The sequence below is a fragment of the Blastococcus sp. OS1-29 genome, from assembly GCF_057628075.1.
In genome coordinates, this window is the sequence record NZ_JBXXJK010000005.1 from 111558 (window position 1) to 339228 (window position 227671).

General features: G+C 72.8%; 219 protein-coding genes, 3 tRNA genes and 1 pseudogene (2 of these 223 only partly in view). 87 read left to right on the forward strand and 136 right to left on the reverse strand.

Annotated elements, in window-relative coordinates:
* On the reverse strand, window positions 1-494 hold the 5' portion of the coding sequence (locus tag AC2H4J_RS14145) for a fumarylacetoacetate hydrolase family protein (protein ID WP_487465506.1). The gene continues 325 nt to the left of window position 1, outside the view; 494 of the gene's 819 nt are visible here — the first part of the coding sequence; it begins with the start codon at window positions 492-494; the stop codon falls past the left edge of the window.
* Window positions 495-536: 42 nt separating this feature from the next.
* Here AC2H4J_RS14145 and AC2H4J_RS14150 point away from each other — a divergent pair, with 42 nt between their 5' ends.
* Window positions 537-953: a VOC family protein gene (locus tag AC2H4J_RS14150; RefSeq protein ID WP_487465507.1), complete on the forward strand. Its 417-nt coding sequence runs from the start codon at window positions 537-539 to the stop codon at window positions 951-953.
* Between the two features lie 82 nt (window positions 954-1035).
* On the forward strand, window positions 1036-1347 hold the full coding sequence (locus tag AC2H4J_RS14155) for a putative quinol monooxygenase (protein ID WP_487465508.1): 312 nt from the start codon (window positions 1036-1038) through the stop codon (window positions 1345-1347).
* 7 nt (window positions 1348-1354) lie between these two features.
* Here the strand turns inward: AC2H4J_RS14155 and cimA are convergent, their stop codons facing one another.
* The 3 genes from cimA to serA form a co-directional block, all read right to left on the reverse strand.
* Window positions 1355-2956, reverse strand: coding sequence for a citramalate synthase (gene cimA, locus AC2H4J_RS14160; RefSeq protein ID WP_487465509.1), 1602 nt, complete (start codon window positions 2954-2956; stop codon window positions 1355-1357).
* Between the two features lie 265 nt (window positions 2957-3221).
* Window positions 3222-4244, reverse strand: a complete 1023-nt coding sequence (locus tag AC2H4J_RS14165; RefSeq protein ID WP_487465510.1) for a 3-isopropylmalate dehydrogenase — start codon at window positions 4242-4244, stop codon at window positions 3222-3224.
* A 16-nt stretch (window positions 4245-4260) separates the two neighbouring features.
* Window positions 4261-5862 carry a phosphoglycerate dehydrogenase gene (serA, locus tag AC2H4J_RS14170; RefSeq protein ID WP_487465511.1) on the reverse strand — a complete coding sequence of 534 codons (1602 nt, stop codon included), beginning with the start codon at window positions 5860-5862 and terminating at the stop codon, window positions 4261-4263.
* 131 nt (window positions 5863-5993) lie between these two features.
* Here serA and AC2H4J_RS14175 point away from each other — a divergent pair, with 131 nt between their 5' ends.
* Window positions 5994-6782, forward strand: coding sequence for a hypothetical protein (locus AC2H4J_RS14175; RefSeq protein WP_487465512.1), 789 nt, complete (start codon window positions 5994-5996; stop codon window positions 6780-6782).
* Between the two features lie 113 nt (window positions 6783-6895).
* Window positions 6896-7423, forward strand: coding sequence for a hypothetical protein (locus AC2H4J_RS14180; protein WP_487465513.1), 528 nt, complete (start codon window positions 6896-6898; stop codon window positions 7421-7423).
* A gap of 69 nt (window positions 7424-7492) precedes the next feature.
* On the opposite strand, the gene ilvC is transcribed toward AC2H4J_RS14180, so the two are convergent.
* From ilvC to ilvD, 6 genes are all read right to left on the reverse strand, one after another.
* Window positions 7493-8521: a ketol-acid reductoisomerase gene (gene ilvC, locus AC2H4J_RS14185; RefSeq protein WP_487465514.1), complete on the reverse strand. Its 1029-nt coding sequence runs from the start codon at window positions 8519-8521 to the stop codon at window positions 7493-7495.
* Window positions 8522-8614: 93 nt separating this feature from the next.
* Window positions 8615-9142 (reverse strand): acetolactate synthase small subunit, encoded by a 528-nt coding sequence (gene ilvN / locus AC2H4J_RS14190; RefSeq protein ID WP_487465515.1) that lies wholly within the window; start codon window positions 9140-9142, stop codon window positions 8615-8617.
* Window positions 9142-11025 (reverse strand): acetolactate synthase large subunit, encoded by a 1884-nt coding sequence (locus AC2H4J_RS14195; protein WP_487465516.1) that lies wholly within the window; start codon window positions 11023-11025, stop codon window positions 9142-9144. The genes ilvN and AC2H4J_RS14195 overlap by 1 nt, the downstream gene beginning before the upstream one ends.
* Before the next feature lie 198 nt (window positions 11026-11223).
* On the reverse strand, window positions 11224-13962 hold the full coding sequence (locus AC2H4J_RS14200; protein WP_487465517.1) for a putative bifunctional diguanylate cyclase/phosphodiesterase: 2739 nt from the start codon (window positions 13960-13962) through the stop codon (window positions 11224-11226).
* Window positions 13959-16601: a putative bifunctional diguanylate cyclase/phosphodiesterase gene (locus tag AC2H4J_RS14205; RefSeq protein WP_487465518.1), complete on the reverse strand. Its 2643-nt coding sequence runs from the start codon at window positions 16599-16601 to the stop codon at window positions 13959-13961. The genes AC2H4J_RS14200 and AC2H4J_RS14205 overlap by 4 nt, the downstream gene beginning before the upstream one ends.
* Before the next feature lie 88 nt (window positions 16602-16689).
* Entirely contained in the window at window positions 16690-18414 is a 1725-nt protein-coding gene (gene ilvD, locus AC2H4J_RS14210; protein ID WP_487465519.1) for a dihydroxy-acid dehydratase, read from the reverse strand.
* A gap of 63 nt (window positions 18415-18477) precedes the next feature.
* On the opposite strand from ilvD, the gene AC2H4J_RS14215 reads away from it, so the two are divergent.
* Window positions 18478-18855 (forward strand): PH domain-containing protein, encoded by a 378-nt coding sequence (locus tag AC2H4J_RS14215; RefSeq protein ID WP_487465520.1) that lies wholly within the window; start codon window positions 18478-18480, stop codon window positions 18853-18855.
* A 4-nt stretch (window positions 18856-18859) separates the two neighbouring features.
* Here AC2H4J_RS14215 and AC2H4J_RS14220 read toward each other — a convergent pair whose 3' ends face one another.
* Entirely contained in the window at window positions 18860-19804 is a 945-nt protein-coding gene (locus AC2H4J_RS14220) for a 2-hydroxyacid dehydrogenase (protein ID WP_487465521.1), read from the reverse strand.
* Window positions 19805-19854: 50 nt separating this feature from the next.
* Between AC2H4J_RS14220 and AC2H4J_RS14225 the strand changes: the two genes are divergently transcribed.
* Window positions 19855-21012, forward strand: a complete 1158-nt coding sequence (locus AC2H4J_RS14225; protein WP_487465522.1) for a PQQ-dependent sugar dehydrogenase — start codon at window positions 19855-19857, stop codon at window positions 21010-21012.
* A 123-nt stretch (window positions 21013-21135) separates the two neighbouring features.
* On the opposite strand, the gene gatB is transcribed toward AC2H4J_RS14225, so the two are convergent.
* The 4 genes from gatB to gatC are packed head-to-tail and all read right to left on the reverse strand — an operon-like array spanning window position 21136 to window position 24639.
* The gene (gene gatB, locus AC2H4J_RS14230) at window positions 21136-22638 is read right to left on the reverse strand and encodes an Asp-tRNA(Asn)/Glu-tRNA(Gln) amidotransferase subunit GatB (protein WP_487465523.1); all 1503 of its coding nucleotides are present in this window, start codon (window positions 22636-22638) and stop codon (window positions 21136-21138) included.
* Window positions 22635-22814 carry a hypothetical protein gene (locus tag AC2H4J_RS14235; protein WP_487465524.1) on the reverse strand — a complete coding sequence of 60 codons (180 nt, stop codon included), beginning with the start codon at window positions 22812-22814 and terminating at the stop codon, window positions 22635-22637. The genes gatB and AC2H4J_RS14235 overlap by 4 nt, the downstream gene beginning before the upstream one ends.
* A complete protein-coding gene (gatA, locus tag AC2H4J_RS14240; RefSeq protein ID WP_487465525.1) occupies window positions 22811-24343 on the reverse strand; it encodes an Asp-tRNA(Asn)/Glu-tRNA(Gln) amidotransferase subunit GatA in 1533 nt (510 codons plus the stop codon). Before gatA ends, AC2H4J_RS14235 begins: the two co-directional genes overlap by 4 nt.
* Complete coding sequence (gene gatC, locus AC2H4J_RS14245) at window positions 24340-24639, reverse strand: Asp-tRNA(Asn)/Glu-tRNA(Gln) amidotransferase subunit GatC (protein ID WP_487465526.1); 300 nt, start codon at window positions 24637-24639, stop codon at window positions 24340-24342. The genes gatA and gatC overlap by 4 nt, the downstream gene beginning before the upstream one ends.
* A gap of 178 nt (window positions 24640-24817) precedes the next feature.
* Here gatC and AC2H4J_RS14250 point away from each other — a divergent pair, with 178 nt between their 5' ends.
* Entirely contained in the window at window positions 24818-25480 is a 663-nt protein-coding gene (locus tag AC2H4J_RS14250; RefSeq protein ID WP_487465527.1) for an ACT domain-containing protein, read from the forward strand.
* A 6-nt stretch (window positions 25481-25486) separates the two neighbouring features.
* Here AC2H4J_RS14250 and ligA read toward each other — a convergent pair whose 3' ends face one another.
* The 15 genes from ligA to AC2H4J_RS14325 form a co-directional block, all read right to left on the reverse strand.
* Window positions 25487-27625: an NAD-dependent DNA ligase LigA gene (ligA, locus tag AC2H4J_RS14255; RefSeq protein ID WP_487465528.1), complete on the reverse strand. Its 2139-nt coding sequence runs from the start codon at window positions 27623-27625 to the stop codon at window positions 25487-25489.
* A 55-nt stretch (window positions 27626-27680) separates the two neighbouring features.
* Entirely contained in the window at window positions 27681-28697 is a 1017-nt protein-coding gene (locus AC2H4J_RS14260; RefSeq protein ID WP_487465529.1) for a methionine synthase, read from the reverse strand.
* A gap of 47 nt (window positions 28698-28744) precedes the next feature.
* The gene (locus tag AC2H4J_RS14265; protein ID WP_487465823.1) at window positions 28745-29428 is read right to left on the reverse strand and encodes a 5'-nucleotidase C-terminal domain-containing protein; all 684 of its coding nucleotides are present in this window, start codon (window positions 29426-29428) and stop codon (window positions 28745-28747) included.
* 129 nt (window positions 29429-29557) lie between these two features.
* A complete protein-coding gene (gene mnmA / locus AC2H4J_RS14270; RefSeq protein WP_487465530.1) occupies window positions 29558-30655 on the reverse strand; it encodes a tRNA 2-thiouridine(34) synthase MnmA in 1098 nt (365 codons plus the stop codon).
* Window positions 30652-31863 (reverse strand): cysteine desulfurase family protein, encoded by a 1212-nt coding sequence (locus tag AC2H4J_RS14275; RefSeq protein WP_487465531.1) that lies wholly within the window; start codon window positions 31861-31863, stop codon window positions 30652-30654. The genes mnmA and AC2H4J_RS14275 overlap by 4 nt, the downstream gene beginning before the upstream one ends.
* Window positions 31860-33263 carry an MFS transporter gene (locus tag AC2H4J_RS14280; protein ID WP_487465532.1) on the reverse strand — a complete coding sequence of 468 codons (1404 nt, stop codon included), beginning with the start codon at window positions 33261-33263 and terminating at the stop codon, window positions 31860-31862. Before AC2H4J_RS14280 ends, AC2H4J_RS14275 begins: the two co-directional genes overlap by 4 nt.
* Window positions 33264-33362: 99 nt before the next feature.
* Window positions 33363-34325 carry an electron transfer flavoprotein subunit alpha/FixB family protein gene (locus tag AC2H4J_RS14285; protein ID WP_487465533.1) on the reverse strand — a complete coding sequence of 321 codons (963 nt, stop codon included), beginning with the start codon at window positions 34323-34325 and terminating at the stop codon, window positions 33363-33365.
* A 29-nt stretch (window positions 34326-34354) separates the two neighbouring features.
* The gene (locus AC2H4J_RS14290) at window positions 34355-35134 is read right to left on the reverse strand and encodes an electron transfer flavoprotein subunit beta/FixA family protein (RefSeq protein WP_487465534.1); all 780 of its coding nucleotides are present in this window, start codon (window positions 35132-35134) and stop codon (window positions 34355-34357) included.
* A gap of 116 nt (window positions 35135-35250) precedes the next feature.
* Entirely contained in the window at window positions 35251-36348 is a 1098-nt protein-coding gene (cds1, locus tag AC2H4J_RS14295) for an L-cysteine desulfhydrase Cds1 (protein ID WP_487465535.1), read from the reverse strand.
* Window positions 36345-37439, reverse strand: coding sequence for an ABC transporter ATP-binding protein (locus tag AC2H4J_RS14300; protein ID WP_487465536.1), 1095 nt, complete (start codon window positions 37437-37439; stop codon window positions 36345-36347). Before AC2H4J_RS14300 ends, cds1 begins: the two co-directional genes overlap by 4 nt.
* Entirely contained in the window at window positions 37436-38320 is an 885-nt protein-coding gene (locus tag AC2H4J_RS14305; protein WP_487465537.1) for an ABC transporter permease, read from the reverse strand. The genes AC2H4J_RS14300 and AC2H4J_RS14305 overlap by 4 nt, the downstream gene beginning before the upstream one ends.
* Window positions 38317-39255 carry an ABC transporter permease gene (locus AC2H4J_RS14310; protein WP_487465538.1) on the reverse strand — a complete coding sequence of 313 codons (939 nt, stop codon included), beginning with the start codon at window positions 39253-39255 and terminating at the stop codon, window positions 38317-38319. The genes AC2H4J_RS14305 and AC2H4J_RS14310 overlap by 4 nt, the downstream gene beginning before the upstream one ends.
* Entirely contained in the window at window positions 39231-40373 is a 1143-nt protein-coding gene (locus AC2H4J_RS14315) for an ABC transporter substrate-binding protein (protein WP_487465539.1), read from the reverse strand. The genes AC2H4J_RS14310 and AC2H4J_RS14315 overlap by 25 nt, the downstream gene beginning before the upstream one ends.
* A gap of 152 nt (window positions 40374-40525) precedes the next feature.
* Window positions 40526-41311, reverse strand: a complete 786-nt coding sequence (locus AC2H4J_RS14320) for an enoyl-CoA hydratase/isomerase family protein (RefSeq protein ID WP_487465540.1) — start codon at window positions 41309-41311, stop codon at window positions 40526-40528.
* Between the two features lie 71 nt (window positions 41312-41382).
* Window positions 41383-42186 carry an ABC transporter ATP-binding protein gene (locus AC2H4J_RS14325; protein WP_487465541.1) on the reverse strand — a complete coding sequence of 268 codons (804 nt, stop codon included), beginning with the start codon at window positions 42184-42186 and terminating at the stop codon, window positions 41383-41385.
* 65 nt (window positions 42187-42251) lie between these two features.
* Between AC2H4J_RS14325 and glgX the strand changes: the two genes are divergently transcribed.
* Window positions 42252-44387 (forward strand): glycogen debranching protein GlgX, encoded by a 2136-nt coding sequence (gene glgX / locus AC2H4J_RS14330; RefSeq protein ID WP_487465542.1) that lies wholly within the window; start codon window positions 42252-42254, stop codon window positions 44385-44387.
* Between the two features lie 272 nt (window positions 44388-44659).
* Here the strand turns inward: glgX and AC2H4J_RS14335 are convergent, their stop codons facing one another.
* Together AC2H4J_RS14335 and glgP are read right to left on the reverse strand one after the other, a co-directional pair.
* Complete coding sequence (locus AC2H4J_RS14335) at window positions 44660-45622, reverse strand: FHA domain-containing protein (protein ID WP_487465543.1); 963 nt, start codon at window positions 45620-45622, stop codon at window positions 44660-44662.
* Window positions 45623-45744: 122 nt separating this feature from the next.
* Window positions 45745-48294, reverse strand: coding sequence for an alpha-glucan family phosphorylase (gene glgP, locus AC2H4J_RS14340; protein ID WP_487465544.1), 2550 nt, complete (start codon window positions 48292-48294; stop codon window positions 45745-45747).
* A gap of 136 nt (window positions 48295-48430) precedes the next feature.
* Between glgP and AC2H4J_RS14345 the strand changes: the two genes are divergently transcribed.
* From AC2H4J_RS14345 to AC2H4J_RS14365, 5 genes are all read left to right on the forward strand, one after another.
* Window positions 48431-50470: an alpha-1,4-glucan--maltose-1-phosphate maltosyltransferase gene (locus AC2H4J_RS14345; RefSeq protein ID WP_487465545.1), complete on the forward strand. Its 2040-nt coding sequence runs from the start codon at window positions 48431-48433 to the stop codon at window positions 50468-50470.
* A 53-nt stretch (window positions 50471-50523) separates the two neighbouring features.
* Window positions 50524-52356 carry a maltose alpha-D-glucosyltransferase gene (gene treS / locus AC2H4J_RS14350; RefSeq protein ID WP_487465546.1) on the forward strand — a complete coding sequence of 611 codons (1833 nt, stop codon included), beginning with the start codon at window positions 50524-50526 and terminating at the stop codon, window positions 52354-52356.
* Window positions 52353-53723 (forward strand): maltokinase N-terminal cap-like domain-containing protein, encoded by a 1371-nt coding sequence (locus tag AC2H4J_RS14355; protein ID WP_487465547.1) that lies wholly within the window; start codon window positions 52353-52355, stop codon window positions 53721-53723. The genes treS and AC2H4J_RS14355 overlap by 4 nt, the downstream gene beginning before the upstream one ends.
* Window positions 53724-53781: 58 nt before the next feature.
* A complete protein-coding gene (glgB, locus tag AC2H4J_RS14360) occupies window positions 53782-56355 on the forward strand; it encodes a 1,4-alpha-glucan branching protein GlgB (protein ID WP_487465548.1) in 2574 nt (857 codons plus the stop codon).
* Between the two features lie 102 nt (window positions 56356-56457).
* The gene (locus AC2H4J_RS14365; RefSeq protein ID WP_487465549.1) at window positions 56458-57858 is read left to right on the forward strand and encodes a neutral zinc metallopeptidase; all 1401 of its coding nucleotides are present in this window, start codon (window positions 56458-56460) and stop codon (window positions 57856-57858) included.
* Window position 57859: 1 nt separating this feature from the next.
* Here AC2H4J_RS14365 and AC2H4J_RS14370 read toward each other — a convergent pair whose 3' ends face one another.
* From AC2H4J_RS14370 to AC2H4J_RS14385, 4 genes are all read right to left on the reverse strand, one after another.
* Window positions 57860-58828 (reverse strand): tetratricopeptide repeat protein, encoded by a 969-nt coding sequence (locus AC2H4J_RS14370; RefSeq protein ID WP_487465550.1) that lies wholly within the window; start codon window positions 58826-58828, stop codon window positions 57860-57862.
* A gap of 31 nt (window positions 58829-58859) precedes the next feature.
* Complete coding sequence (locus AC2H4J_RS14375) at window positions 58860-61637, reverse strand: penicillin acylase family protein (protein WP_487465551.1); 2778 nt, start codon at window positions 61635-61637, stop codon at window positions 58860-58862.
* An 84-nt stretch (window positions 61638-61721) separates the two neighbouring features.
* Window positions 61722-63401, reverse strand: coding sequence for a coenzyme B12-dependent isobutyryl-CoA mutase large subunit (icmA, locus tag AC2H4J_RS14380; protein ID WP_487465552.1), 1680 nt, complete (start codon window positions 63399-63401; stop codon window positions 61722-61724).
* A gap of 23 nt (window positions 63402-63424) precedes the next feature.
* Window positions 63425-63949 (reverse strand): MarR family winged helix-turn-helix transcriptional regulator, encoded by a 525-nt coding sequence (locus AC2H4J_RS14385; RefSeq protein ID WP_487465553.1) that lies wholly within the window; start codon window positions 63947-63949, stop codon window positions 63425-63427.
* Window positions 63950-64074: 125 nt separating this feature from the next.
* Between AC2H4J_RS14385 and AC2H4J_RS14390 the strand changes: the two genes are divergently transcribed.
* The gene (locus tag AC2H4J_RS14390) at window positions 64075-64707 is read left to right on the forward strand and encodes a hypothetical protein (protein WP_487465554.1); all 633 of its coding nucleotides are present in this window, start codon (window positions 64075-64077) and stop codon (window positions 64705-64707) included.
* Between the two features lie 360 nt (window positions 64708-65067).
* On the forward strand, window positions 65068-65598 hold the full coding sequence (locus AC2H4J_RS14395; RefSeq protein ID WP_487465555.1) for a C40 family peptidase: 531 nt from the start codon (window positions 65068-65070) through the stop codon (window positions 65596-65598).
* Between the two features lie 33 nt (window positions 65599-65631).
* Here the strand turns inward: AC2H4J_RS14395 and AC2H4J_RS14400 are convergent, their stop codons facing one another.
* The 5 genes from AC2H4J_RS14400 to AC2H4J_RS14420 form a co-directional block, all read right to left on the reverse strand.
* On the reverse strand, window positions 65632-65940 hold the full coding sequence (locus AC2H4J_RS14400) for a protealysin inhibitor emfourin (RefSeq protein ID WP_487465556.1): 309 nt from the start codon (window positions 65938-65940) through the stop codon (window positions 65632-65634).
* A 5-nt stretch (window positions 65941-65945) separates the two neighbouring features.
* The gene (locus AC2H4J_RS14405; protein WP_487465557.1) at window positions 65946-66983 is read right to left on the reverse strand and encodes a M4 family metallopeptidase; all 1038 of its coding nucleotides are present in this window, start codon (window positions 66981-66983) and stop codon (window positions 65946-65948) included.
* Window positions 66984-67108: 125 nt separating this feature from the next.
* Complete coding sequence (locus AC2H4J_RS14410) at window positions 67109-68578, reverse strand: phytoene desaturase family protein (protein ID WP_487465558.1); 1470 nt, start codon at window positions 68576-68578, stop codon at window positions 67109-67111.
* Between the two features lie 38 nt (window positions 68579-68616).
* Complete coding sequence (gene meaB / locus AC2H4J_RS14415) at window positions 68617-69648, reverse strand: methylmalonyl Co-A mutase-associated GTPase MeaB (RefSeq protein ID WP_487465559.1); 1032 nt, start codon at window positions 69646-69648, stop codon at window positions 68617-68619.
* Window positions 69645-70835 (reverse strand): acetyl-CoA C-acetyltransferase, encoded by a 1191-nt coding sequence (locus AC2H4J_RS14420; RefSeq protein WP_487465560.1) that lies wholly within the window; start codon window positions 70833-70835, stop codon window positions 69645-69647. The genes meaB and AC2H4J_RS14420 overlap by 4 nt, the downstream gene beginning before the upstream one ends.
* 187 nt (window positions 70836-71022) lie before the next feature.
* Here AC2H4J_RS14420 and mce point away from each other — a divergent pair, with 187 nt between their 5' ends.
* The 4 genes from mce (at window position 71023) to AC2H4J_RS14440 (ending at window position 75394) form a co-directional block, all read left to right on the forward strand.
* Window positions 71023-71475 carry a methylmalonyl-CoA epimerase gene (mce, locus tag AC2H4J_RS14425; RefSeq protein WP_487465561.1) on the forward strand — a complete coding sequence of 151 codons (453 nt, stop codon included), beginning with the start codon at window positions 71023-71025 and terminating at the stop codon, window positions 71473-71475.
* 90 nt (window positions 71476-71565) lie between these two features.
* Entirely contained in the window at window positions 71566-72897 is a 1332-nt protein-coding gene (gene ccrA / locus AC2H4J_RS14430; protein WP_487465562.1) for a crotonyl-CoA carboxylase/reductase, read from the forward strand.
* An 80-nt stretch (window positions 72898-72977) separates the two neighbouring features.
* Window positions 72978-74126, forward strand: a complete 1149-nt coding sequence (locus tag AC2H4J_RS14435) for a hypothetical protein (protein ID WP_487465563.1) — start codon at window positions 72978-72980, stop codon at window positions 74124-74126.
* 65 nt (window positions 74127-74191) lie between these two features.
* Window positions 74192-75394 (forward strand): class F sortase, encoded by a 1203-nt coding sequence (locus AC2H4J_RS14440; RefSeq protein ID WP_487465564.1) that lies wholly within the window; start codon window positions 74192-74194, stop codon window positions 75392-75394.
* On the opposite strand, the gene AC2H4J_RS14445 is transcribed toward AC2H4J_RS14440, so the two are convergent.
* The 4 genes from AC2H4J_RS14445 to nucS all read right to left on the reverse strand — a co-directional run bounded on the left by AC2H4J_RS14445 (window position 75391) and on the right by nucS (window position 78898).
* Window positions 75391-75696 carry a hypothetical protein gene (locus AC2H4J_RS14445; RefSeq protein WP_487465565.1) on the reverse strand — a complete coding sequence of 102 codons (306 nt, stop codon included), beginning with the start codon at window positions 75694-75696 and terminating at the stop codon, window positions 75391-75393. The two genes, AC2H4J_RS14440 and AC2H4J_RS14445, sit on opposite strands and share 4 nt — an antisense overlap.
* A gap of 3 nt (window positions 75697-75699) precedes the next feature.
* On the reverse strand, window positions 75700-77481 hold the full coding sequence (locus tag AC2H4J_RS14450) for a 3-hydroxyacyl-CoA dehydrogenase family protein (protein ID WP_487465566.1): 1782 nt from the start codon (window positions 77479-77481) through the stop codon (window positions 75700-75702).
* A gap of 127 nt (window positions 77482-77608) precedes the next feature.
* Window positions 77609-78121 carry a DoxX family protein gene (locus AC2H4J_RS14455; protein ID WP_487465567.1) on the reverse strand — a complete coding sequence of 171 codons (513 nt, stop codon included), beginning with the start codon at window positions 78119-78121 and terminating at the stop codon, window positions 77609-77611.
* A gap of 105 nt (window positions 78122-78226) precedes the next feature.
* Window positions 78227-78898 (reverse strand): endonuclease NucS, encoded by a 672-nt coding sequence (gene nucS, locus AC2H4J_RS14460; RefSeq protein ID WP_487465568.1) that lies wholly within the window; start codon window positions 78896-78898, stop codon window positions 78227-78229.
* A 58-nt stretch (window positions 78899-78956) separates the two neighbouring features.
* Here nucS and AC2H4J_RS14465 point away from each other — a divergent pair, with 58 nt between their 5' ends.
* Complete coding sequence (locus AC2H4J_RS14465) at window positions 78957-79832, forward strand: hypothetical protein (RefSeq protein WP_487465569.1); 876 nt, start codon at window positions 78957-78959, stop codon at window positions 79830-79832.
* Between the two features lie 103 nt (window positions 79833-79935).
* Here the strand turns inward: AC2H4J_RS14465 and AC2H4J_RS14470 are convergent, their stop codons facing one another.
* The 4 genes from AC2H4J_RS14470 to AC2H4J_RS14485 all read right to left on the reverse strand — a co-directional run bounded on the left by AC2H4J_RS14470 (window position 79936) and on the right by AC2H4J_RS14485 (window position 84772).
* Window positions 79936-81294, reverse strand: a complete 1359-nt coding sequence (locus tag AC2H4J_RS14470) for a dicarboxylate/amino acid:cation symporter (RefSeq protein ID WP_487465570.1) — start codon at window positions 81292-81294, stop codon at window positions 79936-79938.
* A gap of 172 nt (window positions 81295-81466) precedes the next feature.
* Window positions 81467-81964, reverse strand: coding sequence for a pyridoxamine 5'-phosphate oxidase family protein (locus tag AC2H4J_RS14475; RefSeq protein WP_487465571.1), 498 nt, complete (start codon window positions 81962-81964; stop codon window positions 81467-81469).
* Window positions 81964-82734, reverse strand: a complete 771-nt coding sequence (locus AC2H4J_RS14480; protein ID WP_487465572.1) for an enoyl-CoA hydratase-related protein — start codon at window positions 82732-82734, stop codon at window positions 81964-81966. The genes AC2H4J_RS14475 and AC2H4J_RS14480 overlap by 1 nt, the downstream gene beginning before the upstream one ends.
* A gap of 19 nt (window positions 82735-82753) precedes the next feature.
* Window positions 82754-84772, reverse strand: coding sequence for a protein meaA (locus AC2H4J_RS14485; RefSeq protein WP_487465573.1), 2019 nt, complete (start codon window positions 84770-84772; stop codon window positions 82754-82756).
* 73 nt (window positions 84773-84845) lie between these two features.
* On the opposite strand from AC2H4J_RS14485, the gene AC2H4J_RS14490 reads away from it, so the two are divergent.
* The gene (locus tag AC2H4J_RS14490; RefSeq protein ID WP_487465574.1) at window positions 84846-85142 is read left to right on the forward strand and encodes a hypothetical protein; all 297 of its coding nucleotides are present in this window, start codon (window positions 84846-84848) and stop codon (window positions 85140-85142) included.
* A gap of 6 nt (window positions 85143-85148) precedes the next feature.
* Here AC2H4J_RS14490 and murA read toward each other — a convergent pair whose 3' ends face one another.
* A complete protein-coding gene (gene murA, locus AC2H4J_RS14495) occupies window positions 85149-86429 on the reverse strand; it encodes a UDP-N-acetylglucosamine 1-carboxyvinyltransferase (protein WP_487465575.1) in 1281 nt (426 codons plus the stop codon).
* Window positions 86430-86480: 51 nt separating this feature from the next.
* Here murA and AC2H4J_RS14500 point away from each other — a divergent pair, with 51 nt between their 5' ends.
* Window positions 86481-87065, forward strand: coding sequence for a cob(I)yrinic acid a,c-diamide adenosyltransferase (locus AC2H4J_RS14500; RefSeq protein WP_487465576.1), 585 nt, complete (start codon window positions 86481-86483; stop codon window positions 87063-87065).
* Window positions 87066-87127: 62 nt separating this feature from the next.
* On the opposite strand, the gene AC2H4J_RS14505 is transcribed toward AC2H4J_RS14500, so the two are convergent.
* The 24 genes from AC2H4J_RS14505 to argS all read right to left on the reverse strand — a co-directional run bounded on the left by AC2H4J_RS14505 (window position 87128) and on the right by argS (window position 110397).
* Window positions 87128-87526 carry a DUF2550 domain-containing protein gene (locus AC2H4J_RS14505; protein WP_487465577.1) on the reverse strand — a complete coding sequence of 133 codons (399 nt, stop codon included), beginning with the start codon at window positions 87524-87526 and terminating at the stop codon, window positions 87128-87130.
* A 47-nt stretch (window positions 87527-87573) separates the two neighbouring features.
* Window positions 87574-87960 (reverse strand): F0F1 ATP synthase subunit epsilon, encoded by a 387-nt coding sequence (locus AC2H4J_RS14510; protein ID WP_487465578.1) that lies wholly within the window; start codon window positions 87958-87960, stop codon window positions 87574-87576.
* A gap of 69 nt (window positions 87961-88029) precedes the next feature.
* Entirely contained in the window at window positions 88030-88212 is a 183-nt protein-coding gene (locus AC2H4J_RS14515) for a hypothetical protein (RefSeq protein ID WP_487465579.1), read from the reverse strand.
* A 177-nt stretch (window positions 88213-88389) separates the two neighbouring features.
* Entirely contained in the window at window positions 88390-89835 is a 1446-nt protein-coding gene (gene atpD / locus AC2H4J_RS14520) for a F0F1 ATP synthase subunit beta (RefSeq protein ID WP_487465580.1), read from the reverse strand.
* Between the two features lie 57 nt (window positions 89836-89892).
* The gene (locus tag AC2H4J_RS14525; RefSeq protein ID WP_487465581.1) at window positions 89893-90870 is read right to left on the reverse strand and encodes a F0F1 ATP synthase subunit gamma; all 978 of its coding nucleotides are present in this window, start codon (window positions 90868-90870) and stop codon (window positions 89893-89895) included.
* Between the two features lie 3 nt (window positions 90871-90873).
* A complete protein-coding gene (gene atpA / locus AC2H4J_RS14530) occupies window positions 90874-92511 on the reverse strand; it encodes a F0F1 ATP synthase subunit alpha (protein ID WP_487465582.1) in 1638 nt (545 codons plus the stop codon).
* Between the two features lie 55 nt (window positions 92512-92566).
* Window positions 92567-93385 (reverse strand): F0F1 ATP synthase subunit delta, encoded by an 819-nt coding sequence (locus AC2H4J_RS14535; RefSeq protein WP_487465583.1) that lies wholly within the window; start codon window positions 93383-93385, stop codon window positions 92567-92569.
* Entirely contained in the window at window positions 93385-93927 is a 543-nt protein-coding gene (locus tag AC2H4J_RS14540; protein ID WP_487465584.1) for a F0F1 ATP synthase subunit B, read from the reverse strand. The genes AC2H4J_RS14535 and AC2H4J_RS14540 overlap by 1 nt, the downstream gene beginning before the upstream one ends.
* 46 nt (window positions 93928-93973) lie before the next feature.
* Window positions 93974-94201, reverse strand: a complete 228-nt coding sequence (atpE, locus tag AC2H4J_RS14545; protein WP_487465585.1) for an ATP synthase F0 subunit C — start codon at window positions 94199-94201, stop codon at window positions 93974-93976.
* 81 nt (window positions 94202-94282) lie between these two features.
* Window positions 94283-95098, reverse strand: coding sequence for a F0F1 ATP synthase subunit A (atpB, locus tag AC2H4J_RS14550; protein ID WP_487465586.1), 816 nt, complete (start codon window positions 95096-95098; stop codon window positions 94283-94285).
* The gene (locus AC2H4J_RS14555; protein WP_487465587.1) at window positions 95095-95331 is read right to left on the reverse strand and encodes an AtpZ/AtpI family protein; all 237 of its coding nucleotides are present in this window, start codon (window positions 95329-95331) and stop codon (window positions 95095-95097) included. Before AC2H4J_RS14555 ends, atpB begins: the two co-directional genes overlap by 4 nt.
* Before the next feature lie 116 nt (window positions 95332-95447).
* A complete protein-coding gene (locus AC2H4J_RS14560) occupies window positions 95448-95921 on the reverse strand; it encodes a Cg1360 family ATP-synthase-associated protein (RefSeq protein WP_487465588.1) in 474 nt (157 codons plus the stop codon).
* Window positions 95918-97162 (reverse strand): glycosyltransferase family 4 protein, encoded by a 1245-nt coding sequence (locus AC2H4J_RS14565; protein WP_487465589.1) that lies wholly within the window; start codon window positions 97160-97162, stop codon window positions 95918-95920. Before AC2H4J_RS14565 ends, AC2H4J_RS14560 begins: the two co-directional genes overlap by 4 nt.
* 4 nt (window positions 97163-97166) lie before the next feature.
* Complete coding sequence (locus tag AC2H4J_RS14570) at window positions 97167-98444, reverse strand: serine hydroxymethyltransferase (protein ID WP_487465590.1); 1278 nt, start codon at window positions 98442-98444, stop codon at window positions 97167-97169.
* A gap of 84 nt (window positions 98445-98528) precedes the next feature.
* The gene (locus tag AC2H4J_RS14575; protein ID WP_487465591.1) at window positions 98529-99170 is read right to left on the reverse strand and encodes an L-threonylcarbamoyladenylate synthase; all 642 of its coding nucleotides are present in this window, start codon (window positions 99168-99170) and stop codon (window positions 98529-98531) included.
* Window positions 99171-99194: 24 nt separating this feature from the next.
* Entirely contained in the window at window positions 99195-100052 is an 858-nt protein-coding gene (gene prmC, locus AC2H4J_RS14580; protein ID WP_487465824.1) for a peptide chain release factor N(5)-glutamine methyltransferase, read from the reverse strand.
* Window positions 100049-101113 (reverse strand): peptide chain release factor 1, encoded by a 1065-nt coding sequence (gene prfA, locus AC2H4J_RS14585; RefSeq protein WP_487465592.1) that lies wholly within the window; start codon window positions 101111-101113, stop codon window positions 100049-100051. The genes prmC and prfA overlap by 4 nt, the downstream gene beginning before the upstream one ends.
* A 138-nt stretch (window positions 101114-101251) precedes the next feature.
* Window positions 101252-101497, reverse strand: a complete 246-nt coding sequence (gene rpmE, locus AC2H4J_RS14590; protein WP_487465593.1) for a 50S ribosomal protein L31 — start codon at window positions 101495-101497, stop codon at window positions 101252-101254.
* A gap of 115 nt (window positions 101498-101612) precedes the next feature.
* Window positions 101613-103718: a transcription termination factor Rho gene (rho, locus tag AC2H4J_RS14595; protein ID WP_487465594.1), complete on the reverse strand. Its 2106-nt coding sequence runs from the start codon at window positions 103716-103718 to the stop codon at window positions 101613-101615.
* Window positions 103719-103961: 243 nt separating this feature from the next.
* Entirely contained in the window at window positions 103962-104873 is a 912-nt protein-coding gene (gene thrB / locus AC2H4J_RS14600) for a homoserine kinase (RefSeq protein ID WP_487465595.1), read from the reverse strand.
* A complete protein-coding gene (gene thrC / locus AC2H4J_RS14605; protein WP_487465596.1) occupies window positions 104870-105943 on the reverse strand; it encodes a threonine synthase in 1074 nt (357 codons plus the stop codon). Before thrC ends, thrB begins: the two co-directional genes overlap by 4 nt.
* Entirely contained in the window at window positions 105940-107220 is a 1281-nt protein-coding gene (locus AC2H4J_RS14610; protein ID WP_487465597.1) for a homoserine dehydrogenase, read from the reverse strand. Before AC2H4J_RS14610 ends, thrC begins: the two co-directional genes overlap by 4 nt.
* Window positions 107217-108674 (reverse strand): diaminopimelate decarboxylase, encoded by a 1458-nt coding sequence (lysA, locus tag AC2H4J_RS14615; RefSeq protein ID WP_487465598.1) that lies wholly within the window; start codon window positions 108672-108674, stop codon window positions 107217-107219. The genes AC2H4J_RS14610 and lysA overlap by 4 nt, the downstream gene beginning before the upstream one ends.
* A 61-nt stretch (window positions 108675-108735) precedes the next feature.
* Window positions 108736-110397 (reverse strand): arginine--tRNA ligase, encoded by a 1662-nt coding sequence (gene argS, locus AC2H4J_RS14620; RefSeq protein ID WP_487465599.1) that lies wholly within the window; start codon window positions 110395-110397, stop codon window positions 108736-108738.
* A 132-nt stretch (window positions 110398-110529) separates the two neighbouring features.
* On the opposite strand from argS, the gene AC2H4J_RS14625 reads away from it, so the two are divergent.
* The 3 genes from AC2H4J_RS14625 to AC2H4J_RS14635 all read left to right on the forward strand — a co-directional run bounded on the left by AC2H4J_RS14625 (window position 110530) and on the right by AC2H4J_RS14635 (window position 112152).
* Entirely contained in the window at window positions 110530-111324 is a 795-nt protein-coding gene (locus AC2H4J_RS14625) for a thioredoxin-like domain-containing protein (RefSeq protein WP_487465600.1), read from the forward strand.
* Between the two features lie 44 nt (window positions 111325-111368).
* Window positions 111369-112022, forward strand: a complete 654-nt coding sequence (locus tag AC2H4J_RS14630; protein ID WP_487465601.1) for a DUF305 domain-containing protein — start codon at window positions 111369-111371, stop codon at window positions 112020-112022.
* A gap of 58 nt (window positions 112023-112080) precedes the next feature.
* Window positions 112081-112152 (forward strand) — tRNA-Arg (locus tag AC2H4J_RS14635).
* Between the two features lie 73 nt (window positions 112153-112225).
* Here AC2H4J_RS14635 and AC2H4J_RS14640 read toward each other — a convergent pair.
* Window positions 112226-113344, reverse strand: coding sequence for an acyltransferase family protein (locus AC2H4J_RS14640; protein ID WP_487465602.1), 1119 nt, complete (start codon window positions 113342-113344; stop codon window positions 112226-112228).
* Between the two features lie 145 nt (window positions 113345-113489).
* Entirely contained in the window at window positions 113490-114260 is a 771-nt protein-coding gene (locus AC2H4J_RS14645) for an SDR family NAD(P)-dependent oxidoreductase (RefSeq protein WP_487465603.1), read from the reverse strand.
* 122 nt (window positions 114261-114382) lie between these two features.
* Here AC2H4J_RS14645 and AC2H4J_RS14650 point away from each other — a divergent pair, with 122 nt between their 5' ends.
* From AC2H4J_RS14650 to AC2H4J_RS14665, 4 genes are read left to right on the forward strand one after another with little or no spacing between them, the layout of a single operon-like run.
* Complete coding sequence (locus tag AC2H4J_RS14650) at window positions 114383-115885, forward strand: long-chain-fatty-acid--CoA ligase (RefSeq protein WP_487465604.1); 1503 nt, start codon at window positions 114383-114385, stop codon at window positions 115883-115885.
* Complete coding sequence (locus AC2H4J_RS14655; RefSeq protein WP_487465605.1) at window positions 115882-116295, forward strand: hypothetical protein; 414 nt, start codon at window positions 115882-115884, stop codon at window positions 116293-116295. The genes AC2H4J_RS14650 and AC2H4J_RS14655 overlap by 4 nt, the downstream gene beginning before the upstream one ends.
* Window positions 116216-117337 (forward strand): alpha/beta fold hydrolase, encoded by a 1122-nt coding sequence (locus tag AC2H4J_RS14660; protein WP_487465606.1) that lies wholly within the window; start codon window positions 116216-116218, stop codon window positions 117335-117337. Before AC2H4J_RS14655 ends, AC2H4J_RS14660 begins: the two co-directional genes overlap by 80 nt.
* 2 nt (window positions 117338-117339) lie before the next feature.
* Window positions 117340-117888, forward strand: coding sequence for an N-acetyltransferase family protein (locus AC2H4J_RS14665; RefSeq protein WP_487465607.1), 549 nt, complete (start codon window positions 117340-117342; stop codon window positions 117886-117888).
* Here AC2H4J_RS14665 and AC2H4J_RS14670 read toward each other — a convergent pair.
* The 4 genes from AC2H4J_RS14670 to AC2H4J_RS14685 are packed head-to-tail and all read right to left on the reverse strand — an operon-like array spanning window position 117877 to window position 121605.
* Window positions 117877-118296 (reverse strand): nuclear transport factor 2 family protein, encoded by a 420-nt coding sequence (locus AC2H4J_RS14670; protein WP_487465608.1) that lies wholly within the window; start codon window positions 118294-118296, stop codon window positions 117877-117879. The two genes, AC2H4J_RS14665 and AC2H4J_RS14670, sit on opposite strands and share 12 nt — an antisense overlap.
* Before the next feature lie 60 nt (window positions 118297-118356).
* On the reverse strand, window positions 118357-119994 hold the full coding sequence (locus AC2H4J_RS14675; RefSeq protein ID WP_487465609.1) for an ABC-F family ATP-binding cassette domain-containing protein: 1638 nt from the start codon (window positions 119992-119994) through the stop codon (window positions 118357-118359).
* A 37-nt stretch (window positions 119995-120031) separates the two neighbouring features.
* Window positions 120032-121126: an adenylate/guanylate cyclase domain-containing protein gene (locus AC2H4J_RS14680; protein WP_487465610.1), complete on the reverse strand. Its 1095-nt coding sequence runs from the start codon at window positions 121124-121126 to the stop codon at window positions 120032-120034.
* Window positions 121127-121140: 14 nt separating this feature from the next.
* The gene (locus AC2H4J_RS14685; RefSeq protein ID WP_487465611.1) at window positions 121141-121605 is read right to left on the reverse strand and encodes a universal stress protein; all 465 of its coding nucleotides are present in this window, start codon (window positions 121603-121605) and stop codon (window positions 121141-121143) included.
* Between the two features lie 90 nt (window positions 121606-121695).
* Between AC2H4J_RS14685 and AC2H4J_RS14690 the strand changes: the two genes are divergently transcribed.
* The 9 genes from AC2H4J_RS14690 (at window position 121696) to AC2H4J_RS14730 (ending at window position 133481) form a co-directional block, all read left to right on the forward strand.
* Window positions 121696-122904 (forward strand): MFS transporter, encoded by a 1209-nt coding sequence (locus AC2H4J_RS14690; protein ID WP_487465612.1) that lies wholly within the window; start codon window positions 121696-121698, stop codon window positions 122902-122904.
* A 131-nt stretch (window positions 122905-123035) separates the two neighbouring features.
* Window positions 123036-123965 (forward strand): ABC transporter ATP-binding protein, encoded by a 930-nt coding sequence (locus AC2H4J_RS14695; RefSeq protein WP_487465613.1) that lies wholly within the window; start codon window positions 123036-123038, stop codon window positions 123963-123965.
* Complete coding sequence (locus AC2H4J_RS14700; RefSeq protein ID WP_487465614.1) at window positions 123962-124726, forward strand: ABC transporter permease; 765 nt, start codon at window positions 123962-123964, stop codon at window positions 124724-124726. Before AC2H4J_RS14695 ends, AC2H4J_RS14700 begins: the two co-directional genes overlap by 4 nt.
* A gap of 133 nt (window positions 124727-124859) precedes the next feature.
* A complete protein-coding gene (locus AC2H4J_RS14705) occupies window positions 124860-125669 on the forward strand; it encodes an ankyrin repeat domain-containing protein (RefSeq protein WP_487465615.1) in 810 nt (269 codons plus the stop codon).
* Window positions 125670-125876: 207 nt separating this feature from the next.
* Window positions 125877-129653, forward strand: coding sequence for a multifunctional oxoglutarate decarboxylase/oxoglutarate dehydrogenase thiamine pyrophosphate-binding subunit/dihydrolipoyllysine-residue succinyltransferase subunit (locus AC2H4J_RS14710; protein ID WP_487465616.1), 3777 nt, complete (start codon window positions 125877-125879; stop codon window positions 129651-129653).
* A gap of 10 nt (window positions 129654-129663) precedes the next feature.
* Window positions 129664-129855, forward strand: coding sequence for a DUF6104 family protein (locus tag AC2H4J_RS14715; RefSeq protein WP_487465617.1), 192 nt, complete (start codon window positions 129664-129666; stop codon window positions 129853-129855).
* A gap of 46 nt (window positions 129856-129901) precedes the next feature.
* The gene (locus AC2H4J_RS14720) at window positions 129902-130615 is read left to right on the forward strand and encodes a metal-dependent hydrolase (protein WP_487465618.1); all 714 of its coding nucleotides are present in this window, start codon (window positions 129902-129904) and stop codon (window positions 130613-130615) included.
* Window positions 130616-130698: 83 nt separating this feature from the next.
* Window positions 130699-132054: an MFS transporter gene (locus tag AC2H4J_RS14725; protein WP_487465619.1), complete on the forward strand. Its 1356-nt coding sequence runs from the start codon at window positions 130699-130701 to the stop codon at window positions 132052-132054.
* Window positions 132051-133481, forward strand: a complete 1431-nt coding sequence (locus tag AC2H4J_RS14730) for a pyridoxal phosphate-dependent decarboxylase family protein (RefSeq protein WP_487465620.1) — start codon at window positions 132051-132053, stop codon at window positions 133479-133481. Before AC2H4J_RS14725 ends, AC2H4J_RS14730 begins: the two co-directional genes overlap by 4 nt.
* On the opposite strand, the gene AC2H4J_RS14735 is transcribed toward AC2H4J_RS14730, so the two are convergent.
* Window positions 133471-134661 carry an NAD(P)-dependent malic enzyme gene (locus AC2H4J_RS14735; RefSeq protein WP_487465621.1) on the reverse strand — a complete coding sequence of 397 codons (1191 nt, stop codon included), beginning with the start codon at window positions 134659-134661 and terminating at the stop codon, window positions 133471-133473. The two genes, AC2H4J_RS14730 and AC2H4J_RS14735, sit on opposite strands and share 11 nt — an antisense overlap.
* Before the next feature lie 159 nt (window positions 134662-134820).
* On the opposite strand from AC2H4J_RS14735, the gene AC2H4J_RS14740 reads away from it, so the two are divergent.
* Window positions 134821-136443 (forward strand): FAD-dependent monooxygenase, encoded by a 1623-nt coding sequence (locus AC2H4J_RS14740; protein ID WP_487465622.1) that lies wholly within the window; start codon window positions 134821-134823, stop codon window positions 136441-136443.
* Here the strand turns inward: AC2H4J_RS14740 and AC2H4J_RS14745 are convergent.
* On the reverse strand, window positions 136440-136913 hold the full coding sequence (locus AC2H4J_RS14745; protein ID WP_487465623.1) for a S26 family signal peptidase: 474 nt from the start codon (window positions 136911-136913) through the stop codon (window positions 136440-136442). The genes AC2H4J_RS14740 and AC2H4J_RS14745 overlap by 4 nt on opposite strands.
* On the opposite strand from AC2H4J_RS14745, the gene sodN reads away from it, so the two are divergent.
* The 6 genes from sodN to AC2H4J_RS14775 all read left to right on the forward strand — a co-directional run bounded on the left by sodN (window position 136869) and on the right by AC2H4J_RS14775 (window position 141439).
* Window positions 136869-137273, forward strand: a complete 405-nt coding sequence (gene sodN, locus AC2H4J_RS14750) for a superoxide dismutase, Ni (protein WP_487465624.1) — start codon at window positions 136869-136871, stop codon at window positions 137271-137273. The two genes, AC2H4J_RS14745 and sodN, sit on opposite strands and share 45 nt — an antisense overlap.
* Window positions 137274-137427: 154 nt before the next feature.
* Window positions 137428-138693 carry a PP2C family protein-serine/threonine phosphatase gene (locus AC2H4J_RS14755; RefSeq protein WP_487465625.1) on the forward strand — a complete coding sequence of 422 codons (1266 nt, stop codon included), beginning with the start codon at window positions 137428-137430 and terminating at the stop codon, window positions 138691-138693.
* 13 nt (window positions 138694-138706) lie between these two features.
* The gene (locus AC2H4J_RS14760; RefSeq protein WP_487465626.1) at window positions 138707-139363 is read left to right on the forward strand and encodes a phosphatidylserine decarboxylase; all 657 of its coding nucleotides are present in this window, start codon (window positions 138707-138709) and stop codon (window positions 139361-139363) included.
* A gap of 14 nt (window positions 139364-139377) precedes the next feature.
* Window positions 139378-140178: a CDP-diacylglycerol--serine O-phosphatidyltransferase gene (gene pssA / locus AC2H4J_RS14765; protein WP_487465627.1), complete on the forward strand. Its 801-nt coding sequence runs from the start codon at window positions 139378-139380 to the stop codon at window positions 140176-140178.
* Window positions 140175-140660, forward strand: coding sequence for an N-acetyltransferase family protein (locus AC2H4J_RS14770; RefSeq protein ID WP_487465628.1), 486 nt, complete (start codon window positions 140175-140177; stop codon window positions 140658-140660). The genes pssA and AC2H4J_RS14770 overlap by 4 nt, the downstream gene beginning before the upstream one ends.
* The gene (locus AC2H4J_RS14775) at window positions 140657-141439 is read left to right on the forward strand and encodes an HAD-IIA family hydrolase (protein WP_487465629.1); all 783 of its coding nucleotides are present in this window, start codon (window positions 140657-140659) and stop codon (window positions 141437-141439) included. The genes AC2H4J_RS14770 and AC2H4J_RS14775 overlap by 4 nt, the downstream gene beginning before the upstream one ends.
* A 7-nt stretch (window positions 141440-141446) precedes the next feature.
* On the opposite strand, the gene AC2H4J_RS14780 is transcribed toward AC2H4J_RS14775, so the two are convergent.
* Window positions 141447-141929, reverse strand: coding sequence for a hypothetical protein (locus AC2H4J_RS14780; RefSeq protein ID WP_487465630.1), 483 nt, complete (start codon window positions 141927-141929; stop codon window positions 141447-141449).
* A gap of 82 nt (window positions 141930-142011) precedes the next feature.
* On the opposite strand from AC2H4J_RS14780, the gene AC2H4J_RS14785 reads away from it, so the two are divergent.
* The gene (locus AC2H4J_RS14785; RefSeq protein ID WP_487465631.1) at window positions 142012-142977 is read left to right on the forward strand and encodes a diacylglycerol/lipid kinase family protein; all 966 of its coding nucleotides are present in this window, start codon (window positions 142012-142014) and stop codon (window positions 142975-142977) included.
* 306 nt (window positions 142978-143283) lie between these two features.
* A complete protein-coding gene (locus AC2H4J_RS14790) occupies window positions 143284-143535 on the forward strand; it encodes a WhiB family transcriptional regulator (RefSeq protein ID WP_487465632.1) in 252 nt (83 codons plus the stop codon).
* A 95-nt stretch (window positions 143536-143630) separates the two neighbouring features.
* On the opposite strand, the gene AC2H4J_RS14795 is transcribed toward AC2H4J_RS14790, so the two are convergent.
* Window positions 143631-145112 carry a sensor histidine kinase gene (locus AC2H4J_RS14795; protein WP_487465633.1) on the reverse strand — a complete coding sequence of 494 codons (1482 nt, stop codon included), beginning with the start codon at window positions 145110-145112 and terminating at the stop codon, window positions 143631-143633.
* Between the two features lie 42 nt (window positions 145113-145154).
* Between AC2H4J_RS14795 and AC2H4J_RS14800 the strand changes: the two genes are divergently transcribed.
* Window positions 145155-145649 (forward strand): GNAT family N-acetyltransferase, encoded by a 495-nt coding sequence (locus AC2H4J_RS14800; RefSeq protein WP_487465634.1) that lies wholly within the window; start codon window positions 145155-145157, stop codon window positions 145647-145649.
* Window positions 145650-145710: 61 nt separating this feature from the next.
* Here the strand turns inward: AC2H4J_RS14800 and AC2H4J_RS14805 are convergent, their stop codons facing one another.
* Together AC2H4J_RS14805 and AC2H4J_RS14810 are read right to left on the reverse strand one after the other, a co-directional pair.
* Window positions 145711-145932 (reverse strand): biotin/lipoyl-binding carrier protein, encoded by a 222-nt coding sequence (locus AC2H4J_RS14805; RefSeq protein ID WP_487465635.1) that lies wholly within the window; start codon window positions 145930-145932, stop codon window positions 145711-145713.
* A gap of 53 nt (window positions 145933-145985) precedes the next feature.
* Window positions 145986-147017 (reverse strand): biotin carboxylase N-terminal domain-containing protein, encoded by a 1032-nt coding sequence (locus AC2H4J_RS14810; RefSeq protein WP_487465825.1) that lies wholly within the window; start codon window positions 147015-147017, stop codon window positions 145986-145988.
* Window positions 147018-147216: 199 nt separating this feature from the next.
* On the opposite strand from AC2H4J_RS14810, the gene AC2H4J_RS14815 reads away from it, so the two are divergent.
* The gene (locus AC2H4J_RS14815; protein WP_407643698.1) at window positions 147217-147291 is read left to right on the forward strand and encodes a 50S ribosomal protein bL37; all 75 of its coding nucleotides are present in this window, start codon (window positions 147217-147219) and stop codon (window positions 147289-147291) included.
* Between the two features lie 62 nt (window positions 147292-147353).
* Here the strand turns inward: AC2H4J_RS14815 and rsrA are convergent, their stop codons facing one another.
* Window positions 147354-147689 carry a mycothiol system anti-sigma-R factor gene (rsrA, locus tag AC2H4J_RS14820; RefSeq protein WP_487465636.1) on the reverse strand — a complete coding sequence of 112 codons (336 nt, stop codon included), beginning with the start codon at window positions 147687-147689 and terminating at the stop codon, window positions 147354-147356.
* Complete coding sequence (locus tag AC2H4J_RS14825; protein WP_487465637.1) at window positions 147686-148393, reverse strand: sigma-70 family RNA polymerase sigma factor; 708 nt, start codon at window positions 148391-148393, stop codon at window positions 147686-147688. The genes rsrA and AC2H4J_RS14825 overlap by 4 nt, the downstream gene beginning before the upstream one ends.
* A 209-nt stretch (window positions 148394-148602) precedes the next feature.
* Between AC2H4J_RS14825 and ybaK the strand changes: the two genes are divergently transcribed.
* Window positions 148603-149076: a Cys-tRNA(Pro) deacylase gene (ybaK, locus tag AC2H4J_RS14830; protein WP_487465638.1), complete on the forward strand. Its 474-nt coding sequence runs from the start codon at window positions 148603-148605 to the stop codon at window positions 149074-149076.
* 12 nt (window positions 149077-149088) lie between these two features.
* Here ybaK and AC2H4J_RS14835 read toward each other — a convergent pair whose 3' ends face one another.
* A complete protein-coding gene (locus AC2H4J_RS14835) occupies window positions 149089-150426 on the reverse strand; it encodes a hypothetical protein (RefSeq protein ID WP_487465639.1) in 1338 nt (445 codons plus the stop codon).
* Between the two features lie 125 nt (window positions 150427-150551).
* Between AC2H4J_RS14835 and AC2H4J_RS14840 the strand changes: the two genes are divergently transcribed.
* The gene (locus tag AC2H4J_RS14840) at window positions 150552-150878 is read left to right on the forward strand and encodes a hypothetical protein (RefSeq protein ID WP_487465640.1); all 327 of its coding nucleotides are present in this window, start codon (window positions 150552-150554) and stop codon (window positions 150876-150878) included.
* Between the two features lie 4 nt (window positions 150879-150882).
* Here the strand turns inward: AC2H4J_RS14840 and AC2H4J_RS14845 are convergent, their stop codons facing one another.
* Complete coding sequence (locus AC2H4J_RS14845; RefSeq protein WP_487465641.1) at window positions 150883-151629, reverse strand: SOS response-associated peptidase; 747 nt, start codon at window positions 151627-151629, stop codon at window positions 150883-150885.
* 137 nt (window positions 151630-151766) lie between these two features.
* On the opposite strand from AC2H4J_RS14845, the gene AC2H4J_RS14850 reads away from it, so the two are divergent.
* From AC2H4J_RS14850 to rsgA, 3 genes are all read left to right on the forward strand, one after another.
* Window positions 151767-153230: an NAD-dependent succinate-semialdehyde dehydrogenase gene (locus tag AC2H4J_RS14850; RefSeq protein ID WP_487465642.1), complete on the forward strand. Its 1464-nt coding sequence runs from the start codon at window positions 151767-151769 to the stop codon at window positions 153228-153230.
* A 46-nt stretch (window positions 153231-153276) separates the two neighbouring features.
* Entirely contained in the window at window positions 153277-154557 is a 1281-nt protein-coding gene (gene aroA, locus AC2H4J_RS14855) for a 3-phosphoshikimate 1-carboxyvinyltransferase (protein ID WP_487465643.1), read from the forward strand.
* 143 nt (window positions 154558-154700) lie between these two features.
* Window positions 154701-155573 carry a ribosome small subunit-dependent GTPase A gene (rsgA, locus tag AC2H4J_RS14860; RefSeq protein ID WP_487465644.1) on the forward strand — a complete coding sequence of 291 codons (873 nt, stop codon included), beginning with the start codon at window positions 154701-154703 and terminating at the stop codon, window positions 155571-155573.
* Window positions 155574-155624: 51 nt separating this feature from the next.
* On the opposite strand, the gene AC2H4J_RS14865 is transcribed toward rsgA, so the two are convergent.
* Genes AC2H4J_RS14865 through AC2H4J_RS14875 form a run of 3 tightly spaced genes read right to left on the reverse strand, consistent with a single transcriptional unit; the run spans window position 155625 to window position 156922 of the window.
* The gene (locus AC2H4J_RS14865; RefSeq protein ID WP_487465645.1) at window positions 155625-156356 is read right to left on the reverse strand and encodes a Type 1 glutamine amidotransferase-like domain-containing protein; all 732 of its coding nucleotides are present in this window, start codon (window positions 156354-156356) and stop codon (window positions 155625-155627) included.
* Between the two features lie 13 nt (window positions 156357-156369).
* Entirely contained in the window at window positions 156370-156477 is a 108-nt protein-coding gene (locus AC2H4J_RS14870; protein ID WP_487465646.1) for a DUF2087 domain-containing protein, read from the reverse strand.
* Window positions 156431-156922 (reverse strand): DUF2087 domain-containing protein, encoded by a 492-nt coding sequence (locus AC2H4J_RS14875; RefSeq protein ID WP_487465647.1) that lies wholly within the window; start codon window positions 156920-156922, stop codon window positions 156431-156433. Before AC2H4J_RS14875 ends, AC2H4J_RS14870 begins: the two co-directional genes overlap by 47 nt.
* A 52-nt stretch (window positions 156923-156974) precedes the next feature.
* On the opposite strand from AC2H4J_RS14875, the gene AC2H4J_RS14880 reads away from it, so the two are divergent.
* The 4 genes from AC2H4J_RS14880 to AC2H4J_RS14895 are packed head-to-tail and all read left to right on the forward strand — an operon-like array spanning window position 156975 to window position 158688.
* Complete coding sequence (locus tag AC2H4J_RS14880; protein ID WP_487465648.1) at window positions 156975-157157, forward strand: DUF2795 domain-containing protein; 183 nt, start codon at window positions 156975-156977, stop codon at window positions 157155-157157.
* 22 nt (window positions 157158-157179) lie between these two features.
* Window positions 157180-157992 (forward strand): histidinol-phosphatase, encoded by an 813-nt coding sequence (hisN, locus tag AC2H4J_RS14885; protein WP_487465649.1) that lies wholly within the window; start codon window positions 157180-157182, stop codon window positions 157990-157992.
* 16 nt (window positions 157993-158008) lie between these two features.
* Window positions 158009-158218, forward strand: a complete 210-nt coding sequence (locus AC2H4J_RS14890; protein ID WP_487465650.1) for a hypothetical protein — start codon at window positions 158009-158011, stop codon at window positions 158216-158218.
* The gene (locus tag AC2H4J_RS14895) at window positions 158215-158688 is read left to right on the forward strand and encodes a hypothetical protein (RefSeq protein ID WP_487465651.1); all 474 of its coding nucleotides are present in this window, start codon (window positions 158215-158217) and stop codon (window positions 158686-158688) included. The genes AC2H4J_RS14890 and AC2H4J_RS14895 overlap by 4 nt, the downstream gene beginning before the upstream one ends.
* Here the strand turns inward: AC2H4J_RS14895 and AC2H4J_RS14900 are convergent.
* Genes AC2H4J_RS14900 through AC2H4J_RS14910 form a run of 3 tightly spaced genes read right to left on the reverse strand, consistent with a single transcriptional unit; the run spans window position 158685 to window position 161349 of the window.
* Window positions 158685-160070, reverse strand: coding sequence for a xylulokinase (locus AC2H4J_RS14900; protein WP_487465652.1), 1386 nt, complete (start codon window positions 160068-160070; stop codon window positions 158685-158687). The two genes, AC2H4J_RS14895 and AC2H4J_RS14900, sit on opposite strands and share 4 nt — an antisense overlap.
* Window positions 160063-160548 (reverse strand): XdhC family protein, encoded by a 486-nt coding sequence (locus tag AC2H4J_RS14905; RefSeq protein ID WP_487465653.1) that lies wholly within the window; start codon window positions 160546-160548, stop codon window positions 160063-160065. Before AC2H4J_RS14905 ends, AC2H4J_RS14900 begins: the two co-directional genes overlap by 8 nt.
* 27 nt (window positions 160549-160575) lie before the next feature.
* Entirely contained in the window at window positions 160576-161349 is a 774-nt protein-coding gene (locus AC2H4J_RS14910; RefSeq protein WP_487465654.1) for an aldo/keto reductase, read from the reverse strand.
* A 112-nt stretch (window positions 161350-161461) separates the two neighbouring features.
* On the opposite strand from AC2H4J_RS14910, the gene AC2H4J_RS14915 reads away from it, so the two are divergent.
* Window positions 161462-162871 (forward strand): cystathionine beta-synthase, encoded by a 1410-nt coding sequence (locus tag AC2H4J_RS14915; RefSeq protein WP_487465655.1) that lies wholly within the window; start codon window positions 161462-161464, stop codon window positions 162869-162871.
* The gene (locus tag AC2H4J_RS14920) at window positions 162868-164007 is read left to right on the forward strand and encodes a cystathionine gamma-synthase (protein WP_487465656.1); all 1140 of its coding nucleotides are present in this window, start codon (window positions 162868-162870) and stop codon (window positions 164005-164007) included. The genes AC2H4J_RS14915 and AC2H4J_RS14920 overlap by 4 nt, the downstream gene beginning before the upstream one ends.
* A 74-nt stretch (window positions 164008-164081) precedes the next feature.
* Here the strand turns inward: AC2H4J_RS14920 and map are convergent, their stop codons facing one another.
* The gene (gene map, locus AC2H4J_RS14925; protein ID WP_487465657.1) at window positions 164082-164852 is read right to left on the reverse strand and encodes a type I methionyl aminopeptidase; all 771 of its coding nucleotides are present in this window, start codon (window positions 164850-164852) and stop codon (window positions 164082-164084) included.
* A complete protein-coding gene (locus AC2H4J_RS14930) occupies window positions 164849-165154 on the reverse strand; it encodes an antibiotic biosynthesis monooxygenase family protein (RefSeq protein WP_487465658.1) in 306 nt (101 codons plus the stop codon). The genes map and AC2H4J_RS14930 overlap by 4 nt, the downstream gene beginning before the upstream one ends.
* 85 nt (window positions 165155-165239) lie before the next feature.
* Between AC2H4J_RS14930 and AC2H4J_RS14935 the strand changes: the two genes are divergently transcribed.
* On the forward strand, window positions 165240-165755 hold the full coding sequence (locus AC2H4J_RS14935; RefSeq protein WP_487465659.1) for a VOC family protein: 516 nt from the start codon (window positions 165240-165242) through the stop codon (window positions 165753-165755).
* Between the two features lie 10 nt (window positions 165756-165765).
* Entirely contained in the window at window positions 165766-167154 is a 1389-nt protein-coding gene (nhaA, locus tag AC2H4J_RS14940) for a Na+/H+ antiporter NhaA (RefSeq protein ID WP_487465660.1), read from the forward strand.
* 39 nt (window positions 167155-167193) lie between these two features.
* Here nhaA and AC2H4J_RS14945 read toward each other — a convergent pair.
* The 4 genes and pseudogenes from AC2H4J_RS14945 to AC2H4J_RS14960 form a co-directional block, all read right to left on the reverse strand.
* Window positions 167194-167742 (reverse strand): annotated as a pseudogene (locus AC2H4J_RS14945) (DsbA family protein); the annotation flags it as partial.
* Window positions 167670-167960, reverse strand: a complete 291-nt coding sequence (locus AC2H4J_RS14950; RefSeq protein ID WP_487465661.1) for a GNAT family N-acetyltransferase — start codon at window positions 167958-167960, stop codon at window positions 167670-167672. The gene AC2H4J_RS14950 and the pseudogene AC2H4J_RS14945, both read right to left, overlap by 73 nt.
* A gap of 40 nt (window positions 167961-168000) precedes the next feature.
* Window positions 168001-168195 (reverse strand): ferredoxin, encoded by a 195-nt coding sequence (locus AC2H4J_RS14955; RefSeq protein ID WP_487465662.1) that lies wholly within the window; start codon window positions 168193-168195, stop codon window positions 168001-168003.
* Complete coding sequence (locus tag AC2H4J_RS14960; protein WP_487465663.1) at window positions 168192-169481, reverse strand: cytochrome P450; 1290 nt, start codon at window positions 169479-169481, stop codon at window positions 168192-168194. The genes AC2H4J_RS14955 and AC2H4J_RS14960 overlap by 4 nt, the downstream gene beginning before the upstream one ends.
* A 206-nt stretch (window positions 169482-169687) precedes the next feature.
* Between AC2H4J_RS14960 and AC2H4J_RS14965 the strand changes: the two genes are divergently transcribed.
* Genes AC2H4J_RS14965 through AC2H4J_RS14975 form a run of 3 tightly spaced genes read left to right on the forward strand, consistent with a single transcriptional unit; the run spans window position 169688 to window position 172505 of the window.
* Window positions 169688-170239 (forward strand): hypothetical protein, encoded by a 552-nt coding sequence (locus AC2H4J_RS14965; protein WP_487465664.1) that lies wholly within the window; start codon window positions 169688-169690, stop codon window positions 170237-170239.
* Complete coding sequence (locus AC2H4J_RS14970; RefSeq protein ID WP_487465665.1) at window positions 170236-170910, forward strand: DUF5987 family protein; 675 nt, start codon at window positions 170236-170238, stop codon at window positions 170908-170910. Before AC2H4J_RS14965 ends, AC2H4J_RS14970 begins: the two co-directional genes overlap by 4 nt.
* Window positions 170907-172505 carry a GMC family oxidoreductase N-terminal domain-containing protein gene (locus tag AC2H4J_RS14975; RefSeq protein ID WP_487465666.1) on the forward strand — a complete coding sequence of 533 codons (1599 nt, stop codon included), beginning with the start codon at window positions 170907-170909 and terminating at the stop codon, window positions 172503-172505. The genes AC2H4J_RS14970 and AC2H4J_RS14975 overlap by 4 nt, the downstream gene beginning before the upstream one ends.
* Before the next feature lie 54 nt (window positions 172506-172559).
* Here AC2H4J_RS14975 and AC2H4J_RS14980 read toward each other — a convergent pair.
* Window positions 172560-172633, reverse strand: a tRNA-Met gene (locus tag AC2H4J_RS14980).
* 128 nt (window positions 172634-172761) lie between these two features.
* On the opposite strand from AC2H4J_RS14980, the gene AC2H4J_RS14985 reads away from it, so the two are divergent.
* A complete protein-coding gene (locus tag AC2H4J_RS14985) occupies window positions 172762-173232 on the forward strand; it encodes a hypothetical protein (protein WP_487465667.1) in 471 nt (156 codons plus the stop codon).
* On the opposite strand, the gene AC2H4J_RS14990 is transcribed toward AC2H4J_RS14985, so the two are convergent.
* The 4 genes from AC2H4J_RS14990 to AC2H4J_RS15005 all read right to left on the reverse strand — a co-directional run bounded on the left by AC2H4J_RS14990 (window position 173214) and on the right by AC2H4J_RS15005 (window position 178085).
* On the reverse strand, window positions 173214-173537 hold the full coding sequence (locus AC2H4J_RS14990; protein WP_487465668.1) for a hypothetical protein: 324 nt from the start codon (window positions 173535-173537) through the stop codon (window positions 173214-173216). The two genes, AC2H4J_RS14985 and AC2H4J_RS14990, sit on opposite strands and share 19 nt — an antisense overlap.
* A 233-nt stretch (window positions 173538-173770) precedes the next feature.
* Window positions 173771-173844: transfer RNA gene (locus tag AC2H4J_RS14995), tRNA-Met, on the reverse strand.
* Window positions 173845-173912: 68 nt separating this feature from the next.
* Window positions 173913-176915 carry a UPF0182 family membrane protein gene (locus AC2H4J_RS15000; RefSeq protein WP_487465826.1) on the reverse strand — a complete coding sequence of 1001 codons (3003 nt, stop codon included), beginning with the start codon at window positions 176913-176915 and terminating at the stop codon, window positions 173913-173915.
* Window positions 176916-177062: 147 nt separating this feature from the next.
* Window positions 177063-178085, reverse strand: a complete 1023-nt coding sequence (locus AC2H4J_RS15005) for a YlbL family protein (protein WP_487465669.1) — start codon at window positions 178083-178085, stop codon at window positions 177063-177065.
* A gap of 95 nt (window positions 178086-178180) precedes the next feature.
* On the opposite strand from AC2H4J_RS15005, the gene AC2H4J_RS15010 reads away from it, so the two are divergent.
* Complete coding sequence (locus AC2H4J_RS15010) at window positions 178181-179485, forward strand: zinc-dependent metalloprotease (RefSeq protein ID WP_487465670.1); 1305 nt, start codon at window positions 178181-178183, stop codon at window positions 179483-179485.
* Between the two features lie 59 nt (window positions 179486-179544).
* Here AC2H4J_RS15010 and AC2H4J_RS15015 read toward each other — a convergent pair whose 3' ends face one another.
* Window positions 179545-180129 carry a M48 metallopeptidase family protein gene (locus AC2H4J_RS15015; protein ID WP_487465671.1) on the reverse strand — a complete coding sequence of 195 codons (585 nt, stop codon included), beginning with the start codon at window positions 180127-180129 and terminating at the stop codon, window positions 179545-179547.
* A 401-nt stretch (window positions 180130-180530) separates the two neighbouring features.
* Between AC2H4J_RS15015 and AC2H4J_RS15020 the strand changes: the two genes are divergently transcribed.
* The 4 genes from AC2H4J_RS15020 (at window position 180531) to AC2H4J_RS15035 (ending at window position 183614) form a co-directional block, all read left to right on the forward strand.
* On the forward strand, window positions 180531-180683 hold the full coding sequence (locus AC2H4J_RS15020) for a DUF5679 domain-containing protein (protein ID WP_170977676.1): 153 nt from the start codon (window positions 180531-180533) through the stop codon (window positions 180681-180683).
* A 111-nt stretch (window positions 180684-180794) separates the two neighbouring features.
* A complete protein-coding gene (locus AC2H4J_RS15025; protein WP_487465672.1) occupies window positions 180795-181934 on the forward strand; it encodes a ThiF family adenylyltransferase in 1140 nt (379 codons plus the stop codon).
* Between the two features lie 71 nt (window positions 181935-182005).
* A complete protein-coding gene (locus AC2H4J_RS15030; RefSeq protein ID WP_487465673.1) occupies window positions 182006-183328 on the forward strand; it encodes an ABC1 kinase family protein in 1323 nt (440 codons plus the stop codon).
* An 88-nt stretch (window positions 183329-183416) separates the two neighbouring features.
* Window positions 183417-183614, forward strand: coding sequence for a hypothetical protein (locus AC2H4J_RS15035; protein WP_487465674.1), 198 nt, complete (start codon window positions 183417-183419; stop codon window positions 183612-183614).
* A 70-nt stretch (window positions 183615-183684) separates the two neighbouring features.
* Here AC2H4J_RS15035 and AC2H4J_RS15040 read toward each other — a convergent pair whose 3' ends face one another.
* From AC2H4J_RS15040 to AC2H4J_RS15055, 4 genes are all read right to left on the reverse strand, one after another.
* On the reverse strand, window positions 183685-183852 hold the full coding sequence (locus AC2H4J_RS15040; protein ID WP_487465675.1) for a hypothetical protein: 168 nt from the start codon (window positions 183850-183852) through the stop codon (window positions 183685-183687).
* 83 nt (window positions 183853-183935) lie between these two features.
* The gene (locus AC2H4J_RS15045; protein WP_487465676.1) at window positions 183936-184280 is read right to left on the reverse strand and encodes a WhiB family transcriptional regulator; all 345 of its coding nucleotides are present in this window, start codon (window positions 184278-184280) and stop codon (window positions 183936-183938) included.
* Between the two features lie 135 nt (window positions 184281-184415).
* Window positions 184416-184643, reverse strand: a complete 228-nt coding sequence (locus AC2H4J_RS15050) for a hypothetical protein (RefSeq protein ID WP_487465677.1) — start codon at window positions 184641-184643, stop codon at window positions 184416-184418.
* Window positions 184644-184820: 177 nt separating this feature from the next.
* A complete protein-coding gene (locus AC2H4J_RS15055) occupies window positions 184821-186839 on the reverse strand; it encodes an ATP-dependent helicase (protein ID WP_487465678.1) in 2019 nt (672 codons plus the stop codon).
* 181 nt (window positions 186840-187020) lie between these two features.
* On the opposite strand from AC2H4J_RS15055, the gene AC2H4J_RS15060 reads away from it, so the two are divergent.
* The 3 genes from AC2H4J_RS15060 (at window position 187021) to AC2H4J_RS15070 (ending at window position 188598) form a co-directional block, all read left to right on the forward strand.
* Entirely contained in the window at window positions 187021-187287 is a 267-nt protein-coding gene (locus AC2H4J_RS15060) for a mycoredoxin (RefSeq protein WP_487465679.1), read from the forward strand.
* Window positions 187288-187408: 121 nt separating this feature from the next.
* A complete protein-coding gene (locus tag AC2H4J_RS15065; protein ID WP_487465680.1) occupies window positions 187409-187948 on the forward strand; it encodes an ANTAR domain-containing protein in 540 nt (179 codons plus the stop codon).
* A 134-nt stretch (window positions 187949-188082) separates the two neighbouring features.
* Window positions 188083-188598 carry a nucleoside/nucleotide kinase family protein gene (locus AC2H4J_RS15070; protein ID WP_487465681.1) on the forward strand — a complete coding sequence of 172 codons (516 nt, stop codon included), beginning with the start codon at window positions 188083-188085 and terminating at the stop codon, window positions 188596-188598.
* Here AC2H4J_RS15070 and nudC read toward each other — a convergent pair.
* From nudC to AC2H4J_RS15090, 4 genes are all read right to left on the reverse strand, one after another.
* Window positions 188595-189572, reverse strand: coding sequence for an NAD(+) diphosphatase (gene nudC / locus AC2H4J_RS15075; protein ID WP_487465682.1), 978 nt, complete (start codon window positions 189570-189572; stop codon window positions 188595-188597). The genes AC2H4J_RS15070 and nudC overlap by 4 nt on opposite strands.
* Entirely contained in the window at window positions 189569-190933 is a 1365-nt protein-coding gene (locus AC2H4J_RS15080) for a M16 family metallopeptidase (RefSeq protein ID WP_487465683.1), read from the reverse strand. Before AC2H4J_RS15080 ends, nudC begins: the two co-directional genes overlap by 4 nt.
* A 73-nt stretch (window positions 190934-191006) precedes the next feature.
* Window positions 191007-192317 (reverse strand): M16 family metallopeptidase, encoded by a 1311-nt coding sequence (locus AC2H4J_RS15085; protein WP_487465684.1) that lies wholly within the window; start codon window positions 192315-192317, stop codon window positions 191007-191009.
* Window positions 192318-192367: 50 nt separating this feature from the next.
* On the reverse strand, window positions 192368-193243 hold the full coding sequence (locus AC2H4J_RS15090; protein WP_487465685.1) for a DUF2510 domain-containing protein: 876 nt from the start codon (window positions 193241-193243) through the stop codon (window positions 192368-192370).
* A 38-nt stretch (window positions 193244-193281) separates the two neighbouring features.
* Between AC2H4J_RS15090 and AC2H4J_RS15095 the strand changes: the two genes are divergently transcribed.
* Window positions 193282-194058, forward strand: a complete 777-nt coding sequence (locus tag AC2H4J_RS15095) for a putative protein N(5)-glutamine methyltransferase (protein ID WP_487465686.1) — start codon at window positions 193282-193284, stop codon at window positions 194056-194058.
* Here the strand turns inward: AC2H4J_RS15095 and AC2H4J_RS15100 are convergent.
* On the reverse strand, window positions 194055-195476 hold the full coding sequence (locus tag AC2H4J_RS15100) for a M20/M25/M40 family metallo-hydrolase (RefSeq protein ID WP_487465687.1): 1422 nt from the start codon (window positions 195474-195476) through the stop codon (window positions 194055-194057). The genes AC2H4J_RS15095 and AC2H4J_RS15100 overlap by 4 nt on opposite strands.
* A gap of 36 nt (window positions 195477-195512) precedes the next feature.
* Between AC2H4J_RS15100 and AC2H4J_RS15105 the strand changes: the two genes are divergently transcribed.
* On the forward strand, window positions 195513-196364 hold the full coding sequence (locus AC2H4J_RS15105; RefSeq protein WP_487465688.1) for an alpha/beta fold hydrolase: 852 nt from the start codon (window positions 195513-195515) through the stop codon (window positions 196362-196364).
* Between the two features lie 2 nt (window positions 196365-196366).
* Here AC2H4J_RS15105 and AC2H4J_RS15110 read toward each other — a convergent pair whose 3' ends face one another.
* The 8 genes from AC2H4J_RS15110 to AC2H4J_RS15145 form a co-directional block, all read right to left on the reverse strand.
* The gene (locus AC2H4J_RS15110; protein WP_487465689.1) at window positions 196367-197557 is read right to left on the reverse strand and encodes an acyltransferase family protein; all 1191 of its coding nucleotides are present in this window, start codon (window positions 197555-197557) and stop codon (window positions 196367-196369) included.
* Window positions 197558-197616: 59 nt separating this feature from the next.
* Window positions 197617-200922 (reverse strand): ATP-dependent helicase, encoded by a 3306-nt coding sequence (locus tag AC2H4J_RS15115; protein WP_487465690.1) that lies wholly within the window; start codon window positions 200920-200922, stop codon window positions 197617-197619.
* Complete coding sequence (locus tag AC2H4J_RS15120; protein ID WP_487465691.1) at window positions 200919-204104, reverse strand: ATP-dependent helicase; 3186 nt, start codon at window positions 204102-204104, stop codon at window positions 200919-200921. Before AC2H4J_RS15120 ends, AC2H4J_RS15115 begins: the two co-directional genes overlap by 4 nt.
* A gap of 67 nt (window positions 204105-204171) precedes the next feature.
* On the reverse strand, window positions 204172-204459 hold the full coding sequence (locus AC2H4J_RS15125) for an MGMT family protein (protein ID WP_487465692.1): 288 nt from the start codon (window positions 204457-204459) through the stop codon (window positions 204172-204174).
* 88 nt (window positions 204460-204547) lie between these two features.
* Entirely contained in the window at window positions 204548-205126 is a 579-nt protein-coding gene (locus AC2H4J_RS15130; RefSeq protein WP_487465693.1) for a TIGR03086 family metal-binding protein, read from the reverse strand.
* Window positions 205127-205189: 63 nt separating this feature from the next.
* Window positions 205190-206350, reverse strand: coding sequence for an adenylyltransferase/sulfurtransferase MoeZ (moeZ, locus tag AC2H4J_RS15135; protein ID WP_487465694.1), 1161 nt, complete (start codon window positions 206348-206350; stop codon window positions 205190-205192).
* 101 nt (window positions 206351-206451) lie between these two features.
* The gene (locus tag AC2H4J_RS15140) at window positions 206452-207273 is read right to left on the reverse strand and encodes a DUF3152 domain-containing protein (RefSeq protein ID WP_487465695.1); all 822 of its coding nucleotides are present in this window, start codon (window positions 207271-207273) and stop codon (window positions 206452-206454) included.
* 155 nt (window positions 207274-207428) lie between these two features.
* The gene (locus tag AC2H4J_RS15145) at window positions 207429-208478 is read right to left on the reverse strand and encodes an alpha/beta fold hydrolase (RefSeq protein ID WP_487465696.1); all 1050 of its coding nucleotides are present in this window, start codon (window positions 208476-208478) and stop codon (window positions 207429-207431) included.
* 67 nt (window positions 208479-208545) lie between these two features.
* Between AC2H4J_RS15145 and AC2H4J_RS15150 the strand changes: the two genes are divergently transcribed.
* Window positions 208546-209178, forward strand: a complete 633-nt coding sequence (locus AC2H4J_RS15150; RefSeq protein WP_487465697.1) for a TetR/AcrR family transcriptional regulator — start codon at window positions 208546-208548, stop codon at window positions 209176-209178.
* A 105-nt stretch (window positions 209179-209283) separates the two neighbouring features.
* A complete protein-coding gene (locus AC2H4J_RS15155; protein WP_487465698.1) occupies window positions 209284-209526 on the forward strand; it encodes a DUF3107 domain-containing protein in 243 nt (80 codons plus the stop codon).
* A 54-nt stretch (window positions 209527-209580) separates the two neighbouring features.
* Here AC2H4J_RS15155 and AC2H4J_RS15160 read toward each other — a convergent pair whose 3' ends face one another.
* Window positions 209581-210246, reverse strand: coding sequence for an SDR family NAD(P)-dependent oxidoreductase (locus tag AC2H4J_RS15160; RefSeq protein ID WP_487465699.1), 666 nt, complete (start codon window positions 210244-210246; stop codon window positions 209581-209583).
* A complete protein-coding gene (locus AC2H4J_RS15165) occupies window positions 210243-210899 on the reverse strand; it encodes a ferritin-like fold-containing protein (RefSeq protein WP_487465700.1) in 657 nt (218 codons plus the stop codon). Before AC2H4J_RS15165 ends, AC2H4J_RS15160 begins: the two co-directional genes overlap by 4 nt.
* A gap of 313 nt (window positions 210900-211212) precedes the next feature.
* Here AC2H4J_RS15165 and AC2H4J_RS15170 point away from each other — a divergent pair, with 313 nt between their 5' ends.
* The 4 genes from AC2H4J_RS15170 (at window position 211213) to AC2H4J_RS15185 (ending at window position 215879) form a co-directional block, all read left to right on the forward strand.
* Window positions 211213-212898: a DEAD/DEAH box helicase gene (locus AC2H4J_RS15170; protein WP_487465701.1), complete on the forward strand. Its 1686-nt coding sequence runs from the start codon at window positions 211213-211215 to the stop codon at window positions 212896-212898.
* A gap of 95 nt (window positions 212899-212993) precedes the next feature.
* Window positions 212994-214094, forward strand: a complete 1101-nt coding sequence (locus AC2H4J_RS15175) for an outer membrane protein assembly factor BamB family protein (protein WP_487465702.1) — start codon at window positions 212994-212996, stop codon at window positions 214092-214094.
* 16 nt (window positions 214095-214110) lie between these two features.
* The gene (locus tag AC2H4J_RS15180) at window positions 214111-215028 is read left to right on the forward strand and encodes an alpha/beta fold hydrolase (RefSeq protein ID WP_487465703.1); all 918 of its coding nucleotides are present in this window, start codon (window positions 214111-214113) and stop codon (window positions 215026-215028) included.
* Entirely contained in the window at window positions 215025-215879 is an 855-nt protein-coding gene (locus AC2H4J_RS15185; protein WP_487465704.1) for an oxygenase MpaB family protein, read from the forward strand. The genes AC2H4J_RS15180 and AC2H4J_RS15185 overlap by 4 nt, the downstream gene beginning before the upstream one ends.
* Here AC2H4J_RS15185 and AC2H4J_RS15190 read toward each other — a convergent pair.
* On the reverse strand, window positions 215869-216762 hold the full coding sequence (locus tag AC2H4J_RS15190; RefSeq protein WP_487465705.1) for a LysR family transcriptional regulator ArgP: 894 nt from the start codon (window positions 216760-216762) through the stop codon (window positions 215869-215871). The two genes, AC2H4J_RS15185 and AC2H4J_RS15190, sit on opposite strands and share 11 nt — an antisense overlap.
* A 71-nt stretch (window positions 216763-216833) precedes the next feature.
* Here AC2H4J_RS15190 and AC2H4J_RS15195 point away from each other — a divergent pair, with 71 nt between their 5' ends.
* Window positions 216834-217466, forward strand: a complete 633-nt coding sequence (locus tag AC2H4J_RS15195; protein WP_487465706.1) for a LysE/ArgO family amino acid transporter — start codon at window positions 216834-216836, stop codon at window positions 217464-217466.
* Window positions 217467-217484: 18 nt separating this feature from the next.
* Here AC2H4J_RS15195 and AC2H4J_RS15200 read toward each other — a convergent pair whose 3' ends face one another.
* From AC2H4J_RS15200 to AC2H4J_RS15220, 5 genes are all read right to left on the reverse strand, one after another.
* Entirely contained in the window at window positions 217485-218333 is an 849-nt protein-coding gene (locus tag AC2H4J_RS15200; protein WP_487465707.1) for a RecB family exonuclease, read from the reverse strand.
* A gap of 60 nt (window positions 218334-218393) precedes the next feature.
* On the reverse strand, window positions 218394-219251 hold the full coding sequence (locus tag AC2H4J_RS15205) for a PHP domain-containing protein (protein ID WP_487465708.1): 858 nt from the start codon (window positions 219249-219251) through the stop codon (window positions 218394-218396).
* Window positions 219252-219294: 43 nt separating this feature from the next.
* Window positions 219295-219930, reverse strand: coding sequence for a PH domain-containing protein (locus AC2H4J_RS15210; RefSeq protein WP_487465709.1), 636 nt, complete (start codon window positions 219928-219930; stop codon window positions 219295-219297).
* Window positions 219931-219935: 5 nt separating this feature from the next.
* Window positions 219936-220094, reverse strand: coding sequence for a hypothetical protein (locus tag AC2H4J_RS15215; protein ID WP_487465710.1), 159 nt, complete (start codon window positions 220092-220094; stop codon window positions 219936-219938).
* Between the two features lie 162 nt (window positions 220095-220256).
* Window positions 220257-220880, reverse strand: a complete 624-nt coding sequence (locus AC2H4J_RS15220; RefSeq protein ID WP_487465711.1) for a DUF6758 family protein — start codon at window positions 220878-220880, stop codon at window positions 220257-220259.
* Window positions 220881-220949: 69 nt separating this feature from the next.
* Between AC2H4J_RS15220 and AC2H4J_RS15225 the strand changes: the two genes are divergently transcribed.
* Window positions 220950-221387 (forward strand): NUDIX hydrolase, encoded by a 438-nt coding sequence (locus AC2H4J_RS15225; RefSeq protein WP_487465712.1) that lies wholly within the window; start codon window positions 220950-220952, stop codon window positions 221385-221387.
* 25 nt (window positions 221388-221412) lie between these two features.
* Here the strand turns inward: AC2H4J_RS15225 and AC2H4J_RS15230 are convergent, their stop codons facing one another.
* Both AC2H4J_RS15230 and AC2H4J_RS15235 read right to left on the reverse strand, forming a co-directional pair.
* Window positions 221413-221919: a MaoC family dehydratase gene (locus AC2H4J_RS15230; protein ID WP_487465713.1), complete on the reverse strand. Its 507-nt coding sequence runs from the start codon at window positions 221917-221919 to the stop codon at window positions 221413-221415.
* A gap of 211 nt (window positions 221920-222130) precedes the next feature.
* Window positions 222131-222424, reverse strand: coding sequence for a WXG100 family type VII secretion target (locus tag AC2H4J_RS15235; protein WP_487465714.1), 294 nt, complete (start codon window positions 222422-222424; stop codon window positions 222131-222133).
* 540 nt (window positions 222425-222964) lie between these two features.
* Between AC2H4J_RS15235 and AC2H4J_RS15240 the strand changes: the two genes are divergently transcribed.
* A complete protein-coding gene (locus AC2H4J_RS15240; RefSeq protein ID WP_487465715.1) occupies window positions 222965-223339 on the forward strand; it encodes a hypothetical protein in 375 nt (124 codons plus the stop codon).
* A gap of 596 nt (window positions 223340-223935) precedes the next feature.
* On the forward strand, window positions 223936-224631 hold the full coding sequence (locus AC2H4J_RS15245) for a hypothetical protein (RefSeq protein WP_487465716.1): 696 nt from the start codon (window positions 223936-223938) through the stop codon (window positions 224629-224631).
* A 226-nt stretch (window positions 224632-224857) separates the two neighbouring features.
* On the opposite strand, the gene AC2H4J_RS15250 is transcribed toward AC2H4J_RS15245, so the two are convergent.
* Complete coding sequence (locus tag AC2H4J_RS15250; protein ID WP_487465717.1) at window positions 224858-225835, reverse strand: IS1595 family transposase; 978 nt, start codon at window positions 225833-225835, stop codon at window positions 224858-224860.
* Window positions 225836-225946: 111 nt separating this feature from the next.
* On the opposite strand from AC2H4J_RS15250, the gene AC2H4J_RS15255 reads away from it, so the two are divergent.
* Window positions 225947-227671 carry the beginning of a type VII secretion EssC family protein gene (locus AC2H4J_RS15255; protein WP_487465718.1) on the forward strand. Its footprint extends 2565 nt past the window's final position, so 1725 of the gene's 4290 nt are visible here — the first part of the coding sequence; the start codon lies at window positions 225947-225949; its stop codon lies off the right edge, out of view.

Consider the following 227671-nt stretch of genomic DNA (forward strand, 5'->3'; position numbering starts at 1 on the left):
GAGTCGAAGCCCTTGGCGCGTGTCCACTGCACGTCGGACTTCTGCATGTCCCGCTCGCTGATGTCGTTGCCGATCGTGTAGCCGAAGACGCTGGCCATGGCCTGCTGCTCGGTCACGTTGCGCGCTCCGCGGGCGCCGATGACCACGGCCAGCTCGACCTCGTGGTGCACGTTCGTGCTGCCCGGCGGGATGCGGATGGCGTCGCCGGGGCCGATGACCGAGGTGGACGGCTTGAGGAACATCAGCGGCGCCGTCGGGGCGTCCCCGGTGCCCATCCCCTTCATCTCCTCGATGTGCTCGGCGTAGTTCTTGCCGATCGCGACCACCTTGCTCGGCAGGATCGGCGACAGCAGCCGGACGTCGGCCTGCGCGAAGCGCGTGCCGGTGAAGGAGATCTGGCCGAACGGGTGCCCCTCGATCTGGGCCACCTGGCCGTCCCCGTCGAGAACGCCGAAGGACATGCCCTGAGGTGAAGCGAAACGGACGATGCGCACGTCCCGAGGTTAGACGGGCCGCATCCTGCCTACGGAGAGCCCATGGCCTGCCGCTTCTCCGAGCTCGTCGTCGACTCCCGGGACCCCGAGGCGCTGGCCGCGTTCTGGGCCGCCGTCCTGGACTACCGGGTGCTCGGACGGGAGGACGACGGTTCGGTCGAGATCGGGCCGGCCGAAGGCTTCGGGGGTCCGGCACCCACCCTGGTCTTCGGGCCGGTGTCCGACCCGACGCCGGGGAAGCTGCGGCTGCACATCGACGTCAACCCCACCGACCGCGACCAGGAGGCCGAACTGGAGAGGTTGCTCGCACTGGGCGCTGTGCCTGCCGACGTCGGGCAGCGGGGCGACGAGGGCTGGCACGTCCTCGCCGACCCGGAGGGCAACGAGTTCTGCCTGCTCCGTCAACGGCTGCCCTCCGGGCAGCGATCGCGGCCAGCTGCCGTCCCCCTGTCCCGATGAGCCCATCCGTCGTCACTGCGCGGACCCCTCCGGGGCCCACTCGCGACGACCTCGCCAAGGAGTCCCTTTGATCCTCATTGTCGTGAAGTTCCCCGTTCGGCCCGAGCGCTCCGAGGAGTGGTCGACGGTCGCGGCCGACTACGCCCGGGCCGTCAATGCGGAGGAGGGCAGCCTCTTCTTCGAGTGGTCCCGCAGCCTCGACGAGCCGGACACGTTCGTCTGCGTGGAGGGGTTCCGGGACGCGGATGCGGGTGCTTCCCATGTCGGCACGGACGCCTTCAAGCGCTTCGTCGACCTCGCGCCCGACCTGGTCGCGGCGCAGCCGCAGATCATCTACGTGGACGCGCCGGACGTGGCCGGCTGGGGCCCGATGGGCGAGATCTCGCCCCGCTGACCTCGGCTCAAGCCGGACGGCGGAGGACGGCGTAGGTCAGCGCGTCGACGAGCGCGTGCCACGAGGCCTCGACGATGTTGCTGTGCACGCCCACGGTGGTCCACTCCCCCACGCCGTCCGTGGTGTCGACGAGCACCCGGGTGGTGGCGCTGGTGCCGCCCTTCCAGCCCAGGATGCGGACCTTGTAGTCGGCCAGCGAGACGTCGGCCAGCTGCGGGTACTTGCCGACGAGCGCCTGGCGCAAGGCGTTGTCGAGCGCGTTGACCGGGCCGTTGCCCTCCGCCGTGCAGATCATTCGTTCGCCCTGGCCATGTTCATCCTTGATGTGCACCTTCACGGTCGCCTCGCTGACGACGACGCCGTTGCCCCAGTGCTCGACCGACGTCTTGTAGCTCTCCAGCTCGAACAGCGGCGCCGGCGCGTCCGGGAGCTGGCCGCGGAGCAGCAGCTCGAAGGAGGCGTCGGCCGCCTCGAACGACCAGCCGTCGGCCTCGAGGACCTTCACCTGGTCGACCACCCGGCCGATGGCGTCCGCCTGGCCGTCGAGGTCGACCCCGAGCTCGCGCCCCTTGAGCTCGATGGACGCCCGGCCGGCCATCTCGGTGACCAGGATGCGCATGTCGTTGCCGACGACGGCCGGGTCGAGGTGGTTGTAGAGCTCGGGGCTGACCTTGATCGCGCTGGCGTGCAGACCGGCCTTGTGCGCGAACGCCGAGGCGCCGACGAAGGGCTGGTGGTCGTCGGGCGCGATGTTGGCCAGCTCGGCGATCGCGTGGCTGACCCGCTGCAGCTCGGGCAGGCACTCGGCCGGCACGACCGGCAGGCCCATCTTGGTCACCAGATTGCCGATCAGCGCGAAGGTGTCGGCGTTGCCGGCGCGCTCTCCGTAGCCGTTCGCCGTCCCCTGCACGTGGGTGACGCCCGCCTCCACCGCCGCGAGGGAGTTGGCGACCGCGCAGCCGGTGTCGTCCTGGCAGTGGATGCCGAGCTTCCCGTCGACGCGGGACCGCACCTCGGCGACCACCCGGCCGATGCCCATCGGCAGCATGCCGCCGTTGGTGTCGCACATGACCCCGACCTCGGCGCCGGCCGCGAACGCTGTCTCCAGCACGCGGACGCCGTAGTCACGGTCGTGGGCGTAGCCGTCGAAGAAGTGCTCGCAGTCGAGGAAGACCCGCCGTCCGTGGCCGACGAAGAACGCCACGGTGTCGGCGACCATCGCGAGGTTCTCCTCCAGCGTCGTCCGCAGGGCTTCCCGGACGTGCCGGACATCGGACTTCGCCACCAGGCAGACGACCGGGGTCTCCGCGTCGAGCAGCGCGCGCACCTGCGGGTCGTCCTCGACGCGGACGCCGGCCTTGCGGGTGGACCCGAACGCCACCAGCTGGGCGTGCCGCAGCTTCAGCTCGGTGCGGGCGCGGGCGAAGAACTCCGTGTCCTTGGGGAGCGCGCCTGGCCAGCCGCCCTCGATGAACCCGACACCCACCTCGTCCATGAGCCGGGCCACGGCCAGCTTGTCGGCGACGGAGTAGCTGACGCCCTCCCGCTGGGCGCCGTCGCGCAGGGTGGTGTCGAAGACGTGGAAGTCGCTGGCGGTGAGGGTGGTCATCTGGTTCTCCGGAGCGGTGGATTCGGCCCGAACACGAAAAAGACCCCCCGGGTACGGGAGGTCTGCGCGCAGTCGGGGAGGTGACTGCGCGCTAGGTGATGATGATCGAGCCGGTGGTGTGCATCGGGACAAGTGAACCACGGCCATCCCCGGCCGCGGCACCCGCCGTGCGGTGGCCGTTCCCGAGCGATGTGCACCCAGGGCGCATTCCCGGGTTCAGGACGCGCCCCGGGTGCACATCACCGCCGGTCGAGCGGTGCTGGCCTCAGCCGCTGGCGAGGGCGGCGAGCCGGTCGCCGACGTCCGTCGTCCGGACGGGGCCCCCGGCGGGCCGGGTGGAGAGGTCGAAGGCGACCGCGGCGTTGACCTTCTTCGCCTCCTCGGCTCGGCCGAGGTGCTCCAGCAGCAGGCCGACGGAAAGCACGGTGGCGGTCGGGTCGGCGACGCCCTGGCCGGCGATGTCAGGGGCCGAGCCGTGCACCGGCTCGAACATGCTGGGGTTGGTGCCCGAGGCGTCGAGGTTGCCGCTGGCCGCCAGCCCGATGCCGCCGGTCACGGCGGCCGCGATGTCGGTGACGATGTCACCGAAGAGGTTGTCGGTGACGATGACGTCGTAGCGGCCCGGGTCGGTGATGAAGAACATCGAGGCGGCGTCGACGTGCTGGTAGGCCACGGTCACCTCGGGGAACTCGTCGGCCACCTCCTCCACGACCCGAGACCACAGACCCCCGGCGTGGGTGAGCACGTTGGTCTTGTGGATCAGCGTCAGGTGCTTGCGCGGCCGCGCCACGGCCCGCTCGAACGCGTAGCGCACCACCCGCTCGACCCCGAACGCCGTGTTCAGCGAGACCTCGGTCGCGACCTCCTGCGGGGTGTCCTTGCGCAGCACGCCGCCGTTGCCCACGTACGGGCCCTCGGTGCCCTCCCGGACGCACAGCATGTCGATGGGCCCCGGGGCCGCCAGCGGGCTCTGCACACCGTCGAAGAGCCGCGCCGGACGCAGGTTCACATGGTGGTCGAGCTCGAACCGCAGCCGGAGCAGGAGCCCGCGCTCGAGGATGCCCGGCGGCACGCTCGGGTCGCCGATCGCGCCGAGCAGGATCGCGTCGTGCTGACGCAGCTCCTCGACGACCGTGTCGGGCAGCAGCTCACCGGTGCGCTGCCAGCGCATGGCACCCAGGTCGTAGTCGGTGGTCTCCACCTCGGGAGCCACCTCCCGGAGGACCTTGAGGCCCTCGGCCACCACCTCGGGACCGATCCCGTCTCCCGCGATCACTGCCAGCCGCATGGGGAATGACCCTAGGTCAGGCGGTGTGGAGGTCAGCGGCCCGGGCCTGGTTCGCCCCGATCCGGCCGGCGATGTCGCCGAGCAGGTCGGAGGGCACCGGGCTGTCGACGACGACCGCCATGAGCGCCTGCCCACCGCGGTTGGTGCGACTGACCTGGGCGCCGGCGATGTTGATGCCCGCTTCGCCCAGCGCCGCGCCCACCGTGCCGACGACGCCCGGCCGGTCGGTGTAGACGAAGAAGAGCAGGAAGCCCGACAGGTCGAGATCCATGTCGAAGCCGAGGACCTCGACGAGCTTGGACACCTGGTTCTTGCCGAACAGCGTGCCCGAGACCGTCACCTCGGTGCCGTCGGCCATGGCGCCCCGGAGCTGGATCAGGTTGCGGTAGTCGGGGCTCTCCACGTCGCTGGTCAGCGCGACCTCGAGGCCTCGCTGCTCGGCGAACAGGGGCGCGTTGACGTAGGTGACCTGCTCCTCGACCACGTCGGAGAAGACGCCCTTGAGGACGGCGAGCTGCAGGACCGAGTCGTCGAACTCGGCCAGCTTGCCGCGCACGTCGACGGTGACCGACTGCGCGAGCCCGCCCGCCACCGCGGTGAAGACCCGGCCGAGCTTCTCGGCGAGCGGCAGTCCCGGTCGGACGTCCTCGGCCACCACGCCGCCGGCCTGCACGTTGACCGCGTCGGGCACGAACTCGCCCTGCAGTGCCAGGCGGACCGAGTGCGCGACGGCGGTGCCCGCCTTGTCCTGGGCCTCGGTGGTCGAGGCGCCGAGGTGGGGGGTGACGACCGTGTTGGGCAGTCCGAACAGCGGGCTGTCGGTGGTGGGCTCCTTGGCGTAGACGTCGATGCCCGCCGCGCCGACCTGCCCGGACGTCAGCGCGTCGGCGAGCGCGGCCTCGTCGATGAGCCCACCACGGGCGGCGTTGACGATGATCACGCCCTTCTTCGTGGTGGCGAGCTCCGCCGCACCGATGAGGCCCACGGTCTCGGGGGTCTTCGGCAGGTGGATGGTGATGAAGTCGGACTCCCGGAGGAGTTCCTCCAGCGAGACCAGCCGGACGCCCAGCTGGGCCGCGCGGCCGGGCTGGATGTAGGGGTCGTAGGCGATCAGCGTGACACCGAAGGCGGCCAGCCGCTGCGCGACCAGGACGCCGATCCGGCCGAGCCCGACCACGCCGACGGTCTTGTCGGTCACCTCGACACCCATGAACTTCGATCGCTTCCAGGCGCCTTCGCGCAGGGACGCGTCGGCGGCCGGGATCTGCCGCGCCGCGGCGAGCAGCAGGGCGACGGCGTGCTCCGCGGCGCTCGTGATGTTCGACGTCGGCGCGTTCACCACCATGACACCGCGCTCGGTCGCCGCCGACACGTCGACGTTGTCCAGGCCGATGCCGGCGCGCGCGACGACCTTCAGGTTGGGTGCCGCGGCCAGCGCCTCCGCGTCGATCCGGGTGGCGCTGCGGATCATCACCGCGGCCGCATCGGCAAGGGCCGGGAGGAGCGCGGCCCGGTCGGCGCCGTCGACGTGGCGGATCTCGACGTCGGACCCGAGGACCTCCAGGACGCTCGGGGCCAGCTCTTCGGCGATCAGGACGACGGGCGCAGACGTGGTCACAGGGCAACAGCGTAAGCAGCCCACCCTGTGGGACGACACCGCCCGGCGGGGTGCGCATCCTTGTGCCTGCCACGACGCCCCGACATCCTGACCGCAGTGACCCGCGTGCGCGGGAGCCGACGGAGGAGACGATGAGCCAGCCCACCGACCCCGGTCGACCCGACACCCCCTACGGGCAGCCTCAGGGACAGCCCGGTTACGGACAGCCGCAGTACGGCCAGCAGCCCCCGTACGGACAGCCCGAGCCGGGTCAGCAGCCGGCGTACGGCCAGCAGCCCGAATACGGGACGCAGCCCAGCTACGGCCAACCGCCCGCCTACGGACAGCAGCCCGCGTACGGGCAGCAGCCCGCCTACGGCGAGAGCCAGTACGGCCAGCAGCAGTACGGCACGCCGGCTCCCTACGGGGCGCAGTACGGGCAGCAGCCCGCCTACGGCCAGTACGGCGGGGGCGCTCCGGCACGGCCCGGGCACGTGGTCACCGCCGCGGTCCTCGGTTTCATCCTGGGCGCGTTCGGCGTCCTCGCCAGCATCGTGCTGTTCATCGGCGGCGCGTTCGTCACCGGCGGCGGCGCCGCGGGGAACGACGAGATCCCGGGGCTCGGGGCCGTGGGCGGCGCGATCGGCGGTGCACTCATCGTCATCGGTCTGCTCGCCCTCGCCTGGACGGTCGTCATCATCTGGGGCTCGGTCTGGGCGCTGTCCGGACGCAGCCGGGTGATGCTCCTGGTCGCCGGGTCGATCGCCCTGGCACTGACACTGATCGGCTTCTTCGGCAGCCTCGGCGACAGCAGCACCAACGGGGGCGGCATCTTCTTCCAGCTGATCTTCGTGGTGGCCTCTGCCGCGATCGTCGTCCTGCTGTGCCTGAGGCCGGCAGCCGATTTCTTCGCCGCCCACCGCGCCCGTCGCAGGGGCTGACGGGCGGGTCGTATCCGGATCGATATCCGGCATCTCCCCCAAGGCGATGTGATCCGCCTTACACTCCGCGACCGACCCGCCACTACGGCGGCCCCTGAGGAGGAAGCTGCCCCATGTCCAGCCCGACGCCCGGTTCCGACCCGAACTACCCGCAGGGCGCCACCCCGCCGGGCCAGCCCGGTTGGGGTGCGCCCCAGCAGCCGGCCCCCGGCTACAGCCCGGCGCCGTCCTACTCCGCAGGTCCCCCGGCGAACGCCGGCCAGCGGCCCGTGCAGGTCAGCGCCGCGGCCATCATCGGCATCGTCATCGGCGCCCTGGGCATCCTCGGCCTGTTCGCGATCGGCCTGTACTTCGCCTTCAGCGCCGTCCTCGGCCTGCTGAGCCTGCTCTCCGTGGCGGCCGCCGTGGTCACGCTGGTCGGCGGGATCCAGGCGATCCAGGGCAAGTCGCCGCGACTGCTCATGCTGGGCGCCTACGGCTCCATCGCCGTCCAGCTGCTCACGTTCCTCTGGGCCCTGATCGACGGCTACGGCTTCCTGTTCTTCGGATTCCTCGGCCTGATCCTGCCCGGCGTGATCGTGTTCCTGCTGATGCAGCCGCAGTCCAAGCAGTACTTCGCCTCGCGGGGCATCAGCTACTGAGGCTCACCCGACAGGACGGAAGAGCCCCCGCTGCCTTCGGGCAGCGGGGGCTCTTCCTCGTTCGCGGTACTAGCTGCGGGCAGCCGTGCCGGTGTAGTCGTCGGACGCCGACACCCAGCTCATGAGACCGCGCAGCTTGCGGCCGGTCTCCTCGATCGGGTGCGCCTCGGCCTCGGCCCGTCGGCGCTTGAAGTCGGGCGCGCCGGCGTCCTGGTCGGCGATGAACGCGGCCGCCCACGAACCGTCCTTGATCGCGGCCAGGACCTCCTGCATCGACTCCTTCACGTGGGCGTCGATCACCTTCGGGCCGGAGGTGTAGTCGCCGTACTCGGCGGTGTCCGACACCGACCAGCGCTGCTTGGCGATGCCGCCCTCGTACATGAGGTCGACGATCAGCTTGAGCTCGTGCAGGCACTCGAAGTAGGCGATCTCGGGCTGGTAGCCGGCCTCGGTGAGCGTCTCGAAGCCCGCGGTCACCAGCGCCGACATGCCGCCGCAGAGCACGGCCTGCTCCCCGAAGAGGTCGGTCTCGGTCTCCTCGGTGAAGGTGGTCCTGATGACGCCGGCCCGGGTGCCGCCGATGCCCTTGGCGTAGGACAGCGCCAGCTGCAGCGCCTGCCCGCTGGCGTCCTGCTCGACGGCGACGAGGCAGGGCACGCCCTTGCCGTTCTCGAACTCGCGGCGGACCAGGTGGCCCGGGCCCTTGGGCGCGACCATCGCGACGTCGACGCCGGCCGGCGGCTTGATGTAGCCGAACCGGATGTTGAAGCCGTGACCGAAGAACAGCGCGTCGCCGTCCTGCAGGTTCGGCTCGACCGACTCCGCGTACAGCGTCCGCTGCACGTGGTCGGGCGCGAGGATCATGATCAGGTCGGCCTCGGCGGCCGCCTCCGCCGGAGTGAGGACCCGCAGCCCCTCGGCCTCGGCCTTCGGCCGGCTCTTGCTGCCCTCGGGCAGACCGACCCGGACGTCGACGCCCGAGTCGCGCAGCGAGAGGGCGTGGGCGTGCCCCTGGCTGCCGTACCCGAGGACGGCGACCGTGCGCCCCTGGATGATCGAGAGGTCGGCGTCGTCGTCGTAGAAGATCTCGGCGGCCATGTGCGTGGTGTTTCCCTTCGGAGTAAGGACCCTCCTGCCCCCCACTGCTCGCACGCTCGCAGCGGGACCCTGCAGGAGGGCCATCGGTGTGTGTTACGCGGTTCGTTCGACTGGACGAAGGGTTCCGGCGCCCGACATCGAGCGCGGGCCCCGGCCCAGGGCGACGGTGCCCGACTGGGCCATCTCCTTGATCCCCAGGGGGGCGAGGACGGCGAGCAGCGCCTGGAGCTTGTCGGGCGTACCGGTGGCCTCGAGGGTCACCGTGTCGGGGTTGACGTCCACGACGCGGGCCCGGAAGAGCTCGGCGGTCTGCAGCACCTGGGTGCGCTCGGACATCGGCGCGCGGACCTTCACGAGCAACAGCTCGCGCTGCACCGCGGCCCCAGTGTCCAGCTCGACGATCTTGATGATCTCGATCAGCTTGTTCAGCTGCTTCGTGATCTGCTCGAGCGGCTGGCTCTCCACGTCGACGACGATCGTCATGCGGGACAGGTCGGGGTTCTCGGTCGGCCCGACGGCGAGGGACTCGATGTTGAACCCGCGGCGGCTGAAGAGCGCCGAGACGCGGGCCAGGACACCGGACTTGTTCTCGACCAGCACCGACAGCGTGTGACGGGTCATCAGACCTGGTCCTCTCCGAAGACGGGCCGCACGTCGCGGGCGGCCAGGATGTCGTCGTTGCTGGCGCCCGCGGCGACCATGGGCCACACCTGGGCGTCGTGGCCGACGACGAAGTCGATGACCACCGGCGCGTCGTCGATCTCCATCGCCTTCTGGATGACGGCGTCGACGTCGTCCTTGGTCTCGCAGCGCAGCCCCACGCACCCGAGCGCCTCGGCGAGGGCGACGAAGTCGGGGATGCGCACGGCCTTGCGGGTGCCGTCGGCGTTGAGGGGGTGCAGCTTGGTGTTGGAGTAGCGGCCCTCGTAGAACAGGGTCTGCCACTGCCGCACCATGCCGAGGTTGCCGTTGTTGATGACGGCGACCTTGATCGGGATGCCCTCGATGGCGCAGGTGGCGAGCTCCTGGTTGGTCATCTGGAAGCAGCCGTCGCCGTCGATCGCCCAGACGGTGGTGCCCGGGAGGCCGTACTTCGCGCCCATGGCGGCGGGCACGGCGTAGCCCATCGTGCCGAGGCCCCCGCTGTTGAGCCAGGTGCCCGGCTTCTCGTACTTCACGAACTGCGCGGCCCACATCTGGTGCTGGCCGACACCGGCGGCGTAGACCGCGTCCGGGCCGGCGATCGCACCGAGGCGCTCGATGACGTACTGCGGCGAGAGCGAGCCGTCCTCCGGCCAGTCGTAGCCGAGGGGGTAGCGCGACCGCCAGTCGTCGAGCTGGGCCCACCAGGCCGACAGGTCCGGAGTGCGCCCGGCCTCCCGATCGCTGCGCAGGGCCTCGATCAGCGCGACGATGGTCTCCTTGACGTCACCCACGATCGGCACGTCGGCCTTGCGGTTCTTGCCGATCTCGGCCGGGTCGATGTCCGCGTGCACGACGAGCGCGCCGGGCGCGAAGGTGGCCAGGTTGCCGGTCACCCGGTCGTCGAACCGGGCACCCAGTGCCACCAGGACGTCGGCCTTCTGCAGCGCGGTGACCGCGGTGACGTTGCCGTGCATGCCGGGCATGCCGAGGTTCAGGGTGTGGCTGTCGGGAAACGCGCCGCGGGCCATCAGCGTCGTCACCACCGGGGCGCCGGTGAGCTCGGCCAGCTCGGCGAGCTCGGCGCTGGCGTGTGCCTTCAGGACGCCGCCACCCACGTACAGGACCGGACGCCGCGCCCCGGAGATCAGCGCGGCCGCCTCGCGCACCTGCTTGCCGTGCGGGCGGGTGGTCGGCTTGTACCCCGGCAGGTCCAGCCGCGGCGGCCAGGCGAAGTCCGTCGTCGCCTGCAGGACGTCCTTCGGGATGTCCACCAGCACCGGCCCGGGACGACCGGTCGAGGCCAGGTGGAACGCCTCGGCGATCCGCTGCGGGATCTCGGCCGCGTCGGTGACCAGGAAGTTGTGCTTGGTCACGGGCATCGTGATGCCCCGGATGTCGGCTTCCTGGAAGGCGTCGGTGCCGATCGCGCCGCTGGGCACCTGGCCGGTGATCGCGACGATCGGCACCGAGTCCATGTGCGCGTCGGCCAGCGGGGTCACGAGGTTGGTCGCACCCGGCCCCGAAGTCGCCATGCAGACCCCGACCTTGCCGGTGGCCTGGGCGTACCCGGTCGCGGCATGCCCGGCGCCCTGCTCGTGGCGGACGAGGACGTGGCGGACCTTGGAGTCGAACAGCGGGTCGTAGGCGGGCAGGATCGCCCCGCCCGGGATGCCGAAGATCACCTCGACCCCGACGGCCTCCAGGGAGCGGACGAGGCTCTGCGCGCCGGTGATCCCGGTCGCCGGCTCCGGCGCGGCCGCGGCGACCGTGCGGGCCGCGGTCTCGACACCGGTCAGGGCGTTCGCTGCTTCCCGGGTGGGGGCCTCTCGACCTGCGGTCTCGCTCGGGGTGGTGGTCATTCGGCGTTCTCCTGGGCCTTGCGTGGCGGGCATTGCGTGGGGGAGCAAGTCTTCGGGCAACAAAAAACCCCTCGTGCCACAGGCACGGAGGGGTCAGCGCGTCGGTCGGCGGACCGGCGCGCTAGGCGATTACGAGGCTGCTGGTGGGCAGGCAGGTGCGGGGCACTTGCACACTGTGCGCCTGACCCGGCGGCGACGTCAACCAGCGCGTCCCACTGTGTGGACTGTCATGTCCATTTCCGGCACGGACGCGGCGTCGAGGGCGCTCGCGTCGAAGCCGGCCAGGACCTGCGTGAGCTCGATCACGTCGACCGGACGGCCGAAGCGCCAGCCCTGCAGGTACTCGCAGCCCATCTGCTGGAGGACCTGCATCTGACCCGCGCCCTCGACGCCCTCGGCGACGACGTCCATGCCGAGGCGGTTGCCCATGTCGATCACGCTGGAGACGATCGCCGCAGCGCGCTGGTCGCGCTCGATGTCGGCGATGAACTCGCGGTCCATCTTCAGGATGCGGACCGGGAGCCGGGCCAGGTAGGCCAGCGACGAGTAGCCGCGGCCGAAGTCGTCGACGGCCAGGACGCAGCCCATCTCGTGCAGCGTGGCGAGGTCGCTCTCCAGCCGGTCCTCGGTGTCGAGCATGACGGACTCGGTGATCTCCAGCACGAGCTTGCTCGGGGGCAGCCCGGACGCCGCCAGCGCCTTCGCGACGTCCGGGGCCAGGCAGCCGGCCTGCAGGTGCCGCACGGAGACGTTCACCGACGTCTGCACGTCCCAGCCGGCGGCCAGCAGGGCGGCGGCGTCGGAGGTTGCCCGCTGCAGCACCCAGCGCTGCAGGGTCACGATCAGCCCGTCGTCCTCGGCCAGCGAGATGAACTCGTCCGGCGGCACGGTGCCGAGGACGGGGTGGTCCCAGCGGACGAGGGCCTCCAGCCCCAGGATGCGACGCTGCGAGACCCCGACCACCGGCTGGTAGACGACGCGGAACTGCTCCTGCTCGATGGCCGCGACGAGGTCGCGGGCGAGCCGGGTGCGCCGGCCGGCCGCGCTGTCGATCGCGTGGCCCGCCGTCCGGACGCAGCTCTTGCCCGCCGCCTTCGCCGCTCGCAGGGCGACGTCGGCCTGGCGGATCGTGGTGGACACGTCATCAGCCGGGTCGAGCTCGGTGACGCCGACGCTGCCGGAGACGTCGAAGACCAGCCCGGCGGCCACGCCCCCGTCGACGGCGCCCTGCGCCGGGCGCAGGGCGCGCAGGTCCGCGACGATCCGCTCCGCGAGCGCCGTCGCCTCCTCCAACCCGTCGGTGACCAGGACGGCGAACTCGTCGCCGCCCAGCCGGCCCACCAGGTCGCCGTCGCGGACGGTGGCCCGCAGCCGGGCGGCCACCTGGACGAGGACGTGGTCGCCGGCCTCGTGGCCGGCGATGTCGTTGACCGGCTTGAAGCCGTCGAGATCCAGCAGCAGCAGGCAGGCCGGGGCGCCGCCGGACGCGACGCGGGCCCGGGCGCCGGCCAGTGCCGCCATCAGGCGGGCCCGGTTGGGCAGCCCGGTCAGGTAGTCGGTGTAGGCCAGCCGCTCGAGCTCCAGCTCGTCGCTGCGCCGGCCGGCGACGTCGCGCAGGTGCAGCACCACGCCGTCCGCGGTGTCCGATCGCCGGTTCGGGAGGACTCCGCCGGGCACGCCCGCCGTCACCGCCGTCCGCACGCTCTCGAACTGGCGCCACGACCCGTCTCGGCCGCGCAGCCGGAAGACCGGCCCGCGCCCGTCGTCGTCCGCCGCCGGGTGCAGCGCCCGGTACAACTCGTGGCGGTCGTCGGCGTGCACGAGGTCCCGCAGCTGACGGCCCTCGAGATCGCGCGGCGACCAGCCCGAGGGGGTCTGCGTCGAGGCCCAGGTCACCTGACCGCGGTCGTCGAGCACGAGGGTCACGTCCGCCGCGCGGTGCACGAGCGTCCGGAAGAAGGCCTCGGTCCGCAGGACCTGCCGGGTCAGGCGAGCGCCGTCGCGCGCCCAGACCAGGGTGCGGGCGAACGTGAGCACCATCAGGCCGCCGACGCTGACCGCCTGCAGCGGCACCAGCGGACGGCCGAACGCCAGCCCGCCGAGCAGGAGCAGCAGGACGCCGAAGCCGAGGCAGTAGCTGACGACGACGCCGGCGAGCGGCACCGGCGCCGTGGGTCGCTCGGCCCGCGCCCGGGGACCCGGGTCGACGGACAGGGCCTGGGTGCCCGAGGCGAGCATGGCGAGATAGGCCGTGCTCGCGACCACGTCGAGGACCGGCGACGGACGGCCGACGGCGAGCGCGCCGCTGACCATCGTCACCGCCAACGAGGCGAAGGTGAGCAGCAGCCAGGCGGCGGCCGCCCGCCGCGGTGCGGACACGCCGGCGAACGTCACCAGCCCGGCCGCGCACAGTAGCGCGCTGACCGCCGGGTAGCCCACGGTCAGCATCAGGGTGGCCGGACCGTGGTCGACCCCCACCGTCAGCGGGAAGAGCATCTCCAGCAGGACGCCGAGCGCGGTCAGGGCCACGGCGGCGTCCAGGACGGTCTGGACCCGGATCCGGCCGCCGGTCGAGCGCACCAGCCGGACGCAGATCAGCGCCGCGACCGGACCGGTGGCCGCCAGCGGCAGGTCGGACAGACCCGCCGCCGACGGGTTGACGCCGAGGTCGCCGAGCGCGCGCACCAGGTGGCCGAGGGCGAGCAGCCCGGCGATCGCCGCGAACCCGCGCCACGTCGCGGTCGCGACGGGATCGATCCGGCGGCTGTGCCGGAGCACGGGCACCGCGACGGCGACCGTCGCCGTGGCCAGCAGGGCCGGGCCGGTGCGGCCGTTCCACTCCGGTCGCACGAGCTGGAGCAGCCCGGCGACCAGCGCGGCGCCGGCGAGGAACGTGAGCGTGGCCGTCCGTGGCCACACCCGGTGACTGGTGATCATCGGGAGCCGACCAGCCCCGGCCAGAGCGCGCCGGCGTCGGCGGACAGCAGAGCGGCGAGCGGCACGGGACGCGAGAAGAGGAAGCCCTGGGCGAAGCCGCACCCGAATCCACAGAGCGCGGCCAGCTGCGCCGGAGTCTCCACGCCGGTGGCCACCACGTCGAGGCCCAGCGCATCGGCGATGCCGATGATCGACTCGCACAGCGCCCGGCTCTGCGGATCCCGGTCGATGCGGGTGATCAGCGCGCGGTCCAGGGTCACGATGTCGATCGGCAGGCGGGTCAGGTGGGCCAGCGCGGACGAGCCGCTGCCGAAGTCGTCGAGGGCCACGTGCACGCCGAGTAGCCGGAGGCTCGACACGTCGAGCCCGGTGCGCTCGTCGTCGGACATGACCGCAGGCGCGTTGATCTTGATCACCAGGCGACCGGGCGCCAGGCCCGACCTGCGCAGCGCCTGCTCGACGTCGGGCACCAGCGCGCCGGTCTCCAGGTAGGCGAACGGCACCTTCAGGCCGATGCGCAGCGGCTCGTCGCGCTCGGGCAGGCCTGCCGCGGCACACGTGGTCTGCTCGACCGCCCAGCGCAGCAGTTCGCCGATCAGGCCGGCGCGCTCGGCCAGCGGCAGGAACTCCGACGGCGGTATCTCCCCGAGCTCCGGGTGCCGCCAGCGCAGCTGGGCCTCCATGCCGGTCATGCGCTGGTCCCGGAGGGAGACGATGGGCTGGAAGAGCAGGAACAGCTCATCGCCCGCCCGGGCGCCCTGCAGGTCCTTCTGCAGCCGCTCGCGGCGCGCGGCCACGTCGCCGAGGGCGTCCTGGTAGCGACGCGCCGACCCCGGGCCGGCCTCGTGCGCCGCCCGGACCGCGAGGTCGGCATGGGCCAGCAGGTCCTCGATGCTCTGGCCGGCCACGATCGGGACGACGCCGACACCTGAGGTCAGCTCGATGATGCCGCCGGCGGTGACGATCGGCTGCTCCACCACCGCCAGGCAGCGGGAGGCCAACCGGTCGGCGTCGGCGTCGCTGCCCTCGGCCAGGACGGCGAACGCACCGCCACCCATCCGCGCGACGGTGTCCTCACCCCGCACGGTGGCGCGCAGCCGCCGGCCCACCTCGGCCACGGCATGGGAGACGATCTCGCGCCCCGCGCTCGCGCGGGTGGCGGCCAGGCCGTCGAGCTCGATCATCAGCAGCGTCGTCGGGCGGTCCGCGACACCGGTCGCGGCCTCGCGGACGAGCCGGAGGAAGCCCGCCCGGTTCGGCATCCCCGTCATCGGGTCGGTGTACGCGATGGCCTGCAGCGCCTGCTCACGGGCATACCGGTCGGTCATGTCGCGGCAGTGCAGGACCACGGCGCCGACGTCCGGCACGTCGCGCAGGTCGGAGATGCCGGCCTCGAGGTAGCGCCACTCCCCCGTCGCGGCGCGCAGCCGGACGGTGAGCAACCCGGTGGCCGGCTGGGTGGTCGCCGGGGCGGCGCCGGGCTGCGTGGCGGCGCCGGGCAGCGCGGCGGCCAGGGCCGCGGCGTCGTCCGGGTGCACCACCTGCAGGATCGGGCGCCCGACGAGCGTCGGGGCGTCCTCACCGAGAGCCCGACCCAGCGCCGGGGACGCCCAGCGGACGTCCAGGTCGTCGTCCAGGATCACGACGGCGTCGGCGGCGGACTGGACGACGGAGCGGAAGTAGGACTCGCTGCGGCGGAGGCGGGCGGTGAGCCGCTGTTCCTCGCGGTGGCTCAGCACACGCTGGACGACGGTGAGGACGACGCAGAGCACGATCCCGGCGACGGCGCCGGCGCTGGGGCGGGAGCCGCTGAGCGCCACGGCGCCGACGGTGACCGCGGCCGCCATCAGGGCCAGCTGGGGCAGCAGCGCGCTCACGGCGACGCCGAGTCGCGCCTGGGGCCGCTCCACGGCCGGCCGGCGGTCGAGCAGCGCCGCCTGCGCCATGAGCAGGAGACCGGCGGCCATGACGCACCGGGCGAGCCCCGCCGGCACGGGGGGCGTGCCCGCCAGCAGGGCGGAGGTGGCGAAGCCACGGCCGAGGGTGAGCAGCACGATGCCGGCCAGCAGGACCGCGGCCATGCAGCGGCGACCGGCCTCGATGACGGTCAGGAGGGTGAGCCCGGCGGCCATGACCGCCGAGGTGGCGCACACGGCCGAGCCCAGGACGACCTGTTCGAGGAGGTCGAAGGCCGCCCAGCTGCCGGCCGGGCCGACGACCAGGACCCCCACCACCACGAGGCAGGCGGCGAGGAAGAGGGCCACCTCGACCGCGATCCGGGGCCCGGCACGGAGGCGGTGCCGGTCGACCAGGGCCAGGATCGCGACGATCGAGACGACGTAACCGGGCACGGTGGGCGCCCAGCGGAGCACGGCGATCGTGGTGGGGTCGAGGTCGCCGTTGATGAGGGTGAGGACCACGCCGGACACCGGCAGCAGCGGGGCGATGGAGAGCAACCGCCAGGCGCGGCGCCGGCCACTGCGGACCCCACTGCGCCAGAGGACGACGGCGGCGAGGAGTCCGGCACCGATCACGGCGAGCTGCCCGGCGAGCGCCAGCCCGGGCCGCGCGGTCGCCAGCGCGCAGCCCAGCGCGACCGGTACCGCGGCAGCGAGCAGCCACCATCGACGGGAGTCCACACCGTTTCCTCGGCATGGTCACCGTCGGTGAGAAGCCGGGGTACTGCCCCCGTCACCCGTTCGGGGGGTGTCCCGCGACGGGGTCAGCTCACCCGCAGATGGCGCCCTGCGCCGCCGATCCGACGAGCTTGGCGTACTTGCCGAGCACCCCGGTGGTGTAGCGCGGGGGCAGCGGCTCCCAGCCGTCGCGGCGGGCGGCCAGCTCGGCCTCGTCGACGACCAGGTCGAGCGTGCGGGCGGCGAGGTCGAGCCGGATCGTGTCGCCGTCGCGCACGAACGCGATCGGGCCGCCGTCCGTCGCCTCGGGCGCGACGTGCCCGATGCACAGGCCCGTCGTCCCCCCGGAGAACCGGCCGTCGGTGAGCAGCAGGACGTCCTTGCCCAGGCCGGCGCCCTTGATGGCGCCGGTGACGGCGAGCATCTCGCGCATCCCCGGGCCGCCGCGCGGCCCCTCGTAGCGGATGACGACGACGTCGCCGGGCTTCAGGTTGCCCTCGGTGACGGCGTCCATCGCGCCCTGCTCGCCGTCGAAGACGCGCGCGGTGCCCTCGAACGTCTCGGCGTCGAAGCCGGCCGACTTCACGACCGCGCCCTCGGGCGCCAGCGAGCCGTGCAGGATCGACAGGCCGCCGGTCTTGTGGATCGGGTCGTTCATCGCGTGGATGATCGCGCCGTCGGGGTCCGGCGGGGCGATCTCGGCGAGGTTCTCGGCCATCGTCTTCCCGGTCACGGTCAGCGCGTCGCCGTGCAGCAGGCCGGCATCGAGCAGTGCGCGCATGACGACCGGGACGCCGCCGATGCGGTCGATGTCGGTCATGACGAACCGGCCGAACGGCTTCACGTCGGCCAGGTGCGGCGTGCGGTCGCCGATGCGGTTGAAGTCCTCGAGCGTCAGGTCGACCTGCGCCTCGTGCGCGATCGCCATCAGGTGCAGGACGGCGTTCGTGGAGCCACCCAGAGCCATGACGACGGTGATCGCGTTCTCGAACGCCTTCTTCGTCATGATCTGCCGCGCGGTGATGCCGTGGCGCAGCATGTTCACCACGGCCTCGCCGGAGGCCACGGCGAACGCGTCGCGGCGGCGGTCCGGCGCCGGCGGGGCGGCACTGCCCGGCAGGCTCATACCGAGGGCCTCGGCCGCGCTGGCCATCGTGTTCGCCGTGTACATGCCGCCGCAGGCGCCCTCGCCGGGGCAGGTGGCCTTCTCGATCGCGGTCAGCTCGTCGCGGGTGATCTTGCCGGCCGCGCACGCGCCGACGCCCTCGAAGACGTCGATGATCGTGAGGTCGCGATCACCGAGCTTGCCGGGCAGCGTCGACCCCGCGTACAGGAACACGCTGGCCAGGTCGAGCCGTGCGGCGGCCATGAGCATGCCCGGCAGCGACTTGTCGCAGCCGGCCAGGAGGACGGAACCGTCCAGGCGCTCGGCGAACATCACGGTCTCGACCGAGTCGGCGATGACCTCGCGGCTCACCAGCGAGGCGCGCATGCCCTCGTGGCCCATGGAGATGCCGTCGGAGACCGAGATCGTGCCGAACTCCAGCGGGAACCCACCGGCGGCGCGCACGCCCTCCTTCGCCCGCTTCGCCAGCCGGTCCAGCGAGAGGTTGCAGGGCGTGATCTCGTTCCAGGAGGACGCGACGCCCACCTGGGGCTTGGCGAAGTCGTCGTCGCCCATGCCGACGGCGCGCAGCATGGCGCGGGCGGGGGCCTTGGCGTCCCCGTCGGTCACCTCGTAGCTGCGCGGCTTCATGGGGCTGTGCTGGCCGCTGGTGGTGCCGGTGCTGGTCTCGCGATCCTCGACGCTGGTCACGATCGGCGATGGTAGGCCGCGGGCCGGACAGGACCTGCGGCCCGGGTGGGAGGATGGCCGCTCGTGAGCTCCCCCGCGCGGCTGCGCATGAACCGGACAGCCCTGTTCCCCGTCGGCCTGCTCGCGCTCTGCACCGTCCCGCTGGCCTTCGCCGCCCCGTGGACGCCGATCCTGCTCGTGATCCCGCTGGCCGTCGCGCTCTGGGTCCTGCGGGCCGGCGTCGACGTCGCGGACGAGGGGCTCACGGTCCGGTCCCTGGCCGGGCAACGGCAGGTGCCGTGGCCGGACGTCGCCGGGATCCGGGTCGCCCCCCGCGGCGCCCTGTTCGTGGTCACCACCCGCGGCACCGAGCTGCACCTGCCGGTGATGCGGGCGCGGGACCTGCCTCGCCTGGGGGCCCTGTCCGGCGGCCGCATCGACGTCCCCCAGCCACCTGGATGAACCGTCAGTAGCCGTCGACCACGTTGATCAGCGGCTCGCCGGCCAGCACGCGCGCGATCTGGTCGGTGACCGCCGCGGCGGCCCGCGCGTTGGTCTCCGGCACCGCTCCCCCGACGTGCGGGGTGAGCAGCAGCCCGGGCGCGGACCAGAGGGGGTGCCCCTCGGGCAACGGCTCGGGGTCGGTGACGTCGAGCGCCGCCCGCAGGCGGCCGGCGGTCAGCTCGGCCAGCAGGGCGTCGGTGTCGACGACGACGCCGCGCGCCGCGTTCACCAGCAGGGCGCCGTCCGGCATCGCGGCGAGGAAGGCCGCGTCCACCATGCCGGTCGTCTCCGGTGTCACCGGCACGATGAGGATCACCACATCGGCGTGCGGCAGCAGCTCGGGCAGCTCTGCGGTCGAGTGGACGCCGTCGCGCGCCGTCCGGGCGACGTAGGTCAGCCGCACGTCGAACCCCGCGAGCATCCGGCCGATCGCCGTCCCGATGTCGCCGGCACCGACGACGAGCACGCGCGCCCCCACCAGCGAGGAGAAGGTCTGCGACGACCAGCGGCCGGCAGCCTGTTCGCGGACGAAGAACGGGAGGCCCCGCTGGGCGGCGAGCGTCGCGGCCACCGCCCACTCGGCGGTCGACGGCGTGTGCGCACCGCGGGCGTTGCACAGGAACACGCCCTCGGGGAGCCGGCCGGCGAAGCGCTCCGCGCCGGCACTGAGCAGTTGCACCAGGCGCAGGTGCGGCAGCCCGTCGACGAAGCCCTCGGGGAGCGTGGCACCGGCGCTGCGCGGCACCCAGACCTGCGCCAGCGCGGCGTCCCCGGTGGGCGGGCCCTCGTCGGCGTTCACCCGGAAGGCCCGGACCCGCGGGGAGAGCGCCTCGACCGCCTGTCCGAGGGCCCTGGACGGAACGAGTACCCGGAGGATCTCGTCGGGCTCGAGCGGAAGACGCGGCACGGGCACCGACTCTAGGCGGCGCGGCGGCGCCCGCACGTACTGTGGATACCGTGCGGCCTGGGGCGGGAGTTCGGATCTCGCGGGTCCTCGCCGTCCTCACCGCCGCGGTGCTGCTGGCCGGCTGCGGCGACGACGGCTACCACCCGGCCGGCCCCTTCCGGCCGCTGCCGGAGGGGGCGCCTCCGGAGGTCGGGCCGCCGACGTCGAAAGCGCCGGTTCCCGGCGATCCCGCGCAGCCGGAATCGGGGGACAGCGCCGGCGACCCGAACGTCGTCGCCTCCGGACTCGACGTGCCGACGGGCGTCGTCGTCCTCGGGGACGGCAGCGCCATCGTCGGCGAGCGCGAGACGGGCCGGCTGCTGCAGGTCTTCGCCGACCGGTCGCCCGCACGCGAACTGATGACCCTCCCGGGGATCGACACGACCGGCGACGGCGGGCTGCTGGGCCTGGCGGTCTCGCCCACCTACCTCGAGGACGGGCTGGTCTACGCCTACCTGTCGACCGCGACGGACAACCGGGTGGTCCGCTTCCCGCTGGGCGGTACACCCAACCCCGTCCTCACCGACATCCCCCGCGGCGCGACCGACAACGGGGGCGGTCTGCTCTTCGGCGCCGACGGCACCCTGTTCGTCGGCACCGGCGACACCGGCGACCCGGCGCTGGGTGCCGACCCGAACTCACTCGCCGGCAAGGTGCTCCGGATCGACACCTTCGGCCGCCCGGTCGGCGCCTCGCCGGTCTACAGCCGGGGCCACCGCGACGTGACGGCGCTCTGCCAGAGCGCCACCCCCGACGGCGGCGCGACCCTGTACGCCACCGACGCCACCACCGTCGGGGCCGACGAGCTGGACGTGATCGTCGAGGGGGGTGACTACGGCAGCCCCGGTGGACGGACGCCGCTCGCGGAGGTCGACGCCGCCGAGGGCGGCCTCGGCGGCTGCGCGGCCATGGGCACGGGGGTGTTCCTCGCGGCGATGGACGGCCAGCGCATCCGGGCGCTGACCATCGACGCGAAGGGAGCGGTCACCGGCGACCCCGAGGACTTCCTCACGCGGCAGTACGGCCGGCTGCGCAGCGTCGTCGCCGACGCCGAGGGCGCCCTGTGGATCACGACGTCGAACCGGGACGGCGTCGGGACGCCGACGGCCGACGACGACCGGGTCCTGCGCATCCAGCCGCCGAGCACCGCCGGCAGCTCACCGCTGTGACATTGCGATGACATTGCGATGACATTGCGATCCTCCGGATCGCACCGCGGCCACGTGCCGTCCCCCGGGTGAGCTGAGCGCGTCCGTGCCCTCCTCGGGGAACCCTCCGGGCCCCCTCGTCGGTCACCCCGCAGTCAATCTCTCTTCCAGCATGCGCTTCACCGTTGCCGCGTCGGCCTTGCCGCGGGTGGCCTTCATGACCGCCCCGACCAGCGCACCGATCGCCTGCACCTTTCCCGACCGCACCTTCTCGGCGACGTCGGGGTTGCCCTCGATCGCCGCGTCCACGGCGGCCACCAGCTCGTCGGACTCCCCCATCACCGCGAGTCCGCGGGCCTCCACCACCTGGGCGGGGTCGCCCTCGCCGGCGAGCACGCCGTCGAGGGTCTGGCGGGCCAGCTGGTCGTTGATCGTGCCGGCGCCCACCAGAGCCACGAGTTCGGCGACCTGTCCCGGCGTCACGGCCAGCTCGCCCAGCTCGATGCCGGCGTCGTTGGCCCGGCGGGCCAGCTCGCCCAGCCACCACTTCCGCGCGTCGGCCGGTGAGGCCCCGGCGGCGACGGTGTCACCGACCAGGTCGACGGCGCCGGCGTTGACGACCCAGGCCATCTCCGTGGGCGAGATGCCCCACTCCTCCGAGAGCCGCGTGCGACGGGCGGCCGGCAGCTCGGGCAGGGCCGCGGCCAGCTTCTCCACCCACTCCTCGTCGGGAGCGATCGGCACCAGGTCGGGCTCGGGGAAGTAGCGGTAGTCGGTCGCCTCCTCCTTGCTCCGGCCGGACGACGTGCTGCCGGAGTCCTCGTGGAAGTGGCGGGTCTCCTGCACCACGCGGCCACCGTCGTCGAGGACGGCGGCCTGGCGGCGCATCTCGTAGCGGACGGCGCGCTCGACCGACCGCAGCGAGTTGACGTTCTTGGTCTCGCTGCGGGTGCCCCACTCGAGGCTGCCGATCGGCGCGATCGAGAGGTTGACGTCGCAGCGCAGGCTGCCCTGCTCCATCTTGACGTCGGAGACGCCGAGGGTCCGCACGATCTCGCGCAGCTCGTCGACGTAGGCACGGGCCACTTCTGGGGCCTTCGCGCCGGCGCCCGGGATGGGCCGGGTGACGATCTCGACGAGCGGGATGCCGGCCCGGTTGTAGTCGATCAGCGAGTGGTCGGCGCCATGGATGCGACCTGTCGAGCCGCCGACGTGCAGGTTCTTGCCGGTGTCCTCCTCCAGGTGCACCCGCTCGATCTCCACGCGGTAGGTCTCGCCGTCGACCTCGACGTCCAGGTGCCCGGCCGTGCACAGCGGCTCGTCGTACTGGCTGGTCTGGAAGCCCTTGGGGATGTCCGGGTAGAAGTAGTTCTTCCGGGCGAAGCGGCACCAGGTGGCGATCCGGCAGCCCAGTGCCAGGCCGATCCGGATCGTCGCCTCGATCGCCGCGGCGTTCGCCACCGGCAGCGCGCCGGGCAGCCCGAGGCAGACCGGGCAGGTCTGGGTGTTGGGCTCGGCGCCGAAGGTGGTCGAGCAGCCGCAGAACATCTTGGACGCCGTGCCGAGCTCGACGTGGGTCTCCAGGCCGATGACCGGCTCGTAGCGCGTGAGGACCTCGTCGAAGTCGACCAGCTTGTCGGTGCTCACGGAGTGGGGCCTTCCTTGGGAGCGGTCCGACCGGTGACGAGGGCGCCGACACCGGTCAGGACGCCGAGGACGATGAATGCGGCGAAGACCGGGCGGCCGGTGACGGCCCACAGCACGATCCCGGCCACCACGACGAACGCCGTCAGTGCCCAGGCCGCCTTGAGTGCGCCGTTCATGCCGCTTCCCCCTTCGCTTCCGGGAGGACGAGCTGGTCGAGGAATCCGCCGTCGCCGCGGTCGGCGGTGAGCGCCGCCTCCAGGGCAGCGGCCACGCGGTAGCAGCGGTCGTCGGCCAGCGCCGGTGCCATGATCTGGAATCCGACCGGCAGGCCGTCCGACAGCCCGCACGGCACCGAGATCGCCGGCAGGCCCGCCAGGCTCGCCGGCAGCGTGCACAGGTCGGCGGCGTACATGGCGATCGGGTCGTCGACCCGGGAACCGAGCGGGAAGGCGACCGTCGGCGTGGTCGGGCTGACCAGCACGTCGACGCCCGGGTCCTCAGCGGTGCCGAAGGCGCCCGAGAAGTCGCGGCTGATGAGGGTGCGCACCTTCTGCGCCTGCCCGTAGTAGGCCTCGTAGTAGCCGCTGGACAGGGCGTAGGTGCCGAGGATGATGCGCCGCTTCACCTCGGGCCCGAAGCCCTGCTCGCGGGTCAGCGCCATCACCTCGTCGAGGTCGCGGCTGCCGTCGTCACCGACACGCAGGCCGTACCGGACGCCGTCGAAGCGGGCCAGGTTGGACGAGGCCTCGCTCGGGGCGATGAGGTAGTAGGCGGCCAGGGCCAGGTCGAATGCCGGGCACGACACCTCGCGGACCTCGGCGCCCATCGACTCCAGCCGTGCCACCGCTGCGGTGAAGCTGTCGAGCACGCCCTGCTCGTAGCCGTCGGTGTGCCCCTCGCCGCCCAGCTCGCGCACGACGCCGACCGTCACACCCGACAGGTCGCCGTCGGCCCCGCGCCGGGCGGACTCGGCCAGCACCGGCAGCGGCGCCGCGATGCTCGTGGAGTCCAGCGGGTCGTGGCCGCCGATCGCCTCGTGCAGCAGGGCGGCGTCGAGGACCGTCCGGGCCATCGGGCCGGCCTGGTCGAGGCTCGAGGAGAACGCGATCAGGCCGTACCGGGAGACCGAGCCGTACGTGGGCTTGTGGCCGACGAGGCCGGTGACGGCGGCGGGCTGGCGGATCGACCCACCGGTGTCGGTGCCGATCGCCCAGGGCGCGAGGCCGCCGGCCACGGCCGCCGACGAGCCGCCGGAGGAGCCGCCGGGGATCCGCTCGGGGTTCCACGGGTTGCGGGTCACGCGGTAGGCGGAGTTCTCGGTGGAGGAGCCCATCGCGAACTCGTCCATGTTGGTCTTGCCGAGCAGCACCGTGCCGGCGGCCTTCAGGCGAGCGGCCACGGTGGCGTCGTAGGGCGGCTTCCAGCCCTCGAGGATCTTCGAGCCGCTGGTGGTGGGCACGCCCTCGGTGACGACGACGTCCTTCAGCGCGACCGGGATGCCGGCCAGGCCACCCAGCTCACCTGCGTCGACCTCCGCGGCACGGGCCAGTGCGGCCTCCGGGTCGACGTGCAGGTAGGCGCCCAGCTCGCCGTCGGTCGCGGCGATGCGGTCGAGGTAGGCCTGGGTGATGTCGACCGAGGTCGCGCCGTCGGCCAGCGCGGCCTGCAGTCCCACGACGTCCATCGAGGTCAGCTCGGCGCTCACGCCTCCTCCCCGAGGATGCGCGGCACCCGGAAGCGGCCGTCTTCGGCCGCCGGAGCGCCGGCGAGGACGACGTCGCGCGGCAGGCACGGGCGGGCGACGTCCTCGCGTACGACGTTGGTCATGGGGACGGCGTGGGTGGTCGGCGGAACGTCCTCGACCGCGGCCTTCCCGACCTGTGCGACGGCGTCGAGCACGGCGGTCAGCTGCCCGGCGAAGAGATCGAGCTCCTCGTCGGTCACCGCCAGCCGGGCCAGGTGCGCCAGGTGCGAGACATCCTTCCGGGACAGCGTGCTCATGCTGGGGCGGGACTCCACTTCGGCGGTGCGCGACGGCTCGTCCTGAGCCGGGAACGTGACCTGGTCACTCTACGTGGGGCGGTCCGGGGCGGGTCCGCCGTGGAACCGCCGTGAGAGGCTGCACCCGTCGCGATCAAAGGGGATCGACCCGCACCCTCGAGTTCGCCCCGGAGGAACCGTGTCCTATCTCCTGCGCCTGGTGGTGCCCGACCGGCCCGGCAGCCTGGGGGCGGTGGCCACCGCCCTGGGCGAGGCCGGCGCCGACATCGTGTCCCTGGACGTGCTCGAGCGCGGGCAGGGCGTGGCCGTCGACGACGTCGTGGTGGACCTGCCCCGCGACCGGCTGCCCGACAGCCTGATCACGGCAGCTCAGGCGGTGCCGGGGGTGACCGTCGAGTCGATCCGCCCGTTCGCCGGCCCTCTCGACACCCACCGCGAGCTGGAGCTGCTCGACGAGCTCGCCCGGGCCGGGGAGGCCGCCTCGGCCAAGCTGCTGGCCGCCGAGCTCCCCCGCGTCTTCCACAGCGGCTGGGCCGTGGTGCTCGAGTCCGCGGACCCGTGGGTGGTGGCCGCCGCCTCGGACGCCGCCCCGGCCTTCGAGGGCCTCGAGCTGCCCTGGATGCCGCTGCACGGTCCGCGGCTGCTGCCGAGCGAAAACGACTGGCTGCCCGAGCGGTGGCGGGAGATGGCGATCGAGATGATGGCCGCGCCGTACGGGGGTCCGGGCTGCGCGGTCGTTCTCGGCCGGTCGGGCGGCCCCGGCTACCGCCGGTCGGAGCTGATGCGGCTCGCGCACCTCACCGGCATCGCGACGACGGTGGCCTCGCTGCCCCCGGTCTGAGCGGTCTCAGTCCGAGCCGTCGCCGATCGTGGCGACCTGGCGGGCGGCGTCGGGACCGTCCTCGAGCAGCGCGCGGAAGCCGTCGTCGTCCAGGATCGGTGCCTTGACCTGCACGGCCTTGTCGTACTTGCTCCCCGGGTCGGCGCCGACGACGACGAAGCCGGTCTTCTTCGACACCGAGCCGGTGACCTTGCCGCCCTGCTCCTGGATCGCGGCGATGGCCTGGTCACGGCTGTAGTCGCGCAGCGAGCCGGTCACGACGACGGTCACTCCGGTCAGCGGGCCGGGCGGGGCGTCCTCCCCCGCGTCGGCCATCCGGACGCCGGCGCTGCGCCACTTCTCCACGACGTCGCGGTGCCAGTCGACGCCGAACCAGTCGCGCACCGAGGCGGCGATGGTCGGGCCGACCCCGTCGGCCGCGGCGAGCTCCTCCTCGGTCGCGGCCATGATCCGGTCCATCGACCGGAAGTCACGGGCCAGTGCCTGCGCCGCCGTCGGACCCACGTGCCGGATGGAGAGCGCGACCAGCACGCGCCAGAGCGGCACGTCCTTGCGGCTCTGCAGGTTCGTCAGGAGCTTCGCGCCGTTGGCGGAGAGCCGGCCGTCCTTGTTCGTGAAGAACGCCGAGCGCTGGAGCTTCTCCTCGTCGAGGAAGAAGACGTCGCCCTCGTCCTCGAGCAGGTGGCTCTGCAGCAGCGCGACGGCCGCCTCGTAGCCGAGGTTCTCGATGTCGAAGGCGCCGCGCCCGGCGACGTGGAAGACGCGCTCCCGCAGCTGCGCCGGGCAGGACCGGGCGTTGGGACACCGGATGTCGGCGTCGCCCTCCTTCTCCGGCCGCAGCTCGGTGCCGCACTCCGGGCAATGCGTCGGCATCTCGAAGGCATGCTCCGAGCCGTCGCGGGCGGCGACGACCGGGCCGAGCACCTCGGGGATGACGTCGCCGGCCTTGCGGATGACCACGGTGTCGCCGATGAGCACGCCCTTGCGCTTGACCTCGCTGGCGTTGTGCAGCGTGGCGAGCTGGACCGTGGAGCCGGCTACCTTCACCGGCTCCATGTAGGCGAACGGGGTGACCCGGCCGGTGCGGCCGACGTTGACCCTGATGTCGAGGAGCTTGGTGGTCGCCTCCTCCGGCGGGTACTTGAACGCGATCGCCCAGCGCGGGGCCCGCGACGTGGAGCCCAGCCGCCGCTGGAGCGCGTACTGGTCGACCTTCACGACGACACCGTCGATCTCGTGCTCGACCGAGTGCCGCCGCTCCTTTGTGTCCTCGATGAACGCCCACACCGCCTCGAGGTCGTCGACCACCCGGAAGCGGTCGCTCACCGGCAGGCCGAGGTGCCGCAGCCGGTCGTAGGCGGCGGACTGCCGGTCGACCTGGAAACCCCGGTGCGCGCCGACACCGTGCACGACCAGCCGCAGCGGCCGGGACGCGGTGACCCGGGGGTCCTTCTGGCGCAGTGACCCGGCGGCGGCGTTGCGCGGGTTCGCGAACGGCGCCTTGCCCTGCTCGACCATGCCGGCGTTGACGTCGGCGAACGCAGCGACGGGGAAGTAGATCTCCCCACGCACCTCCAGCAACTCCGGCACGTCGTCACCGGCCAGCTGCTGCGGGACGTTGTCCATGGTGCGGACGTTGGCGGTGACGTCCTCCCCCGTGGTCCCGTCGCCGCGGGTGGCCGCCCGGACGAGGCGCCCGTTCTCGTAGACGATGGCGACCGCGACGCCGTCGACCTTCAGCTCGCACAGGTAGCTCGCACCGGCCGCGCCCTCGCGCTCGACCCGGGCCGCCCAGGCCGACAACTCGTCGCTGGAGAAGGCGTTGTCGAGGCTCTGCATGCGCTCGAGGTGCTGGACCGGCGCGAACGTCGCGGTGAAGCCACCGTTGACCTTCTGGCTCGGCGAATCGGGGGTGATCAGCGCGTGGTGGGCCGCCTCGAGCGCCTTGAGCTCGCCCATCAGCTCGTCGTACTGGCCGTCGCTGACCAGCGGCTCGTCGCGGACGTAGTACGCGAAGGCGTACCGGTCCAGCTCCTCGGACAGGTCGCGGTGCCGCGTGCGGGCGTCGTCCGGGACCTCCGTGAGGTCCTCCCGTTCGGCCGCCGCGGCCACCTGCGGCTCGTCCAGTTCCGCCTCAGTGCTCACCGGTGCACGGTATCCGCCGGGTACGACGATGAATCGCTGGTCACCCGGACGGGCCTCAGTCCGCCTGGAGGTACTTGGCCGCCTCGCGGACGTGCGTCATCGCGGCGCGTGCGTAGGCCGGCGTCGCACCGGCCAGCCCGCACGCGGGTGTCAGCGTGACCGCGGAGGCCAGCCGGTCGGCGGGGAACCCCAGCTCGTTCCACCAGGCCCGCACGCGGGACGCGGTGGCCTTCGGCGTCCCGAGTGGGGCGTCGATGCCCGGCACGACCCCGGGGAAGAGGTGCGTGCCTGCCTCGATGGCGGTGCCGACGGAGTCGAGGTCCTGCACGAGCCCCAGGTCGAAGGAGAGCGCTGTGGCCCCCGCCACGCGGAACAGGTCCAGCGGGGCGCGGGGTGCGCAGCAGTGCACCACGACCGGGACGGCGATCCGCCGCACCAGATCCGCGAGCTCCTGCTCGACCACGTTCGGCTCGACCGCAGCCAGCTTGCCGAATCCGCTCGCCGTCGGCAGGCCGCCCTGCAGGACCGCGGGCACCGAGGGCTCGTCCAGCTGGACCACGAGGGTGGCACCCGGCACACGGGCGCCGACCGCGGCGACATGTGCGGCGAGCCCCTCCGCCAGCGACTGCGCGAGGTCGCGGCGGGCCCCCCGGTCGACCACCGCGCGGTCGCCGCGACTGCGCTCGAGCCCTGCCGCCAGCGTCCACGGCCCCGCGGCCTGCACCTTGAACGGACCGGTGTACCCCGAGGCGACCTCGTGCAGGGCGTCGAGGTCCCTGGCGATGAACTCGACGGCCCGACGCTGGTCCATCCCCCCGCGCGGGACCAGCCGCCAGCCGGCCGGGGTCAGGTCGACGGCGACGTCGACCAGCAACGACGCGCTGCGGCCGATCAGATCCGCGCCCGCGCCGCGGCCGGGGAGCTCCGGCAGGTGCGCGAACGCCGGCAGCTCGCCGACCACCACGCGGATGGCCTCCACCGGGTCGGTGCCGGGCAGTGATCCGACGCCCGAGGCCGGCCCCCACGCGAAGGGGACCGGCCTCGGGTCAGTGCTCTCGCTCGGCGTGGTCACGGCGGCGACGGTAGCCCGCTCCCGCCGTGACCCCGATCAGCTGCCGGTCAGCGGCCCCGCAGCCAGGCGAGCAGCTTCGTGATGATGGCGGTGATCACCGTCTTCACGTCGGAGCCCACCGTGCCGAGGGTGACGGTCGTCGTCGCGGTCTCCCCCGACGCGCCGGTCAGGGTGACGGCCTGCTGCCCGGCCTTCAGGTCGGCCGGCACCCGGAAGGCGATCGCGACCGCGCCCTTGTCGTCGGCCGCCGCGGTCCCCAGCACGCGCCCGTCCGCGAGGGTGGCGGTGATCGACTCGCGCGGCTCGAGCAGCGTGCCGCGCACGGTGACCTGCTGGCCGCGGGTGGGGTTGGCCTGGTCGTTGCTCGCGGTCGCGGCCTGCGGGTTGCACGGCGCACGGCCCGAACCGTCGTCGTCGAACGGCTGCGCCCGGTCGAGCGACACGGCCCGGTCGAGGGCCGGCGGCGCCACCGGGGAATGAGCGGCCAGGTAGTCGTTGAGGACGTCGACGTCGTTGGGTCCCGTCACGTCGACCTTGTCGCCCCGGCGCTCCTCGGTGAAGGCCGGGGAGCTGTCGCCGCCGTCGACGAGGAACGAGTTGGCGACCACGTCGTACGTGGTGGCGAGTTCGAGCGAGACCCCGCCGACCTTGATCGTGGCGGCGTCGACCCGGGCACCGAGCGGCGCGTTCGGGTCGAACGAGTACGTCAGTCCGGCCTGGGGGTCCTCCAGAGGACATGCGGGAACAGACCGCCCCGTGGGCGGCCTCGTCGACGGTGGTTTCGTGAGCCGCGCTCAGGAATTCACGCACCGGAACGGGCTCGTCACAGAAGCTGGCTGGACGTTGGCTGTAGCCAAGAGCTAGTGACGAAGCGTTTCTTCGCGTTCACGCGCCGTACGCACGGCAGCCTGTCCGAGCACCCGATCGCCCCGCACAGCGTCCGGCTCGTACAGCACCGCCGACTGCCCGGGCGCCACCCCGCGCTGGTCCTCGGCGAGCCGGATCAGCAGGCCGCCGGCACCGTCGTCGGTCACCTCGCAGGCCACCGGCTCGGCGTGCGCGCGCAGCTGGACCTGCGCGGTGAACGGCAGCGCGGGCACCGATCCGGTCCAGGTGGGGGCGCCCGTGCGCACCGATCCGATGCCGGCCAGGTCGCGCGTGCCGATCGTGACCGTGCGGCTGACCGGCTCGATGGCCAGCACGTAGCGCGGGCGCTGGTCGCCGACCGCGACGCCGAGCCCCTTGCGCTGCCCGACGGTGAATCCATAGGTGCCGTCGTGCTCGCCCACCGTCGCTCCGGTGGCGGCGTCGACCACCGGGCCGGGCCGGCTGCCGAGCTTCCGGGCGAGGAACCCGCGGGTGTCGCCGTCGGGGATGAAGCAGATGTCGTGCGAGTCGGGCTTGGCCGCCACCGCGAAGCCGCGCTCGGCGGCGATCTCCCGGACCCGGTCCTTCGTCATCGGGCCGAGGGGGAACATCGACGCGGCCAGCTGGTCGGCGCGGAGCACGCCGAGCACGTAGGACTGGTCCTTGGCCGCGTCGACCGAGCGGCGCAGCTCGCCGTCGGCCAGGCGCGCGTGGTGCCCCGTGACGACGGCCTCGAAGCCGAGGGCCAGGGCCCGGTCCAGGACCGCCGAGAACTTGATCTTCTCGTTGCAGCGCAGGCAGGGGTTCGGCGTCCGCCCGGCCGCGTACTCGGCCACGAAGTCGTCGACGACGTCCTCGGTGAACCGTTCGGCGAGGTCCCACACGTAGAACGGGATGCCGAGCTCGTCGGCGACCCGCCGCGCGTCGTGCGCGTCCTCGACGCTGCAGCACCCGCGCGCGCCGGAGCGCAGGGTCTGCCGGTCCGGCGAGAGCGCCAGGTGGACGCCGGTGACGTCGTGTCCCGCGTCGACCGCCAGCGCGGCGGCGACCGCGGAGTCCACTCCCCCGCTCATGGCGGCGAGGACCCTCATCGGGAGCCCAACCCGGCCCGCCGAGCCCGTTCGACCACGGGCTCGATCACGGCGAGCACCGCATCGACGTCGGCCTCGTCGGAGGTGTGCCCGAGGCTGAAGCGCAGCGAGCTGCGGGCCCGGTCGGCGTCGGCTCCGACCGCCAGGAGCACGTGACTGGGCCGCGCCACACCGGCGCTGCACGCGGACCCGGTGGAGCACTCGACGCCGCGGGCGTCGAGCAGCATGAGCAGCGCGTCGCCCTCCGCGCCGGCGAAGGACAGGTGTGCGTTGCCCGGCAGGCGGCCCGGCCCGCCGGCGATCCGGTCGTCGAGGGCGGCGCCGTTGAGCATCACGTCGGGCACCCGCCGCACGATGCCGGCGACCAGCCGGTCGCGGAGGTCGGACACCCGGGCGGCCCGCCCCTGGCGGGAGCCGACGGCGGCCACCGTTGCCACGGCCAGCCCGACGATGGCGGCGACGTCGAGGGTTCCCGAGCGCACGTCGCGCTCCTGTCCCCCGCCGTGCAGCAGCGGGGTGCACTCGGCGTCCCGGCGCAGCAGCAGCGCACCGGCCCCCATCGGACCGCCCAGCTTGTGCCCGGTCATCGTCAGCGCGTCGGCGCCGCTGGCGGCGAAGTCGACGGGCACCTGGCCGACCGCCTGGACCGCGTCGGTGTGCAGCGGGACCCCTACCTCGTGGGCGGTCTCGGCCAGCGCAGCGATGTCGCTGACCGTGCCGATCTCGTTGTTCGCCCACATCGCGCTCGCGACGGCGACGTCACCGCCGTCACCCAGGGCGTCGGCGAGCGCGGCGGGCGTGACCCGCCCACTCGGCTCCACGTCCAGCCAGGTCACGGCGGCGCCGTCGTGCTTGGCCAGCCACTCGACGCTGTCGAGCACGGCGTGGTGCTCGGCCGGGCTGACCACGATCCGGCGGCGGCGGGAGTCGGCCTGGCGCCGCGCCCAGAACATGCCCTTGATCGCGAGGTTGTCGCTCTCGGTCCCGCCCCCGGTGAACAGCACCTCCGACGGTCGAGCGCCCAGCGCCTCGGCCAGCCGCTCGCGCGACTGCTCGGCGGCCCGGCGCGCGGCGCGGCCGCTCGCGTGCAGCGAGGAGGCGTTGCCCACCCGGCCCAGCTGCTCGGTCATGGCGGCCAGCACCTCGGGCAGCACCGGCGTGGTCGCCGCGTGATCGAGGTAGGTCGCCCCGTGAGCTGGATAGGTCATGACCCCGCCAGCGTAGGCGCGGACGGCGCGGCGGCCGTTTCCGGGGAGCGGGCGACGGCTCCGGCCCGCGCGGACGTGACGGCGCCGAGCCCGGCGATGGTGGTGAGCAGCGCGACGGCGGCGAGCACCGCGGACGAGAGGGACAGGTGACCGGCCGCGGCGGCGGCGATCAGGACACCGACCACACCCACGCACAGGGCCGAGCCGGTCACGTCGGCGATCTGGAGAGCCGCCGAGTCCGCACCGCGGCGGTGCTCGGGCGACTGCCCGAGCAGCAGCACGCTCAGGCTCGGCATGCCCAGCCCCATGCCCATACCGGCCACCCCCCAGGTCAGGTAGGACGGCCAGCCGGGGACGTCCGGGACGGCGACGACGGCGGTTCCGGCCAGGCCGAACGCGAGCAGGACGAAGCCGAGCCGCAGCAGGACCACCCGGGCGACGTCCGGACGACGACCCTGCAGCTGGGAGGCGACCGCCCAGCCCAGCGCCGCGGCGGTCAGCGGGACGCCCGCGGCTGTCGGGTCGTAGCCGTGCAGTTCGGTGAGGGAGAGCGGGAGCAGCGCGTCCATGCCGAAGAAGGCCCCGGCGAGGAGTCCGCGCGCGCCGACGACAGCGGGAAGGCCGCGCCGGAGCCGCACGGTGCCGGCCGGCAGCAGGGCGCGCAGGCCCACGACCAGCAGGAGCACGCCGAGCGCCGCGACACCGATGGCGAGCAGGTCGAGCAGTTGACCGGCGTACTGCAGAGCGGCGATCCCGAGCCCGGACACCAGAGCCCACCACCGCCGCGCGGAGGCGACGACCGCGGTGCCGTCGGGTACGGCCAGCTTCCGCAGCGCCGGCAGGAGGAGTGCCAGGCCTCCGACGATCAGGGGCAGCATCCCGAGGAACACCCACCGCCAGCCCAGGTGGGTGGTGACCAGCCCGGCCAGCAGCGGTCCGATCAACGCCGGCAGCACCCAGGCGGCGGAGAACGCGGCGAACAGCCGGGGACGCAGCCGCGGCTCGTAGGCCCGCCCAGCGACCACGTAGAGCGCGACGGAGATGACGCCGCCGCCCACGCCCTGCAACGCCCGGGCGGCGATGAAGACGCCCATCGAGCCGGACAGCCCGCCGGCCAGCAGCCCGGCCGCGAACGTCGCGACACCGGCCAGCACCGCCACCTGCGAGCCGCGCCGGTCGTCGACGTCACCACCCAGCACCATGCCGACGACCGACGCCACCAGGAAGGCGCTGAAGGGCCAGCCGTACCAGGCCAGACCGTGCAGCTCGCGGACGGCGGTCGGCATCGCAGTGGCCACCGCCATCGACTCGAAGGCCACGAAGGTGACCAGCATCAGCAGGCCCGCGGTGGTCAGGCGGTGCACGCGGTCGACGACCGACGGCGACCTGCTGCTGCTCACGTGCGGCTCAACTACCCGCTCGTGCAGACCCTTCCCGGGAAAAGCACCGAGCGCCGACCCCCGCGGGGATCGGCGCTCGGACGCGCGGGTGCTGCTCGGTTACTTCCGGGCGGCGATCTGCTCGGTCGCGGCCGGGACGACGGTGTTCAGGTCGCCGACGACGCCGAAGTCGGCCAGCTCGAAGATGGGGGCCTCGGGGTCCTTGTTGATGGCCACGATCGTCTTCGAGGTCTGCATGCCGGCCCGGTGCTGGATCGCGCCGGAGATGCCGACGGCGACGTAGAGCTGCGGCGAGACGGTCTTTCCGGTCTGGCCGACCTGGAAGCTGTGCGGGTAGAAGCCGGAGTCGACCGCGGCGCGCGAGGCGCCGACGGCGGCACCGAGGGAGTCGGCCAGGGCCTCGATGATCGAGAAGTTCTCGGCGCTGGCCACGCCACGACCACCGGAGACCACGATCGAGGCCTCGGTCAGTTCCGGACGGCTGGACTTCTGCTCGACCACCCGGTCGGTCACCCGCGCGCCCTTGGCGGCGTCGGAGATCGACACCGACACGGTCTCCTCCGTGCCGGCGCCGGCGGCCGGCTCCGGCGTCACGGAGTTGCCGCGCAGCGTGTAGATCGGCGTCCCGGTGGTGACCTTCGAGTGCACGATCACCTGGCCGGCGAACGCGACCTGGGTCGCGGTGCCGTCGGCGGCGATCTCGGTGACGTCGGTGAGGAACCCGGAGTCGGTCTTGACCGCTAGGCGGGCGGCGACCTCCTTGCCCTCCGGTGACGACGGGATGACGACGGCGGCCGGCGACTTGTCCCCGACCAGCTGGGCGAGCACCTCGGCCTTCGGGGCGACGAGGAACTCGTCGACCTCGGGGGCCTCGGCGACGTAGACCTTCTGCGCGCCGTACTCCGCGAGCGCGTCCTTCACGCCGGACGCGGTGCCCGGAGCGGCGATCACGACGGCCGAGGGCTCCCCGAGCGCGCGGGCCGCGGTCAGCGCCTCCAGGGTCGTCTTGCGGACGCCACCACCGGCCGGGTTCAGCTCGGCCAGGACGAGAACTTCTGCCATGACTGTGTCTCCTCTTTCCTGGATCCGGCTCAGACGATCTTCTGCTCGACGAGGAAGCCGACGAACTTCTCGGCGCCGTCGCCCTCGTCGGTGACCTTCACGCCCTGGCCCTTCGGCGGGCGGCCGGCGAAGTCGAGCACCTGGGTGGTCGCGTTCGCCAGCCCCACGGTGCCGGCGTCGACGCCGAGGTCGGCCAGCGACTTGGTCTCCACCGGCTTCTTCTTCGCCGCCATGATCCCCTTGAACGAGGGGTAGCGCGGCTCGTTGATGGTGTCCCAGGTGGACACGATCGCGGGCAGCGCCGCCTCGACGGCCCAGTAGCCGCCGTCGGTCTGCCGCTCGATCTTCGCGGTGCCGCCGTCGACGGTCAGCTTGCGGGCACCGGACAGCTGCGGGATGCCCAGCCGCTCGGCGAGCAGCGCCGGCATGACGCTCATCTGGGAGTCGGTGGCCTCGGCGCCGCAGAGGATCAGGTCGTACTCCAGCTGACCGAGCGCGGCGGCCAGGACGGCACTGGTGTGCAGCGCGTCCGAACCGTGCAAGGCCTCGTCCACGACGTGGACGGCCTTGTCGGCACCCATCGACAGCGCCTTGCGGATCGCGTCGGTGGCCGAGTCCGGCCCGACGGTCAGCACGGTGACCTCGCCGCCCTGCGCATCGCGGACGGTCAGCGCCTCCTCGATGGCGTACTCGTCCATCTCGTTGATCACGTTGTCGGCCGAGGCACGGGCGACGGTGTTGTCGGACGGGTCGAGCTTGCGCTCGCTCCCCGAGTCCGGGACCTGCTTGACAAGAACGACGATGTTCATCGCGCTGACCTTCCTCAGGACGCGTTCAGGACGCGGGCACGCGGGCCCGCCTGACTCCGATCATGGATGTTACTGGCCAGTAACGGGACGGCGGACCGCGGGGACGGTGACGCGGCTCACCGTGACCCCTGCCACTCCCCCGTCGCCGCAAACCTCCGCAACGTCTCGGCGTGCGGCGTGAGGTCCAGCCCCTGCCCGGCCACCCAGTCGTCGGAGTAGTAGGTGTGGGCGTAGCGCTCGCCGCCGTCGCAGAGCAGCGTCACCACCGACCCACTGCGGCCACCGGCCACCATCTCCGCAACCACCTGGAGCGCCCCCCACAGGTTCGTGCCGGTCGATCCGCCGGCCCGCCGTCCGGTTGTTCGCTCGAGCTCGCGCATGGCGGCCAGGGAGGCGGCGTCCGGGACACAGATCATCCGGTCGACGATCGTCGGCACGAACGAGGGCTCGACCCGCGGCCGGCCGATGCCCTCGATGCGGGAGGAGCGGCCGGTCGTCGTGCCCGGGTCGCCGTCCCGCCACCCGGGGAAGAACGACGACCCCTCGGGGTCGACGACGGCCAGCCGGGTGGGCAGCCGCCGGTAGCGGAGGTACCGGCCGATCGTGGCGCTCGTGCCGCCGGTGCCCGCCCCGACGACGACCCACTCGGGGACCGGGTGCTGCTCGAGGGCCAGTTGCTCGAAGATCGACTCGGCGATGTTGTTGTTGCCCCGCCAGTCGGTGGCCCGCTCGGCATACGTGAACTGATCGAGGTAGTGGCCACCGGTCTGCGCGGCGATCCGACGCGCCTCGTCGTAGACACTGCCGGCATCGGTCACGAGATGGCAGCGCCCCCCGTGGAACTCGATCAGCTCGATCTTCTCGGGGCTCGTGGTCGCCGGCATGACGGCCACGAAGGGCAGCCCGAGCATGCGGGCGAAGTAGGCCTCGCTCACCGCCGTCGACCCGCTGGAGGCCTCCACCACGGTGCTGCCCTCGGTGATCTGTCCCGAGCACAGCCCGTAGAGGAACAGCGAGCGCGCCAGCCGGTGCTTCAGGCTGCCGGTGGGGTGGGTCGACTCGTCCTTGAGGTAGAGCTCGACCCCCCACTCGGGCGGCAGCGGATAGCGCAGGAGATGCGTGTCGGCGCTGCGCCGGGCGTCGGCCTCCACCGCGGCGACCGCGCGGTCGACCCACGCCCGGCCGACGGGGTCGGACCGGTCGACATCGGTCACGATGGCTCCGGCGGCGCCACGAGCACCGGGCGCTCGGCGGGCCGCACGGCGACGCTGGTGCCCGGGGTGAGGGCGCCGCTGTCGGCGCTGGGCAGGTCGACCCGCACCTCGGTGCCGTCCGGCAGCGCGACCAGCACGCGGGTCGAGGCCCCGGAGAACGTGCGCGTGACCACCTGGGCGGACCCGGCCGGGTCCGCGGTCACCAGCAGCGCCTCGGGGCGGACCAGCGCCACGACGACGCCGTCCGGCAGACCGGCGCCCGCCACCGGCCGGCTCGTGCCCAGCAGCTGCACCTGGCCCCCCGACAGCCGGGCGGGCACCCGGTTCATCGTGCCGACGAACTCGGCGACGAACGCGGTCGCGGGCCGCTCGTACAGCTCGTCGGGGCTGGCCACCTGCTCCAGCCGGCCGGCCCGGAGCACGCCCACCCGGTCGGCCACCGACAGCGCCTCGGCCTGGTCGTGGGTGACGAAGACGGTGGTGATGCCGAGCTCGAGCTGGATGCGGCGGATCTCCTCGCGCAGCTGCACGCGGACCTGCGCGTCCAGCGCCGACAGCGGCTCGTCGAGCAGCAGCACCTGCGGCGCGACCGCCAGGGCGCGAGCCAGCGCCACCCGCTGTTGCTGGCCGCCGGAGAGCTGGTGCGGATACCGGTCGCCGCGGTCGGCCAGGCCGACGAGCTCGAGCAGCTCGGCGGCCCGGTCGCCGCGCTCGGACTTCGGCCGCCGGCGCACCTGCAGCCCGAAGGCGACGTTGTCGGCCACGGTGAGGTTCGGGAAGAGGCTGTACGCCTGGAACACCATGCCCATGTCGCGCTTGTTCGCGGGCACGTCGGTGATGTCCCGGCCGTCGAGCAGCACCCGCCCGCCGTCCGGCCGGTCGAAGCCGGCGATCGCCCGCAGCGCCGTCGTCTTCCCGCAGCCCGACGGGCCGAGCAGCGCGAGGAACTCGCCGCCGGCGATGTCGAGGTCCAGGCCGTCGAGGGCCACCACCGAGCCGTAGCGGCGGGTCAGGCCGTCCAGCCGGATCGGCACGCCGGGGCGCGCCCGAAGGTCGGCGGGGCCGGCGGCCCGGGCGGACACGGCGGTCATGAGGTCTCCTTCGTGCCGCGCCGGCGGTCCAGCGCGGAGATGAGCAGCAGCAGCACCCAGGTCACCAGCAGGGAGAGCACCGAGACCGCCACCGACAGCTGCGGCTGCGAGCCGGAGACGCGGACGATCCACGTCGGGAAGGTCTCGAAGCCCAGGATCGCGGCGATCGTGTACTCCCCCAGCACCAGGGCCAAGGTCAGGAACGAGGCGTTCAGCACCGACGTCCGCAGCACCGGCAGGACGACGGAGACGAGCACCCGCGGCCACGAGGCCCCGAGGTTGCGGCCGGCCTCGGTCAGGGTCTTCAGGTCCGCGCCGCGCACGCCCGCGTCCAGCGCCCGGTACACGAACGGCATCGCGAGGACGACGTAGACCAGGACGAGGATCCAGGGCAGCTCGGGCTTCTGGAGGGCGAAGAACGCGTCGGCCAGCGGCGTGTTGAGGAAGTAGTCCGGCGCCCACGACAGCACGCTGCGGACGCCGACGACCAGCGCGATCGGCGGCAGTACCAGCGGCATGAGGGTGAGCAGCTCGACCGTGGTCCGCAGCCGCGACAGCCGCAGCTCGATGAGCACCACGGTCGGCACCATCAGCAGCAGCACGATGACCACCGTCAGGCCGGCCAGGGCCAGCGACCGGGTGAACGCCGCGGCGAAGCCCTCCGACCCGGGGATCTCGGCGTAGTGCTGGAGGGTCACTCCGCCGCGGCCGCGGTCGCGCACGGTGAACACGACCGAGGCCGCGATCGGGATCAGGAAGTACAGGCCGAGCACGACGAGGACGACGAACCGCCAGGCCCCCGTTCCCCGGCGCGCGGCGCGGACCGGCGTCTCCGGCGCGACGCTGCCCGCGCCGGCGACCCCCTCGGCCAGTGCTGTCACGACAGCCACCGCTGGGTGCGCCGCTGGATCCAGGCGTAGAACGCCATGACGATGCCGATCAGCAGGATCATGCCCAGCGCGAGGGCCTTGCCCAGGCTGTCCGACCCGACCGTGACGTTGCTCGAGAGCGCGTTGGCGATCTGCAGGGTGACCAGCGGGAGGCTGCTGCCGACCAGGGCCTTCGCCGTGGCGTAGGCCGCGAACGCCGATGCGAAGAGCAGCATCGTGGCGCCGATGACGGGCGGCGCGAGCACCGGACCGCCCACATAGCGCCAGTACTGCCAGCCACTGGCGCCGAGGTTGTCGGCGGCCTCGCGCCACTGCGGTCGCAAGGCCTCCAGCGCCGGGGTGATGGTCAGGACCATGAGCGGGATGAGGAAGTACAGGTAGACCAGGGCCAGTCCGGTCATCGAGTAGAGGCTGAACCCGCCCAGCCCGACGCCCAGGTCGTCGCGCAGCAGCAGGGTGAGCACCCCGGAGTTGGCGCCGATGGTGGCGAGGAAGGCGAAGGCGAGCGGGATCCCGCCGAAGTTCGCCAGCACACCCGACGCGGTCAGGACCAACCGCCGGAGCAGCCGCCCGCGGCGGGCGCGCAGGATCGCGACCGCCAGCGCCAGCCCCAGGACGGCACCAATCACAGCGGTGACCAGCGAGAGCTGCAGGCTGCCCAGGTAGGCCCGCCGGTACGGCCCCTCGGTCACCGCCACGATCGACGCGGTCGACCAGGACTCCTCGAAGGTGGTCTGGTCGGTGGACCGGAACGCCTCGACGGCGAGCACCCCGATGGGCAGGAGCAGGAAGACCGCGACGTACGAGAAGAAGGGCAGCGCGCCGAGGTAGGTCAGCGCGCGGCCGCGCCGGCCCCGTCCACGGGATGGGGCCGGCGCGTCCGTGGTGGCGACGTCCGTACTCAGCCGGAGATCTCCGCGTTCCACCGCTTGGTGACGACGTCCTTCGCGGCACTCTGCTGCTTGTCGTCCGGGAAGTCGACCTTGCCGTTCACCTCCGGCAGAGCCTTGAGCGCGGCCTCGTCGGCCTTTCCGGACTTCTGCATCGCGTCCAGCCGGACGGGCCGGGACAGGCCCTTGAGCCAGATGTTCTGACCCTCGTCGCTGAAGAGGAACTCCTCCCACAGGCGTGCGGCGGCCGGGTGCGGGGCGAACTTGCTGATCGCCTGGCTGTAGTAGCTGCCGAACACGCCGTCGGTGGGCACGTTGACCTGCCAGTCGATCCCGGCGCTCTTGAGGGTGCTGACGAGACCGGCGTTGACGTAGTCCCAGTCGATGGCCAGCGGGGTCTCACCGCTCTGCACCGTGGCCGGAGTGACCTCGACCGGGTTGAAGTTGCCGGCGTCCTTGACCTTCTTGAAGAAGTCGATGCCGGGACCGATGTCGTCGAGGCTGCCGCCGTTGGACAGCGCCGCCGCCCACACGCCGCTGAACGCCGCCGCGGCCTGGGTCGGGTTGCCGTTCAGCGCGACCTGGCCCTTGTACTGCGGGTCGAGCAGGTCCTTCATCGACGTGGGGCACTTCTTGATGACGCTGGTGTTGCAGCCGATGGAGATGAAGCCGCCGTAGTCGTTGAACCAGAGGCCCTTCGGGTCCTTCTGGTTGTCCGGGATGTCGCCCCAGGTCGCGACCTTGTACGGGGCGAGCAGCTTCTGGGCCGCCGCCTGCTTGGCGAAGCTTGTGCCGACGTCGAGGACGTCGGGCGCGCGGTCCTGGCCCTTCTGGCTCGTGACCGCGTCGAGCTCGTCCTGGCTGGAACCGTCCGGGTTGGCGCTGTTGATCTTGATGCCGTACTTGTCTCCGAAGGTCTTCAGCATCTCTTCGTAGTTCGCCCAGCTCGGGGGCAGCGCGATGACGTTGAGCGTGCCCTCGGCCTTGGCGGCCTTGACCAGGGCGTCCATGCCACCCAGGTCAGCCGCCGACGTGGCGGTGGCGGCGTCCTTTCCGCTCCCGCTGCTCGATCCCCCGTCGCTCGACCCGCAAGCGGTGAGGGTGAGTCCCGCCGTCACGACCGCGACCGCGGTGCGCAGGATGGTTCGTCGCACGTGTCCTCCTGTGGTGGTGCCGGGCTGCCCGCGGGCCCCGTTGACCGGCGAGCCGGGCGGCCCCGCGATTGTGGCGGACCGCGCCGCTCGAGGGGCGGTCCTGATACACGAACGTGTCGTTGCCATTGGGCCAACGACCGGGGGAGCTCGGGTCAGCGGCCGGTGAACCGGGCCTTGCCCGGGCCGTTCTCGAGGAAGGAGCTCATGCCGGTCTTCTGGTCCTCGGTGCCGAACATCTCGGCGAACAGCCGGCTCTCCAGGGCCAGCCCCTCGTCGATGGGCAGCTCCAGCCCCTCGTCGATCGCCCGCTTGGCGGCGGCAAGGGCCAGCGGCGGCCCGGCGGCGAACCTCTTCGCCATGGCCACCGAGGTGCTGTACACCTCGTCGTCCGGGACGACGGCGTCGGCCATGCCGATCTCCAGCGCCTCCTCGGCGCCCACGTGCCGGCCGGTGAAGATGATGTCCTTGGCCCTCGCGGGGCCCACCAGGCGGGAGAGCCGCTGCGTGCCGCCGGCGCCCGGGATGACGCCGAGCAGGATCTCCGGCTGGCCGACCTTGGCCGACGCCCCGAGCACCCGGAAGTCCGCGCACAGCGCCAGCTCGTAGCCGCCGCCGAGCGCGTAGCCGGTGATCGCGGCGATGACCGGCTTCGGGATCCGGGCGACCGCGGTGAAGGAGTTCGTGAGCTCACGTCCCCAGGCGGTCATGCCCGTCGCGTCGAGCTGCGACATCGCCTTGATGTCGGCGCCGGCCGCGAAGACGCGCTCGCCGCCGTAGAGGACGACGGCGCGGACGTCGGCCCGGTCCGAGGCCTCCATCGCAGCGGCGCGCACCTCCAGGTGCAGCTGCTCGTCGATCGCGTTCATCTTCGGCCGGTCGAGGCGGATGGTGCCGACGCCGTCCTCCACCTGCAGGGTCACGAATTCCGGATCAGCCATGCGGGCACCCTAGAAGGACCCCCTTCTCCCCGCCCCTCGCGGGCTCGCGGCGGGCCCCTGAAGGGGGCCTCTCAAGCTTTTCGTCTGGCGGTGAAGCGACCGTTCGTGCGGGAGAGCGACAGCGACAGCCCGAACGTCTCCGACAGCGCGGCCTCTGTCAGGACGTCGTCCGCCGGCCCGGAGGTGACCACCTCGCCGTCGCGCAGCAGCAGCGCGTGCGTGTAGCCCGGCGGGATCTCCTCCACGTGGTGCGTGACGAGCACCTGGGCCGGCGCGTAGTGGTACTTCGCCAGGTCCGACAGGCGCGCGACCAGGTCCTCCCGACCGCCGAGGTCCAGGCCGGCGCCGGGCTCGTCGAGCAGGAGCAGCTCGGGGTCGGGCATGAGCGCGCGGGCGATCTGGGTCCGCTTCCGCTCGCCCTCGCTGAGCGTGCCGAACGGGCGGTGCGCGAACTGGGCCACGCCCCACTGCTCCATCAGCATCCCGGCCCGGGTCAGGTCGTGGACGTCGTACTGCTCGCGCCAGCGGCCGACGACGGCGTACCCGGCCGACACCACGATGTCGCCGGTCGTCTCCGACGGCTGGATGCGCTGGGCGAGCGCGGCGCTGGTCAACCCGATCCGCGGTCGCAGCTCGAACACGTCGACCGCGCCGAGCGTCTCGCCCAACAGCCGCACCTCGCCCCGGGTGGGATGCATCAGCGCGGCGGCCAGCTGCAGCAGCGTCGTCTTGCCGGCGCCGTTGGGACCGAGGATCACCCACCGGTGATCGGCCTCCACGGCCCAGTCGACGCCGCGCAGGAGGTGGGTCTCCCCCCGCACGACGTCGACACCGGACATCCCGACGACCGCCCCGAGAGCGGTTGAGCTCGACACGCCCCCATCCAACCAACCCGCGCGCGGCGCCATGCACACCCACGCGGACTGGCACCATGCAGCGGGTGGACGAACGCCTCACCGTCGAGGTCCTGCCCGGCCGGCCGGCACCGCTCGGTGCCCTCTGGGACGGCACGGGCACCAACTTCGCCCTGTGGTCGGCGGGCGCCCACGCGGTGGACCTCTGCCTGTTCGACCCCGACGGGACCGAGCACCGGCACCGCCTCGAGGAGACGACCCACCAGGTCTGGCACGGCCGACTGCCCGGCGTCGGCCCCGGTCAGCGGTACGGCTACCGGGTGCACGGCCCCTACGAGCCGATCGGCGGCCACCGCTACAACCCGGAGAAACTCCTGCTGGACCCCTACACGCGGGCCGTCGACGGCGGCGTGACGCTGGACCCGTCGCTGTTCGGCTACGCCGACGGCGCGGTGGACACCCCGCAGGCCGACCGGCAGGACTCCGCGCCGCACGTGCCGCGCGGTGTGGTCGTGCACGACCCGTTCCCCTGGGACGGCGACCGGCCGCTGCACACGTCGTGGTCGGACACCGTGATCTACGAGGTGCACGTGAAGGGCGCGACCGCCCGGCACCCGGAGGTGCCGCCGCAGCTGCGCGGCACCTATGCGGGCCTGGCGCACCCGGCGTTCGTCGAGCACCTGCAGGCCCTCGGCGTCACCGCCGTCGAGCTGCTGCCGGTGCACCACTTCGTCAGCGAGCCGCACCTCATGCGCCGCGGACTGACCAACTACTGGGGCTACAACACCCTCGGCTACTTCGCCCCGCACGCGGCGTACAGCTCGTCCGGCAGCGGCGGCGGGCAGGTGACCGAGTTCAAGACGATGGTCAAGCAACTGCACACCGCCGGGATCGAGGTGATCCTTGACGTCGTCTACAACCACACCGCGGAGGGCGACCACACCGGTCCGACCCTGTCGTTCAAGGGCATCGACAACGTCGGCTACTACCGGCTCGACGGCGGCAACCGGGCGCGGTACACCGACTACACCGGGTGCGGGAACAGCCTCGACGTCCGGCAGCCGGCCGTGCTGGCGCTGCTCATGGACTCGCTGCGCTACTGGGTCACCGAGATGCACGTCGACGGTTTCCGCTTCGACCTCGCCTCGGCCCTGGCCCGCTCGATGCACGACGTCGACCGGCTGTCGGCGTTCTTCGACGTCGTCCACCAGGACCCGGTGGTGAGCAACGTGAAGCTCATCGCCGAGCCGTGGGACGTCGGGCCCGGCGGCTACCAGGTGGGCAACTTCCCGCCGCCGTGGACGGAGTGGAACGGCAAGTACCGCGACACGGTCCGCGACGTGTGGTCCGGCGCGCACGTCGGCGTCCGCGATCTGGCCTACCGGCTGACCGGCTCGTCGGACCTCTACCGCTCCGACGGCCGCCGTCCGTTCGCCAGCATCAACTTCGTCACCGCCCATGACGGGTTCACGATGGCCGACCTGGTGACCTACGAGCAGAAGCGGAACGAGGCCAACGGCGAGGACAACCGGGACGGCGAGAGCCACAACCGCAACTGGAACTGCGGCGTGGAGGGGCCGAGCACCGACCCCGAGGTGACGGCGCTGCGGGCGCGGCAGGTGCGCAACCACCTGGCCACCCTGCTGCTGTCGACCGGCGTCCCGATGCTGACCGCCGGCGACGAACTCGGCCGCACCCAGCAGGGCAACAACAACGCCTACTGCCAGGACAACGAGATCTCCTGGATCGACTGGAAGGAAGTCGACGACGACCTGCACGCGTTCGTCGCCCGGCTGGTGCGGGTGCGCCGATCCTCCCCCGTGCTGCGCCAGGAGGCCTTCTTCGAGGGGCACGAGATCGCCGGCGCCGGGGGCACCCGCGACCTCGCCTGGTTCGCGCCCGACGGCGGGCAGCTGTCCACCGCCGACTGGTTCGACTCGGGCCTGCAGACGCTCGGCATGTACCTCGACGGCCGCGGGATCCGGCACCGCGACGAACACGGTCGGCCGGTGGTCGACGACAGCTACGTCGTCCAGCTGCACGCGGGCCCCGATCCGGTGACCGTCAGGCTGCCCGGGCCGCCGTGGGCCGACGGCTACGAGTTGGTCCTGTCGACCGAGTACGCGACCGGCGAGCCGCCGGAGACCACGATCGTCGCCCCCGGCGTCGTCGAGGTTCCTGGCCGCACCGTGTGGCTCCTGAGGGTGCTCCGCCGCCCCTGACCGGGCGGCGTCGGCGAGTGTCGGGTTGTCGTCGTCTCCGTGCCCCCGAGACGACAGCAAGCCGACACTCGCCGCGGGCTTGACCTCTTGGGCGTCCACATCCAGGTTGGCGCTCACCCGATCGGGCTCGGCACCCTGCGGGGCGAACCACTCCTCGTCCTCGACTCCGGCCGCCCCTGACCCGGTGGCGCCGCCGAGAATCGGCAGCGCTGAACCAGTGAGGCCCAGAACCTGTGCGGTTCCGGGCCTCAGTGGTTCAGCGCTCGGTCGGCTCAGTCCTGGGGCTGCTCGAAGGTGATGACGGTCCAGCCGAGGAGCAGGCGGTCGCCGTCGGAGAGCGGGTGCGCGACGCCGGGCTCGAGCTGGGTCCACTCGGTGGCCTCCGGCCCGGCGACGTGCGTGCCGTTGAGCGAGCCCAGGTCGACCAGCGACACCTCGCGCCCCGACCGCTGCAGGGCCGCGTGCGCCGAGGACAGGACGTTCTGCGTGTCGGCGATCGGGACGGCACGGGCCGACCCGCTCTGCACCAGCTCGTGGTTGTCCGGACGACGACCCAGCACGAGGTCCTCGTCGACGGTCACGACCATGCCGTCGTCGAAGCGCAGCACGGGTGCCGCGGACTGCTCGGGCCGCCAGAAGGCGGTCTGCTCGCCGGACTCGACCGCCGAGCTGGGCGTGTGGCTCGCACCTGCCGAGGCGAAGCCGCCCGAGGACGCCCCGAGGGACGGCCCGGACGTCACCGGAGGCACGGCCGAGGCGCCCGAGGCGGCGGCACGGGTCAGCTGCAGCATCGCGCCGGAGCCGGGCACCGTCCCCTCCACGAGGTCGTAGGCCACACCGGGCGGCATCTGCGGCGCCGCCTGGCCGGGGCCGACGTACAGCGTCTGGCCCAGCGGAAAGCCGGAGGCGAGCGTGCAGCCCTCCACCGACGACCCGCTGACGGGCACGCCGTCCACGGCCGGCTGGCCCTTGCCCGACCACAGGGCGGTGCCGGTGCCGGCGCCCCCCGACGTGTCGGCGAGCACGAGCGCGAAGGAGGCGGTCCCGTGGGCGAGGGAGCTCACCTGGCCGGCGACGGCGGACAGCACACGGTCGGCTCCCGGACCCGACACACCCAGGCAGGCGTGCAGGGCCGCCACGAGGGCGGGCGAGCCGGGTGCGTCGACCCAGAGCAGTCCGCCGCCGCGGCGAGCGATGACGGAGTCTCCGGGGAGGACTTCACAGCGGTCAGGCATAGCCTCCAGCCTAGTGATCGCTACGCCGTCTGGCTGCCCCGGGAATACCGCCACGCCGGGCCATCAGTACGTCACAGGGGGTCGATGTGACCCACGTTATTGAAGTTTCACGAGCGTCGATCTCACGCACTCGCGACCACTCCCAGTTCCGCAGGGTCGGCCATGCGCGCGGAGTGCGGGAGCACGCGCACGGTGTAACCGAATGCGCCGGTGCGCTCCAGCGGAACGGTGGCCGTGAACCAGTGCCGGGAACCCTCGGTGTGCTCGTGCTCCATCGGCACGCTCGTCACCTCGTGCAGCCCATCGGCGTCGTCGACCCGGCCGTAGGCCGCCTGCACCTCGACGTCGGAGGGCTCCACGCCGGGCAGCTCGACCTCGGCGCGCAGCGCCAGCGTCGACCCGATCTCCGGGGTGTCGCCGGCGCCCGTCGCCTCCACGTGGGCGACGCGGACCGACGGCCAGTTGTGCAGCATGTGCGCCCGCCACCCGGCCTCCTCACGCGCCGGGCGGTAGCCGTCTGCCGCCATGACCCGGGCCGAGCCCGCGGCGGGCACGTACAGCGCCTGGACGTAGTCGCGCACCATGCGGGTGGCGAGCACCTTCGGGCCGGTCTCGCGCAGCGTGTGCCGCACCATCTCGACCCAGCGGGCGGGCACGCCGTCCCGCCCGGTCTCGTAGAACCGCGGCAGCACCTGGTTGCTGAGCAACTCGTAGATCGCCCGCGCCTCCACCTCGTCACGCCGCTCGGCGTCCTGGACGCCGTCCGCCGTCGGGATCGCCCAGCCGTTCTGCCCGTCGAACCACTCGTCCCACCAGCCGTCGCGGATGGAGAGGTTCAGTCCGCCGTTGAGCGCGGCCTTCATGCCCGAGGTGCCGCAGGCCTCCAGCGGGCGCAGCGGGTTGTTCAGCCAGACGTCGCAACCCCAGTACAGGTAGCGGGCCATGCCGATGTCGTAACCGGGGAGGAAGGCGATGCGGTGCCGGATCTCCGGGTCGTCGGCGAAGGCCACCATCTCCTGGATGAGCTTCTTGCCGCCGTCGTCGGCCGGGTGGCTCTTGCCGGCGATGATCAGCTGGATCGGGCGCTCGGGGTCCAGCAGCAGCGCCTTGAGCCGCTCCGGGTCGCGCAGCATCAGGGTCAGCCGCTTGTAGGACGGCACGCGCCGGGCGAACCCGATCGTGAGGACGTCGGGGTCGAAGGCCTTCGCCGTCCAGCCCACCTCGGCCTCGGTGGCTCCGCGCGAGAGCGCCGTCTCACGGATGCGGCGGCGGACCTCCTCGACCAGCCGGGTCCGCAGCGTCCGGCGGATGCTCCAGAGGTCGGCGGCCTTGATGCTGTCGACGCCGTCGAAGTGGACCGGGCCGTCGACCTCCACCGGATCGCCCTGACTGGTGGTCTGGGTGCCCATCTCGACCAGCTCGCGCGCGGTCCAGGTGGGGGCGTGCACGCCGTTGGTGATCGAGCCGATCGGCACGTCGCTCTCGTCGAAGCCCGGCCACAGGTCGGAGAACATCCCCCGGCTGACGTGGCCGTGCAGCTCGCTCACGCCGTTGGCGCGCTGGCCGAGCCGCAGGCCCATGTGGGCCATGTTGAACTTGCTGGCGTCCTCCTCGGCCCCCAGCGCCAGCAGCTCCTGCAGCGGCACCCCGAAACCGGCGAAGTAGCGCTCGATGAGCGCCTTGGGGAAGCGGTCGATGCCCGCCGGCACCGGGGTGTGGGTGGTGAACACCGTGCCTGCCCGCACCGCCTGGAGCGCGTCGGCGAAGCCGAGCCCGTGCGCCTCCTGCAGCTCGCGGATCCGCTCGATGCCCTGGAACCCGGCGTGGCCCTCGTTCGCGTGGAACACCTCGGGCTGCGGGCGGTCGGTGAGCCGGCACCAGGCGCGCGCGGCCTTCACCCCGCCGATGCCGAGCAGCATCTCCTGCCGCAGGCGGTGGTCCTCGTCGCCGCCGTAGAGCCGGTCGGTGACGCCGCGCTCGGTGGGCGCGTTCTCCTCGATGTCGCTGTCGAGCAGCAGCAGCGGCACCCGGCCGACCTGGGCCCGCCAGACGTGCGCGTGCAGCGTCCGCCCCTCGGGCAGCGGCACGGTGATCACCGTCGCGGAACCGTCGTCCTCGCGCACCAGCTTCACCGGCAGGCCGTGCGGGTCGAGGGACGGGTAGTGCTCCAGCTGCCACCCGTCGGCCGACAGGCTCTGCTCGAAGTAGCCGCCCCGGTAGAGCAGCCCCAGCCCGATCAGCGGCACACCGAGGTCGGAGGCCGCCTTGAGGTGGTCGCCGGCGAGGATGCCCAGGCCGCCGGAGTAGTTGGGCAGGACCTCGGTGACGCCGAACTCCGCGGAGAAGTACGCGATGGTCGCCGGCGCCTCGGCGCCGAGGGACTGGTACCAGCGGGGGGTGGTCAGGTACTCGTTCAGGTCGTCGACGGCGTCCTGCAGCCGGCGGACGAACTTGCGGTCCTTGGCCAGGGCCGCCAGCCGCTCGGCCGACACCTCACCCAGCACCTTGACCGGGTCGCCGGTGCAGCTCTGCCAGAGCGCGGGGTCGAGGGTCTCGAACAGGTCGCGGGTCTCGGGGTGCCATGACCACCGGAGGTTCGTCACGAGCTTGGACAGGGGCATCAGGGGTTCGGGCAGCGCCGCGCGGACGGTGAACCGACGAAGAGCTCGCACCGGTCGAGACTAACGAGAGAACGACTTCCCGCCACGTGGTGAGCCGTTCCGTCACAGCAGCCCCACGGGGCGAGGCAGATGTGACGTGATCGCAGCCGAGGTGCTGGTGGGGCGGGACCTCGATAGCGTTGGGGCGATGACTGGCCGCACTGACCTCCGCCTCGGCATCTCCGATGTCGCCCCCGTCGTGTCCTGCGGGTCGTTCTCGGCCCGCGCCGTGGTCGGTGAACACCTGCCGATCACCGCGACCGTCTTCCGCGAGGGCCACGACGCCGTCGCCGCGGACGTCGTGTGGACCGGACCCGACGGCACGTCCTCCCCGTTCCTCCGCATGGCGAAGCTGCCGCCGGAGCCCGACCGCTGGATCGCCACGGTCGTGCCCGACCGGGAGGGCCTGTGGACCTACCGGGTCGAGGCGTGGAGCGACCCGCTGGCCACCTGGCGGCACGCCGTCGAGGTCAAGGTCGAGGCCGGCCAGGGCGCCGAGGAGCTGGCCAACGACCTCGAGGAGGGGGCCCGGCTGCTCGACCGGGTCGCCAAGGAGGCCGACGGGGACGACCCCGACGAGTGGCGCGAGCGGGTCACCGCCGCGGCCGCCGCGCTCCGCGACACGTCCCAGGAGCTGACCGTCCGGATCGCGCCCGCACTCGCGGCCGGCCTGCAGCGCTACCTGCACGAGCACCCCGTGCGCGACCTGGTCACGCCGAGCCCCGAGTACGAGGTGTGGGTCGACCGCCCCGTGGCGCTGTACGGGTCGTGGTACGAGTTCTTCCCCCGCTCCGAGGGTCCCGTCGTCGGTGGCAAGCCGACCCACGGCACGTTCGCCAACGCCCGGGACCGGCTGCCCGCCGTCGCCGAGATGGGCTTCGACGTCGTCTACCTGCCCCCGATCCACCCGATCGGCACGGTGAACCGCAAGGGCCCCAACACGTCGCAGTTCCCGGGCGGCAACCCGCACGAGATCGGGCCGGACGACGTCGGGTCCCCGTGGGCCATCGGCAGCGCGGAAGGTGGCCACGACGCCGTCCACCCGCAGCTGGGCACGATGGACGACTTCCGGGCCTTCGTCGCCCGCACCCGGGAACTGGGCATGGAGGTGGCGCTGGACTTCGCGCTGCAGGCGGCGCCGGACCACCCGTGGGTCCAGGCCCACCCGGAGTGGTTCACCACCAAGCCCGACGGCACCATCGCCTACGCGGAGAACCCACCGAAGAAGTACCAGGACATCTACCCGGTCAACTTCGACAACGACCCCGAGGGTATCTACGCGGAATGCCTGCGGGTGATCCGCGTGTGGATCGAGGCCGGCGTCAAGATCTTCCGGGTCGACAACCCGCACACCAAGCCGCTGAACTTCTGGCACTGGCTGATCTGGGAGGTCAAGAAGACCGACCCCGACGTGCTTTTCCTCGCCGAGGCGTTCACCCGGCCGGCGATGATGCACCAGCTGGCCCGCATCGGGTTCACCCAGTCCTACACGTACTTCACCTGGCGCACCGAGCGCGGCGAACTCGAGGACTACGGTCGCGAGCTGGCCGCCAACAGCCACTACATGCGGCCGAACTTCTTCGTGAACACCCCGGACATCCTGCACGAGTCGCTGCAGTTCGGCGGCCCGCCGATGTTCAAGATCCGCGCCGTCCTCGCGTCGATGATGAGCCCCACCTGGGGCGTGTACTCCGGCTTCGAGCTGTTCGAGCACGTCGCCGTGAAGCCCGGCAGCGAGGAGTACCTCGACAGCGAGAAGTACTCGCTGCGACCGCGCGACTGGGCCGGCGCGGAGGCCGCGGGCCGCAGTCTCGCCCCCTACCTGCGCCGGCTCAACGAGATCCGGCGGGCCCACCCGGCCCTCCAGCAGTTGCGCACGCTGCACTTCCACGCCGTCGACAACCCGAACCTGATCTGCTTCTCCAAGACCGACCCGGGCTCGCAGGACGCCGTCCTCGTCGTCGTCAACCTGTCCAGCCACAACACCCAGATCGGGACGACGGCGCTGGACCTGCCGGTGTTCGGCCTCGACTGGCACGAACGCTTCGCGGTCACCGACGAGCTCACCGGCGCCTCCTACGACTGGGGACAGTTCAACTACCTGGAGCTGGACCCCTACCGGGAGCCCGCGCACGTCTTCGCGGTCACCCTGCCGCGGCCGGTCCGGTTCCCGCCCCCCGTCTCCTGATCTCTCGTCCTCCTGCCCCATCCGCCGTACGACCCGAGGGGCCAAACCTCGCAATGACCGTTCCCGTCCCCGCCTCTCCGACCGGCCGTTCCGCACTCCCCCCGCCGGGCAGCGACCCGGAGTGGTTCAAGCGCGCCGTGTTCTACGAGGTCCTCGTGCGCGGCTTCGCCGACAGCAACGCCGACGGCGTCGGTGACCTGCGCGGCATGATCGACAAGCTGGACTACCTGCAGTGGCTGGGGGTCGACTGCCTCTGGCTGCCGCCGTTCTTCGCCTCGCCGCTGCGCGACGGCGGCTACGACGTCAGCGACTACACGGCGGTGCTGCCCGAGTTCGGCGACATCCAGGACTTCAAGGACTTCCTGGACGCCGCCCACGCCCGGGGCATGCGCGTGATCATCGACTTCGTCATGAACCACACCTCGGACCAGCACCCGTGGTTCCAGGCCAGCCGGAATGATCCGGAAGGCGAGTACGGAGATTTTTATGTCTGGGCCGACGACGACAGCGGCTACGCCGACGCCCGGATCATCTTCGTCGACACCGAGACGTCGAACTGGACGTTCGACCCGGTCCGGCGGCAGTACTTCTGGCACCGCTTCTTCTCCCACCAGCCCGACCTCAACTTCGAGAACCCGGCGGTGCAGGAGGCGATCATCGACGCCCTGCGCTTCTGGCTGGACCTCGGCATCGACGGCTTCCGGCTCGACGCCGTGCCCTACCTCTTCGAGGAGGAAGGCACCAACTGCGAGAACCTCCCGAAGACCCACGAGTTCCTCAAGCAGGTGCGCAAGGTGGTCGACGCCGACTACCCCGACACCGTGTTGCTCTGCGAGGCCAACCAGTGGCCGGCCGACGTCGTCGAGTACTTCGGCGAGAACGGCGACGAGTGCCAGATGGCCTTCCACTTCCCGGTCATGCCACGCCTGTTCATGGCCGTCCGGCGGGAACAGCGCTTCCCGATCTCGGAGATCATGGCGCAGACGCCGGACATCCCCGACAACTGCCAGTGGGGCGTCTTCCTCCGCAACCACGACGAGCTGACCCTCGAGATGGTCACCGACGAGGAGCGCGACTACATGTGGGGGGAGTACGCCAAGGACCCCCGGATGAAGGCCAACATCGGCATCCGTCGCCGGCTGGCCCCGCTGCTGGACAACGACACCAACACCCTCGAGCTGTTCACCGCGCTGCTGTTCTCCCTGCCGGGCTCCCCCGTCCTCTACTACGGGGACGAGATCGGCATGGGCGACAACATCTGGCTCGGCGACCGGGACGGCGTCCGCACCCCGATGCAGTGGACCCCCGACCGCAACGGCGGCTTCTCCACCGCCGACCCGCAGCGGATGTACCTGCCGCTGAACCAGGACCCGGTCTACGGCTACCAGGTCACCAACGTCGAGTCGCAGCTGCGCAACACCACGTCGATGCTGCAGTGGATCCGCCGGATGATCGCCGTCCGCAAGGAGCACCCCACGTTCGGCCTGGGCACCTTCGCCGAGATCGGCTCGCGCAACCCGACGGTGCTCTCCTTCGTCCGCGAGTTCGGGGACGACGTCGTGCTGTGCGTGAACAACCTGTCCCGGTTCCCGCAGCCGGTCGAGCTGGACCTGCGCCGGTTCGAGGGCTACACGCCGATCGAGCTGACCGGGCGGGTCGAGTTCCCGGACATCGGCGTCCTGCCGTACATGCTCACCCTCGCCGGGCACGGCTTCTACTGGTTCGAGCTGGCCAAGCCGGCCGAGCCCGTCGCCGAGGAGAACGAGGACTGGGAACAGGCCACCTCGAGCTCCGTCGCCGACTCGCTCCTGGCCGCGGGCGTCGTCAGCGCCGCAGAAGAGACACCGGGCGACAACGCACCCGACACCGAGGGGGACTCGCGATGAAGGTGCTCACGGAGCTGTTCCGCGAGTGGATGCCGCACCAGCGCTGGTTCGGCGGCAAGGGCCGGGAGTGGGCCGACGTCTCCGAGGACGGGTTCTTCCTCGACCGCGGCAACCCCGTCCTGTCGGTGCACCGGGTGCGGATCGCCTACAGCGACGGGCACAAGGAGACCTACCTGGTGCCGCTCTCGTGGCGCGACTCCCCGGCCGAGGACCTGGAGTCGGCGTTCGTGGGCGCCGTACCCAGCGACAACGGCGAGAGCTACGCCTACGACGCCATGCGCGACCGGGACGCGACCGCCCCGTGGCTGATCCACCTGGTCAACGCCTCGACCGTCGGGCCGATGCACTTCCACCCGGCCGGCGTCGCCTACATCCCCGAGGGGTTGCCGGGCGACATCGTGTCCGGCGAGCAGAGCAACACGTCGCTGATCTACGGGTCCGAGGCGATCCTGAAGCTCTTCCGCCGGCTCGAGCCCGGGCTCAACCCGGACGTCGAGATCCACGACGCCCTGCGGACGACGAAGAATCCGCACATCGCACCGCTGCTGGGACACATCGAGATCGACGACCCCGACCCGGCCACCGCCCCCGCGACGGTGGCGATGCTGCAGACCTTCGTGCCGAACGCCAGCGACGGGTGGCGGCTCGCGACCGCCAGCGTCCGCGACCTGTACGCCGAGGGCGACCTGCACGCCGACGAGGTGGGGGGCGACTTCGCGGCCGACAGCGAGCGGCTGGGCGCCGCGACGGCATCGGTGCACGCCGACATGGCCGCGGTGCTGCCCACCGAGCGGGCCGACCGCGACTGGTTCGCGGCGACCGCGGCGCAGATGGCGGAGCGGCTGCAGGCGGCGATCGAGGTCGTCCCGCAGCTGGCGGAGCACGCCGACGGACTGCGGGCGCTGTACGCGGCGGTGGCCCACACCGACGAGCCCGTCGTTCGCCAGCGCGTGCACGGCGACCTGCACCTCGGACAGGTGCTGCGGACGGCGACCGGCTGGATCATGCTCGACTTCGAGGGCGAACCCGCGCGCCCGCTGGCCGCCCGGCGGGAGCTGGACAGCCCGCTGCGCGACGTCGCCGGGATGCTGCGCAGCTTCGACTACGCCGCCCGGCACATGCTGGTCGAGCAGCCCGACGATCCGCAGCGTGCCTACCGCGCCCAGGAGTGGGCCACCCGCAACCGCAGCGCGTACTGCACCGGTTACTCACAGGCCAGTGGGCTCGATCCGTGCGGGGAATCACCACTCCTTCGGGCGTTCGAGGCCGACAAGGCGGTTTACGAGTGCGTCTACGAGGCACGCAACCGTCCGCACTGGCTGATGATCCCGCTGAACTCGTTGTCCCGGCTCACCGAGTCAGGTTGACCGGCCCCCGACGGAAGCGACCGCACCACTCCCGAGCACAGCAGAGGACGGCGAGAAGATGACGACCGAGGACCGAGACGAACGTCCGGTGGCCGACAAGGACGCCCTCCAGCGAGCCGTGGACGAGTCGACCGCAGCGGCCGAGGCGGCTGCGGGCAGCGAGCCGATCGTGAACGCGGAGCCGCCGGCCGCACGGACGACGGCGAAGAAGACCGCCACCGCGAAGAAGGCGCCGGCAGCCAAGAAGGCGCCGGCGGCGAAGAAGGCGCCCGCCGCCAAGAGAGCGGTGGCGAAGAAGGCGCCCGCCGCGAAGAAGGCGCCCGCGAAGAAGGCCCCTGCCGAGTCCGTGACCGTTGCTCCGGTGGTGCCGCCCGCACCGGTCGCCGAACCGGCCGGGGCCACGGCCACCGCGCCGTCCGCCCGCCCGGGGGAGGTCAGTGACGAGGACCTGCGGGCCGTCGTCGAGGGCTGGTCGTACAACCCCCACGGCGTGCTCGGCACGCATCAGACCGCGGACGGCTGGGTGGTGCGCACGCTGCGGCCGGACGCCGTGGCGGTCGCCGTCCTCGACCAGGACGGCAGCCGCTACGAGGCGACCTCGCTGCACCCGGGCGGCATCTACGAGGCGCCCCTGCCGCAGCAGCCGGGCGACTACCGCATCGAGGTCGTCTACCCGGACGGCCAGGGCGGCACGAACACCTTCACCGTCGACGACCCGTACCGCTGGATGCCGACGATCGGGCAGCTCGACGAGCACCTGATCCGCGAGGGCCGGCACGAGCGCCTGTGGGACGTGCTCGGGGCGCACGTCCGCCGGTACGACACCCCCCGGGGCACCGTCGAAGGTGTCTCGTTCGCGGTGTGGGCGCCCAATGCCCGTGGCGTCAAGGTCACCGGAGACTTCGACTACTGGCAGGCCCGCGCGTACCCGATGCGCTCGCTGGGCTCCTCGGGGGTGTGGGAGATCTTCATCCCCGGGGTGCAGGTCGGCAGCAGGTACCGCTACCACGTGCTCGGCGGCGACGGCACGTGGCGCGAGAAGTCCGACCCGCTGGCCTTCGCCACCGAGGTGCCGCCGCTGAACGCCTCCGTCGTCACCGAGTCGACCTACGAATGGGCCGACGACGCGTGGCTCACCGAGCGCGCCCGCGGTGGCTGGCACGAGCGGCCGATGAGCGTGTACGAGGTGCACGCCGGCTCGTGGCGGCAGGGCCTGTCCTACCGGCAGCTGGCCGACGAGCTCGTCGACTACGTGGTCGCGGCCGGGTTCACCCACATCGAGTTCATGCCGCTGGCCGAGCACCCGTTCGGCGGCTCGTGGGGCTACCAGGTCACCTCCTACTACGCCCCCACCGCTCGGTTCGGCTCTCCCGACGACCTGCGCTACCTGATCGACCGCGCCCATCAGGCCGGCATCGGCGTCATCGTCGACTGGGTGCCGGCGCACTTCCCGAAGGACGAGTGGGCACTGGCCCGGTTCGACGGGACGGCCCTGTACGAGCACGCCGACCCCCGGCGCGGCGAGCAGCTGGACTGGGGCACCTACGTCTTCGACTTCGGCCGGCCCGAGGTGCGCAACTTCCTGGTCGCGAACGCGCTCTACTGGGCCAAGGAGTTCCACATCGACGGCATCCGCGTCGACGCGGTCGCCTCGATGCTCTACCTCGACTACTCCCGCGACGAGTGGGTGCCCAACATCCACGGCGGTCGGGAGAACCTCGAGGCCGTGGCGTTCCTCCAGGAGATGAACGCCACCGTGTACCGCGAGGTCCCCGGCGTGGTCACCATCGCGGAGGAGTCGACCGCCTGGCCGGGCGTGACCCGGCCGACGCACCTCGGCGGCCTCGGCTTCGGCTTCAAGTGGAACATGGGCTGGATGCACGACTCGCTGGCCTACATGCAGCGCGCGCCCGTGCACCGCAGCTACCACCACGGTCAGCTGACGTTCTCCATGATCTACGCCTACTCGGAGAACTACGTGCTGCCGATCAGCCACGACGAGGTCGTCTACGGCAAGGGGTCGCTGCTGCGGAAGATGCCGGGTGACCGCTGGCAGCAGCTGGCCAACCTGCGCGCCTACCTGGCCTACATGTGGGCGCACCCGGGCAAGCAGCTGCTGTTCATGGGCACGGAGTTCGGCCAGGACTCGGAGTGGGCCGAGAGCCGCTCACTGGACTGGTGGCACCTCGACGACCCCGCCCACCGCGGCATCCTGCAGCTGGTGACCGACCTCAACAGCCGGTACCGGGAGCTGGACGCGCTCTGGTCGCTGGACGTCGACCCGGCCGGTTTCCAGTGGATCGACGCCAACGACGCCACCGGCAACGTGCTGTCCTTCCTCCGGTACGGCAAGCCCGGCTCCGCGGGCAACGGCGCCGGTGAGGGCGAGGGGGCGGCGCTGGCCTGCATCGCCAACTTCTCCGGGTCGCCGCACCAGGGGTACCGGATCGGGCTGCCCCGACCCGGGTTCTGGCGGGAGGTGCTGAACACCGACGCCGAGGGCTACGGCGGGTCGGGCGTCGGCAACATGGGCGGCGTCGAGGCCGTGGCCGAGCCGTGGCACGGCCAGCCGTACTCCGCGACGGTTGCCGCGCCCCCGCTGGGCACCGTCTGGTTCCTGCACGAAGGCTGACCGTCACACCCCTCCCCCCGCGAACGGGGACCAGGCATTCTGTGCGGGCGCCCGATCGCACCGCCGGCAACCGGCCGGCCTTCCACCGAGGGGGACCGCTGGATGAGACGGTTCCTGCGCGCCGTCCTTCCGGCGGCTCTGGCGGCCGTTCTGGTGACCGGCTGCGGCATCGGCAGGCATGTCGTGGGCCAGGCCTCGCCGGGGCCCGGTGAACCCGTCGACGTCGCGCCGGACGCCTTCCCCATCACCGGAGCCGGCGACACCGCGGTCGACCAGCTCGCCCGCAACGCCCTCACCGACCTGAACGCGTTCTGGTCCGAGGCGTACCCGGAGTTCTTCGGCGAGGACTTCAGGCCGCTGGAGAACGGCTACTTCTCGGTCGACTCCGACGCCGTCGACGAGAGCGCCTACCCCGACACGGGCATCGGCTGCGCCGGCTCCCCGACGAAACCGGAGGAGGTCGCCGGGAACGCCTACTACGACCCCGCGTGCGACCTGATCGTCTACGACCGCGCCCTGCTCGAGGAGCTCTCGACCGACTACGGCCGCTTCCTCGGGCCGGTCGTCATGGCCCACGAGTTCGGCCACGCCATGCAGGGCCGCTTCGGTTTCGCCGCCAGCGGTCGCAGCATCCAGGACGAGACGCAGGCCGACTGCTTCGCCGGGGCGTGGACCCGCTGGGTGCGCGACGGCAAGGCCGAGCACCTCTCGCTGCGGACCCCCGAGCTCGACGACGTCATCCGCGGCTTCCTGCTGCTCCGGGACGACGTCGGCAGCGACCCCAACGGCAGCCAGGCCCACGGCTCCTACTTCGACCGGGTCTCGGCGTTCTACGAGGGCTTCGACGGCGGCGTCGGCTCCTGCCGGGACGACTTCGGCGAGGACCGCCTCTACACCGCCGCCTCGTTCACCGCGGGCGACCTGCAGACCGGGGGCAACGCGAGCGTCGCCCAGATCGACGACTGGGTCGGCACGACGCTCCCCGAGTTCTGGACCGGCGTCTTCCCGTCGGTGTACGGCCGCGACTTCCGCCCGCCCGCGGTGAAGACCTTCAACCGCACCGCCCCGAACTGCCCGGGCGTGCGGAACCGTGATCTGGGCTACTGCGCCGCCGACAAGACCGTGTACCTCGACAGGACCGACCTGGCCGAGCCGGCGTACCACGAGATCGGGGACTTCGCGCTGGCCACCGCGATCTCACTGCCCTACTCGCTGGCGGTGCGCAAGCAGGCCGGGCTCTCGACGGACGACGGTGCGGCGACGCGCTCGGCCGTGTGCCTGACCGGCTGGTACGAGGCGCAGTGGTTCAACGGCGCCTTCACCGAGAGCACGGACGGCGCGGTCATCAGCCCCGGGGACATCGACGAGGCCGTGCAGTTCCTGCTGAAGTACGGCGTCCGGCCCGAGGTCTTCCCCAACACCTCCGCGTCCGGCTTCCAGCTCGTGGGCGCCTTCCGCACCGGCTTCCTGGAGGGCGGGGACGCCTGCGACCTGGGTCGCTAGCTCAGAACAGGGCGAGGGTGAGCTGACGGCGCGCCGCGCCCACCCGCGGGTCGTCGTCGCCCACGACGGCGAACAGCTCGACCAGGTGCTGGCGGGCCTGGTCACGCTCCTCACCCGCGGTGCGCCGCACGACGCCGAGCAGGTGGTCGAAGGCCTCCTGCACCTTGCCGGTGCCGAGGAGGAAGTCCGCGGCGCGGGTCTGCGCAGCGACGTCGTCCGGGGCGGCCTCGGCGGCGGCCAGCGCGTCGGGTCCGGCCTCGTCGGCGCGGCGGAAGAGCTGCACCTGGCGCAGCGCGAGGGCTGCCTCCGGGTGGTCGGGTTCGGTGTCGAGGATCGCCCGGTAGACCGCCTCGGCGGCCTCCAGGTCGCCGCGCTCGAGGGCTGCCTCGGCCTCGTCCAGGCGCGGGTCCTCGACCTCGGCCGGCGCCTCACCGTCGGCTCCGGGGACGGCGCCGCCGGTGGTCGCCTTCACCAGTTCGTCGACGAACTGCCGCGCCTGCTCCTCGGGGATCGCCCCGGTGAACTCGGCGACCAGCTGCCCCTGCCAGACGGCCTTGACCGCCGGGATGCCCTGCACGCGCAGCCCCTGGGCGAGCGCGGGATTGGCGTCGACGTCGACCTTGGCCAGCACCCACGAGCCGGCGCCCTCGGCAGCCAGCCGCTCGAGCACCGGGGACAGCTGCTTGCACGGGCCGCACCACTCCGCCCAGAGGTCCAGCACGACCGGCACCTGGAAGGAGCGGTCGAGGACCTCGGACTGGAAGGTCTCCTCGGTGACGTCGAGGACGGCCGAGCCCGGCGCACCGGCCGGGCCGGCGGCGCTGGGCGGCGGCGCCGTCTGGGCGCGGGCGGCCGCGTCGGACCGCGCCTTCACCGCGGCGAGATCGACCGCGCCGGCCATGGCGGCCGCCATCTGCGCCTGCTGGGCTTGCGCGCGCGGGTCGGGACGTCCGGGACGAGTGGGCTGCATGACAGCCATGATCCCACTCGTCCCCATCCCGTCACCTGGGCCGGTGGCCGCTGTAGTCCACGACCTGCTGGAACGTCGGACGGTTCTGCCAGTCGATCGGGCGCACCCCGACCAGGCCGGCCGTCGTCGACCGGATGTCGTCGATGTGCTTGTCGTAGGTCAGCTGATCGACCGACGAGACATCCTGCTCGGCAAGCACCTTGGCCACCGCAGCCTTCAGCGACGCCCGCAGATCCGCCTGGCAGGTCGTGAGGTCACCGTGGCCGCAGTACGCCCGCGACCAGGCACCGGGGGTCTTCCCCCGCACCACGTCGAGGTCCTTGAGCACGTAGCCGTACCAGGCCACGCCGTTCCAGGAGGAACCCAGCCCCTGACGCGGGTGGTCGTCCCGGCGCTGCGGCAGCTCGCCGACGAGGTTCCCCAGCGTGCCGCGCAGCAGGTCCTGCGCGACGCCTTCCTCCCCCTCGCCACCCCACCAGGTGTCGAACAGCGCGACGGCGGCCTGGTCCTCGTAGGAGCCGTTGCGGTCCTGGTCGATCCGGTGCGCACCGCTGCGCTGCCAGTCGCGCAGGAGCGTGACGGCGTCGGCGACCTGGGGATCGGGATCGTCCCCGATCACGTCGAGCAGCGACGGCAGCGTGTAGAAGGCCCGGGAGTCGACCGTCGCGGCGCCCTGGACCGCGGCCACGACGTCCGTCGTCGTCACGCCACCCTTGTCAGCGAGCGCCTGGAGCCGGTCGGAGATGGCCAGGCTGCGGTGCACCGGCCCGTAGCCCCACTGGTCGTCGGCCGCGCTGAACTGCGGCGCCTGCTTGTTGTTCCAGGAGACCAGGTAGCCCGAGGGCGGATTGACCTGCTGGGGGTGCTGGTCCACGCCCAGCCAGCCCTGCCAGTCGTAGGCGGCGTCCGCCCAGCGCGGCAGGTGGCCGTCCACGTCGCCGGAACGGATCGGGAGCCGGCCCGACGAGTAGTAGGCGATGTCGCGGTCGTCGACGTAGAACCAGTTGAACGTGTAGTCGATCGCCGAGGCGGCCTTGCGGAAGCCGGCGGCGTCCTTCACGTAGTCGGGATTGCCGAGCCGCTCGAAGCCGAGCGCGGAGTCCAGCTCGCGACCATAGGTGCTGCGCTGCAGCACGATCGCGACCGGCCGGCCGCCGACCGTCGTCCGCAGCTGGACGATGCCGTGCCCGGTCCGCAGGACGAGGAACGTGTACGTCTGCGGGGCTCCGGGGCTCGACGCGTTCGGGATCGCCGTCTCCTCGTGCACCTGCTTGTCCATCGGCGTGCACTTCCCGCCGACGAGGTAGCCCTCCGACTGCACGGTGGCCTGTCCGCCGGCGGGGTCGCAGAGCCGCTCGACGACGGTGTCGACCAGGTCGCTGCCGGCGCTGGTGGCCGACCAGGCGTAGTCGACGCCGCGCCCGAGCTCCACGACCAGGCTGGTGCCGGCGAAGGACACGCCGCGCGCCCGGATGCCCGGTGCGACGACGGCCTGTTCGGTGAGCAGCTGCGGGGTGAAGTACCCGGTCTGCGGTCCGAAGACGACCCGCGGGTGGCCGTCGACGGTCCGGTCGCCGGCGACCAGCGCCGCGTTGCTCATCATGTCGGGGACGCCGCCCCCGAGGTCGATCGGACCGAACGGCCCCTGGACGACGGTGGCCTTCTGCTGCGTGCCGAACCGGCCCGCCAGGGAGCCCGGTCCCGGATCGGGGATCCCGCCGGAACCGGCATCGGCGCCGGTGCCGGGCGCCGTCTCGCCGTCGAGGTCGGGCAACGCCACGCCGGGCTTCCCCGGGTTCACCGGGCCGCTGCCGTAGGGCGCCGGGTTGCTCGACGTCGTGGGTGCCTGCGGGTCGTCGGCCAGCGCGAGGTCGTCGAAGATCCGCTTGGCCTCGTCGGTGCCGAAGCGGGCCTCGAGCTGGGAGAACCAGCGCGCGTTGGCGAACTCCGCGCCGCCCCCCTTGCCGAAGATGCCGCCGACCAGCGAGGCCACGTAGACGACGTCGGCGCGGGTCCAGGGCTCCGGCTTCTTCTGCAGCGCCGCGTACTCGACCGGGCAGTCCGAACCGGTCACGACAGCGGGGCACATCTCCTGCTGCGCGGCGTTGATGCCCGCGATGTAGGCGTCGAGAGCCGCCACCAGGCGCTTGCCCTCCGCGCCGAAGCGCACCTCCGCCTCATCGATCTGCGCCGCGGCCTCCTCCCGGGTGTAGAACGCCGTCCGCAGCTGCTCCTGGTCCATCTCCACGTTGGCCTCGGACGGGCCGAGGAACTCGGCCGCCCGCGCGGCTCCGACGTGCCGGAGCAGGTCCATGAGGAACATCCGGTCCTTCGTCCCGGCGTAGCCGGAGCCGAAGGCGGCGTCCTCCCGCGTCCTGCCCTCGATGTAGGGGACGCCGAAGGAGTCCCAGCGGATCACGACGCCCGACTTCGGCCGGTCGGTCCGGACGGCGTCCTTGTTGGCGAGCGTCAGCGGTGCGTCCTTGTAGAACGACGAGAGCTGGCCGTCGGTGAGCGCGCCGAGGTCGGCGTGGTTGAGGGCGTCGTACATCTCGAGTTGGTCGGCGAAGTTCGGCGGTGCGTTCTTGCCGTCGACGGCGACGCGACCCTGCGGGTTGCCCGCGGTGACCTGCGCGGCCTCGACCGCGTTGATCGACCCGGACTGGCCCGGCGGCAGGATGTTGCGGACGCCGGGATACTCCCCTGCCGACCCGCCCTTCGGGGTCGCCGCCGCGGGAGCGGAGAGCCCCGCCACCACGACCGCACTCGTGACTGCACTCGTGACGATGACCGTTGCCACACGCCGCACGACGACCTCCACCGGAATCGGCGATTGTTGGTCGTCCAACGACGAAGTTACCGGCGGGTTACTTCGCCCCTTCCGGTCTCGGAATCAGAAGCGGGCAGGCTCGGTGTAGTTGCCCCACTCGGCCCGCAGCGCGTCGCAGATCTCCCCGAGAGATGCCTCGGCCCGGACGGCGTCCAGCATCGCCGGGATCATGTTCGCCTCGGTGCGGCCCACCTCGACCATCCGGGCGACGGCGGCACGGGCCGCCGCGTCGTCCCGGTTCCGGCGGCGCTCGTCGAGCTCGGCCTTCTGGTCGAGCTCGACCTGGTGGCTGACCCGCAGGATGTCCAGGGTGTCGTGCGCCTCGACCGAGCCGGTGAGGGTGTTGACCCCGACGACCTTCTTGTCGCCCTTCTCCAGCGCCCGCTGGTAGACGAACGCGGCCTCGGCGATCTCACCGGTGAACCAGCCCTCCTCGATGCCGCGCAGGATGCCCGAGGTCATCGTCCCGTCCGCGCTCATGTCCTTGATGCGGGTGAAGATCTCCTCCGCCTGGCGCTCCATCTCATCGGTGAGCGCCTCGACGTACCAGGAGCCGCCCAGCGGGTCGGCGACGTTCGTCACGCCGGTCTCCTCCATGATCAGCTGCTGGGTGCGCAGGGCGATCTGGGCCGCCTTCGCGCTCGGCAGCGCGAGCACCTCGTCGAGGGCGTTGGTGTGCAGCGACTGGGTGCCGCCCAGGACGGCGGCGAGGGCCTCGATCGCCGTCCGGGTGATGTTGTTGTCCGGCTGCTGCGCGGTGAGCGAGACGCCCGCCGTCTGGGTGTGGAACCGCAGCTGCTGGGCCTTCTCGGTCGTCGCGCCGTACACGTCACGCAGCCAGCGCGCCCAGATGCGCCGGGCGGCGCGGAACTTGGCGATCTCCTCGAAGAAGTCCAGGTGCGAGTCGAAGAAGAAGGACAGGCCCGGTGCGAACTGCTCGATGTCCAGCCCGCGGGACAGCCCCAGTTCCACGTAGGCGAAGCCGTCCGCGAGGGTGTACGCCAGCTCCTGCGCGGCGGTCGAGCCGGCCTCGCGGATGTGGTAGCCGGACACCGAGATCGGCTTGTACGCCGGGATGTTCTCGGCGCAGTACTCCATCAGGTCGCCGATCAGGCGCAGGTGCGGCTCCGGGGCGAACAGCCACTCCTTCTGCGCGATGTACTCCTTGAAGATGTCGGTCTGCAGCGTGCCGTTGAGCCGGCCGACGTCGACCCCCTGACGTTCGGCGGCGACCAGGTACATGCAGAACACCGGGACGGCGGGGCCGCTGATCGTCATCGACGTCGTGGTCTCGTCGAGCGGGATGTCGGAGAACAGCACGTCCATGTCGGCGGCGGTGTCGATCGCCACGCCGCAGTGCCCGACCTCCCCCAGCGACCGGGGGTCGTCGGAGTCGCGCCCCATGAGGGTGGGCATGTCGAACGCGACCGACAGCCCGCCACCGCCCTCGGCCAGGATCATCTTGTAGCGCTCGTTGGTCTGCCGGGCGTTGCCGAAGCCGGCGAACTGGCGGATGGTCCACGCCCGGCCGCGGTAGCCGGTGGCGTGCAGGCCGCGGGTGAAGGGGAACTCCCCGGGATAGCCGATCCGCTCGAACCCGGGCACCGCCGACTCGTCAGCCGGCCCGTAGACCGGGTCGACCTCGACGCCGGAGAGCGTGGTGAAGTCCGCGTCGCGCACCTTGCCGGCCGCGAGGGCCGAGTCGTACCGCTGCTGCCACCGCTGCCGGGCGTCCTGGGTCATGACTCAGATAGTAGGACGTCCAACTATCTGGCGTCGACCTCCGCGCCGGCCACGTCACCCGCGCCGATCCGGACCCGCTTGAGGACGTCGAACAGGTCCGCGCGGTCGTCCTCCGACAGGTCGCCGAGGCCGAAGTCCAAGCCGGTCAGCTCCGCCGTGGCGCGCTCGACGACCCGCCGTCCGTCGTCGGTGATCGCGGCCAGCACCCCACGCCCGTCGTTCGGGTTCGGACGCCGGTCGACGTACCCGGCGGCGACCAGCCGGTCGATCGCGTTCGTGACGCTGGTGGGGTGGACCATCAGCCGGCTGCCGATCACCTTCAGCGGCAGTTCACCGGTGCGGCTGAACGTGAGCAGCACCAGCACCTCGTAGCGGGCGAAGGTCAGCCCGTGCGGCTTGAGCACCTCGTCGAAGCGGGCGAGCAGGATCTGCTGCACGCGGAACACCGACGTGGCGGCGCGCATCGCGGACGCCGGACCGAAGCGCTCCTCCCATGTCTGCCCCGCCCGCTCGATCGGGTCGAAGGGCAGGCCCAGTGGTCGCACCATGCCCCGAACGCTACCGACGCCGCCCGGAGGTCGTACGACCAACGGCTAATGGCGGGGCCACCTCCTGTCCATGACGGTTCAACCAGCGCTCCCACCGAGACGGGGGCTCACCCCAGGAGGCTTCGATGAGGATCCGGTTCAGGCTCAGCGCCGTGCTCGCCGTGCTGGCTGCCCTGCTGCTCGCGTTCGCGTCCCCCGCACTCGCCAAGGGCGGCACGGGCGGCGGTGGCGGCGGCGGTGGCGGCGGTGGCGGCGGTGGCGGCGGTGGCGGCGGCGGCGGCGGCGGAACCACGACGGTGCCCGCGGTCAGCTGCGCGCAGATCGAGAGCGCGATCGTCGACCCGAACCCGCCCCCCTTCAATCCGAATCCCGTCTTCCCCGAGCCGATCACCATCCAGCAGGGCACGCGGGCGGAGAACCAGGTCGCTTTCGACCTCACCGTCAACAACCAGTGCGCCGACGAGGTTGCTGCCGGTCCGAAGGGCTCCATCGCCGTGAGCACGACCGTCTTCGACGCGACGGGCGCCCCGCTGTTCACCGGCGCGAACATGCAGCCCGCGTTCACGCGGATCGTCTGGCGCTCGTGGGTCACGATCCCCAGCGCCGACACGACGGTGCCGAACTACACCGACGTGGTCTCGTTGTTCAAGGCGAACGGCCAGGTCCAGGACACCCTGACGTACACGCCCGCTGAGGTGAACCAGGCCATCCTGACGGCGGTGGCGACGCAGACGCGGCAGTCGGTCGGCCACCACTAGCAACCACTCGGAAGGGGCGGGACTCCTCCTCGGAGCCCCGCCCCTTCCGCTGTGACCGGATCCACACCCGGCGCTCTAGTCCCGCTGTCCGGGCGACTTGTCGCCGTGTCGACGCCTCGACATGGCGATCGCCGGGTTGAGGTCCTGCCGGGCCTTTCCTAGCGTGGAGGAGCCGGCCGGGTGGTCGTCGCCCGACGAGGGTGGCCCCGGATCGGTACCGCCGCAGCCCGGTGCGGTGCGCCCCTCGAGGGCCCGCCCGGCAGCGCGAGCCGCGTTCTCGACATCCGCCACCCAGCCGAGCTGTGCGGTGCCGTGCGCGCCGATGGCTCCGGCGGACGACGGAAGGGAGAGCCGCCGCACATGGCGACCACCCGCACGAACCTGTCCGACTACGACCTGCCCGGCGCCCGCCTGCGCGGCCGGTCCCTGACGCGCCTCGGCGCGGGCCTGCTCACCGGCGCCGCGGCGTCGATGTCGCTGGTCCTCACCCCGGTGACGGCCACCGCCGCCGAGACCGCCTCCTCGTCCACCGCCGCACCGAGCTCCGCCGCGCAGACCGCCGTCGACACGGCACGCGCCCAGGTCGGCAAGCCGTACGAGTACGGCGGCGCCGGGCCGGACAGCTACGACTGCTCCGGCCTCACCCAGTACGCCTACCGCGCCGCCGGGATCGAGCTGCCGCACTCCAGCCGCAGCCAGTCGGAGATGGGCACTCCCGTCGACCGGGCCAACCTGCAGCCCGGGGATCTCGTCTTCTTCTACCAGCCGGTGAGCCACGTCGGGATCTACGTCGGCGACGGTCAGATGGTCGACGCCGGCACCGAGGACACGGGCGTCGTCCAGCGCAGCGTCGACATGGAGGGCTACGACTTCGCCCGCCGGATCGCCTGATCACCGTGCGGACCTCGAGCCCGGACGCCGCCCTCAGTCGGGGCGGCGTCCGGGCTCGACCACGCCCTGCCGCTTGAGCTGGGTGCGCAGCAGTTCCATACCCCGCTCCATCTCGGCCTCCCCGAGCACCGCCGTCCCCCGGTCCGGCTCGTCGGGCAGGTCGACCTCGTAGCGGAAGGCGTCCGGATGCGGCGGCTCCGCGGCCGGGGCACCCCAGGGCAGCGCGCCGAGGGCCTCCTCCAACCGCGACGCGTCGCCGGACGGCAGGTCGGCCGTCTCCAGCTCCGCCGCGAGGGCGATGTTGCCTGCGATGCCGCCCACGCGGCGGACCCGGATGCGCACGACGCTCAGAGTGGCACCTTCACCGCCTCCCAGGACTGTCGGACCGCGTCGGCCTGCTTGCTCTGCGCGCCGTAGACCATCATCGCGTTCCGCACCGACAGCCGGGCGAACTCCTGGAACGTGGCCGTCGGCGTGAGCCGGGCGTCCCGCAGCGTCGCGTACCAGATCGGACCGGCCGCGTCCCAGGCGTTGCCCCCGAGGGTCGTGGCGAGCACGTAGAAGGCGTGGTTCGGGATGCCGGAGTTGGTGTGCACGTCACCGCCGTCGACGTAGCCGTCCATGTCCGCCGGCTGGTCGTCGTGCGGATTGGCCTTCCCGGGTTCCTTCATCGACCGCAGCGCCGGCCGCAGCGCCGGGCCCACGATGTCGGCCCCGATGAGCCAGTCCGAGGTCGTCACGTCCTGACCCAGCGCCTGCTGCTTGACCTGGATGCCGAAGACGTCGGAGACGGACTCGTTGAGCGCCCCCGACTGCCCGGAGTAGACGAGGTTGGCCTCGAACTGGGTGACGCCATGGGTCAGCTCGTGCCCGATGACGTCGATGCCGGCGGTCGTCTGGGTCAGCACCTGGCCGTCCCCGTCCCCGAAGAACATCGCGTGCCCGTCCCAGAAGGCGTTCGGATACGCGTCACCGAAGTGGACGCAGCCGTCCAGCTTCTGCCCCTGGCCGTCGATCGAGTCCCGCTGGAAGACCGACCAGTAGTAGTCGTAGGTGAAGCCGAGGCCGTCGTAGGCCTGGGTGGCGGCCTCGTCCTCCGTGGCGGGCTGCCCTTCGGCCCGCACGACGCGGCCGAGCGTCTGGCTGGTGCCGTGGTCCTGGTCGTAGATCGTCCGGTTGGGCTTCCCGCCGATGCGGGCGAACGTCACCGGCGCCGTCGACCTGCCGCCCGTGCGCGAGGCCGATTCGGCCCGCGCGATGCGGAACCGAGCGTCCAGACGCAGAGCGTCCAGGGCCGAGCGCCGCACGGCCTCCTCGTCCGAGCGAGCGAGCCTGTCGAGCAGGCCGGGCGGCAGGATGCACCGCAGAGCATTGCGTTCAGCCACTGTCTTTCCCCCAGATCAGCGCGGTCCGCGCACCCCCGCCGGGCTCGCGGTGTCGTTACCCGACCGCCGAACGCGCGCGCTGTCAACGCTCCTGTGCGTGGTGTCCTCGCCGGTCAGCGCGTCGGTCAGCGCGACGGCGGACGCAGCGGCGGAACCTTGCGGAGGCCGAACACCTGGCGCAGCGCCACCTGGGCGGCGTTGTCCCCGCACGCCCCGTGCACGGCCGGTCCCGGCGGGGTCGCCGCGGACGCGAGGTAGGTGCCCCGCACGGGTGTCTTGTAGGTGTTCCAGCGCGGCACGGGACGGGCCAGCATCTGGCGCAGGGTGGCCTGGCCGTTGGAGATGTCGCCCCCGAGGTAGCTGGGGTTCCACTGCTCCATCTGGACGGCGGTCTTCGTGTACCGGTCGACGACCGTGTCGCGGAAGCCGGGCGCGAAGCGCTCGATCTGGTTCTCGATCGCCGCGGTCATGTCGGCGTCCGAGCCGTGCGGCACGTGCACGTAGGCCCAGAAGATGTGCCCGCCGGCGGGCGCGCGGGTGGGATCGGGCACGGTCGGCTGCACCGCGAGCACGTAGGGCTCGTCGGTGAGCCGGCCCTGGTTGGGTGCCCGCTCCCCCGCGATCGTCTCGTCGAGGGTGCCCGCCACGTGCACGGTGCCGGCGCGGCGGACGTCCGGGTTGGTCCACGGCACCGGTTCGGACAGGATCCAGTCGATCTTGAACACGCCCGCGCCGTGCTTGTACCGCGACACCCATCTCTTGTAGCCCTCGTTCACGCGGTCGCCGGCCATCGAGACGAACGCCTCGGGCGTGGTGTCGAGGAGGACGGCGGGAACGCCGTCGAACTCGCGCAGATCGGTGACGTGGTGGCCGGTGACCACCTCGCCGCCCTGCTCCTCGAGCGCGGTGACCATCGCGTCGGCGAGCTTCTGCGAGCCGCCCTCGACCAGGGGCCACCCCGCGTGGTGGGACAGCATCGTGAGCAGCATCCCGAGGGCGGAGGTGAGCGGCTGGCTGAGGTCGAGCATGCCGTGCGCCGCAGCGCCCCCGATCAGCGCGCGGGCGCCCTCGGTCCGGAAGTAGCGGTGCGCGAGCCAGTGCACGTTGGGCAGGCCGTTGAGCCCGAACTTCGCGATCTCCACCGGGCTGCGCGTGGGCACGCTGCGCAGCTTGCTGGTGAGGAAGAAGTCGACGACGTCGGTGCCGTGCTCGACCAGGGGGCCGAACAGACGGCGGTAGGCGGCCGCGTCCTCCCCGAGGCCGACCGCGGTCTCCTCGAGCGAGCGCAGCGACAGCGCCGCCCGCCCCCCGTCGAGGGGATGGGCGAAGTTCACCTCCGGCTGCACCAGGCGGACGCCGCGGCTCCCGGGGTCGAACTCGCGGAAGAACGGGGCCGCCGCGGCCATGGGCTGGACGGTCGAGCAGACGTCGTGGTGGTAGCCGGGGCGCATCAGCTCCTCGGTGCGCATCCCGCCGCCCGGTCGCTCGCCCGCCTCCACCACCTGCACCCGCAGTCCCGCGGCGGCCAGCCGCAGGGCGCCGGCCAGGCCGTTCGGGCCTGCTCCGACGACGACGGCGTCAGGTCTCCCGTTCACCGCCCCATCCTCGCCGGGCGGCGCCGGACGTGCCCGTTCTAGAGCTGGTCGAGCAGCTCGTCGGCGGCACGGAAGGGATCGGTCTGCCCCGCGACCACGGTTCCGGCGAGCGCCCCCAGCGCGGCCGAGCCGTGCACGTCGGCCAGCCGCTCGCGCAGGGTGGCCAGCGCGATCGCCTCGATCTCGCGGGCGGCCCGCTCCTCGCGGCGGCGCCGGCCTTCCCCGGACGACTCCAGCCAGCGACGGTGCTCCTCGACCTTCTCGAGCACCTTGTCGATGCCGTTGTCGGTCTCGCGGGAGGCCACGGTCTTGCAGATCGGCGGTCGCCAGTGCCCGGGCTCGGCGAACCGGCCACCCAGGGACTGCATGTAGCGCAGGTCCCGCACCGTCTGGTCGGCGCCGTCCCGGTCGGCCTTGTTGACGACGAACAGGTCGGCGACCTCCAGGATGCCCGCCTTCGCCGCCTGGATCCCGTCGCCCATCCCGGGCGCGACCAGGACCAGCGTGGTGTCGGCCAGCGAGGCGATCTCGAGCTCGGACTGCCCGACCCCCACGGTCTCGATGAGGACGACGTCGCAGCCGGCCGCGTCCAGCACGCGCAGCGCCTGCGGGGTGGCCCAGGCGAGACCGCCGAGGTGTCCGCGCGAGGCCATGGACCGGATGTAGACGCCACCGTCGCCGGCGTGGTCCTGCATGCGGACCCGGTCGCCGAGCAGCGCACCGCCGGAGAAGGGTGAGGACGGGTCGACCGCCAGGACGCCGACCCGCTTCCCGGCCCGCCGGAACGCCCGCACGAGCGCGGTCGTGGTCGTCGACTTGCCGACACCCGGGGACCCGGTCAGCCCGATGACCTGCGCGTGGCCGGTGTGGGGGGACAGCGCCGCGGCCACCTCGCGCAGCGCGGGGCTGGCGTCCTCGACCAGCGAGATCAGCCGGGCGACCGACCGTGCGTCGCCCGCGCGTGCGCCGGCGACCAGTGTCGGGACGTCGGCCGACCGGCGCCCCCGGCGACCCCGCGGGGCCTCGGGGTCGGGGGTCCGGACCGCGGTTGCCTCCGGGCTCTCCGTCACGCCTTGGCGGGCACGTGCAGGATCAGCGCGTCGCCCTGACCGCCACCGCCGCACAGCGCCGCGGCGCCGATCCCGCCGCCGCGGCGGCGCAGCTCGAGCGCGGTGTCGAGCACGATCCGCGCGCCGCTCATGCCCACCGGGTGGCCGAGCGCGATCGCCCCGCCGTTGGGGTTGACCTTCTCCGGGTCGATGCCGAGCTCGCGGGTGGAGACGATGCCGACCGCCGCGAACGCCTCGTTGAGCTCGACGACGTCGAGGTCCTTCGGGTCGATGCCCTCCCGCGCGCAGGCCTTCTGGATGGCGCGCGACGGCTGGCTCTGCAGTGTGGCGTCCGGGCCCGCGACGACGCCGTGGGCGCCGATCTCGGCGAGCACGGTGCAGCCGAGCTCGGCGGCCTTCTCCGCGCTCATGACGACCACGGCGCAGGCGCCGTCGGAGATCTGGGAGGCGGTGCCGGCGGTGATCGTGCCGTCCTTGGCGAAGGCCGGCTTGAGCTTGGACAGGCTCTCGACCGTCGTGTCGGCGCGGATGCCCTCGTCCTCGCGGAACTCGATCGGGTCGCCCTTGCGCTGCGGGATGAGGACCGGGGCGATCTCCTCGTCGAAGATTCCGTTCTTCTGGGCTCGGGCGGCCTTCTGGTGGCTCTCGGCGGCGAAGGCGTCCTGCTCCTCGCGGGTCAGGTCGTAGCGGCTGTTCGCCTGCTCGGTCAGCGCGCCCATCGCCACCTGGTCGAAGGTGTCGGTCAGGCCGTCGTGCGCCATCGAGTCGATCAGCTTGGTGTCGCCGTACTTCGTGCCCGTGCGCGAGTTGGCCAGCAGGTGCGGGGCGTTGGTCATCGACTCCATGCCGCCGGCGACGACGACCTCGAACTCGCCCGCGCGGATGAGCTGGTCGGCCAGGGCGATCGCATCCAGGCCGGAGAGGCAGACCTTGTTCAGCGTGAACGACGGCACCGACATCGGGATGCCACCGGCGACGGCCGCCGGGCGGGCCGGGTTCTGTCCCGCGCCGGCCTGGATGACGTGACCCATGATCACGTAGTCGACCTGGTCGCCGGAGATACCGGCCCGCTCCAGGGCTGCCTTGATGGCCACGCCGCCGAGGTCGGCCGCGGAGAAGTCCTTCAGGGAGCCGAGCAGGCGGCCCATCGGGGTGCGGGCGCCGCTGACGATGACGGAGCGGGACATGCTGCCTCCAGTGCCGGGCCGCCGCCGTTGGCAGCCGTGTCGTGTGCAGATCTCTGGTCGTCCATAACCTGTCATCAGGATAGGGCGCTCTGTTCAACGAGCCACCTCCCGGCGGCGCGCTCCCCCTCCCGCGTGACAGTGACCACATCGATGTGACGTCTGAGACGTCTGGCGGCAGGATGCCCGCGTGACCAACGACCAGGCCGGGTTGCCCGGCGAGCTGTTCACCACGATCGACCACGTCGGCATCGCCGTCCCGGATCTGGACGAGGCGATCGCGTTCTACGCGCAGGCCTTCGGCGTGCAGTCCGTGCACGAGGAGACCAACGAGGAGCAGGGCGTGCGCGAGGCCATGCTCGCCGTCGGCGACGGCACCACCCGCATCCAGCTGCTGGCCCCGCTGACCCCGGAGTCGACGATCGCGAAGTTCATCGGTCGCTCCGGGCCGGGCCTGCAGCAGCTGGCCTTCCGGGTCGAGGACGTCGAGGCGGTCAGCGCGACCCTGCGCGAGCGGGGACTCCGGCTGCTCTACGACGCCCCCAAGCGCGGAACCGCTGACAGCCGCGTCAACTTCGTGCACCCGAAGGACGCCGGCGGCGTCCTGGTCGAGCTCGTCGAGCCCGCTGCCGGCGCGCACTGATCCGGTTGGCCGACTGGGTTACCCACCGGTAACATCGCCCCACCGCACCCTCAAGCAGCACACCGAGCCGACGAAGACCCGGGAGTACGCGTGAACGAGATCAGGGACGCCATCCTCGCCGACCAGCTGGACGCCGTGGCCGGGCTGAAGGTGCCCGAGTCCTACCGCGCGGTGCTGGTGCGCAAGGACGAGCAGCACATGTTCGAGGGCCTCGATGCCAAGGAGAAGGACCCGCGCAAGTCGCTGCACGTCGAGGAGGTGGCGACCCCGGAGCTCGGTCCGGGTGAGGCGATCGTGGCGGTGATGGCGTCGTCGGTGAACTACAACACCGTCTGGACGTCGATCTTCGAGCCGGTCTCCACGTTCGGGTTCCTCGAGCGCTACGGCCGCGTCTCCGAGCTGACCAAGCGGCACGACCTGCCCTATCACGTGGTGGGCTCCGACCTGGCCGGCGTCGTGCTGGCCGTCGGCCCGGGCGTGAACAAGTGGAAGCCCGGCGACGAGGTCGTGGCGCACTGCCTGTCCGTCGAGCTCGAGGACCCGGCCGGCCACGACGACACGATGATGGACCCCCAGCAGCGCATCTGGGGCTTCGAGACCAACTTCGGCGGCCTGGCCGAGCTGGCTCTGGTCAAGAGCAACCAGCTCATGCCCAAGCCCGCCCACCTCACCTGGGAGGAGGCCGCCGCCCCGGGGCTGGTCAACTCCACCGCCTACCGGCAGCTGGTCAGCCACAACGGCGCCAACATGAAGCAGGGCGACGTCGTCCTGATCTGGGGCGCCTCGGGCGGCCTGGGCTCCTACGCCACCCAGATGGCGCTCAACGGCGGCGCGATCCCCGTCTGCGTGGTGAGCAGCGCGGAGAAGGCCGACATCGTGCGGAAGATGGGCGCCGAACTGGTCATCGACCGTTCCGCGGAGAACTTCCAGTTCTGGAAGGACGAGGACACCCAGGACCCCAAGGAGTGGCAGCGCCTGGGCAAGAAGATCCGCGAGCTGACCGGTGGTGACGACGTCGACATCGTCTTCGAGCACCCGGGCCGGGAGACCTTCGGCGCCAGCGTCTACGTCGCCAAGAAGGGCGGCACGATCGTCACCTGCGCCTCGACCACCGGCTACATGCATCAGTACGACAACCGGTACCTCTGGATGAACCTCAAGCGGATCATCGGGTCGCACTTCGCCAACTACAAGGAGGCGTGGGAGGCCAACCGGCTCATCGACAAGGGACTCGTCCACCCGACGCTGTCGAAGGTCTACGCGATGGACGACGTCGGTCAGGCGGCCTACGACGTCCACCACAACCTGCACCAGGGCAAGGTCGGCGTCCTCACCCTCGCCCCGGAGGAGGGCCTCGGCGTCCGCGACCCCGAGAAGCGCGCCAAGCACCTCGACGCGATCAACCGGTTCCGGGGCGTCTGAGGACGCACTCGCGTCCCTTTCGCCCCGCCATTCACCCCGACACGCTGACGCGTCCGGGACCTTCTGCGAGGATGGGAGCCATGACCGACCCCCGCCACGAATCGCTGCCGATGCACGAGGCCCAGCACTCGTTCGACGTGGTCCTGCGGGGGTATGACCGCAGCCAGGTGGCCGACACGATCGAGCGGCTGGAGGCCGACTTCCGGATCGCGCTCGCCGACCGCGACGCCGCGGTGGCCCGGTCGTCGGACATGGCCGGCCAGCTGTCGGCGCTGCACGGCGAGATCGAGACGCTGCGCCGCAAGGCCGCGACCGCCTCGGCGCCGACCTTCGAGAACATCAGCGAGCGCATCCAGCACATGCTGCAACTCGCCGAGGAGGAGGCCGCGGAGATCCGCCGCGCCGCCGAGCTCGACGCGCACGCCGTCCGCGAGCAGACCGCGGCCGAGGAGCGCGCGATGCTCGAGCGGCACGCCGCCGGCCAGGCCGAGGTCGAGCGGATGATCGCCGAGGCCCGCGCCAACGCCGACCAGATCGCGCAGAAGGCACAGCTGCGGGCCGACGAGCTCGTCGGCAAGGCGCAGGAGCGCGTGGCCCGGCTCGACGCCGAGTCGCAGGCCCGCCGGGCCAAGGTCGAGGAGGACTTCGACATCGCCCAGCGCTCCCGTCGCGCCGAGGCCGCCCGCGTCGAGGAGGACCGCGAGCGGGTCTCCACCGAGGCGGCACGCCAGCGGATCGCGGCTGCCGAGCAGCACGCGGCGCAGCTGATCGCCGAGGCGGAGGCCAAGGCCGAGGCGATCCGCAGCATCCGCGACGAGTTGACCGGCCGCCTGCTGCAGGCGCGCCAGCTGCTCACCACCCTCCCCGACCTGGGCGACCGTCCCCAGCAGGCCGAGCCGAAGGCGGCCGCCGAGCAGGCTCCCGCCACCGCGCCGGCACCGGCACCGAACCGGGCCGTCGACACCGGACAGGAGGCCGCCGAACGGCGCCCCCAGCCGGCCGCGCAGACCCCGGCTCCGACGACCGCACCTGCGACGACTCCCGCACAGTCCGCGCCGCAGAACGCTCGGGGCGAGAGCGAGGCGGGCGCGGCCCGGCAGCCCACCCGCGCCCCGGAGCCCGCCACCCGCCAGCTCCCGATGCCCCCGCGCGGCACCGGTGCCACCTCGGCTCCGACCGGCCCGGCGACCCAGGCGATCGACGCTCCGGTGAGCCAGGGGCGTTCCTGAGCTCGGTACCGCACCTGGCAGTACGGCTCTGCGCGGCCGTCGGCGTCGTCCTGGGTTCCTGGGGCGTGCCGGCGGCCGCCGCCGATTCCGCAGCGATGGTGCGGTTCGCGCACCTCTCCCCCGACACGCCGGCGGTGGACGTCACCCTGGCTCCCCTGCCGCCGGGTAGCAGCGCTCCGCTGACCGATCCGGGACCGGACGCGGTCAGCGACGTCCGCTATGGCGACGTCAGCGCGTACGCCCCCGTCTCCCCGGGCACGTACGCCGTCAGCGTGCGCGCCGCCGGGGCCCTCCGTTCGACACCGCCGGCGATGACCGCACGCGTCGACATACCGGCCGGAAGCGCGCGGACGGTCGCCCTCAGCGGCCTGTTCGCCGCGCTCTCCCTCCGGGTCCTGCCCGACGACCTCACCTCACCACCGGACGGCGCGGCGAGGGTGCGCGTCCTGTCGGCGGCCTCCGGCGTCCCCTCCCTGGACCTGCGCCTCGACGGCGGACCGGCGCTGGCCACCGCCCTGCCCTTCGGCGCCGTCGGCGGCCCGGTGGACGTGCCGGCCGGGCCGGCGAGCCTGTCGGTCAGCGGCGGCGCCCCGCTGCCGGTCGACCTGCGGCCGGGCTCCGTCAACACCCTGCTGGTCCTGGACCGGCCGGGTGGGGGCGCCACCGTCCGGGTGGTCCAGGACGCCGCCGGACCGGCGGTGACGCCGGTCGGCGCGGTCGAGGCCGGACATGGTGGAACAGCCGGTGCCGCCCTCCCGCCGGTCGCCGCCGCGGCGGTGGCCGCCGTGGCGGCCGCGCCCGCGCGCCGCAGCACCCTGACGCCGGCCGCGCACGAGCCCGTACACCTCTCGCTGCCCACGGTCGGCATCGACACCGGCCTGGCGGCCATCGGTCTCGACCCCGCCGGCGCCCTCGTCCCGCCGTCCGACAACGCCCTCGCCGGCTGGTACGGATCAGGTCCGGCGCCCGGCGACCCGGGTCCCGCCGTGCTGACCGGACACGTCGACAGCGTCCGCGGGCCGGCCGTCTTCTTCCGGCTGCGCCAGGTCGCTGTCGGCGACCCGGTCGCCGTCGTCCGGGCGGACGGCGCCACGGTCCGCTTCACCGTCACCCGGGTCGAGCGGTACCCCAAGGCCGCCTTCCCCACCGCCGAGGTCTACGCCCCGACACCGGGCGCCGAGCTCCGGCTGATCACCTGCGGGGGCGTCTTCGACCGCACCAGGCACAGCTATGTCGACGACGTGGTCGTCTTCGCGTCCCTCGGCTAGCGGCGCCGGTCGCGGGCGCGCCAGCAGGCGGTGTGCCAGTGCCGGCGCAGGTCGGCCGCCGAGTCGGTGTCCCAGGGATCGAGGTCGGAGTCCCGGGCGTACGCGGGCCAGGTGACGACGTGCGGCGTCCCCACCCGGATCTCCTGGTCGCAGCCGGGGCACCGGTAGGTCTTGCCGGTGGAGGCCCCGGTGAGCTGCCGGACCACCCAGTCGCCGTCCCGTCCCTCTTCGACGTTCTCGACGCGACGGGCCGGCTGCCGATCAGCTGATCGCGAACCGGCCCGGGGGCGGCGTCGGGGCATGCGTCAGCGGCTGGCGTAGTCCCGGAACCCGCGGCCGGTCTTGCGGCCGAGGTACCCGGCGGTGACCAGGTGCTCGAGCAACGGGGCGGGGGCGAAGCCGGGCTCGCGGAACTCGATGTAGAGCTCTCGCTCGATGGCAAGGGAGACGTCCAGCCCGACGACGTCCAGCAGCTCGAACGGGCCCATCGGGTAGCCGCAGCCGACCTTCATGGCCGCGTCGATGTCGTCGGCGGTCGCGTAGTGCGCCTCGAGCATCTTCACCGCGTCGTTCAGGTACGGGAACAGCAGGGCGTTGACGATGAAGCCCGCCCGGTCCGTGCAGGACACGGCGTGCTTCCCGAGCTTCTCGCTGACCGCGTGCGCGGTGGCCGCGACGTCGGGGGCCGTCGAGATGGTGCTGACGATCTCGACGAGCTTCATCACCTGGGCGGGGTTGAAGAAGTGCATGCCGACGACGTCCGCGGGGCGGCCGCTCGCCTTGGCGCACTCGATCACCGGCAGGCTGGAGGTCGTCGTCGCGAGGACGGCACCCGGCTTGGCGATCTCGCCGAGGTTGGCGAACAGCGCTTCCTTCACCGGGAGCGACTCGACGACGGCCTCGATGATCAGGTCGCGGTCGGCGAGCTCGTCCAGGGACGTCGTCCCGGTGACGCGGGCGAGGATCTCGTCACGGGCGCTGTCCTCGAGCCTGCCGCGCTGCACCTGCTTCTCCAGCGACTTGGCCAGCGCCTTGTGGACCGCCTCGACCTTCTCGGGGGCGCGGGCGACGAAGCGGACGTCGTAGCCGCCCTTGGCGACGACCTCGATGATGCCGGTGGCCATCGTGCCCGAGCCGACGACGCCGATGGTCTGCACCTGGCGGGCGCCCTGGGACGCGCCCCCGGCGGCCGGCGTGGAGGCGTCGTCGACGACCTCGGCGGAGCCGGCCTCGGCGTAGCTGTAGAACCCGCGGCCGTTCTTCCGCCCGAGCAGCCCGGCGGTGACCATCTGCTTGATGATCGGGCTGGGCGCGTGCAGCCGGTTGCGCGACTGCTTGTACATCGTGTCGAGGATCTCGTAGGCGGTGTCGATGCCGATCAGGTCCATCAGGGCCAGCGGGCCCATGGGCAGGCCGCAGCCCAGCCGCATGGCGGCGTCGATGTCCTCGCGGCTGGCGTAGCGGTTCTCGTACATCGAGACCGCGTGGTTGAGGTAGCCGAACAGCAGCGCGTTGGCGATGAAGCCGGCCTTGTCACCGATCGTCACGTCGACCTTGCCCAGGCGTTCGGCCAGGGCCTCGACGTCCTCGACGACCTCCGGCTCGGTGACGACGGTGCGCACGACCTCGACCAGCTTCATGACCGGCGCCGGGTTGAAGAAGTGCATGCCGATGACCTTGCTCGGCCGGCCGGTGACGACCGACAGCTCGGTGACCGAGAGGCTGGAGGTGTTGGTCGCCAGGATCGTGTCGGGCGGGCAGATCTTGTCCAGCTGGGAGAAGACCTCCGCCTTGAGCTCCATGCGCTCGGGGATCGCCTCGATGACCAGCTCGGCGGAGGCGAGGTCCTCCAGCGACGAGCTGAACCGGATCCGCTCGAAGATCGCGTCGCGCTCGGCCGGGTCGAGCTTTCCACGGCTGACCGCACGGTCGGTGGACTGCTCGACGTGGGCGCGCCCACGGGCGACCGCCTCGTCGCTGATCTCCACGGCGGTGACCGACAGCCCCGCGCGCGACAGCACCTCGACGATGCCCGCACCCATGGTGCCCAGCCCGACGACCCCGACCTCGTTCAGTTCCCTGGCCACGCTGCCATCTCCTCCACGCTCGGCGAGTCGTCCGGCAGTCTCTCACTTCGCTGCCTCACCGGCCCTGCGGGGTTACCGACCGGTAAGGACTGGGGCGGCGCGAAGCGGCCGGGGCAGCGCCGTTTCGTCAGGCGTCCGGCGCGGTGGACTGCGGCGCCCCCGCGGGCCCGGACCGGCGGGCGCCTGCGGCCACCAGACCCGAGCCGATCGCACCGGCCGCCAGCGCGCCGAGCGCCCAGGGGGCGCCGGTGCGTTCCTGCCCGAGCGCGGCGTCGACCGACCACGGGCCGGGGCCCTCGTCCGCCAGCGCGAGCGCTGCGGCAGCGAGCAGGACCTCGAACTCGCCGGTCGCCGGGCGGACGCCGTCCTTCCAGACCGCCGTCCACAGGGCGCTGATCATCACCCCCGTCACCCCGGCCGCGGCCGCTGGGGTGGCGGCGCCGGCGGCCATCAGGACGCCACTGCCCACCTCGGTCGCTCCGGCGAGCAGCGCGTGCTGGCGTCCGGGCCGCAGGCCGAGCGACTCGAAGAACTGGCCGGTGCCGTCCGGCCCGTAACCGCCGAACCAGCCGAACAGCTTCTGCGTGCCGTGGACCACGAAGACCGCGCTCAGCGTTGCACGGAGGAGAAGTCGTCCCATGGCTTGCCCCTGTCAGCACCCGGTCCCCGAGCGGTCGGTGCCGACGATGGTCTCCCCGTCGCCCTCCGAGCGGAAGACGTCACCGCGTCGTGTGCCGGGTGGGCGTCAGAAGAGGCGCTGAGTCGGGTCGTCGGTGCCCTTGAGGACGGCGTAGTCGACGGTCACACAGTCGATGCCGCGGTCGGCGGCCAGCACCCGCGCCTGCGGCTTGATCTCCTGCGCGGCGAACACGCCCTTGACCGGCGCCAGCAGCGGGTCGCGGTTGAGGAGCTCGAGGTAGCGGGTCAGCTGCTCGACCCCGTCGATCTCCCCGCGCCGCTTGATCTCCACCGCGACGACGGCCCCCGCGGCGTCGCGGCACAGCAGGTCCACCGGCCCGATGGCGGTCGGGTACTCCCGGCGCACCAGCGACCAGCCCGCGCCGAAGGTCTCCACGTGCAGCGCCAGCAGCCGCTGCAGCTCGGCCTCCACGCCGTCCTTCTGCAGGCCGGGGTCCACCCCGAGCTCGTGCGAGTGGTCGTGGTGGACCTCGTCGATGGTGATGATCAGCTGCTCGCCGGCCTTGTTCGTGACCGTCCAGGTGCCGGCGCCGTCGGCCAGCTCGTCCTTGAGGCTGCACGGCGGGGTCATCCAGTTCAGCGGCTTGTAGGCCCGGTCGTCGGCGTGGATGGACACCGAGCCGTCGGCCTTGACCAGCAGCAGGCGGGTCGCCATCGGCAGGTGGGCGGTGAGCCGCCCGATGTAGTCCACGGAGCAGCGGGCGATGACCAGGCGCACGGGCGACGACGCTACCGGGCGCGTGGAACCGAACGACGTCCGGTCACGTCCTAGAGGCATGACGACACGGGCTGCGCTCCTGCCGGCGCTGGCGGCCGCCCTCCTGCTGGGGCTGGCAGCCTGCGGCGAGCAGGGCGCGGCGACTCCACCGACCGCCACTCGTCCGACGGCGACCGTCCCCGTGCCGGCCGCCGCTGAGGGCCTGGTGCTGCGTGTCGAGTACACCGGAGGCTTCGTGACCCCCTCGGCGACGGCCGGCCGGCTGCCGCTGGTCAGCGTCTACGCCGACGGCCGGGTCATCTCCGAGGGACCCGTGGCGGCGATCTATCCGGGGCCCGCGCTGCCCAACCTGCAGGAGCAGCAGATCGCCCCGGCCGAGGTCCAGGATCTCCTGGACCAGGCGCTGGCGGCGGGGGCCGCGGACGTCTCCGACCTCGGCTCGCCACCGATCGCCGATGCCCCGTCGACGCGCTTCACCGTCGTCACCGCGTCGCAGACCTACGTGCGCGAGGTCTACGCGCTCTCCGAGACGCCGGTGGAGTCCGACGGACTGACCCAGGCGCAACGCACGGCACGGGGCAAGCTCAGCGACCTGCTCGGCGCGATCGGCGGCCTGACGGACGCCGGCACGACATCGAAGCCCTACGCGCCCTCGGCGGTCGCCGCGCTGGCCACACCGTGGATCGATCCGCAGGACGGACTGACCCAGCCCGACATCGCCTGGCCCGGCCCCGCCCTCCCGGGCGACCCGGTGGGGCCCCTGCCGGATCTCCACTGCGTGAGCGTCTCCGGCGAGCAGGCTCAGACCCTGCTGTCGGGAGCTGCCGCGGCGAACGCCGCCACCCCGTGGGTGACGCCGGACGGTTCTCGCTGGACGGTGACCGTCCGCCCGCTGCTGCCCGACGAGTCGTCCTGCGCGGACCTCATGGACTGAAAAACTCCCCGTGCCCCCCACCACTCGCTAGCTCGCGGCGGGCTCCTGCGCGGGGCCGGCCCGGCCCTCCGAGCGGAGGGCCGGGCCGGTCGGGTCGGTGGCGCTAGACGGTGACCGGCTCCCGCAGGTCCTCGTCCACACCGTCGTTCTGCTCGACCCGGGCCAGCGGCTCGGCCGTGGACGTCGCGTGGAACCGGGCGACGTCGAGGATGCCCTCCCGCTTGGCCACGATCGTCGGGACGAGCGCCTGGCCGGCGACGTTCACCGCAGTGCGGCCCATGTCGAGGATCGGGTCGATCGCCAGCAGCAGGCCGACGCCGGCCAGCGGCAGGCCCAGCGTGGACAGGGTCAGCGTCAGCATGACCACCGCGCCGGTGACGCCGGCAGTCGCCGCGGAGCCGATGACCGAGACCAGGGCAATGAGCAGGTAGTCGGTGATCGACAGGTTCACGTGGAAGAACTCGGCCACGAAGATCGCGGCCAGCGCCGGGTAGATCGCGGCGCACCCGTCCATCTTCGTCGTCGCGCCGAACGGCACCGCGAACGAGGCGTAGGACCGCGGCACGCCCAGGTTCTGCTCGGTCACCCGCTCGGTCACCGGCAGCGTGCCGATCGAGGAGCGCGACACGAACGCCAGCTGGATCGCGGGCCACGCCCCCGCGAAGAACCGGAGCGGCGAGAGCCCGTGCAGGCGCAGGAGCACCGGGTAGACGACGAACAGCACCAGGGCCAGGCCCGCGTAGACCGCGCCGGCGAAGACGCCGAGCGAGCCGAGGGACTCCCAGCCGTAGCTGGCCACCGCGTTGCCGATCAGGCCGACGGTGCCCAGGGGCGCCAGCAGGATGACCCACCACAGCACCTTCTGGACGATCGCCAGCGCCGAGCGGGTGAGCCGGAGGAACGGCTCGGCGGCCTCGCCGACCTTGAGGATCGCGATGCCGACGGCCACCGAGATGACGATCAGCTGCAGCACGTTGAACGACAGACCGATCGTGCCGTCGTCGTGCGGCGCGGCCTGCAGCCCGAAGATGTTGCCGGGCACCAGCCCGGTCAGGAAGTCCCACCAGCCGCCGGTCGTCCCGATGTCCTTCGCGGTGGCGGCGTCGACCGAGCTGTGCCGGCCCGGGTTGGTGAGCAGGCCGAGGCCGATCCCGAGGGAGACGGCGATCAGCGCGGTGATGGCGAACCAGAGCAGCGTCTGACCGGCCAGGCGCGCGGCGTTGGACACCTGCTTGAGGTTGGCGATGCTGACGATCACCGCGGTGACGATCAGCGGCGGCACCAGGACCTTCAGGAGCGTGACGAAGGTGCCGCCGACGGTCTGCAGGGTGCTGGTCAGCCAGTTGGGGGTGCCATCGGCGACGGGGCCGATCTCCCGGGCGACGAGCCCGAGGGCGACGCCCACGACGAGGGCGAGGAGGACCTGCGCCGCGAACGGGACGCGGCGAAGACGGGTGAGCACGGAGAGAGCCTTTCGGGGGTCGGAGCGGGACGCGAGAACGCGGACCGGCGTCAACAGCCGGCGGTCGTCACCACTCCGAAGTCCAGGGCACGCCGGCGCGTGAGCCCCCACAGGTTCTGCACACACTGGTCAATGTGGAACGGTCAGGAACGCATCCCGGCTGTGCGGAGAGTCACGCAGGGGGAAACGTCCAGCGGGTCGGGCTGCCCTGGAAGTCGCCGTCGGTCAGGGCTATGACGGTGACCGGCTGAACTGCGTAGGTGCCGTTGACCGCGGGGTCCTGGAACTCGACCGTCATGCTGGCGTCGTACTTGCCGTTCACCGCGTCGACGAAGCCGGTGATCGCAGCTGCATCGGTGAGCCGCTCGACCACGCCGTCGACCACGACGGGGTTCCGGGCGTCGTCCGTGGTGATCGTGCACCGCGGATCCGCGGCCAGGTTGCGGGCCTTGCGGGACCCGAGACCGCTGGAGAACCACAGCCGGCCGCCCAGCCAGACGCCCCAGACCGGCATGACGTGCGGCCGCCCGTCGGGGCGGACCGTCGCCATCCAGTAGTCGTGCGAGCCCGCCAGTCGCCGCTCGGTCTCCGACCACGCGATCAGCCCGCTGCCCTGATCGGCGGGGAGTATGCCGTACCCGGGCATGAACGGCCGGTCGGCCGCCGGCATCAGTCCGGCCAGTCGGGACGGCGCTTCTCGAGGAACGCGGACATGCCTTCCACGGCGCCCGGCAGCTGGCTGGCCGCGGCCATCACCTCGACGGCGATGCCGTAGGCGTCCCGCTCGGGACGGTCGAGCTGGGCGTACATCGTCTGCTTGCCCCACGCCTTGCTGGCCCGCGAGCCGCGAGTGGCTCGACAGATCAGGTCGGCGACCGCCGCGTCGAGCTCCTCGTCGGGCACCACCCGGTTCACCAGGCCCCATCCCAGCGCCGTCCGGGCGTCGATCACGTCGCCGGTGAGCGCGAGCTCCATCGCCCGCTTCCGGCCGACGTTCCGTGCGATCGCGACCATCGGCGTGTGGCAGAACCAGCCGCCCTTGCCGCCAGGGGCGGCGAAGCCCGCCGACTCCGCCGCGACCGCGAGGTCGCAGGACGCGACGAGCTGGCACCCGGCGGCCGTGGCCAGCGCATGCACTCTCGCCACGACGACCTGCGGCACGTCCTGGACGGTCTGCATGAGTTCGGTGCAGAGCGCGAGCAGGCTGCGGACCTCGGCCACCGGCTTGCCGGCGACGTCGGCGAAGTCGTGGCCCGCGCTGAACACCGGGCCGTCGGCGGCGAGCACGATGCCGCTGGCATCGCTGTCGCCGACCTCCGTGAAGGCGGCCAGCAGCTGTCCGAGGTGCTCCCGGGACAGCGCGTTCCGCTTGGCCGGTCGTGTCATGGTGATGCACACCGTGTCGCCGCTGCGTTCCACCCGGGGTGCACCGTCGGTCATGGCACGACGTTAGCGAGGATCAGGCCGGTTCGGCGACCTTCTCCTCGAGTCCGTTGGCTGCGCGGACGACGTCGACCACCTCGCCCATGATCTCGGTGAGCCCGAAGTCCTTGGGCGTGAAGACGCGGGCCACCCCGAGTTCGCGCAGCCGCCGGGCGTCGCTGTCGGGGATGATCCCGCCGACGACGACCGGGACGTCGTCCAGGCCGGCCGCCTTCAGGCCGTCCAGCACCGCGGGTACGACCTGCAGGTGGGAACCGGACAGCACCGACAGGCCGACGACGTGCACGTCCTCCTCGACCGCGGCGCTCACGATCTGGGAAGGCGTCAGCCGGATGCCCTGGTAGACGACCTCGAACCCGGCGTCCCGGGCGCGGACGGCGATCTGCTCGGCGCCGTTGGAGTGACCGTCGAGACCGGGCTTGCCGACCAGGAACCGCAGCCGGCCACCCAGCTCCTCACCGGTGGCCCGGACACGCTCCCGGATCTCCCGCAGGCTCTCGTCGGCCTCGCCGCCACCGCTCGCCGCCGCGACGCCCGTGGGTGCCCGGTACTCGCCGAACACCTCGCGCAGCACCCCGGCCCACTCCCCCGTCGTCACGCCCGCGCGAGCACAGTCGAGCGTCGCAGCCATGAGGTTCGTGTCGGTGCCGGCGGCCTCACGCAGCGCCTGGAGCGCCTTGTCACACCTCCCCTGGTCGCGTTCGGCCCGCCACTTCTGCACGGCCTCCTGCGCCGCGTTCTCGACAGCGGGGTCGACGACCATGATCGCCGCGTCCAGGTCGGCCAGGAGCGGGTTGGGCTCGGTGGTCTCGTACTTGTTCACGCCGACGACGACGTCGTCCCCGCTCTCCATCCGCCGTCGTTTCTCCGCCAGCGAGGCGACCAGCTCACCCTTCATGTAACCGGACTCGACAGCCGCCACCGCGCCGCCCATCTCCTGCACGCGGGCGATCTCGGCGCGGGCGCCCTCGACGATCTCGGACACCTTCTGCTCGACGACCACCGAGCCGGTGAACAGGTCCTCGTACTCCAGCAGGTCGGTCTCGAACGCCAGCACCTGCTGCAGCCGCAGCGACCACTGCTGGTCCCACGGCCGGGGCAGGCCGAGCGCCTCGTTCCACGCGGGCAGCTGGACCGCGCGGGCGCGCGCATCGCGCGACAGCGTGACGGCCAGCATCTCCAGCACGATCCGCTGGACGTTGTTCTCCGGCTGCGCCTCGGTCAGCCCGAGGGAGTTGACCTGCACCCCGTAGCGGAAGCGGCGGTGCTTGGGGTCCTCGACGCCGTACCGCTCCTTCGTCAGCTCGTCCCAGAGCTGGGTGAAGGCGCGCATCTTGCACATCTCCTCGACGAAGCGGACACCCGCGTTGACGAAGAACGAGATGCGGGCGACGACCTCGCCGAAGCGCTCCTGCGGCACCTGGCCGGAGTCGCGCACCGAGTCCAGGACGGCGATCGCGGTGCTGATCGCGTACGCGATCTCCTGCACCGGCGTCGCCCCGGCCTCCTGCAGGTGGTAGCTGCAGATGTTGATCGGGTTCCACTTCGGCATCGCCGTCACCGTGTAGGCGACCATGTCGGTGATCAGCCGCATCGAGGGCCCGGGCGGGAAGACGTACGTCCCGCGCGACAGGTACTCCTTGATGATGTCGTTCTGCGTCGTGCCGCCGAGCTTCGAGATGTCGTGCCCGTGCTCCTCGGCGACCGCCTGGTAGAGCGCCAGCAGCCACATCGCGGTCGCGTTGATCGTCATCGACGTGTTCATCTCGTCGAGCGGGATGCCGTCGAACAGGGCGCGCATGTCACCGATGTGCGTGACCGGAACCCCGACCTTGCCGACCTCGCCCGCGGCGAGCTCGTCGTCGGGGTCGTACCCGGTCTGGGTCGGCAGGTCGAAGGCGACCGACAGGCCGGTCTGGCCCTTCGACAGGTTGTTCCGGTACAGGGCGTTGGACTCGGCCGGCGAGGAGTGGCCTGCATAGGTGCGCATGACCCAGGGACGGTCACGGTCCTTCGGCGTTGAAGGGAACGGCATGGGCGGAGTCTAGGGCGGTTACCCGCGAGTAGCAGCCCGGTGCACCGAGGGTGTGCGGTGGCACACTCGAACGATGGAAGGCCCGCTCATCGCCGCAGTAGCGGTCATCGCCCTCGCCTTCTTCATGCGGTGGGCGTTCGGGCGCGGCTACGGCCTGCAGCCCCCGCCGGCCCCGCCCGTCGAGGACGGCCTGCTCATCCTCATCGCGACGCTCTCCCGCCGGGAGTCGGCGCTGGCGCTGCGGGCGGTGCTGTCCGACGCCGGCATCCGCTCGACCGTCCGCGTCCCGGCCGCACACCGGGCCGACGTCCTGGTGTTCCCCGAGGACGCCGACCGCGCCCGGGCCCTGGCCTCGATCTTCCCCGGCTGAGCACGCTCAGCCCGGACGTTCGGTGCGCTCGACCTTCGCCCCGAGTCCGCGCAGCTGCTCGACGAAGTCGGGATAGCCGCGGTCGACGTGGTGCACCTCCTGGACCTCGGTGATCCCGTCGGAGACGAGGCCGGCGAGCACGAGCCCGGCGCCGGCGCGGATGTCGGTGGCGACCACGGGGGCGCTGGACAGCTTCTCCCGCCCGCGGACGACGGCGTGGTGCCCGTCGATGCGGACGTCGGCGCCCAGCCGCACCAGCTCGTTGACGAACATGAACCGGCCCTCGAACACGTTCTCGGTGATGAGCGCCGTCCCGGTGGAGACCGCGGCGAGCGCGACCGCCATCGGCTGGAGGTCGGTCGGGAAACCCGGGAACGGGAGCGTGACGACGTCGACGCAGCGCGGCCGGTCGTCCATGGTCACCCGGATGCCGTCGGGCAGGGACTCCACCTGCGCGCCGGCGTCGGTGAGCTTGTCCAGGGCGACGGCGAGGTGGCCGGCGACGGCCCGCTCGATCACGACGTCCCCGCGCGTCATCACGGCGCCGATCGCCCAGGTGCCCGTGACGATCCGGTCGGGAACCGTCGTGTACGTGACCGGGGAGAGCGAGTCGACGCCCTCGACGGTGATCGTCGAGGTGCCGGCGCCGTCGATGCGGGCGCCCATCGCGACGAGCATCGCGCAGATGTCGACGATCTCCGGCTCGCGGGCCGCGTTGTCGATGACGGTGGTGCCGTCGGCGAGGACCGCGGCCATGACCAGGTTCTCGGTGGCGCCGACCGACGGGAAGTCCAGCCAGATCGCGGTGCCGACGAGTCTCGGCGCGGTAGCCACCAGGAAGCCGTGCTCGCTGACGATCGTGGCGCCGAGACGCTCCAGGCCGGAGATGTGCATGTCCAGCCCGCGGGAGCCGATGGCGTCGCCACCCGGCAGCGCCACCCGGGCGCTCCCGCAGCGGGCGACGAGGGGACCCAGCACGCTGATCGAGGCCCGCATCCGCCGCACGAGGTCGTAGTCGGTCTCGGTCGACGGGCTCTCGGGCACGTCGACCCGCACCCGACCGCCACCGCCGCTGCCCGGCGTGCGCTCGAAGGTGACGTCGCAGCCCAGGCGCCGGAGCACCTTGCTCATGATCGCGACGTCGAGGATGTCCGGGACCTCCTCGATGGTGGTCGGCCCCGCCGCGAGCAGCGCGGCCGCCATGAGCTTCAGCGCGCTGTTCTTCGCGCCGGTGACCCGTACCCGGCCGGTCAGGGCCGTTCCGCCGGTCACCTCGAAGCACTCCACCGGGCCACCCTAAGCGGGCCGCGGCTCGGCGCCGGCCATAGGCTCCCCGGCATGGTCCGGCTGACGCGCATCTACACGAAGACCGGCGACGCCGGCCAGACGCACCTCGGCGACATGAGCCGGGTGGCGAAGACCGACCCGCGTCTGGTCGCCTACGCCGACGTCGACGAGACCAACAGCGTGCTCGGCGTCGCCCTCGCCCTCGGTGCGCCGGACCCGAAGGTCGCCGAGCTGATGCGCAGCATCCAGAACGACCTGTTCGACGTGGGCGCCGACCTCTGCACCCCGGTGACGCCGGATCCCGAGTTCCCGCCGCTGCGGATCACGGCCGCCTACACCGAGCGACTCGAAGCCGCCTGCGACGAGTACAACGAGCTCCTGCCGAAGCTGACCAGCTTCATCCTGCCCGGGGGCACCCCGGCCGCGGCACTGCTGCACCAGGCCCGGGTGGTCGCCCGCCGGGCCGAGCGCAGCGTCTGGGCCCTGCTGGCCGCCGACGCCGACCGCACCAATGCCGAGACCGCGCGCTACCTCAACCGGCTCTCGGACCTGCTGTTCATCCTCGCACGCACGGCGAACCCTGGCGGCGACATCCTCTGGGAGCCGGGGGCGCACAGCGGCGCACACGCCCAATAGAAGGACCCCATCCTTCTCACCCCTCGCAAGCTCGGGGCGAGCCTCGGGACGGGGCCGCCGGCTCACACCGGCGGGGCCGACTCCACCCAGGACAGGAAGCCGGTCACCGTCGAGCTGTCCATCGCCATCTCCCGAGGACCCTCCGGGGTGGCGATCGTCAGGACGACGACGTCCGAGGGCAGCGCGAGGTCCTCCCGGCCCGGGCTGCGCCGGTTCTCCACCTGGAGCTCGGCGCGGCAGAGCCGCTGCTGGGGGCGGACCGACAGCGACAACCCGCGGTACCAGAGCAGCATGTCGCCCCCGTACCAGGCGACGCCCACCGACCAGCGCGGCGACCGCATCGGGCGCAGCCACATCGTGACCGCGCCCAGGCCGGAGAGCAGGAAGCGCCGGCGCAGCAGGAACGCCACGACGACGGCGACGAGGCCGACGCCGAGCAGGACGAGGAGGACCGTGGTCACGGGCGTCCGGGGGCCGGCGGTCGGATCAGCGAGGGCTCAGCGCCGGCTCAGGCGTCCTCGCCGACGGCACGCAGCCGGGACTGGGCGCGGCGCGCGGCCTCGATGTCCTCCGGCTCGTCGGAACCCTGCGCACGGCCCAGGGCCTCGCGGGCCCGGGCGACGTCGATCTCGGTGGAGATCTCCGCCGTCTCGGCCAGGATCGACACGCCGCGCTCGGTGATCGACAGGAAGCCGCCGTGCGCCGCGACGATGACGTCCTCGCCGGTCTCCGTGCGGATGGTCACGACGCCGCCGTCGGCCAGCTGGCCCAGCAGGGGCGCGTGGCCGGGCAGGACGCCCAGCTCCCCCTCGGTCGTGCGGGCGATGACCATCCTGGCCTCGCCGGACCAGATCTTGCGCTCGACGGCCACCAGCTCGACCTGCAGGGTCGCCACGACACTCCTCGGGTTCGACGTTCGGGAGTGTCCACTGTAGCGGCGTGTCGCGGACGCGCCCGCCCGGCCTCAGGCGGAGCGGCGGTAGAGCAGCGTCCAGCGGCCCAGCCGCACCCAGGGGTGGCGGACGCTGGAGGCGGGAGCCCACTCCTCGGTACCGAACCGGGCGGCCTCCACGGGCTCCCACGGCGCGTACGGGGGCCAGCTCCAACCGGCCTCGGCGCTGCTCGGCCTCGCGGCGTTCGGGTCCACGACGTTCCTCAACACGATGCCCGCTTCTCGGGCGGCTGTACGGATGGTCGGCAGGTGCAGTGCCGACCAGGAGGCACCCTAGCCGCGATCCACCCACTCGGGGGACGATCTCTTCCCCCGATCAGGCGAACGGCCGGGCCCCCTCAGGAGCCCGGCCGCCCGGATGTCGCTGTGCGATCAGCCCTTCTTGAGCTGATCCCGGTTCTTCTCGAGGTCCTCGAGGCCACCGCACATGAAGAACGCCTGCTCGGGGACGTTGTCGTACTCACCGTCGGTGATCGCCTTGAACGCCTGCAGCGTCTCCGCCAGCGGGACGAACGAGCCCGGCTGACCGGTGAACGCCTCGGCGACGAACATGTTCTGCGAGAGGAATCGCTCGACACGCCGGGCCCGGTTGACGGTGACCTTGTCCTCCTCGCCGAGCTCGTCGATGCCGAGGATGGCGATGATGTCCTGCAGCTCCTGGTAGCGCTGCAGGACCCGCTTCACCGTCTGGGCGATGTCGTAGTGCTCCTGCCCCACGTACTGCGGGTCGAGGATCCGGCTGGTGGAGTCCAGCGGGTCCACGGCCGGGTAGATGCCCTTCTCCGAGATCGGCCGGCTGAGCACGGTCGTCGCGTCGAGGTGGGCGAACGTGGTGTGCGGCGCCGGGTCGGTGATGTCGTCCGCGGGCACGTAGATGGCCTGCAGCGACGTGATCGAGCGACCACGGGTCGAGGTGATCCGCTCCTGCAGCTCGCCCATCTCGTCGGCCAGCGTGGGCTGGTACCCCACGGCCGACGGCATGCGCCCGAGCAGGGTCGACACCTCGGAGCCGGCCTGGGTGAACCGGAAGATGTTGTCGATGAAGAGCAGCACGTCCTGGTGCTGCTCGTCGCGGAAGTACTCCGCCATCGTCAGCGCCGACAGCGCCACGCGCAGCCGGGTGCCCGGCGGCTCGTCCATCTGGCCGAACACCAGTGCGGTGGACTCGATGACGCCGGACTCGGTCATCTCCGTGATGAGGTCGTTGCCCTCGCGGGTGCGCTCACCGACACCGGCGAACACCGACACACCACCGAACTCCTGGGCGACCCGGCGGATCATCTCCTGGATCAGCACGGTCTTGCCCACGCCGGCGCCACCGAACAGGCCGATCTTCCCGCCGGCCACGTACGGCGTCAGCAGGTCGATGACCTTGATGCCGGTCTCGAGCATCTCGGTGCGGCCCTCGAGCTGGTCGAACCGCGGCGCGTGGCGGTGGATCGACCAGTGCGGCGCGTCCTCGCCGTAGCCGGGCTCGTCGAGGCACTCCCCCAGCGCGTTGAACACGTGGCCCTTGGTCACGTCGCCGACCGGCACCATGATCGGGTTGCCGGTGTCCGTGACCTCCGCGCCGCGGACGAGGCCGTCGGTGGGCGCCATGGAGATGGTGCGGACGACGTTCTCGCCCAGGTGCTGCGCGACCTCGAGGGTCAGCGTCTTGCCGAGGTCGGCCAGGGTGACATCGACCTTCAGGGCGTTGAACAGGTCGGGCATCGCGTCGCGCGGGAACTCGACGTCGACGACCGGCCCGGTGACCCGCACGACGCGGCCGGTGGCCTGCGTCTGCTGGGTGGTCGGACGGTCCTCGGTGACGGTCATCTGTACTGCTCTCCTGCCCTCGGGCTGCGGTGGTTCTGCGTATTCAGATCGAACATGTCAGTCGCCGACACCGGCGGAGGCCAGCGCGTCGGACCCGCCGACGATCTCGCTGATCTCCTGGGTGATCTCGGCCTGGCGGGCCTGGTTGGCCTGCCGGGAGAGGTTCTTGGCCAGCTCCTCGGCGTTGTCCGAGGCGGACTTCATCGCGCGGCGGCGGGATGCGGACTCCGAGGCGGCCGCCTCGAGCATCGCGGCGTAGATCCGCGTGGTGATGTACTTCGGCAGCAGGGCGTCCAGCAGCCCCTCGGCCGACGGCTCGAACTCGTACGACGTCGGCACACCCGAGTCGCCCCCGGTCGTGCCGTGCTCACGGTCCTCCCGCTCGTAGTCGAACTCCTCGACCTCCTCGACCTCCAGCGGTGCCATGCGCTTGGCGACGGGCACCTGCGAGAGGAGCGAGCGGAACTCGGTGAAGACGATGTGGAGCTCGTCGACGCCCAGGATGTCGTCCGCGCCGGCGCCGCCCTGCTCGTCGTCGTCCTCACCGGCGGCGAAGACGTCGATGAGCGCGGAGCCGACCTCCTGCGCGTCCTCGTAGCGGGGCTGCTCGGAGAAGCCCGTGAACGTCGCCGCCATCTCGCGGTCGCGGAAGGAGTAGTAGGTCTCCCCCTTGCGACCGACCACGTAGAGCACGGGGTCCTTGCCCTCCTGGCGCAGGAGCGCGAGCAGCTCCTCGGTGCGCCGGAGCACGTTGACGTTGTACGAGCCGGCGAACCCGCGGTCGGACGTGATCACGAGGACCGCCGCCCGCTTCGGGTTCTGCCGCTCGGTGAGCAGCGGGTGGTCGAGCGAGGCCGACGACGCCAGTGCCGAGAGCACCCGCGTGATCTCACGCGCGTACGGCTTGGACGCCTCCACCCGGGCCTGGGCGCGCACGATGCGGGCACCGGCGATCAGCTCCTGCGCCGAGAAGATCTTCTTCGTCGACTGCGTGGAGCGGATGCGGCGCCGCAGCGCGCGGAGGGAAGCAGCCACGGGTCAGGCCTTCTTCTTGACCTGGACGCGCTCCTGGCCCCGCTCCGAGGCGTCCATGGCCTCGGCCTCGTCGTCGTGGACCTTGAGCGAGTCGCCCTCCGACGTCGTGAACTGGCCGTAGAACGCCTCGACGGCCTTCTCCAGGCTCTGGACCGTGTCGTCCTCGAGCTTCTTGGTCTCCCGGATGGTGTCGAAGACGGTGTTGTCGCCGCGGGCGATGAAGTCGAGGAACTCCGACTCGAAGCGCCGCACGTCGCCCACCGGGACGACGTCGAGCTTGCCGGTGGTGCCCAGCCACAGGGACACGACCTCGCGCTCGACCGGGAACGGCGAGTACTGGCCCTGCTTGAGCAGCTCGACGAGCCGCTGCCCGCGGTCCAGGGTCGCGCGGCTGGAGGCGTCCAGGTCCGAGGAGAACGAGGCGAACGCCTCGAGCTCGCGGAACTGGGCAAGGTCCAGGCGCAGGCGGCCGGCGACGGACTTCATGGCCTTGATCTGCGCCGAGCCGCCGACCCGGGACACCGAGATGCCGACGTTGATGGCCGGGCGGACACCGGAGTTGAACAGACCGGTCTCGAGGAAGATCTGGCCGTCGGTGATCGAGATGACGTTGGTCGGGATGTAGGCCGACACGTCGTTGCCCTTGGTCTCCACCAGCGGCAGGCCGGTCATCGAGCCCGCGCCGAGCTCGTCGGAGAGCTTCGCGCAGCGCTCGAGCAGGCGGGAGTGCAGGTAGAAGACGTCGCCGGGGTAGGCCTCGCGGCCCGGGGGACGACGCAGCAGCAGCGAGACCGCACGGTAGGCCTCGGCCTGCTTGGACAGGTCGTCGAACACGATGAGGACGTGCTTTCCCTCGTACATCCAGTGCTGGCCGATGGCCGAGCCGGTGTAGGGGGCGATGTACTTGAAGCCCGCGGCCTCGGATGCGGGAGCGGCGACGATCGTCGTGTACTCCATCGCGCCGGCCTCTTCGAGGGCGGTGCGGATGGCCGCGATCGTCGAGCCCTTCTGGCCGACGGCGACGTAGATGCAGCGGACCTGCTGCTCCGGGTCGCCGGTCGCCCAGGCTTCCTTCTGGTTGATGATCGTGTCGGTGGCGATCGCGGTCTTGCCGGTCTGCCGGTCGCCGATGATCAGCTGCCGCTGGCCGCGGCCGATCGGGGTCATGGCGTCGATGGCCTTGATCCCGGTCTGCATCGGCTCGTGCACCGACTGCCGCTGCACCACGGTCGGTGCCTGCAGCTCCAGGGCGCGGCGGCCGCTCGTCTCGATCTCGCCGCCGCCGTCGATCGGGTTGCCCAGGGGGTCGACCACGCGGCCGAGGTAGCCGTCGCCGACGGGCACGGAGAGCACCTCGCCGGTCCGGCGGACCTGCTGGCCCTCCTCGATCCCGGAGAAGTCACCCAGGACCACGACGCCGATCTCGCGGACGTCGAGGTTCAGCGCCAGACCGCGGACGCCGCTCTCGAACTCGAGCAGCTCGTTGGTCATGACCGAGGGCAGTCCCTCGACGCGGGCGATGCCGTCGCCGGCCTCGGTGACGGTGCCGACCTCCTCGCGGGAGACGTCGGGGCTGAACTCGGTGACGTAGTTCTGGATGGCACTGCGGATCTCGTCTGCGGAGATCGTCAGCTCGGCCATGAGTGGTGTCCTCTTCCCTGCGGGGTGGTGTCTGGAGTGGGTGCCGGGTCGGCGGTCAGCCGGCCAGCCGCCGTCCGGCGACTTCGAGTCGGTGGGCGATGCTGCCGTCGATGACCTCGTCGCCCACCTGGACGACCAGACCGCCGAGCAGGCTCGGGTCCACGGTCACCTGCAGCCCGATCGTCCGCCCGTACAGGCGGCCGAGCACGTCGGTCAGGCGCTGTTCCTGCGCCGCGGTCAGCGCGACCGCGGAGGTCACCCGCGCGATGGACTGGCCACGGCGCCGGCTGGCCTGGTCCGACAGCCGCTCGATCGCGGTGTCGGCGGACCCGGTGTGCGTCCCGGTCAGCACGTTGCGCAGCAGCTGCTCGGTGACCGGGCTGACCTTGCCCGAGAGCAGGCGGTCGATCAGCGCAGCCTTGCCCTCGGCCGGAGCCTTCCGGTCACTGAGGATGCGGGTGAGCCCCTGGTCGCCACCGACGATGCGGCCGAACCGGAAGAGCTCGTCCTCGACGCTCTCCAGTTCGCCGCCGGCGTCCGCGGCGTCCAGCGAGGCCTCGATCGCCAGCGTGCGCATGCCGTCGGCCAGGTCGATCGGGTGCGACCAGCGCTGCCGGGCCACGGTCTCGACCAGGTCGAGCGCGGCCGCGGACACCTTCGACCCGAACAGCCTGCGCGCGAGGGCCGCGCGGTCCTCGGGCTTGCCCGACGGATCCGACAGCGCCCGGCGCAGCGCGAGCTGCCCGTCGAGCAGCCGCGCGATGGCGAACAGCTCGTCGGCCAGCGCCAGCAGGGCCGGGCCGGCGGCGCCGGCCGTCTGCTCGGCGAGCTGCTCGCGCGCCTCGGCGAGCGCGACCCGGGTGGAGGCCTCCATCAGCGGGTGCTCTCGCCGGCCGCGGCCATGCCGTCCAGTTCGGCGAGGAACCGGTCGACCGTGCCGCCGCGGCGGGCGTCGTCGGCAAGGGACTCGCCGACCACCCGGCCGGCGAGGTCGACGGCGAGCGTGCCGATCTGGCCGCGCAGCTCGTTGACGACCTGCTGCCGCTGGGTGGCCAGCTGCTCCTCGCCGCGAGCCGTGATCCGCGCCGCCTCCGCCTGCGCCTGGGTCCGCAGCTCCTCGAGGATCTGCTGGCCCTCGGCGCGGGCCTGGTCACGGATCTGGGCGGCCTCGTTGCGCGCCTCGGCCAACTGGGCGCGGTACTGCTCGAGCGCCGCCTTGGCCTCGGCCTGCATCGCCTCGGCCCGCTCGATGCCGCCCTCGATCGCTTCGCGGCGGGCCCGGAAGACCTGCTCGAAGCGGGGCGCGACGAACTTCGCGAACACGAAGAAGACGATCGCGAACGCGATGATCCCGATGATGATCTCGCCCAGCGGCGGGATCAGCGGGTTGTGTTCCTCCGCAGCGAGGATGTTCATGCTCGGTGTCCCTGTCTCAGAGTCGGAGCCCGTACGCCGGTACGGATCAGGTGCCGAAGACGAAGGGGACGACGAAGCCGATCAGGGCCAGCGCCTCGGAGAGCGCGAAGCCGAGGAAGGCGTAGGTACGGGTGAGACCGGCCGACTCGGGCTGGCGCGCGGTCGCCTGGATGTAGGCCGCCCACACGATGCCGACACCGATACCGGGGCCGATGGCGGCGAGGCCGTAGCCGACCGATCCGATGCTGCCGTGCAGTTCTGCCAGAACGTCCATTGCGGGGTGTTCCTCCTCTGTCGTCGCCTCGCGGGTGCGGGGCGGCTGGCGGGGTGGTGCTGTCGGGGGGGGTGCGGTGAATCAGTGCTCGGCTTCGATCGACCCGTTGAGGTAGGTGCCCATCAGGACGGTGAAGACATAGGCCTGCAGGAAGATGACCAGCAACTCGAAGAAGGTCATCACGATCGCCATGAGCGCCGAGATCGGGCCGAAGACGACCGAGTAGTTGTCCCGGCTCAGCAGGTAGACGGCGCCGAGGGAGAAGACCACCAGCAGCATGTGGCCGGCGAACATGTTCGCGAAGAGCCGGACGGCGAGGGTGAACGGCCGGACGATGAAGTTCTGCAGGATCTCGATCGGCGTCACCAGGATGTACATGGGCTTCGGGACGCCGGGCAGGAACAGGATGTCCTTGAAGTACCGGCCGACGCCCTGCTCGCGGATGCCGATGTAGATGTACATGACCCAGCAGATCAGGGCGAGGACGAGAGGGAACGCGAACTTCGACATCGGGGAGATCTGCGCGAACGGGATGATCGCCATGATGTTGTTGGCGAGGATGAAGAAGAAGAGCGCGGCCAGGAAGGGTGCGAACGGCAGGCCCTTGGGGCCGACGACGTCCCGGGCGATCCCGTCGCGGACCAGCGAGTAGCCGCTCTCGCCGATGAACTGCAGCTTGCCGGGGACGATCTGCGGCTTGCGCACCGTCGCGACCAGGAACCCGATGAGCAGGACCGTGGCGATCGCCAGGCCGAGGATGATCCGGGTGATCTCGAAGTCGACGCCGAACAACGAGAACGTGAACAGGGGCTTCGGGTAGAACTCACCGAGCCCGGGGGCCTCGAAGCCGTCGCCGGCCGCGAGCACGTTCCCTAGCGCGAGGGCGCTGGAGGTCACCGTTGTCCCTTCTGCGTCCGTACATCCCCCTGTGGCCGGCTCCGTCGTCCGCCCGGGGTCTTGCTGGTGCGCTTTCCCTCCGCTTGGGGAGGAGCCGCGCCGTACCTGGCGACCACGAGGTAGATGGCCACCGCCATGCCGAAGATGATGCCGACCGGGAAGAACACTCGCGTGTCCAGCCAGTGGTCGAGCAACCACCCGGCCCCGCCCCACACGGCCATGCCGGAGATCATCGTGCCGATGATCGCCCAGCCTGTTTCGGCACCACTGCCGTGACTGACCGGACTCGCAGGTCGGGGCCGAGAGTTCCCGCGGGTGGGGAATTCCTCGGCCATCACTTCGGACCCTATCAGCCGCGCTGCGGCGGGCTTTCCGGGTCCGGCGGAGCGGGGGGCTGGACTACCGGCGGGGAGGGTGGGGACACGTAGTAGAGCTGACGCGTCCAGACCCACCGCAGCTGGACCGCGCTCCACAGCAGGGCCCCCGCGATGACCGTCCACGCCAGGGTGAGGCGGTCCAGCCAGCCCTCCTCCGGGAGCGCGGTCAGGAGGGCGAAGAGCACCAGGGCCTTGACGAAGAACATCCCGAGCGCGGCGGGCAGCGTGAAGGTGTCCTGGATGCGCCCGGCCCAGGCCACGACCAGGCTGGACGCCGCGAAGAACGCCGTCACGACCGCGGCGCCGAGCAGCACTCCGAGCGCGTCGTCCCACCCGGCCACCAGGCCCGTGACCAGGGCGCCCACCGCCGCCGCTCCCCCGGTGACCAGTGCGCCCACGCGCAGGAACGACAGGTCCCAGGGGACGTCGGAACGCGTGGACGTCACGGGACCACCTGCGGGTCGGCCGGCTGCCGCGGCGCCGGCCGGGTGGCGTCGGGGTCGGCGACGCGCACCGCCCGGGCGGTCGGGTGGTCGACCCGGCTGCGCTCGCGCTGGGCGGCCAGCTCGGCCGCTCGCGCCTCGCGCGCGGCCCGCCGGGCCCGGGGGCTCAGGACGACGACCACGCCGACCAGGAGCAGGACGCCGATCGCCACGAGCAGCTCCGCCCGTCCCCCGGTGATCGACAGCCCCACGGCCCCGAAGGACAGCAGGGCGGCCCAGAAGTACATGACCAGGACGGCGCGGCGGTGGGAGTGCCCGATCGACAGCAGGCGGTGGTGCAGGTGCATTTTGTCCGGCGCGAACGGCGACCGGCCCTTGCGGGTGCGCCGGATGACCGCGAGCACGAGGTCGATGGACGGGATGAAGAGAACGGCGATCGGCACCAGCAGCGGCAGGGCGAGCGGCAGCAGGCTGGCAGCCGAGTCGAACGACTGCGGGTCGACTCCCCCGGTGGCGGTCACCGCCGCCGCCGACAGCATCAGGCCCACCAGCATCGACCCGGAGTCGCCCATGAAGATGCGCGCCGGACTGAAGTTGTGCGGCAGGAAGCCCAGGCAGGCCCCGGCGAGCACGGCGGTGATCAGCGAGGGCGCGCTGGCGACGTCGCCGTAGCCGGCCAGCCCGAGGTGGTAGCTGTAGGCGAAGAAGGCCAGCGCCGCGATCGCCGAGACGCCCGCCGCCAGGCCGTCCAGGCCGTCGATGAAATTGAGCGCGTTGACCGTCAGGACCGTCACCAGGATGGTCAGCGGGACGCCGGTGTCCGGGCCGAACGACACGGTGCCGATGTCGGCGACGGGCAGGAACAGGAACGCCAGCTGCACGCCGAGGAGCACCATCACCCCGGCCGCGGCGATCTGGCCGGTGAGCTTGGTCAGCGCGTCCAGGCCCCACTTGTCGTCCAGCACGCCGAGCAGGCAGATCAGCCCGCCCGCCACCAGGACGGCATAGGTCTGGGAGTCGTCGAACGTCCGCTGCAGCGCCGGGAGGCGGCTGGCCACCAGGATGGCGGCGGACACCCCCAGGTACATGGCCACGCCGCCGCCCCGCGGGGTGGGGATGACGTGGACGTCCCGGTCACGCGGGGCGGCCATCATCCGGAAGCGGATCGCCATCATCCGCACCACGGGCGTGGTCAGGAAGGTGACCAGCGCCGCGGTGAGCAGGACGACGGCGTACTCGCGCATGGTCTCAGCCGGCGCGTGTGGGCTCGGGGTAGGCCGGGTGGGCGGCGACCAGCTCCCGGACGCCGGCGGCGACCTCCGCCGTCCGGCTCCCGTCGGCGTCGCGGATGGCCGTGCCGATGAGCGACGCGATCTCCTTCATGTCCGTCTCGACCATGCCCTGCGTGGTCACCGCGGGGCTGCCCACCCGGATGCCCGACGCGACCGCGGCAGGCTGCGGGTCGTTGGGGATCGCGTTCTTGTTCAGCACGATGCCGGCAGCGCCGGTGCGTGCCTCGGCGTCCTTGCCGGTCACCCCGGTCTCCTGCAGGTCCAGCAGCGCGAGGTGCGTGTCCGTGCCACCGGCGACCGGCCGGAGGCCCTCGGCGGCCAGGCCCTCGGTCAGTGCCTGGGCGTTGGCGATCACCTGGCGGGCGTAGGTCTGGTACTCGGGCTGCAGGCACTCCTTGAAGTTCACGGCCTTGGCGGCCACGGAGTGCATGAGCGGGCCGCCCTGCATCATCGGGAACGCGGCCTTGTCCAGGGCCGCGGCGTGCTCGGCCTTGCAGACGAACGCGCCGCCGCGCGGGCCGCGCAGCACCTTGTGCGTGGTGAACGTGACGACGTCGGCGTACGGCACCGGGCTGGGGATCGCCTTGCCGGCCACCAGGCCGATGAAGTGCGCCGCGTCGACCATCAGCTTGGCCCCGACCTCGTCGGCGATCTCGCGGAAGGCGGCGAAGTCGATCAGCCGCGGGATTGCCGAGCCGCCACAGATGATGAGCTTCGGCCGGTGCTCACGGGCGAGGTCGCGCACCTGGTCGTAGTCGATGTGCTCGGTCTCGGGGTTCACGCCGTACTGCACCGGGTTGAACCACTTGCCGCTGAAGCTGACCTTCGCGCCGTGCGTGAGGTGCCCGCCGTGCGGCAGGGCCATGGCGAGGAAGGTGTCGCCCGGCTGGAGGAAGGCGCCGTAGACGGCGAGGTTCGCATTGGCGCCGGAGTGCGGCTGCACGTTCGCGTGCTCGGCCCCGAACAGCTCCTTGGCCCGCTCGATCGCCAGGTTCTCGGCCCGGTCGACGACCTCGCAGCCGCCGTAGTAGCGCTTCCCGGGGTAGCCCTCGGCGTACTTGTTCGTCAGCGTGCTGCCGAGCGCGGCGATCACCGCGGGGCTGGTGAAGTTCTCGCTCGCGATCAGCTGGAGCCCTCCGCGCAGGCGGTCCAGCTCGTCGGTGACGACGTTCGCGATGTCGGGGTCGAAGGCGGCCAGGGCGTCGAAGTCCGGGCCCCAGTAGGGGGTGCTCATCTCAGGCGCACTCCAGAAGTCGGTGCGGGCGCCCGCGATACCCGGGCTCGGGCGGCGCGGCGGATGGGCCCACGGTATCGCCCCTCAGTCTGTGAGCTCCGGCACGACCTCGCGCAACCGGTCGACGGAGATCGCGCCGACGCGCAGGACCCGGGGCACCGGCGCGGTGCAGTCGACGATGGTGCTCGGCGCGCCGCTGGTGCGGGGACCACCGTCGAGGACGACGGTGGCGTGCGTCCCGAGCTGCTCGACCGCCTCCTGCGCCGTGGTCGCGGCGGGCCGGCCCGAGCGGTTGGCGCTGGAGACGGCGAGGGGTCCGGTGCGGCGCAGCAGGTCCCGCGCGACGTCGTCGTCCGGCAGCCGGACGGCGACCGTGCCCTCCGCGTCCCCGAGGTCCCACGCCAGGGACGGCGCGTGCTCGAGCACCAGCGTCAGTCCGCCGGGCCAGAACGCCTCCGCCAGCTGCTGGGCGACCGGGGGCAGGTTCACGACCAGCCCGGCGAGGGTCGAGGCCTCGCCGACGAGCACCGGCACGGGCATCGTCCGCCCGCGGTTCTTCGCGGCGAGCAGCCCGGTCACCGCAGCGGGGGTGAAGGCGTCGGCGCCGACGCCGTACACGGTGTCGGTGGGCAGCAGCACCAGCTCACCGCGGCCGATCGCCGCCGCGGCGGCGTCGAGTCCGGCGGTGCGGGCGTCGGGGTCGGAACAGTCGTAGAGGTCGGCCACGGGGAAGGAGTTTTCCTCAGCCGGTCAGGACGCGCGCCGGGCGGTCGTGAACCGGGGCCGGCCGGCCAGGTCGGGATGGTCCTCGACCTCGGTGAACGCACCGTGCGCCCGGACGAGCGCGGGCAGCGCGCCGCCCTGCTGGTCGGCATGCTCGATGCCCAGCCAGCCGCCCGGGTGCAACAGCCGTGCGGCGACGGTCAGCATCCCTCGGACGACATCGAGGCCGTCGGGGCCGCCCCACAGCGCGAGCGGCGGGTCGTGGTCGGCCACCTCGCGCGGCAGGACCGCGTCGTCGGGCACGTAGGGCGGGTTGGAGACGACCACCGCCACCCGCCCGTCGAGCTCGGACAGCAGCGACGGGTCGGTCATGTCGCCCTCGACGACGCCCACGGGGGTGTCACCGGCCGACACCCGGCCGAGGGCGTTGTGGCGCGTCCACTCGATCGCACCGGGGTCCCGCTCGACGGCGGTGACCCGTGCGCCCGGATGTTCGTGCGCGATCGACAGCGCGATGGCGCCGGACCCACTGCCCAGGTCGACGACGATCGGCCCGTCGATCCCGGCGATCCGCTCCAGCGCCCAGCCGGTGAGCTGCTCGGTCTCCGGCCGTGGCACGAACACCCCCGGCCCGACGGCGAGGTCGAGGAACCGGAACGGCGCGCGCCCGGTCAGGTGCTGCAGCGGCACCCGGTCGGCCCGCTGGTCGACGAGGGTGCCGAACCGCACCGCGACGTCGTCCGGGACGGAGACCAACGTGAGCAGCCGACCGCGCGAAACGCCCAGCACCGAGGCGAGCAGCAGCTCGGCGTCCACCCGCGGGGACTCGACCCCGGCGTCGGCGAGCCGGCGGGCGGCGTCGGCCAGCAGCGCGCGCGGGTTCAGGAGCCGGCCGCCAGCAGCTCGGCGGTGTGCGCGGCCGTCAGGGCGTCGATCACCGCGTCGAGGTCGCCGTCCACGACCTGGTCGAGGTTGTAGGCCTTGTAACCCACCCGATGGTCGGCGATCCGGTTCTCCGGGAAGTTGTAGGTGCGCACCCGCTCGCTGCGGTCCATCGTGCGCACCTGGCTGCGGCGCTGGTCGCTGGCGGCGGCCTCGGCCTCCTCGCGCGCGGCCGCGAGCAGCCGGGAGCGCAGCACGCGCAGTGCCGACTCCTTGTTCTGCAGCTGGCTCTTCTCGTTCTGCGAGCTGACCACGATGCCCGTGGGCACGTGCGTGATCCGGACGGCGGAGTCGGTGGTGTTCACGCTCTGCCCACCGGGCCCCGAGGAGCGGAACACGTCGATGCGCAGGTCGTTCGGGTCGACGGTGACGTCGACGTCCTCGGCCTCCGGCAGCACGAGGACGCCGGCCGCCGACGTGTGGATCCGGCCCTGGCTCTCGGTGACGGGCACCCGCTGCACGCGGTGCACCCCGCCCTCGAACTTCAGCCGCGACCAGATGCCCTCGTCGGTGCGCGACTTCACCGCGACCGCCACGTCCTTGTAGCCACCGAGGTCGGACTCGACGGCGTCGAGGATCTCGGTGGACCAGCCGCGCCGCTCGGCGTACCGCAGGTACATGCGGAGCAGGTCGCCGGCGAACAGCGCGGACTCCGCGCCGCCCTCCCCCGCCTTGATCTCGAGGATGACGTCCTTGTCGTCGTCGGGGTCCTTGGGCAGCAGCTGCTCGCGCAGCCGGGCGGAGAGCTCCTCGACGCGGGCGTCGAGGCTGGTGGCCTCGGTGGCGAACGACGCGTCCTCGCCCGCGAGCTCGCGGGCGGTCGCGAGGTCGCCGCGGGCCTCCTCGAGCGCCCGGGAGGTCTCGACGAGCGGCGCCAGCTGCGCGTAGCGCCGGCCCAGCCGCCGGGCCCGGGACTGGTCCGCGTGTACCTCGGGCTCGGCCAGTTCCCGCTCGAGGGACGCGTGCTCGGCGAGCAGGTCGGCCAGCCGGTCGGGGCTGCTCATCGCACTCTCCCTTTCGACGGTTTGTGCACTAACCGCCACGGCGGTTAGTGCACGAACCGTCGGGTGGTCGGTGGGGCGGACATGCGAACGGCGCCCGTCCCGCCCCGGAGAGGGGCGGCACGGGCGCCGTCGGTGTGGCTACTTGTCGGCGGAGTCGCCGGCCGCGGCACCAGCCGTGGCGCGCTTGCCGAACCGCTTCTCGAAGCGGGCCACGCGGCCACCGGTGTCGAGGATCTTCTGCTTGCCGGTGTAGAAGGGGTGGCAGGCCGAGCAGACCTCGACGGTCAGCTGACCGGTCGGGGACGTGCTGCGGGTGGTGAAGGTGTTCCCGCAACCACAGGTCACCGTGGTCTCGTTGTACGCGGGGTGGATGTCGGGCTTCATGCCGTCGCCTCTTCCGAGAAAGTCTGTCTGGTTCACGTGGTGGAACGCCGGCGGGCGGGAGGTATTCCGCACCCGCCGGCGTCGCTCAGTCGGTCAGTATCCCCGAGGGGATTCGCTACTCGTTACCCGGGCCCAGCGTCGTCTTCTGGATCTGCATCAGGAACTCGACGTTGTTGCGGGTCTTCTTCAGCTTGTCGAGCAGCAGTTCCAGTGCCTGCTGCGGCTCGAGCGCGGCCAGCACGCGGCGCAGCTTGATGACGATGGCGAGCTCCTCGGGGTTCATGAGGATCTCTTCCTTGCGGGTGCCCGAGGCGTTGACGTCGACGGCCGGGAAGACGCGCTTGTCGGCCAGGCGGCGGTCGAGCTTGATCTCCGCGTTCCCGGTGCCCTTGAACTCCTCGAAGATGACCGTGTCCATCGTGGAGCCGGTCTCGACCAGCGCCGAGGCGATGATCGTGAGGGAGCCCCCGTTCTCGATGTTGCGGGCAGCACCCAGGAAGCGCTTGGGCGGGTAGAGCGCCGTCGAGTCGACACCGCCGGAGAGGATGCGCCCGCTGGCGGGGGCCGCCAGGTTGTAGGCGCGGCCCAGGCGGGTGATCGAGTCCAGCAGGACGACGACGTCGTGACCCATCTCGACCAGTCGCTTCGCCCGCTCGATGGAGAGCTCCGCGACGGTCGTGTGGTCCGACGGCGGCCGGTCGAAGGTCGAGGCGATGACCTCGCCCTTCACCGAGCGCTGCATGTCGGTGACCTCTTCCGGACGCTCGTCGACCAGGACGACCATCAGGTGGCACTCGGGGTTGTTCGTCGTGATCGCGTTGGCCAGCGCCTGCAGCACCATCGTCTTGCCGGCCTTCGGCGGGCTGACGATCAGCGCGCGCTGCCCCTTGCCGATCGGCATGACCAGGTCGATGACCCGGGTGGTCAGCATGTTCGGCTCGGTCTCCAGCCGCAGGCGCTCCTGCGGGTAGAGGGGGGTCAGCTTGGTGAACTCCGGCCGCTGCTTGGCCCGCTCGGGGTCCAGGCCGTTCACCGTGTCGAGGCGGACCAGCGCGTTGTACTTGTCCTTGCGCTCGCCCTCGCGGGGCTGCCGGACGGCGCCGGTGACGGCGTCGCCGCGGCGCAGGCCGTAGCGACGCACCTGCGACAGCGAGACGTAGACGTCGTTCGGGCCGGTCAGGTAGCCCGAGGTGCGGACGAACGCGTAGTTGTCCAGCACGTCGAGGATGCCGGCGACGGGCAGCAGGACGTCGTCCTCGCTGACGGTCGGCTCGCCCTGGTCGAAGCGCTCACGGCCACCGCCACCACCCTGGGCGTTGCCGCCCCGGCGGTTGCGGTCGCGGTAGCGCCGGCCGCGGCGACCGCGGCCACCCTCGAAGTCGTCGTCGTCCTCGTCGGGGCCGCTGGGGTTCCGTTCGTTGGTGCGCCCGTCGTTGCGGTTGTCCGGACGCCCACCGCGCTCGTTGCGGTCGTTGGTGCCAGGGCCGCGGTTGCCCCCGTCCCGGTTGGCACCGTCCCGGCCGGCGTTGCGGTCGTTGCCGCCGTCGCGGTTGGCGTTGCGGTCGTTGCCGCCCTCGCGGTTGGCGTTGCGGTCGTTGCCGCCGTCGCGCCCGGCGTTGCCGCCGTCGCGGGTGCGGGGACCGCGGTCGCGGTTGCGCTGCGGGCGTTCGCCGTCGGTGTCGTCCCCGTCGCCCCGCTCGACGTCGCCGTCCGGCTGGGTCTGGGGAGCGGGCTCGCCGACGGTGGTGGGGGCGTCGGCGGACGGCGAACCGGCCGGCCGGCTGGCACCGCGGCGGGTGCGCAGGGGGCGACCCTCGGTCGCAGCGGGCGCGCCGTCGTTCCCGGTGGAGCCGCTGAGAGGAGCGCCGTTGGCGCCACCGCTGACCGGGGCCTCGAGGGGCTCGGCGGCCGCTGGAGCGGGCACGGACGGGGCGGCGGCAGCGGGGGCCGCGCCGTTGGTGGTGCCGGAGGGAGCGTCCGCGGGGGCGGAGCCGCCCACCTGGCGGGCGGAGATGGCGGCTACGAGGTCGCCCTTGCGCATCCGCCCGGTGCCGGGGATGCCCAGTTCGCCCGCGAGCCGCTGAAGCTCGGGCAGCAGCATCCCGGACAGACCGCTGCCGCGGCGCCGGGGGCTGCCCGTCGTCCCAGAAGCGGCAGCTGCCTCGCTCGTACCGGCGGCGTCCTGCGTTCCGGTCTCGACGAGGTCGGTGGTTTCACTCACGTACAGGTCCTTCCCTGCGGTGACCTGCGCGTTGCAGCGCAGGGGGTGCCCCGGCCCTCTGCGGTCCGGCCCGGAGGCGGGGCGCAGAAGGAAACGGGTCGAAAAAATGCGAGGCGGATCAGCGGCGAAGAGAGATCGTCTGCTTCGGCCCCGCGCGAGGCTCGCCCGAGTGGGCGGCTACGCCGTGAGCCTAGACGTCGCTCACGGACTGAACAACACCGGTTGGTTCCAGCGTGTTCCTCGTTACAGAGACGATACCTCAGGGGCCCCGACCAGCACCTCTGCCCCGTCGGCATCCACCTCGAGCGGCAGTGCGATCCACCCCGGAGGAGTGAGCCCGGTCACGTCGGACACGGTCTCGGTGCCGGCGAGGACGAGCACGCTGGGTCCGGCGCCGGAGACGACCGCCGCGTGCCCGCGCTCGCGCAGCCGGTCGACCAGCGCCAGCGTGCCGGGCATGGCGGGCCCGCGCTGACGCTGGTGCAGCCGGTCGTCGGTGGCCTCGAGGAGCAGCGTGGGATCCACGGTGAGCGCGTGCACGAGGAGCGCCGACCGGGCCGCGTTGAAGGCGGCGTCGCCGTGCGGCACGGCCTCGGGCAGGAGCCCGCGAGCGACGTGGGTCGACAGCGTCGAGTCGGGCACCAGGACGACGGGGCGGATACCCGGCGCCACGCCCAGCCGCACCGCCCGCGCCCCGTCCGTCGCGGTCCAGGAGAGCGTGGCACCGCCGAGGAGGCACGGCGCGACGTTGTCGGGGTGCCCCTCGAGCTCGGAGCTCAAGCGGAGGACGGCGTCGGTGTCGATCGCGGCCACGTCGGGGCAGAGCGCCCACGCGCCGAGCACCCCGGCGACGACGGCGGCCGCCGAGGAGCCCATCCCCCGCCCCTGCGGGATGTGGTTGTCGGCGCTCACCTGCAGACCGGACGGGCTCCAGCCCAGCTCCGCGCAGGCCGCACGGAAGGCGCGCACGACGAGATGCGACTCGTCGGTCGGCAGGTCCCCGGCGCCGACGCCGGACACCGACACCTCCAGGCCCGAGGGCCGGACGGCGAACCCGAGCACGTCGTACCGGCCCAGTGCCAGGCCGGCGCAGTCGAAGGCCGGCCCCAGGTTCGCGCTGGTCGCGGGGACCCGGACCGTGACCGGGGCGGTCACAGGCCGAGCGTGGCCGCGGCCGCAGCCGCGTCGACCGGGATGGTCCGCGGCGCGGGGGCTCCGGAGATCGCCCACTCGGGGTCCTTGAGCCCGTTCCCGGTCACGGTGCAGACCACCCGCTGCCCGGGCTCGAGCTCCCCGGCGGCCGCGACCTGCAGCAGCCCCGCGACGGACGCCGCGGACGCCGGCTCCACGAACACCGCCTCGCTGCGGGCGAGGAGCCGGTACGCGGCGAGGATCGCGCGGTCGGTGACGGCGTCGATGCGGCCACCGGAGGTGTCGCGGGCGTCGATCGCCTTGGTCCACGACGCCGGGTTGCCGATCCGGATGGCCGTCGCGATCGTCTCGGGGCGCTCGACGACCTTCCCGGTGACGATGGGCGCGGAGCCCGCGGCCTGGAAGCCCCACATCCGCGGGGTGTGCGTCGCGGGCCCGGGGGCTTCCGACGTCTCGCAGTACTCGCGGTAGCCCTGCCAGTAGGCGGTGATGTTGCCGGCGTTGCCGACCGGGAGGCAGTGGATGTCGGGAGCGTCGCCGAGGACGTCCACGATCTCGAACGAGGCGGTCTTCTGGCCCTCGATGCGGAACTGGTTGACGCTGTTGACCAGGCTCACCGGGTAGTCGATCGCCAGCTTGCTGGCCAGGGCGAGGCAGTCGTCGAAGTTGCCGTCGACCTGGAGCAGCTGCGCGCCGTGGACCAGGGCCTGCGCGAGCTTGCCCATCGCGATCTTCCCCTGCGGCACCAGCACGGCGCAGGTGAGCCCGGCGCGCGCGGCGTAGGCGGCCGCGCTGGCGCTGGTGTTGCCCGTCGAGGCGCAGATGACCGCCTGGGAGCCCTCCTCGACGGCCTTGCTGATGGCCATCGTCATGCCGCGGTCCTTGAAGGAACCGGTCGGGTTGAGCCCCTCGACCTTCAGGTAGACCTCGCACCCGGTGCGGCGGGACAGCTCCGGTGCCGGCAGCAGCGGGGTGTTCCCCTCCTGCAGCGTGACCACCGGCGTGTCCGCGGTGACCGGCAGCCGCTCGCGATAGGCCTCGATCAGCCCCGGCCAGCCCGCTCTCAGACTCATGACAGCCCCTCCACCCGCAGGACGCTGGTGACGCCCCGGACGGCGGGCATGTCCCGCAGCGCGGCGATCGTGGCAGACAGCGCCGCGTCAGGGGCGCTGTGGGTGACGATCACGAGCGTGGCGGCGTCCCCGCGGCCGTTCTGCCGGACCGTGGAGATGCTCACCTCGTGCTCGGCGAACGCGTGCGCGACCGTGGCCAGCACGCCCGGCTTGTCGGCCACGTCGAGGCTCACGTGGTACCGCGTCGGGGTCTCGTCCATCGGCCGGACGGCGAGGTTCGCGTAGCCGGTGCTGCCCTGCCCGGCGGCGCCGGCCAGCCGGTTGCGGGCGACCGCGACCAGGTCGCCGAGCACCGCGCTGGCGGTCGGCAGTCCCCCGGCGCCCTGCCCGTAGAACATCAGCTCACCGGCCGCCTCGGCCTCGACGAACACGGCGTTGAACGCACCGCCGACCGCGGCCAGCGGGTGCGTCGTCGGGATCATCGCCGGGTGCACGCGGACGGCGACCGAATCGGCGTCCACCCGCTCGCAGATCGCCAGCAGCTTGACCGTGCAGCCGATCTCGGCGGCGCGGGCGACGTCGGTGGCCGACACCGACGAGATCCCCTCGCGGTGCACGTCGGAGGCGTGCACCGGCGTGTGGAACGAGAGCGAGGCGAGGATCGCGGCCTTGGCGGCGGCGTCGAAGCCGTCGATGTCCGCGGTCGGGTCGGCCTCCGCGTAACCGAGCTCGGTGGCCTCGGCCAGCGCCTCGGCGAAGCCGGCGCCGGTCTCGGCCATCCGGGACAGGATGTAGTTGGTCGTGCCGTTGACGATGCCGACGACGCGGCGGATCTGGTCGCCGGCCAGCGACTCGCGCAGCGGCCGCAGCAGCGGGATCGCTCCGGCCACGGCGGCCTCGTAGTAGAGGTCGACCCCGGCCTTGGCGGCGGCCGCGTGCAGCGCGACGCCGTCCTCGGCCAGCAGCGCCTTGTTCGCGCTGACCACCGACTTGCCGGCCTCGAACGCGGCGAGCATCAGCGTGCGGGCGGGCTCGATGCCGCCGATCACCTCGACCACCAGGTCGACGTCCTCGCGGCGGACCAGCGCCTCGGCGTCCGTGGTGAGCAGGTGCGCGGGCACGTCGGGGTGGTGAGCCGGCCGGCGGACGGCGATGCCGACCACCTCGACCGGGCGGCCGATGCGGGCGGCGAGGTCCTCGGACTGCTGCTCGAGCAGGGTGAGCACCGCGCTGCCGACGGTGCCGCAGCCCAGCAGGGCGACCTTCAGGGATTTCACGAGGGCGCTCCCGCAGGGGCCGGCAGGTCCGCGAGGACCGCGTCGAGGGCGAACACGTCCGACAGTGTCTGACGGCGGACGATCTCGGTGGCCGCGCCGTCCCGCACGGCGACCACCGGGGGCTTGAGCAGGTAGTTGTAGTTGCTCGCCATCGACCAGCAGTAGGCGCCGGTCGCGGCCACGGCCAGCAGGTCGCCGGGCCGCACGTCGGACGGCAGCCACAGGTCGCGCACCAGGATGTCGCCGCTCTCGCAGTGCTTGCCGACGACACGGCACAGCGCAGGCGAGGCGTCGGAGGTGCGGTTGGCGAGCACGCAGGTGTAGCTGGCGTCGTAGAGGGCGGTGCGGATGTTGTCGCTCATCCCGCCGTCCACCGACACGTAGTTGCGCACCAGCGGCGTCCCGGGGGCTCCGCTGGCACCGAGCCGGACCGGCTTGATCGTGCCGATCTCGTAGAGGGTGACGGTGCCCGGTCCGGCGATCGCGCGGCCCGGCTCGACCGCCAGGCGCGGGACCGGCAACCCGAGCTGCGCGCACTCGGCGGCGATGACCGCGCGCAGCTTGGCGGCCACGTCGGCGGGTGCGACCGGGTCGTCCTCGGAGAGATACGCGATGCCGAAGCCGCCGCCGAGGTTGAGCTCGGCGAGCACCTCGCCGGTCGCCTGGTGCACCTGGCCGAGCAGTCCGACGACGCGGTGCGCCGCCGCCTCGAAGCCGGCGGTGTCGAAGATCTGGGAGCCGATGTGGCTGTGCAGCCCGGTCAGGTGCAGGGCCGGCTCCCGGATCACCCGGACGGCGGCGGTCAGCGCGTCGCCGGTGGCGAGCGAGAAGCCGAACTTCTGATCCTCGTGCGCGGTGGCGATGAACTCGTGGGTGTGCGCCTCGATGCCGACCGTCGCACGGATGAGAACCGGCACCGGGGCGCCGCCGTCCGCGACCCGGGCAGCGGCCAGCGGGAGCAGGCGGTCGATCTCGTCGAAGGAGTCGACGACGACGTGGCCGATCCCGGCGTCCACGGCGAGCCGGAGCTCGTCGAGGGACTTGTTGTTGCCGTGCAGCGCGATCCGCTCGGCGGGGAAGCCGGCGGCCAGCGCGAGGGACAGCTCGTTGCCGCTGCAGGCGTCCAGGTGCAGGCCGTCATCGGCGATCCAGCGGGCCACCTGACCACAGAGGAACGCCTTGGACGCGTAGTGCACGTCGGCGCCGTCGAAGGCGCCGGCGAACTCGGCCGCGCGGCCCCGGAGATCACGCTCGTCGAGCACGAACAGCGGGGTGCCGTGGGTGCGGGCCAGCTCCGTGACACCGATCCCGCCCAGGTGCAGCTCGCCGTCGACCCGCGTCGCCGACCGTGGCCAGACGTGGGCGTCGAGGGCGCCCGCGTCCTCCGGGGGCGCGCCGGCGGCGGTCGGCGGAGTGATGTTCCCGTGCAGGGGCCCCGCCGGGTGCGCCCTCACTGCTCTCTCCGGACGGTTCGCACGGGCCCCACCTCGGTCACCGGTCCTGCGGGACGGGCGTTCACATCCGCTCCGGTGCGTGCACGCCCAGCACGTCGAGGCCGTTGCGCAGCACCTGCGCGGTGGCGGCGCAGAGCCACAGCCGCGCGGTCGTGAGCGCCGTCGCCTCCTCGTCGCCGCGCGGCAGGACCCGGCACGAGTCGTAGAACCGGTGGTAGGTACCGGCCAGTTCCTCGAGGTAGCGGGCCACCCGGTGCGGGGCGCGCAGTTCGGCGGCGCCCGTGAGGACCCGCGGGAACTCGCCGATCGCCCGCAGCAGGTCGCTCTCGCGCTCGTGGGCGAGCTGCGCGACGTCGACGTCGCCCGGCTCGCCCAGGGCCAGGCCCAGGTCCGCGGCGTTGCGCAGCACCGAGGAGATCCGGGCGTGCGCGTACTGCACGTAGAAGACCGGGTTGTCGTTGCTCTTCCGGCTCCACAGGTCGAGGTCGAGGTCGATCTGCTGGTCGATCGAGGCCCGCGCCAGGGCGTAGCGGGCCGCGTCGGCGCCGATGGCGTCGACGAGGTCGGCCAGGTTCACCACGGTGCCGGCGCGCTTGCTCATCCGGACCGGCTCGCCGTCGCGGACCAGGTTGACCAGCTGACCGATGAGGATCTCGAGGTGGGTCGCGGGGTCGTCGCCCATGGCCGAGACCAGCGCCTTGTACCGGCCGACGTAGCCCGTGTGGTCGGCGCCGAGCATGATCACGACCTTGTCGAAGCCGCGCTCGCGCTTGTCCAGGTAGTAGGCGCAGTCGGCGGCGAAGTAGGTCAGCTCGCCGTCGCCCTTGACCAGGACGCGGTCCTTGTCGTCGCCGAAGTCCGTCGTCCGCAGCCAGACGGCGCCGTCGGCCTCGTAGACGTGCCCCTGCTCGCGCAGCCGGGCGATCGCCTTCTCCAGGGCACCGGACTCGTGCAGGGTGCGCTCGCTGAAGTAGACGTCGAAGACGACCCCGAAGTCGGCCAGCGAGCTGCGGATCTCGTTCCACATGAGGTCGACGCCCAGGGTGCGGAACGTCTCCAGCTGATCGGCGTCGGTGCGGGTGAGGAGCTCGCCGTCGATCGACAGGATCTGCCCGGCGATGTCGTTGATGTACGCCCCGGCGTAGCCGTCCTCGGGCACCGGCCGGCCCTGCGCGGCGGCCTGGAGGCTGCGGGCGAACCGGTCGATCTGGGCGCCTGCGTCGTTGAAGTAGTACTCCCGCGTGACGTCGGCGCCGCTGGCCTCCAGCAGCCGGCCGAGCGCGTCGCCGACGGCTGCCCACCGGGTGCCGCCGATGTGCACCGGTCCGGTCGGATTGGCGGAGACGAACTCGAGGTTCAACCGCTGCCCGGCGAGGGCCTCGGTGCGCCCGTAGGCCCCGGCCGCCGTCACCGCGTTGACCGCGATCTGTCCGAGCGCGCCCTGCGCGAGGGTGATGTTGAGGAAGCCGGGACCGGCAACGTCGACCCGGGCGACGCCCGGTTGCGCGCCCAGCTCGCCGGCCAGGACGTCGGCCACCTCGCGTGGCGGGCGGCCCGCACCCTTGGCCAGCCGGAGAGCGATGTTGGTGGCGTAGTCGCCGTGCTCGCGGTTCTTGGGACGCTCGACGACGACCTCGTCGGGGACCTCGACGGCGAGCAGGCCTCGGTCCACGGCCCCGCCCACGGCGGTCCGGACGAGGGCCTGCAGCTGCTCGGGTGTCACCGCACGAGCGTACTGACCCCGTTCCGGCGGGCCCGGGGCCTGCCCGGCGTCACCGGTGCGGTCGCGTTCCGCACCTAGACTCGGGGACCGGACGCCGGCGCCCCGCGTCCGACCCGGACTCGAGGAGAGGCCTTGGCCAAGGACCGCACGCCCGCCACCGGCAAGGGCGGCACCGCCCCGAGGGGCACGGCCGGCGGCCGTTCCGGTCAGGGGCGCACCCGTCCCCCGGCGAACGTGGTCACCCAGCAGCGGCGGCCCTGGGGGCTGATCGCCGCGGCGATCGTCGTCGCGGTGTTCGCCGCCGCCGTCCTCACCTACGCCGTCCTCAAGGTGAACAAGGCGAACGCGGACAAGGTCACGTCGATCGACCAGATCCAGGGCGCCAAGAGCTACGACTATGCGGCGGGTCAGGAGCACGTCACCACCGATGTCGCCTACAAGGAGTCACCACCGGTCGGCGGACCGCACGATCCGAACTGGGCCGACTGCACCGGGACCGTCTACGACGTCGACATCCGGCACGAGAACGCGGTTCACGGCCTGGAGCACGGCGCGGTCTGGATCACCTACAACCCCGACAAGCTCTCCGGGTCCGACATCGCCACCCTCGCCAAGCTGGTCACGAATCACAACTACCGGATGATGTCGCCCTACGCCGGGCTGGACTCCCCGATCAGCCTCCAGGCGTGGAACCGCCAGCTGAAGGTGGACTCCGCAGGCGATCCGCGGATCAAGCAGTTCGCCGACTACATGACGCTGAACAGCGACATCGACGGGCACTACCCCGAGGTCGGCGCGAGCTGCGAGAACCCTGCGTTCGCCGCCAGTCCCGTCGTCGAGGGTCAGAGCAGCACACCGACCGGTCCGACGGACATGCCCACCACCGCCCCGGCCTCCACCGAAGCGACGCAGTCCAGCGCCCCCTGATGACCCCATCGGCATCGACACGAGCGACCGAGTCGGAGGACGAGGTGACCAGTTCCGCGTCGCCCGGCTGGAGCCCCTTGCGGGCCGTTCTGCTGGCGATCGTCGCCCTCGGCCTCCTGCTGCTCGGTGGTGGTGCCGCGGTGGCCCTCGGCATCGGCGCGGGGTCCTCGGCCGACCCGCCGGGTGCCGATTCGGTCGACGTCGGCTTCTCCCGGGACATGGCGACCCATCACCTGCAGGGCGTGGAGATGGCCAATCTGGTGGCCGACCGCAGCCAGGACCCTGCGGTCCGCCTGCTCGCCTTCGACATCTCCTCCACTCAGACGAACCAGATCGGCCGCATGCAGGGCTGGCTCGCACTGTGGGGCTACGCGCCCACGGGCGGCGAGCAGATGGCCTGGATGGGGGGCGACATGCACATGCACATGGACGGCGGCCTCATGCCGGGCATGGCCACGGAGGAGGAGCTGGCCGATCTGCGCTCGCTCTCGGGCACCGCCTTCGACGTCGAGTTCCTGCGCCTGATGATCCGGCACCACCAGGGCGGCCTCGAGATGGCGCAGTACGCCGAAGCCCATGGGCAGACCGCCGTCGTCCGGAGGCTGGCCGCCGCGATAGCGGAGACGCAGACGGCGGAGACCAAGACGATGACGGACATGCTCACCGCCCGGGGTGGCACACCACTTCCCGCACCCTGAGGCCCTCTCTCGGGGGCACCCTGTCGAGCTGATAGCGTCTCGCCTGCAACACGGATGAGCCCCCGTAGCTCAGGGGATAGAGCACTGCCCTCCGGAGGCAGGGGCGCAGGTTCGAATCCTGCCGGGGGCACTCACCAGCTGACGACGAAGGCCTCGCAGGGGCCCCGGATACCGGGGACCGGCGAGGCCTTCTCCGTCTGGCCTCAGGCTGCGACGGGCTCCCGGGTTGCGACCTCCTGGGAACGCGGAGCGCGCGCCTCCCGGACCCGCTGGGAGAGGCGCACGCCGTAGGCGCGCAGCGGCTCCTCGTACATCCGGTGGATCAGCCAGCAGACGACCACCGAGAGGGACAGGCCCAGGCTCCCGGAGAGGACCGAGCCTGGTCGGCCCCAGGCCTCCGGGACGACCATCTCGATCGCGTTCACCACGAAGCCGTGGGCCAGGTAGAAGGTGTAGGAGATCGCCGCGAGGAAGACCATCGGCCGGCTGCTCAGCCAGGCGACGCCGCGCGAGGTGCCGCGGACGGTGACCAGGCCGGTGACCACGAGGGCCAGCACGAAGCCGTGGAGTCCGTAGAGCGATCCGTAGAAGTACACCTCCGTGCCGAAGGCGAACTGCAGCACGACCGCGACCGACGTGGTGGCCACCAGCACCGACGGGCGACCGAGGGTGGCCACCAGCCGGTAGGTGGACTCCCGGTGCAGCAGGACCGCGGCGAGCGCACCGAACGCCAGGTGCTGGTAGGGCGCGAGGAACATCAGCGCGTCGACGAAGCTCGTGAGCAGCGACGACGCGGCGACGACCACCAGCGCGGGCACGCGGGCCCGTTTCCACCGGGTGAGCAGGACGAAGCCCAGCAGCGGCCAGACGAGGTAGAACTTCTCCTCGATCCCGATCGACCAGGCGCCGCTGAACGGCGGGTAGATCTCCGTCGTCCGGAAGAACGGCAGGTGCTCGGGGAACCAGACGATGTAGGGCAGGTTGTCGGTCCACAGGCCGCGCCGCCCCGCGTCCATCCCCAGACCCAGGATCAGCACGCAGTACAAGGCGACGGTGCCCAGGTACATCGGGTAGATGCGGAAGGTCCGCCGCAGGTAGAAGGACGTGAAGTCGACCTTTCCCGATCGGTTCTCCTCACGCAGCAGCAGGGTCGTGATCAGGAATCCGCTGAGGACGAAGAACAGCGTCACCCCCGTGGCCCCGTGGAAGACCGGGAAGAGGTCGCCGCGCTGGTGGGCGGTGAACACCAGCAGGATCGCGATGGCGCGGAGGCCGTCCAGGGCGCCGAACCGCCGGAGTCCGAGGAACTCCCGATGGGTCATCGGCCCGGTCCGAACGCCCACCACGTCCCGCACGTGCGCCACCCTCTGTAGGCCCGAGATTACTTACGGCCACATTAGGTTTCCGTAGTCGCCGCTCGGCACCCGACACGGGGCGGGCGCGACTCCTGGGGCGCACGAGCCTTTCTCAGCTGGTGAGCATGCCGCCCTCGACCGGGATGGTCGTGCCCGTGACGTAGCCGCCGGCGTCGCTCACCAGGAAGACGAGCGCCGCGGCCAGCTCGTCGGGGTCTCCCTTGCGACCGACGAGCACCCGCCCGAGCTGGGACTCGATGTAGCCGTCGGGGTAGGTGTCGGTCATCTCCGACTCGAAGAAGCCGGGGGCGAGTGCGTTCACCCGGATGCCCTTCCGCCCGGTCCACTGCTGAGCGAGGTCACGGGTCAGTCCGATCAGGCCCGCCTTGGTGGCGGCGTAGGCCGCCTGCGGCAGCCCGGCCGTGGTCAGCCCGAGCACGCTGGAGATGTTGACGATGGAGCTGCCCGGCTGCATCACCCGGGCGCAGGCCTGCGCCATCCAGTAGCAGCCGTTGAGGTTGACGTCGACGACCTGCCGGAACTGCTCGGGCGTCTCGCGGGTGGCCGGCACCGCCGTGCCGACGCCGGCGTTGTTCACCAGGACGTCGACCCGGCCGAACTCGGCCATCGTGGCGGCGACCAGCGCCTGGCAGTCCTCGGGCGAGGCGACGTCGGTGCGCACGGCGATCGCGCGACGGCCGGCGCGCTCCACCGCCTGAGCCGTCTCGGCCAGCCGGTCGACCCGGCGTGCCCCGAGGGCGACGTCCGCCCCGGCCTCCGCGAGCGCGCGGGCGAAGACGGCGCCGAGGCCCGACGACGCCCCCGTCACGATCGCCACCCGGCCGTCCAGCCGGAACATGTCCAGGATCGTGCGGTCTGCCACGTGCGGTCCTCTCGTCGTCGTCCGCCCGGCGCGGACTCCCCGCAGGGTAGGCAGGTCGTGGGGTAGATCACCCGTCGGGCGGGGTAGGGGGCGGGTCCGGATCCCGGGGGAGGAAGTCGACGATGACGAATCTGGCGCAGAACCTGCTGGACACCGCCGCGAAGGAGGGCCCGCACCCCGCGCTGCGGATGGACGAGGTCACACTCAGCTACGACGAGTTCCGGGACGCCGCGCTGCGGGTCGCCGCGGCGATCCGGGCGCGCGGCGTGGAACCCGGTGACCGCGTCGGCATGGTGCTGCCCAACGTGCTGTCGTTCCCCGTCGTCTTCTACGGCGCCCTGCTCGCGGGCGCCGCCGTCGTGCCGATGAACCCGCTGCTGAAGGCGCGCGAGGTCGAGTACTACCTGCGCGACTCCGGTGCCCGGCTGGTGGTCACCGGTGAGCAGTCGGCGGCACCGGTGTCGGAGGCGGCCTCGGCCGTCGGCGTCGAGGCGGTGACCGTGGGACCGGCCCTCCCCGACGCGCTCATGGCGGACGAGGCGCTGGCCGCCCCCGTCGAGCGGGCGGACGACGACACGGCGGTGATCCTCTACACCTCCGGCACCACCGGGCAGCCGAAGGGCGCCGAGCTCACCCACGCCGGGTTGAACAGCAACGCCAGGACGACCCAGGAGACGCTGCTGGAGGGCAGTCCGGACGACGTGATCATGGGCTGCCTGCCGCTGTTCCACGTCTTCGGTCTGACCTGCTCGCTGAACGCCGGCGTCCTCGGTGGTGCCCTGCTGACCCTGATCCCCCGGTTCGACGGCGGCAAGGCGCTCACCGTCGTCGAACGCGACGGCGTGACCGTGTTCGAGGGCGTGCCGACGATGTTCTCGGCGATGCTGCACCAGCCCGACGCGACCGACCACGACATGTCCAGCCTGCGGCTGTGCGTGTCCGGGGGCTCGGCGATGCCGGTCGAGGTGATGCGATCGTTCGAGGAGACGTTCGGGTGCATCGTGCTGGAGGGCTACGGGCTGTCGGAGACCTCGCCGGTCGCCTCGTTCAACCACCCGCATGCCGAGCGCAAGCCCGGCTCGATCGGCACGCCCATCCGCGGCGTCGAGCTCCGCCTGGTCGACGACGAGGGCAACGACACCCCGGCCGGGGAGGTCGGCGAGATCGCGATCCGCGGCGAGAACGTGATGAAGGCGTACTGGAACCGCCCGGAGGACACCGCGAAGGCGATCCCCGACGGCTGGTTCCGCACCGGTGACCTCGCCCGCCAGGACGAGGACGGCTACTTCTTCATCGTCGATCGCAAGAAGGAGATGATCATCCGCGGTGGCTACAACGTGTACCCGCGGGAGATCGAGGAGGCCCTGTACGAGCACCCGGCCGTGGCCGAGGCCGCCTGCATCGGGATCAAGCACCCCGACCTCGGCGAGGAGGTCGCCGCCGCAGTCGCGCTCAAGCCCGGCGCGTCGGCCGAGCCGGCCGAACTGCAGGCATTCGTCAAGGAGCGGGTCGCCGCCTACAAGTACCCGCGTCATCTGTGGATCGTCGACGCGCTGCCCAAGGGCCCGACCGGCAAGATCCTCCGCCGGTCGGTCGAGGTGCCCGAGGGCGTGGGACAGCGATGACCGACGCCCCGCGCTGGCGTCAGGCGTTCGATTCGGCCGAGCGGGCCGTCGCGCCCCGCGCCGAGAGCCTCGTCCGGACGCCGGGGTTCTCCCTCGGGGCCGCGGTCGTACGCCGGGCGCAGACCGTCGCCCGGCGTTCCGCGCGGGACCTGACGGCCCGCGCCTGGCACCTGCTGAACCTGCCCGCCGGCAGCGACATCACCCGGCTCCGGGCGCAGATCGGCGCCCTGGACCGCGAGGTCCGGCGCCTGGGCCTGCAACTGGAGGCCGAGCGCCGCGCCAACCGCTCCCCCATCCCGACCCCCGGTCGACCGAGCACGGAGGACTCCCATGCCGACGGTGCCCAGCCCGCAGTCGGTGCTCGACCGCGTCCGCCGCGACGTCGAGCGCAACGCCCTGCGGGCACGTAACGGCATCAAGCTGGTCGCCGGCATCGACCGGCCGGGGGTCGGGCAGACACCGAAGGACGTCGTCTGGCAGCGGGGACGCACCCAGTTGTGGCACTACCGCAACGACCCCGAGAAGACCGGCGGAGTGCGGTACGGGCCGCCGCTGCTCATCGTCTTCAGCCTGATCAGCCGGAGCTACATCCTCGATCTCACCCCCGGCAACAGCTTCATCGAGCAGTTGCTCGCGGCCGGCTTCGACGTGTACATGCTGGACTGGGGCGAGGCCGACGAGCGGGACGCGGCCAATGGACTCGAGGACTACGTCGACGACTACATCCCGGCCGGCATCGACCGGATCCTGGAGCTGTCCGGCGCCGACGAGGTGAACCTCTTCGGCTACTGCTTCGGCGGTGACCTCACGCTGCTGTACGCCGCGCACCACCCCGACGCCCCGCTGCGCAGCCTGACCGTGCTGGCGACGCCGGTCGACTTCCGGCACATGGGCCCGCTGGCCGACATCTTCTCGGTCGGCGGGATGGACGTGGACGACGTCCTGGGGGGCGACGGCAACGTGCCGCCGTCCGTCGTCGTGCAGGGTTTCCGCACGCTCAAGCCGACCGCCGAGGTGAGCCGGTACGTGACGCTCTGGGACAAGCTCTGGCACGACGAGTACGTCGCCTCCTACCAGGCGATGACCGGCTGGTCCGACGACCACGTGCCCTTCCCGGGCGAGGCCGCGCGGCAGACGGCGCGGATGCTGGTGCGCGAGAACGGGATGCTGAACGACCGGCTGACCGTCGGCGGCGACCCGGTGAGCCTGCGTGACATCCAGGTGCCGTTCCTGACCGTCCGGGCCGAGCGCGACCACATCGTGCCCCCGGAGGCGACGGCGCCGCTGATCGACCTGGTCGGGTCGCCGGACAAGCACGAGCTGAGCCTGGCTGCCGGGCACATGGGCCTGGTCGTCGGCCGGACGGCGGCGAAGACGACGGTGCCGACCATCATCGACTTCCTCCGGCGCCGCAGTGACGCCCTCTCTCCCGACGCCGCGAAGGAGGCCTGAACATGGCCGTCGTCCCCCTCGGCCCCGAGCGCTGCGACGCGCTGCTGAAGTTCTTCGCCGCCCTGCCCGAGGGCGACCTGACGTTCATCCAGGAAGAAGTCACCGACCCGGAAACCGTGCGGTCGTGGGCGTCGGCTCCCGGAGCCGGCGGCCGCTGGGTGGCGGTGGACGCCGGCGACGAGGTGACCGGCTATGTCGCCGTCCGGCCATTGCCCGGTTGGTCGGACCACGTCGGCGAGATCCGGCTGGTGGTCGACCCGACGCATCGAGGCGAGGGGCTGGGTCGCGAGCTGGCGCGGCGGGCGGTGGCCGAGGGGGTCGGGGCGGGCCTCACCAAGCTGGTCGTGGAGGTCGTCGCGGAACAGGGTGCGGCGCTGGCGCTGTTCACCGAGCTCGGCTTCACCGGCGAGGCGCTGCTGGTCGACCACATCCGCGACCGCAACGGCGAGCTGCGCGACCTGATGGTGCTCGCCCACCACGTGCGCCACACCTGGGCCGGCATGGACGCCGTCGGGGTGGAGGACGAGCTCGCCCAGGGATCAGCCCGGTAGCAGGAGGGCATCCCGGTAGCCGTCGCCGTGCCGGTGGACGATCTTCCAGTCCCCGTCCTCCCGTCGGAACACGGTCGTGACCCGCAGCGCATAGCTGGTGGGCGCCCCGCCGCGCCGGGAAGCCGTCGAGTGCTCGATGGCGACCACGTGTCCGAGGTCACCGTCGACGCCGGCTGCCAGGACCTCGTTCTCGAAGGCCTCGCTGCCCGAGAAGCTCGCGGCCAGCCCGGTGAAGGCCGGCTCGAGCTGCTCCCATCCGCGTCGGCTCATCTCCGCGCCGAACAGCGTGACGGGCTCGGTGTGTGACCAGACCGCGAGACGCGTCTCCGCTGTGCCGGAGTGCAGGCCCACGACCTCGTCGCGCATCAGCGGCAGGACGGTGGAGAGGAAATCACCGACGTCGTCCACGGTCGCCTCCAGGGGTGCGCGAGGCGCATCGTCGTACCTCGGCCTGCCGACGACAAGGACTCAGCGCTCGGTGACCCGCCCCGCGACGACCTCGAGCCGGCGGTTCGTCTGCACCGACTCGAGCATCCGCCGGTCGTGGGTGACCAGCAGCAGCGTGCCGGTGTAGGCGGCCAGCGCCTCCTCCAGCTGCTCGATGGCGGGCAGGTCCAGGTGGTTGGTCGGCTCGTCGAGCACGAGGACGTTGATCCCCCGCGCCTGCAGCAGCGCGAGCGCCGCCCGGGTGCGCTCCCCCGGTGACAGCGTCTCGGCCGGGCGGAGGACATGGTCGGCGGCCAGCCCGAACTTGGCCAGCAGGGTGCGCACCTCCGACGTCGGCCAGTCGGGGAGCTCGGCGGAGAAGGCGTCGATCAGCTGCTCGCTGCCGAAGAAGATCCCCCGCACCTGGTCGATCTCGCCGATCAGGACCGCGGGTCCCAGCGACGCCGTCCCCTCGTCCAGGGGCACCCGGCCCAGCAGCGCCGCGAGCAGGGTCGACTTGCCCGAGCCGTTCGCCCCCGTGATGGCCACCCGGTCGCCCCAGTCCACCTGCAGGTCGACCGGGCCGAGGGTGAACCCTCCGCGGCGCACGACCGCGCCCCGCAGGGTGGCGACCACGGCACCCGCGCGCGGAGCCGTGGCGATCTCCAGCCGCAGCTCCCACTCCTTGCGCGGCTCCTCCACCACCTCGAGCCGCTCGATCCGCCGGTCGGTCTGCTTCGCCTTGGCCGCCTGCTTCTCCGAGGACGCCCGGTTCTTGGCCTTGATGTGCTTGTCGCCGTCCTTGGACTTCTTGATCGAGTCACGGACGCCCTTGGCCATCCAGTTGCGCTGCATGCGGGCACGCGCCTCCAGGCCGGCCTTGGTCTCGGCGTACTCGTCGTACTCCTCGCGGGCGTGCCGCCGGGCGACGTCGCGCTCGACCAGGTAGGCGTCGTAGCCGCCGTCGTGCACCCGCACCAGCTGCTGGGCGAGGTCGAGCTCGACGACCCGCGTGACCGTGCGGGCGAGGAACTCCCGGTCGTGGCTGACGACGACGATGCCGGCCCGCGTCCCCTCGACGAACCGCTCGAGCTGGTCGAGCCCGGCGAGGTCGAGGTCGTTGGTCGGCTCGTCCAGCAGCAGGACGTCGTACCGGGACAGCAGCAGCGCGGCCAGACCGACCCGGGCGGCCTGGCCGCCGGACAGCGAGGTCATCAGCGCGTCCAGCGCCACACCCGGCGCGACCTCGGCGACCACCGCGTCGGCGCGCTCGTCGAGGTCGGCGCCGCCGAGGGCGAGCCAGTGCTCGAGCGCATCACCGTAGCGGTGGTCGGCGCCGTCGACGCCGGCGGTCAGCTCCTCGGTGGCGGCGTCCATGGCCGCCGCGGCCGCGGTCACCCCGGTGCGCCGGCCGAGCGTCGCGAGCACCGTCTCCCCCGCCCGCCGTTCGTGCTCCTGCGGCAGGTAGCCCAGGGTGGCCGACGGGGGGCTGACCACGACGGTGCCGGACTCCGCGGGCAGGTCGCCCGCGAGGGTCCGGAGCAGCGTGGACTTGCCGGCGCCGTTGACACCGACCAGTCCGACGACGTCGCCGGGGGCCACGACCAGGTCGAGGCCGGAGAAGAGCACGCGGGCGCCGTGACCGGCCGCCAGTCCGCGTGCGACGAGGGTGGCGCTCACCCGTCGCAGGGTGCCATGCAGGTGTCAGGAGCCCGCGTCAGGACCCGTCGTCGTCCTCGGCCCGGTCGTCCGCCGGCCGGTCGAGGACGTCGTCGGTGAGCTCGTCGAGCATGCCCTCGAACGGGTTGTCGTCGTCGCCGTGCGGACGGCGGCGGACCAGCCACGGCTGCAGGTGGTCGTACCCGCGGACCGACACCCGCTTCAGCGGCCGCACGCGGTAGGCGGGATCGCCGCGCAACTGCTGGGCCAGTTCCCGGTCGACGAGCACCGTCGACGGGCGACCGAGGGAGGTCAGCCGGCTGGCGAGGTTGACCACCGGCGAGTAGACGTCGCCGAGCCGCGTGAGCACCGGTCCGTATGCGGCGCCCGTGCGCAGCGGGGGCCGGTCCTCCGCAGCCCATACCTCGGGCAGTTCCAGCCCGATCTCGACGGCGGCGACGCCTGTGCCCGCGGTGAACAGCACGCCGTCACCCACGGTCTTCACCACCCGCCCGGAGTGCCGGGCGATCACCTCGGCAGCGGTGCTCTCGAAATCCTCGATCATGGCCCCGAGCTCGCGGCCGCCCATGCCACGGCTCCGAGACGTGTAGCCCACGAGGTCGACGAACCCGACCGCCAGTTCCCGGCGGTCGCCCGGTCCGACAGCCGCCAACAACCGGTCGACGTTGGCCGCCAGGTGCCGGCGCCAGACGTAGTTCTGCACGTCGCGCAGCCGCGGCAGCAGGGCCCGTGCGGTGGCGACCGCCTCGTCGGCGGAGATCGCGAGACCCCGGTCCGGCCCGGCGTCCCGCGTCAAGGCGTCGGCGAGCATGTCGGTCTGCCAGTCGGCCAGCCGTGACAGCGACTGCCCCATCGCCCGGGCGATGGACGCTTCGGTCTCCGGCCCGACGAAGCCCGAGTCGATGAGCGTCGAGAGCACGTGCAGCGCGTTCACGTCGGCGTCGGTGAACGCGGGGTCGTCGTCCGCGGCGTCCGGAAAACCCAGCGCGTGCCAGAGCCGCAGCGTCCGCTCCGGGGCCATCCCGGCCATCTCGGCGACCTGCCGCCGGGTGTAGCGCCGGGGGCCGTCGAGCAGCAGCCGGTCGATCGCCTCACGGGCGTCCTCGACCGGGCCCTCGGCGGGCTCCTCCATGCCGTCCGTCGGCCTCAGCCCGTGGTGTGCACGACGAGCACGTCGCACTGCGACCGGCGGGTCGCGTCGGCCGGCACGGAGCCGAGCAGCCGGCCCTTGATCCCGGCCAGGCCCCGGTTGCCCACGACCAGCAGGTCGGCGCTCTCGCGGCGGACGACGTCGAGCAGCGCCTCGACCGGCGATCCCTCCACCGCGACGGTCTTGACGTCCTTCGCACCGGCCTTGGCCGCCCGCTCCTGCGCCGTCCGCACCGTGTCCTCGGCGGGGTGGGAGCCGACCACCTGGTAGGCGTCCTCCCCGAGCGCGTCCTGCGCCCGGGCGGTCTCCCGGTCGTCGGAGTCGGCGGGCAGGTAGGCGCAGGCGATGACCAGCGTCGCGCCGGTGGCTCCGGCGAGGGCTCCGGCGCGGGCGACCGCGCGCAGGGAAGAATCGGACCCGTCCGTGCCGACGACGATCGTTGCGTAGGCGCTCTCGCTCACGCTCGGCACTCTATGTGACCAGGTGTCAGGGGTCACCCCGAGATCACGAAGGCGTGAGCCCTGCGATCCCACACGGAAGGAGCGCGCCGCGTGCCCCCGACCAGCACGGTTCCGTCGATCCCGCAGCTGCGCCGGGCCCGGGCGGCGGTCGGCGCCTGCTTCTTCGTCAACGCGGTGCTCTACGCGAACCTGGTCCCCCGCTTCCCCGAGCTGAAGGCCGACCTCGGCCTGAGCAACTCCTCCCTGGGCGCCGCGCTCGCCGCGCTCCCCCTCGGCGCGCTGCTCGCCGGGCTGTCCTCCGCGCCGCTGATCCGCCGGTTCGGGTCGGCGCGGGTCGCCTCCGCGGGCCTCACCCTGCTCGCGGTCGCCGTGTGGGCGGCCGCCGCGGCGCCGAACTGGCCGGCCCTCGCCGGCGCCCTCCTGCTCGCCGGCGCCCTGGACGCCGTCGTCGACGTCGCCCAGAACGCGCACGGCCTGCGCGTCCAGCGCGCGTACGGCCGGTCGATCCTCAACGCCTTCCACGGCGTCTGGAGCATCGGCGCGGTCACCGGGGGCGTCCTCGGGTCGGTCGCGGCCGGCCTCGACGTCCCGCTCCCCCTGCACCTCGGGATCATCGCCGTCCTCTTCGGGATCCCGGCGCTGTTCGGGGCCCGCGTCCTGCTCCCCGGACCCGACGACGCCCACCGGGAGGACCCCGCCGCAGCCGGCCGGGGTGCGGCCGCGCCCCGCTCGCTGCGGCGCACGGCGTTCCTCGGCATGGCGGCGCTCGGCGTGCTCGCGATCTGCGGGGCGTTCGTCGAGGACGCCGGCAGCTCGTGGAGCGCCCTCTACCTCCGCGACGAACTGGCAGCGGGAGCGGCCACGGCCGGGCTCGGCTTCGTCGCGCTGTCGGCGGCCATGACCCTCGGCCGGCTCACCGGCGACCGCGCCGTCGACCGGTTCGGACAGCGCCGGGTGGTTTGCGCCGGCGGGGCGCTCACGGCGGCCGGCATGGGCCTGGCTCTCGCCCTGCCCTCGATCCCCACCACCGTGCTCGGGTTCGCCCTCGCCGGCCTCGGCGTGGCGACCCTGGTGCCGGCGGTCTACCACGCCGCGGACGAACTGCCGGGCCTGCGACGGGGACTCGGCCTGGCCGTCGTCAACTGGCTGCTGCGGATCGGCTTCCTGGTCTCGCCACCGCTGGTCGGCGTCCTGGCGGACGCGTTCAGCCTGCGCGTGGCGCTCCTGACCGTGGTGGTGGCCGGTCTCGGCGCGCTCGTGCTCGGCCGGTTCCTGCGCCCGACCGTCGCGCCCGCCTGACTCGCCCGGAGCGCGGAGGTTCCCGACTCTGGATCCGAGTGCGCTTGGATGGGAACGACGACCCGATGCCACCCCGAGGAGTTCTCATCCCCACGGCCAGTACCGCCCCAGCCGGGCCCGTCCGCCTCGAGGTGCGCGGACTGTCCAAGTCCTTCGGTCCCGTGCACGCCGTCTCCGACCTGACCTTCGAGGTCGAGCCCGGCTCGGTCACCGGCTTCCTCGGCCCGAACGGCGCGGGGAAGACGACGACCCTGCGCATGGTCCTGGGCCTGATGATCCCGGACGCCGGGACGGCGACGTTCAACGGCACGCCCTACGGAGCGCTGCCCGCCCCGCTGCGCACGGTCGGCGCGGTCCTGGAGACGGCGTTCCACCCCGCCCGCTCGGGCCGCAACCACCTGCGCGTGTACTGCCGGGCGGCGGGACTCCCCCTCTCGCGGGCCGACGAGGTCCTCGTGCAGGTCGGCCTCGCCGATGCGGGAGGCCGCCGCGCCGGCGGCTACTCGCTCGGGATGCGCCAGCGACTCGCGCTGGCCACCGCGCTGCTGGGCGATCCGTCCGTGCTGGTCCTCGACGAGCCGGCCAACGGCCTGGACCCCGAGGGGATCCAGTGGCTGCGCGGATTCCTCCGCCATCTGGCCCACGAGCAGGGCCGGACCATCCTGGTGTCCAGCCATCTGCTGTCGGAGGTGGAGCAGACCGTCGACCGGGTGGTCATCGTGGGCGCCGGCCGGCTGGTGCGCGAAGGCTCCATGGAACAGCTCCGCTCGGGCGCCGACGGAGCGGGCTCGGTCCTGGTCCGCGGCCCGGAGATGGGCCGCCTCGCCGAGGTGCTCAGCGCCGCGGGCAGCAGCGTCTCGCAGGAGGACGGCACCCTGACGGTCACGGGCAGCACCCCCGCCGACATCGGTCACCGCGCCTTCGCCGCCGGGATCGAGCTGCACGAGCTGCGCTCGCACACCAGCGGTCTGGAGGAGATCTACTTCCAGCTCACCAGCGGCCAGGAGCAGTTCGCCGCTCCCTCGCCCGGCACCCCCGTCGCCCAGGAGGGCACCCGATGATCCGGCTCGTGCGCGCTGAATGGACGAAGTTGTTCACGACGCGGGTCTGGATCGGGCTGCTGCTCGGCGCCTGCCTCATGGTGGCCGGCTTCTCGGCGCTGATCGTGGGGTTCGCCGGGCAGAGCCAGAACGGGCAGCCCGGGCTGCCGCCGGTCGGGAACCCGCAGTTCGAACAGGTCGCGCTGTCCCAGGCCACCGGCGCCTCCGTGCTCTTCCTGATCCTCGGCATCATCGGGATGACGCAGGAGTACCGGCACCGCACCGCCACCCCGACGTTCCTGACCGAACCGCGGCGGTGGCGCGTGGTGGCCGCGAAACTGGCTGCCTACGCCCTGGTGGCGGTTCCCTTCGCCGTCCTGGTCGTGGCGGTCAACGTCCTGGTGGTGACCGTCTACGCGGGCGCCCGCGGTGCCGCACCGTCGATCAGCGGCGACAACCTCAGGGTGGTCCTGACGTCGGGTCTCGCCCTGGTGATCTACGCGCTGATCGGCGTCGGGATCGGTGCGCTGGTCAAGAACCAGGTCGGCGCCATCGTCGGGGGCCTGGTCTACCTGTTCGTCATCGAGCCCGTGGTCCGGTCGATCCCCGCGACCTCGGGCGCCTACCGGTGGATGCCGGGCGGTGGCCAGGAGGCGATGACCGCGACGTTCCAGGGCCCGGAGCTGCTCTCGGCCTGGCAGGGCGGTCTGCTGCTGGTCGGTTACGGCCTGCTGGCGGCGCTGCTCGGCACGCTGATCGCCGTCCGACGCGACATCGTCTGACGGGGGACTCCGCCCGCGGCCCGGTGCCCGGGAACCGGCGGGAGCGTGCAAGGGTCGGCGACGAGCGGTCACCCGCTCGCAAGCCCGGCGGCGCGCTTCCCGAGGCCGCCTCGCACTCCGGACAGGAGCCCGCGTGACCACTCGCATGACCGTGCAGCGCCTGGCCAGGCTGATCGCCGAGGGCGACCTCGACGGCGTCCGGACGGCGGTGCAGTCGTCGCCGGCCCTGCTCGAGCGGACCGTCGAGCGGGACGGTCAGGCCGGCTGGACGCCGCTGCACCTCGCGGTGGCCGAGGGCCGGCCGGACGTCGTCCGTGAGCTCGTGGACGCCGGGGCGGACCTCACCGCCCGCACCGAGTTCAACCGGACGCCGCTGCACGTCGCCCTGCAGCAGCGCCCCGACCTCGTCCCGTTGCTGCGCGCGCTCGGCGCGGCCGTGGACGCCCCCAGCGCCGCCTACCTGGGGGACGTCGACGAGCTCGACCGCCACCTCGCCGACGGCTCGAGTCCGGGCGACCGGACCAGCGGGGTGGACCTGCTGTCCTGGGCCGCCTTCGGGGGTGCCGCGGCCACCGCCGAGCTGCTGCTCGACCGCGGCGCCGATCCCGACACCGGTGCGCTGCACTTCGCCGCGGGTGGCGCCCGGCTGGAGCTGGTCCGCCTGCTGCTGTCGGCGGGCGCCGACGCCAACCGGCGCGATCCGGCGACCGGCCGCACGCCGCTGCACGCCGCGGTGGGCGCAGCACCGGCGGACGACGCGCCCGAGATCGTCCGCGTGCTGATCGCTGCCGGCGCCGACGTGAACGCGACGACGCACGAGGGGGCGACCGCCCTGGACATGAGCCACGTGGCGGCCGCCCGGCACCGCCGGAACGACGCGGGCCGAGCCACCGGCAACGACGCACTGGCCGAGCTGCTCGTCGCCCACGGGGCGCGCGAGTAGCACCCCGGGGAATGCCGAACCCCACCCGCGTGCGCCTCGCCACAGACCGTCCGTCCGGCGGCACCGGCGTAGACTCGGCACTTGGGCCGAACCAGTCGGCACGGCCCAGCCACACGGCCTACCTGCAGGCACCCACCGACGAAGAAGGCACTCCACCCCGTGTCAAGCGCGAGCTCCTCCCGGCCATCCACCGCGTCCTCGTCCCCCGTGGCGGGATTCGGCACCAACGAGTGGCTGGTCGAGGAGATGTACCAGCAGTACCTCGCCGACCCGTCGACCGTGGACCAGGCCTGGCACGACTTCTTCGCCGACTACCGCCCGGGCAGCCCCGTGGGCGGCGCCGACCGCCAGGAGTCGGCCACCACGGGCAACGGCGCCCCCCAGAAGGCGGCTCCCCAGAAGGCGGCTCCCCAGAAGGCGGCTCCCCAGACGGCGGCTTCCCAGACGGCGGCTCCCCAGAAGGCAGCACCCCAGAAGCCGGCACCGCAGCAGACCGCGCCCCAGCAGGCTGCGCCCCAGCAGGCTGCGCCCGTCGCTGCGCCGCAGCCGGCCCCGACGGCCCCGGCCGCGACGTCGACCCCTGCGGCGAAGCCTGCCGCCAAGCCCGCGACGCCCGTGGCCGCCGGTTCGCAGTCCCCGTTGCGCGGGGCGGCTGCCGCCGTCGTCAAGAACATGAACGTCTCGCTCACGGTCCCGACCGCGACGAGCGTGCGCGCCGTGCCGGCCAAGCTGATGGCCGACAACCGCATCGTGATCAACAACCACCTGGCGCGCTCGCGCGGCGGCAAGGTGTCGTTCACCCACCTGATCGGCTACGCGCTGGTCCGGGCGCTCGACGACTTCCCGAACATGAACAACGCCTATGCCGAGGTCGACGGCAAGCCGGTGCTGGTGCAGCCGGAGCACGTCAACTTCGGGCTGGCGATCGACCTGCCCAAGCCCGACGGCTCGCGGTCGCTGGTCGTGGCCTCGATCAAGCAGGCCGAGACGCTGGACTTCGCCGGGTTCTGGGCCGCCTACGAGGACGTCATCCGCCGGGCGCGTCAGAACAAGCTGACCATGGACGACTTCACCGGGACGACGATCAGCCTGACGAACCCGGGCACGCTCGGCACCAACCACTCGGTGCCGCGACTGACCGCCGGGCAGGGCGCGATCATCGGCGTGGGCGCGATGGAGTACCCGGCCGAGTTCCAGGGGATGAACCCCGACGCGCTCACCGAGATGGCCGTCTCCAAGATCATCACGCTGACCTCGACCTACGACCACCGGATCATCCAGGGCGCGGAGTCCGGCGACTTCCTGCGCCGGCTGCACGGCCTGCTGCTGGGCGAGGACGGCTTCTACGACCAGGTCTTCCGGGCGCTGCGCATCCCCTACGAGCCCGTGCGCTGGATGCCGGACGTGCGGATCACGCGCGAGGGGCAGATCGACAAGGAAGCCCGGGTCATCGAGGTCATCGAGTCCTACCGGCGCAACGGCCACCTCATGGCCGACACCGACCCGCTGGAGTTCAAGGTCCGCACCCACCCCGACCTCGACATCCTCGAGCACGGGCTGACCCTGTGGGACCTCGACCGCCGCTTCCCGGTCGGCGGCTTCGCGGGCGAGCGGCTGATGCCGCTGCGCGACATCCTGGGCGTCCTGCGCAACTCCTACTGCCGCACCGTCGGCGTGGAGTACATGCACATCACCGACCCCGAGGAGCGCGAGTGGCTCCAGCAGCGGGTCGAGGTCAAGCACGAGCAGCCCGAGCGCGAGAAGCAGAAGCACGTGCTGGGCCGGCTCAACGCCGCCGAGGCGTTCGAGACCTTCCTGCAGACCAAGTACGTCGGCCAGAAGCGGTTCTCGCTCGAGGGCGGCGAGTCGGTCATCCCGATCCTGGACGAGGTGCTGATCGCCGGCACCGACCACGGCCTGGACGAGGTCGCGATCGGCATGGCGCACCGCGGCCGGCTCAACGTGCTCGCGAACGTGCTGGGCAAGAGCTACGCGAAGATCTTCGGCGAGTTCGAGGGCAACATGGACCCGGGCAGCGTCCAGGGGTCCGGCGACGTGAAGTACCACCTCGGCGCCACCGGGAAGTTCCGCAACCCGTTCCGTCCCGAGGCGGAGATCGCCGTCTCCCTGGCCAGCAACCCCAGCCACCTCGAGACGGTCAACCCGGTGCTCGAGGGCATCGTGCGCGCCAAGCAGGACATGATCGACAAGGGCGAGCAGGGCTTCACCGTCCTGCCGGTGCTGCTGCACGGCGACTCGGCCTTCGCCGGCCAGGGCGTCGTCGCCGAGACCCTGAACCTCTCGCAACTGCGCGGCTACCGCACCGGCGGCACCGTGCACGTCGTCATCAACAACCAGGTCGGCTTCACCACCAGCCCGACGGCCGCCCGCTCGAGCCTCTACTCGACCGACGTCGCCCGCATGGTCAACGCCCCGATCTTCCACGTGAACGGCGACGACCCCGAGGCCTGCGTCCGGGTGGCGCGGCTGGCCGTCGAGTACCGGCAGGCGTTCAAGAAGGACGTCGTCATCGACCTGGTCTGCTACCGCCGTCGCGGCCACAACGAGGGCGACGACCCGTCGATGACCCAGCCGCTGATGTACGACATCATCGACCGCAAGCGCTCGGTCCGGAAGCTGTACACCGAGGCGCTGGTCGGCCGTGGCGACATCACGCTGCAGGAGGCCGAGGAGGCGCTCAAGGACTACCGCGGTCAGCTCGAGCGGGCCTTCGCCGAGACCCACGACTCGCAGGAGACCTCCAAGCCGCGCCCGGCGATGGACCCGCGGACGCCGCAGGAGGCCGCCGTCGCGACGGCGATCACGCCGGAGATCCTCAAGGCGATCGGCGACGCGCACGTCTCGTTCCCGCCGGACTTCACCCCGCACCCCAAGCTGCAGAAGATGCTCGAGCGGCGCGCGGCGATGGCCAGCGAGGGCGGCATCGACTGGGCGATGGGCGAGCTGCTCGCCTTCGGGTCGCTGCTCATGCAGGGCGTCACGGTGCGGCTGGCCGGGCAGGACTCCCGTCGCGGCACGTTCGTGCAGCGCCACTCGGTGCTGATCGACCGGGAGACCGCCGGCGAGTACACGCCGCTGGCCCACCTGAGCGAGGACCAGGCGAAGTTCTTCGTCTACGACTCGCTGCTCAGCGAGTACGCCGCGCTCGGGTTCGAGTACGGCTACTCGGTGGCGAACCCGAACGCCCTCGTGCTGTGGGAGGCGCAGTTCGGCGACTTCGTCGACGGCGCGCAGATGGTCATCGACGAGTTCATCAGCTCCGGCGAGGCCAAGTGGGGCCAGCGCTCGGGCGTGGTCATGCTGCTGCCGCACGGCCTCGAGGGCCAGGGACCCGACCACTCCAGCGGCCGGATCGAGCGGTTCCTGCAGCTGTCGGCGGAGAACAACATGACCGTCGCCAACTGCTCCACCCCCGCGAACTACTTCCACCTGCTCCGCCGCCAGGCGCTGTCGGACGTGCACCGGCCGCTGGTCGTGTTCACCCCGAAGTCGCTGCTGCGGGCCAAGGCCGCGGTGAGCGCGGTCGCCGACTTCACCGAGGAGACCTTCCGGCCCGTGCTGCCGGACACGGGTGTCGGCGGGGAGCCGCTGGACGACGCCGCGGTGCGCCGGGTGCTGCTCTGCTCCGGCAAGGTCGCCTACGACCTGATGGCGCATCGCGAGTCCGAGGGCACCGCCGACGTCGCCGTCGTCCGCGTGGAGCAGCTCTACCCGCTGCCTGCGGAGCAGATCCGCGAGCAGCTGGAGCGCTACCCCAACGCCACGGACGTCGTGTGGGTCCAGGAGGAGCCGATGAACATGGGCGCCTGGCAGTTCATGGCGGTCAACCTCCCGGATGAGCTGCCCGAGGGCCGCACCTTCCGCCGGGTCAGCCGCAAGGCGTCGGCCAGTCCGGCCGTCGGCTCGGCGAAGGTGCACGAGGTCGAGCAGCGTCAGCTGATCGCCGAAGCCTTCGCCGGCTGAGGCGCCGGCCGTGTACTTCACCGACCGCGGTCTCGAGGAGCTGGCCGACCGGCGGGGCGAGGAGCAGGTCACGCTCGCCTGGCTGGCCGACCAGCTGCAGGCGTTCGTCGACCAGTTCCCCGACTTCGAGGTTCCGGTCGAGCGGCTGGCCACCTGGCTGGCCCGGGGCGGCGCGGACCCGGACGCCGACCTCGACGACTGAGGCGCGCCTCCCGCTCCTCGCGCCGCCTCGGCGGCACGCTGTGTGCGTGCTCGGTCACTCGCATGCGCTCTCGGGGCTGGCTGCCGGTGCCGCCACGCTGCCCTGGGCCCCCGTGCACGGCACCGTCTCCCAGATCGCGTGGGTGGCGGCGGCCGGCGGGTTCGCGATGCTGCCCGACCTCGACCACTCCGGCTCGACGGTGTCGGACATGTGGGGCCCGATCACCGACGTCCCCTCCGGTGCGATCGGGCGCCTCGCCCAGGGCCACCGCTGGGGCACCCACGACGCGGTCCTCGGCCCGCTGGCGTTCGGCGCCCTCGCCGTGGCCGCCGCCGGAGCGTTCTGGTCGAGCCTGTTGCTCATGGCGCTGGCGATCGGGCTCGCGCTCCGGGCGCTGAACTTCGCCATTCCGGGCCGGGTGGAGAACACCGTCGTCGGCAACCTCGTGCTGTCGTGGGCCGGGGCATATCTCCTGCTCACCCACAGCCCCAACCCGGCGTGGCTGCCGTGGGCGGTCGCGCTCGGCTGCCTCACGCACATCGCCGGTGACGCGCTCACGACCGCGGGCATCCCGGTGCCGCTGGTGTGGATCGCGCACCGCTGCCGGCTGAAGCTGCTGCCCATCCGCACCGGCAACGTGGTCGAGAAGATGGTCCTCGTGCCGCTGTTCCTGTTCGCCACGGCGCTGTGCCTGTACCTGAACACCGAGGCCCATCTGGCGCTGAACCCGCTGGTCGAGCGGATCCTCAGCCTCGGCTGATCAGCTCGCCGGCAGGTCCGCAGGCGCGCAGCTACCGGTGGTCGCTGACCGTCACGGGCGCCTGACCAGTACGGTTTCCCGCTGTGTCCGCCGTCACCAGCACGCCCAGGCTCGGCCGGGGAACCCACGCGGGGTACGCCCTGGGCTCGATCGGGACGGCGGCGTTCGGGACCGTGCCCGGCCTGCTGCTGCTCTACTACCTGACCGACGTGCTGGGCGTCGCCGCGGGCATCGCCGGTCTCGTCGTGTTCGCGCCCAAGGCGTGGGACGTCGTCCTCAACCCGTGGATCGGCAACCGGTCCGACCGCACCGAGAGTCGCTGGGGGCCGCGCCGGCCCTGGATGCTCGCCGGCGGTGCGACCCTGCCCCTGCTGTTCGTGCTGATCTTCGCCGGACCGGCCTCGCCGCCCGCGTTCGCAGCCGGATGGGTGACGGTGGCCTTCCTGCTGGCCGCGACCGCCTACGGCTGCTTCCAGGTGCCCTACGTCGCGCAGCCGGCCGAGATCACCGACGACCCGGCCGAGCGGACGACGCTGATGTCCTGGCGGGTCGCCGCGCTGGCCCTCGGCATCCTGCTGGCCGGCGCGGGCGCGCCCGCGGTGGTCGATGCCTTCGGCGGTGGACGCGGCGGCTACCTGGCCATGTCGCTGTTCGTCGCGCTGTTGCTGGCCCTCGGGATGCTGGGTGCCGTCATCGGCACTCGCTCCGCGCCGACGCGCAGCCGGGTGCAGAGCGAAGGCGGCCTCGGCAACAACCTGCGGCTCGCCTGGCGATCGCGGCCGTTCCGGGTGCTGGCCACCGGCTTCGTGATCCAGGCGCTCGGCATCGGCGTGATGCTCGCCGGCGTGCCCTACTACGCCGTCCGCGTGCTGCAGCAACCCGGCCTGGGGGCGGTGCTGTTCGCCGCTTTCGTCGGGCCGGCAATCCTGGTCATGCCGCTGTGGGTGCGCGTCGGGCGACGGCTCGGCAAGCGCCGCGGTCTGCTGATCGCGTCGGCGCTGTTCGCCGGCGCCGCGGCCGGCCTGGCCCTGGGCGGTCACGGCCGCACGGGTCCGGTCGTGGTGCTGGTCGTACTGGTCGGCATCGGCTACGCGGGCATGCAGATGTTCCCGCTCTCGATGCTGCCCGACACCATCGCCGCGGACGAGGCGGCGTCGGGCACCCGCCGCGCCGGGGTCTTCACCGGCGTGTGGACCGCCGCCGAGACGATCGGCCTCGCCGTCGGCCCCGGCCTGCTGGGTGGTCTGCTCGCGCTGGCCGGCTACGTGTCCCGCGGTGCGGAGATCCCGCAGCCCGCGTCCGCCGTCACCGCCATCCGGCTCGGTTTCAGCCTCGTGCCGGCGCTGCTCGTGCTCGCCAGCCTGCCGGTGCTGGTCCGCTACCGGCTCGACCCCGAGGAGACCCCCGCTCGGTCCCCGAGCTCGCGAGGAGACGCATGAACAAGGCGCCGCAGGACGTGCTGACCGCGCTGACCGCGCTGCAGGCCGACGACGTCCCGACCCACGGCGGCGCCACCATGGCCTACGTCTACGACTCGGGGCGGCCCGACATCGACCAGCTCGCCGCCGCGGCGCAGGCCGCGTTCCAGTGGACGAATGCGCTCGACCCGACCGCTTTTCCCAGCGTCGCCCGCATCGAGAACGACCTGGTCGGCGCCGCGCTGGCGCTGCTCGGCGGCGGACCCGACGCGGTCGGCACGCTGACCAGCGGCGGCACCGAGAGCTGCCTGCTCGCGGTCCTCGCCGCCCGCGAGACCTGGCGCGCCGGGGGCGGGGTCGGCCGGCCACGGCTGCTCCTGCCGGTCACCGCGCACGCGGCGTTCCGGAAGGCCGCGCACCTGTTCGACCTCGAGGTCGTCGACGTGCCGGTCGACCCGGTCACCTGCCGCGCCGCCGTCGCCGCGGTCGCGGGAGCGCTGGACGAGCGGACGGCGCTCGTGGTGGCCAGCGCGCCGTCCTACCCGCACGGCGTGCTCGACCCGGTCGGCGAGGTGGCGGCCCTGGCCGCGGCGGCGGGCGTGCCGTGCCACGTCGACGCGTGCATCGGCGGCTGGGTGCTGCCCTTCCTGGACGACGTCCCCGAGCCGTTCGACCTCTCGGTGTCCGGCGTGACCAGCCTGTCGGTCGACCTGCACAAGTACGGCTACGCGCCCAAGGGCGTGTCGATCCTGCTCACCTCGACCCCCGAGCTGCGGCAGGCGCACTGGTTCTCCACCGCGGCCTGGCCCGGCTATCCGGTGGTCAACCCGACCCTGGCGGGCACCCGGCCGGCCGGGGCCATGGCCGCGGCGTGGGCGGTGCACCGACTGCTGGGCACCGCCGGCTACCGGGAGCTCGCCCGAGCGGCGCACGAGGCGACGCTCGCCCTCGTGCGCGGCGTCGCGGACATTCCGGGGATCCGAGTCGTGGGCCGCCCGGTGTCGACCCTGGTGGCCCTCGCCGACGACGGCGTCGACGTGCTCAATCTCGCCGACGAGATGACCGCGCGCGGCTGGCTGCTGCAGCCTCAGCCACCGTTCGCACAGCCCGACGGCGAAATGCCGGCGACGCTGCACCTCACGGTGACCGGAGCGACCGCGGGGCGCGTACCGGCCCTGCTGTCCGACCTCGGGGACGCCGCCCGCGCCGCCGCGGCGCTCCCCCGGCCGGTCGCCGATCCCGACCTGGTGGCGGCTGCCGCGACGATCGATCCGGCCACGCTGACCGTGGCCGAGGTGGACGCGCTGCTGGAGGTGGCGGGCGTGGGCGGCGGCCGGCTGCCCGACCGCATGGCGCCCGTGCATGCGCTGGTGGCCGCGCTCCCCCGGCCGGTGGCCGAGCGCCTGCTGTCCGGCGTCCTCGACCTCGTCTACCGGATCAGCGGGTGACGCCCTCGCGGCGCGCGCACTCCCCGACGGCCGCGGCGACGGCCTCGGCGACGCGCCGGTCCAGCGGGCTGGGCACCACGTAGTCGGCACGCACCTCGTCGCCGACGACGCCGGCGATGGCGTCCGCCGCGGCCAGCTTCATGTCCTCGGTGATGCTGCGCGCGCCGGCGTCGATGGCCCCGCGGAAGATGCCCGGGAAGGCCAGCACGTTGTTGATCTGGTTGGGCAGGTCGCTGCGCCCGGTGGCGACCACGGCCGCGTACTTCGCCGCCATGTCCGGATCCACCTCGGGGATCGGGTTGGCGAGGGAGAAGACGATGCAGTTCGGCGCCATCGTGGCGATGGCCGACTCGGGCACCGAGCCGCCGGACAGCCCCAGGTAGACGTCGGCGTCGCGCAGGGCGTCGACCATGGTGCCCGCGTGACCGGCCCGGTTGGTGTGGTCGACCAGCCACTGCTTGATCGGCGTCAGGTCGGCCCGTCCGGCGTGGAGGATGCCCTTGGAGTCGGCGACGGCGATGTCCCCGATCCCGGCACCGAGCAGGATCTTCGTGCAGGCGACCCCGGCGGCGCCGGCCCCGGCGACCACCACCCGCAGGTCGGAGACCTCACGGCCCACCACCTTCGCGGCGTTGCGCAGGGCCGCCAGGACGACGATCGCCGTGCCGTGCTGGTCGTCGTGCATGACGGGGATGTCCAGCCGCTCGCGCAGCCGGGCCTCGATCTCGAAGCAGCGCGGCGCGCTGATGTCCTCGAGGTTGATGCCGCCGAAGGACGGCGCGATCGCGGCCACCGACTCGACGATCTGGTCGACGTCCTTGGTCGACAGCACGACGGGCACCGCCGACAGCCCGCCGAACTCGGCGAACAGGCAGGCCTTGCCCTCCATCACCGGGAGCGACGCCGCGGGCCCGATGTCGCCGAGGCCGAGCACCGCCGAGCCGTCGGAGACGACCGCGACGACGCGGGACGCCCAGGTGAACCGCCGGGCCAGCTCCGGTTCGGCCGCGATCGCACTGGACACCCGGGCGACGCCGGGCGTGTACGTCAGTGCCAGGTCGGCGATCGAGTCGATCGAGCGGGTCGGTACGACCGACAGCTTGCCGCCCTCGTGCACCGCGAAGGCCGGGTCGTCGGCGAAGCGGTCGGGCGTGCTGTCCTGCTCGGTACCCGTGCTCATGGTTCCGGCAGCGTAATCCGGGGCGGGACCTGCAGCCCGTCCGGGAGCCGGGCACCGAGACGTCGACGTGACCCTTGACACGTCCGCGAGGCGGGGCCACGGTCTCAGCCACCACCGTCGTCCGCGATGCGGACAGTTGTCCGCCCAGGAGGAGCCGCCGTGAGCGCGCAGCAGGTTCCCGTCGTCGTCGTGGGTGGCAGCCTCGTCGGGCTGTCGACCTCCGTGCTGCTCGCCTCGGCCGGCGTCCCCCACCTGCTCGTCGAGCGGCACCGGGGCACGGCGGTCCACCCCCGTGCCGCGTCGTTCCACCAGCGGACGATGGAGATCTTCCGCAGCGTCGGACTCCAGTCCGCGGTGGAGGCCGCGGCGGAGAAGGAGTTCGAGCAGAACGGGGCGATCGTCTCCGTGCAGCACCTCTCCGCCCCCGAGGCGGAGTCGACGTACTTCTTCCGGCACTTCAACGAGGGCGTCGAGCACCTGAGCCCGACGTCCCGCCTGTTCATCACCCAGATCGGACTCGAACCGCTGCTCCGTCAGGCCGCGCAGGACCGCGGAGCCGAGCACCGCTACGCCACCGAGCTCCTGGATCTCGAGCAGGACGACGGAGGCGTCACCTGCACCATCCGAGCCCGCGACGGCGGACCCGAGGAGACGGTGGTGGCCCAGTACCTGGTCGGCGCCGACGGTGCGCACAGCCGCGTGCGGGAGCTCGCCGGGATCGGGCAGGAGGGGCGTGGCGCGTTCGCCGACTGCGTGACCATCTACTTCCACGCGGACATGCGGGAACTGATCGGCGGCCGGAATCTCAGCGTCGTCTACGTCAACCACCCGGAGTTGCTGGGATTCTTCCGCTTCTCGATCACCGGCGACTCGGGCTTTCTCGCAGTCTTCTCCACCACGGACCCCGACGGCGGCCGGGACACCCACGTCGCCGTCGACCTCGACGCGGCACGCTGCGTGGAGCTGGTGCGCAAGGCGCTCGGACGCGAGGACATCCAGGTCGAGGTCGACAACGTCCAGCGATGGAGCGCGGCCGCCGCGTGGGCCTCGACGTTCCGCGACCGGCGCGTGTTCCTGGCCGGCGATGCCGCGCACGTGATGCCGCCGACCGGTGGGTTCGGCGGCAACACCGGCGTCGCCGATGCGCACGACCTGGCCTGGAAGCTGGCCGCGGTTCTCGACGGCACCGCAGGCGAGGGGCTGCTCGACACCTACGACCCCGAGCGCCGACCCGTCAGCAGCATGGTCGTGGAGCAGGCCTACACACGCTACGTCCTGCGCGTCGACCCCTCGCTGCCGCGGGACGACATGGCCGCTCCCCTGGACGACGCCTCGATCGAGCTGGGTCCGGTCTACCGGTCGGCAGCCGTGGCGACCGACGAGGAGGACGACGGCGCGGTCGTCGTCGATCCCCGGCAGCCCGGTGGCCGGCCGGGCAGCCGCGCCCCGCACCTCGTCGTCGAGTCCGACGGCGCTCCGCACTCCCTGCTGGACGTGTTCGGACGGGGCTTCGTCCTGCTCGCCGGACCGCGCGGGCAGGCCTGGTGCGACGCCGCGGGCCCCGCGGCCGAGGCCGTCGGTCTGCCCCTGGTCGCCCACCGGGTCGCAGCCGACGGCTCGCTGGTCGACCGGGACGGGGCCTTCCCGGTCGCCTACGGCACGGGTGCCGACGGCGCCGTCCTCGTCCGGCCGGACGGGATCGTCGCCTGGCGGACGCGCGCCGCCGCGCAGGACGCTCGCGGCCGGCTCGAGGAGGCGCTGCGCCGGCTGCTGTTCCGCTAGGGAGCCGGCGGGAGACGCAATCGCCCCGGCCGCGGCCAGAGCCGCAGGACGACCCGGCCGACGACCACCGCCGTCCCGAATGCGCGGCTGTCGTCGGTGACCAGCGGGTTGTCCCCTTCGACCCAGTGCCCACCGGGCACCGCCCGGCGCACCCGCTTGACCACGAGCAGGTCCGGCAGCGACAGGAAACGGGCGAGGACGACGTCGCCCGGGCGGATCCGGTCGGCGCGTTGCACTCGCCGCACCAGGAGCCGGTCGCCCGCGCGCAGGGTGGGAGCCATGGACGGCCCCCGCACCACCGCCGTGCCCCATGCAGCCGGCAGCGATGGGAGCGGTTCCGGGACCGCGCCTCCCGGACTGTCGTTGTCGATCACCGCGGGTAGGGTCGCAGACGACCCAACCCCACGACATCCGGAGGCACGTCCATGCGCTTCACCCGCATGTTCTTCGCCGTGGAGGCGTCCGCTCACTGCGACCTCCCGTGCGGCGTCTACGACCCGGCTCAGGCCCGCATCGAGGCCGAGTCCGTCAAGGCGATCCAGGAGAAGTACCAGGGCAACGAGGACCCGGTCTTCCGCACCCGCGCCATCCTGATCAAGGAGCAGCGCGCGGAGCTGGTCAAGCACCACCTGTGGGTGCTCTGGACCGACTACTTCAAGCCCCCGCACTTCGAGAAGTACCCACAGCTGCACGAGCTGTTCAACAAGGCCACCAAGCAGGCCGGTGCGGCCGGCGGCAAGGGCAGCATGGACCCGGCGGAGGGGCAGAAGCTCCTCGACATGATCGCCGAGATCGACAAGATCTTCTGGGAGACCAAGGCCGCGGCCTGAGGAAGGACCCCGTCCTCCTCACCCCTCGCACGCTCGGAGCGAGCCTCGGGACGGGGCCACGACGCTGCCGGGCCGCCCGTGCTCGGGCGGCCCGGCAGCGTCGTGATGGCCCCGCGGCCTCCGGGTCTGCACACCGAGCGGGTCGGAGGACCACGTGATCGATGTCGGCGCACTCCTGGAGAAGGTCGAGGCCGCGGCCCCCATCGACGCCGTCGAGGTCGTCGCGGCGGAGCTGGGCGTGATGGTCGACGCCACGGCGGTCACCTTGCTCGTGGCCGACTTCAGCGGTCGGGCCGTCGTCCGGCTCACCACGACCGAACTCGTCGCCGGAACGCGGAGCCGGGACGGCCGCGAGCAGGCCAGGACCCTCCCCCTGGCCGGGACCCGGTACGAGCGGGTGCTCCGCACGCAGCGGTCGGACATCGAGGCGAGGGGGGACGGCGCCCAGCTCATCGTCCCCGTCACCGATCGAGGGGATGCCATCGGGCTGCTCGAGCTGGACGTGCCGCGCTACCCCTCGCCCGACGAGGTCCTCGACATCGGGAGCGCCGCGCACGCCCTCGCCTACGTCGTGATCGCCGCGCGCCGGCACACCGACGTCTTCGAGTGGGGCCAGCGATCCACCCCGTTCGCGCTCGCCGCGGAGATCCAGCGACGGCTCCTGCCGGCGTCCTACACGTGCGAGGCAGGCCAGTTCACCCTCGCCGGCTGGCTCGAGCCGGCCAGCTCGGTGGGCGGGGACACCTTCGACTACAGCCTCGACCGGGAGTGCCTCCAGCTCTCGATCACCGACGCCGTCGGGCACCAGGTCGAGGCCGCGCTGCTGGCGACGCTGCTGGTCGGCAGCCTGCGCAACGGCCGGCGCGCCGGCATGGACCTCGGCGAGCAGGCGGCCTACGCCAACGAGTCGCTGGCGCAGAACGCGGCCACCGGGCAGTTCGTGACCGGACAGCTGCTCCGCGTCGACCTGGAGACCGGGAAGGCGGCGATCGTCAATGCGGGGCACACCCTCCCGCTCCGGCTCCGCGACGGCCGGGTGGAGGAGATCGATCTGAGGATCGACCCGCCGTTCGGCGTCCTCCCGGGCAAGTCCTTCGAGCTGCAGGACTTCCCGCTGGAGCCGGGCGACCGGATCGTGTTCCTCACCGACGGCATGCAGGAACGCAATGCCGCGTCGCTCGACGTCGCGGCGGCGTTGGCCGCGAGCGCCGACCTGCATCCGCGGGAGGTCGTCCACGAGCTCGGCGCCGCGGTGCTCCACGCCACCGGCGGCGATCTCCGGGACGACGCCACCATGGTCTGCCTGGACTGGTACGGCGGTCCCCCGCGTGGCCGGGTCAGCGAGCAGGGGGCCGATCCCCTCCGCGCCTCGGGTCCGGTACGGCCGCAGGTCCGAACCGACCGCGGGGGCGGCCGGTAACGTTCGGGACACCATGCGCATCGACCGGGCCGGGTGGCCTTTCATCACCGGACCCCTGGTCCCCGCAGCCCTCGCCACGGCGGCCGGACGGCGGGGGGCACCACGGTGGATCGCGTGGCCGTTCCTGGGCCTGTCGGCCTACATGGCGCTGTTCTTCCGCGACCCCGACCGGCGCTGCGACACCACGCCGCCGCCGGCCGACGACGTCGTGTCCCCCGCCGACGGCGTGGTGATGGTCGCCGGGGAGCCGCAGCCCGGCGTCGCCCCCGAGGGCGACTGGCAGCAGGTGAGCGTCTTCCTGTCGGTCGTCGACGTGCACGTCAACCGTTCGCCCTACCGCGGCGACGTCGTCGAGTACTCCTACCGGAAGGGCAGCTTCCTCGCCGCCTACCGCAAGGAGTCCGCGCACCGCAACGAGCGCAGCGAGCTCTGGCTGCGCGACGGCGGGCGGACCGTCGTCTTCCGGCAGATCGTGGGCGTGCTGGCCCGTCGGATCGTGACCCGGACCGGCACCGGGCAGCGGCTGGCGACCGGCGAGCGGATGGGCCTGATGAAGTTCGGCTCGCGGATGGACGTCTTCGTGCCTCCGGAGTGCACGATCACCGTGACCAAGGGCCAGCGCGTGCGGGGCGGCGAGACCGTCATCGCGCAGTGGCCCGCGTCCGCGTGAGGGAGGCCCGACCGATGCCAGCGACCAGGCGCTCCCGCACCGTGCCGTTCGTGCGCGGTTCGGTGCGCGGCACCCGACGCCGGGCGCTCGCGTTCCTGCCCAGTCTGTTCACGCTCGCCAACATGTTCTGCGGCTTCTTCGCGATCCTGCTGTCGATCCGCGGGGAGTACCGGCTGGCCGCCGTCCTGATCGGGTTCTCGATCATCTTCGACATCACCGACGGCGCGGTCGCGCGGCTGGTCGGCGCGATCACCCCGTTCGGCCTGCAGTTCGACTCCCTCGCCGACCTGGTGTCCTTCGGGCTGGCGCCGGCGTTGCTGGCGTTCACCCTGTTCTCCCAGGGGCGCGACGAGTGGGACCCCCTGGGCTGGATCGCCTGCTTCATCTGGCTGGCCTGCGCGGCGATCCGGCTGGCCCGCTTCAACACGACGGTCGACCCGACGGCCGACAAGCGCTACTTCACCGGCCTGCCCAGCCCCGGCGCGGCGGGCGTCGTCCTGGCGTCGGTCTTCGCGTTCGGCGCCCAGATGCAGGGCCGCGACCGGCTGTGGGTGCTGCTGGTCATCGTCGTCCCGGCCCTGCTGATGGTGAGCAACGTCCGCTTCCGGTCGTTCCGGTCACTGGTCAGCCCGAAGAGCGGCCGCCCGTACGGGCTGATCGCCCTCGCGATCGTGCTGGTCGTCGGCTTCGTACTGATACCGACCGTCACGGGCGTCGCGCTCGCCTACGGCTACCTGCTCGCGCCGCTCCTGCTCCCGATCGTCGCCCCGCTCGCCCGGTTCCTGCCCGCCAAGCTCAAGGAGGTCCTCTCGTGACGGTCCGGCCCCTTCGGCCCGCCGACGTCCCGGCCGTCGTCGCGCTGGTCCGCGAGCTGGCCGACTACGAGCAGGCGCTGCACGAGGCGCGGCTGACCGAGGAGCAGCTCACGGCCGCCCTGTTCGGTGACTCTCCCGCCCTGTTCGGCCATGTCGCCGAACACGAGGGCCAGGTCGTCGGCATGGCCCTGTGGTTCCTGAACTTCTCCACCTGGCGCGGCACCCACGGCATCTACCTCGAGGACCTCTACGTCTCCCCCGCCCACCGCGGCACGGGGCTGGGCCGGGAGCTGCTGCGCACGCTGGCCGCCGTCTGCGTCGCGCGCGGCTACTCGCGGCTGGAGTGGTCGGTGCTCGACTGGAACACCCCGTCGATCGACTTCTACAAGGCCGCCGGCGCCGTTCCCATGGACGGCTGGACCGTCTTCCGTCTCACCGACGGCGCCCTGACCGACTTCGCCGAACCCCGGAGCGACCGATGACCACCGAACGCGGACCCATCGAGTGCTGGCTCACCGACATGGACGGCGTGCTGGTGCACGAGGAGAAGGCACTTCCCGGCGCCGCGGAGTTCCTCGAGCGGCTCGTCGCGCGCGATCGCCGCTTCCTCGTGCTCACCAACAACTCGATCTTCACGCCCCGCGACCTCGCCGCCCGGCTGGTCCGCGCCGGGCTGCACGTGCCGGAGGAATCGATCTGGACGTCCGCGCTGGCCACCGCGGACTTCCTCGCGACCCAGCTGCCCGGCGGCTCGGCGTACGTCATCGGTGAGGCCGGCATGACGACCGCGCTGCACGAGGTCGGCTACACGCTCACCGACACCGACCCCGACTACGTCGTCCTCGGGGAGACCCGCACGTACTCCTTCGAGGCGATCACGCGTGCCATCCGGCTGATCGGGAACGGCGCGCGGTTCATCGCCACCAACCCCGACGTCACCGGCCCCTCCCCGGAGGGGCCGCTTCCGGCCACCGGCTCCGTCGCCGCGATGATCACCCGCGCCACGGGGGCCGACCCGTACTTCGTAGGCAAGCCCAACCCGATGATGTTCCGCAGCGCGATGAACCGGATCGAGGCGCACTCGGAGTCCACGATCATGGTCGGCGACCGGATGGACACCGACGTCGTCGCGGGGATCGAGGCCGGGCTGGAGACGGTGCTGGTGCTGTCGGGTTCGACCCAGGCGGCCGACGTCGCGCGGTTCCCGTTCCGCCCGAGCCGGATCCTCGACTCGATCGCCGACGTCATCGAACTGGTCTGAACCCGGGTCAGCGCTCCAGATAGGCCAGCCGCGCCTCGGGCGTCGCCAGGAGGTAGAGCTCGGCGGCCACGAGCAGGAGCACCGGCAGCCCGATCGCGGGCCGGCCGGCGTCGAACGCCGTCGTGTACGCCAGTGCCGCGAGCAGCAGCTGGAGGACGACGACCGGCCCGCGGGCCCAGCCGGCGACCCGCCACAGCCCGAGCCCGGCCGCGGCCAGCACCGCCGAGCCGGCGGCGACGAAGACGACCTCCCCGAGGGCCGCCCCGACGCTCGCCGCGGTGCTCGTGATCACCAGGTAGAGCAGCCACAGCGCCACGACGGCCAGCGCTGCCGCCTCGATGCCGACGACCACCGCGGCCCAGCGCAGCATCCGCGGAGCCTCGGTTCGGGGGCGATCGGGACGGGGGGCGGACGGCTCGGCCGCGCCTCCCAGCAGGCGCTCGGAGCGCCGGCGGGGCGGCTGCGGCGGCACACCCGCGGGCTCGGTCATGAACCCGAGATTACGCGGGGCCCGGGTGCCGGAAGCACGCTCTTCCCCGGAAAGACGGTCCCCCCTGGTTAGCCTGGAGTCCATGCGCGCGCTCGTGGTGGTCAACCCTGCGGCCACCAGCACCACCGCCAAGATGCGCGACGTGCTGGTCGGCGCCCTCGCCAGCGAGCTCAAGGTCGACGTCGCCGAGACCGAGCACCGTGGCCACGCCCGCGAGCTGGGCGCCCAGGCCGCTGCGGAAGGCATCGACCTCGTCGTCGCGGTGGGCGGTGACGGCACGGTGAACGAGGTGGTCAACGGGCTGCTGGAGCGCGGCCCGTCGCCGCACCTGCCGATGCTCGCCGTCGTCCCGGGTGGTTCGACCAACGTGTTCTCCCGGGCGCTGGGCCGCTCGCGGGACCCGGTGGAGGCGACGGCGGAGATCCTCGCCTCCGTGCGGGCCGGCCGCACCCGCCTGGTCTCCCTGGGCACCGCACAGGCCTCCGGCACGGCGGACGCGAGCGCCGGCGGCTGGAGTGATCCCCGCTGGTTCGTCTTCGCCGCCGGTCTCGGCTTCGACGCGGAGGTGATCGCGCGGGTGGAGGCCCAGCGGGCCGAGGGACGGCGGTCCACCGGCTCCCTCTACGTCCGCGAGGCCACCGCCGCGTTCCTGCTCGGCCGGGAACGCCGTCGTCCGGCCCTCAGGCTGGAGCTGCCGGGCGAGGCGCCCGTCGACGACCTGTTCCTGTGCCTGGTCTCCAACGTGAGCCCCTGGACGTACCTGGGCGCCCGGCCGGTGAACCCGTCCCCCGAGGCCTCCTTCGACGCGGGGCTCGACGTGTTCGCGATGAGCGGCATGGGCCCGCTGCGGATGCTGCGCACGCTGCGCCAGACGCTGGCCCGGACGCCGGCGCCCCGCGGTCGCGGCGTACACCGCCGGCACGACCTGGAGGAGCTGTCGCTCGTGGCCACGCGTCCCCAGGGCTGGCAGCTCGACGGCGACCACCTCGGCACCGCCACCGGCCTGCGTCTTCGTCACGTGCCGGCAGCGCTGCGCGTGATCGCCTGAAGAAGGACCCCCTGCCCCCCACCGCTCGCAGGCTCGCGGCGGGCCCCTGCAGGCGGACCGCCGTCGAGTGGCGGGCCTAGCACGAGCGTGGTGAGGTTGCTCACGCGGGGTCAACCGGCGGCCTCCATTCGCTTGACAGACGTCCTCTACGTGAAAACATCACGAGAAGAACGCAACTTGCCGGTAACAAGAAGCAAGTAGTCGCTGAGCCACCAGCGCTGGGCAACCGGTGTCGGCCCTGCACTGCGGTCGAGGCCGGCGACTGAAGTACCGAAACCGAAAGACGACACCGAGGAGAACACCGCCATGGACTGGCGCCACCGCGCGCTCTGCCGGGACGAGGACCCCGAGCTGTTCTTCCCGATCGGGACGACCGGCCCGGCAGTGGTGCAGATCGAGCAGGCGAAGGCCGTCTGCGGTCGCTGCCCCGTGGTGCAGTCGTGCCTGGACTGGGCTCTCCGCTCAGGCCAGGACTCCGGCGTCTGGGGTGGCCTCTCCGAGGACGAGCGGCGCGCACTGAAGCGTCGCCAGGCTCGTACCCGGGTGCACACCGCCTGACAGCACCACCGGACGACCAGCACCACCGCAACGACCGCCTCGAGGCCGGTCCGGGACTCCCGGGCCGGCCTCGGCGCCGTTCAGCGGCCGCGCGCTCAGCGCCGCGGACGCCCCGCCCCCGGGAGCACCAGCACGACCTCCGTGCCCGCGCGGTCCGCGGGCTCCCCCATCGACAGGCTGCCGCCCAGCTCGCTGGTGACGAGCGTCCGCACGATCTGCAGCCCCAGCCCCTCGCTGGAGGACAGGTCGAACTGGGCCGGCAGGCCGCGGCCGTTGTCCCGCACGCGGACGACGAGGTCGGTGCCCGCGCGCTCGGCCACCAGCTCGATCGTCCCGGGCTCGCCGTCGGCGAAGGCGTGCTCGGCCGCGTTGTGCAGCAGCTCGGTGACCGCCAGCACCAGCGGGGTGGCCACCGCCGCAGGCAGCTCGCCGAACGTGCCGATGCGCCGCGTCCGCGCCGCCGGCCCGATCGAGGCCAGGTCACCCAGCATGGGCAGCACCTGGTCCAGGACGTCGTCCACGTCGACGACGTCCTCCCGGCTCCCGGCCAGGGTCTCGTGCACGACCGCGATGGACGACACCCGTCGCACCGACTCCTCGAGGGCTGCGCGGGCCGCCGGCTCGGTCATCCGCCGGGCCTGCAGCCGCAGCAGCGCGGCGACGGTCTGCAGGTTGTTCTTCACCCGGTGGTGGATCTCCCGGATGGTGGCGTCCTTGGTGAGCAGAGCCCGGTCCCGCCGTCGGACGTCGGTGACGTCGCGGACCAGCACCAGCGCACCCGCCTCCCCTCCCGGCGCGTGCAGCGGGAGTGCACGCACCAGCATCGTGGCCGAGTGCCCCTCGACGTCGATGGCGTCGGGGAACCGCCCGCTCACCGCGGCCGAGATGCCCGCCGCTGCCGCCTCCCCCGCGACCCGGTCGGCGGCGGCGGATCGGGTGAGCGGCGCCAGCTCGGCGCCGGCCAGGTCACGGTCCACCCCCAGCCGGCGGTAGGCCGACAGCGCGTTCGGGCTGGCGTAGGTGACCCGGCCCGAACCGTCCAGCCGGACCAGCCCGTCCCCGACCCGCGGGCTCATCTCGGCGTCCTGCGGCTTCTCCGGCGGGAAGGTACCGGCCGAGACCATCAGGCAGAGGTCGGCGGCGATGTCGAGGTAGGTCAGTTCGAGTGTGGACGGCGACCGGGTGACCGCCAGATTCGTGTCCTTGGCCAGCACCGCGACCACGACGCCGTCGTGACCGACGGGGATGACCTCACGCCGCCGCGGCGCCGGCCCGGACCAGTCGGGCTCTCCCTCGGTGACCGGCCGCCGCTCCCGGTGGGCCACGACGAACGGCTCGGCAACCGGCCCCGCCACCTCCGTGCCGACCAGATCCTCCGGCCGGCTCGTGGGCGCGGTCAGGGGGCGCACCTGCGCGACGCACCACCAGGCGCCGTCGGGCAGCGGCACCCAGAGGGTGAGGTCGGCGAAGGCCAGGTCGGCGAGCAGCTGCCAGTCGGCCACGAGCCGGCGGGCGTGGTCGACCTGCGAGGGGCTGGACGCCGACCCGCGGGTCAGGCGCTCCGAGAGGCTGGTCATGGTGCCGCCGAGCCTAGAGAGCGGCCCGCATACAGTCGCCGCATGGTCCAGAGCGCCCTCTCCGTCGAGCGTGCCCGGCCGGAGGACCACGACCGCATCGCCGCCCTGACCGTCGGGGTGTACGTCGACGGTCAGCTGGCGTCGGAGGGCTACACCCCCCAGCTCGCCGATGTCGCCGGTCGCGCCGCGCGATCGGAGCTCCTGGTCGTCCGCGACGTCACGGGACGGGTCGTCGGCAGCGTCGCACTGGTCCTGACCGGCGACTTCGGGGAGATCACCACCTCCGACGAGGAGGCGGCCTTCCGCATGCTGGTCGTCGATCCCGCGGCCCGGGGCCAGGGGGTCGGACGCCTGCTCGTGAGCGCCTGCCTGGATCGTGCGCGGGCGGCGGGCAAGCGTCGGATGGTCATCTCGACCGACCCACGGATGACCACTGCCCACCGGCTCTACGAGCGGCTGGGGTTCAGCCGGCTGCCGGAGCGCGACTGGTCACCGCTGCCCGGCACCGATCTGCTGGTCTACGCGCGGGACCTGTAACTCGGACACAATGCCCTTGCCCCCGCCCCTCGCACGCTCGGGACGGGCCCCTGAAGGGGGCTCACGAAAGCACGGTCGCGATGAGGTCGCCCTCCTGGAGCACCTCGCCCTCGACCACGTGCAGGTCCTGGACGGTGCCGGCGCGCTCGGTGAGCACCGGGATCTCCATCTTCATCGACTCGAGGATCACCAGCGTGTCGCCGGCGGCCACGCGGGCACCCGGTTCGACGAGGACCTTCCAGACACTGGAGACCATCTCCGCCGAGATCTCCTCGACCGCCACCGGACCTCCTCCGCGCTCCGCCGATCCCCGGGACGGTCATCCAAGCACGGCGCTCAGCGCGGGGAGACCCTGCTCCCGTCGGCCAGCCGGCCCAGGACGGCGCAGACCTCCTCGCCGTCGTGCGGCACGCCCACGCCGTCCAGGCCGGACAGGACCCGTGACGCGGCCCGGGCGGCCGTGGCGGTGTCCGGCCCGGACGCGCTGACGGTGGCCAGGAGCGCGTCGTACCAGCCGTCGAGCCGGTCGCCCGGCGCATACCCGCTGACCGCTACCACGTCGACGTCGTCGTCCTGAGGCGGCAGGGGCGCGGTGCCGGGCAGCCGGCCGGTGACCGTGCCCGGCGTCCCCGGCGGAAGTCCCGCCCGCAGCTGGACCACGACGGCGGCGCGCGCCGGCGTACCGGTCGGCGCCTCACCGCCCTGACCGGTCGCGCTGCGCAGGGCCAGCTCGACCGCGTCCACTCCGTGCGCGCGTTCCAGCACGGCGAGGTCGAGGGAGAACCCGGCAGCCACCTCCGCGAGATCGCCGTCCGGGGCGATGCCCACGGTGACCAGCCCGCGCCAGCCCACCTCGGCCAGCCGCCGCGCGGTCGCCGGCAGCTCCACCGGGTCCTGCGGGGTCCAGGACACCCGGGCGATCCCGGCCGCTCGGTCGCGGGTGACGGCGGTGGTGAAGTGCAGGCCGTCGGCGTCGACCCAGGCGAGGAAGCCGCGCTCGCTGGCCGGCTCGACCCCGTCGCCGCCGAGCCGCTCCAGCACCTCGGCGTCCGGCCCGACCCAGGTGAGCCCGGCGGCCGTCACCGACGCGGCGAGCCGGGCGTTTCCGGCCAGGGCCGGCGGGACCGGCAGGACGGCAGCGACGCCGCTGCGGCGGGCGGCCTCCACGATCCGGTCGACGGCCAGGTAGGACTCACTCGCCGGAGCCGGGCCCAGCAGCACCGCGTCGTCGGCCAGCCGGACGTGCCGGGCCGACCGCTCGGCCTCCGAGTGCACGGCGACCGCCTTGACCCCCAGCCGGGTGCATCCTGCGATCACTGCGCAGGCCGCGGGTCCCCGACCGGCCACGAGAACGCTCTCGATCCCCATGTTCGCCACGCGCGTTCCTCCTGCGTCCCCCGTCCCCGCTTCCCCGACACTGCGCGGAGGAGCGGTGCGCCCCGTGAGAGGCTTACCGGGTCAGCTTGGCGGTCCCGGCGACGCCGCGCACATTACGTGCGCCGCGTTCGGCGTCCGCGAGGCCACGGTCGGGTGATGAGTCCATCGGTACGTCGAGAGGAGGGCAGCGATGTCCAAGCGCGGACGCAAGCGTCGCTCTCGCAAGAAGAACGGCGCCAACCACGGCAAGCGGCCCAACGCCTGAGGCCGAACGACAAGAGCCCCGCACCGCTACGGCGGGACGGGGCTCTTGTCGTGCCTGGGCGGCTAGGAAGCGGGGGTGTCACGCTCGGCGGAGATCCGCTCGACGCTGACCTGGGTCCCGTCCTCCTCGAAGGAGACGCTGGTGAGCTGGATCTTGATCCGCTCCCGGAGGCCGGCAGGCGGGGCGTCCCCGCCGCAGCGACGGCGGACCAGCGCCTTGAACTCCTGCTCGATGCCGAACTCCCGCAGGCAGGAGGAGCAGTCCTCGAGGTGCTCGGCGATCACCGCGCGCCGCTCGTCGCCGGTCTCGTGGTCGAGGAACTCGAACACGTGCGACAGGACGTCGTCGCAGGAGTGGATCTCGATCGGCTCGCCGGCGCCCGGAGCATCGGTGCTCATGACTGGCTCGCCTCCTCACCGGCTCCGGCGCGGACGAAGCCGCGCTCCCGGGCGTAGTCCGCCAGCAGCTTCTGCAGCCCCCGCCGGCCGCGGTGCAGCCGGGACATCACCGTGCCGATGGGCGTGCCCATGATCTCGGCGATCTCCTTGTAGGCGAAGCCCTCGACGTCCGCCAGGTACACCGCCAGGCGGAAGTCCTCCGGCAGCTGCTGGAGGGCCTCCTTGATGTCGGTGTCCGGCAGGTGGTCCAGCGCCTCGATCTCCGCCGAGCGCAGACCGCTGGAGCTGTGCTCCTCGGCGGCGTAGAGCTGCCAGTCCTGCACCTGCTCGGTGGGGTACTGCTGCGGCTGTCGCTGCTTCTTGCGGTAGCTGTTGATGTAGGTGTTGGTCAGGATCCGGTACAGCCACGCCTTGAGGTTGGTGCCCTCGGCGAACTGGTGGAAGGCGGAGTAGGCCTTCACGAAGGTCTCCTGCACCAGGTCCTCGGCGTCGGCCGGGTTGCGGGTCATCCGCAGGGCCGCCGGGTAGAGCTGGTCGAGGAAGGGCAACGCGTCCCGCTCGAAGCGCGCGTCCCGCTCGGCGCGGGTCTCGGCGACCTCCGTGCGGCTGCCGCCCTCGCGCGCTTCGGGAACGTCCACCGGCGCGCCGATGGGGGCGCTCGCGGCGCTGGTCTCGGGCGTCTCGTCCGCGGTCTGCTCGGGCACCGACCGTCCTCTCCGGTCCCCCCTGACGCGGGGCACCACGTCGGTCGATCCTAGCCGCGCGGCATCGGGACGGCCGGGGGGCCGTCGGTGCGCGGGCCGCTGGCGGGCGGTGGAGACGGTGCTGCTCACGGCCGGTCCAACCGAGGGGCGGTCGGCCGGCATTCCCGGGCGCGCCAGATCGCCGGTGACTGTCGCTAGTGTGCGACGCCGTGGCGGCGACTCCGGCGGTAGCGGTGCTGGTCAAGGCGAAGGTGGCGCACACCCTGCACCCCTATGACCCGGAGCACCCCGCCGATCAGGGCCACGGGGAGGCTGCGGTGGCTGCGCTCGGCGCGGATCCGCGCCAGGTCTTCAAGACGCTGCTGGCCCGCGTCGACGGCGCCCTCACGGTGGCCGTCGTCCCGGTCGCCGGCACCCTGGACCTCAAAGCGCTGGCCGCCGCGGCCGGCGGCAAGAAGGCGGCCATGGCCGACCCCGCGGACGCCGAGCGGACGACGGGGTACGTGCTCGGGGGGATCAGCCCGCTGGGCCAGAAGAAGGCGCTGCCCACGGTCGTGGACGAGTCGGCGCTGGCCTTCCCCACGGTCCTGGTCAGCGCCGGCAAGCGCGGCCTCCAGGTCGAGCTGGCGCCGGCCGACCTCGTGCGACTCACCCGGGCCACGACGGGCGCGATCGGCCGCTGACGGGTCCTCGCCTCAGGCGAGCAGCGCGTTCACCGCGTTGATGATCGCCGGCTCGACCCCGTTGGGCCCGGCGAGGAAGTGAGCCGGCAGTCCGTAGACGGCCATGGCACCGCTGGGCAGGCCCGGGTAGTCCGGGTCCCATCCGCCCGCGTACGACCCGCCGGAGCGGATCGGCGGCAGCAGCTCGTCCGACGGGAGGTAGGTGATGGTGCCCGCACCGTCACCGCCCAGCCGGATGCCGGCCGCACCGCCGTAGCGGCCCCGGAAGTAGGCCGCGTAGCCGGAGACCAGTTCGCCACCGAGGAACGCCAGCCGCAGCGGACTCGACGAGGTGAACCGCCACGCCTGCATCGAGAGGGACACGGTCGTCGGGAACGTCGCGCCGGCATCGATCTGGTCGACCATCCACTGGGCGTGGCGCCCGATGTACGCGACGGCGGTGCTGGCCGCGCGCGCCAGGTAGAACGAGCGGGCGACGGCCAGGTTGCCGGGGTCCAGGGAGATGTCCAGCGGCAGGGTCGCCGTGCTCAGCCGGGCCGCGGCGATGCTGGTCAACGCCCGCCCGGGAGTGGCCGCCCGGTTCACGACCGCGCCGGCCAGCTGGACCCCGCGGCTGTGCCGCAGCGCCCATCCCTGGGCGCCGACCGGGTTCTGGTCCCCCTCCGCACCCGGCAGGTACAGGGCCACCGATCCGGGGAAGACGCCCTCGACGGCACCGGATGCGGCCGAGGGGTAGTCGCCGTCCCAGAGCAGTTGCGACCCGGCGCACACCGAGTGGGTGGCGTAGCCGTAGAGCACGGCGAGTGGCAGGCCGTTGCTGCGTCGGGCCACGAGCACGGGGACGTCGTTCTCGACGTAGGGCAACCCCTCCCGGTTGACGGAGAAGTCGCTCGTCGTGCTTCCGAAGTCCAGCGTGACCGAGGTCCGCGTGGCGGCGAGCACGGACTGCACCAGCGCGACGACTGCGTCGTTGGCCCGCTGCTGGTACGCCGCGATCGAGCTCGTGTCGGTGAGCTCGTACATGATCCAGGGATGGGTGACGTCCGGCAGGGCCGGACCGTTGTGCGTGTGCGTCGCGACGAGCATCAGCTGCGGCGCGGGTAGTCCGGTCGCGGTGGTCACGCGCTGCCGCACCGAGTTCGCGGCCGCAGTGGACCAGCCCAGGAGGTCGACGGAGACGACGACGTACGGGCGACCCGAGTCCCACAGGGCCACGGCCCGCGCCAGGAGCGGGGTGTAGGTACCGGTCGCCGTGCGGGGGCCTGCGCCCTTGCCGACGGCGAAGCCGCCCATCGGTATCCCGACCCCAGGGGTGAGGTCGGCGCGCCCGGTTGCCGCTTGCCACGCCATCGGGCCTCCCGGGTGCTCCGGGGGCGGTCCCCCGTCACGTTCCCGCAGGGTCTCGTATCCCCATGTCGGCGGCAAGGGTGAACGCGGTGTCGAGCGCCCGCCCGGGCGCCGGTCATCATCGTGCGGTGGACCCCGAGCAGGACACCCGCTGGTACGCCGTCCGATCCCTCTTCTCCGAGCCGGACGGGACCGACAGCGCCTACGAGGAGCGGATCACGCTGTGGCAGGCGGCCGGCCTCGACGACGCACTGGCGCGCGCCGCGGCCGAGGCGGCGGAGTACGCGGAGTTCGCAGGCGTCACCTACCTCAGCGACTTCGCGCAGACATACCCCCTGGCCGACGCCCCGCCCCGGGACGGCGCAGAGGTCTTCTCGCTGACCCGGTCCAGCGCGCTGCCGCCGAGGGCCTACGTCGGGCAGTTCTTCGACACCGGCCGCGAGCGCCAGGCCTGAGCGATCAGAACAGGGCCGGCTGGTCGGCAGGTGCGCTGACCGACTCGACCCGCTCGACCAGCTCCCGGCCGTTGTTGGCCACGTTGTTCACGGCGGTGCTCACCGGCCGCAGCTCCAGCGTCTCGACCAGCTCCGGTGGCGTCGGCTGCGCCAGCGCCTCGACGTCCTCGCGGGTCGGGTCGAGCCAGGCCGCCCACCGGTCGGGCGGCAGCACCAGCGGCATGCGGTCGTGGATCTCGGTGAGCGCTCCGACGGCCGGCGTCGTCACCACCGTGCAGGTGTAGAGCCGGTCCTCCCCTCGCCCCCAGACCTCCCAGAGCCCGGCCATCGCGAGCACCGAACCGTCCTCCGGCGTGATGAAGTACGGCTGCTTGGTCGATGAGTCCAACCGCTTCGCCCACTCGAACCAGCCGTCGGCCGGCACCAGGCAGCGCCGCGAGGCGGCCGCCTTCTTGAAGGCGGGCTTGTCCGTGAGCGACTCGACGCGGGCGTTGAGCATCCGGTTGCCGACGGATGCGTCCTTGGCCCAGGAGGGCACGAGCCCCCAGCGGACCGCGCGCAGCTCCCGGTGACCACCGCCGGTGGGCGCCCCCTCGGCGTCGCGTTCCTTCTTGTGCCGGACGACGTACACGTCCTTCGTCGGGGCGACGTTGTAGTCGGCGGGCAGCGCCTTCTGGCCGTCGGCGCGGACGGCCTCGAACTCGATCGCGAGATCGTCGGGACTACGGCTCGCGGCGTAGCGACCGCACATGGGCGCTCCTCCCCGGTGCTGGGTGTCGTCCCGACTCTAGGTCGGGGTGCTGACAGCGACCCGCTGTGCGTGACCTCTCCCGGGCGGGGTAGGCCTTGACCGACACAGTTGTCGTAGCGAGAGACGAGGATTCCGGCGTGACCGCGACGCAGAGCCCCACCACCGAGCAACCGAAGACCGCCAGCGACAGCGCCGAACGGCGCTACGCCACGGTCAACCCGTTCACCGGCGAGACGGAGAAGGAATTCCCCTTCACCGAGACCTCCGAGATCGACGGGATCATCGGGCGAGCCCACTCCGCGTACCAGGAGTGGAGCAACCGCCCCGTCGAGGAGCGCGCCGCGGTCGTCCGTCGGGCCGCCGAGCTCATGGACGAGCGGCGCGACGACCTCGCCGCCCTCATCACCACCGAGATGGGCAAGCGCAAGGAGGAGGCGACCGGCGAGCTCTACCTCTGCTCGATGATCCTCAAGTACTACGCCGACAACGGCCCCGGCTTCCTCGAGCCGACGTCCATCACGCCCCTCATGGGCAAGGGCGAGGCGGTCGTCGAGACCCGGCCGATCGGGGTCCTGCTGGCCATCGAGCCGTGGAACTACCCCTTCTACCAGGTGGTTCGCGTGGCCGGCCCGAACCTGGTGCTGGGCAACACCGTCATCCTCAAGCACGCCGAGATCACTCCGCAGTGCGCCGAGGCGATCGAGCAGCTGTTCACCGACGCGGGTGCGCCCGAGGGTGTGTTCACCAACACCTTCCTGCGGATCGCCGACGTCGAGCAGGTGATCGCCGACCCGCGGATCCAGGGGGTGACCCTGACGGGCAGTGAGCGCGCGGGCAGCGCCGTCGGCGCGCTGGCGGGCAAGTACCTGAAGAAGTCGGTGCTCGAGCTCGGGGGCAGCGACCCGTTCATCGTCCTCGATGCCGAGAACCTGGGCGCCACGGTCAAGGCGGCGACCATGGGCCGGATGCAGAACACCGGCCAGGCCTGCACCGCCTCCAAGCGCCTGATCGTCACCGAGCAGTTCTACGAGCCCTTCGTCGAGGGCCTCAAGCAGGCGTTCTCGACCTTCTCCCCGGGTGATCCGGCTGACCCGTCGACGTCGCTGGCTCCGCTGTCGTCGGAGCAGGCGGCCCGGGACCTGCACGCGCAGATCCAGGACGCCATCGACAAGGGCGCGACGGTCGTCGCCGGTGGCAAGCGGCCGGAGCATCCGGGCGCGTTCGTGGAGGCGACGATCCTCACCGACGTCACCCCCGAGATGCGGGCCTTCCGCGAGGAGCTGTTCGGCCCCGCGGCCGTCGTCTACAAGGTGAAGGACGCCGACGAGGCGGTCGCGCTGGCCAACGACAGCGACTTCGGCCTCGGCGCCACCGTCATGAGCAGTGACCTCGACCAGGCCCGGTCCGTGGCCGATCGGCTCGAGGCGGGCATGGTGTGGATCAACCAGCCCACCGGGTCCTCCCCCGAGCTGCCCTTCGGCGGCGTGAAGCGCTCCGGCTACGGCCGCGAGCTGTCGGAGCTGGCCATGTTCGAGTTCGCCAACCGGCGCCTGGTGCGCACGGTCCCGGCGAAGAAGGCGGACAAGCCGCAGGCCGGCTGACTCGGTGGTGAGCGGTGCGGCGAGCGTCTCCGGGCAGAATGAGCCCGTGAGCCAGATCTGGACGACGCCGCACCGCTCGACCCCGGTCGACGCGGTCGTCAGCCTGCCCGGCTCCAAGTCCATCACGGCGCGAGCACTGGTCGTCGCGGCGCTGGCTGACGGCCCGAGCCGGATCGTGCGTCCCCTGCGGGCCCGGGACACCGACCTCATGGCCGGCGGCCTGCGCGCCCTCGGAGTCGGGATCACCGGGGACGGCGACGACTGGCTGGTGACGCCATACGCGCTCCGCGGACCGGCCGAGATCGACGCCGGGCTGGCCGGCACGGTGCTGCGGTTCCTTCCCCCGGTGGCCGCGCTGGCCGCCGGCCCGGTCACCTTCGACGGCGACCCCCGCATCCGCGAGCGGCCCAACGCCGGCCTGATCGCGGGCCTGCGCGGCATCGGCGTGGAGATCGAGGACGGCGGCCGTGGCAAGGCGCCGTTCACCGTCCACGGAACAGGAGGAGTCCGGGGCGGGACCGTCGAGGTCGACGCGAGCGAGTCCTCCCAGATCGTCTCCGGGCTGCTGCTCGCGGCGGCCCGGTTCGACGACGGCCTCGACCTGTCGCTGGCGGGCTCGATGCCGTCGACGCCGCACGTCGAGATGACCGTGACGACGCTGCGCGCGCACGGCGTCCAGGTGAGTGCCGGTGGACGCGGCTGGCGGGTCGCCCCCGGCCCCATCGCCGCTCGTGACGTCGTCATCGAGCCCGACCTCTCCAACGCGGCTCCCTTCCTCGCCGCCGCGCTGGTCACCGGTGGTCGGGTGACCGTGCGCGACTGGCCGGAGGTCACCACCCAGCCCGGGGGCCGGCTGGACCGGATCCTGTCCGCCATGGGGGCCGAGGTGACCCGGACACCGGACGGGCTGCAGGTCACCGGCACGGGAACCATCACTCCGCTGGCCGCGGACCTGGGCGAGGTGGGCGAGCTGACCCCGGTCCTGGCCGCCCTGTGCGCCCTGGCCGACGGTCCGTCCCGGCTCACCGGCGTCGGGCACCTGCGTGGACACGAGACCGACCGGCTGCACGCCCTCGACGAGGTGCTGACCGCCGTCGGCGCGCGCGTCGAGCAGCTGCCCGACGGCCTGATCATCGAGCCCGGCCCCCCGCGCCCGGCGCTCCTGGACTCCTACGCCGACCACCGCATGGTCCACGCCGCCGCCGTCCTGGGACTGGCGATCGAGGGCGTCCAGGCCGCCGACCCCGGCGCCGTCGCCAAGACGCTGCCCGACTTCGTCGAGCGCTGGAACGGGCTGCTGGGCGAGCCGGCGGGGGTCGTCTCCTGAGCGGCCGCAAGTACGACAGTCGTTCCGACGAGGACGACGTCCGGGTCAGACCGGGCCGCAAGGGCTCGCGCCCCCGCACCCGCACCCGGCCCACCCACGCCGACGCCGTCCCCGGCCTGGTCGTCGCCGTCGACCGCGGTCGCATGACCGTCCGCGTCGAGGGCCCCGACGGCGGGCCCGTGGACGTGACCTCCATGCGCGCCCGCGAGCTCGGCAAGCACGGGGTCGTCGTCGGCGACCGGGTGCGCATCGTGGGCGACACCAGCGGCCGCACGGACTCGCTCGCCCGCATCGTCACCATCGAGGAGCGGACGACGTCGCTGCGGCGCACCGCCGACGACACCGACCCCACGGAGCGGATCGTGGTGGCCAACGCCGACCTGCTGGTCGTCGTCACGGCGGTGACCGACCCGGAGCCCGCGTACGGGTTCCTCGACCGCTGCCTCGTCGCCGCCTACGCGGGCGGCCTCGAGCCGCTGCTGTGCCTCACCAAGACCGACCTCGCGAGCCCCCAGCCGCTGCTCGACCGGTACGCCGGGCTCGGCCTGGACGCCGTCGCGATCTCGCGGGAGCTGCCGCTGGACGACCTGCTCGACCGGCTGGCACTGCGGATCAGCGTGCTCGTGGGCCAGTCCGGTGTCGGCAAGTCGACTCTGGTGAACCGGCTCGTGCCCGACGCGTTCCGCGCCACCGGCGACGTGAGCAAGATCGGCAAGGGACGGCACACGTCGTCGTCCGTCGTGCTGTTCGACCTGCCCCAGGGCGGCATGGTGATCGACACCCCGGGCATCCGGTCGTTCGGCCTCGCCCACGTCACCGCCGACGACGTCCTGGCCGCCTTCGACGAGCTCAACGAGGCGGCGGTCGACTGTCCGCCGATGTGCGGCCACACGGCCGACGACCCGGAGTGCGCGCTCGACGCCTGGGCCGCCGCCGGGCCGCCCGCGCGCACCGAACAGCTGGCCGCACTCCGGGTGCTGCTCGGCGCGGTCGGTCAGGTCGGCCCCGGCTGGTAAACACCCCTCGCCCCCACCGCTCGCAAGCTCGCGGCGGATCCTGCGAGGGGCCTATGCCAACAATCTGGTCTCCACCGGGCTCTCCGTGCAGCCGCCGCGGCCGTTGGGCCGCAGGTGCCACGCCCGCGCCGACGGGCGGACGGTCACCACGTCCTCCAGCGCGGTGCCGACGAAGTGCAGGCCGACGCCGTCCTCCGTGCCGTACCCGGGCGGCAGCTCACCGCGGGCGACCATCCGCCGGTAGGGAGCGCGCAGGCGCTTCGGCGAGTCGTGGTGCGCCCCGTTGCTGAACGGCAGGATGCCGAGCCCGTCGGCGAACGGCTCGAGCTGATCCGACAGGGAGCCCGTCGGACCGCCGGCGTGCCAGATCTGGCTGCCCGCGCCCGAGCCGGTGAGGACGATGCCCTCCTCCCAGCACTCGGTGAGGACCTCCTGCATCCCGTGCGCCCGCCAGACCGCGAGGAGGTTGACCAGACTGCCGTCCTCGACCAGGACGACGTCCTGGCGGAGCAGGTGCTTGCGGACGTCGGGGACGCTCGGGCCCGGGAACAACCGCAGCACGGAGAAGTCGACGTCCTCGCGGTCACCGAAGACCTGCTCGTGGACGGCGATCGCGCGGGGGTCGTCGCCGACCGCCGTCGGCAGGTAGCAGAGCCGCACCGCGCCGTCCCACAGCCAGCGGGTCCGGCCGAGGTCCAGGGCGAACTCGACGAGCGGGAGGTTGCCCGGCTCCCCCGGACGCGGCTCGAGGATGCCCGAGTACGCGAACACCTGGCGGTCCATCAGGCCGCGACCGTCATACGTCGACCCGCCCGCCGCTGCGCCAATAGATGCCTGCCTCCCGGGTCAGCAACCCCTCATCGACCAGATATCGGCGGAGTGCGGCGACATCGGCATGCCACACGGCCAGCAGCGCGTTTCACCTCCCGCTCCGGATAGCGGATGCCGGGCTCGAACACCCGCACCAGGTGGTTCAGGACGACGAGCCGCTTGCTGCGCCGGGGCGGGATGGCCACGAGCCGGCCGTCGCGGACGAACGCCGACAGGACGGCGTCCTCGGCCGGGTCGTCGGACAGCGGTTCCGGGCGCGGCGCCGCCTCGGCCGCCGCCCGGGCCGCGGCTCCGAACCGCTCGGTGTGCAGGGCGAGAGCGTGCCCGTCGCGCTGCACCAGTCCCGCGCGGGCCAGCCGGCGGGCGGCCAGGGCGACGTCCTTGAGCGGGAGATCGGCGGCCTGGGCCACCTCCTCGATGGTTCCGGCGCCGAGGGCCAGCGCGGCGACGACCCGCAGCCGCGTCGGGTCGGCCAGCAGGCCGACGATCGTCGCCGCGTCCGTCGTGCGGGCGTCCACGACCCGACGGTATCGGCGCATCCCCGGTCGGGCGCCCGGGTACCCCCGCGTCATGGTGAGCCCTGTCGACATCCAGAAGGTCCTCTCGGGCATCGACTATCCCGCGAGCAAGGACGACATCGTCCGGCACGCCGAGAGTCACGGGGGCGACGAGGAGGTCCTCGAAGCCCTGAGGAAGATCGACGACCGCGAGTACGAAGGACCGAGTGGGGTCAGTTCAGCGGTATTCGGCTGATCCCCGGCTAGGTTCGGTGTCCATGACATCCGGCCGGGGCTTTTCCGAGGACATGCGGCTGGCGCACGTGCTGGCCGATCAGGCCGACTCGATCAGCCTGGACCGCTTCAAGGCGCAGGACCTCAAGGTCGACACCAAGCCCGATCTGACGCCGGTGACCGACGCCGACCGCGCCGTCGAGGAGATGCTCCGGATCACCCTGAGCCGCGCGCGGACCCGGGACGCCGTCATGGGCGAGGAGTTCGGGACGACGGGCCACGGGCCGCGCCGCTGGGTGCTCGACCCGATCGACGGCACGAAGAACTTCGTCCGCGGCGTGCCGGTCTGGGCCACCCTGATCTCCCTGTTCGACGGCGACGAGCCGGTGGTGGGCCTGGTGTCGGCGCCGGCGTTGAACAAGCGGTGGTGGGCGGCCAAGGACGTCGGCGCCTGGACCGGCCGGCGGCTGGAATCGGCCACGCGCTGCCGGGTCTCGGAGGTCACCGACCTCGGCGACGCGAGCCTGTCCTACTCCAGCCTGTCCGGCTGGGAGGAGCGCGGCGCCCTCGACGGTTTCCTCGACCTGACGCGCTCGGTCTGGCGCACCCGCGCCTACGGCGACTTCTGGAGCTACTGCCTGCTCGCCGAGGGCGCGGTGGACATCGCCTGCGAGCCGGAGGTGTCGCTCTGGGACCTGGCCGCGCTCGACGTGATCGTCCGGGAGGCCGGGGGGCGGTTCACCGACCTCAGCGGCGCCCCCGGCCCGGGCGGCGGCAGCGCGCTGGCCAGCAACGGTGTGCTGCACGACGCGGCCCTGTCACGACTGCGCATCCCGGCCACGGATGGACCGGCCTGAGCACTACCGTGTCGTCGTGAACGACGTGGCTGCCGCAGTCCTGGTGGTGGCCGTCGTCGCGGCGGTGCTGCTCCTCAGCATGCGGTTGACCGGTCAGGTGGCCGAGAGCTTCGGTGAGGACCCGAAGCCGTGGCAGGCTCGGATGCTGCCGTTCGCGCTCTTCGGCCCGGTCATCGCGTGGGTGCTGCTGAGTCGGCGGGGCGGCGGCCGAGGAGGCTGGGCGTGACGACGCCGATCGGGCGGGAGGCACGGCGACCCAACCCCGCCCTGGCAGCGCTGGCGCCGCTGCTGGGCGACTGGCGCACGACCGGGACCCATCCGCTGGCGCCGGGAACGACCTTCCACGGCCGTACCTCGTTCGCCTGGCACGAGGGCGGCGCCTTCGTGCTGATGCGCTCCGAGATCGACGAGCCGGGGATCCCCAGCGGCGTGGCCGTCATCGGCTCGGACGACGCCGCCGGCACCGTCACGATGCTCTACTTCGACGAGCGGGGCGTCTCCCGCCGGTACACCGTCGAGGTGGGCGACGGCGAGGTGTCATGGCACCGGGACGAGGCGAGCTTCGCCCAGCGCATGGTCGTCACCGTCGCCGGCGACGGCGGCCGACTCGACGCCCGGGGCACCATGTCGCGCGACGGCGGCCCCTGGGAGGACGACCTGCAGCTCACCTCCGAGCGGATCGAGCTCGCCGGCTAGGTGCGGGTCCAGCGGTCGGCCGCTCGCTCCAGTCCGGTGTCCTGCCGCGGCTCGACCACCTCGCCTGCGGGGAGGGCCGGGACGACGTCCGCTCCTGCGCCGCGACCGGCCAGCAGGGCCGCCCCGATCGCCGAGGCGCTGCGCAGCGGCAGATACCGGACCGGTCGGCGCAGCACGTCGGCGAGCAGCTGCCGGACGACGGCCGGGCGCGCGCCCCCGCCGGTGAGCACCACGGGCTCGTCGCTGTCGGGGACGTCCAGCAGCCGGAAGGCCGCACCGATCGCGAACGCGACGCCCTCGACGGCCGACCGGGCCAGGTCGGCGCGGGTGGTTCCCGGGTGCAGCCCGCTCCAACCGCCGCGGTCGGTGGGGCGCGCGATCCCGCCGCGCTCGCCGGAGAGGAACGGCCGGAACGTCACTCCCCCGGCGCCGGCCCCGGTGGCCCCGGCGGCCGCGAACAGGTCGGTCACGGACATCCCGAGCACGCCGCCGACCCACTCCCACGCCGAGCCGCCGTTCTGGAGCGCCGCCATCGAGTACCAGCCACCGGCGACGTCGGCGTAACCGTGCACGACGGGCTCGGCGACCGGCTGCGGCACCCAGCCGGGCCGGAGCAGCTGGGCGCCGGTGCCGAGGTTCACCTGGGCCACCGGAGTGCCGGCGGCCAGGAGGGCCAGCGGGGTGTCGGCGCCACCCGTCACGACGGGCACGTCCCCCACCGGCAGCGTCGCCGTCCCCACGACCTCGTCGCTGGGACCCACGGCGGGCAGCAACGCCGGGTCGATGCCCGCGGCGGCGACCGCCGGTGTCGACCAGTCATCGGTGGTCACGTCCCAGAGCAGCGTCGCCGAGGCGTCGCTCCGGTCGGTCGCATGCGGGGAGCCGGGCAGCAGCGTCGCCCGGAGCGCGTCCTTGGGCAGCAGGACGGCGGCGGCCCGATCCAGGGCCCGCGGCTCGTGCCGGGCCAGCCAGGCGAGCACCGGGCCGGTCATCCCCGGCACCAGAGGGTTGGCCAGCGCCGCCCGGGCGCCCTCCGGCAGCGACCGCCAGAGGTCCAGCTCCGCTCCGGCGCGGGAGTCGGCCCACAGGATCGCGGGCCGCAGCGCCTCGCCGTCCGCATCGACGAGGACCGTGCCGTGCATCTGACCCGACAGCCCCAGCGCGAGCACCCGAGCGCCGGCCAGCGCCGGGCTCACCGCGGCCAGCGCCTCGTCGAACGCCTGCCGCCAGCTGCCGACGTCGGTCTCCGCGCGGCCGGGACCCGGCCGGTCGACCGCGTAACCCCGCTCGGCCTCGGCGACCACCCGACCGGTGCGGTCGAGCGCGAGCAGCTTCAGCCCGCTGGTGCCGACATCGGCGCCGAGGAGGACGTCCTCAGCCACGGTGGACGAAACCGCCGCTGCGGCCGTGGCGGTCGGCGAGCAGGCCGGCCAGCGTCGACAGCGCGATCTCCGCGGGCGCCTTCGAGCCGATGTCCAGACCGATCGGCCGGTGCACGCGGGCGATCTCGTCCGGCGGGACCCCGAGCGCCGTGAGGGCAGCGACGTGCGGCCCCTCGTGCCGCGGGTTGCCCATCACCCCGACCCAGCGTGCGGGGCGGGCCAGCGCGTCCCGGAGCAGTTCCCCGAGCTCGTCGCGGTGGTGGTCGGTGACGACGACGTCGGCGTGCCCGCCCGCCAGTTCGGCGTCCAGCTCGGCGAAGGAGCCGACCGTGACGTCCGCGGTCTCCGCAGGAACGCGCGATGCCTCCGGCTCGACCAGCACCGTGCGGAAGCCGAGCTCGGCTCCCCAGCGCAGCAGGACCTCGGAGACCGGTGAGGCGAAGAGCGCGACCAGCAGCTGGGGGGTGTCGGAGACCATGCCCGCATCCTCGTCCAGGAGGCCGGGTCAGGCGCCGGCCAGTCCGTCGAGCCGGGCCACTTCGGCGGGCGTGAGCGAGAAGTCGGTGATGGCGACGTTGGCCGCGATGCGCTCGGGGGTCACCGACTTGGGGATCACCACGACGCCGTGCTCGAGGTGCCAGCGGAGCACGACCTGGGCCGGGGTCACCGAGTGCGCGTCGGCGACCTCGCGGAGGACGGCGTCGTCCAGGTCGCTGTTCTTGAGGGCGCTGTAGCCCTCCAGGACGACGCCACGGTCCGCGTGGCCCCGCTCGACCTCCGCGTCGTAGAGGGTCGGCGCCCACTCGATCTGGTTGACGGCGGGCTGCTGACCGGACGCCTCGGTGAGTCGGTCAAGCTGGTCGAGGGAGTAGTTGCTGACGCCGACGTCGCGCGTCCCGCCCGCCTGCCGCGCCTCCAGGAGCACCCGCCAGAGGTCCTCGTGGATCGAGTTCGACTCGGTCCAGTGGATCAGCCAGAGATCGAGGTGGTCGGTGTCGAGCTTCTGCAGGGACTCCTCGAGGGCCTTGCGCGGATCCTCGGCGTGCGGCGGCACCTTGGTGGTCACGAAGACCTCGTCCCGCGGGACACCGGAGTCGCGCAGCGCCCGCCCGACCTCCTCCTCGTTCCGGTACACCGTCGCGGTGTCGAGGTGCCGGTAGCCGACGTCCAGGGCGCTGCGGACGGCGTCGTAGCACTCCTGGCCGGTGATCTGCCAGGTGCCGAAGCCGACCAGCGGCATCGCGGCGCCGCTGGGAAGCGGGGCGGTGGGAGAAGTCATGCTCGCCTCCTGCCCGCAGTCGGTCCCCGGCATTCGCCGATGCCGGCCGGGGCCTCTGATGGAATGGCGGAGCGCGGACGCCGACTGTCGGCGCCCAGTGCGAGGAGGAACCGTGCACTACGCCGAGTCCGTCGTGGATCTCGTGGGCAACACCCCGCTCGTCCGGCTCACCTCGGTGACCCGCGAACTGGGCCCCGACGCACCGCTGGTGCTGGCCAAGGTCGAGTACCTCAACCCCGGCGGGTCGGTGAAGGACCGGATCGCGGTGCGGATGGTCGACGCCGCCGAGGCCAGCGGCGCGCTCCGGCCCGGCGGCACGATCGTCGAGCCGACCAGCGGGAACACCGGCATCGGCCTGGCTCTGGTGGCCCAGCAGCGCGGGTACAGGTGCATCTTCATCTGCCCCGACAAGGTGGGCCAGGAGAAGATCAACGTGCTGAAGGCCTACGGCGCCGAGGTCGTCGTCTGCCCGACCGCCGTCGACCCGTCCGACCCGCGGTCCTACTACTCCGTCTCCGACCGGCTGGCCCGCGAGACCCCCGGCGGCTGGAAGCCCGACCAGTACTCCAACCCGGCCAACCCGCAGTCGCACTACGAGACCACGGGCCCGGAGATCTGGGCGCAGACCGAGGGCCGGATCACGCACTTCGTCACGGGCATGGGCACCGGCGGCACGATCAGCGGCATCGGCCGCTACCTCAAGGAGGCCTCCGGCGGGCGGGTGCGCGTGGTCGGCGCCGACCCCGAGGGCTCGGTCTACTCCGGCGGCACCGGCCGGCCCTACCTCGTCGAGGGCGTCGGCGAGGACTTCTGGCCCTCGACCTACGACCGCGAGATCGCCGACGACATCATCCCGGTGTCCGACGGCGACTCCTTCGCCATGACCCGGCGGCTGGCCCGCGAGGAAGGGCTGCTGGTCGGCGGCTCGTGCGGCATGGCGGTCGTGGCCGCGCTGAAGACCGCCGCGACGCTCACCAATGACGACGTCGTCGTCGTCCTGCTGCCCGACGGTGGCCGGGGGTACCTGAACAAGATCTTCAGCGACAAGTGGATGGCCGACTACGGCTTCGTCGACTCGACCGCCGGCGAGACCGTGGGCGAGGTGCTGCGGGCGAAGTCCGGCGCGACGCCGTCCCTGGTCCACACGCACCCCAACGAGACGGTGCGCGAGGCGATCGACATCCTGCGCACCTACGGCGTCAGCCAGATGCCCGTCGTCCGCGCGGAGCCGCCGGTGACCGCCGGCGAGGTCGTGGGTTCGGTCGACGAGAAGGCGCTGCTGGACGCCCTGTTCGCGGGGACGGCGAGCCTCGCCGACCGGGTGGAGAAGCACATGTCGGCGCCGCTGCCGATCGTCGGGTCCGGCGAGGGGGTCAGCGCCGCGGTCGCCGCGCTCGGCTCCGCCGACGCCCTGGTCGTGCACGTCGACGGCAAGCCCGCGGGCGTCGTCACCCGGCAGGACGTGCTGGGCCACCTTGCTGGTCTGACGTCTGCCGGTCTGACGCATACGGTCGAGTCATGAGCGGCTTCAACACACGCGCCATCCACGCCGGCCAGGAGCCCGACCCGGCCACCGGCGCGGTCAACGTCCCGGTGCACCTGAGCACCACGTTCAAGCAGGACGGTGTCGGCGGGCTGCGCGGCGGCTACGAGTACAGCCGCAGCGCCAACCCGACCCGCACCGCGCTGCAGGAGGCCCTGGCCGCCCTCGAGCAGGGCACCCGCGGCATGGCCTTCGCCTCCGGCCTGGCCGCCGAGGACACCCTGCTGCGCACCGTCTGCGAGCCGGGCTCGCACGTGATCCTCGGCGGTGACGCGTACGGGGGCACGTTCCGGCTGATCTCCCGGGTCGCCTCCCGCTGGGGCGTCGAGCACACGCCGGCCGACCTCAACGACCTCGACGCCCTGCGCTCGGTGGTCCGGCCGACGACCCGGGTCATCTGGTGCGAGACGCCGACGAATCCGCTGCTCAACATCGCCGACATCGCGCGGCTGGCCGGGTTCGCGCACGAGCACGGCGCGCTGCTCGTCGTCGACAACACGTTCGCGTCGCCGTACCTGCAGCAGCCGCTGACGCTCGGCGCCGACGTCGTCGTCCATTCGACGACGAAGTACCTGGGTGGCCACTCGGACGTCGTCGGCGGCGCGCTGGTCACCGCGGACGACGACCTCGGCGAGCAGCTGGCCTACCACCAGAACGCGATGGGCGCCGTCGCCGGACCGTTCGACTCGTGGCTGGTGATGCGCGGGATCAAGACCCTCGGTGTGCGCATGGACCGCCACCAGGCCAACGCCGCCCGGATCGCCGAGTTCCTCCTCGGCCACCCCGACGTCTCGTCCGTCCTCTACCCGGGTCTGCCCGACCACCCGGGGCACGATATCGCCGCGAAGCAGATGTCGGGCTTCGGCGGCATGCTCTCCTTCCGGCTGCGCGGCGGCGAGGAGAAGGCGCTCAAGGTCTGCGAGCGGGCGGAGCTGTTCACCCTCGCCGAGTCGCTGGGCGGCGTGGAGTCCCTGATCGAGCACCCCGGCCGGATGACCCACGCCAGCGCCGCCGGGTCGCCCCTGGAGGTGCCGAACGACCTGGTGCGGCTCTCGGTGGGTATCGAGGACGTCGACGACCTGCTGGCCGACCTCGAGCAGGCGATGGGTTCATGATCATTGCGCGCTCATTGCCCCATCAGCGGCTGTTGATCGGGCGATGAGCGCGCAGTCGCGGCGCTGAGCCGGGGTCAGCGGGGCAGAGTGAGGATTCTCGGGCCGTCCTCGGTGACGGCGACGGTGTGCTCGACGTGCGCGGCCCGGCTGCCGTCGGCGCTGCGCAGCGTCCAGCCGTCGGCGTCGACCCGGTAGTCGTCGCTGCCGCCGGCGAGGAACCACGGCTCGATCGCGATGACCAGCCCGGGCCGCAGCGGCACCCCGCGCCCGGGCCGACCCTCGTTGGGGACGTGCGGCGCCTCGTGCATCGTCCGGCCCACGCCGTGCCCGCCCTGGTCGGTGTTGATGCCGCAGCCACCGGCCCGGCCCACGGCGGCGATGGCCGCGGAGATGTCGCCGACCCGGTTGCCGACGACGGCTGCCGCGATCCCGGCCTCCAGCGCACGCTCGGCGGTCGAGACCAGCGCGAGGTCCTCGGGGTGCGGCGTCCCGACCGGGAACGTGATCGCGGCGTCGCCGACCCAGCCGTCGAGGGTCGCGCCCGCGTCCACGCTGAGCAGATCACCGTCGTCGAGCTCGTCCGCGGTGGGGATGCCGTGCAGGGCGACGTCGTTGACCGACAGGCACACCACGCCCGGGAACGGCGGCGTCGTCGACAGCGGGGCGTATCCGAGGAACGGCGACGAGGCCCCGGCGGCGGCGAGCACGTCGCGGGCGACGGCGTCCAGCTGCGACAGCCGCACCCCGGGAGCCGCGGCGGCGCGGACGGCGGCCAGCATGTCGGCCACCACGGCGCCGGCCGCCCGCATGGCGTCCAGTTCGCCGGGTGTCCGGAGCTCGATCACGGCGCCTCCGTCGTCGCGACCGTCGTGTAGTGACCGACCTCGGGGAACGGGTCGTAGAAGGAGTGCAGGAGAGCCCGCCACCGCTGGTACTCCGGCGACCCCCGGAACCCGTCGGTGTGGTCCTCGAGGTGCTCCCACTCCACCAGCAGCAGGTAGGTGTCCGGCCGCTCGATGCCTCGCGACAGGGTCAGTCCCCCGAACCCGGCCATGCCCGAGATGATGTCCTTCGCCTCCGCGAAGGCACGTTCGAAAGCGGCTTCCTGACCGGCCTTCACCGGCAGCAGCGCGTGCTCGAGGATCACGCCGGAAGGCTACGTGTGCGGGGGGAAGCAGATCCCCCGGCCCGGAGTTGTGGCCACCAGGCAGCCCGACCGAGAGGATCGTCCCGTGAGCACCACCGAGAGCAACTCGACGAGAGACCTGGCCGCGCTCGGGGCCGCGCGCGCCCGCATCCGGGACGCCCACCTGAAGCCGTCGGGGGAACGTCCCGCCTCGACCGCTCGCGGGCTGCACCACACGGCGCTGATCAGCAGCGACGTCGAGCGGACCGTGCGCTTCTACCAGGACGTGCTGGGCTTTCCGCTCACCGAGCTGATCGAGAACCGCGACTACCCCGGCTCGTCGCACTTCTTCTTCGACATCGGCAACGGCAACCTCCTGGCCTTCTTCGACTTCCCCGGCCTGGACGTGGGCCCGTACGCCGAGGTCCTGGGCGGACTGCACCACATGGCGATCAGCGTCGACCCGGAGCACTGGACCCAGCTGGTCGAGCGGCTGACCGAGGCCGGCGTCGCGCACGAGGTGCACAGCGGCGTGTCGGTGTACTTCCGCGACCCGGACGGCGCCCGGATCGAGCTGATCGCCGATCCGCTCGGCGAGATGTACGGCCACCACGTCCTGTGAGCTGACGCCCGTGCTCGACGTGACACAGCCGCCCCGCCCCGGTCCGGCCAAGCGGGTGAGCGTGCCCACCCTGTCGCCGTCCTCGAGGCTGTACTTCGGTACCGAGGCCGGTGGGTCGGCACTGCTCCTCGCTGCCACGGTGCTGGCGCTGGCCTGGGCCAACTCCCCCTGGGCGGACAGCTACGGGTCGTTCTGGTCGACGCACGCCTCCATCGGGATCGGCGGAGCCGAGCTGTCCCTGGACCTCCGGCACTGGGTGAACGACGCGGCCATGGCGCTGTTCTTCCTCGTCGTGGGGCTCGAAATCGCCCGCGAGGTCACCGTCGGCGAGCTCCGCGACCGGCGGAACGTCGCCGCTCCCGCCCTCGGCGCCCTCGGCGGCCTCGTGGTGCCGGCTCTGGTGTACCTCGCCGTCAACCACTCGGGCCCGGCCAGTGCGGGCTGGGGCATCGTCATGTCCACCGACACCGCCTTCGTGCTGGGCATCCTGGCGTTGTTCGGGCCGCGCTGCCCCGACCGGCTGCGGCTGTTCCTGCTCACGCTGGCGATCGTCGACGACATCGGCGCGATCTCGGTGATGGCGATCTTCTACACCGACGACCTGAAGCTGGGCGCCCTCGCCGTGGCGGCGATCCTCGTGGCCGCGCTCGCCGGGCTGCGCTGGGCCGGCGTCTGGCGGCTGACGCCGTACGTGCTCGTCGGCATCGCGCTCTGGCTCGCCGTCCAGGCCTCCGGCGTGCATCCGACGCTCGCCGGCGTCCTGGTCGGTCTGCTCCTGCCGGCGCGCCCGCCGCACCCGGACGTGGTGGAACGCACCCGCGCGTACGGGCAGGCCCTCCGCGAGTCGCCGGACGCCGAACGAGCCCGCCTGGCGGCGCTGTCCGCGCATGCGACCGTGCCGCCCGCGGCCCGGCTGCTGCACACGCTGCACCGGTGGAGCGCCTACGCCGTGGTCCCCGTCTTCGGGCTGGCGAACGCCGGGGTCTCCTTGGACGGCGGCACCCTGCGGACGGCGGCCACCTCGCCGGTCACCCTCGGCGTCGCCGTGGCCCTGGTGGTGGGCAACGCCGTGGGGATCACCGCGGGGACGGCGGTGGCGTTGCGGACCGGGCTCGGTGTGCTGCCCGGCGGGGTGCGCTGGTCACACCTCATGGCGGGGGCCACCCTGGCCGGCATCGGCTTCACGATCGCGCTGTTCATCACCGATCTGGCGTTCTCGCAACCGGCGTTGCGCGAACAGGCCACCATCGGCATCCTCGCCGGGTCAGTAACGGCAGCTGTCGCCGGTGTCGTCCTGCTGCGGGTCCTCGGGGAGCGGTTCTCGCTGTGCTCGCCGGACGCCCAGGGACCACCGACGCTGCCGCCCCGCCCGTGGGTCGCGCCCTCCGTCCGGGCCTGACCCGTTCGACGTCGGCGGCCCGCTCGCGATCGCCCGTCGCAGCGCACCCGCCTCGACCCGTCCGGTCCAGAGCCGGCCGTCGATGAAGACGGTCGGCGTGCCGCCCACGCCGGCCTCCAGGCCCGCGGCGAAGTCGGCCTCCACCTTGTCGCCGAACACCTGCGCCGGCTCACCCACGACTCGGCTGCCGTCTAGCCCGAGTTCCTCGGCGTAGGCCCGCAGCGCTGCGTCGTCGAGGCGGTCCTGCCGGGCGAAGATCAGCTCGTGCATCGGCCAGAAGGCGCCCTGCGCGGCCGCGGCCTCGGCGGCCAGGGCCGCGGTCAGCGCGAACGGGTGCACGCTCGGGAGCGGGAAGTTGCGGAAGACGAGGCGGACCTGCCCGTCGGACTCCTCCACCACCCGCCGGAGCACCGGCGCCGCGGCGCCGCAGTAGGGGCACTCGTAGTCCCCGTACTCGAGCAGGGTGACGGCCGCGTCCGGATTGCCCAGGACGTGCTCGTCGACCTGGTGCGACGTCACCGGCGCGGGGAAGCCACGAGGTCGCCGTAGTCCTCGTGGCGCTCGATCCAGCCGCGCACGAACGGGCACTGCGGCACCACCGAGCCGCCCCTGCTGCGGACGTCGTCGAGCGCGGCCCGCACCAGGGTGCTGCCCAGCCCGTCCTGGCCGGCGTCGGGGTCGACCTCGGTGTGGGTGAACACCGTCGTGTCGCCGCGACGCTCGTAGGCGGCCAGCCCCAGGACGCGATCGCCGTCCCGGATCTCGTAGCGGTTCTCCTCCGGGTTGTCCCGAACCGTGGTCTCCATGGGGGTGAGCAACCTTCCCAGTCGAGGGGCTGTTCCAGCCTCAGTGGTCGAGCGCGAGCGCCCGCGTCGGGCACGCCGTGACGGCGTCCCGGACGTCGGGCAGGTCGTCCTCGCCTGGCTCCGGGCGGAGGACGGCGAGCACCCCGTCATCGTCGACCTCGAAGACCGCGGGCGCGAGCGCTTCGCAGCTCCCGGAGCCCACGCAGCGGTCCCGGTCCACCTCGATCCGGGTCACCGGACACCCGTCAGCCGGGCCGGCAGCCGCTTGATGCCGTTGACGAACGAGGACCGCAGCCGGGCCGGCTCGCCGGTGACCTCGAGGTCGGGCAGCCGGTCGAACAAGGCCTGGAACGTCACCGCGAGCTCGCGCCGCGCCAGGTGGGCGCCGAGGCAGAAGTGCGGCCCGTGTCCACCGAAGCCGACGTGCGGGTTCGGGTCGCGGCCCAGGTCGAACACGTGCGGGTCGGCGAAGACCTCGGGGTCCCGGTTGGCGGCCGCGTAGAACAGCAGGAACTTGTCGCCGGCCCGGAACCGGAAGCCGTCCAGCTCGCCGTCCTGGGTGGCGGTCCGCCGCATCCAGGTGATCGGGCTCGCCCAGCGCACGATCTCCTCGACCGCGGTGCGGGTCAGCGTCGGGTCGGCCATCCAACGGGACCGCTGCTCCGGGTGCTCCGACAGCACCAGGACGCCGTGGGTGATCGCGTTGCGCGTGGTCTCGTTGCCGGCGACCAGCAGCAGGATGAAGAAGGACGCGATCTCCGCGTGCGTCAGCCGCTCCCCGTCGACCTCGGACTGCACCAGCGCCGTCGTGAGGTCGTCGGTGGGACGCTCGACCCGCTCGGCGGCCATCCGCTCCATGACGCCGGCCAGCGCCATGCCCGCCCCGAGGAACGCCGTCAGCGGATCGTCCTGGTTCTCGATCAGCTCCGGGTCGCCGCCGGACAGCACGATGTTCGACTGAGCGAGCACGAGGGCGCGGTCGGACTCGGGGACGCCCATCAGGTCGCAGATGATCCGCAACGGGATCAGCGCGGCGATGTCGGCGACGACATCGATGCTGCCGTCGCCGGCCTCGGCCTTCCGCCGGGCCGCATCCAGGACGTCGTCGACGACCCGCTGCACGGAGTCCATCAACTGCTCGAGCATCCGCGGGGTGAAGACCTTCGACACGATGCGGCGGATCTTCGCGTGCCGGGGGTCGTCCATGCTGATCAGCGAGCCGTAGAACTCGTTGAGATCGGCCGGGATGTCGGTGATAGACACCGCGCCCCGGCCGGAGCAGAACACGGCCGGCCGGGAGCTGATGGCGTCCAGATCCGCGTACCGGGTGACGGCGTAGTAGCCCGGGCCGGGCTCCAGCATGGGCACCTCGGGCTCGGCGAAGAACGCGAACGGCCGCTCCCGGCGCAGCAGGTCGAACACGGCGTGCCGCTGCTCGGGAGGAACCACCCAGAAGTCCCGGTCGGACAGGTCGATGGCGTCCAGGTCGAGCGGTGCACCGGCGACGGCGTGCACGGACACGGGGCCTCCCAGGAAACGGTCAACGGTGACTGTGGAAGTCGGCCCCGACGCTAGAGAAGCGGCCGGGTGATGCACAACACCCCGGCGTCATCCGTCCGGAGATTTCTACCGACGAGTAACCGCGGCGCGGAGGGTCTCGTTGGACGGGTCACACCGGTCGTCCCGGACCCACCCGCGGAGGGATCTCCATGCGCTGGAGAACGCTCGTGTTGCCGTTCACCGCCGTCCTGATCGGGCTGTCGACCGGCGCCGCCCACGCCGCGGATCTGCCGGTGGGCCCGTACTACGCGCCGCCGTTCGCCGGGGAGTGCGACGTGCACCGATTCGCCGAGGGCGAGGCGCCCGACCTCTCCGCCTACCCCGACGACCCGCTCTGCGTCGAGTACGCCAAGCGCGACATCACCGTGGACAACGGCGGGGCGCTCGCGTTCGCCCTCGCCGAACCCGCCCGCGTGGCGATCGCGGCCGGGAAGTGCCAGTACTGGCAGCGCGACCACTGGAGCGTGCAGTTCTCCCGCGGCGACGTGCCGGTGATCCGCTGGGACGGCAGCTACTGGTTCGACAAGGGCAGCGGTCAGGCGGCCGGACGGCTGCGCAACCTCACCGTCGGCGGCGTGCCCGCGGGCATCGACCGGGCGGCCGCGCTGGTGGCGCCGGTCAGCCCCGAACTCGCGGCCCACCTGAAGGCCTACGGCCGCGGCGGCTCCGGTCTCGGCGTCGAGGCGGGCATCCCCCTGGACCCCACCTGCGCCCGATGAGCGACCTGCGTACCGCCGGGCTGTCGCGCCGGCGACTGCTCCAGATCGTGTCGGCGGCCGCGCTCGCCGTGCCCCTGACCGGCCTGCGCATGCCCGAGGCCGGCGCCGTCCCCCTCCCCCGCTCGCTCGACGCGGAGACCCTCACCCTCGAGGCCCGGAGCGACACGATGGTGCCCGGCGAGAAGCGCTCGCGGAACGACCGGGCCGTCGCCGGCGCCACCACCGGGCCCGGGGCGGTGCAGGCGGGTGCGGTGGACATGATGCGGTTCGGCCCGGTCGGGCTGGCCGCGGCGCTGCCGGCCCTTGCCGCGGCGCTGAACGCGGAGGCGAGCCGCTATGCCGCCGCCCACGCGGTGGTGCCTGCTCCCGGCGTGCCGCCGTTCGTGGGCCTGCCGTTCGGGCACCGCACCGAGGTCGCGCTGGAACTGCTCGACGGCGAGCGCCCCGACCAGCTGGCCTGGTACGGCCTGGCCGGCATCGCGATGCTCGCCTTCCACACCGCCGGACACCTGCACACCGCCGACGCCGTGCGCTCGGGCCACCCGGGTCTCGGCTGGCTGGACTTCCCGATGCCCGACGCGGACGGGCTCTGGCGCTACCCCGTGTTCTCCTACGGCCGTCCCCTGGCCGACGTCCATCCGGCCACCACGGGCACGGGGCAGCCCGCATGACCGTCGAGACCGCCGATGTCGTGGTGGTCGGCACCGGCTTCGGCGGCGCGATCCCGGCCTACAACCTGGCCGCCGGCGGCGCCTCGGTCGTGCTGCTCGAGCGCGGGCCGGAGGTGGCGACCGAGGAGTTCGCCCACGACCTGCAGGTGGGCACGTACACGCGCTACGTCGACCTGATCAACGGCGACGGCGTCCAGGTGGTCGCCGGCAACTGCGTCGGCGGCTCCAGCGTCGTCTACTTCGCCGCCTCGCTGCGGGCGCCGTCCTTCGTGTTCGACCGGACAGGGTCCACCGGACGGCGCCGGCTGTGGCCCGCCGACGTCACCCGGGCGGCGCTCGACCCCTGGTACGACCGCGTCGAGGAGACGATCCCCGTCTCGCAGCAGACCTGGGACGACGTGCCGTACGCCGGCGGGGTGTGGGCGGCCGCCTGCCGCAACGCCGGGCACACCTGCAACCCGGTGCCCCTGGCCGTCGACCTGCCCCGCTGCACCAACTGCAACTGGATGCTCTCGGGCTGCCGGTTCGGCGCCAAGCGGTCGATGCTGCTCAACTACCTGCCCGCCGCCCGTGCCCACGGGGCGGAGATCCGGCCGCTGCACGAGGTGCAGCTCGTCGGGAAGGCGACCACGCCCGGCTACCGCTACCGCGTCGACTACACCGTCGTGGACCCGTCGGACTACCGGCTGACCCAGGGGGCGGGCTCGATCGAGGCGAAGGTCGTCGTCATGGCGGCCGGCGCGATGGGCACGCCGGTGATCCTCCAGCGCTCGGCGGCCGCCCTCGGTGGCGTGCCGGCGGCGGTCGGCCGGTACTTCTCCCCCAACGGCGACCGCGTCTCGATGGCCCTGCTCGACGAGGGGAAGCTCGGCTCGGTGCTGGGGCTGGAGCGGGAGCCGGGGGTCGCGTTCGAGGCGTTCCACATCGGCAAGCCGATCGGCTCGATGAGCTACGACTTCCTCGACGGCGGCCGACCGGAGTTCGAGCGCTTCGGTCTGCAGCAGATCTACTTCCCGTCGATCACCAACGTCCTGCCCGAGGACGGCACCGCCGCCGAACCGCAGTGGTTCGGGGTGGACAAGAAGACCCTGACCGCCCGCTGGCGGTCGTGGCTCACCCTGCTCGCGCTCACCGAGGACGACAACGAGGGCGTCTTCGGGCCGCCGCCGCCGACGGGCAACTTCGTCCGGGCCGCGCCGACGGCGGCGGTGACGACGTTGAGCTACCAGGCGAACGCCGCCACGCGGCGCGGCTGGGCCGCCTCGGACGCGGAGATCCGGGCGATCATCGAGAAGGACGGCGTCGGCCGGCACCTGTCCTGGGTCGGCGGCCAGCCCTCGCTCTCGGCGCACCCGCTGTCCTCGTGCCGCATGGGCGACGACCCGGTCACCTCGGCGCTGACCGGCGACCACGAGCTCCGTGGGTCACCCGGCCTGTTCGTCACCGACGGGAGCTCGGTGCCGACCTCGCTGACGGTCAACCCCTCGCTGACCATCGCCGCACTCGCGGAGCGCGCGTCGGCCGCCATCGCGCGGTCCGCCGCCGAGGTCGGCGTGCCGGTGACCGCCGGCGTCCCTGCACCCGGCGCCGCCTGAGGACGCCGGAAAGCGAGAAGCCCGGCCCCATCAGGGACCGGGCTCTCGCAGTTGTAGCGGGGACAGGATTCGAACCTGTGACCTCTGGGTTATGAGCCCAGCGAGCTACCGAGCTGCTCCACCCCGCGTCGGTAGATCCCAGGATACACGGCCCGTGGGAACGCATCCGACGACACCCGTGACAGCCGCGTCACACCGGCACCAGGGCCGCGCGCGCCTGCCGACCCCCGCGCGGACCGCGACCTACAGTCCGCTCGTGGCACGGGATGACGCGGCGAGCATGCTCGCAAGGCCGCAGCCCGTCGAGATCCACCACCGCGGCATCTGGTACTCCGGCGAGCTGGTCGGCTGGCGGCACGAGAGCGACGGCCGGGTGGCGGCGCGGGTGCGCTGCCGGGTGGACGGGCTGCGCCACTCGACGTGGAAGGACCTCGCGGACCTCCGTCTGCCCGACCCGAAGCACCCACCGCGCGCCGAGCGCTTCCCGGCCGTCGTCCGCCGGCCCGTTCCCCTGCTCTCGCAGGACGAGGACGACGCCACGCGGCCGCACGCCCTGCTGGCGGCGATGCGCAGCAGCCGGCCGGCCAAGCCCGACCACGCCGTCGCGCCCCCGCCGCCGGTCGCCGTCCCGGCCGCGCGCCGCACGCTGCCGCCGCCGACCTACCCGGCCGAGCGCCGGGGACACCCCCGCCTGGACCGGCGGTCGGCCTACCTCAGCGTCGTCTGAGCCACCGGGCTCAGTGGCCGCGGCGGCAGGACCGCCGCGTCGTCGTGCACGGTGGTCGTCGAGCCGTCCGCCCAGACCACCGACGGCGTCGCGTCGGGATCCTCCGTGCGGCACACGATGTCGTCGCCGGCCGACAGGCAGAACCCGGTCTCCGGCACCACCCGGAGCACCTCCGCGGCACGCTCGGCGGCCCAGCCCTTCACCACGCCGCTGGGGTCCAGGACGCTCGCGCCGTCCGGCCGCGGAAGGTGCACGCTGAACGCGCCGCCCGAGGTGCGGCTCGCCTGCTCGCCGAGGTCGAGCACTCGGTGACCTCGGGCGGGCAGTCGGCGAGGGGCAGCTCGACCCGGCGCAGCCGCGAGATGGCCGCGTCCGGCCGGTAGGTGCTGAGGACCTCGTCGGCGGCGTGCCGGCCCTGCAGCGCCAGACCGAGGAGGCTGGGCCGCAGCCGGTACCCGTCCGGGTCAGAGGGGCCTCAGCCGTGGTCGCGGCAGAAACGACGAGGCCCGGCGCTGATGCGCCGGGCCTCGTCCTGTTGTAGCGGGGGCAGGATTCGAACCTGCGACCTCTGGGTTATGAGCCCAGCGAGCTACCGAGCTGCTCCACCCCGCGTCGGTAGACACCACCCTACCAGCCGCACGGAGGAAGGGAGCGGGGCGTCCCGCTCCCTTCCCCGGCGGTCAGCCGGTCGGGCTCGCCGCGGCCGAGCTCGACGACGCGGCCGCCTGCTGGGCGTTCTGGTACTCGGTGACGGCCTTCTGCAGGTCGGCCAGCGCGCGGCCCTGCCCCTCGAAGTCACCGTTCTTCTGCGCGGTGGACAGCGCGCTCAGGGCCGCGTTGATGTCCGAGACCGCCTTGGTCATCGCGGGATCGGCCGGCGCACCGCCACCGGAGGCCGGTGGAGCCGTGGTCGGAGCCGACGGGGTGGTGGGCGCCGCCGTCCCGTCGCCGGTCGGGGGCGTGGCGCTGCCACCGGTCGCGGACTCCCCCGCCCCCGCGCCGAACACCTGGTCCAGGGCCGCCTGCAGGGTGTTGGCGTACCCGACCCGGTCGCCGTAGTTGACCAGCACCTTCTGCAGCAGCGGGAACGAGTTCGTGCCGCGCCCCTGCACGTACAACGGCTCCACGTAGAGGAGACCGCTCCCGCCGATGGGGAGGGTCAGCAGGTTGCCGAAGACCGCACGTGACTCCTGGCTGTTGAACAGGGTCAGGTCGGGTCTGACCTGGTTGTTGGTGATGAACGACTGCTGGACCTGCTGCGGCCCGCGGAACGGCGTGTTGCCGGGCAGCCGGAGCACCTGGATCTTGCCGTAGGTGGCCGGGTCGCTGGAGGCGGAGATGAACGAGGACAGGTTCTCCCGGTTGAACGCGTTCAGCGCGCTCGTCAACTGGAAACTGGCGACGTCGTCCCCCGGCCGCTGGGCCAGGATGTAGTACGGCGGCTGCGCGTCCTGGGTGTCCTTCGTCGGGTCGTTGGGCACCTGCCAGCGGTCGCTCTGCTGGTAGAAGTCGACCGGGTTGGACACGTGGTAGCGGGTCAGGATGTCCCGCTGCAGCTTGAACAGGTCCTCCGGATAACGCACATGGCTGACCAGCTCGTCGGACATGGCGGAGCGCGGCTTGACCATGCCCGGGAACGCCTTCATGTAGGTCGTGAGGACCGGGTCCTTGGGGTCCCACTGGTACAGGGTCACGGTGCCGTCGTAGGCGTCCACCGTGGCCTTCACCGAGTTGCGGATGTAGTTGAACTGCTCGTCGGGCAGCGCCGTCGTGCCGGCGCCGGTGAGCGAGTCCTGGGCCGCGGCGCCCAACGACATCGACTCCGAGTACGGGTAGGCGTCCGACGTCGTGTACCCGTCGAGGATCCAGGTGACCCGGCCGTTGATCACCGCCGGATAGGGGTCGCCGTCGACCTTGAGGAAGGGCGCCGCCTTCTCCACCCGGTTCAGCGGGTCGCGGACGTAAAGGACCTTGGAGTTGTCGTTGACGGCGCCCGAGAGCAGGAAGTTGCGCTCGCGGTAATAGATGGCGAACGTGAGCTGGCGGAAGAAGCTGCCGATCGACACCCCGCCCTTGCCGTCGTAGGTGTTGTTGATCTGTCCCTGTGCCGAGCCGTCCTCGGGCTGGTCGAACTCCGCGGGGCTGGTTCCCTTCGGTGCGCCGACGACGGAGTACACGTCCTGCCCGCCCTGCTTGGTGAGCTCCCCGTAGTAGATGCGCGCCCCGTTCGGCGTGACCGGGATGTTGCCGGTGGTGGGCAGGTCCTTGGTGGTGAAGTTCGGCTTGCCGCCCTCCTCACCGGCCACCACCTCGTTGGCCGGCGCTGCCACGAAGCCGTTGCCGTGGGTGTAGACGGTGTGTCGGTTGATCCAGGTGTCCTGGTTCTCCGACAGGCCGGCGCTGTTGAGCTCGCGCACCGCGACCACGTAGTCGCGGGTCTTCTCCTGCCCCGTCGCCGGGTCCGGCAGTGTGTACCGGTCGATGTCGAGCTTCTCCGGGAAGCCGTAGACGTTGCGGATCTGCTGGAGCGCGGTGAAGGTCTCCGACAGCACGTTGGGGTCGAGCAGCCGGGCGTTCGGGATGGTCTCGGTGTCGTTGCGCAGATCGTTCAGCGCCGCCTGCGGGTCGACCTGGTTGCCGGTGCTGCTCTGGGCGTAGTCGACGTAGTCGACCTTGTCGACGCCATAGGCCGCGCGCGTCGACTGGATGGCCCGCTTGATGTAGGGCGCCTCCTTCTGGTTGGCACTGGGGCCGACCACGAACTGCTGCACGATCGCGGGGTAGGCGACCCCGATCACCAGGCTGGAGAGCAGCAGGAACACCAGCGCCGCCGCCGGCAGCAGGAAATTGCGGACGGCGATGTTGGCGAAGAAGGCCACCGCGCAGAAGAACGCGACGAAGACGAGGATCGTCTTGGGCACCAGCAGCGCGTTGACGTCGGTGTAGCTGGCGCCGGTGAACACCCCGCCGCGGTCGGAGTAGACCAGCCCGTAGCGGTCCAGCCAGTACGCCACCGCCTTGAGCGCGACGAACAGGCCGAGCAGCACCGACAGCTGCACCCGTGCGGCAGCGGTCAGCTTCTGTCCCGGCGTCTGCAGGCGCAGGCCGCCGAACACGTAGTGGGTGAGCGTCGAGCCGATCAGGGCGAGCAGCACGATGGCGAAGCCGAAGCCCAGCACGAGCCGGTAGAACGGGTAGTCGAAGACGAAGAACGACAGGTCGATGCCGAACTGCGGGTCCTTCGTGCCGAACTCGGTGCCGTTGCGGAACTCCAGCCACGTCTGCCAGCTGCCCTGGGCGGTGAAGCCGGCGAACAGCCCCAGCACCACGGCGACGGCACTGAGGACCAGGCCGCGACGGGGCTCGAGCGACTGGCGGTACCGCTCGAGGTTCTGCTGCTCCAGCGACATCGGCCGGAACGTCGGGCGGTACCGGTAGGCGAGGTAGACCGCCGTCGCCACCAGCCCGCCGGTCGCGACGCCCGCGACGGCGAACAGCAGGGCCCGGGTCTGCAACTCGGTCCAGAAGACCTCGGTGTACTTCGTCTCGTCGAACCACAGGTAGTCGACGTAGACGTTGGTCAACGAGCCGATGACCGTGAACAGCAGGAGCAGCACGGCGATGGCGCCGAGGATCAGCTTGGCGCGCCGCGAGAGCGTCGGCACCGGCACGGGGGGCCGCATGGCCACGAGCGGTCTCCTTCAGTCGTTCATTCGTCGATCGGCAGGGACCGACACGGCGGCCGGAGTGCTGGGCGCGGTCCCGGGCTCACTTGGACAACGCACCGGGCACCGCCGGGTTCCCGCACAGCTTCCCCCACGCGAACCTGCTCAGCAGCCGGCCGGGGTGCGTCCCGCCTCGAAGTCGGTCAGGGCCTTCAGGGCGTCGTCCAGATCACCCACCTTGGCCAGCGGGAACCCGGGGTCGGCCACGCCGGTCGCCTCCGAGCAGTTGTCCGCCGGCACGAGGAACAGCTGCGCGCCGATCCCCTTGGCCGCGGCCATCTTCAGCGTGATGCCACCGATCGGGCCGACCTTTCCCTGGGTGTCGATCGTCCCGGTGCCGGCCACCACCTTCCCGTCGGTGAGATCGTCGTCCCCGACGAGGTCGAGGATGCCGAGGGTCAGCATGAGGCCGGCCGACGGACCGCCGACGTCCTTCACGTCGATGTGCACGTCGAACGGGGCCGACGGCTGCGCGAGGACGCTCACGCCGAGCATGGACCCCTTCCGCCCCGCGGCGGCCTTCGTCGTCACCTGGACCTGGCCGGGCCGGCTGAGCCTGGTGGTGTCGACGGTGACCGTCGTCCCGGCCGGGATGCCGGTGAGGACGTCGGCGAGCGTGTCGGTGTCCGGGGTGGCCCGGCCGTCGATCGCGTCGATCGTGTCGCCCTCGGCGAGCACCGCCGCCGACGGCGACCCCTTCGGGACCTGCTGGACGACGACCTTCACCGGGTAGCCGAGGTGCCCGAGGGCCGCGCTCTCGGCGGCCTGCTCCGAGGTCAGGAAGGCCTGCCGGTTGGCCTCCCGGGTCTCCTGCTCCGACCGGCCCGGCGGGTACACCGACTCCTCGGGGACGACGGCGGTCTCGTCGTCGAACCAGCCGCGGACGGCCTGCACGAGACTCAGGCCGCCCCGGCTGACCCCGACGGTGGTGAGGTTGAGGTGGCCGGTCACCTTGTTCGGGGTGCGACCCTCAATGGTGATGATCTTCGAACCGTCGATGTCCCCGAGGGTGTTGAACGTCGGCCCGGGAACCTGGGCGACGTAGGGCACCGGCAGCGTCGTCCCGAGGACTCCGAAGAGCACCAGGAGCACGACGCCGGCGGTCAGGACGGCGGTCCGGCGGGTCACGACGGGCGAGCCTATGTCGCCTTCCCGGCGGGCGTGTCCGCCCTGGGCGCAAACTGCCGGCCGCCACCCCAAGATCAGCCGTCTACCGTGGGCACATGACTGATGTGCCGTTCGGCTTCGGGCTCCCCGACCGCGACCCCGAGCGCCGGGAGCCCGACCCTGCGGGCGACCCGTTCGGCCTCGGCGCACTGTTCGGCAGCATCGGGGCCGGCGGATCGCCGGAGGACCTGATGGGCAAGATGCCGCTGTTCGCCGAGTTGCAGAAGCTGATGAGCTGGTCGGGCGGTCCGGTGAACTGGGACCTCGCCCGCCAGGGCGCGATCAGCCAGCTGGCCGCCGGCCACCAGCCCACCTCGCAGGCCGAGCAGACCGCCGTCGCCGAGGCGCTCCGCCTCGCCGACCTCTGGCTCGACCAGGCCACCGAGCTGCCCTCGGGCATCGAGCGCACCGCCGCGTGGTCCCGGGTCGACTGGGTGGAGAAGACGCTGCCCGCCTGGAACCAGCTCATCGATCCCCTCGCCGAGCGCGTCGTGGCGGCGATGACCAGCGCGCTGCCCCAAGAGGCGGCGATGTCGCTCGGCCCCATCGCGGGGATCATGGGCCGGATGGGCGGCCTGATGTTCGGCGCCCAGGTCGGGCAGGCGCTGGGCAAACTCGCCGACGAGGTCGTCACCAGCACCGATGTCGGACTCCCCCTCGCCCCTGCGGGCACCGGCGTGCTGGTGCCGCAGAACGTCGCCGATTTCGCGGCGGGCCTGGACCGTCCGGCCGACGAGGTCCGCCTCTTCCTCGCCCTGCGGGAGGCCGCCTCGCAGCGGTTGTTCGCGCACGTGCCGTGGCTGCGCCAGCAACTCCAGGACGCGGTGCACGCGTACGCGCGCGGCATCACGATCGACCGGGAGAAGATCGAGCAGGGGCTCACCGAGGCCATGTCGGGCATGGAGGGCGGCATCGACCCGAGCAACCCCGAGAGCATCCAGCAGCTGCTGGGCAGCGGCGTACTCGAGCCGGAGGAGACGCCCGAGCAGCAGATGGCGCTGCGTCGGCTCGAGACGCTGCTCGCCCTCGTCGAGGGCTGGGTGGACACCGTGGTCGCGGAGGCCGCGAAGGACCGGCTGCCCGGGCACGCGGCGCTGGCCGAGACGATGCGCCGGCGGCGCGCCACCGGCGGTCCGGCGGAGCAGACGTTCGCGACGCTGGTGGGGCTGGAGCTGCGCCCACGGCGACTGCGCGACGCCGCGACGGTGTGGGGAGCGATGACCCAGCGCTACGGCAGCGCCCAGCGGGACACACTCTGGTCGCACCCCGATCTGCTGCCGACCTCCGACGACCTCGACGAGCCGCTGGACTTCGTGGCGCGTCAGGGCATGGACGACGAGTTCAAGGGACTCACGGAGTAGCTCCTGAGTAGAAGGACCCCCCGCCACTCGCACGCTCGCGGCGGGACCCTGCTGGAGGCTTAGTCGACGGGGTCGTCCCCGTGCGGCTCGGTCGCGTGGGTGGCCTGCTCGACGCCCTCGAGGAAGCCGCGCGCCCGCTCGGCCCGCGGGTAGCGCGCGACGAGTGCCCAGAACGGCTCGTCGTGGCCCGGCTCGAGCAGGTGCACCAGCTCGTGCACCAGGACGTAGTCGACGACGTAGTCGGGCATGGCCCGGAGCCGACTGGACAGGCGGATGCTGCGGTCGGCCGGCGTGCACGAACCCCAGCGGCGGTGCTGGTTGTCGACCCATCGGACGCTGGCCGGCTCGGCCAGGCCGTCGAGGTGGGTCGCCGACAGGGCGCGTGCGCGGGCCATCAGCTCGCTGTCGCCCCCGAGCGACCGGCGGCGGCGCTCCTCCCGCGTCTGCAGCTTGGCGACCATCTGGGCCACCCAGCGGCGCTCCTCCGCGGGGCTGAAGGCCGCCGGGATGAGGACGACGGTGCGGCCCATCTCGCGGTAGGCGGTGACCGTTCGGCGGCGACGGGCGCTGCGCCGGACCTCGACGACGTTGCCGACGGCGTCACCGTCGGGGGACGCGGCGGCGTCGGGAGTCGGTCGGGGCACGGAGGCACCGTAAGCCACGGCGGCGACCGCGCGCCTGCGCGGAGGCACCCATGTAGGTACACGTCGCACGGATGGTGGACACGCGGGCGCTCTCCCCGGTGACAAGGGGTTGCGCTGCGGAGTCGTCCACAGGACGCCGACTCCCGTCCGTGCAGGTCGGAGGCCCGTTCACGTCCGGCGCAGGAACAGTGGCCAACGCCCTGTCCCCGGCCCGCACACAGCGACACGCCGAACAGTCCCCACGTGTTCCACAGCATTGTCCACAGGTTGTGGGAACTCGGGGGCTCGTGCGGGCGGGCGCGGGACCCGCCCGCCGTTGCCTGACCGTCCGACACGGGTAGCGTGCCTGCGCAACGGCGACCGGCGGGCATGCCGAGGCGCCCCGAGAGCGAGGAGATCCCGTGGCTGAGAGCTACAACGGCTACTGCGTGAAGTGCAAGGACAAGCGCGACTTCGACGGCGAGGTCAAGGTCAGCGAGTCCGGCCGTCGCATGGCTCAGGGCACCTGCCCGGTCTGCGGCACCAAGATGAACCGGATCCTCGGCAAGGCCTGAAGCCGGACGACCCGATCGGCGGCGTTCCCCTCCCGGGGCGCCGCCGTTCGTCGTTCCGCAGGCTGTGGACGACGGCAGCGCCGACGCGGCGACGGCTGCGACGCTGCCCCCGTGACCTCCACGCCCCATCCCCTGCTGCCCGCCGCCACCCCGGTCCTGCACGTCGACGCACGGTCGGTCCAGGTCGGCGGCGTCGACTCCGGCACCGGGGTGCGCATCGGCCCGCAGGCCGCAGGACTGGCGCGGCTGCTGCGCGGTCTCGACGGACGGCGGAGCCCGCGGTCAGTGCTGGCCGACGCCGGCCACGCCGGGCTCGACCCGGCGACGGTGGCCGGTCTGCTCGACGGGCTGCGGGCGACGGGCGTCCTCCTCGACGTCGATCCCGCGGACCTCGTGGCCGCCGACGCGGGACCGGCGGCCGTGGCCCGTACGGCAACCGAACTCCCGGCCGCTCTGGCATCCGGCCCCGCCGGCGCCGTATGGCAGCGCCGGCGCACCGCCGTGGTCGCGGTCGAGGGCGCGAACCGGGTCGGGGTCCCCCTGGCCGCGGTGCTCGCCGCGAGCGGTGTCGGCCGGATCAGCGTGCGCGACCCGGGCGTGGTGGCCGCCGGCGACGCGATCGTGGGCGGGCTGAGCGCGGCGGACGAGGGCCGCCCCCGCGCCGTGGCCGCCGCGGACGCGATCCGACGGGCCAGCCCGCTCACAGACCTGCGGCCGCTGGCCGACGAGGCGGCCGATCTCGTCGTGCTCGCCCGCCCGTGGGCCGCTTCGGATCCGCTCGTCGCCGACGCGCTCGACCGTCGGGTGCCGCACCTGGTCGCCACCGTGCGCGGAGAGATCGGCGTCGTCGGGCCGCTCGTGGTGCCCGGGGTGACCAGCTGCCTGCGTTGCGGCGACCTGCACCGCCGGGACGCCGACCCGCAGTGGCCCCGGGTCGCCGCCCAGCTGACCGCCACCGAGCCGCCGCCCAGCGGCGCGACGGTCACCTGCCTCGTCACCGTCGCCACCGCCGCGCTGCAGGTGCTCGCCTACCTCGACGGCCGGGCGGCTCCCGCGGCCCTCGGCGCGGTCGTCGAGCTGCGGCCACCGGACCTCCGACCCCGACTGCGCCGATGGCCGCCGCACCCCGCCTGCGAGTGCGGCGCGGTGGCCGACGACACTCGGCAGCAGCAACGGGCCACCCTCCCGGGCGAGTCCGGAAGGGTTCCTCCGGGCGGGATCGGGGCCCGACAGGGAAGAATGGGCGGCTGACCGAGCCCATCAGCTCACCCGAGACGACACGGCGACGCCCTCCAGGGGCGGGGCGCCGGCGAGGAGGACGTGTGAGTGACGACGGACCGGTGATGCCACGGGGATCGGTGTCACGGACCGCCCGCCTTGCGTCCCTCCCGCTCGGCGCCGCGGGGCGCGCGACCCTCGGGCTGGGCAAGCGGCTGTCGGGACGACCGGCCGACGACGTGGCCGCCGAGCTCCAGCAGCGGACCGCCGAGCAGCTGTTCGCCGTCCTCGGGCAGCTCAAGGGCGGGGCGATGAAGCTCGGCCAGACGCTGTCGGTGTTCGAGGCCGCCGTCCCGGAGGAGATCGCCGCCCCCTACCGGGAGGCCCTCGTCAAGCTGCAGGAAGAGGCGCCCCCGATGCCGGTGCGCACGGTGCACGCCGTGCTCGCCCAGCAGCTCGGTGGCACGTGGCGCCAGCGGTTCGCCGACTTCGACGATCAGCCGGCCGCGGCGGCGAGCATCGGGCAGGTGCATCGGGCGACCTGGCGGGACGGCCGGGACGTCGCGGTCAAGATCCAGTACCCGGGCGCTGGGACGGCGCTGATGGCCGACCTCAACCAGTTGGCCCGGTTCGCGCGGATGTTCGCGGCGCTGTTCCCCGGGATGGACGTCAAGCCGCTGATCGCCGAGCTGAAGGCGCGGGTGGCCGAAGAGCTGGACTACGGCCTGGAGGCCGACGCCCAGCGGGCGTTCGCCGCGGCCTACGCCGGGGACGCGCAGATCCTGGTCCCGAGGATCGTCGCCAGCTCGCCGAAGGTCATCGTGTCGGAGTGGCTGGACGGGACGCCGCTGTCGCGGATCATCGCCCAGGGCAGCCAGGAGGAGCGCAACCGAGCCGGCGAACTGCTGGCCGTCCTGCACTTCTCCGGCCCCCAGCGGGCCGGCCTGCTGCACGCCGATCCGCACCCCGGCAATTTCCGGATGCTCGACGACGGGCGCCTGGGAGTCATCGACTTCGGTGCCACCGCCCGGCTGCCCGACGGGCACCCCGAGCCGATCGGCCGGCTGCTCCGGTGGGCGCTCGCCGGGAAGGCCGACGAGGTGCTCACCGACCTGCGCGCCGAGGGCTTCGTCCGGCCCAACGTCGAGGTCGACGCCCAGGGGGTGCTGGACTACCTGCGGCCGTTGCTCGAGCCGCTCATGACCGACCACTTCCACTTCACCCGTGCCTGGATGCAGGAGCAGGCCGCGCGGATCGCCGACCCGCGCACCGAGGTGAGCCGGCTGGGCCGCCAGCTGAACCTGCCACCGGCCTACCTGCTGATCCACCGGGTGACCATCGGCTCGATCGGGGTGCTGTGCCAGCTCGGCGCCGCCGGCAACTTCCGGGCGATCCTCGAGGAGTGGCTCCCCGGCTTCGTGGAGTGACCGCGGCTTCGTGGCGTGCTCCGGCTTCAGGAGCGTGGCGGCGATGCCGATGCCCGGGGTGTCGTGGACGGAGGACCCGGGAGGGCCGATGAACTACCTGCACCGCCTGCGGAGCGAGCGTCCGGTTCTCTTCTGGGTACTGCTGCTGGTCGCCTTCTCGCTCGCCTTCCGGCTCGTCCTGCTGGTCGCCGGGCTGCTGCTCGGCCCGTTCGCGCTCCCCTCGTGGGCGCCACTGGTCGTGGTGCTGGGCGTGCTCGTCGTCGTCGCCCGCCGCCAGTCCCGCTAGTCGTTCTTCCGGGCGAGGCCGGTCCGGACGCACCAGGAGCGTCCGGACCGGCCTCGGCCGGCACCAACGATCACACGGCGGCGCTGGCGCGGGCGGCGCGACGCAGAGCGCGCTCCGCCCGACGGGTGGCACGCCGGGCCAGGTAGAGCCGGCGAGCGCGCGCGGCGGCCTGGATCTGCTCCGCCTCCTCGCGCATCCGGCTCTGGGCCAGATCGTGCTCGATCAGGTACGAGTACATGGCACTTCCTTCGGTTGCTTGACATGGCCCCGTCCCGGGCACCGCCCCGAGCTTGTGAGGGGTGGGGAGGACGGGGTCCTCTTTCACGCGGCGACCTCCTTGCGGGGACGTCCCCGCGGCCGCTTGCGCGCGATCACCGAGCCGCGCTCGAAGATCTCTCCGCCCCAGACGCCCCACGGCTCCGCGCGGTCCAGCGCGCCGGCCAGGCAGGCGTCGCGAACCGGGCAGTCGGCGCAGAAGCTCTTGGCGAGCTCCAGCTGGGCGGGCGTGTCGGCGAACCACAGGTCCGGGTCCTCGACGCGGCACGGCAGGGGGCGCCGCACCGGTGCCGGAGCAACCGGGGTCACGGGTCTGCGCGCCGAGATCCCCCCGGTCCAGGGGAGCCCGGTTCGGCGGTGGGACGTCCGGCGGTCGATCGTCTGCTGCACTGCCGCTCCTCCTCTTGTCTGCGATGCCGGCGGAACCCGCCGACCGGTGGTCGGGTGCCGGGTGTCGCGGACAAAGAGAAAGGCCGCGAATCCCGGGGTTCGGGTTCCGCGGCCTCGGAGAGGACCGGTCGAGCGCTAGCTCTGCGGTCTCCTCGAGGGATGGATCCCGAGGGTGGTGACGATGGAGTTGTGCGCGAAGGGGGTGCCTGCGGTGGGCAGACCCGTGCCCTGGAACTGGGCGACGCGCGGAGCGGGGCTGACGCCGATGCGGTTCCGACCGTCCAGCTCGGTGCACCGGCGCACGTCGTAGCCCCCCAGGCCGAGGAGATCGGTGGGGGCCCACGTCGACGTCATGGTGGTCATCAGGTGCCCCCTCCTCTCGGTGCTCGTCCGGGCCACGGCGGCCGGGATCGCTGGGTGCAACTCGTGTGTGCCGGAACACTATGACCCGCCCGGAGCGCGGTCAATCGAATTAACGGATGGCCATCCTTCAGTCACCCCGCCGAGCGTGCGAGGCGTGGGGGGAGGGTGGTCCTCTTCTTACTCGCCGACGGTGGCCAGGACGCCCGCACCGTAGAGATCGAGCTTGCGTGCGCCGATGCCCGGCAGCGACGACAGTTCCAGCAGGTTCGCCGGGCGCGTCTCCGCGATCGCCTGCAGCGTGGCGTCGGTGAAGACGACGTAGGCCGGCACGGACGCCGCCTGCGCCACCTGGCTGCGCCACGCCCGCAAACGCTCGAACAGCTCGCCGGCCTCCCCCTCGAGGACGACCTTGGCCATCTTGCCCGGGCGTCGGGGACCGGGTGCGTTCGGTGCGGACTCCGGCGCGATGCCGGTGAGGAAGCGGCTCCGCGGCCGGGCGCGCTTGGCGCCCGGGTTGCGGGCCAGCGACCAGGACAGGGTCAGCTGCTCCCGGGCGCGGGTGACCGCCACGTACAGCAGCCGCCGCTCCTCCTCGACGGCGTCGGGGCGGGACAGCGACTGCGCGATGGGGACCACCCCGTCGACCAGGCCGACGACGAACACGGCGTCCCATTCCAGGCCCTTGGCCGCGTGCATCGAGGCGAGGGTGACGCCCTGCACCGTCGGCGCGTGCTGTGCGTTGGCCCGTTCCGCCAGATGGCCCACGAAGCCCGCCAGGTCGAGGGAGGGATTCTCGGCGACCAGGTCGACGGCGAGGTCGACCAGCGCGGCCAGCGACTGCCAGCGGTCGCGCGCCGCCCCGCCGGGCGGAGGGCGGTGCTCGACCCAGCCGGTCGTGGCCAGCACGTCGCGGACCGTCGGCACCAGCGCGCCGGGCTCGCTGCCGCCGGCCGCCGCACCGCGGAGCAGCAGGACCGCCTCGCGGATCTCCGGCCGCTCGAAGAACCGCTCCCCGCCTTTGAGCACGTACGGCACGCCGACGTCGGTCAGCGCCGCCTCGTACACCTCGGACTGGGCGTTGATGCGGAACAGGATGGCGATCTCCGCCGCCGGCATGCCCTGGTCGATCAGCGCCCGGCAGCGCGCCGCGACGGCGGCTGCCTCGGCGGGCTCGTCCGGGTGCTCGACGAAGGTCGGCTCGGCGCCGTCCGGCCGCTGGCCGAGCAACCGCAACCCGGGCAGGCCCTTGCGCCGTGGCGCCTGACCGATCAGGCGGTTGGCGAGCGCCACGACCTGCGGGGTGGACCGGTAGTCGCGCTCCAGCTTGACGACGGCGGCGTCGGGATAGCGGTCGGCGAAGCCCAGCAGGTAGTCGGGGTCGGCCCCGGTGAACGAGTAGATCGTCTGGTGGGGGTCACCGACGACGCACACCTCGGCTCGGCCGCCGAGCCAGGCATCCAGCAGCCGCTGCTGGAGCGGGTTGACGTCCTGGTACTCGTCGACGACGAAGTGCCGGTACTGGGCGCGCACCTGCTGGGCGACCTCGCGGTGCTCCTCCAGCGCGTAGGCGGTGACCAGCAGCAGGTCCTCGAAGTCCAGGGCTCCGTCGCGCTGCTTGGCCGACTCGTAGCTGGCGTACACCGCGGCCACGGCCGCCGCCTCGAAGGGCGGCTCCCGGCCGGCGGCCTTGGCACGCGCCGGATAGTCGTCGGGCGTGGCCAGGGTCGTCTTCGCCCACTCGATCTCGCTGGCCAGGTCGCGCAGGCTCGTGCGGTCGGTGGACAGCCGGGAGCGGGACGCCGCCGTGGCGACCAACCGGAGCTTGTTCTCGACCAGGGAGGGCATCGGGCCACCGAGTACCCGGGGGGCGAAGTACCGGAGCTGACGCATGGCCGCCGCGTGGAACGTTCGGGCCTGCACTCCGCCGACATCGAGGGCGGCCAGCCGGCCGCGGAGCTCGCCGGCGGCACGGGCGGTGAAGGTCACCGCGAGCACCTGCTCGGGGACGTAGACCCCGGTGTGTACGCCGTAGGCGATGCGATGGGTGATCGTGCGGGTCTTGCCGGTGCCGGCGCCGGCGAGGATGCAGACCGGCCCGGTCACGGCTTGGGCGGCCGCGCGCTGTTCGTCGTCGAGAGCGGCGAGCACCGACTCGGCGCGGGACAGGTTCCCGGCCTCGACACCGATCAGTGACACCGCCGACCCCCTCCTGTCCGACGAACGGACGCCGCGTCCGCGCCGTCCGTGTGCCCATCCTCGCAGCCGATACGGACGATCCCGGGAAGCATCCCCAGGCGCCCCACGTTCCCCCTTGCAGACCGCGGTTCCACCCTCCCGGGGGTGGACCGTCCCCGCACGACCATGGAGGATCTCCACGATGACCACGACCCCCGGCGCTCCCGTGACCATGTTCACCACCCAGTGGTGCGGCTACTGCGTGCGCTTGAAGAAGCTCATGCAGCGCGAGGGCATCGAGTTCGCCGAGGTCGACATCGAGAACGACGCGGCTGCCGCCGACATCGTGATGCAGGCCAACGGCGGGAACCGCACGGTGCCCACCCTGCTGTTCACCGACGGCACCGCCCTGACCAACCCGAGCCTCGACCAGGTGAAGTCGCAGCTCGGTCAGCTCTCGGAGGCATGAGACCTCGGTGATCCCTGGTCCCCGGCCCCCGAAGGGGCATGATCGCCCCTCAGCGGGCCGCGACCGCGGCTCCGACGACGTCGCGCCCCTGCGGCCGGCACTGGCAACGGAGGTCGCCGGCGTGACCTCGGACGCACCGCTCCCCCGCCCGGTCTCCCTCACCCGCACGCCGCGCGGCTGGGCCGTGACGTCGCCCGCGGGCATCGAGGACGCCGCCGACCTGATCGAGGGCCTCTCCCTCGCCGACCTGGTCGCCGAGGAGCTGGGCGTCCTGCACGAACCCGACCGCAGCGCCCGGCGTTCGGTGCGCGGCCCGTCGGGCGCGTCCGAGGGCGACGACCCCACGAACGCCCGCATCGCCGAACTGGAGCGCACGGTCGCCCAGCTCGAGCACGCCCTGGCCGCCCGCGTCTCCACCGAGCGGGCGATCGGGATCCTCGCCGAGCGGCACGGGCTCAGCGCGCGGGCGGCCTTCGAGTCCCTGCGCGGCGACGCGCGATCGCAGGGCCGCCCGGTCGCCCAGTTGGCCCGCGAGGTGCTCGACAGCCTGAGCGGCAGCACGACGTCGCCGGAGAACCACCCCACCGACGGCGACCCCCTGCCCGCAACCCGCGAGCTCGCGGACGCCGCTGCTGTCGGCGTGGCGGACGGCCGGTCCTGACCGACCCCGAACCGCTCACCCGCTCCGCGCTGGCCGACCGACTCGGCCGGCTCCTGGCCGCGACCCGGCCCGAGGCCGGCGCGGCCGCGCTGCGCGTCGCCGTCGACGGTCCCGACGCCGCGCGGCCGGACGCCGTGGCCGAGGAACTGGCCGAGCGGCTCCCGGCCCTCGGCCGGCCGGCGGTCGTGGTGCCTGCCACCGGCTTCTACCGTCCGGCGTCGCTGCGCCTGGAGCACGGGCGGACCGACCCCGATGCCCGGTACACCGACTGGCTGGACGTCGGCGCGCTGGCCCGCGAGGTGCTGAACCCGGTGGGCCCGGGCGGTTCGGGCAGCTACCTCCCGGTGCTCTGGGATCTCGAGCGGGACCGCGCCGCGCGCGCCCGTCGCCGGCCGATGCCGGCCGACGGCGTCCTGCTCGTGCCGGGCGCCCTGCTGCAAGGGGTGGGCCTGGCGTTCGACCTGGTCATCCACCTGCGGCTGGGCCCGGCGGCGCGGCGCCGGCTCACGCCCTCGGAGCAGGCCTGGGAGCTGCCCGCGTTCGACCGGTACGACGAGGAGGTCGACCCGGTCGGACTGGCCGACGCCGTCGTGCTCGCCGACCACCCCGATCGCCCGGCGCTGGTGCTCGGTGGCAGGTTGGCCCGCTAGTCGAAGTCGCCGGCCACCCAGCGGTCGAGGATGTGCCGGGCGATGGACACCGGCGGAGGCAGGGCCCGCGGCCCCTCGCCCGCCCGCAGCTCGGCCCGGGTGAACCAGCGGGCCTCCTCGATCTCGTCGGGGTCGAGCGTCAGCTCGTGGTTCCCGTCCGCGCGCGCGACGAAGCCGAGCATCAGCGACTGCGGGAACGGCCACGGCTGGCTGCCCGCGTACCGGATGTCGGACACGCGCAGCCCGACCTCCTCGGCGACCTCGCGGGCGACCGCCGCCTCGGCCGACTCCCCCGGCTCGACGAAGCCGGCCAGGATCGAGAACCGCCCGGGCGGCCAGACGGCCTGCCGGCCGAGCACCACCCGGTCGCCCCCGTCGTGCACCAGCATGATCACGGCGGGATCGGTCCGCGGGAACACCTCGGCGCCGGTCGCCGGGTCGCGCTGCACCCAGCCGTGCCGCTCGATGGTCGTCGCCGCTCCGCTGAGGGGGCTGAACCGGTTCCGCTCGTGCCACTCCAGGATGCCGATGGCCTCGACGAGCAGACCGGCGTCCAGGTCCGGCAGGTCGGCGCCGACCTCGCGCAGCCCGGTCCACGTGTCGACGGGCCGGCCGTTGACGGTGAGGGACCGCTCGCCGCGCACGGCGGCGTAGGGCACACCGTCGGCCTCACCCAGGAACACCGCGCCCAGCGGCAGCTTCGGCTGCTCGTCCCAGACCAGTCGCGGGCCCCCGGCGCTCTCGGTGACCGGGACGGTCCGCTTGCCGTCGACGGTGAGCACCCGGACCGGCCGGCCGGCGGTCGGGTCGGGGAGGGTGCGGGCCAGGTGCGCCCGGTCGTGAGCGACGCGGGACAGGACCGGGACGACGCCGTCGGAGTTGCGGGTGCCTTCCGGCCAGGCGCGCTCGGCCGCGGTCCGCTCGGTCGGAGGCGGGTTGTCCGCCGGGGTGCTGCCACCCGCGGGCACGCTCACGCGGGGTCCCGGTCCGTCGTGACGCTGGTCGGGGCGAGCGCTTGCAGCTGCCCGGCGATGCGGCCGGAGTCGCCGACGACGACGGCGGTCAGCGCCTCGGGCGCGAGGTAGCGCAGCGAGACCTCCTGGACCTGCTCGACCCTGACCGCGCCGAGCGCCCGCTGGTGCTCGGCCAGCCACTCGGCGGGAAGACCGGCGCCGATGAGCGCCGCCAGCGTGCTGGCCAGCCCGGCGTGGGTGGCCGTGGACAGCGCCATGCTGCCGAGGATGTAGCGGCGCGCGCCGTCGAGCTCCGCGTCGGTGACGGCGGTCAACGCCATGCGGCCGAGCTCGTACTGGGTCTCCAGCAGCGCCGCGCCGGTGACCTCGGTCGTGACGTCGGCCTCCACCAGGAACGACGAGCCGGCCGCCTGGTGGTCCACCGAGCTGCGCGGGCTGTAGGTGTAGCCCCGCCGCTCCCGGATGTTCTCGACCAGCCGCGAGGAGAAGTAGCCGCCGAAGATCATGTTGGCCAGCCGGACGGCGGGCAGGTCGGGGTCGGTGCGGCCGGGTGCCGGTCCGCCGAGCCGGACGTTGGACTGGACGGCACCGGGCCGGTCGACGATCGCGATACCGGGCACCCGCAGCTCCGGTGCCGGCGGCGCCTCGACGGCGTGCCCGGTCGCCGACCACACGTCCAACGCGCCGGCGACGACGTCGGTGGCCTGCCGTGGGTCGAGATCGCCGACGAGCACGAGGCTGCTGCCGGCCGGCAGCACGCGCTCGCGGTGCAGGGTGCGCAGCGCGTCGCCGTCCACCGCGGCGACGAGGGCGTCGTCGGGCAGCTGGATGGCATAGGGATGGTCGCCGTAGCGGCGGGCAGCCAGGGCGGTCCGCGCGATGACGCCCGGCTGGGAACGGGCGATGCCGATCCGCTCGGCCACCCGGCCGCGTTCACCCTCGACCTGGTCGTCGGGGTAGGTCGCGTCGGTGAGCAGCTCCGCGAGCAGGCCGAGGACCGGGCCCAGGCCGCCGGGCAGCATGGTCGTGGCGAACAGCAGGCGGTCGGGGTCGGTGGAGATGGAGAGCTCGGCGCCGTGGCTCTGCAGGAGCTGGGCGATGCCCGTCTGGTCGTGCGCGCCGGTTCCGAGCAGCACCGCGCCGGAGAGGACGGCGCCGCGGGCGGTGTGCTCCCCCGCGGCCCGCGCCGTCCGTGCTGCGAACGGAACCCGCAGCCGCAGCTCGATCAGCGGGACGCCGGGGCGTGGCACGACGACCAGCCGCAGCCCGTTCGGCAGCGTCGTCTCGTGCGCCTCCGGCACCGGCTGGGGACGCGGCTCGCCCAGCGGCGGGATCAGCGAGAGGTCCAGCGCCGCAGTCACGAGTCCTCCTCGCTGGCGCTCGTCGGCCGCGTTCCTGGCAGTGCTGTGTCCCTGCGTGCCCTCCCAAGCTCGGTCACCGTCGTCCTCCCGTGGCCCGCAGCTCCAGCACCGCGACGCTGTCGGGATCCAGCGCCCGGGCGGCGTCGCGCACCTGCTCGGTCGTGACGTTCGCGAGCCGCGCGGCCAGCTCGCCGGCCAGCTCGGCCCGGCCGTGGATCAGCTCCGCAGCCGCGAACCCGAGGGTGCGGCCGAGCACCGAGTCGGCCTGCCGCAGCAGCTGCGCCTCGGTGCGGGCCTGCACGCGGCGGAGCTCGTCGGCGGCCACCCCCTCCGTGGCGACGCGGTGGATCTCCTCGTCGACCGCGGCGCGCACCCGCTCGGCCGGCACGCCGGCGGGGTGGTGCACCTGCGTGGTCAGCAGCGTCGCGTCGCGGACGTCGAACGGGTCGCCGAACAGGCCGACGTAGCTGCTCTGGGCGATCGCGATGCGGTCGTCGTGCACCAGCCGGCGCTCGAGGCGGGAGGCGTCGCCCTCGCTGAGCAGCTCGGCCAGCAGCACGGTGCCCAGGTAGCTGTCGAAGTCGCCGACCGGGTCGGGCACGCGCCAGCCCAGGGCGAGGGCAGGCGCGGGAGCGAGCGCGTCCTCGACGACCGCCGTCCGCACCTCGGTCGGGCGTGGCTCGCCGGTGGCGGGGACCGGCTGCACCGGGCGGGCGGCGACCGGACCGAACCAGCGCTGGATCAGCCGTTCGGTCTCCGGGACGTCGAGGTCACCGCCGATGCACAGGACGGCGTTGCCCGGTGCGTAGTAGCGGGAGAAGAAGTCCGTCGCGTCCTCGACCGTGGACGACTCGAGGTCGACGAACGACCCGTAGCCGTCGTGGGTGTTGGCGAAGCTCTCGAACGCGATCTGCGGGAGCTGCAGCCAGGGGAAGGCGCCGTAGGGCCGGTTGAGCACGTTGACCCGGATCTCCTCCTTCACCACGTCGATCTGGTTGCGGAGGTTCTCCTCGGTGATCGCCGGCGCGGCCATGCGGTCGGCCTCGAGGAACAGCGCGCGCTCGAGCGCCTCGGCCGGGAGCGCCTCGAAGTAGTTGGTGTAGTCCTGGTGGGTCGAGCCGTTGAAGGTGCCACCCGCGGCCTGCACCAGCCGCGCGTGCTCCATCTTCGGGACGTTCGCCGACCCCTGGAACATCATGTGCTCGAAAAGGTGGGCGAAGCCGGTGCGGCCCTCGGGCTCGTTGCGCATCCCGACGTCGTAGAAGACGCTCACCGCCACGACGGGCACGCTGCGGTCCGGGGCCAGGACGACGCGCAGGCCGTTGTCCAGCGTGAAGCGCTCCACCGGGTGCCGCAGGGTCAGTTCGGCCCCAGCTGTTGTCACGTCGCCGACCCTAACCGCGCCCACCGACCGGCCGCCGTGCGGCGTCCGTTTCACAGCACCTGCACGGAGTCCAGGACCTGGTCGATCACGCCGTACAGCTCGGCGTGGGTGTTGGGGATGGAGATGTAGAGCAGCGCGGGCGCGGGCCGGCCGACGTCGATCAGCAGCAGCGCGGCACGTTCACCCGTGGCGTCGTAGCCGGGCACGTCCCAGGAGAGCTGGAACTCGAAGAGATGTGCGGCGTGGCCGTCGACGGTGCGGGCCTCGTCGCGCATCACCTTCCGCTCGTTGGGCCCCGGGTAGTGGGCCAGCCGGACCTCGTCGGCGACCGCCGTGAGCGTCGTCTGCAGGGTCGACGGACCGCCCCAGCCGAACGCGTCGGCGAGCGGTCCCGAGGAGCACTGGGCGATGAACGTCTCGCCGTCCGGCGTGACCTCCTGGGTCGTGAAGTACTGGCCGGCGGTGTTGGTCGTCTCCTGCTGCTGCCAGAGCGCCCACTCGTACCAGCCGGTGCCGAGGTACGGGTAGGAGATGCCCGAGACGTCGTCGATGATCCGCAGCGTGCCCGGCGGGAAGGTCGGGCCGGCCGGTGGCGACTGCCCGGACGGGACGGTGGGGCCGGCGACGGACGTCGCGGTCCCGGAGTTCCCGACGAACAGCGCGGTGCCCACGACCGCGATCAGCACGAGCAGGCAGAGCCCGAGGATCCAGGGCGTGCGGTTGCCGGGCGGCGTCGGCGGCGGCTGGAACTCGGGCACGGCCGGCCGCACGGGCGGCGCGAGGACCGGCGAGGACTGCACCGCCACCCCGGGCCCGGCGGGGGTGGCGACGTCGGACCAGCTGATCCCGTTCCACCAGCGCACCATCCCGGCCGCCCCGTCGGGATCGGGGTACCACCCGGGGGCCGGCTGCGCGGGTCCGGTCACCCGCCCACCCTAGGACCGCGGGGTAGCGTCCCCGCGCCATGACCGGGTCACACGAGGACGACGTCGTCGTCCGCCTGCGCGCCGCGGGGTGCGTGTTCGCCGAGGACGAGGCACGCCTGCTGCTGGCCGGAGCGGCCTCGCCCGAGGCCCTGGAGACGATGGTCGAGCGGCGCGTCGGCGGGGAGCCGCTGGAGCACGTGCTGGGCTGGGCGGAGTTCTCCGGGCTGCGGGTAGCGGTGGGCCCCGGGGTCTTCGTGCCGCGCCGGCGTACGGAGGCGCTGGTCGAGCAGGCCGTGGCGCTGGCCCGGGCGGGTGCCGTGGTGGTGGACCTCTGCTGCGGGTCGGGCGCCCTCGGTCTCGCGGTCGCCGCGGCGGTGCCGGGTGTCGAGCTGCACGCCGCCGACATCGACCCGCAGGCGGTCGCCTGCGCCGCCGGCAATCTCGCGCGGTTCGGCGGCCGCGCCTACGTCGGTGACCTGTTCGAGGCGCTGCCGCCGGGGTTGCGGGGCAGGGTGGGCCTGCTGCTCGCCAACGTTCCCTACGTGCCCAGCGAGGCGATCGCGCTCATGCCGCCGGAGGCCCGGTTGCACGAGGCGCGGGTGGCGCTGGACGGCGGCGCGGACGGTCTGGACGTGGCCCGGCGGCTGGTCACCGCGGCGCCCGCCTGGCTGGCCCCGGGTGGCTCGCTGATGTTCGAGACGAGTGCGGACCAGGCGGCCGACGCCGTCCGGGTCGTCGAAACCGCCGGACTGACCGCCAGGATCGTGACCGACGACGACCGGGGCGCGACCGTCGTCGTCGGCACGCTCGTCTAGTTCTTCGACTCCCCCAGCTCGCGCCACAGGTGCGCGGCCGCCTCGGCGCCGCGGTGCAGCATCGACAGCAGCACCCGCTCGTTGGGCGAGTGGATGCGGTCGGTCGGCAGTCCGGCGCCCAGGAACAGCAACGGGGCGCCGTGGGCCTCGACCAGGTCGGCCTCCGGTCCGCTGCCGCCCTCCCGGAGGTAGAGGACGTCGTCCGGCTCGCTGTCCCACGCCCGGCCGATGGCGGCGAGCAGGGCCGCCATCCAGGGCGAGTCGAGGTCGCTGGAGCACGGGGAGACGCCGCCGGGCGGGGTGTGCACCTCGGCCTCGATGCCGGCCGGCAGGTTGGCCTCCACCCAGGCGCGGAACTGCGGGCCGACGTCCTCCGGCCGCATGTCGGCGACCAGCCGGAAGGTGAGCTTCGCGTGCGCCTCGGCCGGGATGATCGTCTTGTGACCGGGGCCCTGATAGCCGCCCCACATGCCGTTGACCTCGGCAGTCGGGCGGGCGCCGAGGCGCTCGAGCGTGCTGAAGCCCTCCTCGCCGTAGGCGATCCGCGAGGCGGCCGGACCGTGCAGCCACGCCTGCTCGTCGAACGGCACGCGGGCCATGAGCTCGCGCTCGCGGTCGGTGAGCGGGCGGACCTTGTCGTAGAAGCCGGGCAGCGTGACGCGGCCGTGCTCGTCGTGCAGCGTGGCGAGCAGTTCGGCCATCGCGTGCAGCGGGTTGGGGACGCCACCGCCGAAGGAGCCGGAGTGCAGGTCGATCGCCGGGCCGCGGAGGGTGAGCTCGGCGTCGGCCAGTCCGCGCATCGAGACCACAGCGCTGGGGATGTCGGGGGCGGCCATGCCGGTGTCGCTGACGACGACGACGTCGCAGGTCAGCCGGTCCTTCCGCTCCTCCAGCAGGGCGGCGAAGTGCGGCGACCCGGACTCCTCCTCGCCCTCGATCAGCAGCTTCACGGTGACCGCGGGGGTGTCGCGGCCGGTGGCGGCGAGGTGGGCGCGCATGCCGAGCAGGTGGAAGGCGACGTTGCCCTTGTCGTCGATGGCGCCGCGGGCGTGCAGCTCGGGACCGTCGGGGCCCTCGACGACGGTCGGCTCGAACGGCGGGTGCTCCCACAGCTCGGGCGGGTCGACGGGCTGGACGTCGTGGTGGCCGTAGACGAGCGCGACCGGCGCGCCGGCGTCCGCACTCGGCCACTCGGCGAACACCGCGGGAGCGCCCGGCGTCGGCCAGATCTCGACCGAGGGGAAGCCGGTGCGGCGCAGCGCCTCGGCCAGCCAGGCGGCGCTGTCGGCGACGTCGGTGGCATGCGCGGGATCGGCGGAGATGGACGGGATGCGCAGCCACGCGTCGAGGTCGGCGTGCAGGTCGTCGAGGTGGGCGCGGACGAAGTCGCGTTCTGCGTTCATATGGCTGCTGCTCACGGGCACCGACGGTAGTGCCGGGCTAGCGTCCACCCCATGCCGGGAGAGATTCAGCAGGTCGACGTCGGTGATCTGACCTTCGACGTGCGGGTCGACGGGCCCCCGGACGGGCGGCCGGTGCTGCTGCTGCACGGCTTCCCGGAGACCTCGCTGTCCTGGGCGGCGGTGACGCCGCTGCTCAGCCGCGCCGGCCTGCGGACGTACGCGCCCGACCAGTTGGGCTACTCCCCAGGCGCGCGACCCGACGAGGTCGCGGCCTACTCGACGCCGAACCTCGCCCAGGTGACGGCCGACCTGATGACGGCGCTCGACCTACCCGTCGCCGACGTCGTCGGGCACGACTGGGGCGCGAACGTGGCCTGGGCGCTCGCCGGCTGGCATCCCGACCGGGTGCGGTCGCTGACGGCCGTCTCGGTGCCCCATCCGGCGGCGTACACGGTGGCCTACCGGACCGATCCCGAGCAGAAGGAGCGGTCGGGCTACATCCGGCTCTTCTGGCAGCCGGGGAAGGCCGAGGAGGTGCTGCTGGAGGAGGACGGACGACGGCTGCGCCGGATGCTCGCCGGCGGGGAGGGCGAGACCGGGATTCCCGCCGAGGCGATCGACCAGTACGTGGCGGTCCTGTCGGCGCCGGGCGCCCTCACCGCGGCGCTGAACTGGTACCGCGCGATGAGCTCGGCCGACCGAGTGGATCCGGTGGCCGTGCCGACGACGTACGTCTGGAGCGACGGCGACGTGGCAATCGGCCGCACCGCCGCCGAGGCGTGCGCGAACTACGTGACCGGGGACTACCGCTTCGTCGAGCTGCCCGGCATCACGCACTGGATCCCGGAGCAGGCTCCCGAGCAGCTCGCCGCGGCCATCCTCGACCGGGTGTCCACCGCCTGAGATCACAGGACGCGGGCGACCGCATGCACCCGTGAGACGAGGAGGTGCCCCAGCCCGAACGAGAGGGTCACCCCCCCGACCACCACCACTGACGCCCTGAGGTCGGCCCCGACGGGCACGGGCCGCATCGCGAGCGCCAGGGCGACCAGCAGGACCGGGTGGACGACGAAGGCTGCGAACGCGCTGCGCCCGAGTGCTCTGCTGATCGCCGTCGACCGGTTCCACCGGCGCTGGGCGACGGAGAACAGCCAGATCGAGCCGAACACGGTCAGGACCCCCTCCAGGCATGCCACGGTCGCGGCCGGCCAATGCGGGCCACCCAGGAAGTTCTCCTCGGGCTCGCCCAGGGCGAGGGCGACCAGCAGGAAGACCGCGAGGGCCGCACCGCCGACGGCCGTGACCCGCGCGGCGGCGCGCCGCAGACCCTCCGGCACGCCGGTCAGCCAGCCCCGCCGGAAGCCGGCGATCCCGAGGGCGAACAGCGCGATGCACTCCGGCCACTGCCATTCGTTGAGATCCAGCGGAGTCGCGCCGGCGTACGGATAGGCCAGCCGGATCAGGAAGGACGACAGCGCGACCACCGCCGCGACGACGAGCAGGCCGCTCGTGGTGATCGGCCCGGCCGCGGGCGCCTGGGGCCGGTGCATGCCGCGGAGGCCGGCGTAACCCAGGGAGAGCAGGAGCAGGACACCGACGAACCAGAGCGGTCCGGTGTCGGGAAAGGTGCCCAGGAAGAACTCCCAGTAGCCCAGGCGCGTGTGCCCTAGCGGCCGGTAGAGCCCGTAGAGGAGGCCGGGCCACACGAGAAGGGCGAACACGGCGAACGGGACGCCCAGGCGCAGCAGCCGAGCACGCGCGAACCGGGCTGCGCCCTTCCGGTCGACCGACGGCGCGGTCAGGAGGCCGGCGACGAGGAACAGCAGGGCCATCATGAACAGGCCGACCGGCGCGAAGAGAGCGAAGACGACGATGACCGCGGCGTCGGGCAGGTGGACCTCCTGCACGTCGGCATACGGCCAGCCGTCGATGAACGCGGCGTACCCCATCACCCCGTGGATGACGATCACCGCGGCGATCAGCCCGACCCGGAGGTTGTCCAGCGCAGGCATGCGCTCGGCGGCGCGGACGCCGGGCCGGTCCGGTACTGCCCGCGCGCCGTCCGCGGTCGTGGGTACCGGCCGGGGCTCAGCCATGGCCCCATCGTGGGCGCCCTCGAGCGCCTCCGGTAGGGCGATTCCCGCGCCGCCCGGCATCACTCGCCCGTGCCGGTGACTAGGGCGAGCAGGCCGGGCTCGTCCAGCAGGTCGACCGGGCGAAGGGTCTCCTTTGCGGCGACGTGGTGGAAGCCCGCGCTGACCCGCTCGACCGGCACGCCGGTCAGCCGCGACCAGCCCAACCGGTAGGCGGCCAACTGCACGGCCGCGGCGGCGAGCTCGGCGCCGGACGGCGGCGGTCCGGTCTTCCAGTCGATGATCTCGTAGTTGCCGCCCTCGTCGGCGTAGACGGCGTCCATCCGCCCCCGCAGGGTCAGCGGCCCGAGCGGCGTTTCGAACGGCACCTCGACCTCGAGCGGCTGGCGGTCGGCCCACTCGCTGGCCAGGAACGCGTCCTGCAGCTCCGCCAGTGCGCCGTCCGGGGCTGCGAACTCGTCGCCCGAACCGGGCAGCTCATCGAGGTCGACCAGCTTGGCCGCCCCGAACCGTTCCTCCAGCCAGGTGTGGAACGCCGTGCCCCGGCGGGCCTGGGGTGCGGGCGCCGCAGGCATCGGCCGCCGCAGCCGGCGGGCCAGCTCGGCGGGATCGCGGCGCAGCGTCACGAGCGCGGACACCGACAGGTGTGAAGGCAACGGCACGTCGACGGTGGGGCTGGCGTGCCGCGCCCGTTCCCGGAGCAGCAGGTCGGCGTCCCGCACCCACTGCTCGACCAGCGGATCGCCGCCGGCGAGGACCAGCGACGGGTCCAGCGGATGCGGTGCCGCGGCGGTCACCAGGTCGGCGGCGGCGCTCAGCGCGCGACGCCGTCCGGACGTGAGCGGGTCGGCGGGCCACTGCCCGACCGGCCACTCCTCGAGTGCCGGGTTGGTCGCGTCGTCCGCGGGCTGTTCCGCCCAGTGCACGACCTGGCCCGCACCGGCCTCGCAGGCGGCGCGCACGGTGGTGAGCAGCGACGAGGGGCCGCACACCGTCTTGCCGTCGCGCCACCAGCTGCCCGAGCACAGCAGCAGGTGCCGGGCCCGGGTGACCGCGACGTAGCCCAGGCGGATCTCCTCGGACGTCCCGAAGTCCTTCCACTCCTGGACGTAGTCCTCCAGGGCATTCTTCACCGCGGCCTGGTCGCCGGAACCGGGCACCGGCAGCCGCAGCCGGGGCAGCTCCTCGCGGTCGGTCAGCCGGAGCTCGGCCGGCACCGCGCCCGGGTCCTTGATCCAGGAGTCGCTGGTGTCGGCCTTGGCCGGGAACTGGTCCTTCGTCATGCCGGGGACGGCGACGACGTCCCACTCCAGGCCCTTGCTGGAGTGGCCGGTGAGCAGCTGGACCGCCTCGGGGTTGACCGCCACCTCGCCCGGTTCGAGTCCGCGCTCCCGCTCCTCGGCGTCGCGCAGGTAGGCGAGGAAGGCGGGCAGGGACGGCAGCTCGGCCAGCTCGGTGAACTCGGCAGCGACACCGTGCAGGGCATCCAGGTGGGCTCGCGCGCCGGCGGGACTGACGCCGGGCGCGCTCGCCAGCTCGGTCTCCAGGCCGAGGGTGCGGGCCACCTCGTCGACCAGGTCGGGCAGTGACTCGCTGAGCCGGGTGCGCAGGTGCCCGAGCTCCGCCCCGAGCCGGCGCAGCCGCCGGTAGCCCGCGGTCGAGTACGCGTCGGGGCCGCCGAGGTCGTCGAGCGCCTCGATGATGCTGCCCCGCTCCGACGGTGGTTCGGCGTTCTTCGGATCGCCGTCCTCCGAAGGGGGCCGGCGGGTGCGGACCAGCGTGCGCGCCCGGGTCTCCAGGGCGGCGAGGTCGCGCGGGCCGATCCGCCACCGCGCCCCGGTGACCAGCCGGCCCAGCGCGTCACCGGCGGTGGGGTCGACCAGCACGGTCAGCGTCGCGACGACGTCGGAGACCTCCGGCACCTCGAGCAGCCCGCCCAGGCCGACGACCTCGACCGGCACGCCGCGCTCGCGCAGGGCGGCTGCGATACCGGGCAGCTGCTTGCGGGCCCGAACCAGGACGGCGACCGTCGGCGGGCGGTCGTGGGATCGGTCGTTCCAGCAGTCGGCCAGCCGGTCGGCGAGGGCCTCGGTCTCCTCGGCGACCGTCCCGTACAGCCCCACCGTGACCGAGCCGCCCCCGGCCGTCGGCGCCGGGGCGAGGTCGGGCAGCGGCTGGTCGGGCGCGGGCAGCATCCCGGACACCGCGTTGGCGACGGCGAGCACGGCCCGGTCGTTGCGCCAGCTCGTGGCGAGGGTCAGCCGCTGGGCCGGACGATCGGGCAGCCCCCGGAAGGTGCGGGCGAACCGCTCGATCGTGCCGGCGGACGCCCCTCGCCAGCCGTAGATCGACTGCCGCGGATCACCGACGGCGAGCACCGGGTGACCGGTGTCCCGCCCGAACAGCGCCTCGAGCATCCGGAGCTGACCGACGCTGGTGTCCTGGTACTCGTCGAGCAGGACGACCTTCCAGCGGGCCCGCTCGCGGCGGCCGACCTCCGCCGAGGCCACCGCGATCCGCGCGGCGTAGGCGACCTGGTCGGCGTAGTCGATCGCGCCCGCGGCCCGCTTGCGCGCTTCGAACGCCTCGACCAACGGCAGCAGCGCCTCCCGGGCCCGCTGCCGGGCGAGCATCTCGCTGACGACCGCGTACGGGCCCCGCTTCTTGGGGGCGTCCGCGTACCCGGCGATCTGCGCGTCCAGCCGGGCGGTCCAGCTGCGCAGGGCGGCGGGGCTGATGTCGTGCTCGCCCAGCTCCGAGGCGAGAGCCAGCACGTCCTCGACGGTGGTGAGCAGGGTCAGCGGGACGTCGCCCATGTCCCCGGTCCAGGCGCTCACCACGGTGGCCGCCTGGCCCCAGCACATCGCCGGCCCGAGGACGCCGGCGCCGGGCTCGACGCCGATCCGCAGGCCGTGCTCGGCGACCAGGGCGGCCGCGTACCCGTGGTAGGTCGAGACGGTGGGCTGCGCGATGTCGAGCCGGCGGCGGAGATCGTCGTCGGTGTCGGGGTGCCGGGCGAGCGCACCGAGGCGCAGCCGGACCCGTTCGTTGAGCTCGCTGGCCGCCTTGCGGGTGAACGTCAGACCGAGGACCGCCTCCGGCTCCACGAGCCGGTTGGCCACCAGCCACGAGACCCGGGCGGCCATGGTCTCCGTCTTCCCGGACCCCGCCCCCGCGACGACGACCAGCGGCCGGTCCGGCGGCGCGGCGACCACCCGCGCCTGCTCGGGCGACGGCGCGTACGACAGCCCGCAGCGCGCGGCCACCTCGGCCGGGTCCAGCGGCCGCCGCTCGGGGGCGGGCGCGGGGGCGGCGTCACCGAAGAGATCGTCGAAGGACAGCTGTCCCTCATCCGGCCGCCGGCTCACCCCGTCACCTGCCTGCCGGACTCCTGGAGCGGGCAGCTGCGCCGGGCCGTGCAGCGCTGGCAGTGCGAGCCGGTGCGCACCTCGAACGACGACCCGCCCATGCCCTCCCCCACCTCGAGCAGCAGTTCCCCGGCCCAGGTCTCGGCCAGCGGCACGTCGGCGGGCAGCGGCTCCTGGTGCTGTTCCTTGGCCTTGGCGCCGGTGCCGACCTGCAGGAGCGCCGCCCCGCCGGGCACCGAGCCGAGCTCGCCGAACCCGCCCGCGGCCACGGCGACCTGGTAGGCGGCCAGCTGCCCGTGCTCCTCGGTGTTCTTCGCCGCCGTCTTGCCGGTCTTCAGGTCGACGACCACGAGCCGGCCCTCGGCATCACGCTCCAGCCGGTCGACCTTGCCGCGGATGAGGGCGCGGCCCACGGCTGCGTCGAACTCGACCTCGACGCCGACGAGCTCACGGCCGCCGGCGGCGTGCCAGGCGAGGAAGCGCCCGAGCATGTCCTGCGCCGACTGCCGCTGCCGCTGGTCCGACCAGCCGGGACCGAGGTCGAGCTGGTCGAGTTCGGCGTCCAGGACCGCGGGCGCGTCGGCGGGCGGGAGCCCCTCGGCGACCTGCTGCGCGACGGCGTGCACCGCGGTGCCGACCGTGCGGGTGGTGTCGGGTGACGCCTCGGCGCCCACCGCGCTGAGCACCCACTTCAAGGGGCACCGCTGGAAGGTCTCGATGGAGGACGGGCGGACGCGGACGGGCTCGTCGTCGGGGACGAGCGGGGCGTCGTCCGACAGCGGTGCGAGCCCCCACCAGCCGGCGGGCGCCGCACCGGGGACGCCCTCGTCGGCCAGCCGCCGGAGCACCGAGGCGGCCGCCGAGCGCCGGTGGGCGGGCGTCTGCGGATCGGTGATCGCCCGGCGCAGATCGGCTACCAGCGCCGGCAACGTCAGGGAGCGGGGCAGCTCGGTGAGCGGCCGGCCGTCCTCGGGCGGCGGGGCGACGAGGTCCAGGAAGCGGGAGGCCGTCGCACCGGCGTCGGCGCCGTCCAGGGCGCCCTCGACCGCGGTGACCAGCAGCCGGCGCCGAGCCCGGGTGCACGCCACGTAGAACAGTCGCCGCTCCTCGGCGAGAGCGAGCGTGCGCCGGTCGACGCTCGTCCCGTCGATGCCGGTGACCCGCTCCACCAGCTCCTCGCTGCCGAGCAGCGACGTGCGCTCGCGGAGATCCGGCCACACGCCTTCCTGCACGCCGGCGACGCAGACCAGGTCCCACTCCAGGCCCTTCGAGGCGTGGGCGGTGAGCAGCCGCACCGTCTCCCCCGCCACTGCTCGGGCGGCACCGGTGTCGCCGGGCAGCTCCTGGGCCCCCAGGTGGGCGACGAAGGCGCGCACGTCGGCCGAGGGCAGCCGGTCGACGAACCCCGCGGCCGCGTCGAAGAGCGCGACGACGGCGTCCAGGTCGCGGTCGGCGACCGCACCGGACGGACCGCCGGCGGCGCTGGCCCGCGCCCACCGGACGGCGAGGCCGCTGCGCTGCCACATCGCCCAGAGCACGTCCTCGGCCGTGCCGTCGTGGGCCAGCGCCACCCGGCCCGCGTCCAGGACGGCGGCGACGCGTCGGGCGGGGCGGGAGACGTGCTCGGGCAGCGACTCGAGCAGCACCTCGTCCACCAGGGCGGTGGCCAGGGGGGCGCCCCGGTCGGCGGGGTCGATGCCGCGGTTCGCGAACGCCACGCGGACGGCGCGGCGGAGCCGGCGCAGGTCGAGCACCGTCGCCCCGCCCAGCGGCGAGGCCAGCAGCGCCTCCGCCGCCGGTTCGTCGAGACCCGCGGCGCCGTTCCCGTCGGCCGCGGGCAGGAGAGCGGTCAGCGCGCTCAGTAGCGGCGCGACGGCCGGCTGGGCCGCCAGCGGGAGGTCGTCGGAGGAGACGGCGACCGGGACGCCGGCGGAGGCGAGCGCACGGCGGAGGGGTCCGAGCGCCGTGGCGGTGCGCACCACCACGGCCATCTGCGACCACGGCATGCTGTCGAGCAGGTGCGCGCGGCGCAGGACATCGGCGAGGTAGGCCGCCTCCACCGCGGCCGAGCCGAAGACGTGCACCTCCGCGGCGCCCGGTTCGGTGCCCTCGACGGGCGCCAGCCGGCGGTGCTCCCACGGCCCGGGCAGCCCGTCGGCCACCCTCCGGCTGATGCGCAGCAGCTCCGCGCCGGACCGCCGGCACACGCCGAGCGAGACGCGGCCCGCCGGCTTCCCGCCGCTGTGCCGGAAGCGCTCGGGGAACTCGACGATGCCGCGCGGCTCGGCGCCGCGGAAAGCGTAGATGGCCTGGTCGGGGTCGCCGACCGCGACCAGGTTGCCGCCCCCGCCGGCCAGCAGTTCCAGCAGCTCGACCTGTGCCGGATCGGTGTCCTGGTACTCGTCGACGAACAGCCAGCGCGCCCGCTCCCGCTCCTGGCGGAGCAACTCCGGGTCGCCGTCGAGCTCGGCGATCGCCTGCCGGACCAGTTCGGCGGGGTCGTAGCCGGACGCGTCACCACGGCCGGCCGTGGAGAAGGCGGTGACCGCCTCGTACTGCTCCTGGAAGGCGGCGGCGTGCACCCAGTGGTCGCGCCCGGACTCCCGACCCCAGGCGGCCAGCTGGGCGGCGCCGACACCGCGCTCGGTGGCCCGCAGCAGCAGCTCGCGCAGTTCGGTCCGGAAGCCGGCGGTGCCCAGAGCCGGCACGAGGCCCGCGGGCCAGCGGACCGCCCCTTCCTCCTCGGCGTCGCCGCGCAGCAGCTCGGCGACGACGGCGTCCTGCTCGGCGGAGGTGAGCAGCCGGGGCGGGGCGTCGCCCCGGAGCAGGGCCGCGCGCCGCAGGACGCCGTAGGCGTAGGAGTGGAACGTGCGGGCGAGCGGCTCGCGGATGGTCTTCGCGACGCGCGCGGTGATCCGCGTGCGCAGCTCGGCGGCGGCCTTGCGGCTGAAGGTCAGGACGAGGATCTGCTCCGGGTCGATGCCGGCGTCGATCCGCGCGGCGACCGCCTCGACGATCGTCGTCGTCTTGCCCGTGCCCGGTCCTGCGAGCACGAGCAGCGGCCCGCCTGGATGGTCGACGACGGACCGCTGAGTGGGGTCGAGCCGGGGCGCCGAGAAGCCCGCGGCGTCGCCGGCAACGAGCCGGTAGACCGGGCCGTCGTCACCTCCCCGCTGTGCCACCCCTCGATGGAAGCACGGAGGTCCGACAGACCCGGGACGGCCGGGGCGGATGTGACGAGGGGCCCGATCACGGCCAGCCGACGGCGCGGAGGTCCACCCGCCCGCCGCGCATCAGCACGCCCTCACCCGCGAGCAGCTCGAGCTGGCGGGCCCGCACGGGCTCCGCGGCCGTGCCGTCGGCCCGCACCACCCGGTACCAGGGCACGGCGCCACCACCGGACGACAGCGCCCGGGCCACCCGCCGCGGGCCGATGCCGATCAGGCGCCCGATCGCGCCGTAGGTGCTCACCCGGCCCGGCGGGATCTGCTCGACGACGTCGAACACCGCCTCGTCGACGTCGGCCGGATCGGTCACCAGGTCATCCTGGCCGAGCGTTGTCCCTGACCCGGCCACTCCCGGCCGCGGAACGGCCGGTTCCAGGACAACGCTCGCGCGGAGGCTTTCAGGGACGACGTCCGTACCGGGCGAGCAGCCGCACCAGCGGCGGCGCGGACCGCGGGACGTCGAGCGGCGGATCGATGAGCTCGGGCACGCCGTCCTCGGGCAGGCCGTCGGCGTAGACGAGCGCCGCCGTGACCATCTCGCCGTCCAGCTGCGTGTCGCCGTCGGTCGCGGCGGCGAGGTCGTAGGCGTGCACGACGAGGTCGGCGGTCAGCTCGAGGATGTACTCGGTGGCGGGGGTCGGCCCGCGCGAGAGGTGCACGGTGCGCAGCAGCGCGTCGTCCTCGGCGAAGGCCGACAGCGCGCCGTCCGCCGCGGTCTCCCAGCCGGTGAACGGGTCGTCGCCGAGCAGGTCGTCGGTCGCGTCCGGGAACCGTCCCTCGACCGCGGGCTCCCCGGCGAGCAGCGGCGGCACCCACAGGTGCTCGGTGACCAGGTGCGCGACCAGGTCGGCGACCGACCAGCCGGGCAGCGACTCGTCGTCCCACTGGTCCGGCGCGACGGCGTCCACCCGGTCGGTGAACTGGTTCTGGGCGCGCTGGAAGAGCTCGAGCAGCTCCACGGGCGAGAAGTGGGCCATGCGCCCAGTCCAACATGCCGAAGGCCCCACCTGCCGGGCAGGTGGGGCCTTCCGCTGTGCGGATCAGTAGGTCGGCAGGGCCTTGTCGATGCGGGTCGCCCACGCCGTGACGCCACCCTGCACGTGGACGGCGTCCTTGAAGCCGGCCGCCTTCACCGCGGCGAGTGCCTCGGCGGAACGGACGCCGGTCTTGCAGTGCAGCACGATCGGCTTGTCGTTCGGCAGCTGCGACAGCGCCCGGCCGGACAGGATCTCGTCCTTCGGGATCAGCTTCGCGCCCGGGATCGACACGATCTCGTACTCGTTGGGCTCCCGGACGTCGATCAGCTCGAAGTCCTTGCCGGCGTCCATCATGTCCTTGAGCTCGTCGACGGTGATCGTCGAGCCCGCCGCGGCCTCCTGGGCCTCGACCGAGACGACGCCGCAGAAGGCCTCGTAGTCGATGAGCCCGGTGATCGGCTCGCCCTCGGGGTCCTTGCGCACCTTGATCTCGCGGAACGTCATCTCGAGGGCGTCGTAGACCATCAGCCGGCCGAGCAGCGTCTCGCCGATGCCGGTGATGAGCTTGACCGCCTCGGTGGCCTGGATCGCGCCGACCGTCGCGCAGAGGACGCCGAGCACGCCGCCCTCGGCGCACGACGGGACCATGCCGGGCGGCGGCGGGACCGGGTACAGGTCGCGGTAGTTCGGGCCGTGCTCGTTCCAAAAGACTGAGACCTGGCCGTCGAAGCGGTAGATCGAGCCCCACACGTAGGGCTTGCCCAGCAGCACGCACGCGTCGTTGACCAGGTAGCGCGTGGCGAAGTTGTCGGTGCCGTCGACGATCAGGTCGTACTGGCCGAAGATGTCGAGGACGTTGTCGCTGTCCAGCCGCGTCTCGTGCAGCCGGACGTCGACCAGCGGGTTGATCTCCTTGATGGAGTCCCGGGCGCTCTCGGCCTTCGAGCGGCCGACGTCGGAGACGCCGTGGATGATCTGCCGCTGCAGGTTCGACTCGTCGACGGTGTCGAACTCGACGATGCCGAGCGTGCCCACACCGGCCGCCGCCAGGTACATCAGGACCGGCGAGCCGAGGCCGCCGGCGCCGACGGCGAGCACCTTGGCGTTCTTCAGCCGCTTCTGCCCGTCCATCCCGACGTCGGGGATGATCAGGTGGCGGCTGTAGCGGCGGACCTCGTCGATCGACAGGTCGGCGGCGGGCTCCACCAGGGGTGGGAGGGACACGAGCGAGCTCCTCTGGTCATCCGGCTCGGCCACGGGGGCCGTCGATCACGGGTGACAACAGCGTGGCACGGGCGAGGATTCCCGCGTCCCGGGTACCGGAGCTATGGGAAAGGCCACGCGTTCTTGACGCAGCCCTGCAGCCCCAGCGTCTGCTGCTGCATGACCGGGGCGACCTTCCCCGCACCCGGGCACTGCTCGTGGCCGTGTCCGAGCACGTGGCCCACCTCGTGGTTGATGACGTAGAGCCGGTAGGTCGCGATGTCGCCCTGGTAGTCGGGGACGGCGGTCGTCCACCGGGCCAGGTTGATGACGGCGCGGTCGCCGTAGCGGCAGGAGGTGTAGCCCCCGGTGCCGACGCCCGGGCAGTAGGTCTCCATGTGCCCGGGGCTGACCAGCGCGACCTTGAAGTCGAACGACCCGGCGGCGGCCTCGGCGGCACCGACGCGCTGGAAGGACATCGTGCCGCCGCTGCCCCAGGAGCGCGGGTCCCCGAGCGTCCGCTCCGCCGCGGCGGCGAACTCGGGTCCGTCGACGTCGATGTCGTCCTCGACCTCGACGATGAAGCGCTTGCGCGGGCCCGACCCCATCACCGCCGAGGAGCCGTCGACCACCGACAGCGTGCCGGCGCCGCGCTCGACGTAGGACTCCTTCCCCGCCACCTGCGGCGCAAGGCTCGCGTCGACGTCCCCTTCGGCGGGGCCGATCGGCGCGCTGTCCACGGTGGGCACGGCGGTCGACTGCGGCGCGGCATCCGTGGCCGCGCTGCTCGACAGCCGGGCGGCCGGCGTGACGGCGAGGTCGATCAGGACCAGAACCGTGGCGAGGCTGAGCAGCGGGATCGCATACGCGCGCCACCCGTACCGGAGGACGAAGCGGCGGAAGCGTCCCCGGGGGTGCCGGACGGCGGGGCGGCGTCCCGGCACGGGGACCACCGACCGGGCGACGAGGGGGCCCGGGCGAGCCGACCGTGCGCCGACGGGACGGGCAGCAGCGGGACGGCGTCCGCCGGCCGGGCGCTCTCCCCCCACTGACCGCACTCCCGCTCCACGTCCCGCACCGGTGTCAGAGCGTCAGCGTCTCACGCTCCGTGGCGGCTCGACAGCAGCCGGGCGTCACCGGCTTGTCCTTCCGTCGCCTCGACCATGCCCAGGACCGCCCGCGCGGTCTCCTCCGGCGCCTCCATCATCGCGACGTGCCCGACGTCGTCCACCACCAGCAGGCGGGCATCCGGGACGACGGCGGCGAGCCGCGGGCCCAGCGCCGGGTCGACGAGGCGGTCGCGACCGCCCCAGATCACCAGCGTCGGCCGCGTCAGCGACCGCGCCGCCCGCCAGGCGTTCGCCGCGCCGACCGTGAGGTAGGAGGTGATGAGCCCGCGCATGCTGCCGACCAGTGCTCGGTCGGCCCACGGCTGCTCGGCCCGTTCGCGCATCTCCTGCACCGCCTGCTCGAGCCGCTCGGGCGGCACGCGGGACGGTTCGCCGAAGCACATCGCCACCATGGCGCGGACGCTCTCCTCCGGCGTGATCCCGCCGATCCTCCGCGCGGCCAGCGACGGGACGCCGGGCAGCAGCAGCAGGAGCAGGGCGCGGCTGAACGCCGCCGGGACGCGGTAGACCGGCATCGCCGGGGAGATGAGCGTCAGGGACGAGACCAGGTCCGGACGGCGGCTCGCGACCAGCACGCTGACCAGCCCGCCGAGGGAGTTGCCCACCAGGTGCACCGGCCGGCCGGCGCCCTCGCCCGGCTCGTCGCGGACGTGCTCCAGCACGTCGACGACCGCCCGCAGGTGCCCGCGAACGGAGTAGCGGGGCCGCCGCGGCGGAGCGGAACGGCCGAAGCCGGGCAGGTCGACCGCCCAGCCGTCGAACCGCACGGCCAGGAGGGCCGCGAGGTCGGTCCAGTTCGTGGAGGCGCCGCCCAGGCCGTGGACGTACAGCGCACGTTCGCGGGGACCCTCGGACCCGTCCACGGGGCCCGTCCACGGCGTCCGGCGGAGGAAGACCTCGCCGTCGCGGACGGCGAGGCCCGCACCGGGCCACGGCGGGACGACGGACCCGAGCCGCGACAGGGACGCGCGCGACGACAGGGCCCCGGGGACGGAACCGCCGGGAGATGGTTCGGACACTCGTACGACCGTAATCCCGGCCGGGCGACATGCGGTTCGTGAACCCGCCGGTAACATCTCTGGGGTCATGCAACCGCAACGTCCGACCGCCGCGAACAGCCGGCGCACCTCCCGCCTGCCGAGGAGTGCTCGCCGCCTGCAGTTGCTGCGCGCCGCCCAGGACGTCTTCGTCGCCCAGGGCTTCCACGCCGCGGCCATGGACGACATCGCCGACCGCGCCGGGGTCAGCAAGCCGGTGCTCTACCAGCACTTCCCGGGCAAGCGTGACCTGTACCTCGCGCTGCTGGAGGAGCACGTCTCCGAGCTCGCCGAACGGGTCGCCGAGGCGATGGGCGGCACCGACGACAACCGGGCCCGGGTCGATGCCGCGGTGGGCGCCTACTACGACTTCATCGACGCCGAGGGTGAGGCCTTCCGCCTGGTCTTCGAGTCCGACCTGCGCAACGACGACGACGTCCGGGCCATCGTCGACCGCGGCACCCGCAGGTGCGTCGAGGCGATCGCCGAGGTCATCGCCGCCGACACCGGCGCCGACCCCGAGCGCGCGCTGCTGCTCGCGTCGGGCCTCACCGGCATGGCCGAGACCAGCGCGCGCTGGTGGCTGCCGAGCAAGGGCACCGTCTCCCGTGACGAGGCGGTCTCCCTGCTGTCGGCCCTGGCCTGGCGCGGCATCTCCGGCTTCCCGCGGGTGGACGGCTGACACCACGGACCGCCGTTCGCTGACGGCGCACCCGAACGGCGCGTCCGGACCGGGACCGCTGGGCTAGCGTTGGGGGCAGTCGCGAACCGAGGAGGCATCGCCCACGTGGAAGTCAAGATCGGTGTTCAGCACTCCCCCCGGGAGCTGGTCATCGACAGTCCCAAGACCCCTGAAGAGATCGCAGCCGAGGTGTCGGCGGCCATGTCCGGTGGCACCAAGGACGGCCTGCTGACCCTGGTCGACGAGCGGGGTCGTCGCGTCGTCGTCCCCGTCGACCGGATCGCCTACGTCGAGATCGCACAGCCCGACCAGCGCCGCGTCGGTTTCATCGCCGGAGCCGGCGCGTAGTTCCCGCACGTCCCGCGAGGCGTCGTCCGCACTGCGGACGGCGCCTCGCGGCGTTCAGGCGGTGAGGTCGACGACGCTGCGCCAGTCGTCACGCGGACCGGCGGTCTCGGCGACCAGGTCGGCGTAGAGCGCGGCCACGCGGTCCGGCGGGATCTGCTTCTCCTCTCCCACGAACCCCCGCACGGTCACGGTCGCGACGTGGATGCCGTCGGCCGCGAGCCCGGCGGCCTGCACCTCGGCCAGTGCCCGCAGCGCCGCCTTCTGCACCCCGAGCGTGGCCATCGAGGGGATCGGGCGGTCCGCCGAGCCGCCGCCGGTGACCAGCACCGTCCCCCGGCCGCGCTCCCGCATGCCGGGCAGTACGGCGCGAAGCGACGTCTGCAGGCCGACCGTGCCGGCTGCGAGATCGGCCAGCAGGTCTTCCGGCGACAGTGCGTCGACGGCGGCCTGCCGTCCCACGGAGACGTTGAAGAGCAGGACGTCGACTGGCCCCCGGCCGGCGATGAGTCGCTCGACGGCGGCGGTGAGAGCGGCGGGGTCACCGGCGTCGGCCGCGGCCCACTCGGTGGCGATGCCCTGACCGCGGAGCTCCGTCCCGTGCTCGGCGAGCGCCTCGGCGCGCCGGGCGATCAGGCCGACGTCGTAGCCGTCGGCCCCGAAACGGCGGGCGGTGGCGCCCGAGATGCCCGGGCCGGCGCCGACGATCAGCAGGTGGCTCACGGGTTGAGCCCCAGCGCCTTCATACGCTTGGTGTGCGCGTCGGTGATCCGCTTGATCAGCCGCGCGACGCCGCCGAGATCACCGGTGCCGCTGATGATCAGTTCGGCCAGCGCGTCGTGCTCGGCGATCACGGCCTGCGACTGGGTCATCGCCTCCCCCACGAGTCGTCGTCCCCACAGCGAGAGCCGTCCGGGCACGCGCCGGTCGGCCTTGATCGCCGCCCGCACCTCGCGGACGGCGAAGTCCGCGTGGCCGGTGTCGGCGAGCACCTCGAGCACCAGTGTCCGGTCCGGCTCGGCCAGGAATCCGGCGATCTCGCGGTAGAAGTCCGACGCCAGCCCGTCCCCGACGTAGGCCTTCACGAGCCCCTCGAGCCACGTGCTGGGCCGGGTGCCCTCGTGGAAGGAATCGAGCGCGGACACGAAAGGCGCCATGGCCTTCTGCGGGTCCTCGCCGAGCTCGGTCAGCCGGTCGGTGAGCCGGCCGTGGTGCGCGATCTCGGCGGCCGCCATCCGGGCCAGTGCGGCGCGGCCGGCCAGGGTGGGCGCCAGCCGGGCGTCCTCGGCGAGCCGGTCGAACGCGGTCAGCTCGGCGTAGGCCAGCGCCCCCAGCAGCTCGACGACGGCACTGCGGCTGTCGACCGGGGTCGTCACACGGTTCTCCTGGGATCGCGGGGTGCGCCTGGGTACGCCGCGGTGGCGCTGATCTCCGGAGAGGCGCGGCGCGGAGAGGCTAACCGGTGCGCAGGTTAGGATGGGAGCCGGTGAGCCGCACGGCTCGCTGTGTATCTGTGCGCTGACGACCGCTGGACGACGCCCTCCCGGGGCCGTCTCCCGGGCCGATGTCACTGACGCCCGGTTCTGCTGGCTGCGTTGGCGCTGGAACCGATCCCGCGACAACCCACCGGGACAGGCCCGACGCAGCACCTGCTCGGGCCCGCTCCCCCAGCAGACCAGAGGCGAGAGCTTGACCTCCACCGAGAACACCCCCACATCCCCCGAAGCCGCCGAAGCCGCGGCCCTCGAGCACGCCGAGAGCGGCGCGCCCGCGCCCGAGGAGCTCGAGTCGCAGGTCGAGGAGCTGGGCGGCGCACCCGTCGCCAGCGACAGCCCGCTGTTCAGCGACTTCGACGTGCACCCCGACATCGTCGCCGCCCTCGCCGACGCCGGAATCACCCGCACGTTCGCGATCCAGGAGCTCACGCTCCCCCTGGCGCTGGCCGGCCACGACCTCATCGGCCAGGCGCGTACTGGCACCGGCAAGACCCTCGGCTTCGGCGTCCCGATGCTGCAGCGGATCACGCCCCCCGCGGAGGGCGGTGACGGCGTCCCGCAGGCGCTGGTCGTCGTCCCCACCCGTGAGCTGTGCGTCCAGGTGTCCCGTGACCTGGCCGCCGCCGGCGCGCGCCGCGGCATCCGCGTCCAGGCCATCTACGGCGGTCGCGCGTTCGAGCCGCAGATCGAGGCGCTGCACAACGGCGTCGAGATCGTCGTCGGCACCCCCGGCCGGCTGCTCGACCTGGCCCAGCGCGGCGACCTGATCCTGGGCAAGGTGCGGGCCCTGGTGCTGGACGAGGCCGACGAGATGCTCGATCTGGGCTTCCTGCCCGACATCGAGCGGATCCTCGCGATGGTGCCGGAGAAGCGGCACACCATGCTGTTCTCCGCGACGATGCCCGGCCCGATCGTGACCCTGTCCCGGTCGTTCATGACCCAGCCGACCCACATCCGGGCGCACGGCAACGACGAGGGCTCGACCGTCCCGCAGACGACGCAGTTCATCTACCGGGCGCACAACCTCGACAAGCCCGAACTGCTCTCCCGCGTGCTGCAGTCGCGCGGGCGCGGCCTGGTCATGGTCTTCTGCCGCACCAAGCGGACCGCCCAGAAGGTCGCCGACGAGCTCGTCGACCGCGGGTTCGCCGCCGCCGCCGTGCACGGCGACCTGGGCCAGGGCGCCCGCGAGCAGGCGCTCCGCGCCTTCCGCAGCGGCAAGGTCGACGTCCTGGTGGCCACCGATGTCGCTGCCCGCGGCATCGACGTCACCGGCGTGAGCCACGTCGTGAACTACCAGTGCCCCGAGGACGAGAAGACCTACGTGCACCGCATCGGCCGCACCGGCCGCGCGGGCTCGACCGGTGTCGCAGTCACGCTGGTCGACTGGGACGACATCCCCCGGTGGCAGCTGATCAACAAGGCGCTGGATCTCGACTTCGCCGACCCGCCGGAGACCTACTCCACCTCGCCGTGGGTCTACACGGACCTGGACGTGCCGACGACGGCCACCGGCCGCCTGCCGCGCTCGCAGCGGACCCGCGAGGGCCTGGAGGCCGAGACGCTCGAGGACCTCGGCGAGACCGGCAAGCGCAACCGGCCCACGCAGTCCGGCGGCCGGGACTCCGGTGGACGAGGTGACTCGCGCGGCCCGTCCGGCGGCCGCTCCGGGGAGCGGTCCGGTGAATCCGAGGGCAAGAGCCGTCCGCGCCGGCGCACCCGTGGTGGCGGTGCCGCGACGGCGCAGGGCGAGGCAGCTCCGTCGTCCGCCGAGTCGCCGTCCGCCGCATCCGCGGAGGGGGGCGCGCCACGCCCGCGCCGCCGTCGTCGCCGGGGAGGCGCCAACCGCGGTGGTGGCGGCTCCGAGTCCGCCGCCTGATGAAGGGCCCCTCTGCCCCCCACCGCTCACACGTTCGCGGCGGGGCCCTGCAGAGGGGCCGCTCCAGTCCGTTCCGGCGCCGCCCGCCGGCGAGGGTGATCGTCTGGGCTGCGGCCACCGTCGTCCTGCTCGTCGTGGCGACCCTGCTCTGGCGCGGATCGGACGCCGCGGCGACGGAGAGCACGACCGCCTCGCCGGCCGACGTCCCCACCGGGACGCCGGCCGGAGCGGTCTCGGAGAACTGGTCGGCCGAGGGCGAACCGACCGCGGTCGCGGGCGGGCGGGTGCTGGTCGGCTCGCGGCACGGTGTCCGCGCGCTGAACCCGGTCACCGGCGAGGAGGCCTGGCACTACACCCGGAGCAACGCCCGGATGTGCGGACTGACGGCGACCGACGGGGTCGCCGTCGCCGTGTTCGCCACCGCGGACCGCTGCGACGAGGCCGTCGCGCTGCACGCGGACACGGGGGTCCGCGCCTGGACGCGCAGTCTCCTGCTGCGCAGCGACGCGACGCTGATGTCCACCGACCGCATCGTCATGGCGACCAGCCCCACGGGCGTGGTGACGATCGATCCCACCGGCGACAACATCCGCTGGCGCTACGCCGCGCCGTCCGGCTGCCGATTCCTGCAGACGGCGGTCGGCAGCGCGGGGGTGGCCGTGCTGCAGAGTTGCTCGACGGCGCCGATCGCGCAGCTTCGGCTGTTCGACGGTTTCTCCGGGACACCGCACTGGACGCGGGACGTGCCCGTGGCCAGCCGTCCGCGACTGCTCGGCGCCGACACCCTGCCGACCCTGCTGGCCGACGGCGCCCTGCAGGCACTGTCGCCCACGGACGGCGCCGTGCTCACCTCGCTGCCCGTTCCCGCCGGCGCCGACGTCCAGGTCGGGGCGGCGGGCGCCCTGACGCTGGTCCGCGTCGACGGGCAGCTGACCGCGCTCGCCCCCACGTCCGGAGCCGCGGTGTGGAGCGTCCCGGCCCGCGCTCTCCCGAGCAGCGTCGGCGCCCCGAAGGCAGCCCGTGCGGCGGAGCCGCTCCTGGTGCCGGACGCCGACGCCGTCGTCCGCCGCGACCCGGCGACCGGCGTCGAGCTCGGCCGCTCCGTCGCACCCGACCTGCCACAGGGAGGCACCGCGACCGGGATCGGGCCGGTCGTGGTCCTGCAGCTGCCCGACCGGGTGCGCACGTACCGCTGAAGGCACACTGGGAACCATGGTCCTGCCCGGCGGCCCCGACTCCACCGTTCCCCTCGCGATCGCCCCCGACGACCTGCGGCAGCTCGCCGACCACGAGGCCGAGCACCGCAGCTTCCCCGGCCGGGCCGGGCCCCTGGTCGCACTGGACACCGGCGGTGAGGCGGTGCGCGGCACCGTGCTCATGGTCGCCGGGTACACCGGCAGCAAGGAGGACTTCGCTCCCCTGCTGGCCCCGCTCGCCGAGGCCGGGTACCGGGTGGTGGCCATCGACCAGCGCGGCCAGTACGAGTCGCCGGGTCCGGACGACCCGGCCGCGTACTCGGTGGCCGAACTCGGCGCCGACGTCCTCGAGGTGGCGGGGGTGCTGCGCGAGCAGTCCGGCGAACCCCTGCACCTGCTCGGACACAGCTTCGGCGGTCTGGTCACGCGGGCCGCCGTCCTGGCCGACCCGGGGCTGTTCACGTCGTTCACACTGCTGGGCTCCGGGCCGTCGCGACTGACCGGTCGCCGCGCCGACCTCCTCGACCACCTCGGCCCGCTGCTCGAGCAGGGAGGCGTCCAGCTGGTGCACGAGACCCTCGAGCAGGTGGCGATGACCGACCCGAAGGCGCAGGCGGTGCCCGCGGCGACCCGCGAGTTCTACACGCGGCGCTTCCTGCGCAACTCCGAGGCGGGGCTGCGCGGCATGGCCGACGCCATGCTGCGCGAGCCCGACCGGGTGGCCGAGCTCGCGGCCACCGGGGTGCCGGTCCTGGTCGCGCACGGCGAGGCGGACGACGCCTGGCTGCCGCACGTCCAGGCCGAGATGGCCGAGCGGCTGGGGGCCCGCCACGAGGTCATCAACAACTCGATCCACTCCCCCGCCGTCGAGAACCCGCCCCGAACCCTGGAGGTGCTGCTCGACTTCTGGGCGGCGACCTCCGCGCGCGCATGAGCGACTGGACCGCCGAGGAGGACCGGATCGGGTTCTTCGGCCCGGACAGCGTCACCTGGCGGATCCACACCGATCCCACGTTCAGCGTGGGTGGGTTGCGCGCCCTTCTCCTGCAGGCGTTGCATCCCGTTGCGATGGACGGCGTGGCCCGGTTCTCCGGTGGCTTCCGCGAGGAGCCGTGGCCGCGGCTGATCCGCACCGCCACCTACGTGGACACGCTCACCTTCGGCAGTCGCACCGAGGCCTCGACGGCCGTCGACCGGGTGCGCGCCATCCACCGCCGGCTCGGCGCGACCGAGGAGACGACCGGACGGACGTATCGGCTCGACGACCCGGACCTGCTGCTGTGGGTGCACTGCTGCGAGGTCGACTCGCTGCTGTCGACCGCCCGCCGCTCCGGCCTGCCGCTCACCGACGGCGACGCGGACCGCTACGCCGCCGAGCAGGTGACCGCCGCGGAGCTCATCGGTGTGCCGACGGACGACGTCCCGGACTCCGTCGACGCCCTCGCCGCCTACTTCGACGCGATCCGCCCCTCCCTGGCGGTGACCGCCGCGGCACGGGAGGCCTACCGGCTCATCGTGCTGCCGCCCATGCCCACCTGGGTGCGCTACCTGACGCCCGCCCAGCCGGCCTGGGGCGGCCTCGCGACGCTGGCCGTCGCGCTGCTGCCCTCATGGGCGCGGCGGATGTACTCGCTGCCGGGGCTGGGGCTGACCGATGCCGCGGCGACGGCAGGGCTGCGGGGTTTCCGGCAGACGATGCTCCGGCTGCCGCAGCGTGTGCGCCGCTCGCCGATCGTCTGGGGTGGCTGGGACCGGGTCGCACCGCTCCAGGGGCTCAGCGCCTGACCCCGGGGTCGAGCTCGACCCTCGCCGCTTGCCGCACCGCCTCGGCCACCCGGTCGAGGGCCGGGGAGACGAGACGCCACTGCTGCCAGTACAGAGCCACGTCGCGGACGCCGTCCGGATCCAGCTCCAGCAGTTCTGCGGCGGCGGGAGCGCCGGCCAGCTGGAGGTCGGGCACCATCCCCCAGCCCAGCCCCAGCCAGATCGCGCGCAGGTAGTCCGCCGACGAGGGCACGGAGGAGGTCGGCGGGCTCACGACGCCGTGCCGGCGGAGGTAGCCGTGCTGGAGGTCGTCCCTGCGGTCGAACACGACCACGGGAGCCTCGGCGAGCGCCCGCGCCGAGACACCGGCCGGGAACCAGCGGCGGAGAAATCCCTGGGTGGCCATCGGGCGGTAGCGCATCGCCCCGAGCCGGACGACGCGGCACCCCGGCACCGGGTCGGCCTCGGCGGTGATCGCCGCCATCACCGTTCCGTCGCGGAGCAGGTCGCCGGTGTGCTCCTGGTCGGTGGTGTGCAGGTCGAAGCAGTAGTCCGAGCCCAGCGGCGCCAGCGCCGGCAGCACCCAGGTCGCCAGTGAGTCGGCATTGACCGCGATCGGCATGGTGACCCGCCCGCCGGGGTGATCCTCCGACCCCAGCTCCCGCGCCGTGTCGGCGCCGAGGAGTTCGACCTGGCGGGCCAGCCGGAGTACCGCGGCGCCCGATGGGGTGACCCGCACCGGCTTGGAGCGCACGAGCAGCACCCGGCCGGTCGCCGCCTCGAGCGCCTTCAGTCGCTGGCTGACCGCCGAGGGCGTCACGTGCAGTTCGCGAGCGGCACCGTCCAGCGTGCCGGTGGTGACGGCGGCCGCGAGGGCCCGCAGCTGAGCGAGGTCCAGATCCACGTAAGCAACGCTACCGAGGCTGAAGAATCATGAGTTTGGTTTCGGGCGATCCCGGTTCGTACCGTGGCCTCGTGTCGACCTCCGCCGTACTCGCCGCGATGGCCGGCCTGGGACTGGGCCTGTCGCTCATCGTGGCCATCGGCGCCCAGAACGCCTTCGTGCTCCGTCAGGGCCTGCGGCTGGAGCACGTCGGTGCGGTCGTCGCGGTGTGCGCCGCGTCGGACGCAGTGCTCATCTGCGCGGGAGTCCTCGGCGCCGGGGCGCTGCTGCTCGCCCACCCGGGCCTGCTCACCGTGGTCTGCTTCCTCGGCGCGGCCTTCCTCCTCACCTACGGCGCGATGGCCGCGCGGCGGGCGCTGCGCCCGGCCGACACGCTGGCCGCCGACGCATCGGGCGCCCGTGCCGGGCTCGCGGTCACCCTGGCGACCTGCCTGGCGCTGACCTGGCTGAACCCGCACGTCTACCTCGACACGGTCGTGCTGCTCGGCTCGCTGTCGGCCACCCACCACGACGACCGGTGGTGGTTCGCCGCGGGCGCGGCCACCGGCAGCGTCGCCTGGTTCGCCGCCCTGGGCTTCGGGGCGCGCCTGCTCCGCCCGGTGTTCGCCCGACCCGCCGCGTGGCGGGTGCTCGACGTCCTGATCGCCGTCGTGATGACGACGCTGGGCGTCTCCCTGGCCGCGCGCGGGCTGACCGGCGGCTGACCGACGCCTGCCCGCCGGTCAGACCTCGGCCTCCTCCTCCGCCAGGAAGCTCCAGGTCTCGCGCGCCGGCGTGGCCGCCTGACCCGTGGGGCAGCTCGGACGGAAGTCGCACCAGCCGCACTGCCGGCCCGGCACAGCGGGGAACGCCTCGTCGGGCGAGGCGCCGGCGGCCAGGCTCTCCGTGGCGGCCGTGATGTCGTCGGCGACGTCCTCGGCCCGGCGCACGTGGTTGGCCAGGGACTTCTCGGTGTGCTCGAACGACGCGACGGTGCCGCTGGGCAGGTGGTGCAGCTCCACCCGCGAGCAGGGCCGCCGCAGCGTCCGCCGCACCCCGAGCACGTAGGCGGCGAGCGCCGGTGAACCGCGCGCCTCCTCGTCGGTGCAGGGAACGCGGCCGGTCTTGTAGTCGACGACCACGAGCTCGTCGCCGCGCTGGTCGATCCGGTCGATTCGGCCCGACAGCGCGAGCCGTTCGGTGGTGGCGCCCACGGTGCGCTCGTTGCCCACCGGCTCGTCGGTGGGATCGAGCGTGCCGACGTAGTCGGTCAGCCAGCCGGCGGCGCGGGCCCGCCACCGTTCGGACTGCTCGGCGTCCCGGAACCCGTTCTGCGACCACGCGGCGTACAGCAGCTGCCGCGCCGACGCCGTCGTCCGGCGTTCGACCGGCAGGTCCCACCACGACCGCAGCGCGGCGTGCACCGCCGAACCCACCGTGTTGTGCGCCCAGGCGGGCCCCTTGGCCGGCATCGGCCGGTCGACGTAGGCGAAGCGGTAGCGCCGCGGGCAGTCGGAGAAGGTGGCCAGCTTGCTCGGCGTCGCGGAGAACAGCCGCCGCGGCATGCCCGGCATCTCCATCTGGGCGCTCACGGCGCCGCCGTCCGGCTGTCCACGTCCTGCACGGTAGCGAGCGCCACTGACGATTCCGGTTCAGTCCCCGAGGGGCGCGCTGCCCGTCCCGGCGGCGAGGATCGCCTCGAGCTGGTCGGGATCGGTCGTGCACGCGCCGATCGGCGTCGCCTTGTTGGTCCCGTGGTAGTCGCTCGACCCGGTCACGATCAGGTCCAGGTCGGCGGCCAGGCCCCGCAGGTGGGCGCGCTCGGCGGGCGAGTGGTCGGGGTGGTCGACCTCGATGCCCATCAGCCCGGCCTCGACCATGGCCGCGACCGCGGCGTCACCCACGACGCGTCCCCTCTTGGTGGCCAGGCCGTGCGCGAACACCGGCACCCCGCCTGCGGCACGGACCAGGGCGATGCCCTCGCGGACCTCGGTGTCGACCTTGGCGACGTAGTAGGGGCTGCTGTGGTGCAGCAGCGTCGTGAACGCGTGGTCGACCGACTCGACGACCCCGGCCTCGACCAGCGCGCGGGCGATGTGCGGGCGGCCGACGACCCCGCCTTCGGAGCGTTCCACGACCTGTTCCCAGGACACCGGATGGCCGTCGTCGGCCAGGCCCCGGACGATGCGCTCCCCACGCTCCAGGCGCTCGTCGCGCAGCCGGGCCCGCTCCGCGGCGAAGCCGGGGTGCGCCGGATCGAACAGGTAGGCGAGCAGGTGCACGCTGATCGGCGGCGTGTCGGCGGGGAACCAGCGGCAGGACATCTCCATCCCCGGGACGACCGTGAGTCCCGGGGGCCGGGCCGCCGCGGCGGCCTGCCAGCCGGCGGTCGTGTCATGGTCGGTGAGCGCGACGACGTCGAGACCCGCGGCCCGGGCCGACGCCAGCAGGTCGGCGGGGCTCTCGGTGCCGTCGGAGACGGAGGAGTGGGTGTGCAGGTCGATCCGCATCACCCTCAGCCTGCCGGATGCGGCGCCCGACCGCCCGCGCGGCTCACGGCTGCGGCGGGGGAAGGCCCTGGATCGGCTCGGTGTCACGCCCTTCGTCGTCCGCGGGTCGCAGGTCGCGGTCGTCGTTGCCCTCGTCGTCGCCAACGGTCGCCGCACCGCCGTAATCGCTGCTGAACAGCAGCTCGCTGACCTGCCGGTACCGCGTCTGGGCGTCGGGCATGTAGGTGAGGTGACGCAGGGCCTGGTCCTGTCCGGCGGACTCGAAGCGGAACGTGCCGTAGCCCAGGAGTTGACCGCCCAGGGTCTCCTGCCAGGTCAGGTCGGTGATGCGGCGCAGGGGCAGCAGGGTCACCGTGCGGACGATGACCCCCGAAGTCAGCAGCACCCGACGGCGGCTGACGATGAAGTGCCGCATCCACCACTCCGCGAACCGCAGGCCGTAGTAGACGGCGACCGCGAGCAGCACCAGCAGGCCGGCGGAGCTCGTGACCCGGTTGGCCGGATCGAACACCAGCAGCCAGCCACCGATGAGGACGCCCGCCAGGGACTTGAGCGTCGGCTCGATGAGGACGGCCCAGTGGCGGCGGGTGATCACCACCGGAAGTTCGCCGCGGAGCAGGTACTTCTCGACGTCCTTCCGCGCGCGGGTGGGCAGCCCGTCGAGGCCGGAGCCGGTCATGGGGCCTAGGTGAGCGACTTGACGAAGTTCGCCAGCGAGGACGCGGCGTCGCCTAGGGCGTTGCCCGCGTTGCGGACCAACTGCGCGGACTGCTCGGGCGCCTGGATGACGTAGAAGATGACGAACGCGACGACCAGCCAGGTGACGACCTTCTTGGGATTCACCGCCACCTCCACGGGTGCATGCGGGCAGGCTCGCGACGGCTTGCGAACCCGCGGATACAGGGTCCACCCGAGTGGGGCGGACAGCTTCGTCCCATGGGTAACACAGGTCCCAGCCGCCCCACCGGCGGCGCGCCGATCATGAGGGAGCCCGTCGGGTTCCGGTTACTTCCCCGGCAGCAGGTGCTCACCCGGCGGACCCAACGGCAGGTCGGGGTAGAGGCGGTCGCGCAGATCGATGAGCTCGAGCTGCTCGGCGAGCAGCCAGGCGGCGTTCATCGGCCACATGACCAGCCACAGCCAGACGCCGTAGGCCTCGCCGACGAACGCGGCCCGGTCGTCGGACGTCGGGATCGCCCACAGGGGGGCGTGCTGACCGGCGGCTTTCACGTCGACCGACGAGGGCCCGTCGATCACGTCGCCGGGGTCGAGACCGGGCAGCCCGGCGTAGCCGCAGCCCACCCCGGTGCCCGGCTCCTCGGCGACCAGCACGAGCTCCGCGGACCCGCCGAGCGGCGCGGGGCCGGCGCAGTCGACCACGATCGCGCGGGCGCCGGGCTCCCCGCCCCAGGCCAGCCCGGTGACGGCCCACCCGGCCGGCATGGGATCGGGCACCCAGGCCGGCACCCGGGCGTCCGCGGTCACGGCCGACAGCGCGTCATGTGCGACGAGCAGCGTGTAGTGCAGCGGGGTGACCGCGCCGTGAACGTGGCACCACGCCTGCGCGGCCGAGCCACGACGGACCACCAGCTGCTCGCCGCAACGGGGGCAGACCGGCGACTGACTCATCGAGTGACACCGTCCTGTGACGGCACGCAATCGTCAAGCGGGCCGGGCGGGACTGCGTAGCGTGCGGACATGCCTGCCTCCGACGCGGACCGTCCCGGCGCGGGCCGCGTCGTGCCCTGCGTCGGCGCGGTGGTGCACGACGCGGCCGGACGGCTGCTGCTCATCCAGCGCGGCCACGCTCCCCACCGTGGGTCGTGGTCGCTGCCCGGCGGCCGGATCGAGGCCGGGGAGTCACCGGAGCAGGCGATCGTGCGCGAGGTCCGGGAGGAGACCGGTCTCGTGGTCCGGCCGGGCCCGGCCGTGGGCCGGGTGACGATCCCGGCGGACGACGTCGTGTTCGACGTCCTCGACCTCGCGTGCGAGCTTGGCGATCCGGATGCCGAACCGGTGCCAGGGGACGACGCCGTCGCTGCCGTGTTCGCCGACGCCGCCACCTTGGCCGAACTGCCCTGCACGCCGCTCCTGGTCGAGACGTTGCGCGACTGGGGCGTCCTCCCCCGCTGCTGAGCCCGCTCCCGTCGGGCCCGCGCGGTCAGCGCGGAGCGGGCTCGGGACGCCCCGGCTGCTCGCCGCCGCGGGCCTCGCCGTAGGACCGCTTGGGCACCATCACCTTGCGGCGGAAGATGCACACGACCGTGCCGTCCTGCTTGTAGCCGATCGTCTCCACGTGCACGATCCCGCGGTCGTCCTTCGACTTCGACTCGGTCTTGTCGAGGACGGTCGTCTCGCCGTAGATCGTGTCGCCGTGGAAGGTCGGCGCGACGTGCCGCAGCGACTCGATCTCCAGGTTGGCGATCGCCTTGCCGGAGACGTCCGGGACGCTCATGCCGAGCAGGAGCGAGTAGATGTAGTTGCCCACGACGACGTTCTTCCCGAAGTCGGTGGTCTTCTCCGCGTAGTTCACGTCCATGTGCAGCGGGTGGTGGTTCATCGTGATCAGGCAGAACAGGTGGTCGTCGTACTCGGTGACGGTCTTCCCGGGCCAGTGCTTGTAGACCGCCCCGACCTCGAACTCCTCGTAGTACCGACCGAACTGCATCTGCTGGCTCCCGACCTCGACTGGTGGACGGGGTCGGCCGCACCGGGAGCAGCCGGCCGCCCGGGCGGGACGTGCGGCGGCCCACGACGGAGCAGCGGCGACCCGTCCGGACGGGCGTTGATCCTACGGACGTGCCGGCGGAACGCCCGCCGAGGCGGGCGCCCGGGCGACCCCGCGGAACCGTCACCGACCCGCGGGGTCGCCTCCGGAGTCAGATCATGGCGCCGATGCGTGCCGCCATGTCGGCCTCGTGCTGCTGGTACGAGCCGGCCACGCTGGTCAGCAGGGTGCCCATTCCCGTGAGCGCGTCACTGACCCCCTGGGCCGAGCGACGCCAGTGCTCGTACAGCTCGCTGAACTGCACCGCCGCCTGGCTGTCCGTCCAGCCGTCAAGCACCGAGGTGTTGATTCCGCTGGACAGCGTGGCGTGGCGTGCGGCGGTGTCGGCGGCCTCCGACCGGCACTGCCCGGCCATGTGCTGCAGCGTTGCGATGTCGACCTTCACGGGTCCTCCTCCGATCCGGGACCGTCCCGGTCGTGGCGAACGCTAGGACGTCCCCGCAGGCCACCCCCCGAGTTGTCCACAGGCGGATGACTTGTCCGGCGATGTGTTACTTGACAAACCCAGGTGAGCCGGGTCGACCGGCGACGCAGGGTGAAGATAGGGGGAAATTGCCAGGGAAGTGGGGGTGAATCCAGAGGAGAACCCCTGCGCCGCCCTGGAACAGCTGTAGTAGCTTGCGAGTTGACACCTAACGGGGGGTACAGGTGCGCGTGTGGGAGTGAGCCCGCCATCGCGACTGCGCGAGTGGGTCAGGTTGGCAGTGGAGGTGGGATGGACGTACGACGAGACGGCCGACGGGCATCCGCGCCTGACCCCGCCGCCTGGACTGACTGATCCCTACCGCAACGACCGCCCGGCAGCGCCGATCACGTTCGGCAAGACGCCATCCGACCACCGAGGCGACACGAACATGGTCACGCAGCTACGCCGGCTAGGCGTTCCGATCCCGCACAAGGGGCATACGAAGAAGAAGGGGAAGCCATGACTGACTGGACTGTCGAAGCGACCGTTGCGGCCGTGACCGACGGGGACTGGTCTCGGCTCCGCAGCATCATCGACCTCGTCCCGGGGACCCTGCTCATCGAAGACCCCGAAGAACCGATGCTGATCTTTCCCGTAGAGGCCGCCTCGCCGATGGACGCCGTGCTGTTCGTCGATGGCATCGCGCAGCTTGTCGGACTCGAACTGCGCTCCGGTTCGGTCAGTCCCACTCCCGAAGCGGACTACGAAGTCAAGAACGGCGAGGAGCATCCCGACGCTGGCACGCCAGCAGTTGACGCCATCAACCAGTGGATCGCATCGGTGCCAAAGTTCGATGGTCGTGTCACTGACGAGGGCAAGGTCGAATACGCCTGACCCGACGCCCACCGAACCGAAGCCCCTCAGCCAATCAGGCTGAGGGGCTTCGGTCGTTTTAGGTGGGGTTCGGTGGGCTCTTGTGCTCCTCGGCGTCGCCCTCACTGCTTGCGGCGGTCGGCTCGTCGTCCGGCTTTACCGCCAGGAGTGCGCGCAGCGCCTCCTCCGGGTCCAGACCGTGAAGGCTGACCGGTTCGTCGCGTGAGGGGTTACGCCGGGACGGCGACATGGAGCGCGGTCACATCCTCCGCTGGCCAGGGGAGACCGACCGGTGCGCGGCCTTCAGCCGCCGCGTCCTCGACCTCCTGCGGGAAACAGACCCACACCACAGGGAAGTCGCGTCCAGCAACTACTCCTGTCAGAGCAACACGCTCGGTGTGCTCGCCGCGCGCGTTCACCACACCCACTCGGCTGCCTGCTGTGATTTCCATGCCTCCGACGCTAGGCCCTAGCGGTGTAGTCCACGGCTTGCGAGGCAGATAATCTGCGGAACATCCCTAGGCGTGCGTGTCGTCGGTTGCGACGGACTACGGTCTGGGCGTACGGTCACTGCGTCAGCCGGACTACCGACCCCGGCGCGAACCTATGGACTAGCCATGGAGCCCGACAGCAAGTTCTCGCCTCCGTACAACATCTCCTGGGCGACCTTCCTCAGCACCGTTGAGCGGATTGCGGCCGACCCGCCGACGCGGGTGGATCGCAGCTACCTCGACTCGCAGTCCGGCAACGTCCAGACGTACTTGATCGCCGCTCTCAAGGGATTCCAGCTCATCAGTGAGGACGCTCGCCCGACGGGTGTGTTGGAGTTCGCGGACCCCGATGACCGGAAGAAGAAGGTCGCTGAGCTGCTGGTCACGCACTACCCGACGATCGTCCCTCTAGGGGAGACCAACTCCACGTCGGGTGAGCTGACGGAGGCGTTCAGCGCTGCCTTCCCTCAGATCACAGGCGAGTCCCGGGTGAAGGCAATCCGGTTCTTTATGTCCGCCATGGCGTACGCCGAGCTTCCGACGGCTCAGCTTTGGGGCAAGGTCAAGGCCCCACGAGGCGCCAGCGTCAAGCGCAGTACTCGCAAGGCCACGTCGCGAGTGCTGGCGGATCCGCCAGCACCCCCCGAGTCGCCGGCCACGATCACATCCGAAGCCGCGATGAAGGCCAAGTACTTCGAGCTGCTTGTCGAGAAGGCCAAGGAGTCTGGCGGCGACGATGCCGGACTGTTCGACCGGATCGAGCGCTTGATCGGCGTAACGCTGCCACCCGCAGCGGATGCCACCACGAACCCCCAGCCCTGAGCTGGGCTGAGACAAGACTCGACCGAGAAGGAGATGGTCATGAGGAGGGGCTAGGCCCCCGCCGCCAGCGCCTGTGAGATGGGAGCGGCGGGGGCGAAGCGGTGGCTCGGCTGGGGTGCATCAACACCCCGGCCGGGTCATCGGCACGGGCCGGGGCATGGTTGCCAGGAGCGCCCCTTGGAAGGTCTCCCCGCGGGTCCAATCCCCGTCCGGTCCACTTGTGATCTTAGCTCGTCAGAGGCTTGTAGGTCAGCCGCCGTCCACCCGTTCGGGTCAGCAGAAGGCGCATCCGCTGCGAGTCGCTGATGTGGCAGGTGCTGTACCGGTAGTCGAACTCCGCCAGGTAGCGGCCCAGGTGTTCGGTGGACACGTGATGGTGCGTGCCGTCCAGAGACCGCTTGAGCTGCGAGAAGAACCCCTCGACCAAGTTGGTTGAGACGTTGCCCCGCGTGTACTCCCCGGCACTGTGGTTGACCGACTCGTGTCCGGCCATCTGAGGGGCGATTGTCTTGTAGCCCTTGTGCTCATCGGTGTAGAGCCACGTGCGCTTGGGGTCCATGACCTTCTCAATCGCTGGCAGCAGCGTCTTGCCGGTTACGTCGGGGACGACGACTGAGTGCGCTTCGCGGGTCTCGTAGTGGATGAGCGAGACGACGGCCTGCTTGTCCGAGGTATGCCAGCCTCGTGGCTGCTCGCGGGGGTCGCTGCGGTGGCGGTTCTTGGGCTCCCCGCCAATCCACGTCTCATCGACCTGGACGGCCCCGCCGAGCAGGCCGGCCAGTGGCTCCCGCTTCATGGCCTCGCGGATGCGGTGGGTCATGTACCAGGCGGACTTGGGGGTCAGGTCGTACTTCCGCTCAATCTCCCGCGCGGCCAGGCCGTTCTTGCTGGCGCACATCTCGAAGATGACCATCAGCCACGTGCGGATCGGGATCTTCGTGCCGTGGAAGATCGTGCCGACCAACACCGTGAACTGCTTGCGGCAGTCCTTGCACTTCCACACCCGCCGCTGAGACCGCGACCCGGTGCGCGTTGCGCGGGACGTGCCGTTCTTGGGCTCCAGGTAGTAGTGCTTGCCGATCACGCCACAGTGGGGGCAGACGACGCCGTGCTCCCAGCGGAGACGCTCAAGCAAGAGGTAGGCGTCGGACTCCGTTGGCACCTGCGCCATGAGCGCTGGGATGGAGGACTCCTGCTTGGCCATGTGAGGAATTCTCCTCAGCGTGCTTGGGTTTGTCAAGTAACACATCACCACTTGTCCACAGGTCCGTCGATCGCGGCTCGGCGCGGGCTTCCGGGGAGCGACGATGCCGTGGTGACCCCGATCCCTCCGCCCCCGTCCAAGGCGGCGCGCGCCGCCCGGGTGTGGACCTTGCACGCAGGTGGAAGGCGTGTCGACGTCGAGGTCGTGGCCTACGACCACGACCTTCTCCGCGACGTCCTGCCGTCGATCTCCGCCGCCCTCGGCCAGCCCGGCTCCGACCTATGGGCCGACTCCTCCCGGCTGGCCGACGACCTGCCCCTCAGCTCACCCGCGCTGGTCCATGGAGCGGTCCTCGCACTCGGCGGCCCCGTGCCCGGCGATCGGCGCTCGGCGTCCGCCGCCCTCGAGCTGCGGGTGGTGGGGGGTCCCGACGCGGGTCGCGCCGTGCCCCTCGGGCAGGGCCGGCACGTCATCGGGCGCGGCAGCGAGGCGGACGTGCGGCTCGACGACCCCGACGTGTCCCGGCGGCACGTCGGGGTGCAGGTGGGCCGTGGGTCGATCACGGTCGCCGACCTCGGCTCCACGAACGGCAGCCGGCTGGACGAGCACGCCCTCGACGGGACGCCGCGGACGTGGCTGGCCGGTCAGGTCCTCCGCCTCGGCGCGAGCGCGGTCACCGTCGTGGGCCCCGGCGGTGCGACGGCTGCCGTGGAACCCGCCGGTTCGGGGCGGGTGCGGGTGCGCCCGATGCCACGGATGAGCTCGCCGCCCACCGAGAGCGAAGTGGTCTTCCCGCCTCCCCCGGCCGACCCTCCGCGGCGCCGGCTGGCTCTCGTGGCAGTGGCGCTGCCCGCGGTCGGTGGCGTGCTCATGGCGTGGCTCCTGCACACCCCCACCTTCCTGTTCTTCGCCCTGCTCAGCCCGCTCGTCGCCCTGGGCACGTGGATCTCCGAGCGCTGGTCGGGACGTCGCAGCGGCCGTCGCGCCAGGGCCACGCATGCCCTGGAGGTGCTGGCGGCGGAGACCGAACTGGCCGAGGCGGCGGCCGCCGACGTGCGGGCGACCGAGGCGGCCCACCCCGATCCGGCGGCGGTCGTCGCGGCCGCGCGGCGACGGGGTCACCTGCTATGGAGCCGCGCGCGCGGAGATGCCGACGCGCTGACCGTCCGCGTGGGCAGCGGTCCGGGTCTGACCCGGGTGACCCGGGTCCGTGGTGACGGGTCCCGCGCCCGCGTGCCGGCGGCGCATGTTCCGGTCGCCGTCGAGATGCGGACCGGCGGGCTGGCCGTGGTCGGCCCGCGCGAGCGTGCGCTCGGCGTGCTGGCGGCTGTGCTCAGCCAGCTGAGCACCCTGCACGCGCCCGGAGAGGTCGACCTGATCCTGCTCACCGAGGCCGACCGAGTCCACGACTGGACGTGGGCCCGGTGGCTGCCGCATCTGTCGCCGCGCATGGTGCACGTTCGTCCGACCTCCTCTCCGGTCGACCGGTCCGACGACGAGCTGAGCGCCTGGCTGACCGGCCTGGCAGCGCGCCGCCGCAGCGCGGTCGACCGGACCTCCGGGGAGCGCAGCCCGGCTGGCGCGTCCGGCTGGCTGGTCGTGATCGTGGACCGCCCCCTCGGCCCACGGCCGGCCACCGCGCTCCGCGAGGCCCGGGACGGCGGAGTGCTGGTGCTCACGACCGCCGAGTCCGCCGAGGACATGCCGGTCGCCGCGCCCGCGGTCCTGCGGCTGGCCGGGGAGACCGGAGATGTGGCGGTGCTCAGCCGGGAGGGCCGTCCCGACCGCCCGGAGGTGCGGGTCGACCGGATGCCTCGCGCGACTGCGGCGGCGCTG

Coding starts and splice junctions, on each gene's coding strand:
- AC2H4J_RS14150 (WP_487465507.1), top strand. CDS start 537: ATGGCCTGCCGCTTCTCCGAGCTCGTCGTCGACTCCCGGGACCCCGAG.
- cimA (WP_487465509.1), bottom strand. CDS start 2,956: ATGACCACCCTCACCGCCAGCGACTTCCACGTCTTCGACACCACCCTG.
- AC2H4J_RS14165 (WP_487465510.1), bottom strand. CDS start 4,244: ATGCGGCTGGCAGTGATCGCGGGAGACGGGATCGGTCCCGAGGTGGTG.
- AC2H4J_RS14175 (WP_487465512.1), top strand. CDS start 5,994: ATGAGCCAGCCCACCGACCCCGGTCGACCCGACACCCCCTACGGGCAG.
- AC2H4J_RS14180 (WP_487465513.1), top strand. CDS start 6,896: ATGTCCAGCCCGACGCCCGGTTCCGACCCGAACTACCCGCAGGGCGCC.
- ilvC (WP_487465514.1), bottom strand. CDS start 8,521: ATGGCCGCCGAGATCTTCTACGACGACGACGCCGACCTCTCGATCATC.
- ilvN (WP_487465515.1), bottom strand. CDS start 9,142: ATGACCCGTCACACGCTGTCGGTGCTGGTCGAGAACAAGTCCGGTGTC.
- AC2H4J_RS14195 (WP_487465516.1), bottom strand. CDS start 11,025: ATGACCACCACCCCGAGCGAGACCGCAGGTCGAGAGGCCCCCACCCGG.
- AC2H4J_RS14200 (WP_487465517.1), bottom strand. CDS start 13,962: ATGATCACCAGTCACCGGGTGTGGCCACGGACGGCCACGCTCACGTTC.
- AC2H4J_RS14235 (WP_487465524.1), bottom strand. CDS start 22,814: ATGAACGGCGCACTCAAGGCGGCCTGGGCACTGACGGCGTTCGTCGTG.
- gatC (WP_487465526.1), bottom strand. CDS start 24,639: ATGAGCACGCTGTCCCGGAAGGATGTCTCGCACCTGGCGCACCTGGCC.
- mnmA (WP_487465530.1), bottom strand. CDS start 30,655: ATGAGGGTCCTCGCCGCCATGAGCGGGGGAGTGGACTCCGCGGTCGCC.
- AC2H4J_RS14275 (WP_487465531.1), bottom strand. CDS start 31,863: ATGACCTATCCAGCTCACGGGGCGACCTACCTCGATCACGCGGCGACC.
- AC2H4J_RS14285 (WP_487465533.1), bottom strand. CDS start 34,325: ATGGCAGAAGTTCTCGTCCTGGCCGAGCTGAACCCGGCCGGTGGTGGC.
- AC2H4J_RS14290 (WP_487465534.1), bottom strand. CDS start 35,134: ATGAACATCGTCGTTCTTGTCAAGCAGGTCCCGGACTCGGGGAGCGAG.
- AC2H4J_RS14300 (WP_487465536.1), bottom strand. CDS start 37,439: ATGACCGCCGTGTCCGCCCGGGCCGCCGGCCCCGCCGACCTTCGGGCG.
- AC2H4J_RS14320 (WP_487465540.1), bottom strand. CDS start 41,311: ATGGCTGATCCGGAATTCGTGACCCTGCAGGTGGAGGACGGCGTCGGC.
- AC2H4J_RS14335 (WP_487465543.1), bottom strand. CDS start 45,622: ATGCCTGACCGCTGTGAAGTCCTCCCCGGAGACTCCGTCATCGCTCGC.
- AC2H4J_RS14345 (WP_487465545.1), top strand. CDS start 48,431: ATGACTGGCCGCACTGACCTCCGCCTCGGCATCTCCGATGTCGCCCCC.
- treS (WP_487465546.1), top strand. CDS start 50,524: ATGACCGTTCCCGTCCCCGCCTCTCCGACCGGCCGTTCCGCACTCCCC.
- AC2H4J_RS14355 (WP_487465547.1), top strand. CDS start 52,353: ATGAAGGTGCTCACGGAGCTGTTCCGCGAGTGGATGCCGCACCAGCGC.
- glgB (WP_487465548.1), top strand. CDS start 53,782: ATGACGACCGAGGACCGAGACGAACGTCCGGTGGCCGACAAGGACGCC.
- AC2H4J_RS14365 (WP_487465549.1), top strand. CDS start 56,458: ATGAGACGGTTCCTGCGCGCCGTCCTTCCGGCGGCTCTGGCGGCCGTT.
- AC2H4J_RS14370 (WP_487465550.1), bottom strand. CDS start 58,828: ATGCAGCCCACTCGTCCCGGACGTCCCGACCCGCGCGCGCAAGCCCAG.
- icmA (WP_487465552.1), bottom strand. CDS start 63,401: ATGACCCAGGACGCCCGGCAGCGGTGGCAGCAGCGGTACGACTCGGCC.
- AC2H4J_RS14385 (WP_487465553.1), bottom strand. CDS start 63,949: ATGGTGCGACCACTGGGCCTGCCCTTCGACCCGATCGAGCGGGCGGGG.
- AC2H4J_RS14390 (WP_487465554.1), top strand. CDS start 64,075: ATGAGGATCCGGTTCAGGCTCAGCGCCGTGCTCGCCGTGCTGGCTGCC.
- AC2H4J_RS14395 (WP_487465555.1), top strand. CDS start 65,068: ATGGCGACCACCCGCACGAACCTGTCCGACTACGACCTGCCCGGCGCC.
- AC2H4J_RS14420 (WP_487465560.1), bottom strand. CDS start 70,835: ATGTCCCGCTCCGTCATCGTCAGCGGCGCCCGCACCCCGATGGGCCGC.
- AC2H4J_RS14435 (WP_487465563.1), top strand. CDS start 72,978: ATGACCGACCCCCGCCACGAATCGCTGCCGATGCACGAGGCCCAGCAC.
- AC2H4J_RS14445 (WP_487465565.1), bottom strand. CDS start 75,696: ATGCCCCGACGCCGCCCCCGGGCCGGTTCGCGATCAGCTGATCGGCAG.
- AC2H4J_RS14455 (WP_487465567.1), bottom strand. CDS start 78,121: ATGGGACGACTTCTCCTCCGTGCAACGCTGAGCGCGGTCTTCGTGGTC.
- AC2H4J_RS14465 (WP_487465569.1), top strand. CDS start 78,957: ATGACGACACGGGCTGCGCTCCTGCCGGCGCTGGCGGCCGCCCTCCTG.
- AC2H4J_RS14475 (WP_487465571.1), bottom strand. CDS start 81,964: ATGCCGGCGGCCGACCGGCCGTTCATGCCCGGGTACGGCATACTCCCC.
- AC2H4J_RS14480 (WP_487465572.1), bottom strand. CDS start 82,734: ATGACCGACGGTGCACCCCGGGTGGAACGCAGCGGCGACACGGTGTGC.
- AC2H4J_RS14485 (WP_487465573.1), bottom strand. CDS start 84,772: ATGCCGTTCCCTTCAACGCCGAAGGACCGTGACCGTCCCTGGGTCATG.
- AC2H4J_RS14490 (WP_487465574.1), top strand. CDS start 84,846: ATGGAAGGCCCGCTCATCGCCGCAGTAGCGGTCATCGCCCTCGCCTTC.
- AC2H4J_RS14500 (WP_487465576.1), top strand. CDS start 86,481: ATGGTCCGGCTGACGCGCATCTACACGAAGACCGGCGACGCCGGCCAG.
- atpD (WP_487465580.1), bottom strand. CDS start 89,835: ATGACCGTCACCGAGGACCGTCCGACCACCCAGCAGACGCAGGCCACC.
- atpA (WP_487465582.1), bottom strand. CDS start 92,511: ATGGCCGAGCTGACGATCTCCGCAGACGAGATCCGCAGTGCCATCCAG.
- AC2H4J_RS14535 (WP_487465583.1), bottom strand. CDS start 93,385: ATGGAGGCCTCCACCCGGGTCGCGCTCGCCGAGGCGCGCGAGCAGCTC.
- AC2H4J_RS14540 (WP_487465584.1), bottom strand. CDS start 93,927: ATGAACATCCTCGCTGCGGAGGAACACAACCCGCTGATCCCGCCGCTG.
- atpE (WP_487465585.1), bottom strand. CDS start 94,201: ATGGACGTTCTGGCAGAACTGCACGGCAGCATCGGATCGGTCGGCTAC.
- AC2H4J_RS14555 (WP_487465587.1), bottom strand. CDS start 95,331: ATGATCTCCGGCATGGCCGTGTGGGGCGGGGCCGGGTGGTTGCTCGAC.
- AC2H4J_RS14565 (WP_487465589.1), bottom strand. CDS start 97,162: ATGCGCGAGTACGCCGTCGTCCTGCTCACCGCGGCGCTGGTCACCTTC.
- AC2H4J_RS14570 (WP_487465590.1), bottom strand. CDS start 98,444: ATGAGCACCCCCTACTGGGGCCCGGACTTCGACGCCCTGGCCGCCTTC.
- prfA (WP_487465592.1), bottom strand. CDS start 101,113: ATGAGCAGCCCCGACCGGCTGGCCGACCTGCTCGCCGAGCACGCGTCC.
- rpmE (WP_487465593.1), bottom strand. CDS start 101,497: ATGAAGCCCGACATCCACCCCGCGTACAACGAGACCACGGTGACCTGT.
- thrC (WP_487465596.1), bottom strand. CDS start 105,943: ATGAGTCTGAGAGCGGGCTGGCCGGGGCTGATCGAGGCCTATCGCGAG.
- AC2H4J_RS14640 (WP_487465602.1), bottom strand. CDS start 113,344: ATGACCCATCGGGAGTTCCTCGGACTCCGGCGGTTCGGCGCCCTGGAC.
- AC2H4J_RS14650 (WP_487465604.1), top strand. CDS start 114,383: ATGACGAATCTGGCGCAGAACCTGCTGGACACCGCCGCGAAGGAGGGC.
- AC2H4J_RS14655 (WP_487465605.1), top strand. CDS start 115,882: ATGACCGACGCCCCGCGCTGGCGTCAGGCGTTCGATTCGGCCGAGCGG.
- AC2H4J_RS14660 (WP_487465606.1), top strand. CDS start 116,216: ATGCCGACGGTGCCCAGCCCGCAGTCGGTGCTCGACCGCGTCCGCCGC.
- AC2H4J_RS14665 (WP_487465607.1), top strand. CDS start 117,340: ATGGCCGTCGTCCCCCTCGGCCCCGAGCGCTGCGACGCGCTGCTGAAG.
- AC2H4J_RS14680 (WP_487465610.1), bottom strand. CDS start 121,126: ATGGAGGAGCCCGCCGAGGGCCCGGTCGAGGACGCCCGTGAGGCGATC.
- AC2H4J_RS14700 (WP_487465614.1), top strand. CDS start 123,962: ATGATCCGGCTCGTGCGCGCTGAATGGACGAAGTTGTTCACGACGCGG.
- AC2H4J_RS14730 (WP_487465620.1), top strand. CDS start 132,051: ATGAACAAGGCGCCGCAGGACGTGCTGACCGCGCTGACCGCGCTGCAG.
- AC2H4J_RS14735 (WP_487465621.1), bottom strand. CDS start 134,661: ATGAGCACGGGTACCGAGCAGGACAGCACGCCCGACCGCTTCGCCGAC.
- sodN (WP_487465624.1), top strand. CDS start 136,869: ATGCGCTTCACCCGCATGTTCTTCGCCGTGGAGGCGTCCGCTCACTGC.
- AC2H4J_RS14760 (WP_487465626.1), top strand. CDS start 138,707: ATGCGCATCGACCGGGCCGGGTGGCCTTTCATCACCGGACCCCTGGTC.
- pssA (WP_487465627.1), top strand. CDS start 139,378: ATGCCAGCGACCAGGCGCTCCCGCACCGTGCCGTTCGTGCGCGGTTCG.
- AC2H4J_RS14775 (WP_487465629.1), top strand. CDS start 140,657: ATGACCACCGAACGCGGACCCATCGAGTGCTGGCTCACCGACATGGAC.
- AC2H4J_RS14780 (WP_487465630.1), bottom strand. CDS start 141,929: ATGACCGAGCCCGCGGGTGTGCCGCCGCAGCCGCCCCGCCGGCGCTCC.
- AC2H4J_RS14785 (WP_487465631.1), top strand. CDS start 142,012: ATGCGCGCGCTCGTGGTGGTCAACCCTGCGGCCACCAGCACCACCGCC.
- AC2H4J_RS14790 (WP_487465632.1), top strand. CDS start 143,284: ATGGACTGGCGCCACCGCGCGCTCTGCCGGGACGAGGACCCCGAGCTG.
- AC2H4J_RS14795 (WP_487465633.1), bottom strand. CDS start 145,112: ATGACCAGCCTCTCGGAGCGCCTGACCCGCGGGTCGGCGTCCAGCCCC.
- AC2H4J_RS14800 (WP_487465634.1), top strand. CDS start 145,155: ATGGTCCAGAGCGCCCTCTCCGTCGAGCGTGCCCGGCCGGAGGACCAC.
- AC2H4J_RS14810 (WP_487465825.1), bottom strand. CDS start 147,017: ATGGGGATCGAGAGCGTTCTCGTGGCCGGTCGGGGACCCGCGGCCTGC.
- rsrA (WP_487465636.1), bottom strand. CDS start 147,689: ATGAGCACCGATGCTCCGGGCGCCGGCGAGCCGATCGAGATCCACTCC.
- AC2H4J_RS14835 (WP_487465639.1), bottom strand. CDS start 150,426: ATGGCGTGGCAAGCGGCAACCGGGCGCGCCGACCTCACCCCTGGGGTC.
- AC2H4J_RS14845 (WP_487465641.1), bottom strand. CDS start 151,629: ATGTGCGGTCGCTACGCCGCGAGCCGTAGTCCCGACGATCTCGCGATC.
- rsgA (WP_487465644.1), top strand. CDS start 154,701: ATGACCGTCCGCGTCGAGGGCCCCGACGGCGGGCCCGTGGACGTGACC.
- AC2H4J_RS14865 (WP_487465645.1), bottom strand. CDS start 156,356: ATGGACCGCCAGGTGTTCGCGTACTCGGGCATCCTCGAGCCGCGTCCG.
- AC2H4J_RS14880 (WP_487465648.1), top strand. CDS start 156,975: ATGGTGAGCCCTGTCGACATCCAGAAGGTCCTCTCGGGCATCGACTAT.
- hisN (WP_487465649.1), top strand. CDS start 157,180: ATGACATCCGGCCGGGGCTTTTCCGAGGACATGCGGCTGGCGCACGTG.
- AC2H4J_RS14905 (WP_487465653.1), bottom strand. CDS start 160,548: ATGGTCTCCGACACCCCCCAGCTGCTGGTCGCGCTCTTCGCCTCACCG.
- AC2H4J_RS14910 (WP_487465654.1), bottom strand. CDS start 161,349: ATGACTTCTCCCACCGCCCCGCTTCCCAGCGGCGCCGCGATGCCGCTG.
- AC2H4J_RS14920 (WP_487465656.1), top strand. CDS start 162,868: ATGAGCGGCTTCAACACACGCGCCATCCACGCCGGCCAGGAGCCCGAC.
- AC2H4J_RS14950 (WP_487465661.1), bottom strand. CDS start 167,960: ATGGAGACCACGGTTCGGGACAACCCGGAGGAGAACCGCTACGAGATC.
- AC2H4J_RS14970 (WP_487465665.1), top strand. CDS start 170,236: ATGAGCGACCTGCGTACCGCCGGGCTGTCGCGCCGGCGACTGCTCCAG.
- AC2H4J_RS14975 (WP_487465666.1), top strand. CDS start 170,907: ATGACCGTCGAGACCGCCGATGTCGTGGTGGTCGGCACCGGCTTCGGC.
- AC2H4J_RS15000 (WP_487465826.1), bottom strand. CDS start 176,915: ATGCGGCCCCCCGTGCCGGTGCCGACGCTCTCGCGGCGCGCCAAGCTG.
- AC2H4J_RS15010 (WP_487465670.1), top strand. CDS start 178,181: ATGACTGATGTGCCGTTCGGCTTCGGGCTCCCCGACCGCGACCCCGAG.
- AC2H4J_RS15035 (WP_487465674.1), top strand. CDS start 183,417: ATGAACTACCTGCACCGCCTGCGGAGCGAGCGTCCGGTTCTCTTCTGG.
- AC2H4J_RS15040 (WP_487465675.1), bottom strand. CDS start 183,852: ATGTACTCGTACCTGATCGAGCACGATCTGGCCCAGAGCCGGATGCGC.
- AC2H4J_RS15050 (WP_487465677.1), bottom strand. CDS start 184,643: ATGACCACCATGACGTCGACGTGGGCCCCCACCGATCTCCTCGGCCTG.
- AC2H4J_RS15060 (WP_487465679.1), top strand. CDS start 187,021: ATGACCACGACCCCCGGCGCTCCCGTGACCATGTTCACCACCCAGTGG.
- AC2H4J_RS15095 (WP_487465686.1), top strand. CDS start 193,282: ATGACCGGGTCACACGAGGACGACGTCGTCGTCCGCCTGCGCGCCGCG.
- AC2H4J_RS15105 (WP_487465688.1), top strand. CDS start 195,513: ATGCCGGGAGAGATTCAGCAGGTCGACGTCGGTGATCTGACCTTCGAC.
- AC2H4J_RS15110 (WP_487465689.1), bottom strand. CDS start 197,557: ATGGCTGAGCCCCGGCCGGTACCCACGACCGCGGACGGCGCGCGGGCA.
- AC2H4J_RS15130 (WP_487465693.1), bottom strand. CDS start 205,126: ATGGCCCACTTCTCGCCCGTGGAGCTGCTCGAGCTCTTCCAGCGCGCC.
- AC2H4J_RS15150 (WP_487465697.1), top strand. CDS start 208,546: ATGCAACCGCAACGTCCGACCGCCGCGAACAGCCGGCGCACCTCCCGC.
- AC2H4J_RS15180 (WP_487465703.1), top strand. CDS start 214,111: ATGGTCCTGCCCGGCGGCCCCGACTCCACCGTTCCCCTCGCGATCGCC.
- AC2H4J_RS15185 (WP_487465704.1), top strand. CDS start 215,025: ATGAGCGACTGGACCGCCGAGGAGGACCGGATCGGGTTCTTCGGCCCG.
- AC2H4J_RS15205 (WP_487465708.1), bottom strand. CDS start 219,251: ATGCGGATCGACCTGCACACCCACTCCTCCGTCTCCGACGGCACCGAG.
- AC2H4J_RS15210 (WP_487465709.1), bottom strand. CDS start 219,930: ATGACCGGCTCCGGCCTCGACGGGCTGCCCACCCGCGCGCGGAAGGAC.
- AC2H4J_RS15220 (WP_487465711.1), bottom strand. CDS start 220,880: ATGAGTCAGTCGCCGGTCTGCCCCCGTTGCGGCGAGCAGCTGGTGGTC.
- AC2H4J_RS15225 (WP_487465712.1), top strand. CDS start 220,950: ATGCCTGCCTCCGACGCGGACCGTCCCGGCGCGGGCCGCGTCGTGCCC.
- AC2H4J_RS15230 (WP_487465713.1), bottom strand. CDS start 221,919: ATGCAGTTCGGTCGGTACTACGAGGAGTTCGAGGTCGGGGCGGTCTAC.
- AC2H4J_RS15240 (WP_487465715.1), top strand. CDS start 222,965: ATGACTGACTGGACTGTCGAAGCGACCGTTGCGGCCGTGACCGACGGG.
- AC2H4J_RS15245 (WP_487465716.1), top strand. CDS start 223,936: ATGGAGCCCGACAGCAAGTTCTCGCCTCCGTACAACATCTCCTGGGCG.
- AC2H4J_RS15250 (WP_487465717.1), bottom strand. CDS start 225,835: ATGGCCAAGCAGGAGTCCTCCATCCCAGCGCTCATGGCGCAGGTGCCA.